The following is a 228,558-nucleotide window of genomic DNA, read 5'->3' on the forward strand; positions in this document are numbered from 1 at the left end:
TGACCTCCAGCCACCAGCCGTGGGCGCCGATCCCGAGGATGGTCGGCTGGGACGAGCTCGGCGACGGCTCGGTGTTCGACGGGGTCGAGGCGGCGGGCCGGAAGTCCGCGGACGTCATCGCCGACTCCGCGCTGTCCCGCGAGGAGTACGGCAGGTCGATCCAGTACTCGGTCACCTGCCTCACCCAGTGGCTGGAGCGCTACGGCACCGACGACACCGTCCTGGTCTTCCTCGGCGACCACCAGCCGATCGCGCGGGTCAGCGGCGACGGGGCGAGCCGGGACGTGCCCGTCTCGATCGTCGCGAAGGACCCGAAGGTGCTCGGCGCGATCGACGGCTGGAACTGGACCGACGGCCTCCGGCCGGCCCACGACGCGCCGGTGTGGCGGATGAGCTCCTTCCGCGACCGCTTCCTGACGGCGTACGGCTCGACCCCGCGTCCGTCCAAGGGGTGAACGCAGGGGTGAACGCCGGGGTGAACGCGGCAGGGGCGGACGCGATCAGCCGCCGGAGGTGTCGAGTTCCGCTTCCTCGCCGACGCCCGCGCAGTCGTACGGGTCCTTCAGCCAGCCGTCCGGCAGGACGACCCGGTTGTTTCCGGAGGTACGGCCGCGGGGGCCGTCGGCGCCGGTGGGCCAGGGCTGGTCGAGGTCGAGCTCGTCGAGACCGGCGCGCAGCGCCTCCAGCGAGGAGGTGATCGCCAGGCGCTTGCGCATCTCGGAGCCGACGGCGAAGCCCTTGAGGTACCAGGCCACGTGCTTGCGGAAGTCGATCACGCCGCGGGCCTCGTCGCCGATCCACTCGCCGAGAAGGGTGGCGTGCCGGACCATGACGTCGGCGACCTCGCGCAGCGTCGGCCGGACGAAGGCGTCCGTGCGCCCTTCGAAGGCGGCGACCAGGTCGGCGAACAGCCACGGGCGTCCGAGGCACCCGCGCCCGACCACGACGCCGTCGCAGCCGGTCTCGCGGACCATGCGCAGCGCGTCCTCGGCGGACCAGATGTCGCCGTTGCCGAGCACCGGGATCTCCGGGACGTGCTCCTTGAGGCGGGCGATGGCCTCCCAGTCGGCGGTGCCGCCGTAGTGCTGGGCGGTGGTGCGGCCGTGCAGGGCGACCGCGGTCACGCCCTCCTCGACGGCGATGCGGCCGGCGTCGAGGTAGGTGAGGTGGTCGTCGTCGATGCCCTTGCGCATCTTGATGGTGACGGGCAGGTCACCGGCGCCGCTGACGGCCTCGCGGAGGATGGCCCGCAGCAGGTTGCGCTTGTACGGGAGGGCGGAGCCGCCGCCCTTGCGGGTCACCTTGGGCACCGGGCAGCCGAAGTTCAGGTCGATGTGGTCGGCCAGGTCCTCCTCCGCGATCATGCGGACGGCCTTGCCGACGGTCGCGGGGTCGACACCGTAGAGCTGGATCGAGCGCGGCTTCTCGGTCGCGTCGAAGTGGATCAGCTGCATGGTCTTCTCGTTGCGCTCGACCAGCGCCCGGGTCGTGATCATCTCGCTCACGAACAGGCCCTTGCCGCCGCTGAACTCCCGGCACAGCGTGCGGAAGGGCGCGTTGGTGATTCCGGCCATCGGCGCCAGCACCACGGGCGGTGCGACGGTGTGCGGGCCGATCTGCAACGGCGGCTTCGCGGTGGCGGGGGCGGGCGTGGTGGGCGTGGACATTCCTCCATTGTCACGCACGCGGAGCGGTGCTCGGCCTGCGCCGCCGCGAGATCATGTAACGGTCATTAGTTAACCGCACTATCGAAGCGGCGTACGATGGAGATCATGCCCGAGCTGACCCACCGCCGACGCCTGCTCGTGCTCGGCATCTGCTGCATGAGCCTGCTGATCGTGAGCATCGACAACACGATCCTGAACGTCGCCCTGCCCGCCATGCAGCGTGACCTGCACGCGAGCACGTCGGGGCTCCAGTGGACGATCGACGCCTACACGCTGGTGCTGGCCGCGCTGCTGATGCTGGCCGGCTCCACGGCCGACCGGATCGGCCGGAGACGCGTCTTCATGACCGGACTGGTCGTCTTCACCGCCGGCTCGCTGCTGTGCTCGCTGGCGCCGGACCTGTCGTCGCTGGTGGTGTTCCGGATGGTGCAGGCGGTGGGCGGTTCGATGCTCAACCCGGTCGCCATGTCGATCATCACCAACACCTTCACCGACGCGCGCGAGCGGGCCCGCGCGATCGGCGTGTGGGGCGCGGTCGTCGGCATCTCGATGGCCGCCGGTCCCCTGGTGGGCGGGCTGCTGGTGGAGTCGGTCGGCTGGCGCTCGATCTTCTGGGTCAACCTGCCGGTGGGACTCGTCGCGCTCCTGCTCACCCTGCGGTTCGTCCCCGAGTCCCGCGCCCCCAGGGCCCGCCGTCCCGACCCGCTGGGCCAGCTGATGGTGATCGTGCTGTTCGGCTCCCTGACGTACGCGATCATCGAGGCGCCGAGCGCCGGGTTCCTCTCCGTGCTCCCCTACGCCGTACTGGCGCTGGCCGCGCTCCTCGGCCTGCTGCGCTACGAACCGCGCCGCGCCGAACCCCTCATCGACCTGCGCTTCTTCCGGTCGGTGCCGTTCAGCGGGGCCACCGTCACGGCGATCAGCGCCTTCGCCGCGCTGGGCGGCTTCCTGTTCCTGTCCACGCTCTACCTGCAGAACGTGCGGGGGCTGAGCGCCCTGCACGCCGGCCTGTGGATGCTGCCGATGGCCGTGCCGACCTTCCTGTGCGCCCCGCTGTCCGGACGGCTGGTCGGCAGCCGGGGGCCGCGGGTGCCCCTGCTGATCGCGGGCGGTGCGCTGACCGTGAGCGGTGTCCTGTTCGCCGCCTTCGAGGCGGAGACGTCGAACGTCACCCTCTTCATCGGGTACGTCCTGTTCGGCGTCGGCTTCGGCTTCGTCAACGCGCCCATCACCAACACCGCCGTCTCCGGCATGCCGCGGGCCCAGGCCGGCGTGGCCGCCGCCGTCGCCTCCACCAGCCGCCAGCTCGGCCAGACCCTGGGCGTGGCGGTGATCGGAGCGGTGCTGGCGGCGGGCGTGGGCGCGTCGTCGTACCGGTCCGCGTTCGTCTCCGCCGCCCGTCCCGGCTGGTGGATCCTGGCCGCCTGCGGCCTGGCGGTCCTGGTCCTCGGCGCCGTGACGACCGGCCGCTGGGCCCGCCGCACGGCCCGGCGCACGGCGGAGGAACTGGAGGCACCGGAGGTACGGCAGCCGATACGAACGAGCGCCTGACGACGCCCCCCGCGGCGCGGGCACCCGCACGACCTCCCCCCGGGGGGGGCACGCCCCTGCCCTGAAGGGGCGCGTCCCGCCGGCGTCGCTTCGTGGCGGCCGGACCGGACTCACACGCTGTCCAGGGCGCAGGCGTGATCCGCTGCCGCCCGGACGGCGGGGATCAGGTCCGCGACCCGTTCGAGCTGGTCGCGCTGGGAACACAGGTCCAGGGCACCCAGGCGGACGACGATGTGCCGAGCACCGGCGGCGACGTACCGTCCCAGATGCTGGAGCACCTGGGACGCGGACCCGGTCACCACTGCCTGGATCTTCTCCAGCTCCTCCAGGGGCATGCCGTAGACGGCCCGCGCGTAGTCGTCCAGCGCCCGACGGCCGCTTGCGATGTCGTCGTCGATCCGTACCGAGACGAACAGCGCGGGGGTGATGGCCTCGCCCTCGCGCCCCGCGCCGGCCGCCGCTCGGTGGACGCTGCGCAGGCCGGACGCGTAGTCGGCCGGGTCGGGCGGATAGGGCAGCCACCCGTCGTACAGCCGGCCGATGCGGGCCAGCGCCGCGGGAGTCGCGCCGCCGAGCCAGATGGGCGGGCCGCCTGCTCGGGACGGCATGGTCATGGGCGGGATGCCGTCGAACCGGAGGATCTCGCCGTGGAAGGCGTCGGCGCCGTCCCACAAGGCCCGCCACAGCGCGACCGTCTCGTCCAGGCGGGCGAAGCGCCTTTCCCACGGCAGCTCGGACAGCGTGTACAGGGGCCGCCCGAAGCGGCCGGGGAAGCCGGCACCGACGGTCACGGTGAACCGGCCCCCGGACAGCAGGTCGATCGACGCAAGTGCCTGCGCGGCCTGGATCGGCCGGCGCAGGAACGGCATCAGCGCAGCCGTGCCCAGCGTCACGGTCTCGGTCACCGGGGCGAGCGCGGCCAGCATCGTGAGCGCCTCGATGCGCGGGCTGAGCAGAGAATCGTTGGCGAAGAGCGAGGAGAAACCCCAGCGTTCCGCGCAGCGGCCGAAGTCGACCAGCTCGCGAGGGTCGCCGGCAGGGCCCCACTGGGCGCCCGCGGTCGGAAGCAGTACACCGATGTCCATGCCGGCAACGTTCCCGGCCCCTGCGCGTGGCGACAATTCCCTGCGGGGAATGGCCCAGGACCCCCCGCCGCCGCTACAACAGGCCCGTGGACTTCCCCCGTACGCTTCGTGAACGTCGCACCCGCCTTCATGTAAGCCAGCTGGAACTGGCGCTGCGAGCGGGCACCACCCAGCGCCACGTCAGCTTCATCGAATCCGGCAGGTCCCTCCCGGGCCGGAACATGGTCGTGCGCCTGGCCGAGTCGCTGGAGCTGCCGCTGCGGGAACGCAACGAACTGCTGCTGGCCGCCGGGTACGCGCCCGCCTACCCGCAGAGCTCGCTGGACGATCCGGTGCTGGCCCCCGTGCGCACGGCGATCGACCACATCCTGCGCGGGCATCTGCCCTATCCGGCGCTGGTGGTGGACCGGGGCGGTGACCTGATCGCCGCGAACACCGCGTTCGACGTGATCACCGAGGGCGCGGCTGCCGAGCTGGTGGGTCCGGGCACGAACGTCTACCGCCTGGCGCTGCATCCCGACGGACTGGCTCCCCGCATCCTCAACCTCGCCCAGTGGGCGCGCCACATCCTGATGCGGCTCGGCCATCTGCGGGAGTTGCACGCCGAACTCACCGGATACGTTCCCGCACTGGAGCCGTCCACCGGGCAACTCGGCTTCGCGGTGCCGCTCCACCTGCGCTCCTCCTACGGTGAGCTCCGCCTGATGACGACCGTGACGACCTTCGCCACCGCCGTCGACGTGACGCTTGCCGAGCTGAAGCTGGAGGCGTTCCTGCCGGCCGACCCGGCGACGGCCCAGGCTCTCTCGGCAGCCGCCGGGGCAAGGGCGTGCGCCGAGGCCCGTCAGGAGCCCGGGAACATGTAATCGGACTTGATACGGCCGTGGTCGTCGAGTACGAGCATGTCCGAACCCCCACCCACCACCTCACCGGTCGCGGTGGACACCGCATCCCAGCCGATCCTGACCACACCACGCAGACGTATCGCACCCGGGCGCGCCCGGAAGGCAACACCCTGCTTCTCGACGAACCGCTCGTAGCTCCGCGCCACGCGGATCTCGATGGCGTCGTATCCGCGAGCCTCCAAAGTGGGGTGGTCGAAGCCGAGTTCCGCGGCGGCCTCCCGTATCTGCGCAGGCGGGTGCAGGACGTGGGCGCCGTCCTCGGCCCACAGCCGTTCGACGGCCGCGCGGCGCTCCGCGGCGTCGGGCACATTCCATTGAGCGATGTAGCGTTCGGCCAGCTGCTGCGGGTCGATCTCGATCATCTTCGTCTCCTTGACCGGCGAATCCATTCGGACCCGATCCTGCGGAGCGCACGGGAGACCGGCAATTCCTCGCAGGGAATGAACCTTTCAGGTCAGGGACGACAGCGGTCGTGCCTGGTTCCGACGAAACGATCCGGAGGCCGGAACCGCGCCTGCCGTGCCCCACCGCGCCGTGCCAACGTCGTGGCAGACCCACCCGGCGTCCCCACCCTCACCCCGCTCCTCACACCGAGGCGGCCGGCCTCACCGCCGGCAGCCGCTCCGCCACCTTCGGCCAGTGCCGCGCCACGGCCTCCTCCACCACCGGCAACGCCCGCTGCCCCGCCAGCGCCAGCGCGATCGCCGCGGCCACGCCCGTCCACGCGACCGGCCCCAGCGGCGTGCACCCGAACAGCTGGCTCGCCCCCGGCGTCTGCACCAGCACCACCAACGCGGCCGCGGAACCGACGGACGTCACCTGCACCAGCCGGCTGCCGCGCCGGTCGGCCAGGGTCTGGGCGAGCTGCGTGCCGACCACCGCGCACAGGGCCATGGTCGTCGAGCGGCGCGCCGTGCCCGGGGTGAAGCGGCCGAGGAGCCAGGCCGCGGTCGCCCCGAGTGCGGTGGTCATGGCCCGGTGCCGGATCTGCCGGATCAGCGGCGCCCCCAGCACCGCCGTGCCGAGCGGCGCGCCCGCGTCGTCCTTCTCCTGCTCGGCGTCCCCCGTCTCCGTCACCGCCACGGCCATCGCGGGGAACAGGTCGGTGAAGAGGTTCACCAGCAGCATCTGGCGGGTGGACAGCGGGGCGGAGCCGCCGAGGACGGTGCCGATGATGCCGAAGCCGACCTCGCCCGCGTTGCCGCCGATCAGGATGGCGATCGCGTCGGCGACGCTGTGCCACAGCGCCCGGCCCTCGCGCACCGCCTCCACCAGCACCAGCAGGTCGTCGCCGGTGACGACCAGGTCGGCGGCGTTGCGGGCGGCGGCCGAACCGCGGGCGCTGATGCCGACGCCGATGTCGGCGGCCCGGATCGCCGCCGCGTCGTTGGCGCCGTCGCCGACCATGCCGACGACCCGCCCGGCGTCCCGCAGCGACTCCACGACCTGGAGCTTCTGCTCGGGCGCCACCCGGGCCACCACATCCGCGTCGCGCAGCATCCGGGAGCGCGCCGAGCGGTCGGCGGCGGCGAGTTCGTCGCCGGTGACCACGACCGCGTCCTCGGGCCAGCCCAGGTCGACGGCGATGGCGCGGGCGGTCTGCGGATGGTCGCCGGTCAGCACCACGGGCCGTACGCCCGCCTCGCGCAGGCCGCGCACCAGTGCCGGGGACGTCTCGCGCGCCACGTCGGCCAGCGCGAGCAGTCCGGTGAACTCCAGCCCGGACGGCGGCTCTTCGAGGACGCCGGCCGCACGCTCGCCCCGGCGGAGCGGCCGCTGCGCCACCGCGATGATGCGCAGTCCCGCACCGGCCAGGTCGTGCGCCGCGTCCAGGGTGTGCGACGGCAGGCCGGTGCAGGCGGGCAGCACGGTCTCGGGGGCGCCCTTGACCACCAGGACCGGGGCGCCGTCCGCGTCCCGGCCGACGGCGGCGGCGTAGCCGCGGGAGGTCTCGAAGGGCAGGCCCTCGTCCTGCGTCCACCCGGGGTCGGGCCCGGCGGCGTCCAGGACGGCCTCGTCGGTGGCGTGGGTCGGGCGGGCACCGTCGCCGTCCAGACGGGGGCAGGCGCGCGCGGCGACCCGTACGGTGCCGGCGGCGTCCGGGTCGCCCGCCCCGCGGACGGTGCCGTCGGTGCCCGCGACCCGGGTGAGCCGCAGCCGGTTCTCGGTCAGCGTGCCGGTCTTGTCGAAGCACACGGTGTCCATGCGCCCCAGCGCCTCCAGCGTGCGCGGGGTGCGCACCAGCACGCCGTGCCGGCTCAGCCGGCGGGCCGCCGCCAGCTGGGCGACCGTCGCCACCAGCGGCAGCCCCTCGGGCACGGCGGCCACCGCCACCGACACGCCGCCGGAGACGGCCCCCCGGATGGGCGTGCCGCGCAGCAGCGACAGCCCGGTCACCGCCGCGCCGCCGGCCAGGGTCAGCGGCAGCGCCTTGCGGGTGAGTTCCTGGAGCCGGGCCTGCACGCCCGCGGCCGACGGGGTCCGGGCGGCCAGGGCGACCGCGCGCGCGGCCTCGGTGTGGTCGCCGGTGTCCACGACGACGGCCCGGGCCCGGCCCGCCACCACGGTCGTGCCCTCGAAGACCATGCAGTACCGCTCGGCGACGGGTGCCCGCGGCGCCGGGTCCACGCGCTTGTCCACCGGCAGCGACTCGCCGGTCAGCGCGGACTCGTCCACCTCCAGGCCGTCCTCCCACAGCAGCCGGGCGTCGGCGGGCACGACGTCGTCCGCCTGCAGCTCGATCACGTGCCCCGGGTGCAGCTTCGCGGCGTCCACGATCCGCGGCTCGCCCTCCGCGGGCGTCTCCGCCTCCGCGTACGTCTCCTCGCTGACCCGCGCCTTCTGCTTCTGCTCGGCGAGCAGCCCGGACAGCGCCCGTTCGGCCCGCAGCCGCTGGAAGCCGCCGACCAGCGCGTTGAGGTCAAGCGCGCCGATCACCAGCGCCGCGTCCACGACCGAGCCGAGGATCGCGGAGGCCGCCGAGCCGACCGCCAGCACGGGGGTGAGCGGATCGTCCAGCTCGCCGCGCACGGCCCGGGCGAGCTGCCACGACCACCGCGCCGGTGCCAGCGCCCGCACCCGGCTCGCCCGTCCGGCCGCCTCCCGCACCCGGCCCGTGGCCCGCTCGACGGCGGTCGGCTCGGGCTCGCCCTCGCGCTCGAGCCGGTCGCGTACGTCCGCCGCGTCCAGCGCGTGCCACGCCACCCGGGGCCGGGGGTGCGGAGCGCGGGCCGCCGCCACGCCGAGGGCGGCGCGCGCCCCGGACAGCAGGGCCGCCGCCGCGCTCGCGTCCACCGGCGCGTGCCGCACGCCGGGCAGGGGTGAGGTCACTCCCCTGCCGCGCGCCTCGCCGACCGCGACCAGCAACCCGGACAGCGCGGCCCCGGCCCGGGCCAGGGTCTGCGAGCGGTTGCCGACCGCGCGGGCCGCCGGCACCGCGCGCAGCACCCGCCACACGTCGGCCAGGCCGCGCGTGGCCAGTACGTCCGCGCCCCACGCCACCGGGGAGCCCGCGTCGGCCAGCGCCACGGCCACGTCACCGCCGAACAGCCCGGCCGGCACCGTGTCGTCGTCACCGGGCAGGGGCCGTACGACCGTGATGACACCGCCGCCGTCCTCGGCGCGCGCTTCCTCCACGACGTCGCGGAGCGGGCGGCGGGCGCTGACGACCTGGTCCGCGAGGCCGGTGAAGTCGGCCAGTGCCGGGTCCTCCACCATCACCACGCGCAGCCCCGCGCGGCGCGCCGCGTCCAGGACGTCCTCGGTCCACGGGTCCGCCCCGGCGTGCGGGGTGCGCAGCGCGCTGGGGTGCAGGACGACCGTGCCCGTCATCTCGAGCTGCCGCAGCCGCTCCGGATCGCGCACCAGCACACCGGTCCGGGACAGCGCGGCGCTCAGTACGGCGTGGAAGGCGGCGGGTCCGTAGCGCGCGGCCTTGGGCGAGCCGGCGAGCACCGCCTCGGCGGCCTCCGCCAGGTCGTGCTTGACGAGCAGGGTCGCCACCGCGCCCGCCATGCTGCCGGTCGAGGCGTGGGCGGCGTAGTCGTGGGCCGGGGAGGTGCGCAGCGGCGGGCGCAGGGTCAGGTCGGCGGGCAGGCTGCCCCGGTCCGGGTGGCAGAGCTGGTCGTGCACGGCCTCGAAGGCCGCCGACCGGGCCACCGCCTCGCCCAGCTGACAGGCGCGCACCGCGCCGTCGAGCACCAGCGAGGTCGGGCTCTGGCCCGCGCCGTGCACGGCCGCGTTGGCGGCGGCCAGCGTCAGGTCCATGCGGTGGGCGCCGATCCGCTCGCGCAGCCAGGCGCGGAACCTGGGGTTCTCGCGCAGCAGCGTCACCACGGCGGTGAGCAGGCGGGGCGAGGGCGGCAGCCGCAGGGACGACGCGGTGAGGGCGGCGGCGATGCCGAGCAGGTCGGCTCCGAGGGCGGTCGCCGCGACCCGCACCGAGGCCGGGTCGCCGGGGTGGGCCAGCTCCTCGACGTCGTCGTCGGCCCGGGCCAGGCCGTGCTGTTCGGCGAGGTCGGTGGCCCGGTCCACCACCCGGTCGGTGAGCTCCTCCTCGGTCGCGGTCACCACCAGCCGGGCCAGCCCGTTGTCCCAGTAGGCGAGGGCCACGTCGGGGTGTTCGGCGAGGGCCGCCGCGACGCGGCGCGCGACGTGTTCCGTGCCGCCCGCCCGGCGCACCCGCTCGGTCGCGGCCGGCCGCAGCGCGAGGTGGGCCCGGGGGCCGGCCCGCCAGTGGCGGGCGCCGCCCGGCAGCGCGGTGCGGGCGACGTGGGCCGCCCTCGCCGCGAAGTCCGCGCCGCGCACGCCGGCCCGTGCGGTGCCCGCGACCGCGCCGGCCGCGGCGCCCACCGCGGGGGCGGTGCCGCGCGCGACCAGGCGGGGGCCGGCCAGGACGATCCCGGCGACGGCGCCCGTGGAACGCGTCAGGAGTCCACCCGCCATCGCTGCCTCTCAGCCCGCGCGCCGACCGCGCGACGCGGAACCACCGCCCGCGTCGCGGGTACCCGCGGCGCCCTTCGCGGAGGGGATGCTCTTCGCCGCGTCGGTCTTCGCGGCGGCGGACTTGCGCGCGGCGGCCCCGGTCGAAGCGGTCTTCGCGGCGTCGGTCTTCGCTGCGGCGGACTTCCGGGCAGCGGTCCCCGTCGAGGCGGTCTTCGCCGCGTCGGTCTTCCCAGCGGCAGCCTTCCGGGCAGCGGTCCCCGTCGAGGCGGTCTTCGCCGCGTCGGCCTTCCCAGCGGCAGCCTTCCGGGCAGCGGTCCCCGTCGAGGCGGTCTTCGCCGCGTCGGCCTTCGCGGCGGCCGACTTCCGTGCGGCGGGGCCGCTGGTGGTGGCCTTCTGGGCGGCGGCCTTGGTGGCGGTGCTCTTCCGGGCGACGGCCTTCTGCGCCGCGGACCGGGCCGCGGCACTCTGCTGCGCGGCCGTCCCGGCCGAGGCGGCCTTCGCCGCGACGTCCCTCACAGCGGCCGACTTCCGCGCCGCGGTCCCGGTCGCGGATCCCGTCTTCGCCGCCGTTTTGGTCGCGGTGCTCTTCCGCGCGGCGGTGCCGCTCGCCGTGCCCTTCCGCACGGCGGTCCCGCTCGCGGTGCCCTTCTGTGCGGCGACCTTGGTCGCGGTGCTCTTCGCCGTCACGGCCTTCCGAGCGGCGGCCTTGGTCGCGGTGCTCTTCTGCGCCGCCGCCCCCGCCCCGGCCGACTCCCTTGCCGTGGACGTGGTGCCGGCCGGCTTCGTCCCGGCCGGCCCGCTCGAAGGCGTCCTCGTGGCGGCCGACTCGACCTCCGCCGGTCCACCCGCCGCCGGCTTCGCCGTGCCCGCTCCGGCCAACCCGCCCGCCGCGGCCGGTCCGGTCCCGGCCCGCCTCGCCGCGGCCGCCCTGTTCGCGACCGTCTTGGCCGCGGCCGACTTGCTCGCGACCCTCTTGGCCGCGACGCTCTTCGCCGCCGCGCTCTTCCTCGTGGCGCCGGCCTCCGTGGCCGCGCTCCTCGTCGTGGTCCTCTTCGCGGCGTTCTTCCTCGCCGCCGCGGTCCCCGCCGCGGCACGCCCACCGGACGCCACCGCCGCACGCCCGCCGGAGGCACCCGCGCCCGCCGCCGCACGCCCGCCGGACGCCACCGCCGCGCCCCCGTCGGCGGCACCCGCCTCCGGCGGTGGGGTCTCCTGCTGCCGGGGCCGGGTCAGCCACGCCACCGCCGCTCCCGTGATCGCCACCGGCCACTCCACCAAACCGGCGACGCCCGCCACCCCGGCACCGGTGTAGACGACCAGTCGCCGCCCGCGTGGCGACACGGCCCCGATCCTGTCCAGCACCCCCTCGGCCGCCCGGCCGACCGTCCCGGCGCCCGGCACCTTCCGCAGCGCAGAGGCGGCCGCGTGCAACGGCCGCGGTAGCGTCTGCGCCGACTTCTGCTCAGCCATGACTGTCCTCGCCCTGTGCGAACTGACGAACCCTGGGAACATCACCTTCCGCACATCCCCGGGTTCCCGCACCTCGGGCGGTCATCCCGGCGACGTGCCCCCGCGTTCCAGGGCGATCGCGTGCAGCTTCTCCAGCCGCTCCCGCGAGGTCTCGTCGGCCGGGGCGTACGTCACCATGCGGGGCCCGGGTTCCGGTCCGAGCCACAGGTCGGTGTGGTCGAGGCCGATCCGGCCCACGTACCGGTTGACGAACTCCTTGCGCTTGCTGCGGTGGGCGACCACCTCGTACCGCTCCCAGGCCTCCCGGAACTCGGCGGACTCCGACCGCAGCCGCTCCAGCAGCGTCTTCCAGGCGGGCTCGGTGAGATGACCGGCCATCGTGGCGCGGAACCGGGCGGCCATCAGCCGCTGCGTCTCCTCCAGGTGGACGATGGACGACCGCCAGTCGTCGTGGGTGAAGGACAGGATCATGCAGTTGCGGTCCTCCAGCGGCACCGCGTCCAGGTCGCACAGCAGCAGCCCGTAGGTGCGGTTGTGGGCGAGGATGTCGTACCGGCTGTTCTGCACGCACACCGGATACGGCTCGAACTGCTCCAGCAGGGCGCGCAGCGCCGGGGTGACCGACGGGCAGTCGGTCGCGGGCGCCGGGTCGACGGCCCCGGCGAGCTGGAAGAGGTGGGCGCGCTCGGTCGGGTCGAGCAGCAGCGGACGCGCTGGTGACGACGCTGCTGGTGCAGCCGGCGGCGGTGGCGCTGACGGGGTTGCTGAGCCTGCGGCTGCCGCGGACGACCGGCTGAGGCGGCAGGCGGCACGTGGCGCGCGGGCCGGCGCGGGCGCGCGCCCCGAAACGCCGAACGCCCACCCCTCACCCGACACGGGTAAGGGGTGGGCACGGGCCCGGGAGTCCAAGGGGCGGAGCCCCCTGGTACCTCAGCCGGAACGAACGATCAGCACCCGACCAGACGCGAGGCCAGGTACCCCTCGATCTGGTCCAGCGACACACGCTCCTGCTTCATGGTGTCGCGCTCCCGCACGGTCACCGCGTTGTCGTCCAGCGTGTCGAAGTCGACCGTGACGCAGAACGGCGTGCCGATCTCGTCCTGGCGGCGGTAACGGCGCCCGATCGCACCGGCGTCGTCGAACTCGATGTTCCAGTTCTGCCGCAGCGCCTGGGCGAGGCCCTTGGCCTTGGGCGACAGCTCCGGGTTGCGGGAGAGCGGCAGCACCGCGACCTTCACCGGCGCCAGCCGCGGGTCGAGGCGCAGCACGGTGCGCTTCTCCATCTTGCCCTTGGCGTTCGGCGCCTCGTCCTCGACGAAGGCGTCGAGGAGGAAGGCGAGCATCGCCCGGCCGACACCGGCCGCCGGCTCGATGACGTACGGCGTCCAGCGCTCGCCGGCCTCCTGGTCGAAGTAGGAGAGGTCCTGGCCGGAGGCCTTGGAGTGCGCGCCGAGGTCGTAGTCGGTGCGGTTGGCGACACCCTCCAGCTCGCCCCACTCGCTGCCGCCGAACTGGAAGCGGTACTCGATGTCGGCGGTGCGCTTGGAGTAGTGGGAGAGCTTCTCCTTCGGGTGCTCGTACCAGCGCATGTTCTCTTCACTCATGCCCAGGCCGGTGTACCAGTTCCAGCGCTGCTCCATCCAGTACTCCTGCCACTGCTCGTCCTCGCCCGGCTTGACGAAGAACTCCATCTCCATCTGCTCGAACTCGCGGGTGCGGAAGATGAAGTTGCCGGGCGTGATCTCGTTGCGGAAGGACTTGCCCATCTGGGCGATGCCGAACGGCGGCTTGCGGCGCGAGGTGGTCTGCACCTGGCCGAAGTTGGTGAAGATGCCCTGGGCGGTCTCGGGCCGCAGGTAGGCGACGGAGCCGCTGTCCTGGGTCGGGCCGAGGTGGGTGGAGAGCAGGCCGGAGAACTGCTTGGGCTCGGTGAAGGTGCCCTTGTTGCCGCAGTTGGGGCAGTTGAGGTCGGCGAGGCCGTTCTCGGGGGCGTGCCCCTTCTTCTCCTCGTACGCCTCCTCCAGGTGGTCCGCACGGAACCGCTTGTGGCAGGAGGTGCACTCGGTCAGCGGGTCCGTGAAGGTGGCGACGTGACCGGAGGCGACCCAGACCTCGGGGGCCAGGATGACGGACGAGTCGATACCGACGACGTCCTCGCGCGAGGTGACCATGTAGCGCCACCACTGGCGCTTCAGGTTCTCCTTGAGCTCGACACCCAGCGGACCGTAGTCCCAGGCGGCGCGCTGACCGCCGTAGATCTCACTGCAGGGGAATACGAAGCCACGGCGCTTGCTCAGGCTGACGATGGTGTCGATCTTGTCGGCGGCCACGGTGCTCTCTTCATTACGACGACGGGCGACGAAGCGAGATGCTTCCAGAGAATGCCCCAGGTTACCGGCGCGGGACGCCCCCCGGCCAAATCGGGGGCCGTTCGGGCGCTTGTTGACAACGGTTTCCAGATTCGTTGAAAATGAGTGTCATGAACGCACGACGACGCCGCATATCCGGCATAGCGGTCACCGCGGCCACCGCACTCGGTCTCGGGACCCTCTCGGCCTGCTCCGGCGACACCGCGGTGGCGGGCAACACGGACAAGTTCGACGTCGTCGCGTCGTTCTACCCGATGGCCTTCCTCGCCGAGCAGATCGGCGGGGAGCACGTCAACGTCACCAGCCTCACCGGCCCCGGCCAGGAGCCGCACGACCTCGAGGTCAGCACCAAGCAGCGGGCGCAGCTCGAGGAGTCGGACGCCGCGCTCTACCTGAAGGGCCTCCAGCCCGCCGTCGACGAGGCCGTCACCCAGTCCGGGGTCGGGACGAAGATCGACGCGGCCTCCCTGACCTCCCTGGAGGAGCACGGCAAGGAGGTCGGCGGCCACGCGGCCGAGCACGACCACGAGGCCGGGGAGGACGAGCACGACGGCCACGACCACGGCGGGGAGACCGGCGGCAAGGACCCCCACGTCTGGCTCGACCCGGTCAAGTACGCCGAGGTCGCCGAGGGCGTCGGCAAGGCCTTCGAGAAGGCCGACCCCGACCACGCCGCCGACTACCGGAAGAACACCGGCGCCCTGGTCAAGAGGCTCGGCGAGCTGAACACGCGGTTCGAGACCGGGCTGAAGGACACGAAGACCCGGGTCTTCATCACCACGCACGCCGCCTTCGGCTACCTCGCCGAGCGCTACGGCCTCACCGAGGAGGCCATCAGCGGCCTCGACCCCGAGTCCGAGCCCAGCGGCGCCCGGATCAAGGCCCTCGAGAAGATGGCCGCGGCCGACGGCGTCTCCACCGTCTTCTACGAGACGCTCGTCAGCGACAAGACCGCGAAGACCGTCGCCAAGGACGCGAACCTGAAGACGGACGTCCTCGACCCGATCGAGGGCATCACCGGCCAGTCGCGCGGCGACGACTACTTCCAGGTGATGGAGGCCAACCTCGCGGCCCTCCAGAAGGCCCTGGGCGCCAAGTGACCGACCAGACCGACCAGCCGGAGGGTGACATGTCCGATCCCGTCATCGCACTGCGCGGCGTCCGCGCCGACCTCGGCGCGCGCCCCGTCCTGCGCGGCATCGACCTCACCGTGCGCCGCGGCGAGGTCGTGGCCCTGCTCGGCGCCAACGGCTCGGGCAAGTCCACGGCCGTGCGCACCGTCATCGGCCAGGTGCCGGTCGTCGCCGGGGAGGTCGAGCTGTTCGGCACCCCGCGCCGCCGGTTCCGCGACTGGGCGCGCGTGGGCTACGTCCCGCAGCGCACCACGGCCGCGGGCGGTGTGCCCGCGACGGTGACCGAGGTCGTCTCCTCCGGCCGGCTCTCCCGCGCCCGCTTCGGCGTGCTGCGCAGGGCCGATCACGAGGCCGTGCGCCGGGCCCTGGAGCTGGTCGGCCTGGCGGACCGGGCCAAGGACTCGGTGAACGCCCTCTCCGGCGGCCAGCACCAGCGGGTGCTGATCGCCCGCGCGCTCGCCTCCGAGCCCGAACTGCTGATCATGGACGAGCCGATGGCGGGCGTCGACCTGGCCAGCCAGGAGGTGCTGGCCGAGACGCTGCGGGGGCAGGTCGCCGCCGGCACCACGGTCCTCCTCGTGCTGCACGAGCTCGGCCCCCTGGAGCCCCTGATCGACCGGGCCGTCGTCCTGCGCGACGGCTGCGTCCTGCACGACGGCCCGCCCCCCGAGGCCGTCGGCCAGCACGCCCTGCCCGGCCACGACCACGTACACCCGCACGCACCCGCGGGCGCCGAACCGATGCGCACAGGACTGCTGAGCTGATGGAACTGTTGAACTACGCCTTCATGCAGCGGGCCCTGCTGGCGGCCGTCCTGGTCGGCATCACCGCCCCGGCCGTCGGCATCTACCTCGTCCAGCGCCGCCAGGCCCTCATGGGCGACGGCATCGGCCACGTGGCCATGACCGGCGTCGGCCTCGGCTTCCTGCTCTCCTGGTCCCCGGTGTGGATGGCGACCGCGGTCTCCGTCCTGGGCGCCGTCCTCATGGAGCTGATCCGCTGGTACGGCCGCACCCGCGGCGACATCGCCCTCGCCATGCTCTTCTACGGCGGCATGGCCGGCGGCGTCATGTTCATCAACCTCGCGCCGACCGGCTCCAACGCCAACCTCACCTCGTACCTCTTCGGCTCCCTGTCGACGGTGTCCGAGTCCGACGTGACCGCGATCTGCGTGCTGGCCGCCTTCGTGGTGCTCGTCACCCTGGGGCTGCGCCGCCAGCTCTTCGCCGTCAGCCAGGACGAGGAGTTCGCCCGGGTCACCGGGCTGCCGGTGCGCGCGCTGAACCTGCTGACCGCCGTCACGGCGGCGGTCACGGTGACGGTCGCGATGCGCGTCGTCGGCCTGCTGCTGGTCTCCGCGCTGATGGTGGTCCCGGTGGCCGCCGCCCAGCAGCTCAGCCGCAGTTTCGCCGCGACCTTCGCGATCGCCGTCGCGATCGGCGTGACCGTGACGATCGGCGGCACGGTGACGTCCTACTACCAGGACGTGCCGCCCGGCGCGACGATCGTGCTGCTCACCATCGCCGCGTTCATCGTGCTGACGGCGCTGGCCACACCACTGGCCCGGCGACGCGCGCGGGCCGCCGCCCTCGCCCGGTCCGCCGCGGATCCCGCGGAGTGCAGGATTCCGGCCTCCCGGGGGACCGGCGGCGACGTCGGCGCCTGACCGCGGACAGCCCGGGCTGGCACAATGGCCCCGGCAGTGCAGACGTGAGGAGGCACCCCGTGACGACCGCTGGACCGCCCGTGAAGGGCCGCGCCACCCGGCAGCGGGCCGCCGTCGCGGCGGCTCTCCAGGAGGTCGAGGAGTTCCGCAGCGCGCAGGAACTCCACGACATGCTCAAGCACAAGGGCGACTCGGTGGGGCTCACCACGGTCTACCGCACGTTGCAGTCGCTCGCCGACGCCGGCGAGGTCGACGTCCTGCGCACCGCGGAGGGCGAGTCCGTCTACCGGCGCTGCTCCAGCGACGACCATCACCACCACCTGGTGTGCCGGATCTGCGGCAAGGCGGTCGAGGTCGAGGGCCCCGCGGTGGAGAAGTGGGCGGAGGCCGTCGCCGCCGAGCACGGATACGTCAACGTGGCGCACACCGTGGAGATCTTCGGCACCTGCGCCGACTGCGCGAGTGCCTCCGGCGGCTGAGCCGCCAAGGGCCCGGGGCTGAGCCCCGGGCCCTTTTTTCGGCCTTTTCGGCCCGCCGGGCTCAGGCCTCCGCGCTCCTGCCCTCCATGGCCAGCAGCTCCTCGTTCGGGATGGCGCCGCCGAAGCGGCGGTCCCGGGAGGCGAACTCCAGGCACGCCCGCCACAGGTCGCGCCGGTCGAAGTCCGGCCACAGCACGTCCTGGAACACCATCTCGGCGTACGCGCTCTGCCACAGCAGGTAGTTCGACGTCCGCTGCTCCCCGCTCGGGCGCAGGAACAGGTCCACGTCCGGCATGTCCGGGTAGTACAGGTACTTCGCGAGGGTCTTCTCGTTGACCTTCGACGGGTCGAGCCGTCCCGCCCGCACGTCCTCGGCGAGGGCCTGCGCCGCGTCCGCGATCTCCGCGCGGCCGCCGTAGTTCATGCAGAAGTACAGCGTGAGCCGGTCGTTGTCCTTGGTCTGCTCCTGGGCGACCTGGAGCTCCTTGGCGACCGACTTCCACAGCTTGGGCATCCGCCCCGCCCAGCGCACCCGCACCCCGAGCTCGTCGAGGGTGTCGCGGGACTTGCGGATGAAGTCGCGGTTGAAGTTCATCAGGAAGCGCACCTCCTCCGGCGAGCGCTTCCAGTTCTCGGTGGAGAAGGCGTACAGCGAGACGTTCCCGACGCCGATCTCGATCGCCCCCTGGAGGACGTCCATGACCTGCTCGGCACCGACCTTGTGCCCCTCGGTGCGCGGCAGCCCGCGCTCCTTGGCCCAGCGCCCGTTGCCGTCCATGACGATCGCCACATGCTCCGGCACCAGCTCACCGAGCCTGGGCGGCCGCGCGCCGGACGGGTGCGGCTCCGGCGTCCTGTACTCCCGGCGCTGACGCCCCAGGAAACCGCGTACGGCCATGTGTCTCTCGTCTCCTCGTGCTCTACGTGTGTCTAGGACTTCTCGACGTACCGCAGGGAGCGCAGGCCGCGCTCCAGGTGCCAGTGCAGGTACGCGGACACCAGCCCGCTCCCCTCCCGGACGTACCGCGCCTCGCACGCGTCCGCGGTGCCCCAGTCTCCCGTGAGCAGCGCACCGAGCAGTTCCAGGGCCTGCGGCGAGGGTACGACGCTGCCGGGCACCCGGCAGTCGGCGCAGACGGAACCGCCCGATCCGACCGAGAAGAACCGGTTCGGTCCTGGCATGCCGCACTTCGCGCAGTCGCCGAAGGTGGGCGCGTACCCGTTCACCGCGAGGGAGCGCAGCAGGAAGGCGTCGAGGACGAGCGGGGGCGCGTGCTCGCCCCGGGCGAGGGTGCGCAGCGCGCCGACCAGCAGCAGGTACTGCTGCACCGCCGGCTCGCCCTCGTGGTCCGTGAACCGCTCGGCGGTCTCCAGCATGGCCGTCCCGGCGGTGTACCGGCCGTAGTCCGTCACTATCTTGCCGCCGTACGGCGCGATGGTCTCGCTCTGCGTGCACAGCGGCAGACCGCGCCCGACCAGCTCGCTGTTCTTCGAGAAGAACTGCACGTCCACGTGCGAGAACGGCTCCAGCCGCGCCCCGAACTTCGACTTCGTGCGGCGCACCCCCCGGGCCACGGCGCGTACCCGCCCGTGACCGCGCGTGAGCAACGTGATGATCCGGTCCGCCTCACCCAGCTTCTGGGTGCGCAGCACGATGCCGTCGTCGCGGAACAGACTCATGCGGTCCATTCTCCCGCATGCCTCACGGCACCTCGCCCCGGCTTCTCGCGTTGGTGTACGCCGTCGCCGCGCTGAGCCGCTCGGCCGGGGTGGCGTGGCGTACGTCACCCGGCTCGGCGTCCCACTCCCGGCCCCCGCCGTACGGCCGCAGCTGGACGTACGGGCCCTCGTGCCCCATGACGATGCCGACCCGTCCGGTGCGGGTGTCCACGGCGTAGACCCCGACGGGCGGCATCGTCGTCATCGCAGCACCGCGGCGAGGCGCTGCGCGGTCTCGACGGAACACCGGCCCAATTCGATGAGCGGGCAGGGTGCCTCCCGCGCAAGACTCACCGGGTCGAGACCGAGTGAGGGCAGAACAATTCCTGCCTCCGCGAGCGCCGCGCGCAATTCTTTCACCGTGTCCTCCGCTCCTTCGACGCAGAGCGCCGAGTGCCGTGCCTCCATCGCTTTCCCTTCCCTTTACGGTTTCACTCTTCGCGCCCCCAGAATGCCGCGACGTGCCTACACTCGGCAGGAGTACGTGCACTACAAGTGCGGTTCAGCACATGGGGGTTGGTTATGGCCAATGGTTCACGGCAGGCCGCGTGGGAGTTCTTCGGAACGGAACTGAAACGACGGCGGGAGGACGCCGGAATCACCCAAGTGGACCTGGGATCCAGGGTTTTCGTCTCCGGTGGCTACATCGGCCAGTTCGAACAGGCAATTCGGAAACCACAGTTGGATGTGGCCCAGCGGATCGACGAGGCGCTACAAACCGACGGTATTTTCGAGCGCCTGTGCCGGAAGCTGATTGATGATCCCCGGTATGCGGATTACTTCGCCGGGGTGGTCGAGCTGGAGCGGCTGGCCACGAAGATCTGTGAGTTCGCCCCGACGGTCGTGCCGGGCCTGCTCCAGACCGCCGACTACGCCCGCGCGGTCACCATCGCCGCGAACCCGTTCAAGCCGGACTCCTACGTCGAGGAGATCGTCGCCGCGCGCTTGGAGCGGTCACTGATTCTGACCGACGCCACACGGCCCGAGTATTGGATGACACTGCACGAGAGCGTGCTGCGGATGCCGGTGGGCGGGCCACAGGTTGCGGCGGCGCAACTGGACCACATCGCACGGCTGTTGCGGGAGCGCGTGGCGATGGTGACAGTACTGCCGTACGAGGTGGGAGCGCACGCCTCCATGGGCGGGATGCTGAAGCTCATGGGCTTCGAGGACGCCCCGCCGGTGGCCTATACAGAGACGGAGTATTCCGGGACTCTCATCGACGATCCAGCCGTGGTGATGCACGCCCAGCGCACATACGATCTGCTCAGGGTCGCCGCGCTGTCGCCGGAGGCGTCCCTGCCCCTGATCGAGTCGGCGGCGGAGGACTTCAGACGATGCGCGAGTTCGACCTGAGCAACGCCCACTGGACGAAGAGCAGCTACAGCAACGGCCAAGGCGGCGACTGCCTCGAAGTCGCCCACGGAGTCCCCGGTGTCATACCCCTCCGGGACAGCAAGGTGGCCGACGGTCCCGTGATCGTCGTCGGGTCGGCGGCCTGGACGGAGTTCGTCCGCACCGTTGTTCAGTCCTGGGCACCGGGTGTCTGAACAACGGGTCCGGCGCTTGAGTGAACCCCATGACGACGCGCCGATCCGCCCTCGTCCTGTCCGCAGCCGCCACGACGCTCCTGACGCTGTCCGCCTGCGGTGGCGATGACGGGAAAACGGCCGACCGGAAACCGACCCGGGCCGCTTCCTCCGCCCCGGCGGACTCGGGGCAGCCGTCGGCGGCCGCGTCCTCGGCCGAGCCCGCGACCCCGGCGGAGCTGATGCCGGCCTACCGGATCGCCTACGGCGTGAGCAGCTCCCCGATGTGCAGCCACGTCGCCTGGGACGACCCGGGGTGCGGGAAGGACCTGACCGCCGCCGGGGAGCTCGCCGGCGCCATGGCCGAGAGCGCCGAGCGGGACTTCCCGGACGGTCAGTACACAGACGTCGAGGACTCCGCGGGGCAGGTGGTGAAGGTGGTGAACACCGTCCGCAAGCTCGGTTGCTACGGCATGGGTTCCACACCGCCCAAGACCGACTCGGCCAAGCTGCGGGAGCTGTGCCCGTCCATGAGCACCATCGCCTCCCTGGCCTGGCTCAACTTCGAGACCAACGTGAGCGACTGGTAGCCCCGCACAGCGCTCTCCCTAGGGGGTAACCCCCCGTAAATATCGGGATGTTGCCCGGATGTGGCGCCCCCCGGAATTCCGCGAGGCTCCTCGCATGACGCAGCGCAAGCGAAGCAGAAGCATCCGCAACGCCGCCATCGTCGGCGTGTCCACCGCCCTCCTCGGCGTCACCGCGCCGGTGACCGCCTCCGCGGCGGGCGGGAGTACACCCGAAGCCCTCACCTGGTCCGCCTGCGAGGGCACCGGGCTCGACCCCCGGCAGGAGTGCGCCACCCTCGACGTGCCGATGGACTACGCCGATCCCGACGGCCCCCGTATCGAGATGGCCGTCTCCCGCATCCCCGCCGAGAAGCCGGACGCCCGGCGCGGGGCCCTGCTGCTCCTCGCCGGCGGCCCGGGCGGGTCGAGCCTCAACGACCCGTCGGGGAAGGGGCAGAAGCTCCCCCAGGAGGTCCGCGACACCCACGACCTGATCGGGTTCGCACCGCGCGGCCTCGCGCCGTCCACTCCCGCCGACTGCGGGCTGGAGTACGGCGACCTCGCCACCTCCAGGCTGCGCCCCTGGCCGGCCCCCGACGGCTCGGTGGACGGGAACATGACCACCGCCCGGCGCATGGCCGACGCCTGTGCACGCAACGGCGGCGAGCTGATCAAGCACCTCAGCACCGCCAACGAGGCCCGCGACATCGACCGCCTCCGGGCCGCGCTCGGCGAGCGGAGGATCTCGGCGTGGGGAGTGTCGTACGGGACGTACGTCGGGTCCGTGTACGCGCAGTTGTTCCCGCACCGCACCGACCGGATCGTGCTGGACAGCGTCGACAACCCCGACCCGGCTCTGGTCAACCGTGCCTGGCTCGCGGCGCACGAGCGGGGAGTCGAGGACACCTTCCCGCACTTCGCCGCGTGGGCGTCGAAGCCCGGCAACCCCGACCGCCTGGCGGACCGGGCCGCCGACGTGCGGCCGCTGTTCCTGCGGCTCGCCGCCCGGCTCGACCGGGAGCCGATCCCGTGGCCCGGCGCCAATCCCGAGGAGCTGAACGGCAACGTGCTGCGCCAGACCATGCTGGACAGCTTCGCCGCCCCCGGCCGCTACCCGACGCTCGCCCGGCTGATGCGGGCCGCGGCGGAGGGCACCGTGCCGCCCGCGCCCCAGGCGCCGCCCGAGGCCGTGCTCCAGAACGTCGCCGCCGTGGGCGCCGGGGTGCTCTGCAACGACGTGGCATGGCCCAAGGGCGCGGCCGGGTACGAGAAGGACGTCGCCGAGAGCCGCGCCAAGTACCCGCTCACCGCCGGGATGCCCCGCAACGCGATGCTCTGCGCGGCCTGGCCGTACCCGCCGCGTGAGGCACCGGTGCGGATCACCGACCGGGGGCCGTCCAACGTGCTGCTCGTGCAGAACGAGCGGGACGTCAACACCCCGCTCGCCAGCGCGCTGCGGATGCGGGAGGCGCTCGGCCGGCGCGCGGTCATGGTGACCGTGGACTCCACCGGCCACGACTCCTACCTGGCCAACGGCAACGCCTGCGGCGACCGCACGGTCTCCCGCTTCCTGGCGACCGGACAGCGGCCGGGCACGGACACCTACTGCGCCTGACGGTCGTCCGGCGTCACCAGCCCGGACTCGTGGGCCACGACGACCGGTTGCGCCCGGTCTGTCACCCATGGCTGCTCGCTGCTGGTGGTCTCGCACAGCGGGCCGCCGAGGCTGGAGCGCGCACGGTGATGCCCGCAGCCGCCATCCGCGGCGGGCCGCTCGTCCACGCGGCCTCACCGGCACCCCGGGCCCCCTGACCGCCCCGCCCTCCCGTCTGATGCCGGACGCCCGGCGAGGGATCGACCCCGGACCGCCCCACGGGGGGAGGGCGGCCGGGGCCGATGGCATGCACCCCAGCGCCGTCGCGGACCGCCGGGCAGGAGGGTCAGGAGGCGGCGCGCCCGGTGTCGGCGCCCGCGTCCGGGATGTCCTCACGATGCAGGAAAGTGGTCAGCAGATCGCCGACGGGGTGGTCCGCCTCGGTCGGATGCCGCAGGGCGACGGTGGGGTCGATGGTGTAGCGGTTGCGGCGGCCCACCCGGGTGCGGGTGAGATATCCGGCCGCTTCGAGGTCGGCGACGATCAGCTGCACGGCACGCTCGGTGATGCCGATCAGGTCGGCGACGTCGCGGCCGCGCGCTTCCGGGTCCCGGGCGAGGGCGATCAGGACGCGGGCGTGGTTGGTCAGGAACGTCCACTGGCCGCCGCGCGCGGCAGAGGAGGGCGGGGTCATGCCCTTCATCATACGACCCTTGGTTCGTATGACCAATACCTTCTCGCGAAAAGAAATTGACGAACTAAATTTCGCGCAACACTTGACGTGGATCAGGCGGCCGGGTGACGCTTGTCTCATACCCGCCGGAACTGGCCGGTCTGGCCGTCGGTAGGTGCGTACGTCACCCTCGCGATGCGTCCGCGCCACCGCCCGGTGACCGGCGTTCACCGGGGAGGTGAGCGCCTATGTGACCGCGAACCGGCGGTCCGGGCCCGGCTCACCCTCCGTATGTCTGTCAGGGCCCGGCACCGCCCCCTTCTCTTCCCTCGTGCGTCCTGTCCGTCACCGTCCCAGGAAGCCGATCAGCCATGAATGAACTGTCGTTCGCCGTCCCTCTGTGGGTGTGGGCCGCGGTCACCGCCGGCATCGGCGTGATGCTCGCCGTCGACCTGATCGCCCACCGCGACAACCACGTGATCGGCTTCCGCGAGGCCGCGCTGTGGAGCGGCCTGTGGATCGCCATCGGCCTCGGTTTCGGCCTCATTCTGTGGGCCTGGCAGGGCGGGGACGCGTCCTCCACCTACTACGCCGGCTATCTGATCGAAAAGGCCCTGTCGATCGACAACGTCTTCGTGTTCGCTCTGGTCTTCTCGTTCTTCGCCGTCCCGGACACCTACCAGCACAAGGTGCTGTTCTGGGGCGTGATCGGGGCGCTGGCGGCCCGGCTGGTGTTCATCTTCATCGGCGCCGAGCTGCTGCAGGTGTTCTTCTGGACCGCCTACCTCTTCGGCGCGTTCCTTATCTGGACCGGATGGAAGATGGCCGTCTCCAAGGACGAGGAAGTCCACCCCGACCGCAACCCGGTCGTCCGCCTGGTCAAGAAGCTCATCCCGACCGATCCGCGGTTCCACGGCGACAAGTTCTTCGTCCGCGTCAGCGGCAAGCGCGTCGCGACGCTGCTGTTCGTGGTCCTGGTCGCCGTCGAGGCCACCGACCTGATCTTCGCCGTCGACTCCGTCGCCGCCGTCCTGGCGATCACCACCAACACCTTCATCGTGTGGACCGCCAACGCCTTCGCCGTCCTGGGACTTCGGAGCCTGTACTTCTGCCTGGCCGGGCTCCTGCGACGCTTCCAGTACCTGCACTACGGCCTGGCCGTGCTGCTCGCCTTCGCCGGCGTCAAGCTCATCCTGTCCGAAACCCCCGTCGGCAAGCTGCCCATCCCCCTCACCCTCGGCGTCATCGCCGTCACCATCACCGTCTCCATCGCCTGGTCGCTGATCGCCACCCGTGGCCAGAACGGCGGCACCCCGACCAGTACCGGTCGTCCCGCAACAACCGCCGGACCCGCACCCGCCCCCCGTCCCGGCTCCTCCTCCGGCTCCTCGCACCGCACGGAAGGACCGCCGTCATGAGCACCCAGCCACGGCGCCGGTGCGGGCCCGCGATCCGGGCGATCCCGGCCATGGTGGAGTCGGCGCTCGCCACAGGCGGTCCACCGCCCGGTCGCCCTGTACACGACGAGGACCGTGAGACGACGGCCCGAACGGCGATCCACAGCCCGAGCACCAGCCAGGCGGCGCCCGGTGATGTCAGGCCCGGTCGACCATCCAGTTGCCGTCCTCCTCGGCGTCGACGCGCACCTCCAGCTCGCGCAGGCTCATGCTCGCGTCCCAGAGCTCCTTGAACCGCTTCATCCGGTCCCGTACATGCTCCTGGCGGGCGATGAGCCGGGTCCTGACGTTGACGTCGCGCAGGTCCTGCTCGATCTCGAAGGACACTTCCTCGTCGAAGACGATGAAGTCGTTGGTGGTGCCGCGCTGGAGGTGCGGCGGCAGCTCGGGCAGCACCGCCGCGCGTACCTCGATGTGCCGCAGTTCCTGCTCCTCGCACAGCCGCAGCAGCCGGTCGTCGAGCTCGCGCGCGCTCTCCAGCAGGAACAGCCGGCGCACCGACACCTCGTGCTCGTCGACCGCGTCCTGCTGGGCCTCCAGGTAGCGGCTGGCGGGCTCGCTGTTCCAGAACAGGCGGTCGACGGAGGTGCTGGTGGCGCAGATGCTCTGCTCGGCGGCGCGGGTGAGGGCGAGCATCCAGTCGTGGTTCTCGCCGGGGCACTCCGCGGTCAGGTTGGTGAGGTCCGCCATGTAGCCGACGACCCGGGTCATCTCCAGGCGCACGAAGGTGTAGAGGATCGAGGGCCCGGGGGCGAGGACCTCCGCGAAGCTCTTGGCCAGTTCGGGCACTCCCTCGATGCGGGCCCGGTCGAGCGGCGGGTAGGGCGGCAGGTGGGGCTGCTCGGTGCCGTGACCCGCCTGCTCGAGGTGGCTCTCGACGAGCTGCTTCACGTCCTCGGTGTGCCTGACCAGGCCGGTCCGCAGCTCGTCGTCGTACTGGTTCAGGCCGTCGCGCACGGCGGCGGCGTGCTCGGCCAGCGCGGTCTCGACCCGGCGGGTGTGTTCCTCCACCCGCCGGGTGTGCTCCTCCACCCGCAGCTCATGGGCGTGCGGGTCCTCCGGCCGCGGTTCCTCGGCCCGCCGGCCCAGGCCGTGCACGTACTGGACGAGCACCGCGGCGACGGCGCACAGGGCGGCGGTCGCGAACTGCCGCGGCGCGCCGCTGCCCGGGCTCAGCAGTGCGGTGACGCTCCAGGCCAGGGCGCCGAGGATCAGGCCGGCCAGCAGGCGGCGCGGCCATGGGGACTCGCCCGTCAGGGCCGTGCGGCCGGGGACCGCCGGGCCGTTCGTGCGGCCGGGGACCGCCCGGCCGTTCGTGCGGTCCGGCGGAACGGCCGTGCCGTCGGGCTGGGGTGACTGTGCCGTGCTCATCTCGCTTCTCCCCCCGTTGGGATGCGCGTCGGATCGGGGTGCGGGGATGTGCCTGGGAGGTCGTGCCGTCCGCTCAGGAGGCCGGCTCCACCTCCCGGTGGACGGAGGGGATCGAGTGCAGCGTGAGCTGGTCGCGGATGCGCTGCACCAGCGTCTGCCACTGGCGGGTGAAGCCGGGTCGCTCCTCCAGGGGGTCCCACAGCGCGGCCAGTTCCTGCGGCACCCGGGCCCGCGGCATCCACAGGTGCAGCAGGTGGCCGACGGCGGGGCGCAGTGCCTCGACGAGGGCGTGGCCGTGTTCCGGGCCGGCGCCCAGGCGGATGCCGTCGAGCACGCGGACCAGGGTGGTGAGCAGCCAGTCGTGCAGGGCGAGGTCGTCGCACAGGCCGGCGAGGTCGCCGCCGGCGGTGTCCTCGGGCACCCGGAGCAGCACGGTCCGCAACTCGTCCTCGGCGAGCGTGAACCGCTCGATCGACGGCCCCTCGCCCGGCGTCGCCGGCAGCGCCGCCCAGCGCAGCCGGGTGGGGCGGGACCTGAGGGGCGGGCGGTGGTCGAGGAGCGGGTGGCGCAGCAGCCGGGTGAGCAGGCCGTCGGCGATCAGTCCGGCGTCGAGGTCACCGTGCCGTCCGCCGCCGAGCACGCCCTGCGCGACCGCCTCGCGGGGCAGTCTGCCGAGCGGCTCGACCACTCCGGGCCGCACCAGGTACTGGCCCCAGGGCCGGCGCTGGTCGGGGCCGGCGGCGGGGACGCGGAAGTGCGCGGAGGACTGCAGGACGCGGCCCTCGGTGAGCGAGGCCCGTGCGACGACCGTGCCGACCGCGCGGATCCGGGCGCCGTTGGCGCTGGGGAGGTGGCAGTCGACGCCGGTGAGGGTGTCGGGGGAACGCGCGTAGAGGTTGGGGCGCTCCGAGAGCAGGACCCGTTCGTCGGAACGCAGGGCCAGGAGCTGGGCGGCGGCGCGGATGTCCAGGGCCTGCCGGGTGGGCAGCAGGCAGGTGCGGACCTCCCCGCAGGCGAGGACGGGGCCCGGCGCGATCTCCCGCGACGCCATGTCAGAGCCCCGCGTAGTAGACGTAGGAGATGCGGTCCGCCACCGAGTCGGGGACGGGCATCCGCTCGCCGGCGGACCGCTTGGCGACCTGGTCCAGGGCGTCGGGGTCGGCCTCGATCTGGTCGAGGATCACGCGCACGGCGTGCTCGACGGGCAGGAACCGGTTCGGCAGCACCGAGCAGGCCCGGTAGGCGGCGAACGGGTCCGCCCGGGGGTTGAGCCGCAGCAGCGAGGGCAGGTCGTCCCAGTCGTCGGGAAAGCCGGAGCCGGTGTGCGCCTGGGGCACGAGGACGGCCTCGCCCTGGTTGCGCAGCAGGCCGAGGCGGGCGAGCTGCCACACCGCGGCGAGGAAGGGGCAGGACCAGGTGCGCTGCCCGTCGGCGTCGTCGCTCCACAGCTCGACGTCCAGGAAGACGGAGTGCCGGCGGGCCGCCGTCTCCCGCGGCGGCTGCCAGGCGACGGCGCGCTTCATCGCCTGCGGGGCGCGGGCGACCGGGCTGCGTTCGCCGTTGGCCAGCCAGCCGCTCTGCGTGGCCGGCGGGCGCAGGCCGTAACTGCCGGGCGGCGGCGACTCGACGATGCGGCCGGCCACCGCCTCGGCGACGGGCACCTTGCCGGTGACGGCGCAGCCGGACTCGCGGGCGAGGTAGTCGACGGTCAGCCCCGCCCGCTCGGCCTCCGCCAGGAGCATGGGGACGACCTCGGCGGGGGTGGAGAAGCGCGCGAAGTAGTCGTCGATGAGGAAGCAGGTGCTGATCCGGGCGCGTTTGCCGCCGGTGCGGGCGGCAGCGGCGGCACGGGCGGCGGCCACCCAGGGCTGTACCTGGGTGAAGTGCTCGCGCAGCCGCTCGGGTCCGGCCTCGAAGTCCTCCATGTAGAGGTGGCCCAGCTCCAGGGAGAGATGGGCCAGCGGCACCGCCTCGGTGCGCGGCTCGGCGGCCGTCTCGCGGAACCCGGTCTCCGTCACGGCCGCCCCCAGTACGTTTCGTCCGTCAGGCGCCGGGCGATCTCCTCCAGCGCTTCCAGGGTCTCCTTGTTGGCGATCTGGGTGGAGAGCACGTCCTCCTCGGTGATCAGCTGCTCGCGCCACTGGAGTATGGGCTCCAGCGGCACGACGCCGAGGACGACGCTGTCGCCGATGCGGTGCTCGGCGGCGAGCCGGCGCAGCGCCTCGTCGCAGGCCTGCATCCAGGCGGCCTGCGCGGGCGATCCCTGCGACCACAGGGGCGACTCGGGGTCGGGTACGGCGGCCCGCACGAAGCGGGTGGCGGCGCGCAGCGCCTTCTCGTCGTGGCCGCGTTCCACGCCGCCGCGGATGATGCCGTGCTCGGCGTGGACCAGTCCGGAGGCGGCGATCACGTGCTGGCGGGTCCAGCGGTGGAAGACGAGCCAGCGGAAGGGGACGAACTGCATCCGGGGGTGCGCGGTCGCCGCGAGGACCATGTCGACCGCGTAGCTGCGGCCGGCGCTGAGGTCGACGACGATCAGGTCGAACTCGCTGTTCAGGCGCAGCAGCAGGTCGACGCAGCGTTCGAGGGCGTCCTCGCCGGTGGCGAACTCGCCGCCGCCCGCGTCGCCGGGGAACAGGACCAGCCGACCGGACTGGTTGGGGCGGGCGCGCAGCAGGGGGTGCTCGGTCTGCCGCCAGACGTCGATCCTGACCGGTTCGGCGGTCTCGCCCTCCAGGTAGGAGTGGAGACCGCGTTCCTCGGTGCCGCGCATGGCGCCGGGCACGTCGAAGACGGCGGCGGCCGTGGGCGAGCCGAAGTCGAAGTCCACGTAGGCCACGTGGTCGCCGGTGAGGGCGCGCTGGTAGGCCAGGTTGGCGCTGGTCACCGAGCGCCCGGTGCCTCCCTTGTCGGAGGCGGCGAAGACGAGCACGCTCACACCTCCTGGGCGGCGGCGCCCCTGGCCTGGGCCAGGGTGTCGAGTTCCTGGAGGACGGGGAGGGCGAGCGCGAAGGCGGTGGCGGGCCGGTCGTCGACCAGGCTGCGGGCGTGGTCGAGACGGCTCTCGATGCTCCGCATCGCCCGGGCCCTGCTCCCGTCGGCGGCGGCGGAGGCCTCGAGCTGCTCCTTGCCGAACAGGTGGGTGGCCTCGCTGAGCAGTTCGCGCGCCAGTTCGGCGAGTTCGGGGCTGCGGATGGGCTGCTGCTCGTACAGGTTCCGGGCGGCCACGAGGCATTCGGTGACGCGCTCGGTGATGCTCCAGGACATGCGCAGTTCGGCGTCGTGCGCGTCCGGGTAGACGGCCCGGACGTTGTCCCAGAGGCCGGCGCCGTCGTCGTCCTCTATCCGCCGGTTCCACAGGTGTTCGAAGGTCTGCTCGGCGAGGCGGAGCAGCCGGTCCTGGGCGCCGATGTTCCGTGAGAGTTCGGCGAGCTGGATGATCCGCTTGAGGAGCTGGGCGGAGAAGTCGGTCATGCGCCACAGCAGGGGGCTGCCGGAGCGCTCGGATCCGGCGAGCGGCATGGTGACGCCCGGGTTGTGCAGCCGGATGGTGGGGTCGTCCCGGGTCATCCGGCTGGTCACGCGGCCGCGGTCGGCGAGGCGTTCCATGATGGCGACGGTGCGGGTCAGGTCGTCGTCGGTGGCCTTCCGGCGGACCAGGTCGTGGACGAGGATGGCGGCGACGGTGAGGGAGAAGTACTCGGACTCCAGCTGCAGGCCGGTCGTCTGCCAGGGCAGGTCCTCCAGCGGCCAGCGCTCGGAGCCGAAGCGGGCGATGGCGGACCAGTACTGCTGGCTCAGTTCCCAGCGCAGCCGCAGGGCCTCGGCGAGTTTCTGCTGGTCGGCGTCGAGCAGCCCGAGGGTGAGGGTGCGCTCGGAGAACAGGTCCTGGATACCGTCCAGGGCGACGACGGTGAAGTACACGTAGGGCAGCCGGTCGGCGATGCCGTCGGGCTGGCCGGGCACCTGCACGTCCAGGTCGGTGACGCGGGGCGCGTCCTGGACGATGCCCCAGGCCCAGCCGCACTCGAAGAGCTGGCTCTCGTCCCGGATGCCCTCGTCGAACTGGATGCCGCGGGTGAGGCTCTCGATGATGGTGGCGCGCAGGGGCCGTAACCTCCGGGAGAACTGCTGGAGGGCGATCCGGTCGGACTGTCTGCCCTGGCCGATGACCTGGATCAGCCTGCGGCCCTGCTCGGACTCGGCGTCGAAGACGTTGACCGTGAAGGAGCGCAGCAGGCTGATCATGGCGGAGGTCAGCCGGGCGTTGGTGGCCTCGCGCAGCTCGGCGATCGCCTTGAGGATCTCGGGGCGGGTGGTGGTGGTCTCGTAGACCTTGAGGTACCCGAGGGTGGCGAGGGAGAGCGTGACGGACATGGAGAAGGAGTCCACCACGCCGAGCTGGCTCTGCTCGTGGGTGATCTTCCCCTGGGGGTCGGCCGGTTTGAAGTAGTGCCCGCCGGCGAAGGTGGGGCTCTCGTCCGGTCCGGTGTGGGTGCGGGTGAACTGGGCGAGCGCGGTGATCAGGTTGGCGGGGATCTCCAGCCGGGTGCCGACCCTCTCCAGCGCGCGCAGCACGTCCCGTTCGGTCGTGTCGGGCTGGTCGAGGCGGAAGGCGGGCACCTCGGTCGCCGGATACAGCAGGCAGAGCAGCCGCTCGGCGTCCGCGACGCTGCTCAGCCCGTCGGTGGGCCCCTGGACCAGCTTCCCGTCGTCGAACGAGTGGCGGGCCATGGCCTGCCAGATGTCCAGCAGGTGCTGGCGTGGCTTGATCTGCATCCCCGTACCCCTCGTACAGATCTCGTTGCCCTGTGTGTCAGACCGTGCGCTCGGACATGGTCCCCGTTCTCACGGGGCGGCAATCTCCGCGTTCCGCTGCCCCAGGGCGAGGAGAATTCCCTCGTGTCCCGGCCGCACCACGTGGTGCAGGTCGTGGATCTCCAGTTCCTTGCAGAAGGGGGTCAGGCTCTCCCTGGCCCGCTCCTCGTTCACCCGGTAGGCCGGGTACTGGTGCTCCCCGACCCGGTAGCCGACCGACTCCTTCATGAACGCGGCGGCGAAGGGCGCGCCCTCGTTGAGCGCGTTCATGAAGCAGCGCACGCCCCGCTGGAACTCCTCGGGGCACTCGGACATCGAGTCGGCGACGAAGAACATCGTCCCGAGGTCCCAGCGGCGCTGCCCGTCGAGGTCGAAGAGGTTGCCGCGCTCGACCCGGACGATCTCGCTGAACCGGGCTCTCGGCTCGAGGTCGCGGTAGGCCGGGGCCACCCGCAGCTCCTCCCAGAAGGCGTCCCAGGCCGTGTCGTACCCCCGGGGGGAGGCCTGCCTCTCCAGGTACTCGACGTTCGGTACGGCGTACTCCAGGAGGAGCACCTTCTCGCACCAGGGCAGCATGGACAGGGCGGGATACAGATTCGCACCGGCACCGACGTCGACACCCCGGACGGCATCCGGTACGGCTCCCGCGAAACAGCGGCTGAAGTAGTCGCGCATGAGGCGCACGATCAGCCGGTCGACCTCGAGCGGGGTCCGGTAGTTGTTGTCGACATACACCTCTGGATCGAACTTCGACCAAGGCGCGTCGGCATTGCGGTCCATAGTCACCCTGCCGCGTTCCGTTCGCTTGTGGACAAGACCGCGCGCACGCGAGCGCGGGTCCTGCGGACGCCGGCCATGGAAAGAGGCGTCTCCTTGCTCGCAAGATAGGCCGCCGCAGGACATCCGGACAGCCGGGAACCCGCCAGTCCACATCTTCCGGGCGCACGTCAGGCGCACCGTTGCACAACCTAACTCTCCCTTGCACAGCGGGAGTTGGGCGCTCACTCTAGCCAGAAGGAGCACCGGCCGCCAGCGGGACCCGTCATTCCTTCGAGTGTCGCGCCGTTGCCCGTCGAGTTGACGTCCGCACATCCTGACTGGGGGTTGCATGACCGCCGAACCACTGGAACGCGCCCTGGACCGCCACGAGCAGCTCGCGCAGCGGAGGCCGTTCCCGGACACCTTGCCTCCGCTTCTGCGGACGGCCCGGGAGTCCGACCTTCCCGAACTGCGACGACTCGACGAGGAGGTCTTCCAGGAGGTCGCCTACCCGGGCTTCCTGCTGCGTCAGCTCTTCGACATGTACGCGGAGCACTTCCTGGTCCTCGACGACGGCGGGGGCCGGCTGCGCGGCTACGTGCTGGCCGCCACGACGACCCCGGCGCTCGGCCGGGACAGCTGGATCCTCGGCCTGTGCGTGACCCTGGACCGGCGCCGGCACGGTCTTGGCCGGGAACTGATGACGGAGATCCTGGCCCGGCTGCGCCGGGACGGCATCGAACGGGTCCGGCTCACCGTGGAGCCCGCCAACCACGCCGCGATCCTGCTCTACCGCTCCCTCGGCTTCCGTCCCGAGGAACCCGACGCCGGGCTGCGCCGGGACTACTTCGGGCCCGGCATGGACCGCCACGTGCTGCGCCTGGACCTCACGGGAGGCCGCTGAGCGGGGTCAGGAAGGGGTGCCCGCCGACTCCAGCAGCCGGGTCACGTCGTCCGAGCAGAGGGTCAGCGCCGCGCCGACCGTCGCCAGGGCGTCGCGCTCGGCGGGCGTGTAGGGGCCGTCGGCCAGGGCGATGCGGGCACCCTGGAGGAGGATCGACTCACGGCCGACGGCGGCGAGGTGCGGGGCCAGCGGGTCCAGCGCCTCGTGCAGTTCTATCGCCAGGCCGGGCACGCAGGGTTCGTCGCGCACCCGCCCGGTGTCGGCTTCGAGTGCCTCGACCAGCGCGCCGAGCTGGTCCTCGGTGCAGTCCTCGAAGCCGGCCGCGCGCACCGCGACGGCCGCCGTCTCCAGGGACGTACGGGAGGAGGTGCCGCCCGCCACGAGCACCGCGAGGGCGACGGTGTGGACGGCGTCGCGGAGCATCGCGGAGAAGCGGGTGGTGGTCGGGTGGTCCAGGACGTCCGTGCCGTAGTGGCGGCGGCAGGAGGCGCACTCCACGGTGGGCGCGGACTCGCCGCGCGGCAGCACCGGCACCCCGAGCAGGGTGAAGCGGCGGCGGCCGGCGAGGCGCTGGTAGTTGCGGTCGCCCCCGCAGCCGGCGCAGAAGAACTCGCCGTCGCCGACGGGCGTCCACGCGGTGCGCGTGCCCAGGATGCGCGGCAGCCGGGCAGCTCGGTCGTCTCGTCCCCGTCCAGGCAGCACGTCGCACCTCCGTAACGGCGCGGCAGCATCGCCGCGCTGGCGTGATGTTAGCCACATCACCGACGTGGAGTCAGTACCCGGGGAGAGACCTTTCCGTGACCTGCGTGTGGAGATGGCCGGTATACGACGGGGCCCCGCCCGCCGTTTTCCGGCGTGCGGGGCCCTGAACCACCGATTCGGCTGGTCAGCGAGCCGCCCGGTTGACGGCGGAGACGACCGCCTTCAGCGAGGCACGGGTGGTGTTCGCGTCGATTCCGATGCCCCACAGGACCTTGTCGCCGATCGCGCACTCGATGTACGAGGCGGCCTGCGCGGAGGCGCCCTCGCTCATCGTGTGCTCCTGGTAGTCCAGCAGGCGCACGTCGATGCCGACGCCCTGGAGCGCGTGGAAGAACGCCGAGATCGGGCCGTTGCCGCTGCCGACCAGGGTGGTCTCCGCGCCGTCGACCGTGGCCTCGACGGTGAGGGTGTCGACGCCGTCGCGGTCGGTCGTGGTCTGGCCGTTCTTGACCTGGATGCGGCCCCAGGGGTTGTCCGGGTTGGGCAGGTACTCGTCCTGGAAGACGTCCCAGATCGCCGTCGGCGTGATCTCGCCGCCCTCGGCGTCCGTCTTGGCCTGGATGAGCCTGGAGAACTCGATCTGCATCCGGCGGGGCAGGTCCAGCTTGTGGTCGTTCTTCAGGACGTAGGCGATGCCGCCCTTGCCGGACTGCGAGTTGACGCGGATGACCGCCTCGTAGGAACGGCCGACGTCCTTGGGGTCGATGGGCAGGTAGGGGACGGCCCACTCGATGTCGTCGACGGTGACGCCCCTGGCCGTCGCGTCGGCCTCCATGGCGTCGAAGCCCTTCTTGATGGCGTCCTGGTGGGAGCCGGAGAAGGACGTGTAGACCAGGTCGCCCACGTACGGGTGGCGCGGGTGGACCTCCATCTGGTTGCAGTACTCCCACGTACGGCGGATCTCGTCGATGTCGGAGAAGTCGATCTGCGGGTCGACGCCCTGCGAGAACAGGTTCATGCCCAGGGTGACCAGGTCGACGTTGCCGGTGCGCTCGCCCTGGCCGAACAGGCAGCCCTCGACGCGGTCGGCGCCGGCCATGACCGCCAGCTCGGCCGCCGCGACCGCCGTGCCGCGGTCGTTGTGCGGGTGGGCGGACAGGCAGACGTACTCGCGGCGGGAGAGGTTGCGGTGCATCCACTCGAAGCGGTCCGCGTGCGTGGACGGCGTCGAACGCTCCACCGTGGCGGGCAGGTTGAGGATGATCTCGCGGCCGGGGCCGGGCTGGTAGGTGTCCATCACCGCCTCGCAGACCTCCAGGGCGAAGTCCAGCTCGGTGTCGGTGAAGATCTCGGGGCTGTACTGGTAACCGAACTCGGTTTCGGGGCCCAGCAGCTTCTCGGCGTACTCCATGACCAGGCGGGTGCCGTCCACGGCGATCTGCTTGATGTCGTCCTTCGAGCCGCGGAAGACGACGCGGCGGAAGACGGGGGCGGTGGCGTTGTACAGGTGGACGGTGGCCCGCCGGGCGCCCTTCAGGGACTCCACCGTGCGCTCGATCAGGTCCTCGCGGGCCTGGGTCAGTACGGAGATGGTCACGTCGTCCGGGATGGCGTCCGGGTCCTCGATGATCGACCGCACGAAGTCGTAGTCGGTCTGGCCGGAGGCCGGGAAGCCGACCTCGATCTCCTTGTAGCCCATCTTGACCAGCAGGTCGAACATCGCGCGCTTGCGGGCGGGCGACATGGGGTCGATCAGTGCCTGGTTGCCGTCGCGCAGGTCGGTCGAGAGCCAGCGGGGGGCCTGAGTGACGCGCCGGTCGGGCCAGGTGCGGTCGGGGATGTCGACCTGCTCGTAGCCGCGGTACTTGGTGGTCGGCATGGAACTGGGCTGCTGGCGGTTGGCCATGATCGCGTGGGCTCCTCGTGATGTCCGCGGTGTCCGCGTGTCCGGAAGGACGGCCGACGCGCAACACCAAGCACCGCGGGGAGGGAGTCGGCCTCTTACAGGCCCTCGCCGCGGCAGCTAAGGAGAAGCAGCCCGTAACGCATAGTGCCCAGCACCTTAGCCGAGCCTCGCCGGTCACGCGGGTCCGTATCAGTATGCGGGACCACGGAGGGAACCCGGACAAAAAGTGCCGTATACCACTTCCGGCTGCTCACCGGGGCTTCTTGGCGCCGCATTCCACCGATCATGGTTGCAGGTAGTGACAGTGGAGTCACACAGTGCGATGGTTCCGGGCATGACGACCAACGGGGGCTTCGAGCCCGTCTTCTGCACCATCGTCCCGCCGCACGTCCTCGACAAACTGGCCCGGAACGAGGACCCCGTGCTCGCCGGGCCCGCGCGCCGGACCATCCAGCGCGACGCCGCCGAGCGCACCCGCCGCGGTCTGACCACCGTCATCGGCGCCCCCACCGTGACCCCGCGCGCCGGCGCCGAGGCCGGCAGGCCCCACCGCACGATCTTCGACGCCCGGCACGGCACCGACCTGCCCGGCCGCAAGGTGCGGGGCGAGGGCGACGAGCCCGGCCAGGACGCGACGGTCAACCGCGCCTACGCGGGGCTCGGCGCCACCTTCGAGCTGTTCCTGACGGCGTACCGGCGCGACTCCATCGACGGCGCCGGACTGCCGCTGGACGCGACCGTGCACTACGACCGCGAGTACAACAACGCCTTCTGGAACGGCGAGCAGATGGTGTTCGGCGACGGGGACGGGGAGATCTTCCTCGACTTCACCATCCCCGTGGACGTGATCGGCCACGAGCTGACGCACGGCGTCACCCAGCACACCGCCAACCTGACCTACTACGGCCAGCCGGGCGCGCTGAACGAGTCGGTGTCCGACGTCTTCGGTTCCCTCATCAAGCAGTACACGCTCGGTCAGACCGCCGCCGAGGCCGACTGGCTGATCGGCGCCGGACTGCTCGCGGAGCGGGTGACGGGAGTGGCGCTGCGCTCGATGAAGGCGCCGGGCACGGCGTACGACGACGACGTCCTCGGCAAGGATCCGCAGCCCGCGACGATGGACGACTACGTACGCACCGGCCGGGACAACGGCGGCGTGCACATCAACTCCGGCATCCCCAACCACGCCTTCTACCTGCTCGCCACGGAGCTGGGCGGGCACGCCTGGGAGCGGGCCGGGCAGGTCTGGTACGACGTGCTGACCGGGGGCGAGCTGCGGGAGGACGCCTCGTTCACGGACTTCGCGGCGCTGACGGTGGCGGCCGCCCAAGAGCGCTACGGCGACGCGGACGAGCTGGACGCGGTGCGCAAGGCCTGGGAACAGGTCGGGGTGCGCACGCGGTAGTTCCGTACTAGACACGGTCCCATGCGGATTCAGGTGAGGCGCACAGGAGGCTTCGCGGGCATCGAACGCCACGCGGAGGTCGAGACCGCGGAACGCCCCGACGCGGCCGAGTGGCACGCCCTGGCCGAGCGGGCGGTCGCCGACGGGCGGAGCACGCCGCCCGTCGGGGTGCCGGACGGGTTCAGCTACCAGATCACCGTGGACGGCAGGACGGTGTACGCGGCCGATCCCCGGCTGACGGACGAGCAGCGCAGGCTCATCTCGCGCGTACTGAAGGAGGGCGCGTAACACCGCGCGCAACACCCTCGGCGCGCAAGGGCGTTGACTTCCGTTACCGAGGGTACGGATGATCCGCGCATGGCGACCGACCCGAGCAGCCCGGTACCCCGGTTCCCCGACGGCTTCCTGTGGGGCGTGTCGACCTCGGCACACCAGATCGAGGGCGCGGCCGACCTGCGCGAACGGTCCGTGTGGGACGTGTTCGCGGACCAGCCGGGGCGGATCGGGGACGGCTCGACGGCGGCGGTGGCCTGCGACCACTACCACCGCTACCGCGAGGACGTGGCGCTGCTCGCCGGCCTGGGCGTGGACGCCTACCGCTTCTCGGTCTCCTGGCCCCGGGTGAACTCCCCCGGCGGCCTGGACTTCTACGACCGCCTGGTCGACGAGCTGTGCGCGGTGGGCGTCCGCCCGGTGCCGACCCTCTTCCACTGGGACCTCCCGGCGGACCTGGACTGGCTCGAACGGGACACGGCGTCCCGGTTCGCGGAGTACGTGTCGGTCGTCGCGCGGCGGCTCGGCGACCGGGTCGGCACCTGGCTCACCCTCAACGAACCCGCCGAGCACACCCTGCTCGGCCACGCCCTCGGCACCCACGCCCCCGGCCGGGAGCTGCTGTTCGACGCCCTCCCGGCGGCCCACCACCAGCTCCTCGCGCACGGTCTGGCGGTACGGGCCCTGCGCGCGGCCGGCGCGAGCGACATCGGCATCGCCAACTCGCACGGACCCACCTGGCCCGCCTCGGACACGGCCGCCGACCGGGAGGCGGCGGAGTTCTACGACATCCTGCTGAACCGCCTGTTCGCGGACCCCCTGCTGCTGGGCCGGTACCCGGACGGCATCGGCGACCTGATGCCGGGCGACGTGCACGCCGACCTGGAGGTGATCTCCGAGCCGCTGGACCGGTACGGCGTGAACTACTACGCGCCGGCGCGGGTGGGCGCCCCGCAGGACACGGAGACCGGGACCGGCGGCGTGCGGCTCCCGGCCGGGCTGCCCTTCTCGGTGCACCCGGTCGAGGGCCGGCCGCTGACGGACTTCGGCTGGCCCGTGGTCCCCGAGGGGCTAACGGAGCTGCTCACCGGCCTGCGCGACCGCTACGGCGACCGGCTGCCGCCGGTCGTCATCACGGAGAACGGCTGCTCCTACGAGGGCCTGGACGACCAGGAGCGCATCGCCTTCCTCGACGGCCACGTCCGCGCTCTGCACCGGGCGCTGGAGGCGGGCGTGGACGTGCGCGGCTACTTCGTGTGGTCGCTGCTGGACAACTTCGAGTGGGCCGAGGGGTACGCGCGCCGGTTCGGGCTGGTGCACGTGGACTTCGCCACGGGGACGCGGACGCCCAAGGCGTCGTACCACTGGTTCCGGGACCTGCTGCGCGGCCGGCGGTGAGTGCCCCGGGGCATACCCGGGGGCCGGTCGGATAAAAGACCTGGGTGCTGTCGGCGGGGAGTCGTACGCTGGGAGGCAGCAGACACACCTGTCACGCGGCGCACGCCGCAGAGGAGGACGTGCAGGCCTCGAGCGCCGGCCCATGACTCAGACACCCTCAGCTCACACCCCCGCGCAGGGGCAGGCGAGAGCACACTTCACCGTCCCCGCCCAGCACCCCATGGTGACCGTCCTGGGATCCGGCGACGCCCTGCTGCGCGTGATCGAGACGGCCTTCCCGGCGGCCGACATCCATGTCCGGGGAAACGAGATCAGCGCGGTCGGCGACGCCCATGAGGTCGCCCTGGTGCAGCGCGTGTTCGACGAGATGATGCTGGTGCTGCGCACGGGGCAGCCGATGACGGAGGACGCAGTGGAACGCTCGATCGCCATGCTCAAGGCGAGCGAGAACGGGGAGAGCGACGGCCAGGAGACCCCGGCCGAGGTGCTCACGCAGAACATCCTGTCCTCGCGCGGCCGCACCATCCGCCCCAAGACGCTGAACCAGAAGCGGTACGTCGACGCGATCGACAAGCACACCATCGTCTTCGGCATCGGCCCGGCGGGCACCGGCAAGACCTACCTGGCGATGGCCAAGGCGGTGCAGGCCCTGCAGTCCAAGCAGGTCAACCGCATCATCCTGACCCGTCCGGCGGTCGAGGCCGGCGAGCGGCTGGGCTTCCTGCCGGGCACGCTCTACGAGAAGATCGACCCCTACCTGCGCCCGCTGTACGACGCGCTGCACGACATGCTGGACCCGGACTCGATCCCGCGGCTGATGGCGGCCGGGACGATCGAGGTCGCGCCGCTCGCGTACATGCGCGGCCGGACCCTCAACGACGCCTTCATCATCCTGGACGAGGCCCAGAACACCAGCCCCGAGCAGATGAAGATGTTCCTGACCCGTCTCGGCTTCGACTCGAAGATCGTGATCACGGGTGACGTGACGCAGGTCGACCTGCCCGGCGGGACCAAGTCGGGTCTGCGGCAGGTGCAGGAGATCCTGGAGGGCGTCGACGACGTCCACTTCTCCCGGCTGACGTCCCACGACGTCGTCCGGCACAAGCTGGTGGGCCGTATCGTCGACGCGTACGAGAAGTACGACAGCACGAATGGCACCGAGAACGGCGGGCACAAGGGGCGCGGCAAGCCCGGTGCCAAGGCCTCCCAGGGGAAGTAGACCAGCACGACCATGTCGATCGACGTCAACAACGAGTCCGGAACCGAGGTCGACGAGCAGGCGATCCTCGACATCGCCCGCCACGCGCTCGCGCGGATGCGCATCCACCCGCTCTCCGAGCTCTCGGTGATCGTCGTGGACGCCGACGCCATGGAGCAGCTCCACATCCAGTGGATGGACCTGCCCGGTCCGACGGACGTCATGTCCTTCCCGATGGACGAGCTGCGTCCGCCGTCGAAGGACGACGACGAGCCGCCGCAGGGCCTGCTCGGCGACATCGTCCTCTGCCCGGAGGTCGCCGCCAGGCAGGGCGCCGAGGCGGAGACGCGGCACTCCATGGACGAGGAGCTCCAGCTGCTCACCGTCCACGGGGTGCTGCACCTGCTCGGCTACGACCACGAGGAGCCCGACGAGAAGGCCGAGATGTTCGGCCTCCAGGCGGCCATCGTGGACGGCTGGCGTGCGGAGAAGGGCCTGACCGGCCCGTCTCCGGCCCCGACGGTCTCATGAGCCTCCCGCTCGTCGCCGGCGCGGTCGCCCTGGTCGTGGTCGCCTGGCTCGCCGCGTGCGCGGAGGCCGGCCTGGCGCGGGTGTCCAGCTTCCGCGCCGAGGAGGCGGTGCGCTCCGGGCGGCGCGGCAGTGCCCGGCTGGCCAAGGTCGCCGCCGACCCCACGCGCTATCTCAACGTGGCGCTGCTGGTCCGCGTCGCCTGCGAGATGGCCGCCGCCGCGCTGGTCACGTACGCCTGCCTCAAGGAGTTCGACGGCACCGGCGAGGCGCTGGCGATCGCCATCGCCGTGATGGTGCTGGTGTCGTACGTGGCCGTCGGGGTGTCCCCGCGCACCATCGGCCGTCAGCACCCGCTGAACACGGCGACGGCGGCGGCGTACGTCCTGGTGCCGCTGGGCCGGGTCATGGGCCCGATCCCGTCGCTGCTCATCCTCCTGGGCAACGCGCTCACCCCCGGCAAGGGCTTCCGCCGCGGCCCCTTCGCCTCCGAGGCGGAGCTGCGGGCGCTGGTCGACCTCGCCGAGAAGGAGTCGCTGATCGAGGCCGAGGAGCGCCGCATGGTGCACTCGGTGTTCGAGCTGGGCGACACGCTCGTGCGGGAGGTCATGGTCCCGCGGACCGACCTCGTCGTCATCGAGCGGTACAAGACCATCCGCCAGGCCCTCACCCTCGCCCTGCGCTCCGGCTTCTCCCGCATACCGGTCACCGGTGACAGCGAGGACGACATCGTCGGCATCGTGTATCTGAAGGACCTGGTGCGCAAGACGCACATCAGCCGGGACGCGGAGGGCGACCTGGTGTCCACGGCGATGCGCCCGGCCTTCTTCGTGCCCGACACCAAGAACGCCGGTGACCTGCTGCGCGAGATGCAGAAGGAGCACAACCACGTCGCCGTCGTCATCGACGAGTACGGCGGCACGGCCGGCATCGTCACCATCGAGGACGTCCTCGAGGAGATCGTCGGCGAGATCACCGACGAGTACGACCGCGAGCTGCCGCCGGTCGAGGAGCTGGGCGAGGACCGTTTCCGGGTCACCTCCCGCCTGGACATCGGGGACCTCGGCGAGCTGTACGGGCTCGAGGAGTTCGACGACGAGGACGTGGAGACCGTCGGCGGCCTGCTGGCGAAGGCGCTCGGCCGGGTGCCGATCGCCGGGGCCACGTCGATCGTCGGACTGCCCGACGGCCGCGAGCTGCGGCTGACGGCGGAGTCCTCCGCGGGCCGCCGGAACAAGATCGTGACGGTGCTGGTGGAGCCGGTGGCCCCGGCCAGGGCCGGCGCCGAGGAGACGGCGGAGTGACGCCCCGGCAGCTGCGCGCGCTCTGCCTGTCCTTCAACGCGGCGGTGGAGGACTTCCCCTTCAACCCGGAGACCTCGGTCTTCAAGGTCCAGGGAAAGATGTTCGCCCTCACCGCGCTCGACGCGCGGCCGCTCAAGGTCAACCTCAAGTGCGACCCGGAGGACGCGATCCGGCTGCGCGCCGAGCACGAGGGCCTGATCGTGCCCGGCTGGCACATGAACAAGCGGCACTGGAACACGGTGACCGTCGACGGCGGGCTCCCGGACCGCGTCGTCCGGGAGCTGGTCGAGGACTCGTACGACCTGGTCGTCGCCGGCCTACCGCGCGCGGACAGGCTGCGCCTCGACCGTCCCTGAGCGGCGGGTCCGCAGTCCGGCCCCGATCAGGGCGGCCGCCGCGAGCACGATCACCGCGTCCAGCACCAGCACCGTGTGCACACCGGAGCGCAGGTCCGCCGAGGTGGTGGCCAGCACGCCCAGCAGCGGGATGCCGACGGTGATGCCGACCTGCTGCGTGGAGGTGACCAGGCCGGTCGCCAGGCCCTGCTCCTCGTCGGGGACGCCGGAGGTGACGGTCAGGCCGTAGGAGATGATCGCGCCCAGGTGGCACATGCTGGCCAGGGACACCGCGGCCGTGGCCAGGAACACCGACCAGCCGCCCTCCCCCAGGGCCGTCAGGCACAGTCCCAGGGCGCCCTGCCCGGCGAGCGCGCCGACCAGGGTGCGGCGGGCGCCGAAACGGCCGATCACGCGGGGCGCGTACGTCCCGGCCACCACCGACAGCACGCCCTGCACGCCGAAGACCAGACCCGTCCCGAAGGCGGACAGGTGCAGAACCTCCTGGAGGTACAGGGTGAGCACGAAGACCACCGTGGACATCATCGAGAAGGTGACGAGACCGCCCAGGTTGCCCCAGGCCACCGTGCGGCGGCGCAGCATCGGCAGGGACACCAGCGGAGCGGCGGTGCGAAACTCGACGACCGCGAAGGCGGCCAGGAGCAGCAGGCCCGCGACGAGACCGACGAGAACGTCGGTACGGCCGAAACCGTGCTCGGCGGCCGTCGACAGGGCGTAGATCAGCGAGAGCAGCCCGCCGGTGACGGTGACGGCGCCGGGCACGTCCAGGCGGGGGCGGTCCGGAGTGCGTGACTCGGGGAGCAGGCCCGGGGCGAGGGGCAGCACGCCCAGGGCGAACAGGGTCAGCAGGCCCATCGTGGAGCGCCAGCTCAGCAGGTCGGTCAGCACCCCGCCGGCCACCATGCCGACCGTGAAGCCGAGCGAGAGCAGGGTGCCGGAGATGCCGAGGGCGCGGTCGCGGGCCGGGCCCTCCGGGAAGGTCGTCGTCAGCAGGGACATGCCGGTCGGCACGATGGCCGCCGCGCCGAGGCCCTGCAGGGCGCGTCCGGCGAGGAAGGAGGCCGGGTCCCAGGCGAGGGTCGCCAGCAACGAGGCGGCGCCGAACAGCGCGAGGCCGGCGAGGAACAGCCGGCGGCGGCCGTAGAGGTCGCCCATGCGGCCGAAGAGCAGCAGGAAGCCGCCGGACGGCAGCGCGAACGCCGTGACCGCCCACTGGAGGGCGGACTGGTTCATGCCGAGGTCCGCGCCGAGGACGGGCAGGGCGACGTTCAGGACGGAGAAGTCGAGCGCGACCATGAACTGGGCGGCGCACAGCACGAACAGGACGAGCCGGTCGCGGGGCGAGAGCCGGGCCGCGGCCGGTGTGCCGACGGGCGCCGGCGGGGTGGAGGTGGAGGTGTCGATCGCCATGGACAAGAGCCTGGGGGCGCCGGAATGATCGTGGGGAGCGGCCAGTTGTCCTGGTGGTGACACCACCAGCCGGGAATCAGGGGGAATCGGCACGTGACGGAAACCGGGCTCAAGACCCATCGGCGGCGCGAACTGCGGGAGTTCCTGATGAGCCGCCGCGCACGCGTGACGCCGGCCGAGGCGGGGCTGCCGGACGGCGGCGGGCGGCGCCGCACGCCGGGGCTGCGCCGCGAGGAGGTCGCCGTGCTCGCCGGGGTGGGCGCCCTCCTGGTACCAGTGGCTGGAGCAGGGCAGGGACATCTCCGTCTCCCCGCAGGTGCTGGACGCGGTCGGCCGCGTGCTGCGGCTGAGCGACGCCGAGCGCCGGCACCTGTACCTGCTGGCCGGGCTCAATCCGCCCGCGCCCGAGGTGGAACCCGACCGGCGCGACATGTGCGACGGGCTGCGGCGGCTGATCGACACGTGGATGCCGTATCCGGCGCACATCATGGACCGGTACTACAACTGCGTGATGTACAACGAGGCGGCCGCGCTCGTGCTGGGCATGCGCCCCGACACCACGCAGAACTGCCTGGTCGACTTCTTCACGGACCCGCTGTACCGGGCCCGCTCCAGGAGCTGGGAGCGCAACGCCCGTACGGTCGTCGCCCAGTTCCGCGCGGCGTGCTCGGCCAGTCCCGACGACGAGGGCTTCCGGGAGGTGCTGGCCCGGCTGCGGGACGACAGCGCCGACTTCCTGCGGCTGTGGGAGGAGCGGGACATCGAGGACGCGGGACAGATCCGCAAGGAGCTGGAGCATCCGCTGGTCGGTCTGCTGTGCGTGGAGTCGACGGCGCTGAAGGTGCCCGCGCGGCCCGACCTGACGATCGTGCTGCACACGCCGCTGGACGAGGCGAACACCGCCGCGAAGCTGGAGTGGCTGGCCTCGCCCCAGGGGCGGCGCGGGGCGATGTACCCGGTGGCGGGGTGACCGGCGCGCTGCCTCCGTATGCTCTGACCATGACCGACACCACCGACCTCGACCCCGAGGACCGCAAGATCGTCACCCTGGCCCGCTCCGCCCGCGCCCGCAACGGCGTCCCCGAGGGCGCGGCCGTCCGCGACGAGACCGGCCGTACCTACGTCGCCGGGACCGTCGCCCTGGACTCCCTGAAGCTCAGCGCCCTGCGCACGGCGGTGGCGATGGCGGTGGCGTCCGGTGCGAGGTCGCTGGAGGCGGCGGCCGTGGTGACCGGGGCCGGGTCGGCGTCGGCCGAGGACCTGGCGGCGGTCCGGGACCTCGGCGGTGCGGGCACCCCGGTGCTGGTCGCCTCGCCCGACGGGACGGTCCGTGACACGGTGAGCGCGGACTGACCCCCGTCCGCCCCGCCGGGTCCGCTTCCGGCGATGGTACGGCGGGGCTCCGGGGATCAGGGACAATGGGCGCCATGAGCGTGCGTACCCAGTCATCCGAAAAGCCGGCCGAGGCTGTCCACCGGGCCGGTTTCGCCTGCTTCGTGGGCCGCCCCAACGCGGGCAAGTCCACCCTCACGAACGCTCTGGTCGGGCAGAAGGTGGCGATCACCTCGAACCGCCCGCAGACCACCCGGCATACGGTGCGGGGCATCGTGCACCGTCCGGACGCCCAGCTGATCCTGGTCGACACCCCGGGCCTGCACAAGCCGCGCACGCTGCTGGGCGAGCGGCTGAACGACGTGGTGCGCACGACGTGGGCCGAGGTGGACGTCATCGGCTTCTGCCTGCCGGCGAACGAGAAGCTCGGGCCGGGCGACCGCTTCATCGCCAAGGAACTCGCGGGGATCAAGAAGACCCCGAAGGTCGCGATCGTCACGAAGACGGACCTGGTCGACGGCAAGACGCTGGCCGAGCAGCTCATCGCGGTGGACCGGCTCGGCGAGGAGCTGGGCATCACCTGGGCGGAGATCGTCCCGGTGTCGGCCACCGCGAACCAGCAGGTGGACCTGCTCGCCGATCTGCTGATCCCGCTGCTGCCGGAGGGCCCCACGCTCTACCCGGAGGGCGACCTCACGGACGAGCCCGAGCAGGTCATGGTCGCCGAGCTGATCCGCGAGGCCGCGCTGGAGGGCGTGCGCGACGAGCTGCCGCACTCCATCGCCGTGGTCGTGGAGGAGATGCTGCCGCGCGAGGACCGCCCCGCCGACAAGCCGCTCCTGGACATCCACGCCAACGTCTTCATCGAGCGCCCCAGCCAGAAGGGCATCATCATCGGCCCCAAGGGCAAGCGCCTGAAGGACGTCGGGATCAAGTCCCGCAAGCAGATCGAGGCCCTGCTGGGCACCCCCGTCTTCCTCGACCTGCACGTGAAGGTCGCGAAGGACTGGCAGCGCGACCCCAAGCAGCTCCGCCGCCTCGGCTTCTGAGGGCGGCCGAGGGCGGCGGCGGTCAGGCCGGGCGGCGGAAGCCGATGGTCGGGACCGCCCGCCGCAGCGGCCACGGCGTGGCCGGCTCGTCCGGGACCAGGTCCGCCAGGAACGCGTACCGGCGCAGGGCCGCCGGGTCCTGTCCCTCGACCGACCGGACCTCGTGCCACCAGGTCGCGATCTCGGACCAGCCCGGCGCCGACAGCGAGCCGCCGAACTCCTGGACGGAGAGGGCGGCGGTCAGGCCGGCGAATGCGAGGCGGTCGGCGAGCGGCCAGCCGGCCAGGGTGCCGGTGACGAACCCGGCGACGAACACGTCCCCGGCGCCGGTCGGGTCCAGCGCCTCCACGGCGATGGCGGGGACCTCGGCGCTCTCCCCCGTCCGCCGGTCCACCGCGTAGGCGCCCTCCGCGCCGAGGGTGACCACCGCGAGCGGTACGTGCTCGGTCAAGGCGTGCGCCGCGGCGCGGGGGCACGTGCTGCCGGTGTAGCGCATGGCCTCCTCCGCGTTCGGCAGGAACGCCTCGCAGTGCGCGAGGTCGGCCAGCCCGGCCAGGTCCCAGGCTCCGGTGTCGTCCCAGCCGACGTCGGCGAAGATCCGGGTGCCCCGCGCGGCGGCCTGCGCGATCCACGGGGCGCGGACCCCGGGCGTGAGGGAGGCAACGGCGGCACGCGCGCGCGGCGGGCAGTCGGGCGACGGCTCCCCGGGCGGCGGCTCATGGCCGTGGGAGACCATCGTGCGCTCCCCCTCGTACGCCATGGAGACCGTCACCGGCGAGTGCCAGCCGGGCACCGTGCGCGAGGGGGTCAGGTCGATGCCCTCGCCCCGGGCGAGCGCGTCCCAGCAGTAGTCGCCGTAGTGGTCGTCGCCGAAGGCCGCGGCCAGCGAGGTGCGCAGGCCGAGGCGGGCCAGCGCGGTCGCCATGTTGGCCACGCCGCCCGGGCTCGACCCCATGCCCCGGGCCCAGGACTCGGTCCCGCGCACCGGGGCGGAGTCGAGCCCGGTGAAGATGACGTCGAGGAAGACCGTGCCGGTGAGGTACACGTCCCAGGGCGGGTCCTGCGGGGTGCGCAGGCCGGCCAGGGGGTCGACCTGCGGGTGCCGGTCCGACCCCTCGTCCTGCGGGTGGCGGTGTGTTCTCTCGTCGGCGGACACGGCGGTCATGACGGTCCCGTCGGACGCCGCGGACACGGTGGTCGCTGTCACGGTGCGCTCCCTGGCATGGTGCGGTTCAGGCCAGTGTGCACCACGCCGCCGACAGGCCGGGGAAGGGTTCACCAGCGCGGCACGGACGGAGCGGCCCACTTCGGGTCGGCGGCACGCATCGCCGCCGCGTCGTCGCGGTCGCGGAGGGCGCCGTCGTCGTCGAGCCAGCGGCGGTGGAGGAAGGCCAGCCGGTCGCGGTCGAGTTCGACGCCGAGGCCGGGGGCGTCGGAGACGGTGACCCGGCCGCCGTCGAAGGCGAGCCGTTCGGTGAGCACGTCCTCGGACTGCCAGGGGTAGTGGGAGTCGCAGGCGTGGTGGAGGTCCGGGACGGTGGCCGCCACGTGGGTCATGGCGGCGAGGCTGATGCCCAGGTGGGTGTTGGAGTGCATGGAGACGCCGACGCCGAAGGTGCGGCAGACGGCGGCGAGCCGCTGGGTGTTGCGCAGCCCGCCCCAGTAGTGGTGGTCGGAGAGCACGACCTGGACGGCGCCCCGGGTGAACGCCTCCGGGATCTCGGCGAACGTCGTCACGCACATGTTGGTCGCGAGGGGCACCCCGGTCTTCGCGGCGACCTCGGCCATGGCCGGGGTGCCGAGCGCGGGGTCCTCCAGGTACTCCAGGACGTCCCCGAGCTCCGCGGCGACCCGGAGCGAGGTCTCCACGGACCAGGCGCCGTTGGGGTCGAGGCGCAGCGGGTGGCCGGGGAAGGCCTCGGCGAGGGCCCTGATCGCGGCGATCTCCTCCTCGGGCGGGAAGACGCCGCCCTTGAGCTTGAAGGACGTGAAGCCGTACCGCTCGGTGAAGGCGCGGGCCTGGGCGACGACGCCCGCCGGGTCCAGGGCGGCGCCCCAGTCGTCCGGCTCGCACGCCACGCCCTCGGGGTGGCCGGCCCACTTGTAGAACAGGTAGGCGCTGTACTCGACGGCGTCGCGGACCTTGCCGCCCAGCAGCGCGTGCACGGGCAGGCCGAGCGCCTTGCCGAGGGCGTCGAGGCAGGCGACCTCGAAGCCGGAGACGACGGACAGGCGCAGCTTGTCGGCGGTCTGGACGCCGCGCAGCCCGCCGACGTCCACCCGGCCGGAGACCCGGGAGGAGTCGACGGCGACCTCGTCGGCCGCGCCGAACAAGCCGTTGAGGTCGCTCACCCGGCGCCCGACCAGCTTGTCGGCGAAGGGGCGTGCCAGCTCGAGGTACTTGGCGTCGCCGTAGGTCTCGCCGACGCCGGTGATCCCGTCGGCGGTCTCCACCTCGACGATCAGGCGCGGGGTGTACGGCTGGTGGACGCCCTGGGTGTTGAGCAGGGGCGGGTCGGCGACGAGGATCGGCGTCAGGCGGACGTCGGTGACGGTGAGGTTCACAGGGCGGCTCCTACGAGGTCGGGTCCGGCGGCGAGCAGGGTCCCGGGTTCACGGGGCCGGGGCCGGTGGCGGGACCCACGCTCTCACACCGTCTCCGTATGTAGATGTCGTCCACGTACGGAGATGGAGATTAGATACGCGCACGGGAGCCGTCAATGGGCCGGCGGCGTCCGTCTACGATCGGCACATGTCCGGGACAGGGGGCGCGGCGGGCGGCGTCCGCGAGGTGAAGTCGGCGGCGCGCACGGTCGAGCTGCTGGAGGTGCTGGCCGCGCGCGGGGACCGCCCGGCCCGGCTCCAGGAGCTGGCGGACGAGCTGGGCGTGCCGCGCAGCTCGATGTACGCGCTGCTCCAGACCCTGATCTCGCGCGGCTGGGTCCGCACCGACGTCACCGGCTCGCTGTACGGCATCGGCATCCGCGCCCTGCTCACCGGCACCGGTTACCTCGACTCGGACCCCCGGGTGCGGGTGGTGCGGCCGTATCTGGACGAGGCGTCCGAGGCGCTGGGCGAGACGATCCACCTGGGGCGGCTCGACGGGCACGACGTGGCCTACCTGGCGACGCGGGAGTCGCACGAGTACCCCCGCACGATCAGCAGGGTGGGGCGCCGGCTGCCCGCCCACGCGGGCGCCCTGGGCAAGGCGCTGCTGGCGGAGCGGCCGGACGACGAGCTGCCCGAGGGGCCGTACGAGGCGCTGACCCCGAACACGCACACCGGCAGGGAGTCCCTGGCGGCCGACCTCGCGGAGATCCGGGAGCGCGGCCACTCGGTCGACCGCGAGGAGGGCGTGACCGGCATCGTCGGCTTCGGCTTCGCGCTGCGCCACGAGGTTCCGGCCCTGGACGCGATCAGCTGCTCGGTGCCGGTGGCCCGTCTGACGCCGGATCACGAGGCGCGGATCGTCGCGGTGATGCGGGAGATCAGGGCCAAGGTGGAGGCGACGATTCCGGCCGGGGGCGGCTCGGTCCACTGGCGTTAGCGCCCACTTCTACCCCGGTCCACCGCACGCAAACACAAATGTGATCCAGATCACGGTGGGGTGGCTGTTTCGGGCCTCCCCTGGCTTGATACAAATTGCCCGCGCGTTCCTGTCCGTCGGACGGTCGTCGCCCCCTCCCCCTCCCACGTCCCTTTCGCATGCCCTGGGAACGCCCGTGCTCGCCCCCCGTACCACTCCCTGGCCCCTCGTCGCCCTTTTCACGGCCGGGTACCTTCCTCCCTATCTGCTGCCGACCACCGTCGGCAGGCTCGACACCAGCCTGCCGCTGACCACCACGCAGGCCGGCGCCGTCGGCAGCGCCCTGCTGCTGAGCTCGGCGACCGCGGGCTTCCTGCTCGCCTCCCGGGTGCAGCGGATCGGCGCCCGGACGCTGGCCCGGTTCGGGCTCGTCCTGGCCGTCGTCGGCTACGGCTCCGCCGCGCTCACCACCGCCGTCCCGGCCGTCGTCGCCGGCGCGGTCCTCGGCGGTTTCGGCTCGGGTACGGCCACCACGGTCGCCGCCACCCGGATCGCCGCCGAGCGCGACCCGCACCGCGCCTCCACGCTGGGGCTGCTGACCGTGTCCGCGCTGGCCGGCGCCGTCTACCTGACGGTGCCGCACCTCGGCCGGGCGCACGGCCTGCCGCTGGCCGCGATCGCGCTGACCGCCCTCGCGGTGTGGCCGCTGACCGGCCGCCTGCCGGGCGGGACGGCCGCGTCGCCGGCCGCGCCCGGCACGGACCCCACCGCTCCGCTCCCCCGCCGCCGCTCGGGACTCGTCCTCGCCGCGACCGTGCTGTGCTGGTCCCTCGCGCAGAACTCCCTGTGGGGCGTCAGCGGCCGGATCGGGCTGACGCAGGCCGGTCTGGGCGACGCCGCCCTCGGGGCCGTCTTCGCCGTCGCCCTGGGCGCCGGACTGGTCGGCGTGCTGGCGGCCGGCGCGCTCGGACCGCGGCTCGGGCGGGCCATGCCCATCGGCGCGGGCACGGTGCTGATCGCGGGCTGCATCGCGGTGAGCGCGTCCGCGACCACCCCCACGACGTTCGCGACCGGCGAGATCGCCTGGAACACGCTGTACCCGGTCGTCCTGTCGTACCTGATCGGCCTCGCCGCCTCGCTCGACCCGCGCGGCCGGTGGGCGGTGCTCGTCGGGTCGGCGTCCTCGCTGGGCACCGCGGCCGGACCGCTGACCGGCAGTGTGCTGTCGGCACAGGCCGGTTACGCGGGCATGGGCCTGGTCCTCGGCGCCGGCCTGCTCCTGGCCGCCCTGCCGATGACGGCCGTCGCCCTGCACACCGGCGGGCGCCCGCTGCTGCCCGGCGCGATCCGCCGCCGCGGCGGCACCCCGGCCGCCCTGGTCGCCGCCGCCACCGGCACGCCGAGCGGGGCCGTGCCCGAGGTCGGTGCCACGGAGCAGCCGGTCGTGGAGATCGACGTGGACGCGCCGGCCGTTGCGGTGCGGCACGCCTACGACACGGCGGGACCCCGGTCGGCGGCCGCCGCACCGGGGTCCGGGACGGGCTGAGTCCTACGCCGACGGGAAGGTGTACGCCTCCACCTCGGCCAGGCAGCGCGCCCGCAGCTCCTCGTCGTCCTCCAGGAAGGAGGCGAGGAAGGAGTTGCGGGCCAGTTCCCGCAGCCGCTCCTCGGTGAGGCCGAGCGCGGTGCGCACGGCCTCGAAGTTGTCGTCGGCGTAGCCGCCGAAGTAGGCGGGGTCGTCGGAGTTGACCGTGCACATCAGACCGGCGTCGAGCATCGCGGGCAGCGGGTGGTCGGCGAGGGTGTCGACCGTGCGGAGCCGGACGTTGGAGAGCGGGCACAGGGTCAGCGGGACGCGGTCGCGCACCAGCCGCTCGACCAGCGCCGGGTCCTCCAGCGAGCGCAGGCCGTGGTCTATCCGCTCGACGCCGAGCACGTCCAGGGCCTCGGTGACGTACGCCGGCGGGCCCTCCTCGCCCGCGTGCGCGACGCGGCGCAGCCCGAGGGCGGCGGCGGCCTCGTACACCTCGCGGAACTTCACCGGCGGGTGCCCGACCTCGGCGGAGTCCAGGCCGACGCCGATGATGCGGTCCAGGTACGGCTTCGCGGCGTCGAGGGTCTCCAGGGCCGACTCGGCGGACTCGTCGCGCAGGAAGCACATGATCAGCCGGGTGGAGACGCCGTGCTTCTCCCGGCTGCGGCCCAGCGCCCGCCACAGGCCCTCCACGACCGTGCCCATCCCCACGCCCCGGGCGAGGTGCGCCTGCGGGTCGAAGAAGATCTCCGCGTGCCGTACGCCCTGCGCGGCGGCGCGGGCCAGGTAGGCGTCGGCGAGGTCCTCGAAGTCCCGCTCGGTGCGCAGGACGGCCATGAGCTCGTAGTACAGGTTCAGGAAGGACTGGAGGTCCTCGAACCGGTAGGCCTCGCGCAGGGCGTCCGTGTCCGCGTAGGGCAGGGCGACCCCGTTGCGGGCGGCCAGTTCGAAGGCCAGCTCGGGCTCCAGGGTGCCTTCGATGTGGAGGTGCAGTTCAGCTTTGGGCAGGGGCATCAGAGCATGGTACGGCGATTTCACCGACGTTTCGGAACCGGCACTCGCATCAGGTCGCGGGCCACCGTCAGCTCGCCTTCGTAGCCGGCCGCCCTCGCCTGCCGCTCGAACTCCTCCGGGTCCGCGTAGCGCTGGCTGAAGTGCGTCAGGACGAGGTGGCGCACGCCCGCCTCCCGGGCGGCCCGCGCCGCCTGGCCGGCGGTGAGGTGGCCGTGCTCGGTGGCGAGCTCCTCGTCCTCGTCGAGGAACGTCGACTCGATGACCAGCAGGTCGCAGCCCTCGGCGAGCTCGTGGACCCCCGCGCACAGCCGGGTGTCCATGACGAACGCGAACCGCTGGCCGCGGCGGACCTCGCTGACCTCGTCCAGCGGGACGCCGTGGAGGGAGCCCTCGCGCTGGATGCGGCCCACGTCGGGCCCCTTGATGCCGTGCGCGGCCAGCCGCGCGGGCAGCATGCGGCGGCCGTCGGGCTCGGTGAGCCGGTAGCCGTAGGACTCGACCGGGTGCGAGAGCCGGCGGGCCTCCAGCGTGTAGGCGGGGGTGACGGCGAGCGGCCCGTCCGTGTCGACCGGCGCCTCGGTGAGGGCGACCGTCTCCCGGTAGGCGGTGGCGTACCGCAGGCGGTCGAAGAAGCGCTGCCCGGAGCGCGGGTAGTGGGCGGTCACCTCGTGCGGGACCCGGTCCAGGTTGATGCGCTGGACGACGCCGGCGAGACCGAGACTGTGGTCGCCGTGGAAGTGCGTGACGCAGATCCGGTTCAGGTCGTGCGCGGCGACCCCGGCACGCAGCATCTGGCGCTGGGTGCCCTCACCGGGGTCGAACAGGAGCCCCTCGCCGTCCCAGCGCAGCAGGTAGCCGTTGTGGTTGCGGTGCCGGGTCGGGACCTGGCTGGCGGTGCCGAGGACGACGAGTTCACGCACGGACATCGCCGGTCAGCCGGGGGGCCACTGGAGGCCGCGGCCGCCGAGGACGTGGGCGTGCGCGTGCCAGACGGTCTGACCGGCGCCGGAGCCGGTGTTGAAGACGATGCGGTAGCTGTCCAGCTGCTCGTCGTCGGCGACGGCCTGGGCCTCGCACAGCACGTCGGCGGCGAGCTGCGGGGCACCGGCGGCGAGGGCGGCGGCGTCGCGGTAGTGCGCCTTGGGGATCACCAGGACGTGGGTGGGCGCCTGGGGGTTGATGTCGCGGAAGGCGACGGTCGTGTCCGTCTCCCGGACGATCGTCGCCGGGATCTGGCCCGCGACGATCTTGCAGAACAGGCAGTCGTCCTGTGGCTCGCCGGACATGGGCGCTCCTTACGGTGGTGATCTTCTGAACGGCATCGTATCGAGTCCGCCGCGGCCCGCGGGCGGTCGTGCTCCCGTGCCCGGACGGCCCGGGCGGTCCCCCGGCGGCGGCACGGGCGGGCGTGGGGAGCACACCCGCCCGGCGCACGGCGTCCGCCGGGGGCTACGGCAGGCTCGGCGGGGTCTTGGCCGGGGTCTCCTCCAGCGCCTCCAGCGCCAGCCGGATCGCCTCGTCCAGCTGGGGGTCGCGGCCCGCCGCGTGGTCCTGCGGACGCTGCGGCACCTCGACGTCCGGATCGACGCCGTGGTTCTCCACGCCCCAGCCGTGGCCCTCCAGCCAGAAGGCGTACTTGGGCTGCGTGATCAGCGTGCCGTCGACCAACCGGTAGCGGCTGTCGATGCCGATGACGCCGCCCCAGGTGCGGGTGCCGACGACCGGGCCGATGCCGAGCGCCTTGATCGCGGCGTTGACGATGTCGCCGTCGGACCCGGAGAACTCGTTGGCGACGGCGACGACCGGGCCGCGGGGGGCGTCCATCGGATAGCTGAGCGGCCGCATGCCGCGCGGCAGGTCCCAGCCGACGATCCGCCGGGCCAGCTTCTCCACGACGAGCTGGGAGGTGTGCCCGCCCCGGTTCTCGCGCACGTCGACGACGAGGCCCTCCCGGGCCACCTCGACCCGCAGGTCGCGGTGGATCTGCGCCCAGCCGGGCGCCTGCATGTCGGGAACGTGCAGATAGCCGAGCCGGCCGCCGGACCTCTCGTGGACGTGGGCGCGGCGGTCGGCGACCCAGGCGTGGTAGCGCAGCGGCTCCTCGTCGGCGAGGGGGACGACGACGGCGTGCCGGAGGTCGCCGCCACCGGACGGGGAGATGGTCAGCTCGACCGGCTTGCCGGCGGTGCCGACGAGCAGCGGGCCGGGCCCGGTGACCGGGTCGACGGGCCGACCCGCGACCGCGACGATCGCGTCGCCGGCCCGCACCGCGACGCCGGGCGCGGCGAGCGGGGAGCGGGCGTGGGGGTCGGAGGTCTCCGATGGCAGGACGCGGTCGATGCGCCAGGTGCCGTCCTCGTGGCGGGAGACGTCCGCGCCGAGCAGGCCCTGCCGGGCGCCGCCGCCGTGGCCGCCGCGCGGGGTGACGTAGGCGTGCGAGGTGCCGAGCTCGCCGTGCACCTCCCACAGGAGGTCGACCAGGTCGTCGTGGGTGGCGACGCGGTCCAGAACGGGCCGGTAGCGGTCGAGGACGCCGTCCCAGTCGACGCCGTTCATGTCGGGCCGCCAGAAGTTGTCCCGCATGATGCGGCCGGTCTCGTCGTACATCTGGCGCCACTCGGCGGCCGGGTCGACGGTCTGCCGGACCCGGCCCAGGTCGACGGTGATGTTGGTGTCGCTGTCCTCGTCGCCCGAGGCCCGCCGGTCGCTGGGCACGACCTTGAGCCGTCCGTCGGTCCACAGCAGCACCCGCTTGCCGTCGCCGCTGACCTCGAAGTGGTCGGCGTCGCCCGCGAGGTGCTCGACGCGCTGCTGGGCGAGGTCGTAGCGCTCCAGCTCGGTGTGCGGGTCGGGGTCGTCCGGGTTGGCGCGGGAGGCGCCGAGGACGCCGATGACCGGGTGGCGCAGCCACAGGACGCCGTCCTTGGCGGCGCGCAGCCGGGAGTAGCGGGCGGCCTCCACCGGGAAGGGCACGATGCGGTCGGCGAGGCCCTCGATGTCGATGCGGGTCGTCGGGGTGCCCTCGCTGTCGGGGGTCTCCTCGCGGTCCGGGGTCTCGAAGGGGCGGCCGTGGCGCTGCGGGCCGAAGGGCGAGGGGGTGGTCGCGGCCAGCGTGATCAGGTACGGGCGGGCGCCCTCGACGAAGGCCAGGTCGAAGACGTGCTCGTCGTAGACCGGGTCGAAGGAGCGGGTGGAGAGGAAGGCGAGGTGCTTGCCGTCCAGGGTGAAGGCCGGCGAGTAGTCGCGGAAGCGCAGCGGGGTCGCCTCGCTCACCGACAGGTCGGTGGTGTTGGCGAGCTTGAGCTGGCGCAGCGGGTCGGGGCCGGGGTGGGACCAGGCGAGCCAGGCGGAGTCGGGCGAGAAGACGAGGCCGGAGGCGTCGCCGTCCTCGCTGCGGTCGACCTCGCGGACCTCCCCGGTCTCGCGCTCGACGAGCAGCACCCGCCCGTCGTGCGAGGCGACGGCGGCGCGGCTGCCGTCGGGTGCCATGGCGAGGCCGAGGACCCGGCCGAGCTGCCCGGCGGCCAGGCGGCGCGGGGTGGCGCCGGGCGCGAGGCCGGTGGCGGGCGCGAACTCCAGCGCGTCGTCGCCCTCGGCGTCCGTCACCCACACCACCCACTCCTCGCCGTCGGCGCGGAAGGTGCGCGGCAGCCGGGCGCGGACGCCGGGCGTGGCCGCGAGGGCGCGGGCCGGGCCGGCGCGGTGGGTGACCCAGTGGACGCCGCCGCGCACCGCGACGGCGCTGCCGCGGGCGGTGTGGTCGGGGGACGCGGAGCCGAACCAGCGGGCGGCGTCGACCGGGTGGGCCTGGAGGTCGACGCGCGAGCCGCCGAGCCGGATGTCGAGCCGGCGCGGCTCGGCGCCGTCCAGGTCGTCCAGCGTCCACAGCTCACCGGCGCTGGAGTAGACGACCCGCGTGCCGTCGGTCGCGGCGTGCCGGGCGTAGAAGCCGTCGAGCGGCGTGTGCCGGCGCAGGTCGGAGCCGTCGGCGAGGGAGGAGTAGAGGGCGCCGGTGCCCTCGTGGTCGGAGAGGAAGGCGATCCGCCCGCCGGCCCAGAACGGGTACTCGATGTTGCCGTCGAGGTCGGCGTGCAGCCGCGTGAACTCGCCGTCGTCCCCGGCGTCGATCCACAGCTTGCCCGCCGTGCCGCCCCGGTACCGCTTCCACCAGGCGGCCTCGCGGCCCATCGACACGGACAGCAGCACGGTGTGCGGCCCGTACGCGACGTCGCCGACGGGCCCGTAGGGCAGGGTGGCGGCGGGTCCGCCGTCCAGCGGGACGGCTCGGGCCCAGCTGCGGCGCAGGCTGGCCTGGCCGTGGGTGCTGAGGGCGAGGACCCGTCCCTCCGGGGTCCAGCCGCGCACCTGGGTCCGCATGCTGCCCCAGTGCGTGAGGCGTCGGGCCGGGCCGCCGTCGACGGGCGCGACGTGCACCTCGGGGGCGCCGTCGCGGGTGGACGTCCAGGCGACGGTGGTGCCGTCGGGCGAGATGCGCGGGTGGTTCACCGGCATGTTGTCGGCGCTGACCCGCCAGGCCCGGCCGCCGTCGAGCGGGGCGAGCCACACGTCGTCCTCGGCGGTGAAGGCGACCAACTCGCCGTGCGGGTGCGGGAAGCGGAGGTAGGCAGGCGCTGCGGGCTGAGTCACCCGCACAGCCTATGCAGGGGCGGGGGTCGATCGACAGGGGGTCGGATCACTTCCCGCCGGGCGCGCGGGAGGCGACGGCCGCGCCCGGCGGGCTACTTGCCCTCCACGGGCCGGCAGTGCGGATCGTCCGGGCACCAGACGGTCCGGGTGACGGTGACCGTGGGGCCGGGCCGCTGTCCGGCGGGGTCCTTCGCGGGCGGGGAGGTCCCGGCGTCGCAGTTGCCCAGTCCCTTGACGTGGAACCACTGCTTGCCGCCCACCTCGGCGGTCAGGTCGCCGCGCACGCAGGCGCCGTTGACGACGCGGGTGACCTTGCCGTCGACGGTGATGTCCCGCCCGTCGTCCGTCTTCCCCTCGCAGTGCACGGAGGCGACGGTGTTCTCGCCCGCCGGGGCGGTGGCCCCGTCGCTTTCGGAGGAGGCGGTGCACGTGAGCCACCGCACCCCGGCGTCGCGCCGGTCGAGTTCCCGCGTCACGGTCCGGTCGGTCGTGTACGCCACCGTCGCCGAGCCGAGTCCGCCCGGGTCGCAGGCGACGAGCCCGCCCACGGCGACGACCGCGCCGGCCACCATCGGCGCCACGCGCCGGCCGCCCGGGATGCCCGGCACGCTGCTCGGCATGCTCGGGATGCGCCAAATCCGCCTCAATGCCCCCATGGAGGGCAGCCTGCCACTGGTGCGGGGCGCACGGTAGAGCGCATACGGCCACTCCTCGCTACCGTGCGGCGCATGGGCAACGACCGCAGACGGCGCAGGCTCGTCGTGGACGACCGGACGACGTACCTGTGGAGCCACCGGCAGCGGAGGGGCCGCGACGGCGTCTGGCGCGACGCCCTCACGCTGCACCGCGACGGCGACGGCGTCCGCGTCCGGATCGTCTTCCCGGCGGGCGGGCCGGGCTCGGGCCGGTACACCACCGAGGGCGACTACTGGTTCGAGGGCTGCGTGGCCGACGGCCGCGGCAACCTGCTCAACCTGCGCGAACCCGGTGTCGTACGGGCGCTGGTGGACGAGGCGGGCCGGCGCGGCCTGCTGTCCGGCGACGGGGGCCGTCCGGTGGAGCTGGACGGCTGGGAGCTGTTCCCCGCGGTGGCGTCGGCGTCCACCGCCACCGAAGGCTGACGCCCCGTCAGGACCAGCGGCCGGTGCGGGCCAGGAGGACGGCGGTCGCCGCGGTGCCGGCGGTGGAGGTGCGCAGCACGCTGCGTCCGAGGCGGTAGGGCTTCGCACCGGCCGCCGCGAAGAGCGCCAGCTCCTCCGGCGACACACCCCCTTCGGGGCCGACGACCAGCACGATGTCGCCGGAGGCGGGGAGTTCGGCGGCGGCCAGCGGCTCCTCGCCGCTCTCGTGGAGCACGGCGGCGAAGGCGGCGTCGGCCAGAAGTGACGCAACCTGCTTGCCGCTCGCCGCGTCCGCGACGTCGGGGAAGCGCACCCGGCGGGACTGCTTGCCGGCCTCCCGGGCCGTCGCCCGCCACTTGCCGAGCGCCTTCAGGCCGCGCTCGCCCTTCCACTGCGTGATGCAGCGGGACGCCGCCCACGGCACGATCGCGTCGACCCCGACCTCGGTCATCGTCTCGACGGCCAACTCTCCCCGGTCCCCCTTGGGCAGGGCCTGGACGACGGTGACGCGGGGCTGCTCCGGCGGCTCCTCCTGGACGCCGTCCAGCCCGGTCACGACCAGGCGGTCCTTGCCCTCGGCGGCCTTCACCACGCCCTCGGCCCAGCGCCCGCGCCCGTCGGTGAGGACGACGTCCTCGCCGGGCCGCAGCCGCTTCACGGAGACGGCGTGCCGTCCCTCGGGGCCGCCCAGGACGTACTCACCGCCGGGCAAGTCCCCCGGCCCGAGCGAGTCGACCACGAACACCGGAGCCGTCATCAGCCCGTACCTCCCGTCACGTACTGCGACAACGCCGTTCCCGCGGACGCGAGTTCGGCGGCCAGCACCTCCACGAGCTGCCCCGCGGGCAGCTCCCGGGCCATCCGGTGGCCCTGTCCCGCCCAGAGCGCCATGCCCTGCGCGTCGCCCGCCTTCGCCGCGGCCTTGCGCAGCGGCGAGGTGAGGTGGTGCACCTCCGGGTAGGCCGCGGGGGCGTACGGGCCGTGCTCGCGCAGGAAGCGGTTGACCAGGCCGCGGGCGGGGCGGCCGGAGAAGGCGCGGGTCAGTTCGGTGCGGACGAACAGCGGGTTGGTCAGCGCCTCCTTGTGGAGGGCGTGCGCGCCGGACTCGGGGGTGGCGAGGAAGGCGGTGCCGAGCTGGGCCGCGCTCGCGCCGGCCGCGAGCACCGCGGCGATCTGGGCGCCGCGCATGATGCCGCCGGCGGCGACGACGGGCAGGCTCACCGCCTCGCGGATCTGGGCGAGCAGCGACAGCAGCCCGATCCCGGCGCCGCCGGTCTCCGGATGGTCGCGGTGGGTGCCCTGGTGTCCGCCGGCCTCGACGCCCTGCGCGATCACCGCGTCGGCGCCGGCTCGCTCGACGGCCCGGGCCTCGTCGGCGGTGGTCGCCGTGACCAGGGTGAACGTGCCGACGCGGTGGAGCGAGTCGACGACCTCGGGGGTCGGCACACCGAAGTGGAACGACACCACCGGCACCGGGTTGTCCAGCAGCACCGCGAGCTTGGTGTCGTAGCCGTCGTCCCGGCCGCAGTCGGGGTCGCCGAGCTCGGTCCCGTACCAGGCGGCCTCACCGGCGAGCTGGTGGGCGTAGACGCCGACGGCGGAGGGGTCGGCCGTCTCCGGCTGCGGCATGAAGAGGTTGACGCCGAAGGGGCGGGCGGTCAGCCCTCGCAACTGCTTGATCTCCTGGTACATCCCGTCCGCGGTCTTGTACCCGGCGGCCAGGAACCCCAGCCCTCCCGCCTCGCACACCGCGGCGGCGAGCTGCGGCACGGAGACGCCGCCCGCCATGGGCGCCTGCACGATCGGGTAGGGGAAGAGATCGGTCAGTGCGGAGGACATGAGCGCATGTTGTCACGTCCTCCGCACGAGTCCGAATCCGGGCTTCCGCCGGCATACGCCGGGAGCATCCGCACCGCGAAGCCCCTGGCGGCGGCCCGTGTCAGCGCCCGTTGAACGCGTCCTTCAGCCGGGAGAACAGGCCCTGCTGACCGGGCTGACCGTGCCCACCCGGGGGACCACCCCCGGACCCCCGGCAGACCGGCGCGCACCCCCGGAGGCACGACACCGCCGGCCGAAGCCACCCGTCAGCGCCCGTTGAACGCGTCCTTCAGCCGGGAGAACAGGCCCTGCTGACCGGGCTGACCGTGCCCACCCGGGGGACCACCCCCGGACCCCCGGCAGACCGGCGCGCACCCCCGGAGGCACGACCCCGCCGGCCGAAGCCACCCGTCAGCGCCCGTTGAACGCGTCCTTCAGCCGGGAGAACAGGCCCTGCTGACCGGGCTGGAACTGGCCCTGGGGCCGTTCCTCGCCGCGCAGCTTGGACAGCTCGCGCAGGAGGTGCTCCTGCTCGGGGTCGAGCTTGGTCGGGGTCGTGACCTCGACGTGGACGATGAGGTCGCCCCGGCCGCCGCCGCGCAGGTGGGTGACGCCGCGCCCGTGCAGCGGGATCGACTGGCCGGACTGGGTGCCGGGCCGGATGTCGACCTCCTCCATGCCGTCGAGGGTCTCCAGCGGCACCTTCGTGCCGAGGGCCGCCGCCGTCATCGGGATGGTGACCGTGCAGTGCAGGTCGTCGCCGCGGCGCTGGAAGGTCGAGTGCGGCAGCTCGTGGATCTCCACGTACAGGTCGCCGGCGGGGCCGCCGCCGGGGCCGACCTCGCCCTCGCCCGCGAGCTGGATCCGGGTGCCGTTGTCCACACCGGCCGGGATCTTCACGGTCAGGGTGCGCCGCGAGCGGATCCGGCCGTCGCCCGCGCACTCGGGGCACGGGGTGGGGACGACGGTGCCGAAGCCCTGGCACTGGGGGCAGGGGCGGGAGGTCATGACCTGACCCAGGAAGGACCGGGTGACCTGCGACACCTCACCGCGGCCGCGGCACATGTCACACGTCTGGGCCGAGGTGCCGGGGGCCGCGCCCTCGCCGTTGCAGGTGTTGCAGACGACGGCCGTGTCGACCTGGATGTCCTTGGTCGTCCCGAAGGCGGCCTCGTCCAGCTCGACCTCGAGGCGGATCATCGCGTCCTGGCCCCGGCGGGTGCGCGAGCGCGGACCGCGCTGCGACGCCGTACCGAAGAACGCGTCCATGATGTCCGAGAAGTTCCCGAAGCCACCCGCGCCGAAGCCGCCCGCGCCCGCGCCGCCGGCCTGCGAGAGCGGGTCGCCGCCGAGGTCGTAGACCTGCTTCTTCTGCGGGTCCGACAGCACCTCGTAGGCGGCGTTGATCTCCTTGAACCGCTCCTGGGTCTTCGGATCGGGGTTGACGTCCGGGTGCAGCTCGCGGGCGAGCCTCCGGAACGCCTTCTTGATCTCGTCCTGGGACGCGTCGCGGCGTACGCCGAGTACGGCGTAGTAGTCCGTGGCCACCTACGACTCCGCCAGGATCTGTCCGACGTACCGTGCCACTGCGCGTACCGCTCCCATCGTTCCCGGGTAATCCATGCGGGTCGGTCCGACCACGCCGAGCTTGGCAACCGCCTCGCCGCCCGAACCGTAGCCCACCGACACGACGGACGTGGAGTTGAGTCCTTCGTGGGCGTTCTCATGACCGATACGGACGGTCACGCCCGGATCCTTCGCCTCGCCGAGCAGCTTGAGGAGCACGACCTGCTCCTCCAGTGCCTCCAGGACGGGCCGGATCATGAGGGGGAAGTCGTGCCCGAAGCGGGTGAGATTGGCGGTGCCGCCGATCATCAGCCGCTCCTCGTTCTCCTCGACCAGCGTCTCCAGCAGCGTGGAGAGCACCGTGGAGACCGTACCGCGGTCCTCGGCCTCGAAGGCCTCCGGCAGATCCTCGACCAGGCTCGGGACGTCCGAGAACCGGCGGCCCGCGACCCGGCTGTTGAGCCGCGCGCGCAGATCCGCCAGGGACGCCTCCCCGAACGGCGCCGGGCAGTCGACCATGCGCTGCTCGACCCGCCCGGTGTCCGTGATCAGCACGAGCATCAGGCGCGCGGGCGCCAGGGAGAGCAACTCCACGTGCCGCACGGTCGACCGGGTCAGCGAGGGGTACTGCACGACGGCGACCTGCCGGGTGAGCTGCGCGAGCAGCCGCACCGTACGGGCCACCACGTCGTCGAGGTCGACGGCGCCCTCCAGGAAGTTCTGGATGGCGCGCCGCTCGGGCGCGGTCATCGGCTTGACGCCGGCCAGCCGGTCGACGAAGAGCCGGTAGCCCTTGTCGGTCGGGATGCGCCCCGCGCTGGTGTGCGGCTGGGCGATGAAGCCCTCGTCCTCGAGGGCCGCCATGTCGTTGCGCACGGTGGCCGGGGACACGCCGAGGTTGTGCCGCTCGGTGAGGGCCTTGGAGCCGACGGGCTCCTCGGTGCCGACGTAGTCCTGGACGATGGCGCGCAGCACCTTCAGCCTGCGTTCACTGAGCATCGCGCACACCTCCAAAAAGCCGTCCGCCCGGTGTTCTCCCTGGCACTCACCGTGTTCGAGTGCCAGACTTCCCCGGCCCAGTGTACGGCCGCGGGGTACGCCCCCGGCAAGGGCGGGGCGCCGCCGTCGTGACCGGGGCCCTCGGGCGCTAGCGTCGGCGCCGTGACGGTGACTTGGGAAGACCTGGGGTGGGAGCGGCTGGCGGCCGGGGTGGGGCGGTGCCGCCTGCCGGGGTGGGACTGCACGGCGGGGCTGGTCGTCGGCGCGGACGCGGCGCTGGCGGTCGACGCCGGGTCGGGCCTCGGCGAGGGCGCGCGGTTGCGCGGGGCGGCGCGGGAGCTCGCCGGTCGCCGTGTGACGCATCTCGCGCTGACCCACGCGCACTTCGACCACGTCCTCGGCGCCGCGGCGTTCGCGGGCGCGGAGGTCTTCGGGGCGGCGGGCGTGGCCGCGGTCCTCGCGGGGGGCCGGGAGGCGCTGCGCGCGGACGCGGTGGCCCACGGCCTGGACGCCCGGCTCGCGGAGGAGGCCGCGGACGCCCTCGTCCCGGTACGCCACGAGGTGTCCGGCGAGCGGACGCTCGACCTGGGCGGCGGCCGGCGGGTGGTGCTGGCCGACGTCGGCCCCGGGCACACCGGCCACGACCTCGCGGTGCTGGTGCCGGGGGACCCGGCGGTCGTCTTCTGCGGGGACCTGGTCGAGGAGTCCGGCGAGCCGCAGGCGGGGCCCGACGCCGTACCGGCCCGCTGGCCGGCCGCCCTCGACCGGCTGCTCGGCCTGGGCGGCGAGGACGCGCTGTACGTCCCCGGGCACGGGGCGGTGGTGGACGCGGCGTTCGTCCGGGCCCAGCGGGACGCGCTGGCCGCCCGCTTCGGCGTGTCGCGTTGATCACGGCGCGGGCGTTCCTCGTATCGTCGGCAGAATGCGCCAGTACTCCGCCGATCTGACTCCGCCGTGGAAGAAGCCGCAGCCGGTGCCCGAGGTCCCGGCCGACCCCGGTCTGGTGGTCGAGGAGCCCGGCACCGGCTTCTGCGGCGCGGTGGTCTCCTGCGAGGCGGGGACGGTGACGCTGGAGGACCGCTTCGGCAAGCACCGGGTGTTCCCGATGGAGCCGCGCGGCTTCCTGCTGGAGGGCCGTGCGGTGACCCTGGTCAGGCCGGCATCGGGTCCGGTACGGCCCACCCGTACGGCGTCCGGTTCGGTGGCCGTCCCCAGTGCCCGGGCGCGCGTGGCCCGCGCCGGCCGCATCTACGTCGAGGGGCGGCACGACGCCGAGCTGGTCGAGAAGGTCTGGGGCGACGACCTGCGGGTCGAGGGCGTGGTCGTGGAGTACCTGGAGGGGGTCGACGACCTGCCGTCCGTCGTCGCCGGTTTCGCGCCGGGCCCGGACGCGCGGCTGGGCGTGCTGGTGGACCACCTGGTGCCGGCGTCGAAGGAGTGGCGGATCGCCGAGGCGGTGACGAGCGAGCACGCGCTGGTGGTGGGCCACCCCTACATCGACATCTGGGAGGCGGTGAAGCCGTCCTCCCTGGGCATCGCCTCCTGGCCGCGGGTGCCGCGCGGCCAGGACTGGAAGACGGGGGTGTGCCGGGCGCTGGGCTGGCCGGAGAACACGGGGGCCGCCTGGCAGCACATCCTCGGGCACGTGCGGTCCTACAAGGACCTCCAGCCGGAGCTGCTGGGCCGCGTGGAGGAACTGATCGACTTCGTGACGGCCTGAGTCCCCCGCCGCCGAACGGGAGGGAGCCCGGTCAGTCGACCAGGTCCCGCACCACCGCGTCCGCCAGCAGCCGCCCGCGCAGGGTCAGCACGGCCCGCCCCTCCCCGTACGGCCCCTCCTGGAGCAGCCCGTCCGCCAGCGCCCGGCGCGAGGCCGCGAGGCCCTCCTCCCGCAGCAGGGACAGCGGCACCCCCTCGCGCAGCCGCAGCTCCAGCAGGATCCGCTCCACCCTCCGGTCCTCGTCCGTCAGCACCTCGCGCCCGGCCCCCGGCGACTTCCCCGCCGCCAGCGCCCCCGCGTACGCCCCGGGGTGCTTGACGTTCCACCAGCGCACCCCGCCCACGTGCGAGTGCGCGCCGGGTCCGGCGCCCCACCAGTCGGCCCCCCGCCAGTACAGCTCGTTGTGCAGGCACCGCCCCGTGTCGGAGGTCGCCCAGTTCGACACCTCGTACCAGTCGAAGCCCGCCCCGGACAGCGTCTCCTCGGCGATCAGGTACCGGTCGGCGTGCACGTCGTCGTCGGTCATCGGGACCTCGCCGCGCCGGATGCGCCGGGCGAGCTGCGTGCCCTCCTCCACGATCAAGGCGTACGCGGAGACGTGGTCGGGTCCGGCGCCGAGCGCCGCGTCCAGCGAGGCCCGCCAGTCGTCGTCGGACTCGCCCGGGGTGCCGTAGATCAGGTCGAGGTTGACGTGGTCGAAGCCGGCCGCGCGGGCCTCGGCGACGCAACGCTCGGGGCGGCCCGGGGTGTGGGTGCGGTCCAGGATCCTCAGGACGTGCTGCCGGGCGCTCTGCATGCCGAAGGAGATCCGGTTGAAGCCGCCCTCGCGCAGGGTGGCGAGGTACGCCGGGTCGACGGACTCCGGGTTGGCCTCCGTCGTCACCTCGGCGTCGGCCGCGAGGCCGAACTCGTCGCGGATCGCGTGCAGCATCCGTACCAGGTCACCGGCGGCCAGCAGGGTGGGCGTGCCGCCGCCGACGAAGACCGTGCGGACCTCGCGCGGGTCGTCACCGAGCACCTTGCGGGCCAGGCGGACCTCGTCGACGAGCGTCTCGGCGTAGTTGTCGCGGGAGGCGAGGACGCCGCCGGTGCCGCGCAGCTCGGTCGCGGTGTAGGTGTTGAAGTCGCAGTAGCCGCAGCGGGTCGCGCAGTACGGGACGTGCAGGTAGAAGCCGAGGGGGCGGTCGGCGGCGCCGGCGAGCGCGGACGCGGGCAGCGCGCCGTCGGCGGGGACGGGTTCGCCGTCGGGGAGTGCGGAGGGCATGCGTTCCATTGTCCCGTACGGCCGCGGTTACTCGGCCTGGAGCACCAGCAGCGCCAGGTCGTCCTCCGGGGGCCGGGCCCCGAACTCGTGCACCAGCCGCCTGATGCGCTCGGCGACCAGTCCGGCGTCCAGCCCCGCGCACCCGGCGAGCGCCGCCGCGAGCCCGTCGCCGTCGTCGAACTGGCGGGAGCCGCTGCGCCGCTCGGTGACGCCGTCCGTGACGCACAGCAGGGTCTCGCCGGACCGCAGCTCGAAGGTCTCGCTGGTGTACGTCGCGTCCTCGAGGACGCCGAGGAGGCTCCCCGGCCCGGCGACCGTGCGGACGGTGCCGTCGGGGGCGAGCAGCAGGGGCAGCGGGTGCCCGGCGGAGGCGAGGGTGCAGCGGACGACGCCGTCGCCGGCGGGGACCAGCTCGCCGTAGAGCAGGGACAGGAAGCGGGTCTGCGGTCCGTCGCCCGGGGCAACCGGACGGCCTCCGGCGGCGATGAGGGCGCGGGCGGCGGCGTCCGCGGCCTCGGTGGCGTCGTCGAGGAGGAGCTGGTTGAGGCGGTCGAGGACGTCGGGGACGCCGTACCCCTCGCGGGCCAGCAGCCGCAGCCAGGGCCGGGCGAGCCCGATGACGACGGCGGCCTCGGGACCCTTGCCCTGGACGTCGCCGATGGTGAAGCACCAGCGGCCGTCGCCGGCCTGGAAGAGGTCGTAGAAGTCGCCGCTGGGTCCGCCCTTGTCGCACGGCTCGTGGACGAGGGCGCTGCGCACGCCCGGGATCTCGGCGACGGCGCCCGGCAGCAGACCGCGCTGGAGGACGGCGCTGATGGTGACCTGGCGGGCGTACTGGCGGGCGGTGCCGATGGCGAGCGCCACCCGGCGGCTGAGGTCCTCGACCAGGCCACTGATCTCGTCGGGGAAGCGGGAGGTGCCGGCCCGCCCGATGACCAGGGTGCCCAGCGGCCGGCCGCCGGTGACCAGGCGGTAGGCGAGCGCGGCGCCGTGCGGGCCGAGCGCGTCGCCGGGCCAGGGGTGGACGACGGGGCCGGCCCGCCAAGGGTCGCGGGCGCGGGGCGGGGCCTTCTCCAGGGCCGGCCACAGGGCGTCGACGCGACTCTCGGCGGCGTGCCAGACGCGGGCCAGCCGTGCTCCGACGGCCGCCCCGGTGTCGTCGCCCCAGGCTCCCCGGCCCAGGGCCTCGTCCTCGAGCCACACGGCGCACCAGTCGGCGAGGCGCGGCACCACGAGCTGGCCGGTGAGGGAGGCGACCAGGTCCTCGTCGAGCTGTCCGGCCAGCAGGTCGGAGGCCTCGGCGAGGAAGGACAGGGCGCCGCGGCCCAGCCAGTCCCGGTCGCGCACGCCGCGCCGCCCCGGTTCGGCCGTGCCGTCCCCCGGGTCCGGCCACCGGGGGCCGTCCGGCCACGGAGTGCGGTCCGGCCACGGAGGGCGGTCCGGCCACGGAGGGCGGTCCGGCCCGTCCGCCGCGCCGGCGCCGCACTCGGTGTCCGACCGGCCGTCCGGGCCCTCCGGGGGCTCGGTGCCGGCCGGGGACAGGGGGTGCCTCGGCTCCTGCTCACCGGCGTCGGCCCCGGCCCGTCCGGCGGTCTCGTCGTCCCGCGCGGGCAGGCGGGCCCAGACCGTCTTGCCGCCCGGCCGGTAGGTGATGCCCCAGGCCTCCGAGAGCGCGGCGACGAGCCGCAGGCCGCGCCCGTACTCCGGGGTCTCGCCGGGCATGTCCTGACCGCCGCCCCGCGGCGCACGGGAGGGGTGACGGTCGGCGACCTCGACGACGAGCGCGCCCGTCTCCTCCAGCCGGCAGATCACCTCGACGTCGGTCCCGGCGTGCACGACGGCGTTCGTGACCAGCTCGCTGACGACCACCAGCGCGTCGGCGGCCAGGTGGCCGGTCAGCCGCTGCGCCTCGGGCAGGCCGAGCGCGGCCCAGTCGGCGAGCGTGGCCCGCACCGTCGCGCGGGCCGCGCCCGGCGCGAGGGAGCTGCCGACCAGGGTCACGTGCGCCCGCGCGCACTCCCGGGCGGGCGCCTCGGCGGCGGGTGCGGGTGCACCGCCGGCACAGGAGACGGTTTCCCGTTGCGTCGGAATGGCCCCCATGACGGCTCCCCGGGCAGTTCGTGCGAGTGCTTCGCAGTCGTTGCCCGACAGAGTGACAGAAAGGACCCGTCCATGAGCAAGGAGTCACCGAAGTGGACCGCCACGGGTGAGAACCGTGCTAGAGGAACACCCGAACGCAAGTCCCACGCCCGGTTCCGGAGCCGCGCGGCCGCCCTCGTCCGCCGCGCGGACGGCCGCGGTGCGCTACGCCTCGCGCGAGCCCTCGTACATCTCCTCGATCAGGTGCTTGTACTCGCGCTCCACCACCGGCCGCTTCAGCTTCAGGCTCGGGGTGATCTCGCCGTGCTCGACGTCGAGGTCGCGGGGCAGCAGGCGGAACCTCTTGATGGTCTGCCAGCGCTGGAGGCCCGCGTTGAGCTGCTTGACGTAGCCGTCGACCATCTCGACCGTCTCCGGCGCCGCGACGACGTCCGCGTACGGCTTGCCGTCCAGGCCGTTGTCCTTCGCCCACTCCATGATCGCGGCCTCGTCGAGGGCGATGAGCGCCGTGCAGAAGTTCCGGTCGGCGCCGTGGACCAGGATGTTGGAGACGTACGGGCACACCGCCTTGAACTGGCCCTCGACCTCGGCGGGCGCGATGTACTTGCCGCCCGACGTCTTGATCAGGTCCTTCTTGCGGTCGGTGATGCGCAGGTAGCCGTCGGGCGAGAGCTCGCCGATGTCGCCGGTGTGGAACCAGCCGTCGGACTCCAGGACCTCGGCGGTCTTCTCGGGCAGCTTGTGGTAGCCCTCCATGATGCCGGGGCCGCGCAGCAGGATCTCGCCGTCGTCCGCGATGCGCACCTCGGTGCCGGGCAGCGGCTTGCCGACCGTGCCGGTGCGGTAGGCCTCGCCGGGGTTGACGAAGGAGGCGGCGGAGGACTCGGTGAGGCCGTAGCCCTCCAAGATGTGGATGCCGGCGCCGGCGAAGAAGTAGCCGATCTCCGGCGCGAGGGCGGCCGAGCCGGACACGCAGGCCCGCAGCCGGCCGCCGAAGGCCTCGCGGATCTTGGCGTAGACGAGCTTGTCGGCGATGCCGTGCCGGGCGGACAGGCCGAAGGGCGCGCTCACGCTGCCGGTGCGCTTGAAGTTGTCCTGGGTGACCTTGGCGTACTCGCGGGCGACGCCGGCGGCCCACTGGAAGATCTTGTACTTGGCTCCGCCGCCCGCGCGGGCCTTGGCGGCGACGCCGTTGTAGACCTTCTCGAAGATGCGCGGGACGGCGGCCATGTAGGTCGGCCGGACGACCGGCAGGTTCTCGATGATCTTGTCGACGCGGCCGTCGACGGCGGTGACGTGACCGGCCTCGATCTGGCCGGAGGTGAGCACCTTGCCGAAGACGTGCGCGAGCGGCAGCCACAGGTACTGCACGTCGTCCTTGGTGACCAGGCCGGTCGCGGCGATCGCCTTCGCCATGTACGACCAGTTGTCGTGCGGGAGGCGGACGCCCTTGGGCCGGCCGGTGGTGCCGGAGGTGTAGATGAGGGTGGCGAGCTGGTCCTTGGTGAGCGCGCCGACCCGCTTCACGACCAGCTCCGGGTCCGTCTCCAGGCGGGCCGCGCCCCGGCGCTCCAGCTCGTCGAGGGTGAGGACCCAGTCCTCACTGGTGTCCGCGCCGGCCGCGTCGATCACCACGACGTGGGTGAGGTCGGGCAGCTCCGCCCGCTTCTCCTTGGCCTTGACGAGCTGGGCGGCGTCCTCCGCGATCAGCACCCGGCTCTCCGAGTCGGACAGGATGTACGCCGACTCCTCCGCGTTGGTCTGCGGGTAGACCGTGGTCGTCGCGGCGCCGGCGCACATGATGCCGAGGTCGGTGAGGATCCACTCCAGCCGCGTGGAGGAGGCCAGCGCCACGCGCTGCTCGGGCTGGACGCCGAGCTCGATCAGGCCGGCCGCGATCGCGTAGACCCGCTCGGCGGCCTGGGCCCAGGTGAGCGACTTCCAGTCGTCCGGGCCCTCGCCGGAGGCCGGTGGGACCGGGTAGCGGTACGCCTCGGCGTCCGGCGTGGCCGCCACACGCTCCAGGAAGAGTCCCGCCACGGAGGGCGGACGGTTCTCGATCAGTGTCTGTGTGTCGCTCACGACATCCTCCGGGCCCGCGACGGTGCGGCTGGCTCAGGTGCGGCTGGTTTCACTCTCGGGCGGTGGTTCGGGCTCGTGCTCACGCGGCCGTTCCCGGCCGTTGTTTAACTCACGAGTAACTATGGGGCAGGCATCAGAGTAAAGGGCGACCGGCCCGCGCGTAAGACTCCGCGCCCTGTCACTTCACACGAACGCCCGCCCGTGACGTGCGAAGGGACCCGCCGCGCTTTCGCCCGGCGAGCCCCTTCGTGTCCGCTTTGCCCGTGGTGTACGGGAACGGTGGCGGTTACTTCTTGCCCTTGGCCGATCCCGCGCTGTCGTCACTGGAGAGGACGGCGATGAAGGCCTCCTGCGGAACCTCCACGGAACCCACCATCTTCATCCGCTTCTTGCCTTCCTTCTGCTTCTCCAGCAGCTTCCGCTTGCGGGAGATGTCACCGCCGTAGCACTTGGCGAGGACGTCCTTGCGGATGGCGCGGATGGTCTCGCGGGCGATCACCCGGGAGCCGATGGCGGCCTGGATGGGCACCTCGAAGGCCTGGCGCGGGATCAGCTCGCGCAGCTTGGCGACGAGCCGCACGCCGTACGCGTACGCCGCGTCCTTGTGGGTGATCGCCGAGAAGGCGTCCACCTTGTCGCCGTGCAGCAGGATGTCGACCTTGACCAGGCTGGAGGTCTGCTCGCCGGTGGGCTCGTAGTCCAGCGAGGCGTACCCACGCGTCTTCGACTTCAGCTGGTCGAAGAAGTCGAAGACGATCTCCGCGAGCGGCAGGGTGTAGCGGATCTCGACCCGGTCCTCGGAGAGGTAGTCCATGCCGAGCAGGGTGCCGCGCCGGGTCTGGCACAGCTCCATGATCGAGCCGATGAACTCGGTCGGCGCGAGGATCGTGGCGCGCACGACCGGCTCGTACACCTCGTTGATCTTGCCCTCGGGGAACTCGCTCGGGTTGGTGACGGTGTACTCGGTGCCGTCCTCCATGACCACCCGGTAGACCACGTTGGGGGCGGTGGCGATGAGGTCGAGCCCGAACTCGCGCTCCAGCCGCTCGCGGATCACGTCGAGGTGCAGCAGGCCGAGGAAGCCGACGCGGAAGCCGAAGCCGAGGGCCGCGGAGGTCTCCGGCTCGTAGACCAGGGCGGCGTCGTTGAGCTGGAGCTTGTCCAGCGCCTCGCGCAGCTCCGGGTAGTCCGACCCGTCCAGCGGGTAGAGGCCGGAGAAGACCATCGGCCGGGGGTCCTTGTAGCCGCCGAGCGCCTCCTCGGCGCCCTTGTGCTGGCTGGTGACGGTGTCACCGACCTTGGACTGGCGGACGTCCTTCACACCGGTGATCAGGTAGCCCACCTCGCCGACGCCGAGACCGTCGGCGGACAGCATCTCCGGCGAGTTGGTGCCGATCTCCAGCAGCTCGTGGGTGGCGCCCGTCGACATCATCCGGATGCGCTCGCGCTTGTTGAGCTGGCCGTCGATGACACGGACGTACGTCACGACGCCGCGGTACGAGTCGTAGACGGAGTCGAAGATCATCGCGCGGGCGGGGGCGTCCGCGACGCCGACCGGGGCCGGGACCTCGGCGACGACCTTGTCCAGCAGCGCGTCGACGCCGAGTCCGGTCTTGGCGGAGACCTTGAGCACGTCGTCGGGGTCGCAGCCGACCAGGTTGGCGAGCTCCTCGGCGAACTTCTCGGGCTGCGCGGCCGGCAGGTCGATCTTGTTCAGGACGGGGATGATGGTGAGGTCGTTCTCCATCGCCAGGTAGAGGTTGGCGAGGGTCTGGGCCTCGATGCCCTGGGCGGCGTCGACGAGGAGGATCGTGCCCTCGCACGCGGCGAGCGACCGGGAGACCTCGTACGTGAAGTCGACGTGCCCGGGGGTGTCGATCATGTTGAGGATGTGCGTGTTGCTCTTGTCGTGGGTGGGGGCCCACGGCAACCGCACCGCCTGGGACTTGATCGTGATGCCGCGCTCGCGCTCGATGTCCATGCGGTCGAGGTACTGGGCGCGCATCTGCCGCTGCTCGACCACACCGGTCAGCTGGAGCATCCGGTCGGCGAGCGTGGACTTGCCGTGGTCGATGTGCGCGATGATGCAGAAATTGCGGATCAGAGCCGGGTCGGTACGGCTCGGCTCGGGCACATGGCTAGGGATCGCGGGCACGCAGGGTCCTGATTCTTGAGGCGTCCGCAGTGTCTGCGGTCTCGGGTCGGATCGTTACGCAGCTTCCATCGTCCCACGCGCGGGGACCATGGAGGGGTTTGGGAGGGGTTGGGGACGGGTTTGGGCCAGTCATCGGGCCGCTGGTACTGTGGGGGGCTGTGCCTCATGCCCTCTCAGCGCGAGGCACACCTCAAGAAATCACCGGCCCGGGACCCGAGCGGCCCCGTGCCTGAACCTGAAAAGGCTCATTCGTGGCGAACATCAAGTCCCAGATCAAGCGGAACAAGACCAACGAGAAGGCCCGGCTGCGCAACAAGGCCGTCAAGTCCTCTCTGAAGACCGCGATCCGCAAGGCTCGTGAGGCCGCTGCCGCGGGCGACGTCGAGAAGGCCACCGAGTACCAGCGCGTTGCCGCGCGTCAGCTCGACAAGGCCGTCTCCAAGGGCGTCATCCACAAGAACCAGGCCGCCAACAAGAAGTCGGCTCTGGCGCAGAAGGTCGGCGCCCTCCAGGGCTGAACCTCACATCTGGTCTGACCGCCGGAAGGACCCAGAGCGGGCCCTCTCTCATCCGCTCCCGTCCGGCACCCCGGACCCGTGCGCGGCCTGCGTTCGCCACGCGGGCATGGGTCCCCCAGCTTGGTCCGAAGGCCCCGGTGACCGTCCTCCCCAGGACGGCCACCGGGGCCTTCGGTGCGAACGGCCGCCGGAACGACAGGCTCTACGCCCGTCCCCGCGAACGCGCCGCCCGGGCGACGGTCACCACGGCCTTCTCCAGCGCGTACTCCGGGTCGTCGCTGCCGCCCTTGACCCCGGCGTCCGCCTCGGCCACCGCGCGCAGGGCCACGGACACGCCGTCCGGTGTCCACCCGCGCATCTGCTGCCGGACGCGGTCGATCTTCCAGGGCGGCATCCCGAGCTCGCGGGCGAGGTCGGCGGGGCGCCCGCCGCGCGCGGACGACAGCTTGCCGATGGCCCGCACGCCCTGGGCGAGCGCGCTGGTGATCAGCACCGGCGCCACTCCGGTCGCCAGCGACCAGCGCAGCGCCTCCAGTGCCTCCGCCGCCCGCCCCTCGACCGCCCGGTCGGCGACGGTGAAGCTGGAGGCCTCCGCGCGTCCGGTGTAGTACCGCCCGACGACCGCCTCGTCGATCGTCCCCTCGACGTCCGCGGCCAGCTGCGACACCGCCGACGCCAGCTCCCGCAGGTCGCTGCCGATGGCGTCGACCAGCGCCTGGCACGCCTCCGGGGTGGCCGACCGCCCGGCGGTGCGGAACTCCGCCCGCACGAACGCCAGCCGGTCCGCGGGCTTGGTCATCTTCGGGCACGCCACCTCGCGCGCCCCCGCCTTGCGCGCGGCGTCCAGCAGGCCCTTGCCCTTGGCGCCGCCCGCGTGCAGCAGGACGAGGGTGATCTCCTCGGCGGGTGCGCCGAGGTAGCCCTTGACGTCCTTGACCGTGTCGGCGGACAGGTCCTGCGCGTTGCGTACGACCACGACCTTGCGCTCGGCGAAGAGCGAGGGGCTGGTGAGCTCGGCGAGCGTGCCGGGCTGGAGCTGGTCGGGGGTCAGGTCGCGGACGTCCGTGTCGGCGTCGGCGGCCTTCGCGGCGGCCACCACCTCCTGCACGGCACGGTCGAGCAGGAGGTCCTCCTGGCCCACGGCAAGGGTCACCGGGGCGAGCGGGTCGTCATTCGCAGTCTTCCTGGCCATCGTGACAAGCATCGCACGCACCACCGACAGCGAGCCCCGGCCCGCGACGCCCCCGGCTCCCGCGACTCCCCCCGGCTCCCGAGGCGGCCCGCGACTCCCGGGCGGCCCGCAGCGGCCGGGCTACGGCTCCTCGCGCCAGCCGTCCCACGCGCGTACGAACTCGTCGAGCGCGCCGGGGTCCAGCCGCTCGTCCTCGTCCCGCAGGACGACCAGCCACTGGGCGTCCTCGGCGTCGTCCTCACCGGCCAGGGCGTCCCGGACGAGCTGCGGCTCCTCGGCGAGCCCGAACCGCTCCCCGAGCTTCCTGGGCCACCTCCTCCGCGGCGTCGCGGTCGGGCAGCACCAGGACATGTCTCACGTCACTCACACGCACCATTGTCGGGCACGGGACTGCGAGCGAACTCCCAGGTGGGAGGCCACACGTCCGGGCCCGGCCCCCCTCACCGGCCGGCTCCGTCCGGCTCCCTCACCGGCCGGGCGGAGACGGCACCCGGTCGAGGTGGATGCCGAAGAGGTCCCGGTAGGCCGCCAGCACCTCCTCGTCCGACGCCAGTTCGCGTGCCTCCCGTCCCCCGTCGGCGGCCGTCGTCGTGAGCCGGCGCCCGCTGAGCGTGATCCGTCCGCCGTCCTCCGTGAGCCGTGAGCACACCGGCGCCTTCAGGAAGTGCGACCGGGGCGAGGTGCTGTGCCACCACGCGCCGGACACGAAGTCGCCGAGCACCCTCGGGCGCGGCTCCAGCCGGTACACGGGCTTCCCGTCGCACAGCACGTCCAGGTCGGCCGCCCGGGCCGGATCGGGGCCGCCGCCCGCCCCGGCCGCGTCCGGACCCGCCTCCGCGATCCGGAACACTCCCCCGGGATCCTTCTGCTCGCCCCGCTCCCCGAACTCCAGCGGGCCGTGGCTGTGCGCCCCGAACCCGACGTCCGCCAGCCAGTCGCCCGCGTCCACCGTCCGCACGAGCAGCGCCAGATGGTCGTACGGGATCCCGAGCGCACCCCCGTCCCCGTACACCCGCGCCGCGAGCAGCGTGACCTCGTACCCGAGCGCGCTCAGCAACGCGCCGAAGAGGCCGTTGAGTTCGTAGCAGAACCCGCCGCGCCGGGCGTCGACGACCTTGCCCAGCAGCCGTTCCCGCTCCAGCACGATCTCCTCGCCCAGGTGGACGGAAAGGTTCTCGAACGGCACCGTCCGCAGATGGCGCAGGTGCAGCTCGCGCAGGGCGTCGAGGGTGGGCCGTGCCGGGCGCCCGGCGCCCAGGCGGCGGAGGTAGGCGTCGATCTGTCGTGTCTCCATTCGCTCAGTCTCCCGCGACCCGCAACGCCTCCCCCGTGCCGGTCACGGCAAGCGCCCCGTCCCGGTCCGTGCGCAGTACCATCGCACCCCCGGCCCGCAGTGCCGCGACCGTGCCGGGGGCCGGGTGCCCGTACGGGTTGTCCTCGCCGCAGCTGATGAGCGCCAGGCGCGGCGCCACCCGCCGTATCAGGGCGGGGTCCTGGTGGGCGGAGCCGTGGTGGGCCACCTTCAGCACGTCGGCCCCTTCCAGCGCGGCGGCCGCCGGTGACCTCGCCAACTCTTGCTGGGCCGGGGGCTCCAGGTCCCCGAGCAGCAGCAGGCGCAGCCCGGCCGTCCGCACCAGCAGCGTGACGCTGGCGTCGTTGGGGCTCTCCGTGCTCGCCGTGCTCGCCGGTGGATCCGGTGCCGGGGCCGTCGGCGCGCCCGGCACCGTGCCCGGCCGCGGTTCCCGCGGTGGCAACGGCGGTGGCCAGACCACCTCCCAGGACAGCGCTCCGGTCCGCCGCTGTTCCCCGGCGGCGGCGGACCGCACGGGGATCCGTCGTGCCGCCGCCAGTCTGCGGACGAACCCGGCCTGGTCCGCGGGCTCCTCGAGTCCGGTCGTCTCGATCGCGCCCACCGGCCGCCCCCGCAGCACCCCGGGCAGGCCCGCCACGTGGTCGGCGTGGAAGTGGGTCAGTACGACCAGCGGGATCTCGGTGATGCCGAGCGAGCGCAGACAGCGGTCGACGAGCACCGGATCGGGCCCGGCGTCCACGACCACTCCCGCGCCCGGGCCGGCCGCGAGCACCAGGGCGTCCCCCTGCCCCACGTCGCACATCACCATGCGCCACCCCGGCGGCGGCCACCCCGTGATCACCCGTGGCAGCGGCCCCGGCTGCACCACCGCGAGCACCAGCAGCAACGCGCAGACACCGCACCACCAGGGATGCCGCAGCAGCCGCCGGCCGACGAGCAGCACGCCCGCCGTGGCGAGGGCGAGCAGCGCCGCCCCCGTCCAGCCGCCTGGCCAGTCCACGCCCGCTCCGGGCAGCGCGGCCCCGGTGCGGGCGGTCCCCGCGATCCACCCGGCCGGCCAACCCGCGCACCAGGCACAGGCCTTGGCCACCGGCATCGCCAGCGGTGCCGTCGCGAGGGCCGCGAAGCCCAGCACCGTCGCCGGCGCCACCGCGAACTCCACCAGCAGGTTGCACGGCACCGCCACCAGGCTCACCCGGGCCGACAGCACGGCGACCACCGGCGCGCACAGGGCCTGCGCGGCGCCGGCGGCGGCCAGCGCCTCGGCGAGCCGGGGCGGCACCCGGCGCCGGCGCAGCGCCGCGCTCCACCGCGGCGCGAGCGTGAGCAGGGCGCCGGTGGCCAGTACGGAGAGCAGGAAGCCGTAACTGCGGGCCAGCCACGGGTCGTACAGCACCAGCAGCAGGACGGCGGTCGCCAGTGCCGGGAGCAGGGACCTGCGGCGGCCGGTGGCCAGGGCGAGCAGGGCGACGGATCCGCACGCGGCTGCCCGCAGCACGCTCGGGTCGGGCCGGCACACCACGACGAAGGCCAGGGCGAGCACCCCGCCGAGCAGCGCGGTGGTCCGCAGGGAGATCCCGAGACGCGGCGCCAGCCCCCGGCGTTCGCTGTACTGGGCCAGCCCGGGCGGTCCGAGCAGCAGCGCGAGCACGATCGTGAAGTTGGCCCCGGACACGGCCAGCGTGTGCGCGAGGTCGGTCTCCTTGAAGGCCTCCTCCAGCTCGGGCGTGACGCGGGAGGTGTCCCCGACGACCAGGCCCGGCAGCAGTGCCCTGGCGTCCGCGGACAGTCCGTCGGTGGCCTCCCGCAGTCCGGCGCGCAGCCGTCCGGCCGTCCGCTGCGGCCCGGACGGCCCGGCCACCACGTCCGGTGCCTCCCGGCCCCGCACCCGCAGCACGGCGGCGATCCGGTCCCCGCCCGCCCTCGGGGGCACCGTCCGCGCGTCCACGCGCAGCCGCGTGGTCGGCAGCAGGGCGAGCCAGGGCCCGGCGCCCGGCCCGCCACCGGCAACGCTGGGACCTCCGGCCGCGGCGGCCGAGGCACCGCCCGGCGTGCCGGTACCGGCACCGGTGTCGACGAGCACCAGCACAGGCGTCCGCGTCGCCACCGTCCTCCCGTCCGCCTGCCGCACGCGGCGTACGTCGGCCTCGATCACCACGGCCGGCGGTGCCGCGCGGTCCCCGCGGACCCGGGGCCGGGTCGGCCGGGGATCCGCGGTGATCTCCACCTCGGCGGTCACGGTGGCGTACTGCCGGGCCAGCGCCGGCAGGGGACCGCGGCGCAGGTCCGCTCCGTGCAGCGCCGCCGAGGCGGCGGACGCGGCCACGCAGAGGAGCACGGCTGCGGCCGGCACGGGGGCCCATCCACGCGCTGCGCGCCGTCGCGTCCCCAGCAGCGCACCGGCCGCCGCCACGCAGCCGAGCACCACACCGAGGGACCATCGCGGTGCCGCGTCCAGCATCAGCGCCGCCGTCGCCCAGGCGGCCAGGGCGGGAGGTACGAGCCGCAGGTCCGCGGGGCCCTCCTGCCGGGGGCGGGCGGCGCCGAGCCGGTGCCCGGACGCGGCGTGGACGGCGGCGCGGGCGTCGTCGGGGCCCGCCCCCGTCGCCGGCCGCGTGGGCGCGCTCATGGCCGGACGAGGTCGCGCAGATCGGCGAAGCGCCGCTCGCCGATGCCGTTGACCTCGCGCAGCTCGTCCACCGACCGGAAGCCGCCGTGCTCCGTGCGGTAGTCGACGATGTGCTGGGCCAGGACGGGGCCGACGCCCGGCAGCGTCTCGAGCTGTTCCGCGGTCGCCGTGCTGAGGGAGACCGGGGCCGTCCCCGTCGCCGGGCCGGCCGGACCGCCCGGGGCCGTGCCGCCCGGGACGGCTCCCGCGCCGGGCGGCAAGGGCACTCCGACGATCACCTGTTCGCCGTCCACGAGGAAGCGGGCCCGGTTCAGGCCGTCGGTGCCGGTGCCCGGCCGCACGCCTCCGGCCGCCCGCAGGGCGTCCTCGACGCGGGAGCCGGCCGGCAGGCGGTGGACGCCGGGTTCGCGGACCTTGCCGGCGACGTCCACGACGATCCCGGCACCGGCCGGGGCCGTCCCCGCGGGCCGGGGTGCGCCGGCGGCCGTGCCCTCGCCGGCCTCCGCCGCGCCCGGCTCCGGTGCGCCGTGGGCGGCCACCTCCCGCACCACCTCGGGTGCCGCCACCGTCCCGGTGCGGCCGGTCCAGAAGTGCTGCGCGGCGAGGCCCGCGGCGACGACGAGCAGCACCGTGAGCGCGGCCACGCTGCGCCGCTCCATCCCGCACCGGTTCTGCAGCCACACCGGCATCCGCTCCCGCAGCGCGGGCCCGACCCGCTCCCGCCAGGACGGTGGGAGGGCGCCTGCCGGCGGGGCGGCCTCCGCGGGTCCGGCGCCGTCGGGCCCGGCAAGGACAGCGCCGGGCGTCCCGGCGGCCCCCGTCCCGCCGGGCAGTCCCGTCCCCGACTCCCCCGGCTCCTCCTCACCCGGTTCGGCGAAGAGCGCCTGCGCCCGACGGCGGAGCTCCTGCGCCGGCGCGTGACGGTGCCGTGCCCGGCCGTGCGGACGCGGGCGGCGCCGGGACGGCCGGGTGCGGCCGTCGGACGCCGGTCCACGGCCCGGTCCGCTGCTCGCGGCCGCTGTGCGGGAACGTGATCGAAGAGCCATGCGCCGAGGATCGGGCACCCCGGCCGACCCGCGACGATCATGGTCGATTTCCGTGGACGGGGACCGGGTTGTGGATATCTCCCCCACCCTCACGGGTGAGGGCGGGCGGCGACGCGGCTCTCCCGACGGCCTACCGGGGCGAGAACACGACTCCGAGCAGTCCGGGTCCGGTGTGCGCCCCGATCACCGCGCCGACCTCGCTCACGTGCAGGTCGGCCAGCCCCGGCACCCGGTCCCGCAGGCGGTCCGCCAGGGCCGACGCCCGGTCGGGGGCGGCGAGATGGTGGACGGCGACGTCGACCGGGGCGCTGCCCGCGCGGTCCGCGACGATCTCCTCCAGGCGGGCGATCGCCTTCGAGGCCGTCCGCACCTTCTCCAGCGGTTCGATGCGGCCGCCGTCGAGCTGGAGCAGCGGCTTCACCGCGAGCGCGGAGCCGAACAGCGCCTGTGCCGCCCCGATCCGGCCGCCGCGGCGCAGGTAGTCGAGGGTGTCGACGTAGAAGTAGGCGGCCGTGCCCGCGGCCCGTTTCTCCGCGGCCGTGACCGCCTCGTCCACCGTGCCGCCCGTCTCCGCCGCCCCGGCCGCGGCGAGCGCGCAGAACCCGAGGGCCATCGCGATCATCCCGGTGTCCACGACCCGCACGGGGACCGGCGCCTCGCGCGCGGCGAGGACCGCGGCGTCGTAGGTGCCCGAGAGCTCGGCGGACAAGTGCAGGGAGACGATGCCGTCGGCGCCCGACTCGGCGATCCTGCGGTAGGTCTCGGCGAAGAGGGCGGGGCTGGGGCGCGAGGTGGTGACCGGTCGGCGCTTCTGCAGGGCCTGGGCCAGCGAACGGGTCGAGATCTCGGTGCCCTCCTCCAGCGCCCGGTCTCCCAGGACCACGGTCAGGGGGACCGCGGTGATGCGGTGCCGCTCCATCGTCCGGGCCGGGAGGTAGGCCGTTGAATCCGTGACGATCGCGACATGGCGGGACATGAGCTGGAGGTTACCTGCCGTAGTGCCCCTGCGGCAGACCGGCCCCGGCGACCGGCGCCGAGGTCCCCCGGTCAGGCCGTGTTCTCCGGGCGGGCCTGCTTCTGCCAGGGGTGCACGGGCCGCGGCCCGGGCGGGGTGATGGCGGGCCGCGCCGGCTCCTGGGCCTCGTCCTGCCGCGGCGGCTCGGGCCAGGTCTGCCCGGCGGCCGGGGCGTCGGCGGCCGGGGCCTCGGGCCAGGACCGCGGCGCGGCGGCGGGCCCGGCGTCCGTCCAGTGCCGCAGGGCACCCGCCTCGACGTCGATCTGGGCGCTGAGCGAGTCCAGGTCGTCGTCCGCGAAGTGGCGGGCCCGGTCACGGGCCGCCCAGCGCAGGGACTCCGCCGACCGCGTGATGCGCTCGGTGCGTTCGCGCAGCCCGGGCAGGCGCTCGGCGAGCGTGGCCCGGTCCGGCTCCGACTCCAGCCGCCGCAGCTCACCGTCCAGTTCGAACCCGTGCGCGCTGAGCCGCTCGAAGAGGGCGAGGGACTCCTTGAGGGACTCGTCCTCGGCCACGCCCGCGTGCAGCGCGTCCTGCGTGGCCCGCATCGAGGTACGCAGCTTCAGCCGCAGCTGTGCCAGCTCCGCCGCCGGGCCCACCTGGACGAGGGACTTGGCCCGCAGGGTGTGGTCCTCGACCGTGCGGCGGGCCTGGGTGATGCCGCGGTCCACGCTGCGCTTGGCGGCGCCGACCGCCTTCACCGTGGCGTAGACGCCCAGCACGACGGCGAGCACGAAGAGCAGGGCGAAGACTGTGATGACCGCTTCCACGAAGCTCCTCCTCGAACCGTCCGGCCCGCCCGCCGGGCAGGCCGCGGCGCCCGCCGCGCCGCTCTTCCACGGTAAACGCAACGGGCAGGCCCGGGGTTCCACACGAACCCCGAACCTGCCCGTAGGGGACCACCCCGAGCGGTCGGCCGGTCAGGCCGGGACGATGTTCACCAGCTTCGGCGCCCGCACGATCACCTTGCGGATTCCGGCCTCGCCCAGCGCGGCCACGACCTTCTCGTCGGCCAGCGCCGCCTTCTCCAGCTCCTCGTCGGAGATGGACGGGGCGACCTCCAGCCGCGCCTTGACCTTGCCCTTGATCTGCACGACGCAGGTCACCGTCTCGTCCACGACGTACGCCGGGTCGGCGACCGGGAAGTCCCGGTGGACGACCGAGTCGCTGTGGCCCAGCCGGCGCCACAGTTCCTCGGCGATGTGCGGGGCCAGCGGCGCGACCATCAGCACCAGCGGTTCGGCGACCGAGCGCGCGACCGGGCCGCCCGCCTTCGTCAGGTGGTTGTTCAGCTCGGTGACCTTGGCGATGGCGGTGTTGAACCGCATGCCCTCCAGGTCCTGCCGCACCCCGTCGATCGCCTTGTGCAGCGCGCGCAGCGTGTCCTCGTCGGGCTCGGTGTCGGCGACCGTCAGCTCGCCGCTGTCCTCGTCGACGACGTTGCGCCACAGCCGCTGCAGCAGCCGGAACTGGCCCACCACCGCGCGCGTGTCCCACGGCCGGGAGACGTCCAGGGGGCCCATCGCCATCTCGTACAGGCGCAGGGTGTCGGCGCCGTACTCGGCGCAGATCTCGTCCGGGGTGACCGCGTTCTTCAGGGACTTGCCCATCTTGCCCAGCAGCCGGGAGACCTTCTCGCCCTGGTACCAGTAGGCGCCGTCGCGCTCCTCGACCTCGGCGGCCGGCACCGCGATGCCGCGGCTGTCGCGGTAGACGTAGGCCTGGATCATGCCCTGGTTGAACAGCTTGTGGAACGGCTCGGCCGAGGACACGTGTCCCAGGTCGAACAGCACCTTGGACCAGAAGCGCGCGTACAGCAGGTGCAGCACGGCGTGCTCGGCGCCGCCGACGTACAGGTCCACGCCACCGTGCGGCAGGCCCTCGCGCGGGCCCATCCAGTACTGCTCGATCTCCGGGTCGACCAGCCGCTCGCTGTTGTGCGGGTCCAGGTAGCGCAGCTCGTACCAGCAGGAACCGGCCCAGTTGGGCATGGTGTTGGTCTCGCGCCGGTACTTCTTCGGGCCGTCGCCCAGGTCCAGGGTGACGTGGACCCAGTCCTCGTTGCGGGACAGCGGCGTCTCGGGCCGGGTGTCGGCGTCGTCCGGGTCGAAGGTGCGCGGGGAGTAGTCCTCGACCTCGGGCAGCTCCAGCGGCAGCATCGACTCGGGCAGCGCGTGGGCGATGCCGTCCTCGTCGTAGACGATCGGGAAGGGCTCGCCCCAGTAGCGCTGGCGGCTGAACAGCCAGTCGCGCAGGCGGAAGTTGACGGTGCCCGCGCCGCGGCCCTCGCGCTCCAGCCACTCGGTGATGCGCGCCTTGGCCTCGACGACGGACAGGCCGTCCAGGGAGACCTCGTCGTTCGACGAGTTGATGATCTTCGCGTCGTACGAGGCGAACGCGTTCTCCCAGGTGGAGGTGTCGGTGCCGCGGCCGTCGGTCGGCTCGACGATGCAGGTGATCGGCAGCTCGAAGGCGCGCGCGAACTCGAAGTCGCGCTGGTCGCCGGCCGGCACGGCCATGATGGCGCCGGTGCCGTAGCCCATCAGGACGTAGTCGGCGACGAAGACCGGGACCTGCTCGCCGTTGACCGGGTTCGTGGCGTACGCGCCGATGAAGACACCGGTCTTGTCCTTGGCCTCGGCCTGCCGCTCGACGTCGGACTTCGACGCGGCCTGCGCGCGGTACGCGGCGACGGCCTCGGCGGGGGTCGCGTGGCCGCCGGTCCACACGTCGCGGGTGCCCTCGGGCCAGGCGTCCGGGGTGAACTTCTCGACCAGCGGGTGCTCGGGCGCCAGCACCATGTAGGTGGCGCCGAACAGGGTGTCGGGGCGGGTGGTGAAGACGGTGATGTTCTCGCCGTCGATGGGGAAGTCGACGCGGGCGCCCTCGGAGCGGCCGATCCAGTTGCGCTGCTGCAGCTTGATGGCCTCGGGCCAGTCCAGCGCGTCCAGGTCCTCCAGCAGCCGGTCGGCGTAGGCGGTGATGCGCATGTTCCACTGGCGCAGCTTGGACTTGAAGACGGGGAAGTTGCCGCGCTCGGAGCGGCCGTCGGCGGTGACCTCCTCGTTGGCCAGCACGGTGCCCAGGCCGGGGCACCAGTTGACGGGCGCGTCGGAGGCGTAGGCCAGGCGGTACTCGCCCAGGACGTCGGCGCGCTCGGCCTCGGTCAGCTCGTCCCAGGAGCGGTCGCCGCGGACGCCGCGCTCACCGGACTCGAACTGTGCGACCAGCTCGGCGATGGGGCGTGCCTTCCGCGCCTCCTCGTCGTACCAGGAGTTGAAGATCTGCAGGAAGATCCACTGGGTCCACTTGTAGTACTCGGGGTCGATCGTGGCGAACGACCGGCGCTTGTCGTGGCCCAGGCCCAGCCGGCGCAGCTGGGACTTCATGTTCTCCATGTTGGCCTCGGTCGACACGCGCGGATGCGTGCCGGTCTGCACGGCGTACTGCTCGGCGGGCAGTCCGAAGGCGTCGAAGCCCAGGGTGTGCAGGACGTTGTGGCCGGTCATCCGCTGGAAGCGGGCGTAGACGTCGGTCGCGATGTAGCCCAGGGGGTGGCCGACGTGCAGGCCCGCGCCGGAGGGGTACGGGAACATGTCCATGATGAACTTCTTGGGCCGGGCGACCAGCTCCGGGTCGCCCGCCAGGTCGCCCTTGGGGTTCGGCGCGGCGTACGTCCCCTCGGCGTCCCAGAAGTCCTGCCAGCGTGCCTCGATCTCGGCGGCCAGGGCAGCCGTGTAGCGGTGCGGCGCGGCGTCCGCCGACACAGGGGCGGTCGCCGCGGGGTTCGTCTCGCTCATGATCCTCAAAGCTCCATCGATCGTCTCTGCCAGCGGCTGCGACATTCAAGACCAGCGGCTGCGGATGCCGGGAAATGAAAAATCCCCTCGCACAGGAGGGGACGCCGCGCCGATTCCGGCCACCGGACTACGACCGGGGTCGGGACTGATCAGCGCGGCTCGCTAAGCAGAAGGCGTACGGCACGCATGGCGTCAGGGTACCGCAGTCGCCGATCGGGCCGCGACGGGCTTCCCCGCCGGCCGGTGTCCCCCGGCCGGCCGCCGGGATTCCCGCACCACCCGAACCAAGGTCAAAGGTTACTTCGCGTAACGACCGCTAAGGGGCAACACAACGAGCGGATTGTCATTTGATAACAGCGCAATAACTCAAACCTCGTACTCGCGAGTATGGCGCGACCTAGAGTGCGGCTGCGGGACCGCCTTCCCGAACCGCTTCGGAGTTGCCCCCATGAACCCTCCCCTGCACGACCCCCGCAGTAACCGTCCGTCCCCCTCCCCCGCCGCCGTGACGCGCGGAGGTGTCTCGCGGTGACGAACGACAGCACGGCGGACGACACCTTCGCCCAGTTCCTGGACTTCGGCGCCGGCGTCCTCTCCCTCGTCTTCCTGAGCTGCTCGGTGATCTGGGGACTGGTCGCCCAGGACCGGATCGTCCTCGACACGCGCCGGCGGATCCTGGCACAGGCGGTGCACCGGAGCACCGCCGTCGCCTCGATCGTGTTCCTCCTGATCCACATCGTGGTCAAGCTGCTGCTGGACCACACCACGTGGGTCGCCGCGGTGATCCCGTTCGGGCTCCTGGCGACGGAGGACGAGGCGTTCGGCGGCAGGGCCTTCCTGATCGGCCTCGGCACCGTGGCCAGCATGCTCATGATCTTCGTGGGCGTCACCGGCGCCCTGCGCAACCGCTTCGCCTCCCCCGCCCCGGTGGCCGCCCGCTGGCGGGCCATGCACATGCTGGCCTACCCGGCCTGGTGCGCCGCGCTGCTGCACGGGCTCTACGCGGGTCGCGCGGCGAAGCCGGTCTTCACCTTCCTGTACGGCCTGTCCCTGCTCGGCGTCATGGCCGCCCTGGCGCTGCGCGCCGCCCCCCGCCCGGTCAAGCGCCGGGTGGCCGACCGGATCGCCGGGTTCCTCGGGACGGAGGCCCGGGAGGAGCCGGCGGAGCCCCGGGCCCGGGCGACGGCCGGCGCCGCACTGCCGGGCCAGGTGCGCCGCGAGGCTGCCTCGCCGCGCGTGCCGTCCCCGTCCGGGCCGCTGTACGAGCCCGCGGAGCGCCTCGCTCCCCCTCCCCCGGAGCCGCCGAACGGCTTCGCGGCGGCCTACCGCGCCGTCTCCGGCCCGTCCCGGGCACGGCAGCGGCCGCTGACCGCCGACCCGGCCGAGCTGCCGCCGGACCTGCGGCCCACCGAGGTGTTCCCCCTCGTCGACAGCGGCGCGAGCGTCTCGGGCAGCTGGCCGGTCCCGTCGCCGCCCCCGGTCGGCGAGGCGCCCCCGTCGGCCTACGACCCGCTCCAGGACACCGGACACACCATCCCGGCCTACGGCGATCCGGGCACGTCCGGCCACGGCGGACGTGACGTGTACGACACCGGTGAGACAAACAGCCCCTACGGCACGTACAACCCGCCAGACACGTACAACAGCGGTCCCGCCACTGAACCAGCCCCCGGTGCGTCCCCCAGGTCCCGCGACTTCGACGCACCGGGTTCGGGCGAACCCTGGAACACGCCTTCCGGAGGCTCTTGGTGAACGAGGCCCTGCCCGACGTCCCCGAAGTCCGCGTGGTCGGTCTTCCCCAGCTCACGTCGGGCTTCGACCTTGTCGAACGACTGGATCTGCCCATGCACCTCAAGGTGCACGGCCCGCTCGAACCCCTGGGCGGCGAGCAGCTGGCCCAGCTCGCCGAACGCATCCGCCTCAGGGGCCGCGGCGGCGCGGGCTTCCCCTTCCACAAGAAGCTGCGCTCGGTCGCCGAATCGGCGATCAAGCGCGGCGTCCGGCCGGTCGTCGTCGTCAACGGCAGCGAGGACGAACCGGCCTGCCGCAAGGACACGGTGCTCATCAACCGTGCCCCGCACCTCATCCTGGACGGCGCGCTGCTGTGCGCCGAGGCCATGGGCGCCCGCACCCTCGTCATCGGGGTGACCCGGGAGTCCACGCAGCGCTCCATGGAGGCCGCGCTCGCCGAACGCGGCCTGAGCAACGGACGCCGCTCCGCCCTGCGCGCCCGGGTGCAGCGCAATCCGGTGCGGATGGTCACCGGCGCGGCGGCCTCGCTGATCCGCTCCATCGACGGCGGCCCGGCCATCCCGCCCGGCCGCAAGGTCAGCGCGTCGAGGAGCGGCGTCGGCGGTGCCCCGACCCTGCTGTCCAACGCCGAGACCTTCGCCCAACTGGCGATCGCCGCCCGCATCGGCCCGGAGCGCTACGGCAACACCGGCCTGTACGACGAGCCGGGCACCGTCATGCTCACGGTCTCCGGCGCGGTGGCCCGCCCGATGGTGATCGAGGTGCCCACCGGCGTGCCGCTGCGCTACGTCCTCCAGCTGGCCGGCGCCCCGCCGGTGCCGCAGGGCGTGCTGACCGGCGGCTACCACGGCAAGTGGATCGACGCGGCGACCGTGGACGAGGCGATCGTCTCCCGCAACTCGCTCCAGCAGGTGGGCGGCTCGCTCGGCGCGGGCGCGATCCTGCCGATCGGTCAGAACACCTGCCCGCTGGGCGAGTCGCTGCGGGTGGCGCAGTGGCTGGCCCAGGAGAGCGCGGGCCAGTGCGGCCCCTGCTACCTCGGTCTGCCGGCCGCGGCGCGCGGCATGGAGGACATCCTGAACGGCGGCGGACCGGCCGCCCTCGAGGCGCTCAAGCAGGTCGCCAGGAACGTCAAGCGGCGCGGCGCCTGCTCGCACCCGGACGGTTCGGCGATGTTCCTGGAGTCGACCGTCAAGGCGTTCACCGACGACCTCGCGGCCCACGTCCTCGGCAACGGCTGCGGGCGGCCCGTGGAGGGCGTCCTGCCGCTCTTCGAGGGGGGCACGGCTCCGACGGGCGTCCCGGGCGGCGGGGAGGAGAACGGCCCCAGCCGGCAGAAGATCTACGTCGACTGGACGCTGTGCCGGGGCCACGGCCTGTGCGCGGACATCCTCCCGGAGGTCTTCGAGCTCGGCGCCGACGGCTTCCCGACGGTGGCGCAGGCGGACGTCCCGCGTTTCGCGGAGGCCAAGGCGGTACGCGCGGTGCGCCGCTGCCCGGCGCTCGCCCTGCGCATCGAGGAGGACACCCGCGGGCAGGCGCCGTCCTCGCGCACCAATCTGCCGGTGCTCTCCCAGGGCCGGGGCCGCCGGGCGCTCGGCCGCTGAGCGGGAGCCGGACACGAACGAACCCCCCGGATCGGTGATCCGGGGGGTTCTTCCGTGGAGCTAAGGAGAATTGAACTCCTGACCTCCTGCATGCCATGCAGGCGCTCTACCAACTGAGCTATAGCCCCTTGTTCCTGCGTTCCGCCCGGTTTCCCCGGCGGCGACGCCAACATTACACGGTCCACCGGGCCCAACACCAAATCGTTTCCCGTTTGCCCGTTTCGCCCTCTTGTGGCGGTCGTTACGCCGTCACGAACGAGTAGAAGCGCTTGAGTGTGCAGTGCTCCTCCAGGAGCCGGCCGTAGATCGGCTCGCCCTCGAGTTCGCGGTAGGTCTCGATCGGGTCGCCCTTTATGATCAGCGCCCGCGCGCACTCCTCGCACCAGTACTGGTAGTCCGGGTTGACCGGCTCCATGTCCCGCACGATCGGGGTGCCGCTGCCGCACCAGTCGCACTTCCGCCTGTGTGCACCCATCGGTCAGCTCCAGCTGTGGCCGCAGGCCGTGCACACGTAGGAGATGCCGCCGTTGTCGCCGAGGACCTGGGCGACGTGTGCGGAACCGCAGGAAGGGCAGCTGAAACGGGTGGCCGTGTTCCGTGCCACCGCTCCGTCGAGGAGGTGACCGACCTCCTCGAGGATGCTCGCAGGCATCGCCACTCCCTCCCGTCGGGCCGCGGTCCCCTTCCGGCCGTTTGATTCTGCCACGACCGGGCCAATACGGTCAGCGACGCCCGAGTACCGGTCCGGACACGGGGCCGCGCGGCGCCCACGGGGGTATACGCCCGCGGGGGCGCGGTTGCTCAACGGCGCGGGCAACGAAAAATCCCGCCCCCCGAGGGGGACGGGATTCGTCCGTGGGTTGTGGAGCTAAGGAGAATTGAACTCCTGACCTCCTGCATGCCATGCAGGCGCTCTACCAACTGAGCTATAGCCCCTTGCCGCCACCCGGTAGGACCGTGTGGTCTTTCGCTCCGCTCGGCGGTGCGAACAAGAAGAACTTTAGCCTGCGACCTGCCGGAAAGTGAAATCCGGGTCCCGGGCCCGCCGTCCGCGGCTCAGTCGTCGTCGCCGAGCACCGGTTCCGGCAGGGTGCCGGCATTGTGCTCCAGCAGACGCCAGCCGCGGGCGCCCTCGCCCAGGACGGACCAGCAGCAGTTGGTCAGGCCGCCGAGGCTCTCCCAGCTGTGCGGCTCCAGCCCGAGGAGGCGTCCGATGGTGGTGCGGATGGTGCCGCCGTGGCTGACCACGACGAGGGTGCCGTCCTCGGGGAGCTTGTCGACGTGCCGCAGCACCACGGGGGCGGCGCGGTCGGCCACCTCGGTCTCCAGCTCACCGCCGCCGCGCCGGACGGGCTCACCGCGCTTCCACGCGGTGTACTCCTCGCCGTGCCGGGCGATGATCTCGTCGTGCGTCAGGCCCTGCCAGGCGCCCGCGTAGGTCTCCCGCAGGCCCTCCTCGAGCGTCACCTCCAGGCCGGTGAGCGCGGCGAGCTCGGCGGCCGTGTTCACGGCCCGGCCGAGGTCGGAGGCGATGATCGCGTCGGGTCCCAGGCCGACCAGCAGCCGGGCGGCGCGGCGGGCCTGGGCGACGCCGGTCCCGGTGAGCTCGACGTCCGTGGTGCCCTGGAAGCGGCGCTCCACGTTCCAGGAGGTCTGGCCGTGCCGCCACAGGATGACGCGCCTGCCGCGGCCCGGCTTCCCGGCCGTCACCTCACCGGTGGCGCTCATCGCCAGTCCCCGTCGGTCTCCGTCGCCTCCTCGGCGGCCTGGAGCCTGGCGTGCTCCTCCGCCTTGCCGCGGGTCTCCTTGGCGTCGGCGGGCAGCTCCAGCTCGGGGCAGTCCTTCCACAGGCGCTCCAGGGCGTAGAAGACGCGCTCCTCGCTGTGCTGGACGTGGACGACGATGTCGACGTAGTCGAGCAGAACCCAGCGGGCCTCGCGGTCGCCCTCGCGGCGGACCGGCTTGGCGCCGAGTTCCTTGTTCAGCCGCTCCTCGATCTCGTCGACGATCGACTTGACCTGGCGGTCGTTGGGGGCGGAGGCCAGCAGGAAGGCGTCCGTGATCGACAGCACGTCGCTGACGTCGTAGGCGATGATGTCGTGCGCGAGCTTGTCGGCTGCCGCCTGCGCGGCGGTGTTGATGAGTTCGATGGAGCGGTCGGTCGCGGTCACTGCGTGGCTTTCGGTCGGCGGTCGGTTGACCTCAAGGGTCTCACGACCGCCGACGGTGCCCCACGGGATTGCGCCGGTGCCCCCGCTACGTCGCCGGTTCGTAGTCCCGGCCGAGGACCACCGAGACGTCGGCGTTCGCCGCGACCTTGCCCTGGGTGACGGAGCCGGCGGGCAGGCCGAGGGTCTTGGCGACCTCGACGGCGTTCTCCTTGTCGGCGGCTTCCGCGTACAGGACCTGCGACGCGTCCTCGGTGCCGGAGGCGGTGCCGCCCTCCAGGAAGGTGAAGCCGCCGTTGAGGAGGGTGACGCGGGCCTGGCCGGTGCGGTCCTCGACGCCGGTGGCGTTGCGGACGGCGACGCTGACGGCCGCGTCCTCGTCGGGGCTCTTGGCGGTGCCGCCGAGGACGTCCTTGACGACGCCGTCACCGGTCTCGGCGCTGAGCCGGCCGTCGTTGCCGACGGGCAGCAGCGTGGTCGCGAAGTCGCCGCCCTTGGCGAGCTCGGACAGCCCGGCGAGGAAGGTGCCGAGGTCCTTCTCGGTCAGCGGCGGGTCGAGGACCAGACCGAGCGTCTGGACCGTGGTCGTCGCGGCGTCGGGGTCGGAGGACATCTTGCGCAGCACGGCGTGCAGGACCTGCCCGAACCGCTGGAGCTGGGCGTCGGCGGACTCCCCGGTGCCGCGGTGGGTGGCGTAGGCGACGGCCGCCTTGCCGCTGAGGGTCTGCTTCTGGCCCTTGTGCACCAGGGGCGCCGCGCCCTTGTCCTTGGCGGCCGGGTCGGGCACGTCGGCGTCGGTGTCGACCTCGATGTTCCCGACGAGGTCCACCAGGATCTGCAGGAACGGGGTGTCCAGCCGCCAGCTGCCCTCGATGTCCGTGCCGAGGACGGAGTCGAGCGCGGTCCGGGTGGCGTCGGGGCCGTCGTCGCCGACGGACTTGGCGAGCGTGGTGGTGGTGCCGTCGTCGCCGGTCAGGGCCAGCGAGTTGGGCAGCAGCACGGCGGTGCCCCGCTGGGTGGTGGTGTTGTTGACGAGCAGCGCCGTGGAGGTGCCGCCGCCCGCGGTGTCGTGCAGGTGGACGGCGATCACGTCGCGCTTCTGGGCGCCCGCGGCGGTCGAGCCGCCCGTCCCGGAGTCCGACGAGGACAGTCCGGGCAGTTTCCCGGCGTACCAGAGGTAGCCGACGCCGCCGACGGCGACGAGGGCCAGGACGACGACCAGGGCGACGACGCGCGAGCGGGCACGGCGCCGGGCCTCCTCGCGGCGCTCGGTGCGGTTCTCGGTGAACTTGAGCCAGTCGATGACGTCCTCGGAGTCGTCGGTCGGCTCCTCGACGAAGGCGAACTGCTCGGTCCTGTAGTCCGGTTCCGCTTCGCCGGGCGCGGCCGGTTCCGGCTGCTCGGGCGGGCCGGCCTGCTGCGGGATGTGGGCGGTCCGCTCGGTGACGGCCGGCTGCCCGCCGCTGGTCGCGGCCCGGCCGTACGGGTCGTACGACGGCTGCGCGGCCTGGCCGTAGCCGTCGTACCGCCCGTGGCCGGCGTCGGGGACGGGCGGCTGCTGTCCGGTGTCCTGGCCGCCCGGGCCGGTGTAGGGGTCGTACGGCACGGCGGTGCCCGGGGCGCCGGCGGCGTACGGGTCGTAGCCGTACCCCTGCCCCTGCCCCTGCCCGTACGGGTCCTGCTGCTGCCCGTACTGCTGGTGCCCGTACTGCCCCTGCTGCTGCGCGTAGGGGTCGTACGTCTGCTGCCGGCCGTCCTGGGCCGGGATCTGGGCTTGGCGGTACACCGGCCGGCCGTACTCGTCGTAGCCGACGAGCTCGTACTGGTCGGCGTCGCCGCTGCCGTAACCCGCGTCGTATGGGTCGTTCACCGGTGCCCCTCTCGGCTCAGTCGCCGCGGTACAGCTGGCGCTTGTCGATGTAGCGCACGACTCCGTCGGGCACCAGGTACCAGACGGGGTCGCCCTTGGCGACTCTCGCACGGCAGTCGGTGGAGGAGATGGCGAGGGCGGGAACCTCGACGAGCGAGACACCGCCCTTGGGAAGTCCGGCGTCCGTCAGCGTGTGCCCGGGCCGGGTGACGCCGATGAAGTGCGCGAGGGAGAACAGCTCCTCGCTGTCGCGCCAGGTGAGGATCTGGGCGAGGGCGTCGGCGCCGGTGATGAAGAACAGGTCCGTGTCCGGGTTGAGCGCGCGCAGGTCGCGCAGCGTGTCCACGGTGTAGGTCGGGCCGCCGCGGTCGATGTCGATGCGGCTGACCGAGAACTGCGGGTTCTCGACGGTGGCCACGACCGTCATCAGGTACCGGTCCTCGGCCGCGGAGACCGTGCGGTGGCTCTTCTGCCAGGGCTGCCCGGTGGGGACGAACACCACCTCGTCCAGGTGGAACTGCGCGGCGACCTCACTGGCCGCGACGAGGTGCCCGTGGTGGATCGGGTCGAAGGTGCCGCCCATGACGCCGAGGCGGCGCCTGCCCGGCCGCGCCGGGCCGTTGCCCGGGACGGGCAGCGCGCGGTTCCCTGTGCCCCTCGCCGCGTCGTGCGCCGGACCGGTAGGCATGTCCTGCTCTCCCATGCGTGCAGACCCTACCGGCCCGGTCGAGGCCCCCGGATCCCCCCTCGCGCTCAGCGGTCCCGGTTGAAGCGCGTGGTGATCCACAGCAGGAACAGCAGGATGAACAGTGCCGCGCCGCCGGTGAGGTAGGGGCTGAGGCTCTCGTGGTTACCGCCGTGCCCCTCGCCCTCGGCAGCGAGAGTGACCAACTGGGCAGCAGTGCTGTGGAAGCTCATCTTCGGCAGGACCTATCAGGTGTGGGCGGGATAAGGACGTCGCGGCTCATCGTATGCGGGCGCCCCTCGGACGATCACGCCGACTCCGCCGTTGGTGACGTCCCCGGTTCCCGGGCGTCCGCGGCCGGGGAACCTTCCGCCCGCCTCAGTCGTCCTTCCGCTTGTACCCCCGCAGCAGGAACCACGCGGTCAGCACACAGCCCACCACCATCACGATCAGGACGACCCGGAGCAGATTGCCCGCCCCCTGCTGCTCGGCCGCGGTGGCCGCCTCGGCGAGCCAGGCGGTGTGGGGGGTGTGCTCCATGACGGTGACTCCTTCGCTGTACTGCTCGTCCACGGTAATCTCCGCCCGGGCCGGGCCCGGCTCCGGGGGCGCAAAGGGTTCGTAAAGGGCCGATCAGACGCAAAGGCCCGCCACACGCACATGGGGGAAGACATGTCCGACGGCCACCAGCACAACGGGCGCGAGCGGGTGCCGGGCAGGCAGCGCAGGCGGTTCCCGGGGATCTCCTCGCGCGCGTACGAGCATCCGGCCGACCGCAGCGCCCTGGTGGCGCTGCGCAAGCTGAGCGGCTTCGACACGGTGTTCAAGGCCCTGAGCGGCCTGCTGCCCGAGCGGAGCCTGAGGCTGCTGTTCCTGTCCGACTCGGTGCGCGTCTCGGACCGCCAGTTCGCCCACCTGAACGGCATGCTGCGGGACGCCTGCTACATCCTGGACCTGAAGAAGGTCCCGCCGATGTACGTCAACCAGGACCCGGTCCCGAACGCGATGTGCATCGGCCTGGACGAGCCGATCATCGTCGTCACCACGGGCCTCGTGGAGCTGCTGGACGAGGAGGAGATGCGGGCGGTCGTCGGGCACGAGGTCGGGCACGCGCTGTCCGGCCACTCGGTGTACCGGACGATCCTGCTCTTCCTGACGTCCCTCGCCGTCCGGGTCGCCTGGATCCCGCTGGGCAACGTGGCGATCATGGCGTTGGTGACCGCGCTGCGCGAGTGGTTCCGCAAGTCGGAGCTGTCCGCCGACCGGGCGGGGCTGCTGGTCGGCCAGGACCTCCAGGCGTCCATGCGGGGCCTGATGAAGATCGCGGGCGGGAACCACCTGCACGAGATGAACGTGGACGCGTTCCTGGAGCAGGCCGACGAGTACGAGGCCGGGGGCGACCTGCGCGACTCCGTGCTGAAGATCCTCAACGTGCTGCCCCGCACGCACCCGTTCAGCACGGTGCGGGCCGCCGAGCTGAAGAAGTGGGAGGCCTCCCGGGACTTCCAGCGCATCATGGACGGCCACTACCCGCGGCGCGAGGAGGACAAGGACACCTCGGTCCGGGACTCCTTCCGCGAGTCGGCGTCCAGCTACGCCACCCATGTGCGCGGCTCCAAGGACCCGCTGATGAAGCTGGTGAACGACATCGCGGGCGGCGCCGGCGATCTGGGCGACCGGATACGGCGGGGCTTCGGCGGCTTCACGTCCTCCCAGCCGAGGCCGCCCAGGGACACGGACGGCACGGACGGCACGGACGGCACGGACGGCACGGAGGGGCCGAGCGGCCCGGGGACGCCGGACGGCCGTCCGCCGCGCGACGGCGCCTGAGCCGGTCGCGGGCGGACGCGCCGCCGCTCACACCGCCGGCTGGGCGCCCGTCGCCAGCGTGCCGCACACGGCGGGGGCGCTGCCGGTGCGGTACGGGTCGGTGCCGGCGGGGCCGCCGGCCTTGGCGGTCTGGCCCGCGAGCAGCGGGCGCAGGTGGTTCGCCGAGTCCTCGGCGCAGGACAGCGGACCGGCCTGCACGGAGGAGGCCACGAGCCGCGTCTGGTGCAGGCGCAGGTCGTCCCGGTCGAAGCGGAAATGCAGCTCGCGCCGGACGGTGAACAGCGACGCCTCGGCCCGCGCGTCGCCGGCGGGCCGCAGCGGGTAGACGAGGGTGTGCTCGGCGGTGACCTCCAGGGTGGAGGCGTCGCTCTCCACCACCGTCAGGCTGCCCCGCACCCGGATCTCGTCGCCGGCCAGCTTCGCCCGGGAGGGGTCGAAGCGCACCAGCCACCCGGTGGGCGCGTGCCGGCCGTCGGCCGCGGGGTGGGAGAAGCTCTCGTCGAACTGGCCCAGCTGGTCGGGGTCGAGCAGCACCCGCACCGAGCGGACCCCGCCGCCGCCGAGCACCTCGGGGTCGAGTGCCGAAGCGACGACGTAGTTCTTGGCGGTGGCCAGCGCGTTCAGCACCTGGTCGTCGGAGAAGTGCGCGGTGCGCCGGACACCGGGCAGCGGCACGCCCTCGGCCCCGGCCGCGAAGTGCGCGGCGGGGCTGTGCGCGTACAGGCGGGCGGGATCGGCGGCGCCGGGGACCTTGTCCCGGGGGGCGAGCGGGACGACGGTCATCCGCACCTGCTCGATGGCCTGCTGCCGCGCGGCGGGGCTCTGGTACGGGTGCCGTACGCCCATGTAGACGGCGGTGCCGAAGGCGAGGGCGATCAGTACGAAGAGGATCAGCACCTGCCGGGACAGGCCCCGGCGCAGCGGCCGGCGGCGGCGTACGGCGGGGGCGTGGTCGGTGATGCGCTCCCGGGCGGAGAACTCCTGGAGGCGGGCAGCGCGGACGAACGACTCGTCGAAGACGACGGATCGGTACTCGTCCTCTCCGCCTCCGGGAGCGCCCTCGGGCGTCCCTCCGGGCGGGTCGCCAAACCCGGCCATATCTTCAGGGTAGGTCCGCGGAGAGCCGCGTAAACGCGGTGCCGCAGGTCAAGTTGGGCCAGGTTCGGGCCGTCGGACCGGCTGGTCAGGGGCTGCGCGGGATCACCGGGACCGGGGGCCCGGAGTAGTCGGCGGAGGCCGAAGGAGTGACGGGGCCGCCCGGCTCCGCTCCCGTCGAGGCGGGGGGCGGCACCTGCTTCGGGCTGCTGCCCGCGGAGGCGCCCCGGTAGACCGCCGCGAAGGCCAGCGCGACCATGCCGACGCCCATCACCAGGGCGAGCATCCAGGCGACGGGCCGGTGCCAGCGGACCTGCTTGCCGCAGGCCGGCGGTGCGCCGTACGGGCGGTCGAGGAGGTCGCGGTCGTCGTCCGGGTCGTCGAGGTCCGAGTCGTGGCCGAAATCGCCGTACCCGTCGTCGTAGCGCTCGGCCCGGGAGCGGCCCCGGCGGGCCGCCTCGGCCTCGGTGGCCTCGGCTCTGGCCTGCGCGGCGGCCAGGAGGCGCTCGACGGCGGACGGTTCGTGCACCGCGGCCGCCTGTACGAAGGCCTCGTCGAAGACCACGGAGGCGAACTCTTCGTCCGACGCTCCGCGGTCGTGTTCGTCGTCGGGCTCCCAGCCGTCAGGGAACGGCCTACCCCCCACGTCCTCCGGCACGGATCCAGAGTAGACCTGGGGGGTCGATTTGGGCAGACGGCGGGGAAATTCATCCAGTGGGCGGGATGCCCCGTTCGGCTCACTGGCGCCCGGAAGGGCGTGTGCCGTGCGCATATGCCCCCGGCGTACGCCTCAGCGGCGCACGTGGCCGTCGCCGGTGACGATGTACTTGGTGCTGGTCAGCTCCGGCAGGCCCATCGGACCGCGGGCGTGCAGCTTCTGCGTGGAGATCCCGATCTCGGCGCCGAAGCCGAACTGGCCGCCGTCGGTGAACCGGGTGGAGGCGTTCACGGCGACGGTGGTGGAGTCGACCAGCTGGGTGAAGCGGCGGGCGGCCTGCTGCGAGGTCGTCACGATGGCCTCGGTGTGGCCGGAGGTCCACAGCCGGATGTGCTCGACGGCCCGGTCGAGGGAGTCGACGACCGCCGCGGCGATGTCGTACGACAGGTACTCGGTCTCCCAGTCCTCGGGCGTGGCCTCCACCACGGTCGCCCCGGTGTCCTTGGCGTACGCCATCACCCGTTCGTCGGCGTGCACGGTGACCCCGGCCTCGGCGAGGGCGTCCAGGGCGCGGGGCAGGAACTCGGCGGCGATGTCCTGGTGGACGAGGAGGGTCTCGGCGGCGTTGCAGACGCCGACGCGCTGCGCCTTGGAGTTGACCAGGATGTCGACGGCCATGTCGAGGTCGGCCTGCGCGTCGACGTAGACGTGGCAGTTTCCGGTGCCGGTCTCGATGACGGGGACGGTGGACTCCTGGACGACCGTGTTGATCAGCGAGGCGCCGCCGCGCGGGATGAGCACGTCGACCAGGCCGCGGGCCCGCATCAGCTCGCGCACGCTCTCCCGGCTCTCGCCGGGCACGAGCTGCACGGCGTCGGCCGGCAGCCCGGCCCCGCCGACGGCGTCGCGGACGACCCGGACGAGGGCGGTGTTCGACTGGTAGGCGGAGGAGGAGCCGCGCAGCAGGACGGCGTTGCCCGACTTCAGGCACAGGGCGGCGGCGTCGACGGTGACGTTGGGCCGGCCCTCGTAGATGATGCCGACCACGCCGAGCGGCACCCGGACCTGGCGCAGGTCGATGCCGTTGGGAAGGGTGGAGCCGCGCACGACCTCGCCGACCGGGTCGGGCAGCGCGGCGACGTCGCGCACGTCCGAGGCGATGGCGCGGACCCGCTCCGGGGTCAGCGTGAGCCGGTCGATGATGGCCTCGCCGGTCCCGGCGGCGCGGGCCTTGGCGACGTCCTGGGCGTTGGCCTCCACGATCTCGCTCGTACGGACCTCCAGCGCGTCCGCGACGGCGAGCAGCGCGTCGTCCTTCGCGGCCCGCGGCAGCGGCGCGAGGTCGGCCGCGGCGGCCTTGGCCCGGTAGGCGGCCCGGGTGACCGGGGACATCGAGTCGTACGGCGAGAGCGTGGTCATGGGGAAAGGGTAGTGGGCCGCACAGGGCCGCAATCCGGTCGTCCCACACCGCGAGACGTGCCCGGGAGGGCCGGGAGGGGGCGATTCGGAAGAGTGGATTCAGAAGGGGTGGACCCCGACCGGGGTCGCCGGTGCCGGGCCGTATCCGGCGGCGATGCGCTGGTGGTAGGTCGACCGGTCGATGACCTCCAGGCCGACGATCTCCCAGGGCGGCAGTCCCGCGGTCTGCCGGTGCTCGCCCCACAGGCGCAGGGCGACGGCGGCGGCGTCGTGCAGGTCGCGGGCCTCCTCCCAGTACCGGATCTCCGCGTGGTCGTCGGCGTACCGGCTGGTCAGCAGGAAGGGGTGGTCGTGGGCGAGCTGCTCCAGGGCGCGGCGCACCTCGGGGAGCGGGGCGCGGGATCCGGAGACGCTGAGGGTGACGTGCCACAGGCGCGGGGTGTGGGCCGGTTCCTCGCCGCGGAACCGGTCGCCGGCCGCGACGCTCGTCAGGGCGCGTTCCTCGGCGGCCGTGCGGGCGCCGCCGTGGGCCCCGGTGGCGGCGCGCGGTCCGGTACCGCCCCGCGAGCCGGTCCCACCGCGGGACGCCGGCGTCCCAGGGCGCACTCCGCTCACGACGGCCTCCTTCACGCGCACGGCTCGGCCCGGTGGTCGGCCGGGCTCGTCCCTGAGCAAAGTTGAGCAGGCCGCAGGAGATCCCGTGCCGGTTTTACGGAACGTCCACCACCGATTCGGGGACGTTTAGGCACATTACGGGTGCAGGATCACCAGATCGTCCCTGTGTACGACCTCGCGTTCGTACGCCGGTCCGAGTTCGCGCGCCAGTTCCCGGGTGGAGCGGCCGATCAGCCGGGGAATCTCCTTGGCGTCGAAGCCGACGAGCCCCCGGGCCACCGCGTGCCCCGCGCCGTCCCGCAGTTCCACGGGGTCGCCCGCGCCGAACTCGCCCTCGACGCCCGCGATCCCGGCCGGGAGCAGCGACTTGCGGCCCTGGACGACCGCGCGCACCGCCCCGTCGTCGAGCACGAGCGCGCCGCGCGGGGCGGAGGCGTGCTGGAGCCACAGCAGCCGGTCGGTGGAGCGTTTGCCGGTGGCGTGGAAGAAGGTGCCGGTGTCCCCGCCTGCCAGGGCGTCGGCGGCGTGGACCGCGCTGGTCAGCACCACGGGGACGCCGGCGGCGGCGGCGATCCGGGCCGCCTCGACCTTGGTGACCATGCCGCCGGTGCCGACCCCGGCCTTGCCGGCACTGCCGATCTCGACGTCCGCGAGGTCGGCCGGGCCCCGCACCTCGGCTATCCGCGAGGTGCCCGGCCTGCTCGGGTCGCCGTCGTAGACGCCGTCGACGTCGGACAGCAGCACCAGCAGGTCGGCGCGCACGAGGTGGGCGACGAGGGCGGCGAGCCGGTCGTTGTCGCCGAAGCGGATCTCGTCGGTGGCGACGGTGTCGTTCTCGTTGACGACCGGGAAGGCGCCCATCGCGAGGAGCTTGTCGAGGGTGCGGGAGGCGTTGCGGTGCTGGGAGCGGCGGCTCATGTCGTCCGTCGTCAGCAGCACCTGGCCGACGCGGACGCCGTAGCGGGCGAAGGAGGCGGTGTAGCGGGCCACCAGCAGGCCCTGGCCGACGCTGGCGGCGGCCTGCTGCCGGGCCAGGTCGCGCGGGCGGCGGCGCAGGCCCAGCGGGGCGAGGCCGGCGGCGATCGCGCCGGAGGAGACGAGGACGACCTCCTTGTCGGCGCCCCGCACCTTGGCGAGCACGTCGACCAGGGCGTCGACGCGGTCGGCGTCCAGGCCGCCCTCCGCCGTCGTCAGCGACGAGGAACCGACCTTGACGACGATCCTGCGGGCCTCGCCCACGGCTTGCCTTGCCCCTGCCACTGTGCCGTCTGCCCTCTCACGTCCGCGGGCGCCGGTTCGGGCACCCGGCAGGCAATCTACGCGAAGGGGGCCGCCCGCCGCGTCACGGTCCAGGCTGCGGACAGGGGGGCGCGGCGCCTCACCCGTCGCGGGGCCGCGCACCGCGGGTGCGCCCGGCAGAGGAGCGGGTGCATGCCCTTCCGCCCGTCCGGGGGCGCGGCGCGCGGTGCGTCCGCCCGGGAGCCGCCGTCATCGCCGCCCCCGGGAGGACGCCGCTCGCGCGCGCCGCCGCCGGGCCGACGCGCGCCGGAGCCGCTCAGCCGTGGTGGTGGCGCCAGCCCTGCCAGGCCGAATCGATCATGTCGTCCAGGCCGTGCCGGGCGGTCCAGCCCAGCTCCTCGCGGGCGCGGTCGGCCGAGGCCACGACGCGGGCCGGGTCGCCGGGGCGCCGCTCCGTCACCAGCGGGGCGACGTCCTCCTTGCCGGCCACCTTGAGGATGCGGTCCACCATCTCCTGGACCGAGCTGCCCTCACCGCGTCCGATGTTGAGGGTGAGCGCCGTGCCCTGCGGGGCGTCCTTCAGGCGCCGGGCCGCCGCGAGGTGTGCGGAGGCGATGTCCTGGACGTGGATGTAGTCACGGACGCAGGTGCCGTCGGGCGTGGCGTAGTCGTCCCCGAAGACGCGCGGGGCCTCGCCCGCCTCCAGGCGCTCGAACACCATGGGGATGAGGTTGAAGACCCCGGTGTCCGCCAGCTCGGGACCGGCCGCGCCGGCCACGTTGAAGTAGCGCAGGGAGGCGGCGCGGATGCCGTGGGCCCGGGCGGCGGCGTTGATCAGCCACTCGCCGACCAGCTTGGTCTCGCCGTAGGGGCTCATCGGCAGGCAGGGGGTGTCCTCGGTGACGAGCTCCACGTCCGGCATGCCGTAGACCGCGGCGGACGAGGAGAAGACGAGGCGGTCGACGCCGCCGGCCGTCATGGCCTCCAGAAGGGTCTGCAGACCCGTGACGTTCTCCCGGTAGTAGTGGAGCGGCTGCTCCACCGACTCGCCCACCTGCTTCTTCGCCGCGATGTGCACCACGCCGGTCACAGCATGGTCGCGAATCGTGCCCTCCAGGGCAGGCCCGTCCAGCACACTGCCGACGACCAGCGGCACGCCCGCGGGCACCCGGTCGGCGCGACCGGTGGACAGGTCGTCGTAGACGACCACGCTCTCGCCGCCGTCGACCAGGGCGCGCACCACATGCGCACCGATGTATCCGGCTCCGCCCGTTACCAGCCAGCTCATCCCATGCCTCCCTGTTTTCCGCCCTGAGATGCAGACTCCTCCGTGTCTAGCGGAAAATCGAGTCCGGCATAACGGATGGAAACCGGGAAAGAGTGCATACGAACGGAACGTGAGAAAGCTCAAACCCGACACCGGGGCGGACCGGAACACACCGCAACTCCCCGCACCTCCCCGCACCTCCCCGCGTCCGAACGGCCTGCGACCCACGCCGGCCCCACGCTGTGCTCACGGAAACTTCATGTGAACCCTTTAGGCTGACCCGGCGGCGCGCTCAGGCCCCCGACGCTCGGAGCGCGTTCGTTCCGGAGCCAGCCCGCGCTCCCGCGATCCAGTCTCGGAACAGGTTGTAAGGATGCCCAAGCTCTCTCTCGTGGTTCCCGTGTACAAGGTGCGGGGGTACCTCCCCGAGTGCCTCGACTCCATACTGGGTCAGGACTACACGGACTTCGAGATCGTCGCGGTCGACGACTGTTCGCCGGACGGATCGGGCGCCATCCTCGACGAGTACGCACAACGGGACGACCGCATCCACGTGATTCACCTCACGGAGAATGTCGGCCTGGGGCGTGCCCGCAACGCGGGACTGGAGAAGGCGCAGGGTGAGTACCTGCTCTTCCTGGACAGTGACGACACTCTGTCCGACGGAGCGCTCAAGGCCGTTGCGGACCGTCTCGAGGCAACCGGAAATCCCGACATCCTCGTCTACGACTACGCCCGCACCTACTGGGACGGCAGCGTGCGCCGCAACGCGCGGGCGGATCTGCTCGCACAGGACGGCCCCGACACCTTCCCCCTCGCCGACCGGCCCGAACTGCTCAACCTGCTGCAGATCGTCTGGAACAAGGCCTACCGGCGCGACTTCGTCGTGCGGACCGGGCTCGCCTTCCCACCCGGGTACTACGAAGACGCCCCCTGGACGTTCTGTTCGATGATCAGCGCTGAGCGGATCGCCGTACTTGATCGCGTCAACGTACTGTACCGGCAGCGCCGTGAGGGCGGCAACATCCTCAGGACGGTCAGCCGCAAGCACTTCGACGTCTTCGACCAGTACCGGCGGGTCTTCCGCTTTCTCGACGAGCACACGGAACTCGACCGGTGGCGCGGCCCGGTGTTCCGCAGGATGGTCGACCACTACCTCACCATCCTGGAACGCCCGGGCCGGCTGCCGCGCGACGCCCGTGCGGAGTTCTTCCACCGCGCCGCCGCCGACTACCGCGCGCGACTGCCCAAGGGGTTCGAGCCGCCCGTCGGCGGTCGCCGCCACAAGTACACGCTCCTGGAACGCGACGCCTATCCGGCCATGGCGAGCGCGTTGACGGCGCTCAGGGTCCGCCAGGGGGTACGGACGCACGCACGGCGCGCCGTCGACCGCTCCAAGCGCGGTGCGATGGGCGTCCTCTACCGGTCGCAGCTGCGGCTGCCACTGGACGAGAACCTGGCGGTCTTCTCCGCCTACTGGAGCCGCGGCGTCTCCTGCAACCCCGCGGCCATCGACGCCGAGCTGGGCCGTCTGGCCCCCCACGTCCGCCGGGTGTGGGCCGTGCGGCCGGACGCGGTGAAGAACGTGCCCGAGGGCGTGGAGTACGTACGCGTGGGATCGCGGGCGTACTGGGCGACCGTGGCGCGCGCCAAGTACCTCGTCAACAACGTCAACTTCGGTGACACGGTGGTGAAGCGGGAGGGCCAGATCCATGTGCAGACCCATCACGGCACCCCACTCAAGACCATGGGCCTGGACCAGCAGAGGTACCCGGCGTCCACGAAGATGGACTTCGCCAAGCTCCTGCGGCGCTGCGACCGCTGGGACTTCAGCATCAGCTCCAACCGGTTCTCGACCAGCGTGTGGGAGCGGGTCTACCCCAGCTCGTACACCACGCTGGAGACCGGCTACCCGCGCAACGACGTCCTGCTCACCGCCGGCGCGGAGGACGTGCGCGCGGCCCGCGATGGCCTGGGGCTGCGCGAGGGCACCACGGCGTTCCTGTACGCGCCCACGCACCGCGAGTACCAGAGCGGTTTCGTGCCCCGTCTGGACCTGGAGCGGCTCGCCGAGCGGCTGGGTCCCGACGTCACGCTGCTGGTGCGGGGACACTACTTCTACGGCGGCTCCTCCCGGCTCGCCGCGCTGCAGTCCGCCGGACGGATCGTCGACGTGTCGGACCACCCGTCGGTGGAGCGGCTGTACCTCGCCTCCGACGGCCTGATCACCGACTACTCGTCGGCCATGTTCGACTACGCCAACCTGGACCGTCCCATCGTCGTCTTCGCCGACGACTGGGACACCTACTCCACGGTCCGCGGCACCTACTTCGACGTGCTGCGGCAGCCTCCCGGTGCCGTCGCCACGACGCAGGAGGAACTGACCGACCTGCTCTGCTCCGAGGGCTGGCGCGACGCCCGGGCCACCGAGGCCCGGACCCGTTTCCGGAGACGTTTCTGCGACTTCGACGACGGACACGCCGCCGAACGCGTCGTCCGGCACGTCTTCCTCGGTGAGCCGCTCGTGGACCTGCCGCCCATCGTGCCGTTGGCGGAGCGGGTGCCCGCTCCGCCACCCGGCCCGGACGTCGCCACGTCCGACCCGATTTCCGTCCTTGACCAGAGGTAGCTGCTGTGTCCCAGCGTCCCGACAGAACGCCCGACATCAGCGTCGTCGTCATCGTCTACAACGACGCGGATCGTCTTCCGACAGCGGTGCAGTCGGTCCTCGACCAGACCCTGCAGAACGTCGAGGTCATCGTCGCCGACGACCACTCCACCGACGGCTCCTTCGAGGTCGCGCAGCGGCTGGCGGCCGCCTCCGACCGGGTGCGGGCCATCCAGCTGGCCGAGAACAGCGGCGGCTGCGGCGAGCCCCGCAACCAGGGCATCGCCATCGCCCGCGGCCGCTACGTGATGTTCCTCGACAGTGACGACACCCTCGAGGTCAACGCCTGCCGCAACATGCTGGACGCGGCCGAGCGCACCGGGGCCGACCTGGTCTCCGGGCTCTGCGTGCGCGTCCACACGGACAGCCGCACCGGCAAGACGGCCAAGTGGTACCACTGGCTCTACCGGCAGACCCGCACCTTCGACTCGATCGCGGAGATCCCGGACCTGCTGGTCTTCGACACCCTGTCGACGAACAAGTGCTACCGGCGCGAGTTCCTTCTCGACAGCGGCCTGTCCTTCCCCCGCGGCATCCACTACGAGGACCTGCTCTTCTCCGCCCAGGCGTACCTGGCCGCGTCGCGGATCACCCTGATCCCGAACACGGTCTACCACTGGAACGTCGTGGAGAAGACCGAAGAGAAGTCGATCAGCAACCGCCGGCACGAGATCAACAACTTCGCCGACCGGCTGGAGATCCACCGCAGGATCGACCGCATCCTCGCCGAGCAGGGCCACGACGAGCTGAAGCTGCACAAGGACATCAAGTTTCTGAAGCACGACCTCGTCCTCTACCTCCGGGAGCTGCCCTTCCTGGACGACGAGTACCGGCACCACTTCGCGGAGATGGCCAACGGCTACATCCAGGACTTCCCCGAGGAGGCGTACGCGGAGCTTCTCCCCGATCCACCGGCTCTGCGCCTACCTGCTGCTGCGTGAGGACTGGGAGCACCTCATGCCGGCCATCGACACGCTCATCAACAAGAGCAAGGTCTCCAGCCCGCTGCTGGAGCGCGACGGCCGTGTCTACTGGTGCGCCGAGCACCTCGACGACCCGATGGGCCGGGCCGTGCTCGACGTCACCGACCTCGGCTACCACGCCAAGCCGGTGCAGCGTCTCAACCTGCGCAACGCGGTGACCCGTTACACGGAGACCGCCGCGGGCGTCGTCCTCGCCGGCTCCGTGGTCAACCCCCTCGGGGTGATCCCGCCGGACGCCCGGCTGGAGGGTGAACTGGAGTTCAGCGCCCGCCGCAGGAGCCCGCAGTCGTTCCGCTTCCCGGTGCCGGACATCCGGCACGAGGGCGACGCCGTGACCTGGCGGGCGACGGCCGCGCTGGCGACCAGGCTGCGCCCCGTGGGCATCGTCGACGACGTGTGGGACGTGCGCCTGCACCTCACGGTCGACGGCGAGCGCACCACGAGCCGGCTCACCGTCGGGCGCACCGACCTGGAGGACGCCGGCGAGATCCGCGTCCGGCCGCGGCTGGGCCGCATGATGGCCGACCGCATCCTGCCGCACGCCTCGGCCAACGGGCACCTGGCCTTCCGCCTGACCCAGCACGGCCGGCTCGCGCAGCGCACGTCGACGCTCATGCAGCGCAACATGCAGAGCCCGCCCGCCCAGGTGGCGAAGAAGATGGTCCGCAAGGTCGCCTCGGTGCGCAAGGACCTCAACTCCGGCCCGCGCAAGATCGAGACCTTCGAGCGCATGATCCGGCTGCTCCCCGTGCGCAAGGGCACCGTCGTCTTCGAGAGCCACCTCGGCAAGCAGTACAGCGACAGCCCCCGCGCCATCTACGAGGAGCTGCGCCGGCGCGGTGTGCCGATCAAGCCCATCTGGTCCTACGCGGGCAGCCGTCCCACCGGTTTCCCGCAGGACGTGGAGCTGGTGCGCCGCTGGTCGTGGCCGTACCTCAGGGCGCTGGCGCAGGCCGAGTTCTGGATCGACAACCAGGGCTTCCCGCTGAAGCTGGGCAAGCGGCCGGAGACCACGTACATCCAGACCTGGCACGGCTCCGCGCTCAAGCGCATGGGCTTCGACGAGCCGCAGTACCGGATCATGCCGGAGCACGAGCAGCAGGCCTACCAGCGTGCGATCGACCGCTTCGACCACTTCGTGGTGCGCGGACAGCACGACGAGAAGACGCTGGCCCGGGCCTACCGGATCCCGGAGGAGAAGCTGCTGCGCACGGGCTACCCGCGCAACGACGCCCTCGTCCGGGCCCGGGAGTCGGCGACCGTCGACCCGGCCGCGGAGGAGCTCGCCGAGCGGCTGGGCATCCGCCGGGACCTGCCGGTCGTCCTCTACGCGCCGACGTTCCGGGCGCAGGACGGCAAGATCCGCAAGTTCGAGTTCCCGTTCGGCGTCGAGGAGTTCGCGGAACGCTTCGGTGACCGGTTCACCCTGCTGATCCGCACCCACTACCTCAACAACGTCACGCTGCCGCCGTCGGTCGCCGGCCGGGTGATCAACGTCAGCGAGGAGCCGGACATCACCCCGGTCATGCTCCTGTCGGACGTGCTGGTCACCGACTACTCGTCGGTGATGTTCGACTACGCCCTGCTCCAGCGGCCGATGGTGTTCTTCACCTACGACTGGGACGACTACGTCGAGAACAGCCGCGGCACCTACTTCGACCTGTCGGAGCAGGCTCCCGGGCCGCTGGCCCACACGGCGGAGGAGCTCTTCGACGTGCTGTCGGACCTGGACGCCCTCGCGTCCGGCTGCGAGGGACGGATCAAGGAATTCATGACGCAGTACGGTGAGTACGACCGGGGCGACGCCGCCGCACGGATCGTCGACCGCTTCTTCGGTTCCGAGGGAGAAGCCCGATGACACAGCGCGACATCATCTTCGTGGCCAACGAGGTCAACGAACTCGGCGGCGTGGCCCGCTGGCAGGCGCTGATGGCCCGGCTGTTCGCCGAGCGCGGGCACCGCGTGACCATCGTGGGCATCGCCCCGCCCGAGGTGCCGATGGACCTCGGCGACAACCCGCCCTTCGAGACGGTGACCCTCTACGACGAGCGTCCGCCCGGCCGCTGGCAGGCCCGCAATCTCCGTGACCGGGCCAACCTCGCGGCCCGGCGCCGGGAGGCCGCCCGCGAGACGGGCATGCGGGAGGCGACCGAGCGGCTGTCGCGCGTCTTCCGGGCCGCCCGCCCGGGCGCCATGATCATCGTGACCCAGGTGTGGGCCATGGAGTGGGTGGTCGTCGCCGACACGGCCGGCCACCCGGTCATCGGCATGAGCCACGAGTCGTTCGAGTACTCCAAGGGCTCCTCCCGCTTCCAGCGCGTCCAGAAGTACTACAAGGACGTGGACCGGCTGCTCCTGCTGACCCAGGAGGACGCCGACCTGTGGGTGGGCCGTGGCCTCAACAACGTGGGCTTCATGCCGAACCCGCTGCCGATGATGCCGGAGGCCCCTTCGCGGCGCACCGAGAAGGTGGTCGCGAGCATCGGCCGTCTCGGGCACCAGAAGGGCATCGACATGCTGCTCGACACCTGGGCCGAGGCGGCGCCCAAGCACCCCGGGTGGCGGCTGCGCATCTACGGCTCCGGGCCCGACGAGCAGGCCCTGAAGCGGCAGTGCACGGAGCTCGGCCTGGACGGTTCGGTGGAGTGGGCCGGCCAGACCGACGACGTCGTGGCCGCGCTGCACGGGGCCTCGGTGTTCGTGCAGTCCTCGCGCGGCGAGGGCTTCCCGCTGGCCCTGCTGGAGGCGATGGCCTGCGCCGTGCCCTGCGCCGCCTTCGACTGCGCCCCCGGCGTACGCCAGATCGTCCAGGACGAGGAGGACGGTCTCCTCGCCCGGCCCGGCAACACCACGGAGCTGGCACGGCAGCTGGGCCGGCTGATGGAGGACGCCGAGCTGCGGGACACGATGGGCGAGAAGGCGCGGGCCAACGTGCAGCGCTACTCGCCCGCGGCCATCACCGATCAGTGGGAGGAGCTGTTCGCGTTCCTGGAACGCTGAGCAGCCGCCGCCCGCACACGACAGGAGGCGAGGACCGGACCCGTTCGGGTACCCGGTCCTCGCCTCCTGTCGTGCCGTGTGCGCGGGCCCGCCGGACGGCGGTCCCGTCAGCCGCGCGGGTCCGTCAGAACGGCTCGAAGCCGTCGAACTCCCGCTGCGCCTCGTCCCGTTCGGCGTCCCGGTCCCGGCGCCGCTGGGCGGCCGGGCGGGGTGCCTCGAAGCGGTGGTCCTCGCCGCGGCGGCCGAGCATCTCGGCGCCCGCCGTCATCGACGGCTCCCAGTCGAAGACGACCGCGTTCTCCTCGGGGCCGATGGCCACGCCGTCGCCGCCGCGGGCGCCGGCCTTGACCAGCTTCTCCTCGACACCGAGCCGGTTGAGCCGGTCGGAGAGGTAGCCGACGGCCTCGTCGTTGTTGAAGTCGGTCTGGCGCACCCAGCGCTCGGGCTTCTCGCCGCGCACGCGGAACAGGCCGTCCTCCTCGCGGGTGACGGTGAAGCCCGCGTCGTCCACGGCCTTGGGCCGGATGACGATCCGCGTGGCCTCCTCCTTCGGCCGGGCGGCACGCGACTTCGCCACCAGCTCGGCCAGCGCGAAGGACAGCTCCCTCAGCCCCATGTGGGCCACCGCCGACGCCTCGAAGACGCGGTAGCCGCGCGCTTCCAGGTCCGGCCGGACCATCTCCGCGAGGTCCTTGCCGTCGGGCACGTCGATCTTGTTGAGGACGACGATCCGGGGCCGGTTGTCGAGGCCGCCGTACTCCCGCAGCTCCGCCTCGATGATGTCCAGGTCGGAGACCGGGTCGCGGTCGGACTCCAGCGTCGCGGTGTCCAGGACATGCACCAGCACGCTACACCGCTCCACGTGCCGCAGGAACTCCAGGCCGAGGCCCTTGCCCTGGCTGGCGCCGGGGATGAGACCGGGGACGTCCGCGATGGTGTAGACGGTCTCGCCGGCCGTCACCACGCCCAGGTTCGGCACGAGCGTCGTGAAGGGGTAGTCGGCGATCTTCGGCTTGGCCGCGCTCAGCACGGAGATCAGCGAGGACTTGCCGGCGCTCGGGTAGCCGACCAGCGCCACGTCCGCGACGGTCTTCAGCTCCAGGTGGATGTCCTGGAGGTCGCCGGGCTCGCCGAGCAGCGCGAAGCCGGGGGCCTTGCGCCGCGCCGAGGCCAGCGCCGCGTTGCCGAGGCCGCCCCGGCCGCCCTGTGCGGCGACGTAGGACGTGCCGTGGCCGACCAGGTCGGCGAGGACGTTGCCCGCCCTGTCGAGGACCACGGTGCCGTCGGGGACCGGCAGGACGAGGTCCTGCCCGTCCTTGCCGGAGCGGTTGCCGCCCTCGCCGGGCTTGCCGTTGGTGGCCTTGCGGTGCGGGGAGTGGTGGTAGTCGAGGAGCGTGGTCACCGACTGGTCGACGGTGAGGATCACGTCGCCGCCACGGCCGCCGTTGCCGCCGTCCGGGCCGCCGAGCGGCTTGAACTTCTCACGGTGGACGGAGGCACAGCCGTGGCCTCCGTTACCCGCGGCGACATGCAGCTCGACGCGGTCCACGAAGGTGGTCATGGGATGTGCCTCCAGTTACTACGGGGTTGTCTCTTGGGTAACACGCGAAAGGCGGACCCGCTTCCCGTCCGGGAAGTGAGGTCCGCCTCGCGAAAGTTTCCGATCAGGCGACCGGAACGATGTTCACGACCTTGCGGCCACGGTGGGTGCCGAACTGCACCGCACCGGCCTGGAGGGCGAACAGCGTGTCGTCGCCGCCACGGCCGACGCCCGCACCCGGGTGGAAGTGGGTGCCGCGCTGGCGGACCAGGATCTCGCCCGCGTTGACGGCCTGACCACCGAAGCGCTTCACGCCGAGGCGCTGAGCGTTGGAGTCACGACCGTTACGGGTGGACGATGCGCCCTTCTTGTGTGCCATCTCTCCTCAGTCCCTTACTTCGCAGCCGCGGGGATCTCAGTGACCTTGATCGCCGTGTACTGCTGGCGGTGGCCCTGACGACGGCGGTAGCCGGTCTTGTTCTTGTAGCGCAGAATGTCGATCTTCTGGCCCTTGTGGTGGTCCACGACCTCGGCCTGGACCTTGATGCCGGCCAGCACCCACGGGTCGCTGGTCACAGCGTCGCCGTCGACCACGAGCAGGGTCGAGAGCTCGACCGTGTCGCCGACCTTGGCGGTGGAAATCTTGTCAACCTCAACGATGTCGCCGACAGCAACCTTGTGCTGGCGGCCACCGCTGCGCACGATGGCGTACACGCGGATCTCACTCTCTCGCTCGGGAACGGCACCCCCGCAGTCCAGCCGCCCGGCAGGACGCCGGAGACGGCCTCTCCCGGTCGTGGCCCATCACGGCCGCATCCGGAAGGAAGAGGTTTACGGGGATGTGACGCGTCAGTCGACACGCCGACGGTCAAGATTACGGGGACACGCGACAGGGGTCAAACCGGGCCCGGCCACCGGCACGAGGCCCCCGGAGCGGGGCCGGCCGCGACGGTACGCGAGTGGCTCGTCGAGCCCCCGCGCAGGCGTGTGGCCCCGCCCGGGACGGGCGGGGCCACACGTGGTGCGACAGGGACGGGATCAGCCCTCGTCGGTGGCGGCCGTGACCGAGGACGGCGCCGCCTTCTCGGCCGCCGCGGTCTTCTTCGACGCCGTCTTCTTGGCCGTGGTCTTCTTGGCGGTCGCCGTCTTCGCCGCCTTCTTGGCCGTGGTCTTCTTGGCGGTCGTCGTCTTCTTGGCCGCGGTCTTCTTGGTGGCGGCCTTCTTCGCCGTCGCCTTCTTGGCCGTCTTGCGCGCCGCCGCCTTCTTGGCCGGGGCGGCCTCCTCCTCGCCGGACGCGTCCGCGGCCGGGGCATCGGCCGCCTCCGTCTCCCGCTCCGCCGGGGCCGACGGGACGACCACGACGGCCGCCTCCTCGGACGCGGTCGAGGTGGTGGGCTTGCGGACGGCGCGACGGCGCGGACGGGCCGGGGCGGCGCTCTCGGCGGCCGTCGCGGCCTCCGGTGCCTTCTCGGCCGGTGCCTCGGCCGCCTCCGGAGCGGCCTGCGGCGCCTGCTCGGCCTGCGGGGTCTCCGGGACCGTCAGCACGGCCGCCTCGGCACCCGCGGGCGAACCGGCCGGTGCGGACACCTTCCGGGTGGCCCGACGGCGCGTACGGCCCTTGGGCGCCGCGTCCTCGACGGCCGGGGCCGCCTCGGTCACGGCCGGGGCCGGGGCGCCGGACATCGCGTCCTCGACGGCCGCGGGCTCGGCCAGCACCTCGGCGGCCGGCTGCCGCACGACGGGGCGCTCGACCTCTTCCGCGGCCGTGACGTCCTGCGCGGTCGGGGTCTCGGCCGCTGCCGGGGCCTCGGCGCGCACGGTCTCGCCCTTCGCCGCCTTCGGGGCGCCCGCCGGGGCGGAGGCCCGCCGGCTCGCCCGGCGCCGGCCACGACCGCGCGTGGCGGCGGCCTCGGCCTCGGCGGCGCTGCTGTACAGCTCCTCGTCCGGGGTGAACTCGGGCGCGGGCAGGGCGACCGGTTCGGCCACCTCGGCGGCGACCTCGGACTCGGACTCGGTGTCCGCCTCCTGCTCCGCCGTCGGCACCGTCTCGACGCCGGCCACCGCCTCGTGCTCGTGCTCACCGGCGCCCGCACGCGCCCGCTTGCGGCGCTTGCCACCGCCGCCACCGGCGGAGGACGGCTGGTCGAGGTGGACGATGACGCCACGGCCGTTGCAGTGGACGCAGGTCTCCGAGAAGGACTCCAGCAGGCCCTGGCCGACCCGCTTGCGGGTCATCTGGACCAGGCCCAGCGAGGTCACCTCGGCGACCTGGTGCTTGGTCCGGTCCCGGCCCAGGCACTCCAGCAGGCGCCGCAGCACCAGGTCCCGGTTGGACTCGAGCACCATGTCGATGAAGTCGATGACGATGATGCCGCCGAGGTCGCGCAGCCGGAGCTGGCGCACGATCTCCTCGGCCGCCTCCAGGTTGTTCCTGGTGACCGTCTCCTCGAGGTTGCCGCCCTGGCCGGTGAACTTGCCGGTGTTGACGTCGACGACGATCATCGCCTCGGTCCGGTCGATCACCAGCGAACCGCCGCTGGGCAGCCAGACCTTGCGGTCCAGCGCCTTGGCGAGCTGCTCGTCGATCCGGTAGGTGGCGAAGACGTCGACCTCGGAGGTCCACCTGGACAGCCGGTCGGAGAGGTCCGGGGCCACGTGGGACACGTAGCCGTGGATCGTCTGCCAGGCGTCGTCGCCGCTGACGACGACCTTGGAGAAGTCCTCGTTGAAGATGTCCCGCACGACCCGGACGGTCATGTCGGGCTCGCCGTACAGCAGCGTCGGGGCGTTGCCGTTCTTGGCCTTCTTCTGGATTTCCTCCCACTGCGCCTGGAGCCGCTCGACGTCGCGGCGCAGCTCGTCCTCGCTGGCGCCCTCGGCGGCGGTGCGCACGATGACGCCCGCGTCCTCGGGGACGATCCGCTTGAGGATGGTCTTGAGCCGGGACCGCTCGGTGTCGGGCAGCTTGCGGCTGATGCCGGTCATCGAGCCCTCGGGCACGTAGACCAGGTAGCGGCCGGGGAGGGAGACCTGGCTGGTCAGCCGGGCGCCCTTGTGGCCGATCGGGTCCTTGGTGACCTGCACGAGGACGGACTGCCCGGACTTGAGGGCGGACTCGATGCGGCGGGGGCCGTGGCCCATGCCCAGCGCCTCGAAGTTGACCTCACCGGCGTACAGGACGGCGTTGCGGCCCTTGCCGATGTCGATGAAGGCGGCCTCCATCGACGGCAGCACGTTCTGCACCTTGCCGAGATAGACGTTGCCGACGTACGAGGTGGCCTGCTCCTTGTTGACGTAGTGCTCGACGAGCACCCCGTCCTCGAGGACGCCGATCTGGGTGCGCTCGCCGTGCTGGCGGACGACCATGACGCGCTCGACGGCCTCGCGGCGGGCCAGGAACTCGGCCTCGGTGATGATCGGCACGCGCCGGCGGCCCTGCTCGCGGCCCTCGCGGCGGCGCTGCTTCTTGGCCTCCAGGCGGGTGGAGCCCTTGATGGACTGCACCTCGTCGGACGGCTCGGTGCCCTTCTCCCGCGCGGGACGGGGCTCGCGGACCTTGACGACGGTGCGCTCGGGGTCGTCGGCGGACGTCTCGCCGTCCCCGGAGCCGTCCCCGGCGCGGCGGCGACGGCGACGGCGGCGACGGCTGCTGCTGGAGCCGCCGGTCTCGCCGGTGGCGTCCTCGCCCTCCTCGGCGTCCTCCTCCGCCTGCTCGGCGGTGTCCTCGGCGTCCTGGGCGGCCTGCTCGGCGGCGGTGTGCTCGGTGTCGCCGTCGGCGGAGTCCTCGGCGCCCTCGGCCAGGTCGCCCCGGCGGCGGCGACGGCCGCCCCGGCGGCGACGGCGGCGGGAGCCGTACTCCTCGGAGCCCTCGGCGTCGTCACCGTGGTCGTCGCCGGCCTCGTCGGCCTCGGTCTCGGCCTCGGCCTCCGGCTCCTCCTCGTCGGCGGCGGCGCGGGCGGGCGTGCGGTCCTCGGTCGTCTCCTCCGGGCCCTCGGCGCGGCGCCGGCGGCGGCGACGCGAACCGGCGGCCTCCTCCGGGGTCTCCTCGGCCGGCTCGGCCGGGCGGGCCACCTGCTCCGGCTCGGCCCCGGCGGCCCCGGCGGCGGCTTCCGCCGCGGCCCGCTCGGGCGTCTGGAACTGGGGCTCCGCGAACACGGGCGCCTGGAACACGGCGACGGCGGGGCGCGCCGGACGCTTCGGGGCGTCCGCCTCGTCGGACACCGCGGCATCGCGCGCGGGCTCGGCGAAGCCACTGGCGGCCTTGCGGGTGGACCGACGGCGGGCGCGGCGCGGAGCGGCCTCCTCGACGGGGGCGGCGGGCTCGGCCTCCGGTGCGGCGGCCTCGGCGGCGGGGGCGGCCTCGGCCTGCGGCGCGGCGGGCTCGGTCACGGTCTCGGCCGGCTCGGCGGCGGCGGGCTCACCGGCCGGGGCGGACACACGCCGGGTGGCACGCCGACGCGTACGACGCGGAGCCGCGTCCTCGGCAGCCTCTTCGGGCGCGGCAGTGGCCTCGGCGGCGGGGGCGGCCTCGGCCTGCGGCGCGGCGGGCTCGGTCACGGTCTCGGCCGGCTCGGCGGCGGGCTCACCGGCCGGGGCGGACACACGCCGGGTGGCACGCCGACGCGTACGACGCGGAGCCGCGTCCTCGGCGCTCTCGGCAGCCTCCTCGGGAGCGGCGGCGACCGGGGCGGCCTCGACGGTCTCGGCCTGCGGCTGGGCGGCGGGGGCGGCCGGCGAGGTCACCGTGCGCGTGGCGCGCCGCCGGGTACGGCGGGGAGCGGCGTCCTCGGCGGTCTCCGCGCTCGCGACGGGCTCGGGCTCGGCGGGCGTCTCGGCGGCGGGCGCCACGGGAACGACGGTCTCGGCGGCCTCGGCCGACGTCGGGGACCCGGCGGGCGCGGAGGCGCGGCGCACGGCACGGCGTCGCGGACGGCCCGCGGCCACCGGTTCGGCGACGGGCTCGGGCGTGTCGGTCGCCTCGGCGGCGGTCTCCTCCGGCTCCTCGGCCGGGACGGCCGTCTCGGCCTGCACGCCGGAGCCGCCGGCCGGCGGTCCCGCCGGGCGGGACGCGGCCCTGCGCCGACGACGCGGCGGCAGGGTGTCGCTGGGGGTGTTCGGCTCGGAGTCCGTCGAGGACGTCGCGGACTCTGCGGATTCGGTCGGTTCGAGCATGCGGGGGTTTCTCCCGTCAGGCTCCCGGGCGCCGCGCCCGGTCCGGGATCGACCGTGTCGACCGCCGGTGACGTCCGCGGCTCGCGCGATGCGCGGTCGCCGCCGTCCGGGGCGCGGGCGCCGCTCGGGAGCTCTCCGTGTCTTGTATCGCCGGTTCCCTACCCCTTGTCGGGCACGGCCTGGCGAAAGTCTTGTGGTCGGTGCGCTGCCCGACCCAGGTGGCTCCCGAGTTCCAGGGCTGCGCTACGACGCTCGTCCTACGTGGGACCTTCCCTACGCCGGCGCCTTCGCGGCGGCAGCGGCGGCGGCCGATTGCGGCTCGGGCGCTGCTGCCTCGCGGTCGGGCGCGAGCGGGTCGGTCACCGCGCCGGTCTCTTCATCGAACAGCCCCTGCGCCAGCCTGGTCACCGCTGCGGGGACCGGCGGCGCCAGGTCGGCCACGGCGCGAAGACCGGACAGGACGTCGTCGGGTCGTACGGCAGGCGTCACGTGCCGAACAACCAGCCGCAGTATCGCACAGGGCCGGTCGGTCGGCCTATCAGCCGGCGTATCACTGGTGGTGGTCGCGTTCTCGAGGGTCACGACGGCGGAGCGTGCGTCGAAGGTCCGGACGCCGTTCTTGGTCCGGCGCTGGACCTCGACGGTCTCGGCCGAGGTGAAGGCCGCCACGGCGCGCTCGGCGTCGGCGGGCTCCACTCCGTCCAGCCGCAGCTCCCACACGGAGGCCGTCAGCCGGTCGGCGAGCCCGGAGGTCCGGGCCTCGACCGCGTCGGTCACGTCGAGCCCGGCGGGCAGCGACTCGTCCAGGAGCAGCCTCAGCCGCTCCGGGTCGCGCGCCTCGGTGAGCGCGATCTCCAGGTATTCCGCTTCACTGCCCGTGCCGGTGGGTGCGGCATTGGCGTACGACACCTTCGGGTGCGGCGTGAACCCCGCCGAGTACGCCATGGGTACCTCGGCGCGGCGCAGCGCACGCTCGAAGGCGCGCTGGAAGTCACGGTGGCTGGTGAACCGGAGGCGGCCGCGCTTGGTGTAACGCAGTCGGATGCGCTGCACCGCGGGTACGGGCGGCGGGCCTTCGGGCTGTCGCTTGCCCAGTGTCGTTCAGTCCTTCGTGAGAGCGGTCGTACTGCTACCAAGAGTACGTGCACGAGCCGCGGATGGTTCCCGCCGGGCCACCGGCCGCTCCTTCACCGGCTCCCCGAACAGTGCCCGCCGCACGTCGGCCCGGGCCCGCCGGACGGATCCGCGGACATCGGCCAGCGCCTTCCGCACGGCCCGGCCCGCACCGCGCGAGGCCTCGGCGACGGGCCGCCAGACCGCGTCCCGCACGAGGTGCCCGGCCGGTGTCAGGAGGATCCGGTACACCCACCGCGCCGGGTCCCCGACGAGCAGACGGAAGACGGCTGCGAGGAACCGGCCGACGGCGAGCGAGACGTGGCGCGCGATCCGCCAGGCGTGCCCGAGCGCGGCCACGGCCTCCCGTCCGACGACGGCGAGGCACCGGCCGACGGGCGCCAGCACCCACCGCCACAGGGCGAGGGCGGGCAGCACCAGCAGGATCCGCGCGGTCCAGTACAGCGCGGTGCCGGCTCCGGTGGCGACCATGCGCAGGCACCAGGCGATCCCCCTGCCGCACCAGGCGAGCGCGTGCCCGACGGGGGTGAGGACCCACATGTACAGCCAGGTCGCGGGTACGACGAGGAGGTACCGCCCGAGCCGGGCACCGGCGGCGTACAGGACGCGCCCCACCGCGGCGAGCACGGCGCCCACGCCCCCGGCCACCCACAGGACCGCGTGCCCGGCGGGCGTCAGCACCCACCGGTACAGCCACACCGCCGGTACGACGAGGAGGTACCGCCCGAGCCGGGCGAAGCCGCGGGCCGCCGGCACGACGACGTACCTCCACAGGCCGACGGCCGGCCACACGAACAGGGCCCGCCCGAGCAGGGCCAGCGCCCGCCCGAAGGGCCGCAGCACCGTGTCCCGCAGGAAGCGCCCGCCGACGACGAGCACGTCCCACACCAGGCGGACCGGCACGACCAGGAGCAGGACGACGATCCGGAGCGGGATCCGGATCGCCACGGTGAGACACCCTTCGGCGTCCGATCGCCGGGGCGGCTCCTGCGGGCCGCTGCCGGGGGGCCGTTTCTCGAGGTCCATACAGGCAGGGACGCCGAAAGGCCCGGCCCGGATCCCTGCGGTCAGGTCGGTTGGCTGCGCTGCCAACTCCAGCTGAGGGTGCCGGTGCTGTCCCACTTGCGCACCGGAGCACCGAAACCGTTACCCGTGCTCGTCAGCGTCCACAGCGCCGTACGGCCCGCACCGTCACTCTGCTGACCGTTGTCGTACAGCACGGCCACATCGCCGCGGCCGTCACCGTCGAAGTCACCCGATGTCACCTTGGAGCGGCTCCACATCCAGCTGAGGGTGCCGGTGCTGTCCCACTTGCGCACCGGCCCACCGAAACCGGAACCCGTGCTCGTCAGCGTCCACAGCGCCGTACGGCCCGCACCGTCACTCTGCTGACCGCTGTCGTACAGCACACCGACATCGCCGCGGCCGTCACCGTCGAAGTCGCCGGCCACCACCTTGGAGCGGCTCCAGTCCCAGCTGATGCTCCCGGTGCTGTCCCACTTGCGCACCGGAGCACCGAAACCGGTACCTGTGCTCGTCAGCGTCCACAGCGCCGACCGGTTCGCACCGTCACTCTGCCGGCCGCCGTCGTACAGCACACCCACGTCACCGCGGCCGTCACCGTCGAAGTCGCCGGCCACCACCTGGGAACGGCTCCAGTCCCAGCTGATGCTCCCGGTGCTGTCCCACTTGCGCACCGGCCCACCGAAACCGGCACCCGTGCTCGTGAACGTCCACAGTGCCGACCGGTTCGCACCGTCACTCTGCCGGCCGCCGTCGTACAGCACACCCACGTCACCGCGGCCGTCACCGTCGAAGTCACCGGAGACCACCTGGGAACGGCTCCAGTCCCAACTGGGTCCGTTGTCCGCGACGTTGTCCCACACCTTGACCGGCTTGCCGAGGCCGGAGCCCGTGCTCGTGAACGTCCACAAGCTGGTCCGGTTGAAGCCGTCGCTCTGCCGGCCGTTGTCGTACAGCACGCCGACATCACCGCGGCCGTCACCGTTGAAATCGCCGGCCACCACCTTGGAGCGGCTCCAGTCCCAGCTGATGCTCCCAGTGCTGTCCCACTTGCGCACCGGAGCACCGAAACCGGCACCCGTACTGGCGAACGTCCACAGCGCCGACCGGTTCGCACCGTCGCTCTGCTGACCGTTGTCGTACAGCACACCGACATCGCTGCGGCCGTCGCCGTCGAAGTCGGAGGCGGGGGTCTGCACGGCGTGGGCGGTGATCCAGTCGCGCACGTCGTCGACCCGGGCGCCGATGGCGCTGCCGGCGGTCCCCTCCGGGGTGTCGACGCCGAAGCAGCCCACCTGGTTCGACCGGCTGCTGACGGCGACGAGCTCCGGCCGGCCGTCGACGGTACGGACGACCGGGCCGCCGGCGTCGCCCTGGCAGACCGCGGCGCCGCTCTTCCCGCTGAGGCCGAGGTCGCCGCCGTCGACGGAGGACACGGAGAAGGTTCCGGTGTGCGCGACTAGGGGCGCCCACTCGCGCGCCGTACGGCCGTGACCGGCCACGGTGAGGTCCTGGCCGACGGCGGGTTCGGCGCCGGCGACGCCGACGGGGGTCACACCGGTCACGGGCTGCGCGAGACGGGCCAGTACGAGATCGCGGTCGCCGTGGGGAACGAGTTCCACCACGTCACGGGTCTGCCCGCCGCCCACGGTCGCGACGGTCCTCAGCCGGGGCGGTCCGGCCGGGACGGAGAGGCCCGCGGCCGGATCGTCGGCGAAGCAACTGGCGGCCGTGAGCATCCACTCGGGCGAGATCAGGGAGCCCGAACAGCCTCGCTGGTGGTCGCCCACCAGCAGCCGGGCGGTGAAGCCGTAGTCGGCTCCCTCCGTGGGGGTGCCGACGACCGCGTGGACCGGGGCGGCGGTGAGGAGAAGCAGCGGCGCCGCGCCCAGCAGCGCCGCGGCCCTGACCGCGGCGGCGCGCAGGGCGCCGCCGCGTCTTGGACGATTCGGAAGTGAGGCGGTCTCGCGAGGTGACTTCATCGCAGTCGCAGTCCTAGGGATCGGTCCGGCCGGCATGACACACGGCTGCGGTCCGCCGACCGCTCGCCGATGGCCGAAGGACCGCACCCGTGATCATCCAAGAGCGCGCCTCGTGATCCCGCCACAGGCCCAAACAGCGCAAACTGACTGTACGTCACACTTCCACCGTGACGTACGTCACCTCACCTCACCCCGGACGCGGGGCCCTACTTGACCGTCAGCGGCAGCAGCTTCTTGCCGGTCGGGCCGATCTGGATCTCGGTGTCCATCGCGGAGCATATGAAAAACGCTTATAACTGACCGCAAACTGCGCCACGCTGGTCCGACATGAGAAGACGAGGACAGCGGCGGCTCTCGACGGAACGAGTGGCCTACAGCGTGGAAGCCGAGTGGACCGAAGCCGACCTTGTCCTGTTGGAGGAGCTCAAACGGGCTGAGGCCCTACTTCCCCAGGACGCACCCCGGGCACTCTTATCGGTCCGCTTGTCCGTACTGACGGACGACACGACATCGCCGGTACGGCAGGAGCTCGATCTCCGCATCCTGGCAAGGGAGCGCGGGAGTCGAGTCGTCGGCGTCGCTTCGGACCTGAACGTGTCGGCGACGAAGGTTCCGCCGTGGAAGCGGAAGGAGCTCGGGGAGTGGCTGAACAACCGCTCCCCCGAGTTCGACGAGCTCCTGTTCTGGAAACTCGACCGCTTCGTGCGGCGTCTCTCCGATCTCTCGACGATGATCGAGTGGAGCCTGAAGCGTGGGAAGAACCTGGTCTCGAAGAACGACAGCCTCGACCTCACGACCACCGCCGGAAAGATCATGGTCACAATCATCGGTGGCATCGCCGAGATCGAGGCGGCCAACACCTCGACCCGGGTCGCGAGTCTGTGGGACTACGCGAAGTCGCAGGAAGACTGGATCATCGGGAAGCGGCGTCCAAAGCACTGCACTGGGCCCGCCGCATGGCGCTTCGGGGACGCCCCGCCGGGTTCATGGTGCGCTGCTTGAAGCGGTCCGGCCTGATGACCCAAGGGCTCACGGTGGCAACGCTCCACCGACGCCTGCGCAACCCTGCGCTCCTCGGCTACCGGGTGGAAGAGGACAAGAACGGCGGGCAGCGACGATCGAAGCCGCTCCTCAGCAAGGACGACAGGCCGATCAAAGTCGCCCCTCCCCTCTTCACGGAGGAGGAGTTCGAGACCCTCGGCGCCGCCCTCGACAAGCGCAAGAAGAACCAGCCGCCGCGTCGTGTCGGAGGAGCGACACAGTTCCTCGGCGTCCTGCTGTGCGCCGACTGCAGGACGAACACGACCGTGCAGATCACGCACGGGACGTACCAGTACCTGCGGTGCCGCAACTGCAAGAGCGGCGGACTGGGAGCGCCCAACCCCGAGCGGGTCTACGAGCGCCTGGTGCAGGACGTACTCAAGGTCCTCGGAGACTTCCCCGTGCAGGTCCGCCAGTACGCAGAGGGCGCCGAGGCCCGCAAGGAGATCAAGCGCCTTCAAGAGACCATCGCGCTGTACATGAAGGATCTCGAACCCGGGGGCCGGTACACGAAGACGCGGTTCACGAAGAAGCAGGCGGAAGCGACGTTGGACAAGCTCATAAGTGAGCTCGAAGCGATCGACCCCGAGACGGCGAAGAATCGATGGGTCAACGTCCACGGCGGCAAGACGTTCCGTGAGCACTGGCAGGAAGGCGGCATGGAGGCCATGTCCGCGGACCTGTACCGAGTCGGAATCCGCTGCGAGGTGACCCGCACGAAGGTACCGAAGGTCCGAGCCCCGAAGGTGCACCTCCGCCTACTGATCCCGAAGGACGTACGCGAGCGACTCGTCATCCGAGAGGACGACTTCGCACAAGCCTTCTGATCCCAGCCCGCACAGGAACGAAGCCGCCTTCCCTGCATCTGAGGGAGGCGGCTTCGTCGGTTACTCGAACCATGTAGCAGGGTCGACGGTTCTTCCACACCGTCCTCACCCACGATCACTATCTCGCTGTCGATCAGAGGCGTCGCTCCGACGGCCGGGCTGTAGGGAGTGCGGACGGTCACCCGCTGGGCGGACGCGTGCACGGCGCGAATGAGCCGGTCCGAAGTACCCCAGGGCGGGGGATAACGGCGTGCACGTGGACGGCCGCCCGCTTCTGGTACTCGGCGATACGGGCGAAGGACAACCGGGCGTGCCGGGCGAAGCGCGACTGCACGACACCGGCCGAGGAGGGGGGTGACGAAGATACGGGGTCGCGTGCGCACCGTGGACGGGATGTTCTTGCCGCCGATGAGGCCCGTGCGAACGAGGTGGCCCGAGCCGCCGTCGAGGGAGCCAAGGGCAGAGCCACCCCACGTGCAATGGCGAACTACGCCGCAATCGAAGCGGGCGCCGTCACAGATGTCGTGGAAGACGCCCTGGCCACCGGCTATCCCATCTCCCCCGCCCTGCGTACCGGGCCCCAAACTGCCGTCAGGTCGCCGTAGGCCACTGTCCGGCCCTCACACCCACTCGACGTCCGACGAGACGTCGGAAGCGGCACCAGGCGGCGGCAGCGGCGTTCTCAGCGCCTTCTTCGCAGGCTGCCGCCGATTCTTCGGCAAGCCGAGCGCGGTCAGTACCGTCACCGCATCCGACTCTGTGACGTCAGCCACAGCGTCAGCAATGCGGTGAAGTGGCCCGCTCATCCCAGGCACCACGTTCCGGCTGGTCAGCCGGATTTCTTGACTGTCAGCGGCAGCAGCTTCTTGCCCGTCGGGCCCGTTTGTGGCCATGTGTCGAACTGGGGGCACACGCCGCAGTCGAAGCACGGGGTCCAGCGGCAGTCCTCGACCTCGGTCTCGTCGAGGGCGTCCTGCCAGTCCTCCCAGAGCCAGTCCTTGTCGAGGCCCGAGTCGAGGTGGTCCCAGGGCAGGACCTCCTCGTAGGAGCGCTCGCGGGTGGTGTACCAGTCGACGTCCACGCCGAAGGGCTCCAGGGCCTTGCCGGCGCACGCCATCCAGCGGTCGTAGGAGAAGTGCTCGCGCCAGCCGTCGAAGCGGCCGCCGTCGTCGTAGACGGCGCGGATGATCGCGCCGGTGCGACGGTCGCCGCGGGACAGGAGGCCCTCGACGATGCCGGGCTTGCCGTCGTGGTAGCGGAAGCCGATGGAGCGGCCGTACTTCTTGTCGCCGCGGATCTTGTCGCGCAGCTTGGCCAGGCGCTCGTCCGTCTCCTCGGCCGAGAGCTGCGGCGCCCACTGGAAGGGGGTGTGGGGCTTGGGGACGAAGCCGCCGATCGAGACCGTGCAGCGGATGTCGTTGGAGCCGGAGACCTCGCGGCCCTTGGCGATGACGCGGGTGGCCATGTCGGCGATCTGGAGGACGTCGTCGTCGGTCTCGGTCGGCAGGCCGCACATGAAGTACAGCTTCACCTGGCGCCAGCCGTTGCCGTAGGCCGTGGCGACGGTGCGGATCAGGTCCTCCTCCGAGACCATCTTGTTGATGACCTTGCGCATGCGCTCGGATCCGCCCTCGGGGGCGAAGGTGAGGCCGGAACGGCGGCCGTTCCTCGTCAGTTCGTTGGCCAGGTCGACGTTGAAGGCGTCCACGCGGGTCGACGGGAGGGACAGGCCGATCTTGTCCTCCTCGTACCGGTCCGCGAGGCCCTTGGCGACGTCGCCGATCTCCGAGTGGTCCGCGGAGGACAGCGACAGCAGGCCGACCTCCTCGAAGCCGGTCGCCTTCAGGCCCTTCTCGACCATCTCGCCGATGCCGGTGATGGAGCGCTCGCGCACCGGGCGGGTGATCATGCCGGCCTGGCAGAAGCGGCAGCCGCGGGTGCAGCCGCGGAAGATCTCCACGGACATGCGCTCGTGGACCGTCTCGGCCAGCGGGACGAGGGGCTGCTTGGGGTAGGGCCACTCGTCGAGGTCCATCACCGTGTGCTTGGAGACGCGCCACGGCACGCCCGAGCGGTTCGGTACGACGCGGGCGATACGGCCGTCGGGCAGGTACTCGACGTCGTAGAAGCCGGGGACGTACACCCCGCCCGTCTTCGCCAGGCGCAGCAGGACTTCCTCACGGCCGCCGGGGCGGCCCTCGGCCTTCCAGGCCCGGATGACCGCGGTGATCTCCAGGACGGCCTGCTCGCCGTCGCCGATGACGGCGCAGTCGATGAAGTCGGCGATCGGCTCCGGGTTGAACGCGGCGTGTCCGCCGGCCAGGACGATCGGGTCGTCGATGCCGCGGTCCCGGGCCTCCAGCGGGATGCCGGCCAGGTCGAGGGCGGCGAGCATGTTCGTGTAGCCGAGCTCGGTGGAGAAGGAGAGCCCGAACACGTCGAAGGCCTTGACCGGGCGGTGGCTGTCGACGGTGAACTGCGGGACGGAGTGCTCCCGCATCAGCGCCTCGAGGTCCGGCCACACGCTGTAGGTGCGCTCGGCGAGGACGCCCTGCTGTTCGTTCAGTACCTCGTAGAGGATCATGACGCCCTGGTTGGGCAGGCCGACCTCGTACGCGTCCGGGTACATCAGGGCCCAGCGGACGTCACAGCTGTCCCAGGGCTTGACCGTGGAGTTGAGCTCTCCGCCGACGTACTGGATCGGTTTCTGCACGTGCGGGAGCAGAGCTTCGAGCTGCGGAAACACAGACGACACAGACTCGGCGGCTTCGGCAGGCATCTCACGGAACCTTTGTGTGCTGGCAGGGGTGACCATTCAGCGTAACCCGGCCGGACGGGTATCCCGTACGCCGAGAGTGCGTGCATGGCGTCGCCAGGCAGACGGGAGTTCGACGACAGGGCCTAGAGGACCGCCTTGGCGCGGATCTTCCTCAGGCGCGCGGGCAGCCGCTCCTCGTCGGCCGTGGCCCGCAGCTCCTCCCTGCCGTAGAGCAGTCCGTAGGGGAACGTGTCCTCCCCCGCCGCGTGGGCCACGGCGGACAGCTCCGGCAGGGCGCGGCGGGCCATGACGCTGTCCTGGTGGTCGCCGAGGAGCTGGGTGAGCGACTTCATGGACTTGGTCACGGAGCGGGCGGGCCCGCCGAGCGCCGGGGCCGCGGCCTCGGCCGCGTAGCGGGCGCGCTTGGCCTTCTTGCGGGCCTCGTGCAGCGCGACGTCGCGTTCCGGGCCGGGCGGCAGTTCCAGGGCCGCGGTGGCGCGGCGGCGGACCTTGGCCACGTCCTTGCGCAGGGCCGCGGTGAGCACCTTGCGTGGTTTGCGGGCGGCGGCGGGGCGCAGGGGCGGGTCGGCGAGGAGGGTGTCGACGGCGTCGAGGAGCGCGAGGTGGCGGGCGGAGTCGAGGACGGCGACGAGCCGGCCGTGGTCCCGGCGGTGCCGGGCGTCGGCCCAGGCGGCGAGCCGCCGGTGCGCCGGTCCGGTGGGGACGGTGGCCGGCAGTCCGTCGAGGGCGCCGGTCAGCCGTTCGGCCAGGACCTCCTGGTCGCGTTCGGCGCCCAGTTCGGCGGCCAGCCACTTGAGCTCGGCCGCGATCGGGTCGGTGACGGCGCGGTCCAGGACCTCGGGGAAGCTGCGGAAGGTGCCGCGCATCCGGCGGGTGGCCACGCGCATCCGGTGGACCGAGTCGGGGACGTCCCGGCGGACGGCGGGGTCGTGGGCGACGATCGCGTCGCGCTGGGCGCGCAGGTAGGCGAGGACGTGGTCGCCGGCGGTCGCGGGCTCGGCGCGCCCGGCGGTCCGCGGGCGGGTGCCGCCGGTCTCCGCCAGGGCCCGGGCCAGTTTGGACGGTGCCGCCGAGGGCCGGGCGCCGGCCGTGCGCAGCCGTTCCTCGACCCGGTCAAGGAGCGCCGGGTCGCCGCCCTCGGCCAGTTCCACCTCGATCTCGGTCCAGTGGGCGGTGGCGCCCGTCCGGCCGAGCCGTTCGGCGGTGACGGTGTCGCTGCTCGCCTCGGCCAGCACCTCGCCGCGGGCGCCGACCAGTCGCCGTGCGTCGCGGGCGGAGCGCAGCCGGACGACGGGCAGCAGGGCGCTGCCGCGGACGCGCGAGCGGACCAGTGCGGCGAGGGCCTCGGGGACGTCGTCGCCGAGGGGTGCCTGGATCTCTTCGCGCACGCCGGGGGCGACGGGCAGCTTCAGGTGCCAGCCGGCGTCGTGGCCGCCGGTGCGCCGGCGCAGGGTGACGCCGTCGGCGGCGAGGCGTTCGTCGGCGGTGTCGTAGTAGGTGGCGTCGAGGTGGGTGACGCCCGCGTCGACCACGTCGGCGACGCCGGGGACGCCGGTGACGCCGGTGAGGTCGGGCAGCCCGTCGTGGTCCGCCTCGTACTTCCGCTCGATCTCCCGCAGCGTCTTCGTCATGTACATCGTGTAGCCGCCACCGTGGGGCCGGAAACGGCTCGTTCCGTTCCGGCTCCGGGGGCGCTATGCCGACATGGGCCGTTGCACGGTGATCGACTGGAGCAGCCCGACCGCTATCCACACGGCGAACATCGAGGAGCCGCCGTACGAGACGAAGGGCAGGGGCAGGCCGGTGACCGGCATGATCCCCAGGGTCATGCCGATGTTCTCGAAGGCCTGGAAGGCGAACCAGGCGACGATGCCGGCGGCGACGACCGTGCCGTACAGGTCGGGGGTGTCCCGGGCGATCCGGCAGGCGCGCCAGAGCACCACGCCGAGCAGGAGGACGATGAGGCCGGCGCCGAGGAAGCCCAGCTCCTCGCCGGCGACGGTGAAGACGAAGTCGGTCTGCTGTTCCGGCACGAAGCGGCCCGTGGTCTGCGAGCCGTGGAAGAGGCCGGAACCGGTGAGGCCGCCCGAGCCGATGGCGATGCGGGCCTGGTTGGTGTTGTAGCCGACGCCGGCGGGGTCGAGCTCGGGGTTGGCGAAGGCGGCGAACCGGGCGATCTGGTAGTCGTCCAGGATGCCGAGCTGCCACACGGCGAGCGCGCCGAGCGTGCCGGTGCCGAGCAGCCCGAAGACCCAGCGGTTGGAGGCGCCCGAGGCGAGCAGCACGCCCAGCACGATGATGACCATGACCATGACGGACCCGAGGTCGGGCATGAGCATCACGATCAGCATCGGCACGGTGGCCAGGCCGAGGGCCTGGAGGACGGTCCGGTGGTCGGGGTAGGGCCGGTCGCCCGCGTCCACCCGCGCGGCCAGCAGCATCGCCATGCCCAGGATGATCGTGATCTTCACGAACTCGGAGGGCTGGAGGGAGAAGCCGCCCGGGAGCTTGATCCAGGAGTGGGCGCCGTTGATGGTCGAGCCTAGCGGGGTGAGCACCAGCAGGATCAGGAAGAGGGAGGCGCCGTACAGGACCGGCACGACCGTGCGCAGGGCGCGGTGGCCGAGCCAGACGGTGGCGGCCATCAGGGCGAGCCCGATGCCGGTGTTCAGCAGGTGCCGGGTCAGGAAGTAGTACTGGTCGCCCTGGTTGAGCTCGGTGCGGTTGCGGGTGGCGGAGTAGACGAGCAGGGAGCCGAGCAGGGACAGCGCGACGCCCGCCAGCAGTATCGGCCAGTCGAGCCGCCGGGCGAGGGAGTCGCGGGCGAGCAGGCGGGTCCAGCCGGCCCGCTCGGGGCCGTATCCGGAGACCTGGAAGCTGTTGGCTCCGGTCATGGGCGTGTCCTCCGCTTCCGCCTGCGAGTCTGCCGGTTCCCGGTGTCGGGCGGGTTCACGGTCGCCTGCTGGTTCTGGTCCTGCTGTCCGGCGGGGGCGTCGCCGCCCTCCTCGGTGGCCTTCTCGGTGGGCTGGAGGTCCTTCACCGGGTCCTTGGAGACCTTCGGGGAGGTGATGGTGCCGTCCGCCTTGATCTTCGGCAGGCTCGTGGCCGGCTGGGGCAGCAGCGCCTTCCCGCCGTCGATCTTCCCGTCGTCCGAGACGCCGTACAGGGCGTCGTAGATGTTACGGACGGCCGGGCCCGAGGCGCCGGAACCGGTGCCGCCCTGGGAGATCGTCATGACGATCGCGTAGTCCTTGGTGTACGTGGCGAACCACGAGGTGGTCTGCTTGCCGTAGACCTCGGCGGTACCCGTCTTGGCGTGCATCGGGATCTCGTCCTGCGGCCAGCCGCCGAACCGCCAGGCGGCGGTACCGCGGGTGGCGACGCCGGCGAGGGCCTCGTCCATCTTGGCCAGCGTGGCCCTGCTTATGGGCAGCTTGCCGTGCGACGTGGGCCGGATCTCGTCGACCTGCTTGCCGTCGGGGCTGACGACGGCCTTGCCGATGGTCGGGTTCCACAGCGTGCCGCCGTTGGAGATGGCGGCGTAGATGGTGGCCATCTGGATGGGGGTGACGAGGGTGTCGCCCTGGCCGATGGAGTAGTTGATGGAGTCACCGGCGCGCATCTTGTTGCCCTCGAGGCAGTTCTCGTACGAGATCCGCTCGACGTAGGAGCCGTCCTTCTTGCCCGTCTCGCACCAGGCGTCCTTGTTGGCCTCCCAGTAGTCCTGCTTCCACTGGCGGTCGGGGATCCGGCCGGTGACCTCGTTCGGCAGGTCGATGCCGGTCTCCTTGCCGAGGCCGAACTGGTGGGCCGCCTTGTAGAAGTAGTCGTTGGGCTTCTTCGGGTTCATCCCGCCGTCCTTCTTCCACTGCTCGTGCGCGAGCCGGTAGTAGACGGTGTCGCAGGAGAGCTCGAGGGCGCGGCCGATGCTGATCGAGCCGTTGTCGGCGGACTCGAAGTTCTTGAAGACCTGTCCGCCCACGGAGTAGGAGCTGGAGCAGGCGTAGCTGCCGTCGAAGTCGTAGCCGGCCTCGACCGCGGCGGCCGAGGAGACCACCTTGAAGATCGAGCCGGGGGCGGCCTGCCCCTGGGTGGCCCGGTTCAGCAGCGGGTAGTTGGAGTCCTTGCCGGTGAGCTTCCTGTAGTCCTTGGCGGAGATGCCGCCGACCCAGGCGTTCGGGTCGTACGTCGGGTTGGAGGCCATGGCGACGACGCGGCCGGTCTTGGCCTCCATCACCACGACGGCACCGGCGTCGGCCTCGTAGGTGCGGCCGGTGTTGCGGTCCATCTCCTTGCGGGCGGTCTTCATGGCCTCGTTCAGCTCGTACTCGGCGACGCGCTGGACGCGGGAGTCGATGCTGGTGACGAGGTTGGAGCCGGGCACGCCCGAGTCGGACTCGGCCTCGCCGATGACGCGGCCGAGGTTGTCCACCTCGTAGCGGGTGACGCCGGCCTTGCCGCGCAGCGCCTTGTCGTACTGGCGCTCCAGTCCGGAGCGGCCGACCTGGTCCGAGCGCAGGAAGGGCGAGTCGGTGTCCTGGGCCTTCTGGATCTCCTCGTCGGTGACCGGGGAGAGGTACCCGAGGACCTGCGCGGTGTTGGACTTGCCGGGGGCCGTGTAGCGGCGTACGGCCATGGGCTCGGCGGTGATGCCGGGGAAGTCCTCGGCGCGCTCGCGGATCTGCAGGGCCTGCTTGGGGGTGGCCTCGTCGGTGACGGGGATCGGCTGGTAGGGCGAGCCGTTCCAGCAGGGCTGCGGCGTCTTGGCGTCGCACAGCCGGACCTTCTCCATGACCTCCTGGGGCCGCATGCCCAGGACCCCGGCGAGTTTGGTGAGGACCGCCTCGCCGTCGTCCTTCATCTTCAGCAGGTCGGTGCGGGAGGCGGAGACGACGAGCCGGGTCTCGTTGTCGGCGAGCGCCACGCCGCGCGCGTCGAGGATGGAGCCGCGGGTGGCGGGCTGGACGACCTGCTGGACGTGGTTGCCCGAGGCCTCCTTGGCGTACTCGTCGCCCTGGCGGATCTGGAGGTACCAGAGCCGGCCGCCGAGGGTGCCGAGGAGGGAGAGGACGAGGATCTGGATGACGACGAGCCGGGTCTGGACGCGTGTGTTCCGCCCGGTCTCCGGAATGTTAGTCACGGGCGCGGCCCATTCCGTCGAGGTTGGTGGGCGACGGGCGGGAGTCGGTCACTGCCTGCCCCTCGCGAAGTGCGTGCTGTCCGTGGTGTGCTGCCGCGTCGTCACAGCCGCTTGACCCCCTTGATGCGTCCGGCCCGGGCCACCCGGGCCCGGGCCGCCTTCACGCGCAGCCCGCGCTGCTGCCCGATGCGCAGTCCGGTGCCCGAGGAGAGCCAGCCGGAGGAGATGTCGGCGGTCTGGGCGGTGGAGCCCGCGTCGGCCAGCGGATCGTTCTCGGCGCGGCGGGCGAGCGCCATGATGCCGGGCACCACGAAGGGCGCGAGCAGCAGGTCGTAGAGCGCCGCCGTGAACAGCAGGTTGGGCAGGCCCACATGGCGGGCGGCGGTGTCGCCGACGAGGGCGCCGACGCCGGCGTAGAGCAGGGTGGTGCCGACGGCGGCGACGACGACCACGGCCATCGGGCCGGTGGCCGACCTGAGCCGGCCGTTGTCCGGCTTGGCGAGACCGGCGAGGTACCCGATGACGCACAGCACCAGGGCGTAGCGGCCGGCGGCGTGGTCGGCGGGCGGGGCGAGGTCGGCGAGGAGTCCGGCGCCGAAGCCGACGAGGGCGCCGCCGACGTGGCCGTAGACCAGGGCGAGGCCGAGGACGGTGAGCAGCATCAGGTCGGGGACCGCGCCGGGCAGGTGCAGCCGGGCGAGGACGCTGACCTGGATCACCAGGGCGACGACGACCAGGGAGACGGACAGCAGGATCCGGTTGACGCGCATGGGACGAAAGCTCCTACTGTTCGGACTGCTCGGACTGCGCCTGGCCGTCGGGCGCCCCGGCGGACGGCGTCACGGTCACCGTCACGGTGGGCGTGGGCTTCGGCTGGGGCTTGGCCGGGAGCACCGTGTCGCGCGGGTCCTTCGCCGGGGCCTGGACGACGACGCCGACGATGTCGAGCTTGGTGAAGGAGGCGAACGGCGTGACGTAGAGGGTGCGGGTCAGGTCGCCGCCGGAGGGATCGACGCGGGTGACGGTGCCGACCGGGACGCCGGGCACGAAGGGCTTGCCGGCCTGGGAGCCGAAGGTGACGAGGCGGTCGCCCTTCTTGACGTCGGCCTTGCCGTTGAGGAGCTCGACGCGCAGCGGGCGGTCGCCCTGCCCGGAGGCGAAGCCCAGCTCGTCGCCGGCCTCCATGCGGGTGCCGACGGTGAAGTCGGGGTCGTTGGCGAGGAGCACGGTGGCGGTGTGGGGACCGACGGTGGTCACGCGCCCGACCAGGCCGTCGCTGTTGAGGACGGTCATGTCGCGCTTGATGCCGTCGTTGGCCCCGGCGTCGATGGTGATGGTCCAGGAGAAGCCCTGGGCCGCTCCTATGGCGATGACCTGGGCGCCCTTGATGCCGTACTGGCCGGCGCCGGCCAGACCCAGCATCTTGTCGAGCTGCTTGAGGCGGCTGCGGCCGCGTTCGTCGCTGCCGAGCTTCGCCTTGAGGGCCGCGTTCTGCGTCTCCAGTTCGGCGAGCCGGTCGTGCCGGTCGCCGGAGTCGCGGATCGCGGAGACCGCGTTGCCGACCGGGTCGACCGCGGACGACACCCCGTTCTCGATCGGACCGAAGACGGTGGCCGCCGCCTGCCGGGCACCGTCGACCGGTGAGTCCTCCCCACCGCGGATGTCCACCGTGATCAGCGCGAACGCGACGGCGATCAGCAGCACCAGGAGCAGCCGGCTCTCTTTCGTGTCCCTCACGTGCGGCGGCCGTGCCTTCCTCGTCGGAATTCGGGAATTACGTTGCGGTGTTCAGGAATTCGAGGGATCGAAGGCGGACGCCCGTCTCGTCCGGTGCGGGCACTGTGGGCGTCTCATGTCCCTTTGTCTTATGTCTCTATATCAACGATCCGCCGCACGAGAGGAGATCGTCTCGTACGGCGGAACCGAAGTGTTACGTCATCTGCGGGGCTGGGCGTCCAGCACCTGCTGGAGCGCCTCGAACTCCTCGACGCACTTTCCGGAGCCGAGTGCCACGCTGTCCAGCGGGTCCTCGGCGATGTGGATCGGCATGCCGGTCTCCCGGCGCAGCCGCTCGTCGAGACCGCGCAGCAGCGCACCGCCGCCGGTCAGCACGATGCCCCGGTCCATGATGTCGCCGGACAGCTCCGGCGGACACTTGTCGAGGGTCGTCTTGACCGCGTCGACGATCGCGTTGACGGGCTCCTCGATCGCCTTGCGCACCTCGGCGGCCGAGATGACGACGGTCTTGGGCAGTCCGGACACGAGGTCCCGGCCGCGGATTTCGGTGTGCTCGTCGGAGTCGAGGTCGTACGCCGATCCGATCGTGATCTTGATCTGTTCGGCCGTGCGCTCACCCAGCAGAAGGCTGTACTCCTTCTTCACGTGCTGGATGATCGCGTTGTCCAGCTCGTCACCCGCGACGCGGATGGACTGGGCGGTGACGATGCCGCCGAGCGAGATGACCGCGACCTCCGTTGTGCCGCCGCCGATGTCGACCACCATGTTGCCCGTGGCCTCGTGGACCGGCAGGCCGGAGCCGATGGCCGCGGCCATGGGCTCCTCGATGATGTGCACCTGACGGGCGCCGGCCTGGGACGACGCCTCGATGACGGCGCGGCGCTCGACGCCGGTGATGCCCGAGGGCACACAGACGACGACCCGCGGACGAGCCAGATAACGCCGCTTGTGGATCTTCAGGATGAAGTAGCGGAGCATCCGCTCGGTGATCTCGAAGTCGGCGATCACGCCGTCCTTCAGCGGACGCACGGCAACGATGTTGCCGGGCGTGCGCCCGATCATCTTCTTCGCTTCGGCGCCGACCGCCAGGATGCCACCGGTGTTGGTGTTGATCGCGACGACGGACGGCTCGTTGAGTACGATCCCGCGACCCCTGACGTACACCAGCGTGTTGGCGGTCCCGAGGTCGACAGCCATGTCACGGCCGATGAACGACATTGAGTTCCCCATCAGGATTCGACTGGCCTTCCCGGTGGCCTTTGAGGGCTTTTCAGGTCGGCGAGGTGGGCGCAGTGGCGCGTGGAGGCTTCCATCGTAGACGCGCTTTCGCGAACACTGCGCGAGGGTCTTCGCCATTGTCAGCAGATGGCGTATCGCCTCGCTTGTGGAGACGGGCCAACGGTGGCATCCGTTCCCCCGAACAGGCGCGCATATGCCACAGGGCGGTCGCTTTCACGCGACCGCCCCGGTCGGCCCGCGGCCATTCGGCTGACGTACCGTCAGAAAAAAAGTCGTCCGGTGTGTCCGGAGCGGGCTCAGACGCGGCCCGGGAAGAAGATCTTCAGCTCGCGCTCGGCCGACTCCTCGGAGTCGGAGGCGTGGATCAGGTTCTCGCGGACGATGACACCGAAGTCCCCGCGGATGGAACCCGGGGCCGCGGCGATCGGGTCGGTCGGGCCGGCCAGGGCGCGCACGCCCTCGATGACCCGTTCGCCCTCGACGACCAGGGCCACGACCGGGCCGGAGGACATGAACGCGACCAGCGGCTCGTAGAAGGGCTTGCCCTTGTGCTCGCCGTAGTGCTGCTCCAGCGTCTCGGTGTCCAGGGTGCGCAGCTCCAGCGCGGTGATCTGCCAGCCGGCCTTGCGTTCGATACGGCTGATGATCTCGCCGGTCAGGCCACGACGGACGGCGTCGGGCTTGAGGAGGACGAGGGTGCGCTGCGTCACGAGGGCTCCTTGGAATGTACGAGTGTGCGGTTGTAAGCGGTGACGACCGAGGTTACCGGGCGTGTCGCGGCGGCCGTCACGCAGCGTCAGGTGCGGGGGCGTCCGCCTGGGCCGCGAACCTGGCCTTCGCCTCGTCGATCTTGCGCCCGTAGTGCACCGACGCCCACCACAGGGCCGCGAAGACCGCGCCCATGAAGAACATCGTCGGCACGACGAAGCCGGAGGCGATCAGGGCGACCTGCAGGGCCCAGCCGAAGGCGACACCGCCCGGCCGGGTCACCAGCCCGCACAGCACCACGCACAGGAACATCGCGACACCGCTGACCGTCCACACGGTGCCCATGGACAGGTCGGGGTCCTTCATGGCGACCAGTCCGGCGAAGCCGATCAGGAGGAACTCGCCGATCAGGGTCGAAGCACAGAGCGTACGCACGTTTCTCAGCCCTTCCCCAGCAGCAGCCGGGCCTCGCCGACGGTGATGACGGAACCGGTGACCAGCACGCCGCCGCCGGCGAACTCGCCCTCCTCCTCGGCCAGCGTGATCGCGGCCTCCAGGGCGTCCGGCAGCCGCGGCTCGACCTGGACACGGTCCTCGCCGAACACCTCGACGGCGATCGCGGCCAGCTCGTCGGCGTCCATGGCACGGTGGCTGGAGTTCTGTGTGACGACCACCTCGGCGAAGACCGGCTCGAACGCCTCCAGCAGTCCGCGCACGTTCTTGTCGCCGCTCGCGCCGACCACACCGATGAGCCGGCTGAACTGGAAGGCCTCCCCGACCGCCTCCGCGGTGACCCGTGCGCCCGCCGGATTGTGCGCGGCGTCCAGCACCACGGTGGGCGAGCGCCGCACGACCTCCAGCCGTCCGGGGGACGCGACGGCGGCGAACGCCTTGCGCACGGTGTCGATGTCGAGCGGCTCGGGACGCTGCGCGCCGACGCCGAAGAACGCCTCGACCGCGGCCAGCGCCACCGCCGCGTTGTGCGCCTGGTGGGCGCCGTGCAGGGGCAGGTAGACCTCGGCGTACTCGCCGCCCAGCCCGCGCAGGGTCACCAGCTGTCCGCCGACGGCGACCTGCCGCGCCACGACCCCGAACTCGAGCCCCTCGCGCGCCACCGTGGCGTTCACGTCCACGGCCTTCTTCAGCAGCACCTGGGCCGCGTCCACCGGCTGCTGGGCGAGGATCACGGTGGCGTCCCGCTTGACGATCCCGGCCTTCTCGGTCGCGATCTCCCCGTGCGTCTCGCCGAGCCGGTCGGTGTGGTCCAGGTCGATCGGGGTGACGACGGCGACGTCCCCGTCGATGACGTTGGTGGCGTCCCAGGAGCCGCCCATCCCGACCTCGACGACGGCCACGTCGACGGGCGCGTCGGCGAAGGCGGCGTACGCCATGCCGGTCAGCACCTCGAAGAAGGACAGCCGGTACTCCTGCTGGGCGTCCACCATCTCGACGTACGGCTTGATGTCCTCGTACGTCTCGACGAACCGCTCGGCGGAGATCGGCGCCCCGTCCAGGCTGATCCGCTCGGTGATCGACTGCACGTGCGGCGAGGTGTACCGCCCGGTGCGCAGATCGAAGGCGCCGAGCAGCGCCTCGATCATGCGGGCGGTGGAGGTCTTGCCGTTGGTCCCGGTGATGTGGATGGAGGGGTACGACCGCTGCGGCTCGCCCAGCACGTCCATCAGCGCGGCGATCCGGGCGACGGACGGCTCCAGCTTGGTCTCGCCCCAGCGGGTCGCCAGCTCCGTCTCGACCCCGCGCAGCGCCGCGTCCACCTCGGGGTCCTCGGGGCGCCCGGGGATGTCGGCCTGCGGGGGGCCGCCCTGGGTGCGCAGGGTGCGGCTGCCGGCCTCGATGACGGCGAGGTCGGGGTCGCGGGTGGTCTCCGCGTCGACGATCTCGTCGAAGGGGTCGAGGGGATCGCGGGGGTCGGACTGATCGTTCTCGCCGGGGATGTCGCTCACGGGAACAGTCTACGGAGGCCCGGCGACAGGACGCCCACGGAGTGGGGTGGCTCGGGTCTCGCGGCGAGTGCGGGTGGTTCGTGGCTGGTCGCGCAGTTCCCCGCGCCCCTGGGACGCGCAGGCCCCCGGCGCCGAGCCGCGCCGCCCGCCGTACGTAGCTGCGGGCAGTCGTGCCGCTGGGGCGGCACGGGTGGGCGCAGCGGCACCCCGACAGCGCCGGGCCACCGCACCCACCCCCGCCCAGCCGAAGGCCCCGGTGCCGGTACAGCACCGGGGGCCCACGGACGCGTACCGCCGCCTACGCCTCCGGCAGCTTCTCGAGCTGCGCAGCAATCCGCGCGATGTCCTCGTCCGCCTTCGCCAGCCGCCCGCGGATCTTGTCCACGACGTGGTCCGGCGCCTTGGCCAGGAACGCCTCGTTGCCGAGCTTCCCGTTGGCCTGCGCCTTCTCCTTCTCCGCGGCGGCCAGGTCCTTCGCGAGCCGCTTCCGCTCCGCCGCGAAGTCGATCACGCCGGACAGGTCCAGCGCGACCTCGGCCCCCGCCACGGGCAGCGTCGCCGTCGCCGTGAAGGAGTCGCCCTCCGGCTGGAGGCGCAGCAGCTGCCTGATGGCCGCCTCGTGCGGCGCGAGAGCCGTACCGTCCAGCGTCAGCCGGGCCGGCACCCGCTGCCCCGGCTGCAGACCCTGGTCGGCGCGGAACCGGCGCACCTCGGTGATCACGGACTGGACCGTCTCGATCTCCCGCTCGGCGTCCGCGTCCCGGAAGCCGCCCGGCGCGTCAGCGCCAGGAACCAGCACAGCGCCCGGCCACTCGGCGACGACGACCGACTCGCCGCCCGTGAGGGTGGTCCACAGCGTCTCGGTGACGAAGGGGACGACCGGGTGCAGCAGCCGCAGCGTGACGTCCAGGACCTCGCCGAGGACCCGCTTGGAGACCTCGGCGGCCTCGCCGCCCGCCTGGAACGTAATCTTGGACAGCTCGACGTACCAGTCGAAGACCTCGTCCCACGCGAAGTGGAACAGCGCGTCGGACAGCTTGGCGAACTGGAAGTCGTCGTAGTACGCGTCGACCTCGGCGACGACCGAGTTCAGCCGGGACAGGATCCACCGGTCGGCGGCGGACATCGCGGCCGGCTCCGGCAGCGGGCCGTCCACCGTCGCGCCGTTCATCAGCGCGAAGCGCGTCGCGTTCCAGATCTTGTTGGCGAAGTTCCGCGAACCCTGGACCCAGTCCTCGCCGATCGGCACGTCGACGCCCGGGTTGGCGCCGCGCGCCAGGGTGAAGCGCAGGGCGTCGGAGCCGTACTTGTCCATCCAGTCCAGCGGGTTGACCGCGTTGCCGAAGGACTTCGACATCTTCTTGCCGAACTGGTCGCGGACCATGCCGTGCAGGGCGATGGTGTGGAACGGCGGGGTGCCGTCCATCGCGTAGAGGCCGAACATCATCATCCGGGCGACCCAGAAGAAGAGGATGTCGTATCCGGTGACCAGGACGGAGTTCGGGTAGAACTTCGCGAGCGACTCGGTCTGTTCGGGCCAGCCCAGGGTGGAGAAGGGCCACAGGCCGGAGGAGAACCAGGTGTCGAGGACGTCGGTGTCCTGGTGCCAGCCCTCGCCGGTCGGCGCCTCGTCGTCCGGTCCGACGCAGACGATCTCGCCGTTCGGCCCGTACCAGACGGGGATGCGGTGGCCCCACCACAACTGCCGCGAGATGCACCAGTCGTGGAGGTTGTCGACCCAGTCGAAGTACCGCTTCTCCATCTCCTGCGGGTGGATCTTGACCCGGCCGTCGCGGACGGCGTCGCCGGCCGCCTTCGCCAGCGGGCCGACCTTGACCCACCACTGCATGGACAGGCGCGGCTCGATGGTGGTGCTGCACCGCGAGCAGTGGCCGACGGAGTGGACGTAGGGGCGCTTCTCGGCGACGATCCGGCCCTCGGCGCGCAGCGCGGCGACGATGGCGGAGCGGGCCTCGAGGCGGTCCAGGCCCTGGAAGGGGCCGTGCGCGGTGATGACGGCGTGCTCGTCCATCACGGCGATGGACGGCAGGTCGTGCCGCTGGCCGATCTCGAAGTCGTTCGGGTCGTGGGCCGGCGTCACCTTGACGGCGCCCGTGCCGAACTCGGGGTCGACGTGCTCGTCCGCGACGACCGGGATGGAACGGTCGGTCAGCGGCAGCTTGATGAGCTTGCCGACGAGGTGCTTGTAGCGCTCGTCCCCGGGGTGGACGGCGACGGCGGTGTCGCCGAGCATCGTCTCGGCACGGGTGGTGGCGACGACGATGGTGTCGTCCCCGTCGCCGTACTTCATGGAGACGAGTTCGCCGTCGTCGTCCTGGTAGTTGACCTCGATGTCGGAGATCGCGGTCAGGCAGCGCGGGCACCAGTTGATGATGCGCTCGGCGCGGTAGATCAGCTCGTCGTCGTAGAGCCGCTTGAAGATGGTCTGGACGGCCTGGGAGAGGCCCTCGTCCATGGTGAAGCGCTCGCGCGACCACGCGACGCCGTCGCCGAGGCGGCGCATCTGGCCGGAGATCTGGCCGCCGGACTCGCCCTTCCACTTCCAGACCCGCTCGACGAAGGCCTCGCGGCCCAGGTCGTGCCGGGACTTGCCCTCCTTGGCGAGCTCCCGCTCGACGACGTTCTGCGTGGCGATGCCGGCGTGGTCCATGCCGGGCTGCCACAGCGTCTCGAACCCCTGCATGCGCTTGCGGCGTGTGAGGGCGTCGATGAGCGTGTGCTCGAAAGCGTGCCCGAGGTGGAGGCTGCCCGTGACGTTCGGCGGGGGGATGACGACGGTGAACGGCGGCTTGTCGCTCGCCGCGTCCGCCTCGAAGTAACCGCGCTCTACCCAGCGCTCGTACAGCGGCCCCTCCACATCGGCCGGCGCGTACTGGGTCGGCAGTTCGGTGTCGGGCGCTGGTGGCTGCTGCTGAGCGTTCTCGGTCACGCGCTCAGTTTAAGGGCGTCACGACCGTGTCCCGAAACGCTTTCCTTTGTAACGGTGCGGGACCCCGGTGACCTGCGCACGCCAGGTCTGCGTCAGGATGTCAGCACCACGTAAGCATCTGGAGGGGAACCCAGCCATGAGTCACAACCAGCCGGGCCCGTACGGCGGGCAGCCTCAGCAGCCCGGACCGTACGGCCAGCCGGGGCCGTACGGCCAGCAGCAGCCGCAGGCCCCCCAGCCCGGCTACGGCTACCCCCAGCAGACGCCTCCGGCCCAGCCCGGCTACGGCTACCCGCAGCAGGCCCCTCCCCCGCAGCAGGGCTACGGCTACCCGCAGCAGCCCGGCCAGGGCGGTGTCCCGCCGCAGGCCCCCTACGGCCAGCAGCCCTACGGCATGCCCCAGCCCCCGGCGCCGGGCGGCGGCAAGAAGAAGACGGGCCTGATCATCGGCGCGGTCGCGGTCGTGGCGGCGATCGGCGTGGGCGCGTACTTCGTGATCGGCGGGGGCGGCGGCAGCGGCGCAGGCGACATCGCCGACGACGGCCCCCACAAGCTGACGACTCCGGCCACGGTGCTCGGCGAGTACAAGAAGTCCGAGAGCGACTCCAACACCATGACGGAAAGCGACATGAAGGACGCCGCGAAGTGGGGGGTGAAGGATGCCAAGGACGTCAGCGCCGGGTACGAGGCGAACAACGAGGACAACCCCCTGGCCTCGAAGATGCTCTCCTTCGCCGGCGTCTACGGCACGATCGACGACCCTGAGAAGACCATCGACGCGATGTTCGCGCACATGAAGAAGGAGAGCCAGGCGGGCGGCGGTGACGACGAGGACGTCACCCTGGTCGGCGACCCGAAGGAGTACAAGCCCTCGTCCCTCGACGGCGCCGTCATCAAGTGCCAGGACGCCAAGGTCGACAACTCCGACGGCGGCGCGAACGAGCCGAAGTCGATGACCATGACGTACTGCGTCTGGGGCGACCACAGCACGCTCGGCTTCGTCATGCCGATGAACCTGCTGGACATCGCGGGGGGCAAGAAGGCCGACGCCGCCGAGGCGGCCGAGATCACCGCCAAGCTCCGCAAGGAGGTCCGCGTCAAGGCCTGACGCGGCGCGCGCCGCACGGAAGGGGCCCGGTCGACCGACCGGGCCCCTTCCGTGTGCGTACGGCGACGGCTACGCCGTCTTCTGCTCGCCCGGGCCGCGGCCGCGGGAGTCGCGGGGGATAAGCGTCGGGTTGACGTTGGAGAGGACCACGTCGGCCGTGATGACGACGCGGGCCACGTCCTTGCGGGACGGCACCTCGTACATGACGCCCTGGAGGACTTCCTCCATGATGGCGCGCAGGCCGCGGGCGCCGGTCTGGCGGAGGATGGCCTGGTCGGCGATGGCCTCGAGGGCCTCGCGCTCGAAGTCCAGCTCGACGCCGTCGAGTTCGAACAGGCGCTGGTACTGCTTCACCAGCGCGTTGCGCGGCTCGATCAGGATCTGGAGCAGGGCCTCGCGGTCGAGGTTGTGGACCGAGGTGATGACCGGGAGGCGGCCGATGAACTCCGGGATCATCCCGAACTTCACCAGGTCCTCCGGCATGACCTGCTCGAACTGGTCCTTGGACTCGATCTCCCGCTTGGAGCGGATCTGCGCGCCGAAGCCGATGCCCTTGGCGCCGGCCCGGCCCTCGATGATCTTCTCCAGGCCCGCGAAGGCACCGCCCACGATGAACAGCACGTTCGTCGTGTCGATCTGGATGAACTCCTGGTGCGGGTGCTTGCGTCCGCCCTGCGGCGGGACCGAGGCCGTCGTGCCCTCGAGGATCTTGAGCAGGGCCTGCTGGACGCCCTCGCCGCTCACGTCGCGCGTGATCGACGGGTTTTCACTCTTCCGCGCGACCTTGTCGATCTCGTCGATGTAGATGATCCCGGTCTCGGCCTTCTTGACGTCGTAGTCCGCGGCCTGGATCAGCTTCAGCAGGATGTTCTCGACGTCCTCGCCGACGTACCCCGCCTCGGTGAGCGCCGTGGCGTCGGCGATCGCGAACGGGACGTTCAGCATGCGGGCGAGGGTCTGGGCGAGGAGGGTCTTGCCGGAGCCCGTGGGGCCCAGCAGGAGGATGTTGGACTTCGCCAGCTCGATGGCGTCCTCGCGGCCCTGCGCGCCGCCGTTCTCGCCGGCCTGGACGCGCTTGTAGTGGTTGTACACCGCGACGGAGAGGGCCTTCTTGGCCGCCTCCTGGCCCACCACGTACCCCTCGAGGAACTCGTAGATCTCGCGGGGCTTGGGGAGCTCCTCCCAGCGCACCTCGCTGGTCTCGGCGAGCTCTTCCTCGATGATCTCGTTGCAGAGATCGATGCACTCGTCGCAGATGTACACACCGGGCCCTGCGATGAGCTTCTTGACCTGCTTCTGGCTCTTCCCGCAGAACGAGCACTTGAGCAGATCGCCGCCGTCACCGATGCGTGCCACGGTGTGCTTCCCCTTCGCCTGGGAGACTCCCAGCCGTCGACGTGACGTCGACGGCCGGCTGACTCCTGGTGCTGCCTTATGTCCGACGGTACCTTGCCGGGCCCCCCGTCCGGGCCCCCCTTGGCACGGTTCGCTTTGACGTGAACCGCGCCAAACCGTGCCAAGGGGCGGCAGACGTTACAGCCTCCGTGCCTAGCGCAGGGAGGAGTTGTCCATCTTCCGGGTGGTGATGATCTGGTCGATCAGGCCGTAGCTCAGCGCGTCCTCGGCCGTGAGGATCTTGTCGCGCTCGATGTCCTCGCGGATCTTCTCCATTGGCGTGGTGGAGTGCTTGGCCAGCATCTCCTCCAGCTGAGCGCGCATCCGCAGGATCTCGTTGGCGGCGATCTCCAGGTCGGAGACCTGACCGCGGCCCGTCTCGCTGTACGGCTGGTGGATCAGGACGCGGGCGTTCGGCAGCGCCATGCGCTTGCCGGGCGTGCCGGCGGCCAGTAGCACGGCCGCGGCGGAGGCCGCCTGGCCCATGCAGACCGTCTGGATGTCCGGCTTCACGTACTGCATCGTGTCGTAGATCGCCGTGAGCGCCGTGAAGGAGCCGCCGGGGCTGTTGATGTACACCGAGATGTCGCGGTCCGGGTCCATCGACTCCAGGCACAGCAGCTGGGCCATGACGTCGTTGGCGGAGGCGTCGTCGATCTGCACGCCAAGGAAGATCACGCGCTCCTCGAAGAGCTTCGCGTACGGGTCGTACTCGCGCACGCCCTGCGAGGTGCGCTCGACGAAGCGCGGGATGACGTAGCGGGACTCGGCGGACGGGCCGGTGTACTCGGCGCGCGAGCGGTCGTACAGGCCGCTGCCGGGGATGTCGTTCACAGTGTCTCCTGGGAAGAGGCTGGGGCGGTCGGCTCGGAGCGGGAAGGGGCTCAGGCGCCCGTGCCGCCGCCGCCCGGCATGCCGGCGGCCGTCGCGATGACCTCGTCGATGAGGCCGTACTCCTTGGCCTCGAAGGCGTCGAACCAACGGTCGCGGTCCGAGTCGCGGGTGATCTGCTCGACCGTCTGGCCGGTGTGCTGGGAGGTGAGCTCGGCCATGCGCTTCTTGGTGTGCAGCAGCCGCTCGGCGTGGATCTTGATGTCCGAGGCGGAGCCGGCCAGGCCGGCCGACGGCTGGTGGATCAGGATCTCGGCGTTCGGCAGGGCGAAGCGCTTGCCGGGCGTGCCCGCGCTGAGCAGGAACTGTCCCATCGAGGCAGCGAGGCCCATGGCGATCGTCACCACGTCGTTCTTGATGTACTGCATGGTGTCGTAGATCGCCATGCCGGCCGTGATCGAGCCGCCGGGGCTGTTGATGTAGAGGAAGATGTCCTTGTCCGGGTCGGAGGCAAGGAGCAGCAGCTGTGCGGTGATCTTGTTGGCAATGTCGTCGTCCACGGGCTGCCCGAGGAAGATGATCCGCTCGCCGAGCAGTCGGTTGTAGACCTGGTCGCCGAGGCCACCACCGATGGAGGGCTCGCCGGCGGCTGAGGGCATCAGATTCGTCACGTATCCACCTGCTCGTCTTACGACGGCGCCGGGCCGTCTCACGTTTCCCTGCGGGGCTGGAAGCCGATTCGGAGACTCCCCTGCCCTCGTATTCATGGACCCTAACGCGGGGGGCCTGCGGCGCCATCCCGGTTCTGCGGGTGTTCGCCGGGGGCGTAGAGCTCCGCGGGTGCGGCCGGGGCCCCTCCGTCGTGCCGTGCGCTCGCCGCCGTCCCTGGGCCGTACGGGGCCGGTCGTGCCCCGTGGCGCAACCGCGACGGGCCCCGAGAAGCACATGCGTCTCGGGGCCCGTCGTTACGGCGTACAGGTGCCGTGGGCGGATCAGCCCTCGGTCTTCTCCTCGGCCTTGCCGTCGGCGGACTCGGCGGGCTCGGCGGCGGCCTCGGCGGCCTCCGTCTCCTCCTCCTCGTCGTCCAGGTCGACGATCTCGCCGTTGGTGTCCTTGACCGTGGCCTTCTCGACCACGGCGGCCAGGGCCTTGCCGCGGGCGACCTCGCCGACGAGGAGCGGGACCTGGCCCTGCTCGACGACGGCCTGGGCGAACTGGTCGGGGGACATGCCGGAGGAGGCCGCGCGCCGCATGAGGTGCTCGGTGAGCTCCTCCTGGCTGACGTTGAGCTTCTCCTGCTTGACCAGCTCGTCGAGGACGAACTGGGTCTTGATGCCCTTGACCGCGGCCTCGCGGGTCTCGGTGTCGAACTCCTCGGCGGTCTTGCCCTGGAGCTCCAGGTACTTGTCGAGGGTCAGGCCCATCTGGCCGAGCTGGTGGTGCTCGAGGTTGTGCTTACGGGTGTTGATCTCGTCCTCGAGGAGCTTCTCTGGGACCGGGACCTCGACCAGCTCGAGCAGCTTGTCCAGCACGCGCTCCTGGGCCTGGGTGGCCTGGTCGTACTGCTTCATGTTCGCCAGGCGCTTGCGGCTGTCGGCGCGCAGCTCCTCCAGCGTGTCGAACTCCGACGCGAGCTGGGCGAAGTCGTCGTCCAGCTCGGGCAGCTCCCGCTTGGCGACCTGGGTGACCTTGACGGTGACCTCGGCCTCCTTGCCGGCCGCCGAGCCGCCCTTGAGCTCGGAGGTGAAGGTGGCCTCGGCCCCGGCCTCCAGGCCCTTCACGGCGTCGTCGATGCCGTCCAGCAGCTCACCGGAGCCGATGGTGTAGGAGACGCCGTCGGCGACGCCGTCCTCGAGGACCTCGCCGTCGACCTTGGCCTGCAGGTCGATGGTGACCACGTCGCCGTCCTCGGCGGCCCGCTCGACCGGGGAGGTGGAGGCGAAGCGCTCGCGCAGCTGCTCGACCGACTTCTCGACGTCCTCGTCGCTTACCTCGACGGCGTCGACCTCGACCTCGATGCCGGAGTAGTCCGGGATCTCGACGGCCGGGCGGACGTCGACCTCGGCGGTGAAGTTCAGCGTCTCGCCGTCCTTCAGCTCCGTGATGTCGACCTCGGGCTGGCCGAGCGGGTTCAGCTCGGCCTCGTTGACCGCGTCGGTGTAGAACTTCGGAAGCGCGTCGTTGACCGCCTCCTCCAGGACCGCACCGCGGCCGAACCGCTGGTCGATGACCCGGGCCGGGATCTTGCCCTTGCGGAAGCCCTTCACCGTGACCTGCTGGTTGATCTTCTTGTACGCCGCGTCGAGGCTGTCCTTGAGCTCCTCGAAGGGCACCTCGACAGTGAGCCGAACCCGGGTCGGGTTCAGGGTCTCCACGGCGCTCTTCACGGTTCGGTCTCCTTGTGGCTGACTTCTTGGGTTCTGCCGGCGCGGAGAGCGTCCGGCGGATGTTCGCCGCCCGGAGACTTCAGACTCTGAGACACACGGGCGTGCAGCTTGCATAGTAACGGCAGCGACTACACGGCCCAAAAGGCGATCACTCCCGATCGCCACCGGTGATCCGCGAATGGTCCCCCGGCGGCCCGCCGTGATGATCGCGGGTGACCGGCCGGTGGATGGTCGGGGTGGCGGGATTTGAACCCACGGCCTTCCGCTCCCAAAGCGGACGCGCTACCAAGCTGCGCCACACCCCGTCTGGTGCGAGACGTAGGGTACATGCCCCCGGCCGCCGGGGGCCGTCGTCTTTTCCACGTGGTTTCCCGCGGGGGGGCGCACGCCCGGTGCGGACGGGAAGGGGTGTGCGGGGAGGGGGCACGACCCGCTACGATGCCTCCAGTGCCGCGGTCGCCGACCTGCGGTGCGCACTGCGCGGGCGTAGCTCAATGGTAGAGCCCCAGTCTTCCAAACTGGCTACGCGGGTTCGATTCCCGTCGCCCGCTCCGAGAGGCCTCCGGCCCGGTCCCCCCGAGGGGCCGGGCCGGAGGCCTTTGTGCGCCGGGGGCGCGCCGGGGTGCGCCCTAGAACTGGATGGAGTTGATCGTCTCCGCTATCGAGTTCAGGAACCGCTGGATGTCGTCGGCCATGCCCGTCGAGGCGAGGAAGAAGCCGAAGAGGACCGCGACGATCGCCGGGCCCGCCTTGATGGAGCCTCCTCGCAGCAGCACCACCAGGATGATCGCCAACAGCAGCACCACTGACAGTGAAATGGCCACAACTGATCACACCCTCGGTCGGTCCGCTCTCCCGGCGCACGGTGCCGCGTTCCCGCGCACCCCGCAGAACCATCGTGCCACCAACCGGGCCCCGTCATGCGGAAGGTGACGCATCGTCCGCCGGCGATCCGGCCGGCCGTGCTCCCCCGCGCGCGCGGGCACGCCCCGAGGGCACATTCCGTACAGGAATTCGACACGACACTCGCACAGGGAATTCGGGGCGTTTCGTTTCACTGCCCGCACAACACGTCCGCGGGTATGCCGAATTGGCGACGCGGACACATCCGGGTGTCGCGCACGCGCGCCGAGACCGCGCGAGTGGACGCATTCCGGGGAGCCCATCGGCCGATCCTTGCCCCCTTTCGTGCCGAAGAGTCATGACAATGCGGGCCTCCTGGGCACTCCGTGACGTCCGGTGGCACCGGTAGCTGTGGGACCCGTCACGCAATTGCCAGGTCGACTCCCGCGGAATTCGGGGTAGTCACGAAGGGCTTCGTGGGGCCGAATACAGGAAGGGCGTACGGAGTTTTACGGGATCACTCGCGCGACGCTAGGGTGCCTCAAATGTTCAACGCTGCCTCGTCCCCACCAAACGCAGCGAGGTCGACGACGGGTGCCGCCCCGTCCGGCGCGCGACGCGACGCGTTCTTCGACAACGCCAAGTACCTGGCGATCGTGCTGGTGGCCATGGGCCACTCCTGGGACCCGCTCAACGACGACAGCCGGGTCCTGGAGACGCTGTACACGGTGGTCTACGTCTTCCACATGCCGGCGTTCGTGATCATCTCCGGGTACTTCTCCCGCAGCTTCGACATGCGCCCCGACCGGGTGAGACGGCTGATCACCGGCGTCGCCGTGCCGTACGTCGTCTTCGAGACCGCCTACGCGCTCCTCCAGCGCTTCGCCGGTGACGACCCGCAGCACGCGATCAGCCTGCTGGACCCCTGGTACCTGACGTGGTTCCTGTGCGCGCTGTTCGTCTGGCGCCTGACCACCCCGCTGTGGCGGACGCTCCGCCACCCGCTGCCCGTCGCCCTGGGCGTCGCCATGCTCGCCTCGGCGGCGCCGGAGGTCGGTGACGACCTGGACATGCAGCGGCTGCTGCAGTTCCTGCCCTGTTTCGTGCTGGGCCTGTGCCTGAGGCCCGAGCACTTCCGGCTGGTGCGGCGCCGCTCGGTGCGGATCGCGTCGGTGCCGGTGTTCGCGGCCGCGCTGCTCGTCGGCTGGTGGGCGTCGCCGCACATGGACCTGGGCTGGGTGTACCGCAACTCCGCCGCCCAGGAGATGGGCGCCCCGTGGTGGACCGGCCCGGTCATGGTGCTCGCCCTCTTCGGCTGCTCGGTGCTGCTGACGGCCTGCTTCTTCTCCTGGGTGCCGGGCCGGCGCACCTGGTTCACGGCGCTGGGCACGGGCACGCTGTACGGCTATCTGCTGCACGGCTTCCTGATCAAGGCCGGCTACTACACCGGCCTGTTCGACCGGCCCGCGCTGCACCGGCCGCTCGGCGAGATCGCCGTGACCGTCCTGGCCGCGGCCGCCGTCACCCTGCTGTGCACCCGGCCCGTACGGCGCGCCTTCCGGTGCGTGATGGAGCCGAGGATGGAGTGGGCGTTCAGGCGGGAGGCCACGGCGCCGGTGCCCGGTCGCGGTGACCGCGCGGAGACGCGCGAGAGGCGCGAGAAGGTCCCGGTCTAGCCGTCCGGCGGCTCAGGCGTCCGCGGCCGGCCGGTCCTGGACCGGCTCCGGCCCGCCCCGCAGGCCGAGGAGCGCGCGCATCCGCGCGTACTTCCCGGTCAGCCGCGTCCGGGTCGCCGCGTCGAGGACCGCCAGCCGCGCCGGGTCCGCGTTGTGCGCCAGGTCCGCCTCCTTGACCAGCAGCGCACCGGGGGTGGCGAGGATCCGCGCGGCGTACGCCTCGGGCGGTTCCCCGGCCCGTTTGGTGACCGCGAGCACGATGTCCCTGGTGCGGGGGCTCAGCGCGGCCTCGCGGAGCCGGTGCTCCGGCAGCGCGTCGTCCTCGACGGCGTCGTGCAGCCAGGCCGCGGCGATCTGCTCGTCGTCCCCGCCGCGCCTCCGGACGCCCTCGGCGACGGCCCGCAGGTGTTCGGCGTACGGGCGTCCGGCCTTGTCGGTCTGTCCGGCGTGGGCGCTGCGGGCGAGGGCCTCGACGTCGGCCAGGGAGAGCGGCCGGACGGGCTCGGGAGTGGGGGGCGGGGTCGGGGACACGCGGCCCAGTGTGTCAGTTGGACGCGGCCGGCGACTGGGCCGTCGGGCCTTCCCGGCAGATCAGCAGGAGCGCGCGGTCGTCGTTGACGTCCTTGGCCACCGCCTCGATCAGGTGCCAGGCGGCGCCGTGGAAACCGCCGGCGACATAGCGGTCGGCCTCGCCGGTGAGGCGGTCGATGCCCTCGGCGATGTCCCGGTCCGAGGTCTCCACCAGACCGTCCGTGAACAGCATCAACACGTCTCCGGGGCGCAGCGAGCCCTTCACCGGGTCGAACTGGGCGCCGTCGTACACGCCCAGCAGCGGCCCGTCGGCGGACTTCTCCTCCCAGCGGCCGGCGCCGGCGCTGAGCTGGAGACCCGGCGGGTGCCCGGCGCAGTACAGCTCGTAGTCGCCGGAGTCGAGGTCCAGGACGAGGTGGATGGAGGTGGCGAAGCCCTCGTCCCAGTCCTGGCGGAGCAGGTAGCCGTTGGCGGCCGGCAGGAAGGCGTGCGGGGGCAGGCTGCCCAGCAGTCCGCCGAAGGCGCCCGACAGCAGCAGGGCGCGGGAGCCCGCGTCCATGCCCTTGCCGGACACGTCGGTGAGGACGACCTCCAGGGTCCGGCCGCCGTTCGTGCGGGCCGCGACCACGAAGTCGCCCGAGAAGGACTGGCCGCCGGCCGGGCGCAGCGCCATCTCCCGGTGCCAGCCCTGCGGCAGCTGGGGCAGCTTGCTCTGCACGCGGATGCGTTCGCGCAGGTCGAAGAGCATGGTGCCGCCGCGCCGCCAGGGCACCCCGACCCGGCTGCGGAACTGGGCGATCAGCAGGCCGAAGAAGCCGCAGGCCGCGACGACGAGGACGACACCGGGGGTGACCCTGGAGGGGCCCTCGGTGTAGGGCCCCAGCTGCACCGACTCCACGATCAGGGCGGTGGCCGCCGCCGCGTACAGGCCCAGCAGGCTGGCCGGGCGCAGCAGCAGGCCGCCGGCGACGATCGGCAGCACCAGGGCGGCCGGTGCGCACCACACGGAGTTCACCATGGTGGTGGCCGCGATGACGGGGATCATCAGCAGCAGCCCGGCGAGCGCGATCCAGTCCGAGCCGTCGCCGCGGAAGTAGTCGACGGCGGACCGGCGCATGCCGACGCGGGCCCGGTGCCACTGCTTGTTCAACCGGGCCGTGAACGTCTCGGCTTCCGCGCGCCGCTGTCGTCCTGCTGCCATTAGTTCGGGACCCTATCCATCGGACCGGTCGCTTGGCACGGGAGGTCCCACTTGTCCCCCGTCCGGGGCCGGACTTCACAGTGAACTTCACGAACGGCCGTCGCGCCGCAACCTGGCGGAAATTCCCTCGCTCGACCCGAGGTGTCCTGGTAGGCATGGGCCCATGGGCAATGACGGCATCGGCCGGACCGGCGGCAGTGGCGACCTCGGCGGCTCCGGCCCCGTGAGCGGCCCGCGCACGCTGCGGCCGGACGAATGGGACACGTGGTACGGGACGCTGATCCGTGCCTTCGGCGGCGTACCGGAGCCGGCCGAGGAGCTGGCGCTGTACCGGGAGCTGACGCAGTACGACCGCTCCCTGGGGGTCTGGGACGGCGACGAGTGCGTCGGGACGGCGGGCGCCTTCGCGTTCCGGATGACCGTGCCCGGCGGTGCGCGGGTGTCCGCCGCGGGGGTCACCATGGTCGGCGTCGCGGCCACGCACCGGCGCCGGGGCGTGCTGACGTCGCTGATGCGGCGGCAGCTGGACGACGTACGGTCCTGGGGCGAGCCGCTGGCCGTGCTGACGGCCTCGGAACCGGCGATCTACGGCCGGTTCGGCTACGGTGCCGCGACCTTCCAGATGAACGCCGAGATCGAGACGGACCGGGTCCGTCTGTCGGTGCCGGAGGGGACGGACGGCGTACGGCTGCGGTACGCCGCGCCCGCGGACGTCCTCGACGTGTGCGAGGCGGTGTACGCGCGGCTGGTCCCCGGGCGGCCGGGGATGCTGGCCCGGCGGCCCGGGTGGGAGCGGCTGGGGCTGCTGGACCCGGAGAGCGGGCGGGACGGGGCGTCGCCCCTGCAGTGCGTGGTCGCCCGGCGGGACGGGGAGGTCACGGGGTACGCGCGGTTCCGGGTGCGGCCGGACTGGGGGCCCACGGGGCACAACGGCACGGTGGTCCTGGAGGACCTGGCCGGGCTGGATCCGGTCACGCGGGCGGCGCTGTGGCGCTTCCTGTTCGACGTGGACCTGACGACGAGGCTGACCGTGCGCGGACGGCCGGTCGACGAGGCGTGGCAGTACCAGGTGTCGGACATCCGGCGGTGCCGGCCGCAGTTGCGGGACGCCCTGTACGTGCGGCTGGTGGACGTGGGGGCCGCGCTGTCGGCGCGTACCTACCAGGCGCCGGTGGACGTCGTGTTCGAGGTCGAGGACGCCTTCTGCCCCTGGAACGAGGGCCGTTGGCGGCTGTCGGGGGACGCGAAGGGGGCGTCCTGCGAGCGCACGTCCGACGCGGCGGACGTCGCCCTGTCCGTACGGGAGTTGGGGGCGGCCTACCTCGGGGGTGTGTCGCTGGCCTCGCTGGGCGCGGCCGGGCGGGCGCGGGAACTGCGGTCCGGTGCGCTGGCGGAGGCGTCCGTGGGGTTCGGGTCGGACGTGGCGCCCTGGCTGCCGCACGGTTTCTGACGGGCGGGGGCCCCGCGGGCGGCGGTCAGGTCCGCTGGCAGGTCGGGCACCAGAAGAGGTTGCGGGCGGCGAGGTCCGCGGTGCGGATCGCGTCGCCGCACAGGTGGCAGGGCCCGCCGGTCCGGCGGTAGACGTAGACCTCGCCGCCGTGGTCGTCGACGCGGGGCGGGCGGCCCATGGCCTCGGGGGTGTGCTCGGGGCGGACGGTGTCGATGCGGTTGTCGCGGACGCCCTCGCGCATGAGCCCGACGAGGTCGCCCCAGATCGTGTCCCACTCGGCGGGGGTGATGTCCCGGCCGGGGCGGTACGGGTCGATGCCATGCCGGAAGAGGACCTCGGCGCGGTAGACGTTGCCGACGCCGGCGACGACCTTCTGGTCCATGAGCAGGGCGGCGATGGTGGTGCGGCTGCGGGAGATCCGGGCGTAGGCGGTGCGGGGGTCGTTGCCGTCGCCCGCGGGACGCAGCGGGTCGGGGCCGAGGCGGTCGTGTATCGCCCGCTTCTCGGGGTCCGTGATCAGGGCGCAGGTGGTGGGGCCGCGGAGGTCGGCGTACGCGGTGTCGTTGACCAGGCGGAGGCGGACGGTGTCCGTGGGCGGGGGCGCGGGGGTCGCGCCGAAGGCGACCTTGCCGAAGAGGCCGAGGTGGATGTGGACCCAGTCGGTCCGCTCGGCGCCGAAGCCGAGGAAGAGGTGCTTGCCGTGTGCCTCGGTGCGGGTGAGTCCGGTGCCGGTGAGGAGGGCGGCGGCGTCGGAGAACTTGCCCTGGGGGCTGGTGACGCGCACCGCCGTGCCGGCGAAGGCGGCGGCGTAGTCCTGGGCCAGCCGGTGGATCGTGTGCCCTTCCGGCACGGGGGTTTCCTTTCGTGCTTCGCGCCCACCCGCCCGGCTGGGTCGGCCGGGAAGCGGGACTCGCCCCGGGGAACACCGAGCGTCCCTCCCCCGGGCTCACTCACCGGGGGAAGGCGGTTCCGGCGTCGTGGTTACCGCTGCGGGTGGTGCGGCGGGACGGGCGGGAGGTCGCCCGACGCCTCGTAGGACGTGAGCATGTCGATGCGGCGGATGTGGCGCTCGTCACCGGAGAAGGGCGTGGCGAGGAAGGTCTCGACGAACTTCGTCGCCTCCTCCTGCGTGTGCATGCGGGCGCCGACGGCCACGACGTTGGCGTTGTTGTGCTGGCGGCCGAGGGACGCGGTCTCCTCGCTCCAGGCCAGCGCCGCACGGACGCCCGCGACCTTGTTCGCCGCGATCTGCTCGCCGTTGCCGGAGCCGCCGATCACGATGCCGAGGGCGTCGGGGTCCGCGGCCGTCCGCTCGGCTGCGCGGAGGCAGAAGGGCGGGTAGTCGTCCTGGGCGTCGTAGATGTGCGGGCCGCAGTCGACGGGCTCGTGGCCCGCCGTCTTGAGCCACTCGACGAGGTGGTTCTTGAGTTCGTAGCCCGCATGGTCGGAGCCGAGATACACGCGCATGGGTCGAGTGTGACACGCGGGCCGCGGGGAAGCAGCGTCGGGTGTCGGCTGTGAAAAGGGAGCGCGGAACCAAGGAACCTCAGGTGGAGCTCAAGTAACGATCCGGAATCAAAGGTTCCCGAATTTGTGCACCTCCGTTTCACTGGTCCGGCTCGTACACCGCTCGTACGGGTGAATGCTCGACCGGCGCAAAGGAAAAACACCCCATGACTTCGCAGCCGACTCTGACAAAGGCCGGGAACGGCCCCGGAGACCCCGGAGAACCCGGGTCCGGGCTCCAGGCCGGACTCAAGAACCGCCACCTTTCGATGATCGCCATTGGCGGTGTCATCGGGGCCGGGCTGTTCGTGGGATCCAGTTCCGGCATCGCCACCGCCGGGCCCGGCATTCTGCTGTCGTACGCCCTCGTCGGCACCCTCGTGGTGTTCGTGATGCGCATGCTCGGCGAGATGTCCGCGGCCAATCCGACGTCCGGCTCCTTCTCCGCGCACGCCGACCGGGCGCTCGGGCCCTGGGCCGGTTTCTCGATCGGCTGGCTCTACTGGTTCTTCTGGGTCGTCGTGCTCGCCGTGGAGGCGACCGCCGGGGCCAAGATCCTCGAGGGATGGATACCGGCCGTGCCCCAGTGGGGCTGGGCGCTCATCGTGATGCTGGTGCTGACCGCCACCAACCTCGCCTCGGTCGGTTCCTACGGCGAGTTCGAGTTCTGGTTCGCCGGGATCAAGGTCGTCGCGATCGCCGCGTTCATCGTCGTCGGCGGGCTGGCCGTCTTCGGCGTCCTGCCGGGGGTCGACAGCGACCAGGCGGGGCTGTCCAACCTCACCGCGCACGGCGGCTTCCTGCCGAACGGCCTCGGCGCAGTCCTCACCGGCGTGCTGCTCGTCGTCTTCTCCTTCATGGGCAGCGAGATCCCCACGCTGGCCGCCGGTGAGTCCGAGGACCCGCAGCGGGCCGTGACCAAGGCGACGAACAGCATCATCTGGCGCATCGCCGTCTTCTACCTCGGGTCCATCTTCGTCGTCGTGACCCTGCTGCCGTGGGACTCCCAGTCCATCGTCGACCTGGGCTCCTACGTCGCCGCCCTGGACTCCCTCGGCATCCCGAACGCCGGCCAGGTCATGAACTTCATCGTGCTGACGTCGGTGCTGTCCTGTCTCAACTCCGGGCTGTACACGGCCTCCCGGATGGCCTTCTCGCTCGGCCAGCGCGGGGACGCGCCGAAGGCCTTCGCCCGCACCACCCGGCGCGGGGTGCCGCAGACGGCGATCCTCTCGTCCGTCGTCTTCGGCTTCGTCGCGGTCTTCTTCAACTACAAGTTCCCCGACACGGTCTTCCTCTTCCTGCTCAACTCCTCGGGCGCCGTGGCCCTCTTCGTCTGGCTGGTGATCTGCTTCTCGCAGCTGCGGCTGCGGAGGATCATCCAGGCCGAGGCGCCGGAGAAGCTGGTGGTGCGGATGTGGCTGTACCCGTACCTGACCTGGGTGACCGCCGCGGTGATCGTCTTCGTGCTGGGCTACATGCTGACCGACACCGAGCACGACGGGCGCACGACGGTGCTGCTGACGCTGCTCGTCGCGGCGATCGTGGTCGTCATCGCCGTCGTGAAGCAGCGGCTCGTCGCCCGCCGGAGCTGACGGGCCCCGCCGGACGGCCGGAACGACGAAGAGGCTCGCCGGGTCGCACTGCGACCCGGCGAGCCTCTTGCGTGTCTGCTGCTACGGCGTCAGCGCCGGCCGGCCAGCTTCCAGGCGGCCGGCAGCAAGCCCATGGCCAGGGCGGCCTTGAGGGCGTCGCCGATCAGGAACGGCGTGAGGCCGGCCGCGACCGCGGCGCCGAGGGACATGTCCGCGGCGAGGGCCAGGTACGGGACGCCGACGGCGTAGATGAGCGCCTCGCCCAGCAGCATCGTGCCGGCCGTGCGCAGCACCCAGCGGTCGGAGCCGCGCCGGGCGAGGGCGCCCACGACCGTGGCGGCGAGCATCATGCCGAAGACGTAGCCGAGGGACGGGGCGCCGGTGCCGGAGCCGCCCTCCGCGAACCACGGCACGCCCGCCATGCCCACCAGCGCGTACAGCGCGAGGGACAGCAGGCCGCGGCCGGCACCGAGGGAGGTGCCGACGAGCAGCGCCGCGAAGGTCTGGCCGGTCACCGGCACCGGGGAGCCGGGCACGGGCACCGCGATCTGGGCCGCGACGCCGGTGAGCACGGCGCCGCCCGCCACGAGCGCGACGTCCCGGACTCGGGAGGAGGGGAGGAGGTCGGCGAGGACCTGCCGGGTGCGGACGGGGACGGCAGCGGTGCTCATGGGGGACTCCGCGGTGGTATGGACATGTCGGGACACCGCGACGCTATCCCAGCGGGCCGGAGCCGATCACGAGCAGCGCTCGACAAAGGCTGGATCGGGGACTTGGTGGGCTCCCGACAAAGAACGCCGGGCACACCCGTTCCGGCGTGATACCGGTCACTGAGGTGGGGAGGTGAGCGTCACCGGAGACCGGGGGCGCCGGCTGTGGGGTCCCGCCAAAGACCTCGGGGCACGAGGGGCCGGGGAGGCGCCGGGGAGGAGCGGCGGACGTCCGGACGACCGGCGGGCTACTGGACGATCACGTTCCGTATCGTGGTCGTCCGCATGGTGGGCAACCGCTCCCGCCGGCCTGCGGCACCGCCCAGACTGTGGGCGTTTTACCCCCGTCCCCCCACGCATTGGACGAGCCGCCAGATGCCCGAAAGCACCACCACCGAGGCGCCGCCCCAGTCGGACGAAGTCTCCCTCTCCCACGGCCTCAAGCAGCGCCATCTGTCCATGATCGCCCTCGGCGGAGTGATCGGTGCCGGGCTGTTCGTCGGTTCCGGGGCCGGCATCGCCGCCGCGGGGCCGTCGATCGTCGTCGCCTACACCCTCTCCGGCCTCCTCGTGATGCTGGTGATGCGGATGCTGGGCGAGATGTCCGCCGCGTATCCCTCCTCGGGCTCCTTCTCCGCCCACGCCGAGCGGGCGATCGGCCCCTGGGCCGGCTTCACCGCGGGCTGGTCGTTCTGGGTGCTGCTGTGCACGGCCGTCGGCCTGGAGGGCATCGGCGCCGCGCAGATCGTGCACGGCTGGCTGCCGGGCACGCCCGAGTGGGCCTGGGTGGCGCTGTTCATGGTGGTGTTCTGCGGGACGAACCTGGCCGCCGTGAAGAACTTCGGCGAGTTCGAGTTCTGGTTCGCGACCCTCAAGGTCGGCGCCATCTCGCTGTTCCTGGTGCTCGGCGTGCTGGCCATCGCCGGCGTCCTGCCCGGCACCGACTCTCCCGGCGCCTCCCACCTGGACGACTTCCTGCCCAACGGCGGCAACGGCCTGATCATCGGCCTGCTCGCCTCGGTGTTCGCCTACGGCGGCCTGGAGACGGTCACCATCGCCGCGGCCGAGTCGGAGAACCCGGTCAAGGGCGTGGCGAGCGCCGTGCGCACGGCGATGTGGCGGATCGCGCTGTTCTACATCGGGTCGATGGCGGTGATCGTCACCCTGGTGCCCTGGGACTCCGAGGAGGTCGTGGCGAAGGGCCCGTACGTCGCCGCCCTCGACGAGCTGGGCATTCCCGGCGCCGGCCAGCTCATGAACGTCGTCGTGCTGGTCGCGCTGCTCAGCGCGATGAACGCCAACATCTACGGCGCCTCGCGCATCGGCTACTCGCTGGTCGAGCGCGGCCAGGGCCCGAAGGCGCTGGGCCGGGTGTCGGGCGGGGTGCCGCGGATCGCGGTGCTCGTCTCCTCCCTCTTCGGCTTCGGCTGCGTGCTGCTCAGCTACTGGCGGCCCGACGACGTCTTCTCCTGGCTGCTGAACATGATCGGCGCCGTCATCCTGGTCGTCTGGATCTTCATCGCCGTCTCCCAGCTGCGGCTGCGGCGCCGCCTGGAGCGGGAGGCGCCCGAGAAGCTGGTCGTGCGCATGTGGGCCTTCCCGTGGCTGACCTGGGTGGCGCTGGCGGGCATGGCCACGGTGTTCGTACTCATGGCCCGAGAGCCGGACACGCGGGTGCAGCTGTACTCGACGGGCGGGATGACGCTGGCCCTGGCGGCCGTCGGCTACGCCCGGCAGCGGCGACGGGCCCGCGCCTAGGGTCTGTCGTTTGGATCAGGCCGGCTGGGACGGACGGCGCGTCCCGGCCGGCCCGAGCGGGGTGTGGTGCGTGCGGCTGCAAGGCGGAGGGGGGCGCCAGGGCGGAGCCCTGGCAACCGACGGCAACGCGGCAGATGTGCGTGCCACACCCCGTGACGCCGGCATGATCCAAACGACAGGCCCCAGCCCTCACGGCCGGCTCCTTCCGTCCGGGGCGCCCCCGCGGCCCCGCCGAGCCGAAGCCCGGCGAGGCCGAGAAGAGCCTGCCCCCGAATCGACCGACGTCGTAACCGCCGGTCTCCCCGGGGGCTCATGGCGCACGGCGGCAGCCGTCAACCCACCGAGTACCCGAAGTAGTCGCCGTTGGCCGGGAGTCCGCCCTGGCCCGGCTGGTACGTGGTCGCGGGCCGGCTCGTACCGCCCGGCACTGCGTTCGGGAAGGGCAGGACGTGCAGGGCTCCGGTGGCGGCGGGCCCGTAGGGCATACCGGCGTAGAGGTTCCGCGGCGTGAAGAGGATGCTCGTGCCCAGCTTCTCGCCCTCACCCGGGGTACCGGGGATGCCGTCGCCGTCGCCGGCCTCGATCCACAGGTCGTTGGCGCCTGCCGCGTCCATCAGCGAGAAGGTGTGGATGGCACCGGCGTCGGTGAAGCCCGCGAGGTCCTCACCGGGGGAGCCCACTGCGATCTTCAAGGTGGCGGCCGAACCGACCTTCCGGGGAGCGGTGTTGACCGCGCTGAGGGAAGCGCCCACGGAGTCGCCGGCCTCGATGGTGCCGGAGCGGTCGTCGGTCGCGGAGCCCTGGTTGAGCGCGTGCAGGTAGTCCCAGGTGCCGTTGGCAGCGAAGTGCACGAGTACGACGTTGCCGGCGCCGGCCGCCTGCGCGGCGCCGGTCTCAGGGGCGAGGGCCTCGCCGGGCGCGCCGATGGCGAGGATCGAGTCGGTCGCCGTGGCCGCACCGGACGGGCGGTAGGCGACCAGCGCGAGGGCCTGACCGAACTTGTCACCGGCCTCGGCGGCGCCGCTGATCTTCTCGTTGTCCTGGTCCAGGCCCGCGACCACGGTGGGCCGTCCGGCGGCGTCCAGCTTGTGGCTGAGCACGGCCAGGTTGCCGGCGTTCGCGTTGTCGCCGATGGCGTCGCCGGGAGCGCCGATGGCGATGAAGTTCGAGTCACCCGCGACGGACGTGCCGAAGGCGTCGTTGGCCTCGGCCGCGCCGGGGACGTCCGACGTGTCCTGGTTGATGGCGATGTTGGTGTCGCCGTGCACGTAGAAGGCAGCGCCCGCCTTGGCGAGCGAGCCGAGCGCCTCGCCCGGCGTGCCGATCAGGATCCACGGCTCGCCCGCGGCGGTGGTGCCCGCGGCGAGGGAGGCGCCCATCCGGTCGCCCGTCTCCGGCGCGGAGCCCTTGATGGAACCGTTGCCGGAGCCCTGCTCGAAGTGGCGGGTGGCCGGGCCGCTGCCGAGGCCGTTCCTGCCCCCGAACAGGATGTCGACGAAGCCGGCGTCGACCGCGGTGCCGACGTTCTCCTCGGACGCGGAGACGACGAGGTCGGTGTAGCCGTCCTCGTTGTAGTCGACCGTCGCGAGGTGGTTGCCGAAGTGGTCCCCGGCCTCGGTGCCGCCGGGCACCCAGTCGAGGTCCTGGGTGATCTCGGCGGTGCCCTTGCCGCCGCCGTGGACGACGCGGACGAGACCCGCGGTGGTGTCGCCGCCGACCGTGGCCATCGGGTCGCCGATGGCGATGTCCTCGACGGCGTCGCCGTTGAAGTCGACGATGCGGGTCGCGCCGACCGCCGCGTCGATCCAGGAGGCGAGGTCGTCGACGCGCGCGATGACGCCCGCGGTGGAGGTCTGGGTCTCGTCGATACCGAGGCAGCCGCCCTGGAAGGACTGGCTGTTGAGGCCGACGAGTTTGCCCCCGGAGATGACCGGGCCGCCGGTGTCGCCCATGCAGGCGGCCGCGCCGCCCTTGCCGGTGACGCCCGCGGAGGTGGCCGCGGTGGAGTCGACGGTGTAGGTGCCGGTGTGCAGCTGGAGCGGCGCCCACACGGTCTTCGTACGGCCGTAGCCGGCGAAGGTCAGCTCCGCACCGACCGCGGGCGCGGTGGTGGCGAGCTGGGCCGGGACCACGTCGGCGACGGGCCGGTTGAGGCGGGCCAGGACCACATCGCGGTCCGTGCGCGGCACGATCTCGACGACGCGGCGCTCGGCGCCCTGGGTGCCGGAGAGGTCGGAGCGGCCGATGACGGCGGTGGTCGCCTTGGCGGGGACGCCGGCCGGGACGGCGAGCGAGGCGGCCGGGTTCTCGGCGAAGCAGCTGGCCGCGGTGAGCAGCCATTCGGCGTCGACGAGGACGGCGGAGCAGCCGCGGTCGTGGTCGCCGATGGTGATCTGTGCGGTGTAGGCGTGGGTGGTGTCCGAGCCGGCGACCGGCGTGCCGCCGGTGATGGCGACGGCGGGTGCCGCGCTCAGCGCGAGCGACCCGGCGGCCACGACCGCGCCGAGCGCGGCCAGACGGGGACGTCTGATGGAAGACATACGAGTGGTTTCCTCAATCACGGGGCGATCCCGGCTAGTTGTTGACGCGGATCTCGACCAGGACGTGCTCGCGGCCGTCGACGGACTCGCCGACGCCCTTCCACGTGTCGGCGGGGATGTCGTACTCGACCTGGTCGCCCTCGGCCGTCATCTCCAGGTGGGTGTTGGTGGAGTCGTCCGTCTTCACCCCGTGCACCGCGGGCAGTTCGAGGGTCAGGAAGCCCTCGTCGGCGGTGACCTGGAAGCAGACGTCCTCGTGGTCGCGCGCGAGGAACTGCAGGAGATTGCCCCCACCGGCGCAGTCGGCGAGCACGATGTGGCCGTCGCCGCGCTTGAGGACGACGTTCTGCTCGGCCAGGATCTTGTCGGCGTTCGGGTAGTTGTAGTCCTCGACGGCGTAGCCGGGCGTGCCATCGGCGACGGTATGGGTGGCGGACCCGGTGGCGGCACCCGCGCCGCCCTGGGCGAGTACGGCCCATGCCAGGGCACCGGCCGTGGCCGCGGCGCCCAGAATGCGCACGAATGCGCTGCGTGACTTCATCACAGTCCTAAAACTCGGCAGTTCTTCGGTTCAAGTCCCTTATCGAAGCGGGCAATTGGCGAGCGCGTCCAATACCGGAAACGGACGGAAACCGGATAACCGGTGGGTATGGACCGTGATCCGCGTCACACCCGAGAAGGGTTGTGGCGATCTCCATAACGACTTCGCAATAGCTCGCCGCGCGGCCCGCCGAGAGGCGCCCGGGAAGGAGAGGGAAAGGGCGCGAAGGAGAACTTCGCACCCTTTCCGCCCTGCGCCGTCAGATCACTCAGCTCGTCTTGTCGAGCTCCTGCGTGACCGGCCCGTCCGGATCGGACTGGAAATACAACGTGTCCTGATCGTCTACATAGAGCTGGATTCCGGCGGTCTTGCCGAGCGCGCCGTCCTCGACACCCAGGTACACGAAATCACTCGAAGTTCCCGGGTCCTCGTAATCCCAGCTGCCACTGAAATCGACCGGATCCGCGCCCTCGCTCGTCGTCACGCCGGTGGCCGAGAACGTGCCCTTCGCCGAGAGCTCGATCCGCCCGCCGTCGTCGGAGCGGTACACACCGGGCAGCTTCTCCGGGTCGACCACCTCCGAGCACCCCGAGACGAGCACCGCCGAGGCGGCGAGTACGGCGAAGAGCCGCCGTTCGCCTGCCCTCTTGCGTGTCACGGGCCCAGCGTAACGTCGAACTCGATCACCTGGGTCTTGGGCGACATCGGCCCCTCGTCACCGACGACCTTGTCCACGAACGCGCCGACGGTGTCGCTCCACCATTCGGTGTACCCGATGACCGGGGGGTGCGTCGCCGACTCTATGTCCGACTCGTTGTACGCGGTGTAGCGCCAGGTGACCGACCCGTCCGAGTTCTCCCGGATGGGCGTCATACGGACCTGGTGCGAGCCCAGGAAGGTGTACGCGAGGTTGCCGGTGAGTCCGCCCGTGGTGAGGGTCCCGTAGTCCGTGAGGTACTTGCCCACCCCTTCGGGGCCGCTGAGCGCGTAGTCGTACAGGTAGGTGTGCCCCAACTCGTACTTCCCGGTCCGCTGCCACTCCCTGAGGAAGTACTCGAGCGCCCCCTTCGTGTGCGCGTGCTCGCGGTAGATGCGGGTGAACTCGTCGTTCGGACCGAAGCACTGCGTTCCGGGACCGCTACCGGTGAGCCAGCTCCATCCCAGCTCCCACGGGTTGGTGTTGTTGCGGTGCTCGATCGGGTCTCCGAACGGCGTCAGGCAGCTCTCGGCGCCGTCGGGAAGCCCGGTCTCGCCGTCGATCGGCACCTTCGAGTTGTTGATCGAGTCCTGGATCGCCTGCTTGATCGCGGCCCTGATGACCTCGACCCACGCCTCGCTCGCGGCTACGGCCGCCTCGGCGTAGGACTTGCCCGCCGCGAGCTCGGCCTGCCGGGCACGCGTGGCGGAGGCCTGCGCGTCCGCGGCGTAGGACGCCGCCGTCTCGGCGGAGCGCACGGCCCGGTTCGCCGCGTCCCGCGCCACACTGCTCGCCTTGCGGGCCGCCGCGGCCGCGTTCGCCGCGGTCTGCGCCGACTTGGCGGCGGCGTCCGCGGAGGCTTCCGCGGCCTCCGCGTTCTGCCGGGCCTCCTCGGCGGAGGCCTTGGCGTCCTTCGCCCAGCCCTCGGCCTTGTTGGACCACTCGGTCGCCTTGTCGGCGGCCTGGCGTGCGAGTGCCGCGGCCTCGGATGCGCGTGCCGCGTCCTCCAGAGCGTCCTGGGCGACCTTGGCCGCCCGCGCGATCGCCGCACGGATGGCGCTGACGTGCGTGGCGTAGTCGTGGTCGATGCGCGCGAACTCGTGCTGCGTCGTGCCGATGAACTGGCGCAGTATGTGCGTGTCGCCTTCGAGGGCGACCTTCGCCGCGGCCTGGACGTACGGCCCGCCGTTCACCAGGAGCGTGGTGGCCGCGACCTTGTCGTCCTCGTGGACGGCCGCGGCGCGCGTCACGTGCAGGAAGGTGTGCAGCGCCTCGGCGGAGCCGTCCGTCAGGGCGGCCTCGGCGGCACGCCGTACGGCGGTGCCGGTGGACGGGTCCGCGAGGAGCGTGGTGATCTCGACCTCGTTGTCGTCCCTGGCCGCCTCGACCGCGCCCTTCTCCAGGAAGGTCCTGATGGCGGCGGCGTCCTCGGTCTCCAGCGCCGCCGCGGCCGCCTCGGCCACGTTCTGCGTGGAGATCGCGGCGGTGGACGCGACGAACTCCGCGTTGTCCTGCTGCAGGGCGATGAGCCGGTCGGCCTCGATCCAGCGCAGGACGTCCTCGTCCACTCCGGCCAGCGCGTACGCGGCGGCCTCCCGGGTCCACGTTCCCGGCCCGTCGAGCAGCTGGACGGCGGCCTGCCGCCCCTTGCTGACGGCCTCCCCGGTCCGGCCGTCCTTGAGCGCCGCCTCCATGGCGGTGATCAGCGCGACGAGCTCCTCGGACAGCCGCGCTTCCTGCGTGCGCTCCCGGTTGGCCCGCTCCAGGCGGTCGGTCTCCTCGCTCCGCTGCTGCTTGGCGACCTCGATCGCTTCCTCGGTCTCCTCGTTCAGCCGGGCGATCTCTGCCTCTCGGGCCTCATTCTCGACCTCACGCGCCTCGGTGACGGCGTCGTACGCCTTGGTCGCGGCTTCCACGGCGGCGTCCGCGGCGGCGGTGGAGCGGTTGGCGTAGTCCACGGCCTTGCCGGCGTTGCGGGCCGCTTCCTCGGCGGCGTCGGCGGCCTTCTCCGCGTGATTGGCCGCGCTGTCGGCGGCGGCGGACGCGGAGCGCGCGGCGGCGGCCGACCTGCGGGACAGGGTCGAGGCCCGGCTCGCGGCCGCCGTGGCCCGGCCGGCGGCGGCCTCCGCGATGGAGGCCTGGCGCTGCGCCTCGGCGGCCTGGGACTGCGCGGCGCCGGCGGACACGGCGGCGTCGGCCGAAGCGCGGGCGGCTGCGGCCGAGTTGACCGCGGCTCCCGCGGCGGCGTTGCCCGCGGCCTCGGCCGCGTCGGAGGCGAGGGCCGCGAGCTTGGCCTTCGCGGCCACGGAGCGCACCCAGTCGACCATGAGCCGTGCGGCCTGCGCCGCCTGGTTGGCGGCATCCGCCATGTTGGCGTTCTTGGAGGCGCTGATCGCGGCGTGGTAGGCACGCGACGCGGCGCGCCCCGCGGCGGCGGCGGCCGCCGCGGCGGCGTTGGCGGCGGCCACCGAACGCCGGGCCGCGGCCTGCGCGGTACGGGAGGCGGACACCGCGGTCGACGCGGCGGCCGCGGCGCCCTGGGCGGCCCGTGCCGCCTTGTTCGCGGCCTTGGCCGAGCGCTGCACGTCCTGCTCCGCGGCCTGCGCTTCGGCCTTCGCCTCCAGCGCGGCCGTCTTGGCCTTGTCGGCGGCCTCGACCGCCTGCTCGGACAGCTGGACCGCTTCGTCGGTCTTGCGCTCGGCGAGTCGACCCTCCGACTCCACGATCTTGACCAGCTGCTGGATCTCCGCCGTCTCCTCGTCCCGCGCCCGGGCGATGTACTGCCCCGTCGTCAGGAACCACTGGATCGCCCGCGGCGATCCGTCGTCGAGCGCCCGCCCCGCGTACTCCCGCACCTGCGGCGAGGCGGTCACGAGGATGGAGGTCACCTGGACGCGCCGGTCCTCGTGGAGGGCGTCGTACTGGCCGGTGCTGAGGAAGGCCCGCAGCGCGAAGTCCGTGCCGGCCGTGAGCGCCTCGGAGGACTCGCGCTGCACGGCCTTGCCACCGTGCGCGTTGACCGTGGTCACGCCCACTTCGAGGTCTTCGGTCACGGCGGCCGCGAAGCCGCCCTCCAGAAAGGCGGCGACCGCCGCGTCCCCGCCGGACAGCGCCTGCCCGATGCCGGCACGCGTCGCCTTGCCCGCGGTGACCAGGGCCTCGGTGAGCGTGAACCGGTTGTCCTCGGCCGTGGCCGCCGGCAGCCTCTCACTGAGGAACGTGGCCACGTCGTCCGCGTTGCCCACGAGCGCCGCCGCCGCGGCCGTGCGCACCGCGCGGCCACCGGTCCGGTACGCCTGCACGACCTTTCCGCGGTCGGTGTCGGGCAGCCCTGTACCGGCCTCGGCCGCCCCCGTGCCCGCCGCGTACGCGGGCCGGGACCCGAATGCCCCCAGAGGCAGTGCGGTACCTGCCGCAATCCCGCCGAAAATGGCCAGAGACTGGCGTCTGCTGAATATCCGTCGTGATGGTGACATCACGACTCCCTTCTCGATTACGAGGGGAAATCTCGCCGCCCCCCTGAATGCCAAGTCCCTTATCGAAGCCGGGGGTTGCCGGACTCGTCCATTGCAGAAACCGGGCAGAAATCGGGTAACCGTCAGGTATTCGTTGTGATGTGCACCACACCCTAAAAGGGTTGTAGTGATCTCTGTAAAGAATTCGTGGGCCGATTCGGAGGCAGGTCCCTCCGGTGCCGGTCTCCCGCTCGGCCGAGCGCCCCCCGTCAACACGCCCGGCCACCCCCTCGGACGCCCCCGCATCCAGCTCTTGCTGCTAGCGTGCACTTGCAAGTATGTTGCAATAAGAGCTCGGAGGGGATCCGCCATGTCCGTCTACACGCTCCCTGAACTGCCGTACGACTACTCCGCGCTGGCCCCCGTGATCAGCCCCGAGATCATCGAGCTGCACCACGACAAGCACCACGCGGCCTACGTGAAGGGCGCCAACGACACGCTGGAGCAGCTCGCCGAGGCGCGGGACAAGGAGCAGTGGGGCACGATCAACGGCCTGGAGAAGAACCTGGCCTTCCACCTCTCCGGCCACATCCTGCACTCCATCTACTGGCACAACATGTCCGGCGACGGCGGCGGCGAGCCGCTGGCGGAGGACGGCGTCGGCGGGCTCGCGGACGCGATCGCCGAGTCGTTCGGCTCCTTCGCGGGTTTCAAGGCGCAGCTCACCAAGGCCGCCGCGACCACGCAGGGCTCCGGCTGGGGCGTGCTGGCGTACGAGCCGCTGAGCGGGCGCCTGATCGTCGAGCAGGTCTACGACCACCAGGGCAACGTCGGCCAGGGCTCCGTCCCGATCCTGGTCTTCGATGCCTGGGAGCACGCCTTCTACCTGCAGTACAGGAACCAGAAGGTCGACTTCATCGACGCCATGTGGGCCGTGGTCGACTGGCAGGACGTGGCCAGGCGGTACGACGCCGCCAAGTCCCGCGCGAACGCGCTGCTGCTGGCGCCCTGATCCACCTGAGACGTCCCGCCTCGTGATCGTCTTCTCACCCTTCACGGCGGCGGGCGGAATGAGGGAAGCCCCCGCGAGGACGTGACTCGCGGGGGCTTCCTGTCCCCCCTCCGGGGGGTTTGCGCGCGGCGGGCTCCCCGGTGGGAGGGATTCCGGGCGACAGTGGCCCGCATGGGTCTTCCGAACAGGCGGTGCCCCAACTGCGGGGACACGGACCAGAACTTCCGGCCGCTGACCGACGACGAGAAGGCGTACGCCCTGGTGGCGGGACAGGTGCCCAGGGCCGACCTGGGCACCTACCGGCGCTGCGCCCGCGACGGATGCGTGCGGGTGCAGTCCTACTTCAACTGGAGGTCCGGCTTCGATCTGCCGGAGTCCTTCCGCACTACAGGTTGCTGAAGTCCGGTCCCTTGGTGCGGGTGCGCTTGATCTCGTAGAAGCCGGGGACGGAGGCGACCGCGAGGGTGCCGTCCCAGAGCTTGGCGGCGTCCTCGCCCTTGGGGGCCGGGGTGACGACCGGGCCGAAGAAGGCGAGCTGCTCGCCGTCGGCGCCGGGGACGGCGATGACGGGGGTGCCGACCTCCTGGCCGACCTTGTCGATGCCCTCCTTGTGGGAGGCGCGCAGCTGGGGCTCGTAGGGGGTGGAGTCCCAGTGCTCCATGAGCGACTCGGGCAGGCCGACGTCCTTCAGGGCGGCGGCGATCGTCTCCTTGCCCAGGCCCTCGCCCCGGTTGTGGATGCGGGTGCCGAGCGCGGTGTACAGGTCGCCGAGCACCTCGGCGCCGTGCTCCTCCTGGGCCGCGATGACGATCCGGACCGGACCCCATGCCTTGGTCTCCAGCATGTCGCGGTAGTCCTCGGGCAGCTCGTCGAGCTTGTCCTCGTTGAGGACGGAGAGACTCATCACGTGCCAGCGGACCTCGATGTCCCGCACCTTCTCGACCTCGAGGACCCAGCGGGAGGTCATCCAGGCCCAGGGGCACAGCGGGTCGAACCAGAAGTCGACGGGAGTCTTGTCCGACATGTCTCTCCTCATGGGGCGTGCGCAACCGTGCGTTCCTCCGGGGCAACGCGACAGCTCACCCCCGCCATTCCCGCCTGCCGCGTGTTCGGGGCGCATGGCAGGATCAGTGCTGTCCGCATACTGAACACCTTCCGAGGGAGTACCGCCCGTGCCCGGTGAGAATCTGTCCCGCGACGAGGCCCGGGAGCGGGCCGCCCTGCTGTCCGTCGACGGGTACGAGGTGTCCCTCGACGTGCGCTCGGCCGTCGGTGACGCGGCGGGCGGGGGACCGCGCACGTTCCGCTCGGTCACCACGATCCGCTTCCGCTGCAACGAGCCCGGCGCGAGCAGCTTCGCCGACCTGGTCGCACCGAGCGTGACCGCCGTGTCCCTCAACGGCCGGGACCTCGACCCGAGCGAGGTCTTCGACGGCTCCCGGATCGTCCTGGAGAACCTGGCCGCCGACAACGAGCTGGTCGTCGACGCCCAGTGCGCCTACTCCCGCACCGGCGAGGGCCTGCACCGCTTCGTCGACCCCGAGGACGGCGAGGTGTACCTGTACACCCAGTACGAGCCGGCCGACTCCCGCCGGGTCATGGCCTGCTTCGAGCAGCCCGACCTCAAGGCCCCGTTCCGCTTCGAGGTGCGGGCACCCGAGGAGTGGACGGTGTGGAGCAACGGCGCCGGTGAGTGCACGGACGGTGTCTGGCGGTTCGCGGAGACCAAGGCGATCTCGACGTACATCACGTGCGTGGTCGCGGGGCCGTACCACTACGTCACGGACTCCTACGAGCGCGTCCTCGAGGACGGTACGCGGCTGGAGATCCCGCTCGGCGCGATGTGCCGCAAGGGACTCGCGCCGCACTTCGACGCCGAGGACGTCTTCCTGATCACCAAGCAGGGCCTGGACTTCTTCCACGACCACTTCGACTACCCGTACCCCTTCGGGAAGTACGACCAGGCGTTCGTCCCCGAGTACAACCTCGGCGCGATGGAGAACCCGGGGATGGTGACCTTCCGGGAGGAGTACATCTTCCGCGGGAAGGTGACGCGGGCGTCGTACGAGGGCCGCGCCAACACGATCCTGCACGAGATGGCGCACATGTGGTTCGGCGACCTGGTCACCATGGAGTGGTGGGACGACCTGTGGCTGAAGGAGTCCTTCGCGGACTTCATGGGCGCCTTCGCGAACGTCGGCGCGACGCGCTTCAAGGACGCCTGGATCACGTTCGCCAACCGCCGCAAGGCCTGGGCCTACCGCGCCGACCAGCTGCCCTCCACCCACCCGATCACGGCCGACATCCGTGACCTGGAGGACGCCAAGCTCAACTTCGACGGCATCACGTACGCCAAGGGCGCCTCCGTGCTCAAGCAGCTCGTGGCGTACGTCGGCCAGGACGCCTTCATGGAGGGCGCCCGGCGCTACTTCAAGCGGCACGCCTACGGCAACACCCGTCTCGGCGACCTGCTGTCGGTGCTGGAGGAGACCAGCGGGCGGGACATGGCGGCCTGGGCGCGCTCCTGGCTCCAGACGGCGGGCGTCAACTCGCTGACCCCGCAGGTGCTGCTGAGCGCCGAGGGCCGCGTCGACGAGCTGGCCGTCGTGCAGGAGGCCGCCGAGTCGCACCCCGAACTGCGCCCGCACCGCGTGGCGGTGGGCCTGTACCGGCGTACGGCCCAGGGCGCGCTGGAGCGGTACGCGCGTGCCGAGGTGGACGTCGAGGGGCCGCGCACGGTGGTGGCGGAGCTGGCCGGCGCCGAGGCGCCCGAGCTGGTCCTGGTCAACGACGACGACCTCACGTACTGCAAGACGCGCTTCGACGACACCTCGCTGGCGACCCTGCGCGAGCACCTGGGCGCCCTGACCGACCCGCTGGCCCGTGCCCTGTGCTGGTCGGCGCTGTGGAACATGACGCGGGACGCGCTGCTGCCGGCGCGGGACTTCGCCGGCCTGGTGCTGCGGTTCGCCGGGCGCGAGTCCGACATCGGCGTCCTGCAGATGCTGCACGCCTGGGCCGGCTCGGCGCTGGTGCACTACGTGGCCCCCGACGCCCGCGAGGCCTGCGGCCGGCTGCTGGCCGAGGGCGCGCTGCGGGAGCTGCGCGACGCGGAGCCGGGCGGCGAGCAGCAGCTCGCGTGGGCGCGGTTCTTCGCGACGGTCGCCTCCGGCCGGGAGGAGCTGCGGCTGCTGCGCGGTCTGCTGGAGGGCACGGAGAAGATCGACGGGCTGGACGTGGACCAGGAGCTGCGCTGGGCGTTCCTGGAGCCGCTCGCCGCGCACGGCGAGGCCGACGAGGCCGTGCTGGCGGCCGAGCTGGCCCGGGACGACACGGCCTCCGGCAAGCGGCACCAGGTGCGCTGCCTGGCCGCCCGTCCGTCGGCGGCGGTGAAGGCTCAGGCCTGGGCGCAGGTCGTGGAGTCCGACGCGCTGTCGAACGCCCTGGTGGAGGCGACCATCGCGGGCTTCGCGCAGGCCTCGCAGCGGGAACTGGTCGCGCCGTACGCGGAGCGGTACTTCGCGGCGATCGAGCGGGTGTGGAGCGAGCGGTCGATCCAGATCGGGATGGACGTGGTCCGGGGCCTGTTCCCGTCGCTGCGCGACTCCCAGGACACGCTCGACGCGACGGACGCCTGGCTGTCCGCCCACGAGCAGGCCGCGCCCGCCCTGCGCCGGCTGGTGCTGGAGGCGCGCGACGACCTGGCACGGGCCCTGCGGGGACAGGCCTGCGACGCGGCCGCCGGCGGCCGCTGAGACGCGCGCCCCGCCGGGCCGCCGGTCGTCCGCGGCCGACCGCGCCCTGTGGTGCGCTGCCCCGCCCGGCGGGCAGAAGCACCCTAGCTTTGGCCAACGATTGGGCGTTCCGTCATCGTTACGGAATACGGGCAATCACAGCCGTAACCCCTGGCCGCGCCTCGGCGGACCAGGGGTTTTCGGCAGCCGAACACCCGTCCTTTAGGGCGGGCTTGTCCGGATTCGGCGATGGGCTTGTAACAACGGTTAACGGGTGGACCGGGCACGGGAAAGTCCCGGGTCATGACGCACAACACCCCGCTCTCCCCCCGCCCCCTCCACCGCCTGGCCGACGGCCGGCGCCGCCTGATGACGGCCGCGCAGCTCAGGGCGCACGGCGTCTCGGCCGCCGAGGCCAACGAGCAGTGCCGTCCCGGCGGGCCCTGGCAGCAGTTGCTGCCGAACGTCGTCCTGCTCCACCCGGGTCCGCCGACCAGCGACGAGCGGCTGCACGCGGTGCTGCTGTACGCGGCCCCGGAGCGGCCCGCCGGCACAGCGGCCGGGGTGCCGGTCCAGCCCGGCGCGCGGCAGGCGGCGGACACCGCCTACGCGGAGGCGGTGATCACGGGCCTGGCCGCCCTGACCCTGCACGGCTTCTGCGCCGCTCCCCCGCTGCCGTCCCTGGACGCCGTCGACGTGCTGGTGCCGCGGATGCGCCGGCTGCGCTCGACGGGCTGCGCGCGGATCGTGCGCACGGCCGCGCTGCCCGCCGCCGTGCAGGTCACCGGGGTGCCGGTGGCGCCGGTGGCGCGGGCCCTGGCCGACGCGGTGGCCGGGCTGACGGACGCGGGCCTCGTCCGCCGGCTGCTCACGGAGGCGGTGCGCGCCGGGCACTGCGAACCGGCGGCGGTGGTGCGGGAGCTGAACCGGGCGCGGCTGCTGGGCCGGCCGCACGTGGTGGACGCCGTGGACTCGCTGGTGGCCGAGGGGCGGGCGATCGCCGAGCAGCGCCTGTACCGGATGGTGCGCGAGCACGGCCTGCCGGACCCGGTGTGGAACGTCGACCTGCGCCTGCCCGGCGGCCCCCACCTCGGCGGCCTGGACGCCTACTGGCCGGAGCAGGCGGTGGCCCTGGAGCTGGACACCGGCGCCCAGCGCCGGGAGGACGACGCGCTGTGGTCGGAACACGCCCGCAAGCGCGAGCACTTGGAACGACTGGGCATCACGGTCGTGCACGTCACCCCGCGCAAGCTGCGGGAGTCGCCGGAGCATCAGGCGGCCGTGGTGCGAACGGCGTTGATGGCGGCCGGAGACAGGGAACCCGCCGCGTACGTCGTGGTACTGCCCCGGTCGTGACGGACCGGGGCGTACAAGGAGGGGAGAGGAGGGGCCGGCGGGCGTGACTGTCCGCCGGTCCCTCCTCGTGCCGCACGGCATTGTCACGGACCGTCCCTTACGTCCCCGATGGCGTATGGCGGAAGTACGCCATGACTCCCTCACGTCACGGACAACTCTCCCCAGACAGTGACCCCTTGGGTAAAGCTGAGCGGTCGTCCGGGATCGCATTCCGGACTCCTTCGGCCAGGGCCGATCGGCCCCGGTCGTACCCGCTCGTTCCTTCACCACCAAGGGATGCCGATGACCCACACCCCTCAGCGTGAACCGATACCGGGCGCGAGACGCGCGGCCCGCCTGGCCGTGGCCGCGGGGCTCGTCGCCGCGCTCTCCGCGGCCGGGCCGATACCGCTGGCCTTCGCGGCCGACGGGCCGGGCACCGGGACCACGCCGCCGGCCGACGTCTCCGTCAAGTCCGCTCACGACAAGCTCGGTTCGGACGACGCGGACCGGCTCGCCGAGGCGAAGGCCGACGGCACCAAGAACGTCACGATGATGGTCGCCACCGCGCCCGGCCGGACGGAGCAGGTCGCCGAGGCGCTGGACGCCGTGGGCGGCGGCGCGGTCGGCCGCACCGACGACCGGCTCGGCTACGTCCGCGCCACCGTCCCCACCGCCAAGGCCGACTCGGCCATCGCGGCCGCCGCGAAGCTCTCCTCCGTGCAGGGCATCGACCTGCGCGACGAGATACCGCTGGACGACCCGGCGCCGGGCGCCGACACGGCGAAGGGCGCCCCGCAGCAGGTCCGCGCCTACCCGGCGCCCGGCCGGAGCACGCCCGCCGAGAACCCGTACAACCCGTCCTTCGAGACGGGCGCCGTCGACTTCGTGAAGAAGAACCCGAAGGCGGACGGCCGGGGCATCACCATCGGCATCCTCGACTCGGGCGTGGACCTGGCCCACCCGGCGCTGCAGCGGACCACCACCGGCGAGCGCAAGATCGTCGACTGGGTCACCGCGACCGACCCGGTCGTCGACCAGGACGCCACCTGGCGGCGCATGGACACCGCGGTCTCCGGGCCCGTCTTCACCTACGACGGACAGACCTGGACGGCGCCCGCCGGGTCCTACGGGGTCAACGTCTTCCGCGAGTCCGTCACCGCCGGCGGCGACGCCAAGGGCGACGCGAACCGGGACGGCGACACCACCGACTCCTGGGGCGTCCTGTACGACGCGCAGGCCGGCACCGTCCGCGTCGACCTGAACAACAACCACGACTTCACCGACGACACCCCGATGAAGCCGTACAAGGACGGTCTCCAGGTCGGGTACTTCGGCACCGACGACCCGAGGACGGACGTGGCCGAGCGCCAGCCGTTCGTGGTCGAGATCCGCAAGGACGTCGTCGACGGGGCGGGCACCAGGGCCGACTTCGTCAACATCGGTGTCATCGAGTCCGAGCACGGCACGCACGTGGCCGGCCTCACCGCCGCCAACGGCCTGTTCGGCGGGAAGATGAACGGCGCGGCTCCGGGTGCGAAGATCGTCTCCTCGCGCGCCTGCACCTGGTCCGGCGGCTGCACCAACATCGCGCTCACCGAGGGCATGATCGACCTCGTCGTGAACCGCGGCGTCGACATCGTCAACATGTCCATCGGCGGGCTCCCGGCGCTGAACGACGGCAACAACGCGCGCGCCCTGCTCTACACGCGGCTCATCGACACCTACGGCGTCCAGCTGGTGATCTCCGCGGGCAACTCGGGCCCCGGCGCCAACACCATCGGCGACCCGGGCCTGGCCGACAAGGTCATCTCGGTGGGCGCGTCCATCTCCCGCGAGACATGGGCCGCCAACTACGGCTCCGCGGTGCGGACCAAGTACGCGATGATGCCGTTCTCCTCGCGCGGCCCGCGCGAGGACGGCGGGTTCACGCCGACCCTCACCGCGCCCGGCGCCGCCGTCAACGCCATCCAGACCTGGCTGCCCGGCGCCCCCGTCCCGGAGTCGGGCTACGACCTCCCGGCCGGCTACGGCATGCTCCAGGGCACCTCGATGGCCTCCCCGCAGGCCGCCGGCGCCGCCGCCCTGCTGCTGTCCGCCGCCAAGCACGAGGGCATCGACCTCACCCCGGCGAGGCTGCGCACCGCGCTGACCTCCACCGCCGACCACATCAAGGGCGCGCAGGCGTACGAGGAGGGCGCGGGCCTGGTCAACGTGCCCGACGCCTGGCGCGCGGTCGAGCGCGGCGCCACCGCGCACGACTACACCGTCAAGGCGCCGGTCGACACCGCGATCGACCAGTTCCTGAAGACCCCGGGCTACGGCACCGGCCTGTACGACCGCGAGGGCGGCCTGAAGGCGGGCCAGAAGAAGACGTACGAGATCACGCTCACCCGTACCTCGGGCGCCGACAAGGCGATCCGGCACGAGCTGCACTTCGAGAACAACGCCGGGCGCACCTTCCGGATCGTCGGCTCCGACGAGGTGAAGCTGCCGCTGAACGAGCCGGTGACCGTCGAGGTCGAGGCGCGGCCGGGCTCCGAGGGCCTCAAGAGCGCGATCCTCGAGGTCGACGACCCGCGCACCGAGGGCATCGACAAGCAGGTCCTGACCACCGTCGTGGTCTCCGCGCCGCTGAAGTACACCTTCTCCGCGAAGAGCTCCGTGCAGCGCAACAGCACCCAGTCGTACTTCGTGACCGTCCCCGAGGGCGCCAGGACGCTCGAGGTGGCGATCGGCGGGCTGAAGGACAGGAGCCAGACCCGGTTCATCGCCATCCACCCGTACGGCGTCGCGGTCGACAACACCTCCACCCCGTACTGCTACAACGACTACCTCGACGGCAACGGCTGCCGGCCCGACGTGCGCGCGTACGCCGACCCGCAGCCCGGCGTCTGGGAGATCGAGGTCGAGTCGCGGCGCACCTCGCCGCTGCTGGACAACCCCTACACGCTGGACGCCGGCATCCTCGGCGCCGTCTTCGACCCGGAGGTCGTGACCGTGCCCGAGGCGAAGGCGGGCACCCCGGTGACCGCCTCCTGGACGGTGACGAACCGGTACGCCGCCCTGGAGGGCAAGCTGGTCGGCGGCCCGCTCGGCTCGGCCGGCACGTCCCGTCCGACGATCACGCAGGGCCAGACCAGGACCTCGACGGTGGAGGTGCCCGCGGGCGCCACGTCGCTTGACGTCGCCATCGGGGGCGTCTCCGACGCGGCCGCCGACCTGGACCTGACGGTCTACAAGGACGGCAAGGCCGTCGGCCAGTCCGCCGACGGCGACTCGGAGGAGTCGGTGTCGATCCCGAACCCGGCCGCCGGTACCTACACCGTGGCGGTCGCGGGCTACTCCGTGCCGTCCGGCACCACCGAGTACGACTACCGGGACGTGTACTTCGCCGCGTCACTCGGCTCGGTCACCGTGGACGGCTCCGCGCCGGTGAAGCTCGGCACGGGCGAGTCCGCGACGGTCTCCGGCAGCGCGACCGCGCTGGCCGCCGCGCCGGCGGGCCGTGAGTTCTTCGGCCGGGTCCAGCTGGTGAACGCCCATGGCACGGTCGCGGGTCTCGGCAGCGTCCGGATCGGGACGGTCGTGCCGTAGTCCGGTACGGCACACGGCAGTCCCCGAGGGGGCGGGCGCTCCGCGGGCGCCCGCCCCCTTCTCCGTGCCGCCCTCCGGGTCAGCCGTCGCAGCCGACGGTGCGGCGCCCTCCGGGTCAGCCGTCGCAGCCGACGGTGCGGGACCCGGGCAGGGAGGCGACGACCTCGGCCCGGACGGCGGCGACCTCCTGCTCGCCGGTGACCACCTCGTCCGGAGCGGAGCCGCCCCGGGGGATGCCGATCATCAGCGCGTCACCGGCCCGGAGTACGGGCGCGTCGTCCTCCAGCAGGAAGCTGATGCCCGGGTGCTCCGTCTTACTGCCGTCCGGCTCCGGCCCCGGCTTCGGCTCCGGCTCCGGCTTGTAGAGACGCGTGACCCGCATGGTGATCCGCGTCCCCGCCCCGGGCACCGGGGCCGTGCCGGTCACCCGGCCCTCGGCCACCGTGGCCGCGCAGGCCAGGTAGTCCGCGGTGCCGAGGGCGTGGGCGGGTTCGCCGGTGTCCTCCTTGGCCGCGCTGCTCGCCGAGTCGGCGCTCCCGCCACCGGCCGGCAACGACCACCCCAGGCCGGCCACGACCGCGCCCGCGCAGGCCGCCGCGAGGGCCCCGAGGACGAGGCCGCGCCGGCGCCGGGACCGAGGGCCCGGGCAAGGAGCGGAACGGACCGGTGGCAGGAGCTCCGGCTCCCCGAACCCGAGGGTGTCCGGTTCGGTGGCCGGTGCGTCGCCCAGCGTCCGCCCGATGATCCCCAACTGCTCCCGCAGCAGCGCCACGTCGGCCGTCGCCGCCCGGTACGCGTCGCGGGCGCCCGCGTCCGCGCCGGGCGGCAGCGGCTCGCCCGTGATCGCGGCCATCAGCGCGTCGTGCCCACCGGGGGGCTGTTCGGCGGCCATCTCACACCACCTCGTCCTCGTGCAGGCGGGCCCGCAGCGCCCGTACCGCCGTGTGCAGCCTGCTCTTGACCGTGCCCTCCGGGACGCCGAGCTGCTCGGCGATGGCGCGCACCGGCAGGTCGGCGTAGAAGCGCAGGACCACCACCTGCCGCTGGGTGTCGGGGAGCCCGTCCAGGCCCTGGGCGACGGCGAGGGAGAGGACGCTGGTGTCCTCCCCCGACGGCTGGGCGGACTGCCGCAGCGCCGCCAGCCGCTCGCCGAGCCGGTCCTGGCGGTGCCGGGCCCGGTGCCAGTCCATGGCCAGGTTGGAGGCGACGACCGCCGCCCACGCGGACACGTCCCGCGGCGCCTCGTGTCCCCGCGCCGCCCGCTCCAGCAGCCGCAGGCGGACCTGCTGCACCCCGTCCGGCAGGTCCGCCTGCGGCACGCCGCCCAGCGCGAGCACCGCCCGCACCCGGCGTTCCTGGGCCGCGTCCAGGGGATCGTCGCGAACGGCGTCCCCCTGGCCGCGGCGGCCCCTTCCGCGCAGCACGACCCCCCCTCCCCTCACGGTGTTTCCCCTATGACGCCGGTCCTGGGCGAAACGTTCGCCCGGTGCGGCGGCGATCTTCCGGACCACCGACTTCCACTTCTTCCGGCCATCGACTTCACAGCTTCTTCACTGTCACCATGTGCCTCATGACGCACATCACCAAGGGCGCCAACACCCCTGTCCCCGCAGGCCTCCTGCGGGTCGCGGTCTGCCGGCAGAACGTCCCGGGGGCACCGGCGGTGGACGCCTCCGCCCTGCTGCTCGACGCCGTGGGCAAGGTGCGCGGCGACGCCGACCTCGTCTTCTACAACCAGCCCGCGCACCCCTCGGGGGCCGTGCGCCACGCGGGTACGGCCGAAGGGGGCGGGCAGCTCGCCGAGTGGCTGGAGGTGGACCTGCCGCGCGTGGAACCCGCCGTGCAGCGGGTGCTGATCGCCGCGTCCTGCGACGGCGGGGTCTTCGGCCAGGTGCCCGGTCTGCAGGTGCAGGCCCTGACGGCCGAGGGTGTGACGGCGGCGCACTACACGGTGAGCGACGCGCGGGACGAGACGGCGTTCGTGCTCGGGGAGTTCTACCGCCGGGACGGCCAGTGGAAGTTCCGGGCGGTGGGCCAGGGATACGCGTCCGGACTGGCGGGCCTGGCGACGGACTTCGGCATAGCCGTGGAGGCCCCGGCCCCGCCGGTGCCGGCCGCCGCGCCCGCGCCCGCGCCCGTTTCCGCCCCTGCCTTCGCCCCCGCCCCGGCGGTCGCCGCCCCCGCCCCGGCGGTCGCCGCGCCCGCCCCGGCCGGTGCGCCGACGGGCGGCCACCCCGCCGCCCCGTCACCGGTCACGGCACCCGCCGCCGCGCCGGTGGACGCGGTGCCGTACTCCTTCGGCCCCGAGTTCCACCCGTACACCCAGCGCGGACAGGGCAACGGCGTGGTCTCCGTGGACGCGCCCCTGCCGCCGGGGCCGGTCGTCGTCGAGGCCTGGCACCAGGGCGAGGGCTACTTCGGGCTGCACACCCTCACCCGCCGCAACAAGGACGACGACCTGCTGTTCAACTCCACGCTGCGCGACTTCCGCGGCCGCGTCCTGGTCCAGCCCCCGAAGGACCGCCCCCTGCGACTGCGCGTGGAGGCGGACAACGACTGGACGGTGCTCGTGCAACCCCTGTCGGTGCTCCGCCGCCTGGGAACCGGCCCCCTCAGCGGCTACGGCCCCGAGGCCGTCGCCTACACCGGGCCCGTGGCCGACCTGGACGTGGACTTCGCCGGTGACGAGGACGGCGGCGGGTACTTCGGTCTGTGGACCCTGGAGGTGTCCCGGCTGCACGACCTCGACGACCGCGACCTGCTGGTCAACGACACCGACCGGCTGCGGCAGACGGTCCCGGTCGCCGACGGCCCGCTCCTGCTGCTCCTGGAGGCCGACGGCGCCTGGCAGCTCGGCGCCCGCCCCCTGCACGTGCCCGACCAGGCCGCCGCGCAGGCCTCCGGCGTCTACTCCGGACGCGGCGACACAACGCTCACGCTGGTCAACCCCGCCCCGGGGCGGCCGGCCCTGCTGGAGTACGCCTGCCCGGACACCCGGGGCGGCCTCGGCCACCGGCTGCTGCTCGTCGACGAGTACGACGACGAGGAGGAACTGGTACAGGGCTACCGGCACGGGGAGCACGGCCGCACCCTGCTGTTCACCAGGGGCGAGGCCCAGGTCCGGCTGCGGCTGGCGGACGTCGGCGACTGGACCCTGCGGCTGCTGCCGGTGGAGCAGGCACCCCTGCTCACCGGACCGGCCGAGGGACAGGGCAGCACGGTCTTCCGCTACGAGGGGCCGCCCGCCCTGCTCGGCCTGTGCCGGACCGCCGCCGGCGACCAGATGGTGACCGCCCGTACGGTCCAGGCCGACGGCCGGTCGAAGATCTCCGCCGACACCACGCGCCGGCGTCCGGTCACCGGGCCGCTGTGGGTGTCGGAGGCCGGCTACTGCTACCTGCAGATCTGGACCGCCGACGGGACCGGATGGCGGATCGAGCCGGCCGCCCTGGCCACCGCGCCGGTGCTGGACCGGGCGCCCGTCGAGGGCCAGGGCTACGGAGTCGTACGTCACACCGGACCCGAGGCCGAGGTGATGGTCCAGCACGACGCGCTCGGCGGGGCCACCCTGCCGGTGCTGTGGGAACTGGACGAACGCCTGCAACCGGTACGCCGGATCAGTACGGCTTCCGGTCTGCAGCGCGTTCCGGGCGGATATCTCCAGATGCGGACGTCCGGCCGCTGGGCCCTCGAACCCCGGGCGTGACCCCTCTCACCACCCCTTTCGTGTCCCGGTCCGTGGGCAAAGGATTGGACATGTGGCCGTTGGAGAGACGCATGATGGACAGGTCTCGGCCACGCAGGCTGGCAACGCACGTCACGAGAAGGAGTCACCGTGAGGGTCGGAATCGTCGGAGCCACCGGTCAGGTCGGCACGGTCATGCGCAGGATCCTCACGGAGCGCGACTTCCCGGTCACCGAGCTGCGGCTGTTCGCCTCGGCCCGCAGCGCCGGCAAGGAGCTCGACGGCGTGACGGTGGAGGACGCGGCCACGGCCGACTACTCCGGACTGGACATCGTGCTGTTCTCCGCGGGCGGCGCCACCTCCAAGGCGCTGGCCGAGAAGGTCGCCGCCCAGGGCCCGGTCGTGATCGACAACTCCTCCGCCTGGCGCCGCGACCCCGAGGTGCCCCTCGTGGTCTCCGAGGTGAACCCGCACGCGATCGCCGACCGCCCCAAGGGCATCATCGCCAACCCGAACTGCACCACGATGGCCGCGATGCCCGTGCTGCGTCCGCTGCACGCGGAGGCGGGCCTCGAGGCGCTGGTCGTCGCCACCTACCAAGCGGTGTCCGGCTCCGGCCTGGCCGGCGTGGACGAGCTGTTCGAGCAGGTGAAGAAGGTCGGCGAGGACGCCCCGAAGCTCACCCACGACGGGGCGGCGGCCGAGTTCCCGAAGCCGGAGAAGTACGTGGCGCCGATCGCGTACAACGTGCTGCCGCTGGCCGGCTCGATCGTCGACGACGGCCTGCACGAGACGGACGAGGAGCAGAAGCTCCGCAACGAGTCCCGCAAGATCCTGGAGATCCCGGAGCTGAAGGTCTCCGGCACCTGCGTGCGCGTGCCCGTCTTCAGCGGCCACTCCCTCCAGATCAACGCCCGTTTCGCCCGCCCGATCAGCGTGGAGCGCGCCAAGGAGCTGCTCGCCGGCGCCCCCGGCGTGGCGCTCACCGAGGTGCCCACCCCGCTCCAGGCGGCCGGCCAGGACCCGTCGTACGTGGGCCGCATCCGCCAGGACGAGACCGTCGAGAACGGCCTCGCCCTGTTCGTCTCCAACGACAACCTGCGCAAGGGCGCGGCCCTGAACGCGGTGCAGATCGCGGAGCTCGTGGCGGCGGAGCTGAAGGGCTAGCCGCGCCCGACCTCGTAGAGGAAGCAGCCGTACTCGACGGCCCGGACGTGGACGAGCGCCACGGCCGGGTCGTCGAACGCTTCCCGGAGCGCGGGTCCGAAGGCATCGGGCTCCCCGACCAGCCGCCCGCCCAGGATGTGCCCGTCGGCGGAGTAGCGGCGCAGGACGCGGTGGGCGTTCGTGAAGGCCGGGCCGTCCGTCTCCGGTCCCGCGCACTCCTCGGCGTGGACGAAGACCGGCCCCTGCTCGTCGTACGCGCCCGGGTCGGCGCCCGTCGCCGCCGCCCAGCGGCGCAGCGGGGCGTAGGACACCAGGGCGACGCGCTCGCCCGGGCGGCTGCGGCGCAGGCAGCAGCGCAGCGGGGCGCCGCCCTCGTCGTCGGTCTCGGGGACGGGGACGCGGCCCGCGTCGTCGGCGGCGCGCAGTTCCCTCAGTACGGCCGGGGCGATGGGGCGCGCGGTGTGGCTGCTCATGGCACCAGGCTCCCGCGCGCGCTCCACCGCCACCGGCGGGAAACGGACATCGCGTCGGATGCGGTCCCGTGGAAGGATGGCGCAACCCACACATAACGAGGAGATGACCGCGTGCCTGGCACAAACCTGACTCGCGAAGAGGCGCAGCAGCGGGCGAAGCTGCTGACCGTTGACTCGTACGAGATCGATCTCGATCTCACCGGCGCGCAGGAGGGCGGCACCTACCGGTCCGTGACCACGGTGCGTTTCGACGTCGCGGAGACCGGCGCCGAGTCCTTCATCGACCTGGTCGCTCCGGCCGTCCACGAGGTGACCCTCAACGGCGACGCGCTCGACCCGGCCGAGGTGTTCCAGGACTCCCGCATCGCCCTGCCGGGGCTGCTGGAGGGCCGCAACGTCCTCCGCGTGGCCGCCGACTGCGCGTACACCAACACCGGTGAGGGCCTGCACCGGTTCGTCGACCCGGTCGACGACCAGGCTTACCTCTACACCCAGTTCGAGGTGCCGGACGCGCGCCGGGTCTTCGCGAGCTTCGAGCAGCCGGACCTGAAGGCGACCTTCCAGTTCACCGTGAAGGCGCCCGAGGGCTGGACGGTCATCTCCAACTCGCCGGCGCCCGAGCCGAAGGACCACGTCTGGTCCTTCGAGCCGACCCCGCGCATCTCGTCGTACGTCACGGCGCTGATCGTCGGCCCGTACCACTCGGTGCACAGCGTGTACGAGAAGGACGGCCAGTCGGTGCCGCTCGGCATCTACTGCCGGCCCTCGCTCGCCGAGCACCTCGACGCGGACGCCATCTTCGAGGTGACCCGGCAGGGCTTCGACTGGTTCCAGGAGAAGTTCGACTACCGGTACCCGTTCAAGAAGTACGACCAGCTCTTCGTGCCGGAGTTCAACGCGGGCGCGATGGAGAACGCGGGCGCGGTCACCATCCGCGACCAGTACGTGTTCCGTTCCAAGGTGACGGACGCCGCGTACGAGGTGCGGGCGGCGACGATCCTGCACGAGCTGGCGCACATGTGGTTCGGCGACCTGGTCACCATGGAGTGGTGGAACGACCTGTGGCTGAACGAGTCGTTCGCCACCTTCGCCGAGGCCGCCTGCCAGGCCGACGCGCCCGGCTCCAAGTGGCCGCACTCGTGGACGACGTTCGCGAACTCCATGAAGACCTGGGCGTACCGGCAGGACCAGCTGCCGTCCACGCACCCGATCATGGCGGACATCAGCGACCTGGACGACGTGCTCGTCAACTTCGACGGCATCACGTACGCCAAGGGCGCCTCGGTGCTCAAGCAGCTCGTCGCGTACGTCGGTGAGGACGCGTTCTTCCGGGGCGTGCAGGCGTACTTCAAGCGTCACGCGTTCGGCAACACGCGCCTGTCCGACCTGCTGGGCGCGCTGGAGGAGACCTCCGGCCGCGACCTGAAGACCTGGTCGAAGGCGTGGCTGGAGACGGCCGGCATCAACGTGCTGCGGCCGGAGATCGAGACGGACGCCGAGGGCGTGATCACCTCCTTCGCCGTCCGCCAGGAGGCCCCGGCGCTCCCGGCCGGTGCCAAGGGCGAGCCCACGCTCCGCCCGCACCGCATCGCGATCGGCGCCTACGACCTGGACGCCGACGGCAAGCTGGTGCGCGGCGACCGGATCGAGCTGGACGTCGACGGCGAGCTGACGGCCGTGCCGCAGCTGGTCGGCAAGCGCCGTCCGGCGGTGGTGCTGCTCAACGACGACGACCTGTCGTACGCGAAGGTCCGTCTGGACGAGCGGTCCCTCGCGGTGGTCACCGAGCACCTGGGCGACTTCACCGAGTCCCTGCCGCGCGCCCTGTGCTGGGCGTCGGCGTGGGACATGACCCGGGACGCGGAGCTGGCGACCCGCGACTACCTGTCGCTGGTGCTGTCCGGCATCGGCAAGGAGTCCGACATCGGTGTCGTGCAGTCGCTGCACCGCCAGGTGAAGCTGGCCATCGACCAGTACGCGGCCCCCGCCGCCCGCGAGACGCTGCTGGCCCGCTGGACCGAGGCGACGCTGGCCCACCTGCGCGCCGCCGAGGCGGGCAGCGACCACCAGCTCGCGTGGGCCCGCGCGTTCGCGGCGACGGCGCGCACGCCGGAGCAGCTCGACCTGCTGGACGCGCTGCTGGACGGCACGCGCACGATCGAGGGCCTGGCCGTCGACACCGAGCTGCGCTGGGCCTTCGTGCAGCGGCTGGCGGCCGTGGGCCGGTTCGGCGGCTCGGAGATCGCGGCCGAGTACGAGCGGGACAGGACCGCCGCCGGTGAGCGCCACGCGGCCACCGCGCGGGCCGCCCGGCCCACCGAGCAGGCCAAGGCGGAGGCCTGGGAGTCGGTCGTGGAGTCCGACAAGCTGCCGAACGCCGTGCAGGAGGCGGTCATCGCCGGCTTCGTCCAGACCGACCAGCGCGAGCTGCTGGCGCCGTACACGGAGCGGTACTTCGAGGCGCTCAAGGGCGTCTGGGAGTCCCGTTCGCACGAGATGGCCCAGCAGATCGCGATCGGCCTGTACCCGGCGGTGCAGGTGTCCCGGGAGACCCTGGACCGCACGGACGCCTGGCTGGCCTCCGCCGAGCCGAACGCGGCCCTGCGCCGGCTGGTCTCGGAGTCCCGCTCGGGCGTGGAGCGCGCCCTGAAGGCCCAGGCCGCGGACGCGGCGGCGGGCGAGTAGGCGGTACGCCCGGGGGGCGTCCGGCGTCACGCCGGGCGCCCCCCTTTCCGTGGCGGGCGCCGTGCGTCCGCCGCCGTGCGCAGTGCGGTGAGGACGGTGGCGACGGCCGCGCCCTCCCCCGCCCCCCTGCGCACCGCCGCGACCACGTGCGCGGGCCGGGCCGGGCCGATGAGGGAGATCGCCTTGTTCCAGGCGAAGAAGGCCACGGCCGAGGAGGCCTCACCGACGTAGAGGAGCGGCAGGACCGTGCCGGCCGTCGGCGTGAAGCCGCCCTGGACGGCGAGGCTGAGCCCGGCTGCCCGGGGCGAGCTGGCCCGCGACGGTCGCGCCGAAGGCCAGGGCCATGCCCGCCGTCTGAAGGGGCGTCAGCGACTGTCCCAGCGCCGCCCAGCCGACCACTGCGGCGGTGAGCGGGGAGAGCGGGCCGAGGAAGGTGACCTGGGTGGCGGAGAGCCGGCCGATGCCGCGGAACCAGAGCCAGTACGCCACCGCCGTGTTCGCCAGCGCGAGGTAGAGGTAGCCGCCGACGGCCGGGCCGTCCCGCGCGGGCGGGGCGCCCTCGGCCAGGAGGGCGAGCGGCGCGACGAGCAGGCCGCCCGCGGTGAGCTGCCAGCCGGTGAGGGCGAGCGGGCCGACGCCGGGGCGTCCCCACCGCTTGGTGAGGACGGTGCCGGCGGACATCGACGCGGTGGAGGCGAGGGCGGCCAGGACTCCGAGCGGGTCCAGCGCCCCGGCCGCCTTCAGCACGACCAGGCTGACGCCGAACGCGGCGACGAGGCCGGTGAGCACGGCCCGGACGGTGGGCCGCTGCCCCAGCAGCGGCGCCGAGAGCCCGACGACGAGGAGCGGGCCGACCGAGCCGACGACGGCGGCCATGCCGCCCGGCAGCCGGTAGGCGGAGAGGAACAGCAGCGGGAAGAAGGCCCCGATGTTCAGTGCCCCCAGCACGGCCGCCTTCCCCCACCAGGCGCCCCGCGGCAGCACCCGGGCGAGGGCGAGCAGCAGCAGACCGGCGGGCAGGGCGCGCAGCACGGCCGTGAACAGGGGACGGTCGGGCGGCAGGAACTCGGTGGTGACGGCGTAGGTGGTGCCCCAGGAGACGGGGGCGAGGGCGGTGAGCGCGATGAGGGCGGGGCGGCCGGTGGCCATGGGGGCACCCTTCGGGACGGTGGAGTGGCTCGACCGAAGTAGCTCGGTTGAAAGTAGCTTAGCTCTAAGCAAGTTTCCTTCAAGCTACTTTCTTGCGGGCGACCGGGCGGCCCCCGATACTCGTCCCATGACTGAAAGCCCCGGGCCGCGGCCCTCCCGGCGCGCAGACCCCGTCGACGCGATCATCGACCAGTGGGCGGCGGTGCGGCCGGACCTGGACACGGCCGCCATGGAGGTGTTCGGCCGCGTCTTCCGGCTGTCCCGCGCGATGGGCGACCGGATGGAGAAGGCGTACACGCCCTACGGCATCTCCCGGGGCGAGTTCGACGTGCTGGCCACCCTGCGCCGCTCCGGCGAGCCCCACGCCCTCTCCCCCCGGCAGCTCTCGGCCACGCTGATGCTCACCACCGGCGGCATGACCGGCCGCCTCGACAAGCTGGAGCGGGCCGGGCTGCTGCGCCGCTCCCCCGACCCGCACGACCGCCGCGCACTGCGGGTCACGCTCACCGGGAAGGGGCTGGCGCTGATCGACGAGGCGGTCGGGGCCGGCCTCGCCGTCCAGACCGAGGCGCTGTCCGCTCTCGGCGCCGACCGGGCCGGCCACCTGACCGACCTGCTGCGCGAACTCCTCGCCGGCACCGAGGAGTAGCCGGCCGCTCAACCCACGTGCGCGGCGACCGCCGCCGCTGCCTCCGCGGCGCCCGCGTCGTCCGCCGCCCAGGCCACGTGTCCGTCGGGCCGCACCAGGACCGTCGTGCGGCGTCCGCTCGCCCAGTGCGCCACGGCCAGCCGGCCCTCGCGGCCAACCCCGGCCCGCTGCGCCTCCGGGTCCGGTCCCGCCTGCGGACCGATCAGTACGAACCGTCCGCCGCGCAGCGCCTCGTACAGCCGGCCGCCGCCCGCGAGGTCGAGGTCGGGCACGCGGGTGCCGGTCAGGCCGTGGGACCCGCGGGGGGCGGGGTAGCGGTGGCCGACGCCCGTGACGTGGCCGGCCACCCGGCGGCGGAGCGGACCCACGTGGTCGAGGACGGTGGTGACGGCCGCCCGCAGCGCCAGGGTCCAGGGGCGCTTGGCCATGGCGAGGCGGACGATGCCGCCGCTGCTGCGCAGCACCGACCTGCCCACCGGGTGCCGTTCGGCCTGGTAGCTGTCCAGCAACTCGGGCCCGGCGTGCCCGTGCAGCACGGCCGCCAGCTTCCAGCTCAGGTTCGCCGCGTCCTGGAGGCCGGTGTTCATGCCCTGGCCGCCGGCCGGGGTGTGCACGTGCGCCGCGTCGCCGGCGAGGAAGGCGCGGCCCACCCGGTAGGCGGGCGCCTGCCGTTCGTCACTGTGGAACCGGGACAGCCAGCGGGCGTCGTGCATCCCGAAGTCCCGGCCCAGGGCGAGACGGGTGATCTCCTTGACCTCGTCGAGGTCGAGGGGCTCGCTGTCGGCGACGTTCCGCCCGCGGTGCCAGCCGATCACACGGTAGTACCCGTCGCCGAACGGCGCGAGGAAGACGAAGGCGTCCCCGACGGCGTTGACGGTCAGCAGCGTCTCGGGTTCCTCGGCCAGGCGCACGTCGGCGAGGACGACGGAGCGGATGACCGAGCGCCCGGGGAACGGCAGGCCGATCGCCTCGCGCACGGTACTGCGCATGCCGTCGGCACCGACGACGTAGGCCGCCCGCAGCGTCTCCGTCTCCCCGTCCGGGCCGCGGACCTCGACGGTCACGCGGCCCTCCGCCGGGTCCTGGCGCACGCCGGTCGTCTCGGTCTCGTACCGGAACTCCACGCCGGCTTCCACCGCCCGTCGCTCCAGCACCTTCTCGACCTCGTACTGCGGCAGGACCAGGAGGTGGCGGAAACGGGAGGGCAGGGTGGCGAGTTCGACTGTGAGACGGCCGAAGAGGCGGAGCCGGTCCAGGGGCCGGCCGACGGCCTCCAGCTCGTCCGCGAGGGCGCGGGCGTCGAGCTGCTCCAGGGTGCGGGCGTGCAGGACGAAGGCGCGGGAGAGGTTCCTGATCCGGTGCGGGCGCTTCTCGACGACGGTGACGGGGATGCCGGCGGCGGCGAGGTCACCGGCCAGGAGCAGGCCGGTCGGGCCGGAGCCGACGACGATCACGGAACGGGGGGACTCGTGCGAGGTGCCGTTCATCTGGGCCTCCTGGTGATGCCAACGATCGTTCGCCAACATGCGTTTGCCAACGCCTGTTGTCACCGTAGAAGCCACGCTGGTACGGGGTCAACACTTGTTGGCCAACAAATGTTGGCCTACGCTCGTGGGCATGTCCCGCACCAGACTTGGCAGCAGTACCGAAAAGACCGGCTCGTCCGCTCGCCGCTCCGACACCACCCGCGCCGCGATCCTCGACGCGGCCCGCGAGCGCTTCGCCGCCGACGGATACGAGCGGGCCACCATCCGCGTCATCGCGCGGGACGCGAACATCGATCCGTCGATGGTGATGCGGTACTTCGGCAACAAGGAGGGCCTGTTCGCGGCCGCCGTCACGGTCGATCTCGCCCTGCCCGACCTGGCCGAGCGGCCACGCGAGGAGGTGGGCAGGGTCCTGGTGACCCACTTCCTCGCCATGTGGGAGGAGAACGAGGTGCTGACAGCACTGCTCCGGGTCGGAGTCACGAACCAGGCCGGGGCCGAGCGCATGCAGGGCATCTTCCGCGATCAGCTGTTGCCGGTCGCCCGGCGGGTGTGCCCGGACCCCGAACAGGCCCCCGCGCGGGCCGCCCTCGTCGCGACCCAGGTGCTCGGGCTGGCGCTCACCCGGTACGTCCTGCGTCTCCCGCCGGCCGTGGCGCTGCACCGCGAGGAGGTCGTGGCCTGGCTGGCGCCCACGCTCCAGCGCTATCTGACAGTGCCGAATCCCTGATCCGCGAAACGCCGAAAGGCGCCGGTCCCCCCACGTACGGCTGATGCGCGTACGTGCGGCGGGACCGGCGCCCTCGGGTGGTGCCGTGGTGGGCCGTCAGGCCTTCGCGTCGGCCTTGGTCTTCACGTTGCGGCTGGGCGTGCGGTACTTGTCCGGGGTCCGGTCCAGGACCATGCAGAGGCCCGCGATGACCACGAACAGGCCGATCGGGAGCAGGACGTAGAGCCCCAGCGTCTCGATGACGCTCAGGCCCGTGCCGGGGTCGTCGCCGTCGTCGCGGGTCAGCGCGAGCGCGGGGGACGACATGAGCAGCATCATCAGCGTCGTACCGGCTGCCAGGGCGCCGGCGCGCAGGGCGTTCTTCTTGTCCACGGTGCAAAGTTAGCGAACGGCGGAACGGGGCGCGCGCCCGGGGTGCCGTACGGGGCCCCGGACGCTCCGTTCAGCGCGCGGACCGAGCCCGCATCACCTCGATCAGGGCGTGCAGGCGCGGAGAGGCGGCCAGTTCCTCCAGGGTCACCGGGCGGCCCTCGGCGTCGGCGACGGGCAGTCGCCAGTTGGGGTACTGGTCCCAGGTGCCGGGGAGGTTCTGCGGGCGGCGGTCGCCGACGGCGTCGGGGAGCCAGAGGCCGACCATGCGGGCGGGGGTGCGCAGCAGGAAGCGGTGGACGGCCTGGATCCCGGCCTCCTCGGAGGAGGGGTCGGTGGCGCCTCCGGTGCCCCCCAGCAGGCCGAGGTGGGCGAGCCGTTCGAGCCACTCCGCGGTGTCCGTCGCCGCCTCGGCCCGCTCCTGCTCCAGCGGGCGGGTGAGGAGCCCCAGGCGGTCGCGGAGTTCGACGTGTTCGCCGGTGAGCCGGGCCGCGGTGGACGGCAGGTCGTGGGTGGTGGCGGTGGCCAGGCAGTCGGCGCGCCACTGTTCGGGGGGCAGGGGCCGGCCGTCGCCCGCCCAGTCCCGTTCGAACCAGAGCACCGACGTGCCGAGCACCCCGCGTTCGCGCAGCGCCTCGCGCACGCCGGGCTCCACGGTGCCGAGGTCCTCGCCGATGACGACGGCACCGGCCCGGGTGGCCTCCAGGACGAGGACGGCGAGCATGGCCTCCGCGTCGTAGCGGACGTAGGTGCCCTCGGTGGGCGGGTGACCCTCGGGGACCCACCAGAGCCGGAAGAGGCCCATGACGTGGTCGATGCGCAGGGCGCCCGCGTACCGGAACAGGCCGCGCAGCAGACGCCGGAAGGGGGCGTACCCGGAGTCGGCCAGGCGGTCGGGGCGCCACGGGGGCAGGCCCCAGTCCTGGCCGCGGGCGTTGAAGGCGTCGGGCGGTGCGCCGACCGACGTGCCGGCGGCGAAGTACTCCTGCTGGGCCCAGGCGTCGGCACCCTGCGGGTGCACGCCCACCGCGAGGTCGTGCACGATCCCGACCGGCATCCCGGCGTCGCGGGCGGTGCGCTGGGCGGCGGTGAGCTGGATGTCGGTGAGCCAGGCCAGGCGCGAGTGGAAGTCGACGCGGTCCGCCAGTTCGCCGCGGGCGCGGGCGGTCTCGGCCGAGCGCGGGTCGCGCAGCCCCTCGGGCCACCGGCGCCAGTCGCAGCCGTGCACCTCGGCGAGGGCGCACCAGGTGGCGTGGTCCTCCAGGGCCGTGCCCTGTTCGGCGAGGTAGTCGCAGTAGGCGGCGCGGCGGCCGGGTCCGAGGGGGACCTCGTGGAGCAGCTCCAGGGCGTCGCGCTTGAGCTCCCACACGGCGTCCCGGTCGATGAGGGCGCCCTTCTCCAGCACGGCCTCCCGCAGCCGTCCGGCCCGATCCTGGAGGGCGCGCACGCGGTCGGGGCCGGGGACGTGCGCGAACTCGGGCACGGCCTCGATCCGCAGGTGCACGGGGTCGGGGAAGCGCCGGGAGGAGGGGCGGTAGGGCGAGGGGTCGGTGGGGGCGCCGGGTACGGCCGCGTGCAGCGGGTTGACCTGCACGAATCCGGCGCCGAGGGCGCGGCCGGCCCAGGCGGCCAGTTCCCCGAGGTCGCCGAGGTCGCCCATGCCCCAGGAGCGTCCGGACAGCAGGGAGTAGAGCTGGACCAGGAGTCCGTAGGAGCGTCCGGCCGGGGTGGGCAGGCGGTCGGGGGCGACGATCAGGTGGGCCCGGGCGGTCCGGCCGTCGGGCGCGGTGGCGGTCACGCGGTGGTACCCGGGGGGAAGCCGCCCGGCGTCGTCGCGGATCTCACCCTGCTCGGTCTCGACGCGCAGCGCGGTGCCCTCGGGCAGCGCGGACAGGGCGTCCGGTGTGCCGCCGCCGGTGCGGGCGACCACGGTGGGCGGCAGCAGGCGCTCGCGCAGTTCCTCCTCGCGGGCGGCGAGGGCGGCGCGCACCGCTGCGGGTTCGCCGGTGCCGACGCCGAGGGCGGCCAGGGCGTGGGTGACGGCGGTGACCGAGGCCGTGACGGTGCGGTCCGGTGACGGGTGGTAGGCGGTGGCGACCCCGTGCAGTGCGGCGAGCCGGGTCAGGTCCTCGGGCAGGTCCTCGACGGGGGGCTCGGCCGGCCGGGCTGCGGTCATCTACGGCCTCTGGGACCGCGTGGGTTCCGGTACGGCGAAGGAGGGGCCGCCCTGCTCCGGCACGTCGGCCGTGAGCTCGGGGGAGGATTCGCTGGTCAGCGGCACGGCGTCGGCGAACGGCGACTCGCTGGTGAGGGGCTCGGCGTCGGGCAGCGGCGGTTCGCTGGTGAGGGGGGTCTCGGCGCAGCTGCCGGTGGCGCCGAAGACGCAGTAGTGCGGGGTGCCGGAGTCGGCGGAGGGCTCCGCCCAGGGGGTGGACGGCTCCGCCGCGGGTTTGGAAGGGGCCGGGAGCAGCAGGGGTGCCATTGCAGCCACGGTGATCTCCTTTGTGTCGCGCACGCTTTTGGCGGGTTACGGCAGCCCTACCCAGTCGGCGCCAGGACAGACGCCCCGGGACGGACAACGTGGCCCTGGTCACATTCTGCCCGCGACAAAGTCCCTGAACCCGGGCGAAGACGCCACTCCGGCCGTCACTCGTTCGGGTGAAGTGCGCGGTCGGCCGCGCGCGGCCGATAAAAGGCGGTGCGGATCGCTCCGGACGCACGGCCCCCGGGGGACCGGGAGCGCCGAGCGGCCCCGGTCCACCCGGTCCCCCGGGCCGTCAGGCCGAGATGCCGTCGATCCGGGCCAGCGCGTCGTCCGCTCCGTACGGCTGCAGGTACGGCAGCCAGCGCGGGTCCCGGTGGCCGGTGCCGATGATGCGCCAGGCCAGGCCGGTGGGCGGGGCGGGCTTGTGGCGCAGGCGCCAGCCGATCTCACCGAGGTGCCGGTCGGCCTTGACGTGGTTGCAGCGACGGCAGGAGGCCACCACGTTGTCCCACACGTGCTGTCCCCCGCGGCTGCGGGGGACGACGTGGTCGACGCTGGTGGCGACCCCGCCGCAGTACATGCACCGGCCCCCGTCGCGCGCGAAGAGCGCCCGCCTGGTGAGAGGAACGGGCCCCCGGTAGGGGACCCGCACGAATCGCTTGAGCCGGACCACGCTGGGTGCGGGGACGGTGACGGTCGCGCTGTGCAGGAAGGCGCCGGACTCCTCGAGGCACACGGCCTTGTTCTCGAGGACGAGGACGAGCGCGCGGCGGAGCGGTACGACGCCGAGTGGCTCGTACGACGCGTTGAGAACCAGGACGTGCGGCACGGATGCCTCCTTGTACGCCGGCGGCGCGTGGCTCGCGCCGGGACGATCCGTAGTCAGTCTCCCCTCATGCCTGGTGGACGCGCCACCATCTCCCGGTAACGGGCTGGGAGTGTTTTCGACCACACCTGAGGTGTCCCCCGGAGTCTGACCAGTTCAAGCGCGGGTGAGCGCGGTCTCTCCCGCGTACTTCGCACCGATCCCCACAAGGTGCCCCGTTAGTGTGGTTGTCCTGCCCGTCCGGTGACCTTCCCGTGACCTTGGACCAGACCCTTGGACCGTCGTCGCCCGGCCGCCCGCGCCGCGGGACGGGCACCGCACCTGGAGGTATCCGCCGTGTCCCTGTCCGCCGCCGTCCTCTCGGCCGCCGGTTCGTCGCCGTCGCCCTCGCCGTCCCCGACGGCCCCCGGGGTGCCCTCGCTCCAGGACGCCCAGGAGCACGCGACGAACGCGGCGAGCTGGGTCGAGCAGAACTGGTCGACGTGGCTCGCGATCGGGCTGCGGGTGCTGCTGATCCTGGTGATCGCGGTGGTGCTGCGGGCGGCGGTGCGGCGGGGGATCACCAAGCTGATAGACCGCATGAACCGCACCGCCGGGGCGGTGGACGGCACCGCGCTGGGCGGGCTGCTGGTGAACGCCGAGCGGCGCAGGCAGCGGTCGCAGGCCATCGGCTCGGTGCTGCGTTCGGTGGCGAGCTTCGTCATCATGGGCACCGCGGCCCTGATGGTTCTCGGCACCTTCCAGATCAATCTGGCCCCGCTGCTGGCGTCCGCCGGTGTCGCGGGCGTCGCGATCGGCTTCGGCGCCCGCAACCTGGTCACCGACTTCCTCTCCGGCGTCTTCATGATCCTGGAGGACCAGTACGGCGTCGGCGACACCATCGACGCGGGCGTGGCCTCCGGCGAGGTCGTCGAGGTCGGGCTGCGCGTTACCAAGCTGCGCGGCGCCGACGGCGAGATCTGGTACGTCCGCAACGGCGAGGTCAAGCGCATCGGCAACCTGTCCCAGGGCTGGTCGACGGCGGGTGTGGACGTGACGGTCCGCTCCGGTGAGGACCTGGACAAGGTCAAGGAGACCCTCGACGCGGTCGCCGAGCGGATGAGCAAGGAGGAGCCCTGGAACGAGCTCCTGTGGGGCCCGATCGAGGTGCTCGGCCTGGACAGCGTCCTGCTGGACTCGATGGTCGTGCGGGTCTCGGCGAAGACCATGCCCGGCAAGGCCCTGACCGTGGAGCGCGAGCTGCGCTGGCGCATCAAGCGGGCCTTCGACGCGGCCGACATCCCGATCGTCGGCGGTGCCACGGTCCCGGTGGACGGGACCGCGGCCGCCGACCCGACGGCGGGCGTGGCGGCACCGTCGGCGTACGCGAGCACCGTGTCGCCGCAGTCGATGGCCGCCTCCCCGATCACTCCGCCCAGCACCACCAAGTAGCCGGGCTCCTCCCCGCCCCCGAGGTGACGACCGCGTCGCCCCGGGGGCGGTGTCGTGCGCGGGGCATCCGGGCGATCCCTTGACGGCTCCCCGGGGCGGGCCTACGTTTCTCGACCGACAGGAAACTTTCCTTACAGTCCGCGCCGGTTCCCCACGGCTCGGTGGAAGGCTCAGCGGCCGAGAGGCAGGTGTGGACCCGCATGGCAGCAGCCGCCGGTACGCCGGGCACCCCGCGCGTCCTGCGCGCCATGAACGACCGGGCCGCCCTGGACCTCCTGCTGGAGCACGGGCCGCTGTCCCGCGCCCGGATCGGCAGGCTCACCGGTCTGTCGAAGCCGACCGCCTCGCAGCTCCTGGCCCGCCTGGAGGCCGCGGGGCTCGTGCTGGCCGGCGGCACCACGGAGGGCCGGCCGGGACCCGGCGCACAGCTCTTCCAGGTGAACCCGGCCGCCGGGTACGCCGCCGGACTCGACGTCACCCGGGCCCGCGTCCTCGCCGCGGTCGCCGACATCACCGGGCGCACGGTCGGCCGGTACGAGCTGCCCACCCCGCACCGGCGCGCCGGCGTCCCCGTCGTCCGGCAGGTCACCGAGGCCCTGGACGGCGCGGTGAAGGCCGCGGGGCTGACCCGGGACGACGTCCGCCGCCTCGTCGTCGGCACGCCGGGCGCCTTCGACCCGAACACCGGCCGGCTGCGCTACGCCGCTCACCTGCCCGGCTGGCACTCCCCCGGCCTGCTGGAGGAGCTCGCCGGCGCCCTGCCGATGCCGGTCGGGTACGAGAACGACGTGAACCTCGTCGCCCTGGCCGAGCAGCGCCTGGGCGCGGCCCGGGGACACGGGGACTTCGTGCTGCTGTGGAACCAGGAGGGCCTCGGGGCCGCCCTGGTCCTCGGCGGCCGGCTGCACCGCGGCTGGACCGGCGGCGCCGGCGAGGTCGGCTTCCTGCCCGTGCCGGGCGCGCCGCTGGTGCGCGGGGTCGCCCGGACCAACAGCGGCGGCTTCCAGGAGCTGGCCGGTTCGCAGGCGGTGCCGGGGCTGGCCCGCGAACTGGGCGTGACCCCCGTACCCGGCGGAGGGCACCCGGAGGCCGCCGCCGCCCTCCTCGCCCGCGCGGCCGGGGCGGAGGACGAGCCGCACCGCCTGCTGCTGCGGGCGTACGCGACCCGCCTGGCGACCGGTCTGGCCTCCCTCGTCTCCGTGCTGGACCCCGAACTGGTCGTGCTCAGCGGCACCTCGCTGACCGCGGGCGGCGAGGCGCTGCGCGACCTCGTCCGGGAGGAGCTGGGCGAACTGGCCGCCTCCCGGCCTAGCCTCGTCATCGGCTCCGTCACCGGAGACCCCGTACTGCGCGGCGCGCTGGAGAGCGCGCTCGCGACGACCCGCGACGAGGTCTTCGACACCTCGCGCTGACGCCCGCACACCCCCGCAGCACCTCCGCAGCACCGCCCCCGCGGACCGGAGTCCGCCGGCGGCACCCGTCCACCGGAACCTCACCACGGCGGCGACCGGGCCGGTCACGGCTCGTCGCGCCGACTGGAGCAAAGGGCTGATGACCGAATGAAACTCACCGTGGTCGGCGGCGGTTCGACCTACACGCCCGAACTCGTCGACGGCTTCGCCCGGTTGCGGGACACCCTGCCGGTCGAGGAGCTGGTACTGGTCGACCCGGCCGCGGACCGGCTGGAACTGGTCGGCGGGCTGGCCCGCCGCATCTTCGCCCGGCAGGGCCACGGCGGCCGGGTCGTGACCACCTCGGACCTGGACGCGGCCGTGGACGGCGCCGACGCCGTCCTGCTCCAGCTCCGCGTCGGCGGCCAGGCGGCCCGCGAGCGGGACGAGACGTGGCCGCTGGAGTGCGGCTGCGTCGGCCAGGAGACCACCGGCGCGGGCGGCCTCGCCAAGGCGCTGCGCACGGTGCCGGTGGTGCTGGACATCGCCGAACGGGTGCGCCGGACCAACCCGGACGCCTGGATCATCGACTTCACCAACCCGGTCGGCATCGTCACCCGCGCCCTGCTCGGGGCCGGCCACCGGGCGGTCGGCCTGTGCAACGTGGCGATCGGGCTCCAGCGCAAGTTCGCCGCGCTGCTCGGCACGGCACCCGCCGACGTGCACCTGGACCACGTCGGCCTGAACCACCTCACCTGGGAGACCGGCGTCCGCCTCGGCGGCCCCGGGGGCGAGGACGTCCTGCCCCGGCTGCTGGCCGAGCACGGCGACGCCGTCGCCGCCGACCTCCGCCTGCCGCGGCCCCTGCTGGACCGCCTGGGCGTCGTCCCGTCGTACTACCTGCGCTACTACTACGCGCACGACGAGGTCGTCGAGGAGCTGCGCCACAAGCCGTCCAGGGCCGCCGAGGTCGCGGAGATGGAACGGCGGCTGCTGGAGATGTACGCCGATCCCGCCCTGGACGAGAAGCCCGCGCTGCTGGCCCGGCGCGGCGGCGCCTACTACTCGGAGGCCGCCGTGGACCTGGCGGCGGCCCTGCTGGGCGGCACCGGATCCCCGTACCAGGTGGTGAACACGTACAACCGGGGCGCGCTGCCCTTCCTGCCCGACGACGCGGTGATCGAGGTGCAGGCCGCGGTGGGCCGCGAGGGCGCGGCGCCGCTGGCCGTCCCGGCCGTGGACCCGCTGTTCGCGGGCCTGATGGCGAGCGTGACCGCGTACGAGGATCTGGCCCTGGACGCGGCCCTGCGCGGCGGCCGGGAGCGGGTGTTCCGGGCGCTGCTCGCCCACCCCCTCGTCGGCCAGTACGCCTACGCCGAACGGCTCACCGACCGGCTGGTCGCGCACAACCGGGAGCACCTGGCGTGGGCCTGACCGCGAGCGTGCTCGCCGTCGACGCGGGCAACAGCAAGACGGACGTGGCGGTCGTGACGGCGGAGGGGCAGGTGCTCGCCACGGCACGCGGCGGCGGCTTCCGCCCGCCCGCCGTGGGGGTCGGGCGGGCGGTGGACGTCCTCGCCGAGGCGGTGACGCGGGCGTTCGCCGCGGCCGGCGTCCGCCGGGTCGACCACGTCTCGGCGTGCCTGGCCAACGCGGACCTGCCCGTGGAGGAGGCGGAGCTGTCCGCCGCGCTGCACGCGCGCGCGTGGGGCACGACCGTCGAGGTGCGCAACGACACCTTCGCGATCCTGCGGGCCGGCGTCACCGAGCCGCGCGGGGTAGCCGTCGTCTGCGGCGCCGGCGTCAACTGCGTCGGCATGCGCCCCGACGGCCGCACCGCCCGCTTCCCGGCCCTGGGCCGCATCTCCGGCGACTGGGGCGGCGGCTGGGCCCTGGCCGAGGAGGCGCTGTGGCACGGGGCGCGGGCGGAGGACGGGCGGGGCGGGCCCACGGCGCTGGCCCGGACCCTGCCGGCGCACTTCGGGCTCGGTTCGATGTCCGCCCTCGTCGAGGCCCTGCACCTGCGGCACATCGAGCCGGAACGGCGCCACGAGCTGGCCCCCGTCCTGTTCGCCACGGCGGACGGCGGCGACGCCGTGGCCGGGGCGGTCGTCGACCGGCAGGCGGACGAGGTGGTGGCGATGGCCACCGTCGCGCTGACCCGCCTCGACCTGCTCGGCGAACGGACGCCGGTCCTGCTCGGCGGCAGCGTCCTGGCCGCCCGGCACCCCCGGCTCGACGGCCGGATACGGGAGCTGCTGGCGGCCCGCGCCCCCAGGGCCGTGCCGCGGGTGGTGACCGCGCCCCCGGTGCTCGGCGCGGTGCTGCTGGGGCTGGACCGGACGGCGGCGGTCCCCGGGGCGCGGGACCGGGTGCGGGCGCACTTCGGCGCCTGAGGTCCCCGCCGGGGAACCGAACCGGCCCCGCAGGCGTATTCATGGGCAGGGCCGAAGCGTTCCGGCCGGTCGGCCGGCGCCGGGGAACGGGGTGCGGAACCCCGCGTTCGGATCAAGATCGGGTAAGGCCGGTGCGAATGCCGGTGCGGGGCGCGATACTTGCGGCGACGGATGACCCTGGGGGAGGTCAGCAGTGACTCGACCGCCGAAGAGCAGCGCGGCGCCACCGCCGGGCGCGAGCGTGCCCCCGCCGCCCGCCGTGCCGCCGCAGCGCTCCGCCGGCGGCGCCCCGTCCGCGTCCCCGCCGTCGGCGCCCCGCCGCACCGCGTTCGCCGAGGGCGTGGACCGCCTGCGCGCCGCGGCCACCACCGAGCCCGGCCGGCTGCGCATCATCGGCGCCCTGCTCGCCGTGCTCGTCCTCGCCTTCGGCGCCGTCACCGCCTGGCAGATGACCGAGCGGTCCGCCGCCGCGGACGACGTGCTCCACCGCAGCCAGCCGCTCAGCTCCTCCGCCGCCGGCATCTACCGCTCCCTCGCCGACGCCAACACCGCGGCGTCCAGCGGGTTCCTGGCCGGCGGCCAGGAGACGAAGGCCTCCCGCGATCGGTACGAGAAGGGCGTCCGCACGGCCGCCGAGGGGCTCGTGGCGGCCGCCGCCAACTCCGATTCCGGCTCCCCCGCGGCCGCGACCATCACCCGGCTGAACCGCCTGCTGCCCGAGTACAAGGGCCTGATCGAGCGGGCCCGCACCTACAACCGGCAGGGCTTTCCGGTCGGCGGCGCCTATCTGCGCTACGCCAACGAGAAGATGCAGAAGGAGATGCTCCCGGCGGCGGAGGACCTCTACACGCGGGAGAACCAGCGGCTGAGCGACGACTACGCGGACGCCGAGCCCTACCCGTGGGCGGCGATCGCCCTCGGCGTGCTGGCGCTAGAGGCCCTGGGCTGGGCCCAGTACCGCAACTACCGGCGCACCAACCGGGTCCTCAACCACGGCCTGGTCGCCGCCACGGCCGCCGCGACGGTCGTCCTGCTCTGGCTGGCCGTCGGCCACAGTGTCGCGCGGTCGGACCTGAACGACTCGTACGACCACGGCGTGCGCTCCCTGAACGCGCTGCACGAGGCCCGCATCGCCTCCCTCAAGGCCCGCGGCAACGAGAACCTGACGCTCGTGGCGCGCGGCGCGGAGACGAAGAAGGTCGGCGACGAGACGTACGACGCCTACGACTTCGACTTCGAGAAGAACATGGACACCCTCGGCAAGGGCCTGGCCGAGGCGCGGCGGCTCGCCGACGACGAGGCGGGCGAGCGGCCGGTCGCGGCGGCCGGCGCCGACATGACGGAGTGGAAGAAGCGTCACGCGTCCGCCCGTGAGCAGGACGAGAACGGCGACTACCAGCAGGCGCTGGACCTGGTGATCGGCGGCAAGGGCGCCACGGTGGAGTGCTTCGACGGCGTCGACGCCTCGCTGGCCGACGCCCTCGACCACGAGAAGGCCGAGTTCGAGCGGGCGGCGGGCGACGGCCTGGACGCGATGGGGCTGCTGCCCCAGGGCGCCGCCGCCCTCGCCGTCCTGGGCGCGGCCGGCGCGCTGCTGGGTATCGGCCGCAGGCTGTCGGAGTACCGGTGAGACAGCGCAGGGGCCCGGCGGGCGGGCGGGAAGGGATGACGGTGAGAGGGGGCGTGCGGATGCGCGCGCGACGACTGCGGACCGGCCTGAAGGGCTGGGGCGGGGTGGCTGCGATGGCGGTCGCCTGTGCCCTGGCGGTGCTCTTCGCCCTGCTCCTGCCGGTGGTCCGCTCGCACGGCGAGGGCGCCGTGGACACCGGCGGCCGGGGCGCCGCCCTCGGCCGCCAGGCACGCGCGGCCGAGGAGTGCACGGACCCGGAGAAGCAGACCCTGTCCCCGGGCGGGGCGGACGGCCCCACCATCGAGGCGATCCGCAACCGCGAGGGCGCGAAGCGCAAGCTGGTCGTCGGCGTCGACCAGAACAGCTACCGCTGGGGCTACCGCGACCCGAACAGCGGCGGCGGCGCCCGGCTCGAGGGCTTCGACATCGACCTGGTGCGCCGCATCGCCCAGGACATCCTCGGCGACCCGGACGCGGTGCAGTTCAAGGCGATACCCACCGACCAGCGGATCCCGGCGATCCAGGACGGCCGGGTCGACATGGTGGTCCGCACGATGACCATCAACTGCGACCGCCTGGCCGACGTCGCCTTCTCCGCGCCCTACTTCAGGACCGGCCAGCAGCTGCTCGCCCCCAAGTCCTCGGACATCACCGGGTACGACGACACGCTCGCCGGCAAGAGGCTGTGCACGGCGGCGGGTTCGACGGCGCTGAGCACGCTGAAGCAGGACCGGCTCGACGGCAGGCCGGCGGCCGGCGCCGACCTGACCACCACCGTGCCCAACCAGCTGGACTGCCTGGTGCGGCTCCAGCTCGGCGAGGTCGACGCGGTGGTCACCGACGGCGCGCTCGCCGCGAGCCAGGCCGCTCAGGACCCCACGGTCGAACTGAAGGGCGACCCCTTCACCACCGAGTACTACGGCGTGGCGATGAAGAAGGACGCCGACGATCTGGTACGCCGGGTCAACCAGGTCCTCGTGGAGTGGCGCGCGGACAAGGCCCGGGGCTGGCAGCACTCCTACGAGGTGTGGCTGTCGGAGACCATGGGCGACGACTCACGGAAGTCGGAACCGCCGGCGCCCCGGTACCGGGGCGGTAACTGACCGGCCCGCCACGGCGCAGGAGTACGCACGAGTCCGCAACGGCGAAAGGTGATCGATGGGCGACACGGGACCCTCCGGGCCGGTGATGGACCGGGACGAGGTGGACCGTGCGCTGGCGCGGCTGGGCGCGGAGCACGAGGCGATCGAGACCTCGCTCCTCGCCCTCCAGGACCACGCGGGGCGCAGACTCCTGGAGGGCGCCGCGCTCACGGGCGTGACCCAGGAGCGCTGGGCCGCCGCGGAGGCGTCGATCACCCTGCTGTGGACCTGTTTCGACGCGTACGCGGGCGCGCTGCGCACCGCCCGGGAGATCCGTGCCCGGCGCCGCTGGTCCAGCCGCGAGGACCTGGCGGAGCTGACGGAACTGCTGCGTGGCGAGGCGGTCACCCTGGCCGGCAGCGCCGCCACCGCCAACGCGCCCACCCTCCAGGGCGGTCCGGGCCGGCTCAGCGAGCGGTACTCGCTGGTCGCGCTGGTGGAGCGGATGAACCAGCTCTACGCGTCCTCCCTCGACCTGGTGGTCGCCGCCGACGCGGTGTGGTCGGCGCTGCCCGCACGCATCGACCTGCTCGCCGCCGAGCTCCAGCGCACCCGCCGGCTCGCGCACTCGGTGGGTGTGCGGCCCGGCGAGCACCCGGCCGGCGACGACCTGGAGCGGATCACCCGCACCCTGACCCGGCTGCGCGAGCGGGTGGTGTCCGACCCGCTGGCGTTCTGGCTGCCCACCGAGGGCAGTTCGGCGCCGGGCGGCGGCCGTCCTGACACCACGGTCTACGACCGGGAGGCGCGTGCCCTGGAGGACGTGCGCCGGGAGATCGACGCGGTGCTGGCCGTCCGCCAGGACGCCGAGCAGCGGATCGTGCGGCTGCGGGACGTGCTCTCCCGCGCGGACCGCACCCTCGCCGAGGCCCGCACGGCGCGCGGCGAGGTGCTGGCGAAGATCGCCGCGACGGAGGTGCCGGTGGTCAGCGGCCCCCCGACCGTGCTCCAGGAGCAGCTGGCGACGGCCGCCGAGTACCGGCGGCACGCCCAGTGGCACCGTCTGTCCCCGCTCCTGGAGTCCCTGGAGGAGAAGGCGGAGGACGAACTGCTGAGGGCCCGGGAGTCGTTGACGGCGGTCACCGCGCCGCTCGCGGTCCGCGCCGAACTGCGCGGCCGGCTGGACGCGTACAAGGCGAAGGTCGCCCGGCTGGGCTTCGCGGAGGATCCGGAACTGGTCGAGAAGTACGAGAGGGCGCGCCGCATGCTGTGGAGCGCGCCCTGCGACCTGCGCGTCGCCGAGCAGGCCGTGCTGCGCTACCAGCACGCGGCGGCGGAAGTGCTGCGCTCGGTGCCGCGCGTGCCCGGGCAGGGCGGGCCGGTGGACCGGACGGGGCCCGGCGCATGAGCGACAACGGGGAGGCGACGGCATGAGCCAGGAACAGCGGACCTGTCAGCGTCCCGGCTGCGGCGGGTCCTACGAGGACATGGGCGGCGGCGAGCTGTACTGCGACACCTGCGGACTCGCGCCGGTCGTCGCGTCCAACGGCATGGTGGGCTCGACGCCGACCGGCGTCACCGGCGGCGGGCGGGGCTCACGCGGCTCGGCGGGCAGCGGGAGCGCGCGCTCCGGCAGCCGCAGCGCGCGTACGTCGTCGCAGTCGGCGAAGTCCCGGCGTTCGGTGTCGGGGCGGCTCTCGCGGTCCGTGTCCGGCCGGTCCACGGGCCGCTCGGTGTCGGTGCGCAGCTCGGGGTCGCCCGCCGGTTCCTCCGCGCGGGGCCGGCTCGGCGCCGGCCTGGTCGAGGTCCCGGCGATCCCGCGGCCCGACCCGCGCGCGATGGTCCTGGACCACGCCGAGGTGCCCGAGCGCAAGCGGTTCTGCTCGCGCTCGGACTGCGGGGCGCCGGTCGGCCGGGCCCGCGGGGACCGGCCCGGCCGCACGGAGGGCTTCTGCACCAAGTGCGGCCACCCGTACTCGTTCGTTCCCAAGCTGAGGTCCGGGGACGTCGTGCACGGCCAGTACGAGGTGGTGGGCTGCCTCGCGCACGGCGGGCTCGGCTGGATCTACCTCGCCGTGGACAGGGCGGTCTCCGACCGCTGGGTGGTCCTCAAGGGCCTGCTGGACACCGGCGACCAGGACGCGATGGCGGCGGCGATCTCCGAGCGGCGCTTCCTCGCCGAGATCGAGCACGCCAACATCGTGCGGATCTACAACTTCGTCGAACACCTCGACCAGCGCACCGGCTCCCTCGACGGCTACATCGTCATGGAGTACGTCGGCGGCAAGTCCCTCAAGGAGATCGCCAACGCCCGCCGCACCGAGCAGGGCCGGCGCGACCCGCTGCCGGTGGAGCAGGCGTGCGCGTACGGCATCGAGGCGCTGGAGGCGCTCGGCCACCTGCACGGCCGCAACCTGCTGTACTGCGACTTCAAGGTCGACAACGCCATCCAGACCGAGGACCAGCTCAAGCTGATCGACATGGGCGCGGTGCGCCGCATGGACGACGACGAGTCGGCCATCTACGGCACGGTGGGCTACCAGGCGCCGGAGGTCGCCGACGTCGGCCCCTCGGTGGCCTCCGACCTGTTCACCGTCGGCCGTACCCTCGCCGTGCTGACGTTCGACTTCCAGGGCTACACCACCGTCTACGCCGACTCCCTGCCGGACCCGGACACCATCGAGGTGTTCCGGCAGTACGAGTCGTTCTACCGGCTGCTGGTGCGCGCCACCGATCCGGACCCCGCCCGCCGGTTCGCCTCCGCGCAGGAGATGGCGGAGCAGCTCACCGGCGTGCTGCGCGAGGTGGTCTCGCTGCAGACGGGCCGCGCCCGGCCCGCGCTGTCCACGCTGTTCGGGCCCGAGGTGCGGGTCACCGACACCGAGCTGTTCCCCCGGCTGGACGGCGAGGTTTCGCCGCTGGGGGCGCGGGCGACCGGCACGAGAAGACGCGGGGACGGTCCCGCGGCGGCGCCGACCGGTGCCGCCGGGTCCGCGCTGCCGGGCGGTACCGGCCCGGCCGTCGGGGCGCCCGGCGGGACGGTCCCGGCCGCGGCCCACGGCGGGACGGGCGTGGCGGCCACCCTGCCCGCAGGACCGGGCGCGAGCGCCGCGCTGCCGGGCGCGGTGAGCGCGGTCGGCAGCCTCGGGACCAGCGTCTCCGGACTGGTCCGGCCCGTCGACGCGCCCGCCGCCGCCCTCGCCCTGCCCGTCCCCCGGGTCGACCCCGGGGACCCCAACGCCGGTTTCCTGGCGGGCCTGATGGCGTCCGCGCCGGGTGAGCTGCTGACCGCGCTGGCCGCCGCGCCCGCCCCGTCGACGGAGACCCGGCTGCGGCAGACACGGGCCCGGCTGGAGCAGGGCGACGCGCCCGGCGCGCTGGAGACCCTGGACGCCCTGGAGGGCGAACGGCCCGACGACTGGCGGGTGGTCTGGTACCGGGGCCTGGCCTCGCTGGTGACCGGCGACCACGAGGGCGCCGCGCTCGCCTTCGACGCGGTCTACGACGCCTTCCCGGGCGAGATCGCGCCCAAGCTGGCGCTCGGCCTGTGCGCGGAGGTGCTGGGCCAGCTCGACAACGCCGCGGAGTACTACCGTCTGGTGTGGTCGGCCGACCCGAGCCATGTGAGCGCCGCGTTCGGCCTGGCCCGGGTCCAGTTGGCCGGCGGCGACCGCTCCGGTGCCGTACGGACGCTGGAGTCGGTGCCGGAGTCCTCCGTCCACTGCACGGCCGCGCGCGTGGCGGCCGTCCGGGCCCGGCTGCGCCGGCGCACGGCGGCCCCGGGCGACCTGGCGTTCCTGGACGATCTGTCCGCGGCCGCACGTCAGGTGGAGGCGCTGGACGTGTACGGTCTGGACCCGGCGCGCCGCGAGCAGTTGTCGGTCGAGGTCCTCGGCTGTGCCCTGGACTGGGTACTCTCCGGGGGCCGGGGTTCCGTCCCCTCCGCCGCAGGGGGACGGGCACTGCTCGGCAGCGGTCTGGACGAACGCGGTCTGCGTTTCGGTCTGGAGCGTTCGTACCGCATGCTGGCCCGGCTGGCGCGGGGCGGCGAGGAGAGGATCGACCTGGTGGAACGTGCCAATCGTTACCGCCCCCGGACGTGGGTGTAGTTGATGTCGCAGATGCCCCAGCAGGCCGCTGTGCCGAAGTGCCCGAGCTGCGAGGAGCCCCTCGAGTCGGACGACCGCTTCTGCGGCGCGTGCGGATACGACCTGTCCGCCGTGCCCGCGCGGCCCGAGGACAGCCCGGCCGTCGGCACGAACGGCACGGTGCCCGCCCCGTCGTCGCCGCCGGACGGCGTCGGCCGGCCCGCCGCCCGGGAGACGGACGGCTCCGGCCGGCCGGTGCCCGCGCACGCGCCGGCCGACGTGCCCGGCACGGACTCGGGCGGCTCCCCGCTGTCGCCCCCGGCACCGCCCGCGCCGCCGGCCGCGCCGCCCGTAGTGCCGGAGCCGGCCGGGCCCGAACCGGCCGCGTCCGGCGTGCGGTTCGACCGTCCGGGCGAGCCCGACGAATACCCGTTGCAGGCACCCGACCCGCGGTCGGCCCCCGCCCCGGCGCCGTCCCCGCAGGCCGCCCCCGTCCCGGCCCCCTCCGCACCGGCCGAGGCCGGCAAGGTGTGCGTGGCCTGCCGCGCGGGCCGCGTCGACGACGACGGCTACTGCGAGAACTGCGGCCACGCCCAGCCCCGTGAACGCGACCACATGGAGCAGGAGGCGGGCCCCGTCGCCGCCGTCAGCGACCGCGGGCTGCGCCACCACCGCAACGAGGACGCCTTCTGCGTCGGCCACACCGCGCTGCCCGACGGGACGTCCGCGACCGTGGCGATCGTGTGCGACGGCGTCTCCTCGGCGACCCGCCCGGACGACGCCTCCCTCGCCGCGTCCCGCGCGGCCGGCGAGTCGCTGCTCACGGTCCTGCCGCGCGGCACGCACCCGCAGCAGGCCATGCACGACGCGATCGTCGCCGCCTCGCACGCCGTCAACGCGCTGGCCGACGAGCCCGCCACGGCCCGCGAGCAGGCCCCGCACCAGAACGCCCCGGCCTGCACCCTGGTCGGCGCGGTCGTCGCCTCGGGCCTGCTGGTCGTCGGCTGGGTCGGCGACAGCCGCGTCTACTGGGTGCCGGTGGACCGCAGCACCCCGCCGGCCCGGCTCACCGAGGACGACTCGTGGGCCGCGCAGATGGTCGCCGCGGGCCTGATGAGCGAGGCCGAGGCGTACGCCGACGAGCGCGCCCACGCCATCACCGGCTGGCTCGGCGCCGACGCCTACGAACTGGAGCCGCACACCGCGTCGTTCAAGCCCGACCGCCCCGGCGTGGTCGTGGTCTGCACGGACGGCCTGTGGAACTACGCCGAGTCGGCCGAGGAGATGGCCCGTGCCGTGCCCCTCGACGCCGCCACGCGCCCGCTGCACAGCGCCCGGGTCCTGGTCGGCCACGCCCTCGACGGCGGGGGCCACGACAACGTAACAGTGGCCGTCGTGCCGTTCCCCGCCCCTCCCGCGGGGGCAGGATCCGGCTGAGGCCGTCGCGGCCGGGCCACGCACGCACGGCCGGGCAGGGCGGCGGGGCGGCCTCGCGGACCGCAGGGGGCGGTCCGCGTCACCAGCCATCGCCCCACCACCGTGGGGACGTAGAGGGGGATGCGATCCGGCATGGCCAATTTCTCGAAATCGAACGTGCCGCAGTTCTCGGTGGACGTCTACCAGAACGAGTACCTGCCCGAGGGCGGCCGTGAGGTCAACGCCATCGTCACGGTCACCGCGACCGGCGGCGGCACGATCGGCAGCGCGGTGGCGGCGCCCCATCTCTACGCGCCGGGGCGGGGACCGTCCGCGGCCGTGGCGCTGATGGTCGACTGCTCGGGCTCGATGGACTACCCGCCGACCAAGATGCGCAACGCCCGGGACGCGACGGCGGCCGCGATCGACACCCTGCGCGACGGCGTGCACTTCACGGTGGTCGGCGGCACGCACGTGGCCACGGAGGTCTACCCCGGCAACGGCCGGCTCGCGGTCGCCGACGCCACCACCCGGGGGCAGGCCAAGCAGGCCCTGCGCCGGCTGAGCGCGGGCGGCGGCACGGCCATCGGCACCTGGCTGCGGCTGGCCGACCGGCTGCTGTCCACCGCGGACGTCGCCATCCGGCACGGCATCCTGCTCACCGACGGCCGCAACGAGCACGAGTCGCCGCAGGACCTGAAGGCGGCGCTCGACGCCTGCGCCGGACGCTTCACCTGTGACGCCCGCGGCGTGGGCACCGACTGGGAAGTGAAAGAAGTCACAGGGATCGCCTCCGCCCTGCTCGGCACCGCCGACATCGTCGCCGACCCGGCGGGCCTCGCCGACGACTTCACGCGGATGATGGAGACGGCCATGGGCAAGGAGGTCGCCGACGTCGCCCTGCGCCTGTGGACCCCGGTCGGCACCACGGTGCGGTTCGTCAAGCAGGTCGCCCCCACGGTCGAGGACCTGACCGGCCGCCGCACCGAGGCGGGGCCGCGCGCCGGGGACTACCCCACCGGGTCCTGGGGCGACGAGTCCCGCGACTACCACGTCTGCGTCGAGGTGCCGGCCGCGGACATCGGCCGGGAGATGCTGGCCGCCCGGGTCTCCCTGGTCGTCCCGGAGCCCGACGGGAGCGTCCAGACCCTCGGCGCCCAGGGTCTCGTGCGCGCCGTGTGGACGGACGACATGGCCGCTTCCACGTCGATCAACCCCCAGGTCGCCCACTACACCGGGCAGGCCGAACTGGCGCAGGTCATCCAACAGGGGCTCGATCTGCGCAAAGCGGGAGACATCGACGGAGCAACGGCCAAACTGGGTCGCGCGGTTCAGCTGGCCGGAGCCTCCGGAAACGCGGATACGGCGAAACTGCTTGCGAAGGTGGTGGACGTTGTCGACGCGGCGGCAGGTACTGTGCGACTGAAAGCGAAGGTCGAGGAGGCCGACGAGATGACTCTCGAGACCCGGTCGACGAAGACTGTTCGCGTGAAGAAGTGACGCAGTAACGCAGGACAACACAGCGACAAGCTCCGCAAGAGGGGGAAGCTCCGACATGCCGACCTGCCCGAACGGACACCAGTCGGGTTCCGACGACTGGTGCGAGGTCTGCGGTCACCGCATGGCCGGTGCCGTGCCGCCCCCTCCGCCGCCACCGCCTCCGGGCGGGGGCTACGGCTTCCCGCAGCCCGGCGGCCCGGGCGCTCCCGGCGCTCCCGGCGGGGAACCGCAGCTGTGCCCGCAGTGCCGCACGCCCCGCGAGGGCGCGGCGCCGTTCTGCGAGGAGTGCCGGTGGAACTTCCTCACCAACACCGCCACCTCGTACACCCCGGCGGCTCCACGCCCGGCGGCGCCCGGCCCGGGGCCCCGGTTCCCGCAGCCGCCGGGCGGACCGTCGTACGGCGGCGGTGACGCGTACGACTACCAGGGCTCCCGCCCGTCCCAGATGAACCGGCCGGCCGAGCCGATCCCGCCGGGCCCGCCCTTCGGCGGCGACCCGTCACGCCCCGGCGGCCCCGGTGCCCCCGGCCCGCAGGGTCAGGGCGGTCACGGTGCCCCCGGCCCCCAGGGCCAGGGCGGTCCCGGTGCCCCCGGCCCGCACGGTCCGGGTGGACCGAACGGTCCCGGCCCGCACGGCCCCGGCGGCCCGACCGGCCCCTCCGGTTATCCGGGCCCCGGCGGCCAGGGCGGCGGACCCTCCGGCTTCCCCGGCCCCGGCGGCCAGGGCGGCGGACCCTCCGGCTTCCCCGGCCCCGGCGGCCAAGGTGGCGGCCCTTCCGGCTTCCCGGGCCCCGGTGGCCAGGGCGGTCCTGCCGGTCCGCCGGGACAGCCCAACTTCGGCGCCGACCCGTCGCGTCCGGTTCCGCCGCCGCCCGGGGCCGTCCCGCCCCCGCCCGGCCCCGGTGGGCCCGGCGGCCCGGGAGGTCCCGGACGTCCCGGCGGTCCCGGTGGCCCCGGCGGCCCGCCGCAGGCGTTCCAGCAGTCCGCGCCGACGGCCCCGCCCGGCTTCCCGCAGGAGACCGGCCGGCCGCAGCAGGGCGGCGGTCCGTCCTTCGGCGGCGGTGACGACGACTGGGTGCTCTCCCCGCCGTCCGGTCCCGGCGGCCCGGGAGGCCCCGGCGGGGCTCCGCAGGGCGGCTACGGCTACCCGCAGCCCGGCGCCACCCAGGCCCCGCCCGGCCACGGTTTCCCGCAGCAGCCCCAGCCCCAGCAGCCGGCGACCTGGACGGCGACCATCGGCCCGGACCGCGACTACTTCATGGCGATGATGCAGCGCTCCGGTCCCGAGGCCGCGGGTCTGAACCTGCCCGCGTACTCGCCCGAGCAGCAGCGCACGCTCACCGGCAACCAGATCACGATCGGCCGCCGCCGGCACTCCACCGGCGACACCCCGGACATCGACCTCGCGGTGCCGCCGGAGGATCCGGGCGTCTCGCACCAGCACGCCATGCTGGTGCAGCAGCCGGACGGCGGCTGGGCGGTCGTCGACCAGAACTCGACGAACGGCACGACGGTCAACGGCGGCGAGGAGCCGATCCAGCCCTTCGTGCCGGTACCGCTCCAGGACGGCGACCGGGTGCACGTCGGCGCCTGGACGACGATCACGGTCCGCCGGGGCTGAGGCGGGCGTGGGCCGTCAGGTCAAGGGCCAGGCGTACGGGCCGTCCGGGTCGTCCAGCCAGGCCCAGGCCCGCTCGCCGCGCACGGTGATGCCGTAGCGCTCGCGCCCGGGGGCGTCCTCGCGCTCCCACAGCGCGTACGCCTCCTGCGGGTCGAGGCTGCCCCGGGACAGGGCCAGCAGGAACCGGAACAGGTCGTCGCCGCGGGCCCGGCGCGGCACCCCGCCCAGGGCCGGCGGCCCCGGCTCGGGCCGCCCGGAACCGCGCAGCGGCACGAAGTAGGCGGCCGTGGGCAGGAAGTGCCCCTCGGCGTGCCCGGCGTCGAGGACCGTGAGCGCGGCCAGGCCGGTGGCGAGCGGCGCCAGGATCCGCCCGCCGGGCCGGCACTGGACGAGCCAGGCGCGGGGGATCGCCGGCAGCTCGCAGGTGGCGATGATCCGGTCGAAGGGGGCGCGTTCGGGCACCCCGCGTGTCCCGTCACCGGTGACGACGGCCGGGTGGTACCCGGCGGCGGCCAGGTGCCGGCGGGCGGACTCGGTGATCTCCGGGTCCAGGTCGACGGTGGTGACCAGGTCGTCGTCGCCGAGCCGGCGGGCGAGCAGGGCGGCGTTGTAACCGGTGCCGGCGCCGATCTCCAGGACCCGGTCGCCGTCCGCCACGTGCAGCTCCACCAGCATCATCGCCATCAGCGACGGCTGGCTGCTGGAGGAGAGCAGCTCGCCGTCGCGCATCCGGGTGGCGAGCGGGACGTCGGCGTACGCGCCGCGCAGCCAGCGCTCGCGCACCGCGGGGTCGGGGTGCTCGCCCCACCGGCGCTCGTAGCCGCCCCGGACGCCGACGTAGTAGTAGGGCACGAAGAGGTGGCGCGGGACCGTCTCGAACGGCTCCCGCCATGCCGGGTCGGCCGCCCAGGCACCGGTCAGCCCGATCTCGCGCACCAGCGCCGCCCGTGCGGAGGCGGCGAGGACCTCCAGCTTCTGGTGCCCGCCCATGCCCTCCACAGTAGGGCCCGGCGGTCGCCTGCCGCGTTGGTCCGTTCGGGTGGTCCTAAGTCTCGAGGCCTATGCCGCCGGGTCTGAGAGCATGGACGGCGTGAATGAGATTCGGCGCGGCACGCTTCAGGAGCAGACCTTCTACGAGCAGGTCGGCGGGGAGGAGACCTTCCGCCGGCTCGTCCACCGTTTCTACGAGGGGGTCGCCCAGGATCCGGTCCTGCGGGCGATGTACCCCGAGGAGGACCTGGGCCCGGCGGAGGAGCGCTTCGCGCTCTTCCTGATGCAGTACTGGGGCGGTCCGACGACCTACAGCGACCGGCGCGGCCATCCCCGCCTGCGGATGCGGCACGCCCCCTTCGCCGTGGACCGCGCGGCGCACGACGCCTGGCTCAAGCACATGCGGGTGGCCGTCGACGAGCTGGGGCTGTCCGAGGAGCACGAACGGACGCTGTGGAAGTACCTGACGTACGCGGCGGCCTCGATGGTGAACACCGAGGGCTGACTCCGGGCAGCCGACGAACGGATTTCGGGCCCGCATCGCCGGATTCCGGTCACGATCCGGTCAAGTCCGTCCCCTGAACGCTTACCCGTGCCGTGTCCCCTCTGACAGCATCACCGGACAAGGGTGACAACGGTGCCGGGGGGCCGGGTGGCGGGGAGCGGGGGACTGACGGGTTTCGTGCTGCTGCGCGCGCGGGCGCACCGCCTGCTGCTCGCCGCCGCGCTGCTCACCGTCCTGCTGACCACGGCGGTGCTGGCCGGCCTCACCGCCTACTCGGGCGCGATCGGCGACGCGTCCCTGCGGCACGCCCTCGGCGACCCGCGCGACGCCGACGGCACCGCGCTGATCGTCAAGGCGGACGTGCCCGAGGACGCGCGCGAGGAAGCCGACGCCACCGTGCGCAAGGGCGCCCGGGACACCTTCGGCGGGCTGCCGGTCACCGTCCGCACGCTGACGCGCTCGGGCCCGTACGCCCTGCCCGGCACCCTGCGGCCGCACGGCACGCGGCCCGGCGGCAACCCGGACCTGACGTACTTCGCGGCGCTCGACCCGGCGCAGGTGCGGATCACCGAGGGGCGCGCGCCGCGGGAGGGCGGCCCGGTGACCGAGGCCGCGCTGCCGGCGGCCGCCGCCGAGCGCCTCGGCGTCCGCACCGGCACCCGGCTCACCCTCACCGACCGGTTCGGCGGCCCGGCGGTGCGCGTCGAGGTCACCGGCCTGTACCGGCCGGCCGAGGCCGCGTCCCCGTACTGGAACCTGGACGACCTGGGCGGGCGCGGCGTCAAGCAGGGCGGCTTCACGACGTACGGGCCGCTGCTCGCCGCTCCCGGTGCGCTGACCGGCGGCCGGGTGAGCACCGGGCCGTCCGGGTGGCTGGCGACGGCGGACTTCTCCACGGTGACGGCGGACCGGACGGACGCGCTGCGCGAGGCGGCCCGGGACGGCATGGCGTGGCTGCGCGGCCGGCCCGTCCTCAGCGGGACGACGGCCGCGTCCACGTCCCTGCCCGAGGTACTCGACCGACTCGACCGCTCCCTGCTGGTGGCCCGCTCCACGCTGCTCGTCGTGGCGCTCCAGCTGGCCCTGCTCGCGGGCTGCGCGCTGCTGCTGGTGGCCCGGCTGCTGAGCGCCGAACGCGCGGGCGAGCTGCGGCTGCTGCGGGCGCGGGGCGCCTCCCGGGCCCGGATCGGGTGGCTGGCCGCGCTGGAGGCGCTGCTGCTGGCCGTCCCGGCGGCGGTGTGCGCGCCGCTGCTCGCCGGTCCGCTGACCCGGCTGCTGGCCGGGCAGGGCGCGCTGGCCCGGATCGGACTGCGGCCGGAGGTGCCGGCCGCCGGCGGGGGCGGGGTGTGGCTGGCCGCCGGTGCGGCCGCCCTGGGCTGTGCGCTGGCGGTGACGCTGCCCGCGCTGACCGCCTCCCTGGCCGCTGGCGGCCGCGCCCGGCCGCTGCCCGCGCCGCTGCGGGCCGGTGCGGACGTCGGCCTGCTGGTGGTGGCCGGTGTCGCCTACTGGCAGCTCTCCCGGCAGACCTCGGGCGCGGTCACCGGCGACGGCGGCGGCACCCTGGGCATCGACCCGTTGCTGGTCGCGGCGCCCGCGCTGGCGCTGCTGGCCGGCACCGTGCTCACGCTGCGGCTGCTGCCGCCGGTGGCACGGCTGGCCGAGCGCCGGGCGGCCGGCGGGCGCGGGCTGGCGTCGGCGCTGGCGGGCTGGCAGCTCAGCCGCCGCCCGATGCGCGGGGCCGGCCCGGTGCTGCTGCTGGTCCTCGCCATGGCGCTGGGCATGCTGGCGATCGGCCAGGGCGCCTCCTGGGACCGTTCCCAGGACGACCAGGCGGACTTCCGCGCCGGTGCCCCGGTGCGGATGCTCGCCGCCGGGACGACGGGCCTCGGCAGCACGGAGACGTACGCGGCCGTCCCCGGCGTCCGGGAGGCGTCCCCCGCCGTCCGTACGACGCTGCAGCTCTCCGGCGACCGGACGGCGACGGTGCTGGCGCTGGACACGGCGGGCGCCGCGGACACGATGCTGCTGCGTCCCGACCTGTCCCCCGAACCGGCCCGGTCGCTGCTGGCCCCCCTCGGACCGGAGGGCGGGACGCCGGGCGCGAGGGTGCCGGAGGGCACCGCACGACTGGGACTGACGGCGGCCCTGCGCAGGTCGGGCGCTGAGGCGGGCACGGCCGCGGCGGCGAAGGTGACGGTCACGGTGCAGGACCGTGACGGCACGCCGTACCGGCTGCCGGCCGGCGTGCTGGACGCCGACGGCCGCGCCCACACCCTGGAGTTCGCCGTCTCCCCCGGCCCGCTGACCGTGACCGGCCTGGAGCTGGTGACGGCCCAGCCGCTCGGCCACGCGGAGCGGCACCGCTTCACGCTGGAGGCGCTGACCGCCACGGCGGCCGACGGCACCGCACGCCGGCTGGCACTGCCCGGCTCGTGGACGGCCTCCGCCGGCGTCATCGGTCAGGTCGCGCCCCCGGACTCCCCCACCAGCCCCACCCGGCCCCGGCTGAGGGAGTCCGGCCCGCCGTCGATCGAGTACGGCACCGGGTTCGTCTCGACCGACACGCCCTGGGTGCCGGCGTCGCTGACCGTGCGGCTGGACGTCGAACAGCCCGCCCCGCCGCAGCTCACGGCCGTGGCGACCGACCGCTTCCTCGACTCCGCGGGCGCCCGCGCCGGACAGCCGGTGGACATCACGCTGGACGGCCGGGCCGTCACCGTGCGGATCGTGCACGCGGTCCGCGCCCTGCCGACCACCACGGCGACGGACGCCGGGGAGCGGGACGGCGGGGCGCTGCTGGTCGATCTGCGGTCGGTGAACCGCGTGCTCCAGGCCCGCTACGGGGAGAGCCTGACGCCCACCGAGTGGTGGCTGCGGACCGCGCCGGGCAAGGCGGCCGACGTGGCCGCGGCCCTGCGCGCCCTGCCGGACGTCGACCCGGCGCAGGTCGTGGTGCGGGACGAACTGGCCGGGCAGTTGCGCGACGACCCGTTCGGCGCGGGCCCCGGAGCGGCGTTCACCGCGGCGGCCGGGGTGGCGGCGGCGCTGGCCGCCCTCGGGTTCGCGGTGAGCGCGACGGGGTCGCTGCGGGAGCGGGGCGCGGAGTTCGCGGTGCTGCGCGCCCTGGGCGCCCCGCGTCGCCGGCTGGCCCGCGCGGTCGCCGCCGAACAGGGCGTCCTGGTGGCGCTGGCGCTGCTCGTGGGCGCGGCGCTGGGTGCCGTGCTGGCCCGGGCGGTGGTTCCGCTGATCGTGCTGACCCCGGAGGCCGCCCACCCGGTGCCGGCCGTGCTCGTCGAGCTGCCCGTGGGCCGCGTCGCCGTCCTGCTGGCCGCCGTGGCGGTCACCCCCCTGCTGGTCACGGCGGTCCTCGCCCTGCGCCGGGCGGACCCGGTGTCTGCGCTCAGAGACCTCAGGGAACAGGGAGGCGGGACCCGGTGACGACGTTCCCCATGACGCGGGCGACCGAGGTCCCCCCGGCCCGTCGGCTCTCCGCACGGGGTCGTGCCCAGGCCGGTCCGGCCGTCGCGGGACGAGGGGGTGGACGGACGTGAACCGCGTCGCCGCCCCCTGGGTGCGGACCCGGCTGCGCACCGCCCCCGGTGCCGCGTGCGCACTGGCGCTGCTCGTGGCGCTGACCGCCTGTCTGGCCGCCGCCTTCCCGAGGGCACTGGACCGGTACGCGGACGCGAGCCTCCAGCACGACCTCCGGCATGCCCGCCCCGACCGGACCGGCGTGCTGCTGACCTCCGCGCAGCCCGGTCTCGGCTCCGACGTGGAGCAGTGGCAGCAGGACATGCGCCCCGGCCCGCTGCGCGAGCGTTACGAGAGCACGCTCGGCATCGTCGCCGGCCGGCTCCCCGTCGACCGGGCGCAGTCGGCGTACGGGGTGCGCACCACCGAGAGCATCGAGGTCTCGGAGCCCTGGCTGCCCCGGCCCAGCGGGGTGTCCCCGCAGGTCCACCTCGCCGCCCAGGAGGGTCTCGGCGACCACGCACGGCTGAGCGCCGGCCGGCTGCCGCGCACGTCCGGCACCCCGGTCGACGTGAACGCCGGCCGGGTGGAGGCGGCTGTCACCACCGAGACCGCCCGGGCCATGCGCATCGGGGTGGGCGCGGTCGTCCACGTGCCCCGCGTGGCGAGCGCCCCGCTCGCCGTGCACGTCACCGGCATCCTCGCCCCGCGCGACCCCGACGGCGCCTACTGGGCCACCCAGCCCGTGCTGCGCACCCCGTCACTGGTCAAGGTGCCGGGGCCGCCCGGCGCGGACACCGACAAGTACTGGCTCGGTGCCCTGCTGCTCGCCCCCGACGCGGGACCCGCCCTGCTGGGCACGACCGGCTCCCCCGTGCGCTACTGGCAGTTCGCGCCGGACACCGGCGCGCTGCGCGCCCACGACCTGGACCGGCTCAACTCGGCCGTCGCCGCCCTGGAGTCCGGGCCGGGGCTGCGCGAGGTGCGGTCGGCCGTCGCCCCGGACACCGACGTGAGCACCGACCTGGACGAGGTGTTCGCCGCCTTCGACCGGCTGCGGTCGGGCATCGGCCCGCTGGTCACGGTCGCCGCGGCCGGCACCGGCACGGTCGCCGGCGTGGTCCTGCTGATGGCGGCCGGCCTCGCCGCCGACCGGCGCCGCCCGGAACTCGCCCTGCTGCGCGCCCGGGGCGCGTCCCTGCGGGGCCTGGTGGGGCGGCTGCTGGCCGAGACGGCGGTGGTGGCGGTGCCCGCGGGCGCCCTCGGTCTCGGCGCCGCGCTGCTCGCCCTGCCCGGCGCCCGGCTCGTCCCGGCCGTGGCGGCCGCCGTCACGGTCACCGTCGTCGCCTGTGTCGCGCTGCCCGTGCGGGCCGCCGTCGCCCACCGCGCCGTCCACGTCCACGGCGGCCGGCGGGACGTGGCGTCGGTACGCCCGTCCCGGCGCCGTACGGTCGCCGAACTCACCGCCGTCGTCCTGGCGGTGGGCGCGGTCGAGACGCTGCGCCGGCGCGGTGCGGCGGGCCAGGCGGACGACCTGGTGTCGTTCGCGCCGGTGCTGGTCGGGGTGATCGCCGCGCTGGTCCTGGTCCGCGTCCATCCGCTGCCGCTGCGGCGGCTGGCCCGTCCCGCGGGGCGGCTGCGCGGCGTGGTGGGGCACCTGGCGCTGGCCCGCGCGGCCCGTACGTCCGTCTCGGCGGTGCTGCCGCTCCTCGCGCTGCTGACCGCGCTGACCACGGCGGCCTTCGGCGGTGCGGTCCTGACCGGCGTGACGGACACCCGGGACCGGGCGGCCCTGCTCACCACCGGCGCCGACGCCCGCGTGGAGGGCACCGGACCGCTGCCGTCCGCCCTGGCCGACCGGGTCCGCCGCACCCCGGGCGTGGACGGGCTGACCGGGGTGAGCATCACCTACGAGGCCAGGACCAGCAACGGCCGTCAGACGCTGCCTGTGGCGGGCGTGGACCCGGCCGCCTACGCGAAGCTGGCGGCGCGGACGGACCTGGGGGCCTTCGACGCGGGTGACCTGAGGCAGCCGGGGGGCGAGGAGGTGCTGCGCGCGCTGGCCTCGCCCGCGGTCGCCGAGCGGTTCGGCGACGAGCCGTTCCTGGCCCGCATGGAGGACGGCACCGCCGTCACCCTGCGGATCTCCCTCGTGCGCGACCTGACCCCGGCCGTGTTCGGCGCCGAGTTCGTGGTCGTGGACCGCGCCGGTCTGTCCGCCGAGGTCGCGCGCCCGAACGTACTGCTGCTGACCGGGGACCACGTGGACGCGGCCGCGCTGCGCCGGGCGGCCGGTGACGCCGGCTCCGTGCTCCTGCGCGCGCAGGAACGGGCCCGGTACGTCGACTCCCCCCTGCAGTCCGGTGCCGAGCGCCTCTACGCGGCGGCCGTGGCGGCCGGCGCCGGTTACGCCGTACTCGCCCTGCTGCTGTCCCTGCTGCGTGCCGCGCCCGAACGGGCCGCGCTGCTCGCCCGTCTGCGCACGATGGGCCTCACCCGGTCCCAGGGCCGGCGGCTGCTGGTCCTGGAGTCCCTGCCCCAGGCCGTTCTGGCGGCGGCGGGCGGGGCGCTGACCGGCTGGGCGGCCGTCCGGCTGCTCTCCCCCGGCATCGACGTGACGGCGATCGCGCTGGCGACCGCGTCGTCCCCGGCCGGCCGGGCGGGACTGCGTACGGACCCCTGGTCGTTGGGGGTGCCGACGGTCGCGGTGCTGGTGGTCGCGGTGGGGGCGGCGGCGGTGCAGGCGTGGTGGTCGGGCCGGCGGGGGTCGGTCACGGAGCTGCGGGCGGGCGACTCCGGATGAACGGACCCGACCGCCGGCGGTACGTCCACCGCCCCTGCCGCCCGCACCGCTCGCGGGCCGTACCCCGCGTGTGCCGCCCGCACCGCCCGCACCGTCCGTGTCGCCCGGCCCGGAGAGACCCAGGGCATCTGCCGAGGAGACCCCGATGACGACGAACCCCACCCTCGCCGACCTGGCCGACCGCGCCACCGCCTCCCGTGACCGTCCCGCCTACGGCCACGACGCCCTCATCACCTGCGACCGCGTGGTCCGCGTCTTCAGCGCGGACGGCGTCGAGGTGCAGGCCCTGCAGGGCCTCGACCTGCTGGTGCGGGAGGGCGAGCTGATGGCCCTGGTCGGTGCCTCCGGCAGCGGCAAGTCGACGCTGATGAACATCCTCGCCGGGCTGGACACCCCGACCGCCGGCGCGGCCCGCGTCGCCGGCCGGGACCTGCTCGCGATGACCGCGAAGGACCGTCTCTCCTACCGCCGCGAGGTGGTCGGCTTCGTATGGCAGCAGACGGCCCGCAATCTGCTGCCCTATCTGACGGCGGCCCAGAACGTGGCCCTGCCCGTCCAGCTCGCGGGCGCCCGCGGCCGGGGGCGTGCGGCGCGGCGGGCCCGCTCCGAACGCGCCCTGGAGCTGCTGGAGCTGCTGGAGGTCGCCGACTGCCGCGACCGGCGGCCGCACCAGATGTCGGGCGGGCAGCAGCAGCGCGTCGCCATCGCCGTGGCCCTGGCCAACGACCCCGCGGTCCTGCTCGCCGACGAACCCACCGGTGAGCTCGACTCGCACACGGCGGAACAGATCTTCGCCGCCTTCCGCACCGCGAACGAACGGCTCGGCACCACCATCGTCATCGTCACCCACGACCAGGCGGTGGCCGGCGAGGTCCGCCGCACGGTCGCCATCCGCGACGGCCGCACCTCCACGGAGGTCCTGCGGCGCAGCGAGGTCGACGCCACGACCGGCCACGAGACGGTGGTGGCCCGCGAGTACGCCATGCTGGACCGTGCCGGCCGCCTCCAGCTCCCCGCCGAGTACACGCGGGCCCTCGGCATGCGCGACCGTGTCGCCCTGGAACTGGAGCCCGACCACATCGCCGTGTGGCCGGACGACAGCAAGCGCGACTGACCCCGCGGGGCCCGTGCGGCGGGGGGTGGCGGAGGGGCAGGGGGCCGGTGCGGTGCGGCTCAGCGCACGCTGAGACCCAGCGCGCCGGTGCCCGCCCGGCGCAGGGCGACGGATCCGTAGGGGGTGCGCAGCCGCAGCCACGCGCCCGAGGAGACCAGCGCGGCCCCGTCCCCGGCCGCGGGCCGCAGGAACCCCAGCGACTGGGCCGCGTGCACGGCCCGCACGGGCAGCCCGGTGTCCCCGACGGTCCGGGACCATATCTCCCGGCCGATCCGGTCGAGCTCGGTCCGGGTGCGCTTCTCGGGCGCCAGCTCCCCCGTCCGCGACCGGAACTCGGCGACGGCCGCGGCGACGAGCGCGCGCAGCGCGTCCGGGGCCGGCAGGCCCGGCTCGGGCCGCCAGCCGCCGCGCGGAGGCAGCACGCCGGCCCACGGCGGCCCGGTGACCGCGCCGGGCACGCCGGCGGTGGCCGCCGGTTCGTCCACGGACTCGAGGAGTTCACCGGCGGAGACGGTCACGTCCAGCGTGACGTCGAGCCCGTCCTCGTACGGCTTCGCCAGCCGCACCGCCCGCACGGCCAGCACCTCGAAGGAGGGCGGCCGGCCGAAGACGGCGAGGGCCGTGCCGTGCGCCTGGAGGCGCACGGCGGCGCCGCGGTCGTAGTGGAGCAGGCGGGAGAGGAAGGCCGCGAGGTCGGCGGCCTCCCCCTCGTCGGCGAGGTGAAGGGCCGTCATGCGGCGACGGCCTCCTCCTCGTTCTCCGCCTTCTCGCTCGGGTCGTCCGTGTACTCCTGGAGGAACTCCCGCTCCTCCGCGGTGATCCGGCGGGGCCGCTGCGCCTCGAAGTCGAACGGCACGATCACCGTCGACGCGCGGACGTAGATCTGGTCGCCGTCCTTGACCTCGTAGGTGAGTGTGAAGGACGCCGCCCTGATCTCCGTGACCCACAGCTCGATGTCCACGGGCGCGTGCCGGTGGACGAGCTGCCGCTTGTAGTCGATCTCGTGGCGCGCCACCACCGACCCCTGCTGGAAGTCCTTGTCCGGGCGGAACAGGAAGTCGATACGGGCCTCCTCCAGGTAGCGGAGGAAGACCACGTTGTTGACGTGGCCGTACGCGTCCATGTCCGCCCAGCGCAGCGGGCAGCGGTAGATGTGCCGCAAGATCGATCAGCCCCGGGTCAGCTTCTTGTAGGTGGCACGGTGCGGACGCGCCGCGTCCGCGCCGAGCCGCTCGACCTTGTTCTTCTCGTACGACTCGAAGTTGCCCTCGAACCAGAACCACTTGGACTCACCCTCGTACGCGAGGATGTGCGTGGCGACGCGGTCGAGGAACCACCGGTCGTGGGAGACGACCACGGCGCAGCCCGGGAACTCCAGCAGCGCGTTCTCCAGGCTGCTGAGGGTCTCGACGTCGAGGTCGTTGGTCGGCTCGTCGAGGAGCAGCAGGTTGCCGCCCTGCTTGAGGGTGAGCGCGAGGTTGAGCCGGTTGCGCTCGCCGCCGGACAGGACACCGGCCGGCTTCTGCTGGTCCGGGCCCTTGAAACCGAAGGCGGAGACGTAGGCCCGCGAGGGCATCTCAACCTGGCCGACGTTGATGTAGTCGAGCTCGTCGGAGACGACGGCCCACAGCGTCTTCTTCGGGTCGATGTTCTCGCGGCTCTGGTCGACGTACGAGATCTTGACGGTCTCGCCGACCTTGATGGAACCGGAGTCCGGCTCCTCGATGCCCTGGATCATCTTGAACAGCGTGGTCTTGCCCGCGCCGTTCGGGCCGATGACGCCGACGATGCCGTTGCGCGGCAGCGTGAAGGAGAGGTCGTCGATGAGGACCTTCTCACCGAAGGCCTTGCTGAGGTTGTTCACCTCGACGACGACGCTCCCGAGCCGCGGGCCCGGCGGGATCTGGATCTCCTCGAAGTCCAGCTTCCGCATCTTGTCGGCCTCTGCGGCCATCTCCTCGTACCGCGCCAGACGGGCCTTGGACTTGGCCTGCCGCCCCTTGGCGTTGGAGCGCACCCACTCCAGCTCGTCCTTGAGGCGCTTCTGCCGCTTGGCGTCCTTCTGGCCCTCGACCTTGAGGCGGGTGGCCTTGGTCTCCAGGTACTTGGAGTAGTTGCCCTCGTAGCCGTGCAGGCGGCCGCGGTCGACCTCGCAGATCCAGCCGGCGACGTTGTCCAGGAAGTACCGGTCGTGGGTCACGGCCACGACGGTGCCCTCGTACTTGGCGAGGTGCTGCTCCAGCCAGTTCACCGACTCGGCGTCGAGGTGGTTGGTGGGCTCGTCGAGGAGGAGCAGGTCGGGGGCCTCGAGCAGCAGCTTGCAGAGCGCGACGCGGCGCTTCTCGCCACCGGAGAGATTGGCCACGGGCCAGTCCCCGGGCGGGCAGCCGAGGGCGTCCATGGCCTGCTCGAGCTGGGCGTCGAGGTCCCAGGCGTTGGCGTGGTCCAGCTCCTCCTGGAGCTTGCCCATCTCCTCCAGCAGCGCGTCCGAGTAGTCGGTCGCCATCTGCTCGGCGATCTCGTTGAACCGGTCGAGCTTGCCCTTGACCTCGGCGACACCCTCCTGGACGTTCTCCAGGACGGTCTTGTCCTCGCTGAGCGGGGGCTCCTGCAGCAGGATGCCGACCGTGTAGCCCGGCGACAGGAACGCGTCACCGTTCGACGGCTGCTCCAGACCCGCCATGATCTTCAGGACGGTCGACTTGCCGGCACCGTTGGGGCCGACGACACCGATCTTCGCCCCCGGCAGGAAGCTCAGGGTGACATCGTCGAGGATCACCTTGTCGCCGTGCGCTTTGCGCGCCTTGCGCATGGTGTAGATGTACTCAGCCAAGAGAAACCGTCCGGCAGCTAAATCAGGCAGTGGGCAGATACACCCCATCTTGCCGTACCGCCACCCCTGGGCGGAAACGCGTCCACCGTGAGGCCCGTGACCTGGGATTTCGCGGGGGTCACCGGAGGTCCGCCCGTCGCTGTCGCCCTCCGGTGGCCGGCTCGGGCACCCTCGCGGGCCCGGGGACGGCCCCGTCCCGGCCGTGATCGGGGGACATCGTGACCCTCCCGGGGTCCACGACCTCTCGACGGAGACCGCCGCGACCCCGCCCCGCACGACTGCCGGGGCATGGTCCACGAGCGGCAGAAACCCGGTACACCCCCGTGCAGCGGCCCGGTAAGGTGGCGATCTTCGGCCGGCGGAAGCCGTACGGAGTCCTCGAAGGCCGGGCACACCATGCACCTTGCCGACCACCGTCCCGCGGGCCGTCGCCTCGCCGACGCCCTGGACGGCCTCGCCGTCACCTTCCGCGGCATGACCGCGCGTCCGGACGAGCACAACTGCGAATGCCACTGGGGCAGCGCGGAGGAGCTCGCCCTGCTGAAGACGCCGGACGTGGAGCTGGAGCCGGATCTCCTGCGCCGGACCTGGCAGGCCGTCGACTGGACCGACCACGGGGCCGTGCTGCGCCGCATCCTGCCGCAGTTCGCCCCCGTCCTGGTCGCCGGGCGCGCGGACCCCCTGTTCGGGCTGGAAGAGGCCGGATACTCCCTCGCCCGCGGCCACTGGCAGCGGTGGCCCGACGATCACGCCGGCGCGGTACGCGAGTTCCTGCACGCCTGGTGGGTGCAGAGCCTCACCGACCCGGACGCGGCCGTACCGGCGCACCAGGTCCTCGCGCTGTGCGCCGAGGCGTCCGGCACGCTCGGGCCCTGGCTCGCCGAGTGGGAGAGGCAGACCGGGCCCCTCGGCGACCGGCGTCTCGCCGAGGCGGCTGCGGAATGGGAGTACGAGCTCCTCGGAGACAGCCTGCCGTGGTACGTCCACTGGTACGAGAACGACGAGGAGGAGATGCGCGCCGAGCTGGTCGCCTGGCTCCTCGGCCACGCCGCGGCGCGCCTGCGCGAGTCGGGCGCTCCGGCGGAGCTGCGGCACCGGATACGGCTGCTCGGACTCTCCGGCGACGACCGCTACACGGACCCGCACTGGCCCGGCCACCGCTACTGACGGTGCTGCGCCGGTGCAGCGACGGGCGGGCCTTTCAGCCCTCCGCGCGCTCGTTCCTCCTGCGGACGAGGAGCAGGACCGCACCGCCGATCACGACCAGGCCGATGGCCGTGCCGCCGATCAGGGGTGTCGCGTCGGAGCTGCCGGTGTCGGCGAGGTCGGTGTCGGGGGCGGGGTCCACCACCGGGGCGACGGCCGGCTCCCCGAGGGTTCGGGTGCTGTGGTCGACCGGGCTGCTCAGCGTGCGGCAGTCGAGGACGCCCGTGAAGCGCTCCTCGAAGCCGTCGGGACCGCGGACGGTGAAGTCGTAGGCCCGGTCCTCCGGCAGCGGGACCGTGACCGTCCGGGTCTCGCCGGCCGCGACCACGTACTCGCTGTCCAGCAGCTCGAAGGTGAACGCCTGGTCGCCCTTGTTGACCGTGGTGATGTCCAGGCCGCCCTTGACGCAGTTCTTCGCCCCGGACAGCGCGGGTATCGCCCCCTGGTCCGCCCAGGTCGCGCTCGCCGTCGCCGACACCGTCGACTCGCTGGAGCCGGCCAGGATCTGCGTCTGGCTGCGGCTCTCGGAGGCGAAGGCGCGCCCGACCGGCACGGTGGTCGAGGCCTGGACGGTCAGCCCGACGGTGTCCGCCGCGGTCTCCTTCGGCACGTCGAAGAAGATCTGGGCGCCGTCGGTCACGGACGTGACGGGCCTGCCGTCCTTGTCGACGAACCGCACCCCGCCCGTGGCGGCGTCCGCCGGCGGAGTGACCGTCGCGCTGCCGGCGTTGGTGTGCACCGTCACCGGGCCGAGCCGCTCACCCGGGCGTCCCGAGACGGCGGGCGGGTCCAGCGTGAGCGACGCCGCGGGCTCGGCCAGGTTGCGGGCCTTCTTCTCCAGGTAGTCCGCGAGCCGCTCGGCCTGCGGGTCCACGGCCTCGACGTCCGTGTCGTCCGAGTAGCGCCAGATCGCCACCTGCGTGCCGGCCGCGGCGTCCTGCTCGGTGAGCCCGCCGCGCACCCCTGCCTTCTTCGCGAGCGCCGCGAGGTCGTTGACCTGGGGGTAGGAGTTCTGCAGAATCCAGCGGATGCGACCGGCTTCCTTGTTGGTGCCGAGCGACGTCCCGCTCCAGGGCGTCTCGTGGTACTTGGCGTCCTTCTGCGTCGGGTTCTGGATGTCGACGCAGTAGGTCTGCAGCATGCCGCCACCGTCCACGGACATCTCGAACAGGCCGGCCGACACCTCCTGGTCGCCGTTGGCCCCGTGCACGACCGCGGTGCCGTAGGTCTTCAGCCCGCCTATGGTGGCCGACGCCCCACCCTCGCCCGGTGTCTGCCCCTGCGCCGCGGCCGGGGCGGCGCCCGCTGCCACTCCGGCTGCCGCGAGCGCGGAGACCAGCACCGTGGCGGCGAGTCTCGCCGCCGCTCCTCGACCGGACCGGGACAGGACAGAGAACGAAGAAAACACCAAATCCCCTTCGAGCAGGACCCGTTGGCGTGGGGGCACGGTCCCACCAGCAGAATCAGCAGCCCCGTAGGACATGTTCGGCATCCTAAGGACCTGGCGCACCGCGCCCCTCGATGATGTTGGTCCGAGCGATGATCCGACTCGTAATCGTTATGGCGGACACCCCCCGCAAGCAGGACTTATCGACAAATCCACCCGTGCCGATCCGTGCACTTTCGCCGATAAGCCGTACTTCGGTCACCTGTGCCGGAGCGCCGGAGTCATGCCACCGCGACGGGCTCCGGACGCTGTTCGGCGTCCGTGGCCGCCGACTCCCCCGGCGGTGTCTCCCAGTTGGGCTCCGGCCGCGGCGGGGAAGTGGCCGCCTCGGTCCTGCCGGTGCGCCGGAACGCCGAGGTCCCCCTGGAGAGGTCGTGCCCGATCGCCACCGCGTCGATGTCGGCCGAGGTCCAGTTCTGCCCGTCGCGCACGTCGGTGCGCACCTTCAACCGGCCCTGCACCATCACGGGCTCACCCACCGTCAGCGACGCCGACGCGTTGGTGGCGAGCTGCCGGTTGGCCCACACCGTGAAGAAGTTGGTGTGGCCGTCCGTCCACGCGTTCTTCTCGCGGTCCCAGTAGCGTGCGGTGACCGCCAGCCGGAACCGTGCCGACGGCCCGCTCGCCAGGTCCCGGTACACCGGCTGCGTCGCCACGTTGCCCACGGCACAGATCATGGTCTCGTTCATCGCGAGTCCCTCCCTCCACGCGTACGGGCCCGGCCCGCACGGCTGCTGCGTCTGCCTGCCGGCGACCGCTTCCGCCGCGATCGCCGTGAGGCCAGACTGCCTCCGTCCGGTCCGGGCCCGCCGAGCGCTGTGGACCCGTCCCCCGCCTGTGGACAACCCCGCCACCCGAACGGGTGACAGTTCCCCCGCCGGCCACCTCTCCCCTCCCTACCTCGCCCGGACGCCCATCCCCATGCCCGTCCCGACCGCGATCCCCACGCCCGTCCCCGCTCCGGCCCCCGCCACGCGCCCGTACTGCTCCCGCACCTCCCGGTACCGCAGCAGCTCCCCCGCCAGCGGATCCAGCACCCGGGCCCGGCCGCACCCCGCGGCCGCCTCCCGCAACCGGCGTTCCGCCTCGTACCCGTAGCGCCGTGCCGGCCCGCGCGCCGCCATGCGGCAGCTCCACTCGATGACCGGACCGCCGAGGATGCCGGACACCATCAGCAGCACCGGCACCCACAGGTTCGGCGCCATGACGCCGATGATCTGGCCGAGCAGCCACAGGCCGCCCACCACCTGAAGGAGGGTCATGGACGCCTGGGCCAGCACGGCCACCGGCCACCATCCGGGCCGCGGCGGGCGTCCCGCCGGCAGGCCCTGCCGCGCCGCCAGCTCGTCGAGCGCCTCGGGCAGCCCCTGGGCGCCGCGGACGGCCGCCTCGCGCATCGTCTGGGCCCACGGCGCCGGCAGCCCGGCCGAAGCCCGGTCGGACACCGTACGCACCGCCTGTTCCACCCGCTGGCGTGCCGTCGTCTCCTCGTCCTCCTGGGCCCGCAGCGGCTGCCGCCCCGTGGAGTGCTCGCGCCGGTCGTGGCACCAGCGCCACAGCCGCAGCCAGGGGGTGCCGCAGGCGCGGTTGGCGTTGCGCAGCCAGGCCCGCTCGGCCGCGTCGCCCGCCGCGGTGGCCCCGACCGCGTCGGCGAGCCGGTCCGCGAACTCCTCCCGGGCCTCCTCGCTGAGCCCGGTGCGCCGCCCGGTGACGTACACGGGCCGCAGGCGCCGGGCGGCGGCGTCCACGTCGGCCGCGATACGGCGTGCCGGAGCCTGCCGTTCGGCGACGAACTGACCCAGCACCTCGCGCAGTTCGCCCATGCCCTCCCCGCTGAGCGCGGAAAGTGCGAGCACGGTCGCGCCGGGTTCGCCGTGCTCCCCCAGCGCGATGCCGTCCTCGTCGAGCAGGCGCCGCAGGTCGTCGAGGACCTGTTCGGCGGCCTCCCCGGGCAGCCGGTCGACCTGGTTGAGGACGACGAAGGTGACCTCCGCGTGGCCCGCCATCGGCCGCAGATAGCGTTCGTGGAGCACCGCGTCGGCGTACTTCTCCGGGTCGACGACCCAGATGACGGCGTCGACGAGCCCCAGGATGCGGTCCACCTGCTCGCGGTGCTGGACGGCCGCGGAGTCGTGGTCGGGCAGGTCGATCAGGACCAGCCCGCGCAGCGGCGACTCGGCGTCCGGATGCTGGAGCGGACGGCGCCGCAGCCGGCCGGGGATGCCGAGCCGGTCCAGCAGGCTGGCCGCCCCGTCGCTCCAACTGCACGCGATGGGCGCGGCGGTGGTGGGCCGGCGGACACCGGTCTCGGAGATCGTCACCCCGGCGAGCGTGTTGAACAGCTGCGACTTGCCGCTGCCGGTCGCGCCCGCGATGGCGACGACGGTGTGCTGCCCGGAGAGCCTGCGCCGCGCGGCGGCCTCGTCGAGGACCCGTCCCGCCTCGACCAGTGTCCCGCCGTCGAGCCGGGTACGGGAGAGCCCCACCAGTTCGCGCAGCGCGTCCAGCCGCGACCTGAGCTGCCCGTCGTAGGCGAGGGGCATCAGGGACGAGGACCTCGCCGGCCGGCTCGGCGCGGAGGTGAACTGCTCGGCGCCGCCGGTCTCGTCCACCCGCCGCGCGATGAGCCCGTCGTCCCACACCTCCTCGTCGTCCCGGGACGGCCCGCCGTCGGCGGACGAGCCGGCGTGCACGCCGTCTGCTCGCTCGGTGGGGTCGGTGCGGTTGGTGCGGTCCGTGCGGTCGGTGCGATTGGTGTGGTCTGTGCGGTCCGTGCGGTCCGTGCGGTCCGTGCGGTCCGTGCGGTCCGTGCGGTCCGTGCGGTCCGTGCGGTCCGTGCGGCGAGGGATACCGTCGCCGTCGTCCTTCACTCGCGACGCGTGGTCGCGGGACTCGCGGGCGCGCTCGCCGTCACCGCGCGCCGCACGCTCCCTCCCCCCGTGCCGCGCGAGTTCGTGCTCCCCCCTCGGCGCGGACTCGTTCTCACCGTTCTCCGCCCGCTGACCCTCGACACGCCCCGCCCGCTCGCCCTCGTCGCGCCGGGCGCGCTCACTCCCGCCACCCGCCGCACGCTCCCGCTCGGCACTCCGGGCGCCCTCGCGCTCGCCGTCGCGGGCACGCTCGCCCCGGCCCGCGCCCTCCGGGGCACGCCCCTCGGTGTGCCTCTCACCGGCACTCTTCTCTCGTACGCGCTCCCCGGCCTCCTGGCTCCGGCCACGGCCGCCACGGGTGTCTCGGGCTTCACGGCCGATGTGGGGGTCCGCCTCCTCCGTGTGATGGGTGTGCTCGGTGGGGTCCTGGTCAGTGACGGCGGTCACCGGTCACCTCTCCTTCTGCAGTACGGACAGCGCCGCGATGAGTTCGGCCTGCGGCTCGGGATGGACCTCCAGCGCGTCGAGCGGCGCGAGCCTGCGCTCGCGCTCGGCGTTCATGACGCGGTCCATGTGGGCGGTGAGCAGCCGCCCGCCACGGTCGCGCAGCCGCAGCGCGCCGTGGGCGCCGATGCGTCCGGCGAGCCCTTCCCCGGCGCTGCGCGCCCGCCGGCCGCCGAGCAGCACGGTGGCGGCGAGGGCGGCGACCGTCTCCGGGTCCGGTGCCAGGCTGCGGTCGAGCCGGCGCACCTCCTCCTCGGCGTACTCCTCCAGCTCCCGCCGCCAGCGCCGTACGGCCATCCCGATGCGGTGCTCGGCGCCCTCCGGCGAGGACGCGCGGGACATGAGTTCCGGGGCGTCCGCCGCGGGCTCGCGCCGCCAGATCTCGTCGACCTGCTCGTCGGCGGCGGTGACGGCGCACAGCAGCAGCGCGCCGAGGCTCTCCACCAGTGAGTCGAGGAGTTCGCCGGGGGAACAGTCGAGCGGGAAGGCTCGCCACCGCTTCAGGGCGTCCCCGGCGAGCACGGCCCCCGCCTGCAACCGTCCGCGCACACGCGCGTGCTCGGTGTCGTACGCCCCGTCGACGGCGGCGGTGAGCCGCAGCGCGGCGGCGTACTGAGCGGCGGTGGCACTGGCCAGCTCGGGCATCCGGGCCTTGAGGGAGTTCAGAAGGCCGTAGGCGGTACGGGCCATGGCGTCGTGCCGGGCCGCGAGGTCCTGGGCACGGTGGACGAGCCAGGTCCGCAGCGGCGCCACGGCGGTGGCCGGCAACAGCCCGCCGCCCCAGGCCGACTCGGGCAGCTCGGGCACGGTGAAGCGGGGTACGTCGCCGAGTCCGGCCTTGGTGAGCAGCGCCGCGTACTGCCGTGACACCTCGGCCACCACCTGGTGGGGCACCCGGTCCAGGACGGTGACCAGCATGGCGTCGTACTCCTTGGCGGTGCGCAGCAGTTGCCAGGGCACGGCGTCGGCGTAGCGGGCGGCGGTGGTGACCATCACCCAGATGTCGGCGGCGCAGATCAGCTCGGCGGCCAGGACGCGGTTGTCGGCGACGAGGGAGTCGATGTCGGGGGCGTCCAGGAGGGCGAGGCCGGGCGGCAGCGTGTCCGCGGTCTCGACACGCAGCATGCGCCCGGGATTCTCACCCGGCAGGAGCAGATCCTCGTCCGGGGCCTGGTGGGGTACCCACACGCGCGTGAGGTCGGGCAGTACGCGCATGCCGCTGAACCAGTGATGGTCCTCCGGGTGGCACACCAGCACCGGTGTCCGCGTCGTGGGCCGCAGGACGCCCGCCTCGCTGACCCGCCGGCCCACGAGCGAGTTCACCAGCGTTGACTTGCCCGCGCCGGTGGAGCCGCCCACGACGGCCAGCAACGGGGCTTCGGGATCTCGCAGCCGAGGTACCAGGTAGTCGTCGAGCTGGGCGAGCAGTTCGTCGCGGTTGGCACGCGCGCGTGGAGCCCCCGCGAGGGGCAGCGGGAAGCGTGCGGCCGCGACACGGTCGCGCAGGGCGGAGAGTGCGTCGAGCAGCTGAGGCCGTACGTCCAAGGTCACCACATGGGAAGAATGCCCAATTTTAGGGGAATTCTGAAGCATATGAGCACGTCTGCGCGCCGACCGGACACTACGGACGGAAGGGACGACTGGGACGCGAGCACAGTCCAGGCATAACGAGTGCACAACACCCGGTGCGCGAGACGTCGAAAGCGGTGCACGATTCGCACCTGCCTGCGATTATCGGTTCCGCTTCACCGAACCTCCACACCGAGCCACGGAGGCGAAGCGTCAGGGACACGGAACCGGGAGCCCTATCCTTGTCCCCGGCAACGTCGTGGATCGACCCCACCCGGGCACCACGACCGAGGCCACCACACCAGGCCCCCGTAGCTCAGTGGATAGAGCAGGCGCCTTCTAAGCGCTTGGCCGCAGGTTCGAACCCTGCCGGGGGCACGAGGGAAAGTTTTCGCAGGTCAGAGACTTCCCAACCGCTTTCACACCGCCCAGCGGCGTCGAGACGACATGTCCGACACCGCTGGGCTTGGTGCTTCGCCGACGCACTCTTGCCCAGCGCTCACGAGAGAGCCACAGGCAATGACACGGAGCCCTCTGCGCGCACAGCAGAGCACAAGCAAGAGCGCACGTCGTCTCACGTCCGTACCGTCCCGAGAAGCGCGTGAGGACAGCGCAGACACGCGCGCTCACATGCTCGCCGACTACGCGACGCACCTTCGAGCCAGCAACAACAAGCGCGGCCGTCCGTACGCCGAGAAGACGGTCACCGCGTACACCAAGGCAGCGCGCACACTCAACCGCTGGATCGCGAGCCGGGAACAGAACAGCACGTCAGACACGGCGGGTGTGGTACATGCCTTCACCCAGTGCGACGCGCCGACCCTCAACGTCTTCTTCCGCGCGCACTATGACGGCGGGAAGGGCGAGCGACAGGGCGGGACCCACACCCTCCAGCGAAACTTGCGCCCGTTCTTCAAGTGGCTGGAGTCCGAGTACGACCACGCGAACCCGTACGACGACTCACGGCTCCAGCGCTACGCGCACCCGGAGGACGTGCGCCCGACGACGCTGTCCGAGGAGTTCATCCGTGATCTGTTGCAGGTCACAGGCGGGGGCAATCCTCGGGTCCGCGCGTTCGAGAAGGTTCGAGACCACGCCATTATCCGGGTTCTGACGGAGGGTCTGAGGGCCGAAGAACTTCTCTCCCTGCGGCTCGACCACCTGCACCTGGAGCAAGGGCTCATCGGTCCAGTGACCCCACTCAAGGAGGCTCGCGCGTCGGGTGAGGGCCGCATCATCCCGCTACAGCCGAAGACTGTCGTGGCCATCACGCGCTACCTGCGAGCACGAGACAGTCACCCGCGAGCGAACCCGCTCTCCCCCAACTACACCGAGTGGCTTTGGCTGGGCACACGAGGCAGGCCACAGCTCACGTACTCCGGCCTGTACCGGATGCTGAACCGCCGAGCGGCTGACGCCGGGTACGGCAACCCGGATAACCCGGAGTCCAAGGCCATCGTTCACCCGCACCAATTCCGTCACACGACCGTGGACGACCTACTCAGTGCAGGGGTGTCCGAGGGCGACGTGATGACCATCGCCGGGTGGAAGGATCCCTCGATGCTCAGGCGGTACGCAGCCGACATGGCAGCAACCCGAGCAGTGAACGCGGTCAAGCGCATGGGCGACAGGTACTAGCCCCCTGACCAGCGGCTAAGCACAAGCCGGCGAACACAGCCGGGGGCTGGTGTGGGACGTCCTCTGTTCCACACCAGCCCTCTACTCGTCGCCCTTCACGAATGAGCCCATGCCCGGCGTGGTCATGAGAAGACCCTCAGCGCGCAGAGCGGCCACAGCCTTGCGGGCGGTCATCTTGGCGACGCCCCACTCACCCATGATCCGCGTCTCGCTAATCAGGGTGTCGGGCGGATAGGTGCCGTCCGCGATCCTCGCGCGGATGGCGTCGGCGATCTGCTGCCACCTCGGCCGTTTCGGATCCCACTGCGGCTCTGCCATATCCGGACCGTATGTACGCGTGAGCAGGTACGCATGTGCAGGTGGGTCTATAGAAAGGCATAGACAGGCATAGACCGGCCTCGCTAACGTGACGCGCACAACAGAAAAGACCCCCGCGACCGTGCGACCGGTCCGGGGGCGTGGCCGATCTGAATGGAGCAGACCGACGTGCGAACTCTACTGTCCCTCATCCTCTCGTGGCTCTTGCCGTCCACAGGAAAGCGACGCCGCCCCGCTCAGCAGACCCCCGCGGATTCACCGACGCGGCGCCTGATCATCGCGCCCTCTGCCCTGTCTCTCCCCGCTCCCCGCTCACCCCGTCCGCCCGCTTATCTGCGCGGCGAGGACACCCCACTCATCCGCCCGTACCTCATCGCCCATGAGAGGGAGCAGGAGCGGCGACGACAGAAGGAGAGGCGACGCGCGGCAGTGCTGGCGACGCTCGGCCAGGACTACCCGTCGGGGGTGATGGCATGACCGAGCCGCCTCGGTACCCGAGTGAGCCGGTCATGCTGCCGCTGGACGACTGGCTGTATGAGGCTCACCCCGTCGCCGGTTGCGACGCCTGCGAGACAGCGGAAGCCGCGCTGGCGAAGGCGAAGCGATCCGGGAACGCGTCGGCACGCTTCGAGGCCGCACGTACGATCCGGGCGCACAGGACCGATCACTGATGGCGACCATCGCTGAGGCCCGCACAGCCACACGACCGGTTCACCGGGTGCCACGAGCCGGGCGCACGCCCGGACACGAGCCGTGGACTCTGTGGAAGTGGGGCGACCTGTGCGGCACGTGCACCGGGACTCAACTCGTCTGGTGCCCCGACTGCGGCGGCTTCGCTGGGTGTGGGACGTGCCGTCAGACGTTCAAGGTCGCGTGTCCCGAGTGCGCGGGCGGTGATCACGAGCCGTGGTGACGCCGTAGCGCTCCCCTAGACGAGAGCCCCGAGGCCCCAACCCCTACGCCGATGGGTCTCGGGGCTCTCTGCTGGCTCAGGCCAGCGCTTGATAACGACTCTCCACGGAGTCCAGCCGTAGCCCTTCGGATGGCTCGCGTACTCCGAGAGTGTCGACCTGCCAGCACGACAACGACCCACGAAGGAGCACGACATGACCCGCGAGCGCTTCGATCACAGCAACTGCTCCCACGAGCGTACGAAGGCCGCCCGAGCGAAGTGCCGGAAGGAGATGCGCGCCGCTGCTGAGCCTGTCGCCGCTGCGAAGGCCGAGACGCCCGGCACTGCGACCGCGAAGGCCCCGGCCAAGAAGGCGACGACGGCCGCTAAGCCCGCTGCTCCCAAGAAGAGCCCGACTCGCGCAACGCCCGCCAAGAAGGCTGCCACGTCTCCCGTCAGGAAGACGGTCGCCGAGATCAAGGCCGCCGACGCGAAGTAACGCACGACACCACCCCGAGCAGAGATGCCCCCGTCTCATCGAGACGGGGGCTCTCGCATTCCCAGGAGAAGCCATGAGCAACGACGACCGAGCCATGACGTACGTACGAGAGAACGCGGGCGTATTGATCGCCCAGGGGAAGATGGATGACCAGTGCTGGGACTGCCGTACGCGCGTCGGGGATGACGGGTTCGACGCTGAGCGCCACGGGTGCGTCACCGTCGACGGCAAGACGTACGTGGGCGTGACGTGCAAGGGGTACCACCGCGTCACGTGGCGCTAGCTCAGACCCAGCAGAGGGGGCGTGCACAGTGTGCACGCCCTTTCGCATGGTCTGACCAGCCACGACGTAATCGCCGGCGTGCACTGACCTGCGAGGACGTGGAAGCTCTGAGAGCGCGTCAGACGAGATCGGTTGAGCGACTGAGTGTCTGACACTCAAGACGTACTGTCGGCTCCCGAGAGACGTCAAAGAATCGCGTTTGGAGCTATGCACGCGCGTGACGCTCTCGCACGTGTGCGACAGACGACGCGTCAGGCTGGTGTGGGGCTCTCCTTTCGGGAGCGCCGACATGCGCGGCACTGCCTCTTGCCTGTGCTCGGCTGGACGTACGTGTTCTCCTCGTTGAACGGGTGACCCCACTTGCAATGAGTCTTAGCCGCGTTGACGTTCCGGCCGCGCTCCACGATGTCGCGGCTGTTGTCTGCCGCTGTACCTAGCTCCAAGTGCTCACGGCGGACACAGATGGGGTTGTCGCACTTGTGGCGGACAAGTTCTTCCGGCTCCAGCTCCCGCCCGAGGGTGTGTTCCATGAGCCATCGTGTAGCGAAGTACTGCTCACGCTGCCGTCCGGCGGCCTGGACCACGAACTTGCCCCGGCCGTGGCTCGTCAGGCCGGTCCACGGGTGACAGCCGTCGGGCGTCGTCTCGGTGTCCACGTAGGACATGAACCGCTCATAAGGCGTGAGGCCATATCGCTGGATCTGCTTGACCCCGTTGGCCTTGCGGCACTTCTTGCGCTCGTTGCCCGTGTTCGGATGGTCGCACTCGGCGTGGGGGCCACCTGGGCGACGACCACGAGCCGTCACGTCTCGCCGGTTCGTCGTGGCGTCGCCGACGTAGAGATGGTCCGGGTTCACGCATGACGGGTTGTCGCAGGTGTGGCACGCGACTTCATCGGCGGTGAGTTCCCGGCCCAGGGTGTAACCAAGAATCCAGCGGTGGGCCCGCTCCATCTTGCCGTCGACGTTGAACTTCCCATAACCGTTAACCCGAAACGCTATCCATAGCCAGCATCCGGATTCCGACTTCTCCACTTTCGCCATGAACCGCTCGTAAGTGGAGGGCCGAGATGTACCCCTTCGACGGCACTTGGCTCGGGCTGTTTTCGTATTCGGGTGATCACAGTCTTTGTGCATATCGAGAGCGTAGACGCCTCTTTGCGGTTTCGAGTCCCCTCGGAATTCGACCCCATATACAATACCTTGCCGTTTTGTCAAGCATCTGCGATTATCGAATTGCCGGAACGCGGTTTTGTAGTGGTTCGGCACTCGGCCGGAACTCGGAATTCAGGAGGGAGGGAACATGCCCGCCAAGGAAGTGCAGAGGGTGGAAACTCGGGCGGAGCGGGATGCTCGTCTCGACCGAGAGGCCGAGGAGGTTTTCCGGCTCAAGTACCAAGGCTGTACGGATATCGACATCCGCCGCCGCCTGGGTATCACCAAGGACACCCTCCAGCGTCGCCTAGAGCGTGCTCGGCGGAATCTCGGAGAGTCCACGAGCGACGACGTCCGGACGGACCTCGAACGCAGCCTGGACGACGTTATCCAGCAGGCATACGACCTTCTGAGCCAGGCCGAGACGGTGAGCGAGAAGGCGCAGCTCCTCCGCGTCATCACCGACACGGCCGCCAAGAAGGCACGGCTTCTAGGGGTGGAAGCTCCGAGCAAGCTGGTTCACACCCTGGAGCAGGAGGGGTGGGGTAATGGCTCCGCTTAAGGTCCTGCGCCGGGTTGAGCAGAAGAAGCGGGCTGGTGTGGTGGTTTGCTCTACCCACGGCCCACTCTGCACGAAGTACCCGGATCACCCCCTTCTCGTGGAGCGAGAGAAGCGAGACCGGGAACTGTTCGCCCATATCCCGAAGATGGTCATGGAAGTGAACTTGCGCGGCTATCTCACGGATCTCACAGAGGCCGGTTACGAGATCCCCGAGGAGTTCTCTCGGGGCGCTGAGGACCCGCCCAAGAGTGACAGGGTCCGTCTGTTCATCGACCGGTACGACATCGCCAAGCACTTCCGTTCGGACGAGCGGGTAGCGCCCCCACCCTGTAAGCCCCGGAAACTCTCGGATGAGGAGATTCGACAGCGCGGGGAATGGGCTAAGGCGGTTCGTGAGGCCCGGAGCAAGAACCGGCTAGACCCGACCCCGCCGTGGGAAAACTACGAGGTCGATCCCGAGTTGACCAGGATGCTTGGTCAGGGAGTCGGAGAACCCGACCCGGAAGTCCAAGAATTCTGGGACCAGATTCACCGCGAGGAAGCGGCCAAGAAGGTCGCTCGGATTCAGGTCCTCCGGGATGACCAGGAACTAGCGCGGAAGATGCGCGAGGCCCTGAAAACGTGGGTGAACCGACCGCCTCGGTTCTCGTACCACACCACCGACGTACGCGAGGGCTACGGCGACGCCGTCCCCGACTTCGAGGAGGAATAGTCATGGCCGACACGACCGGCGAAAAGCTCATGGCCCAGCTCATGGCGGGCACCAACCCGAAGCGGTTCGAGGAGCAGGAGCCGAAGGGCAGCGCCACGGGGCGAGAGATCCAGCGGCGCATGCGGGGTAGCGCCAACTACAGCGACCTCCACGAGGACAACGCGGAAAGGGAGCGGCAGTTCCAGGCCCGCGTCGCGGAGCGCGCGGCCAAGCTCAAGCGCGAGGGTGTGGCACGCCCTGAGAGCACCGCCCGACAGCAGCTCATCGCCGAGGACCAGGAGCGCAGGGAGGCGGAGGAACGCCGCGCCGCCCACGAGGAGATGAGCTGGCACGCCAGCAACGAGACCCGCTGGAAGTACCAGGAGTACTCCGAGCGTGCCGAGCGGCCGGTGTACAGCGGCCCGAAGCCGGGTGACCCGGTGTGTGACCCGCGCAACGACGGCCGACGCGACCGCGTCGCCGAGAAGCTCATGGCCCAGTACTACCGGAGGCAGCTCAAGGACGCGGGGGCCGACCCCGACGCCTAATCGCCGGCTCGCCGGTTGCACCACACATCTATCCGACCGCGTAACCGAAAGGCAGGCCCGCAATGGCCAACATCACGATGGACCTGGACGACTTCATCTGTCTGATGGAGCACTTCACGCGCCGCTGGCGTCGCGGCGACGCCATGACGCTCCGGAACGCCGCCCGCATCAAGTCGGGGCGACCCATCGTGCCCGGTGCAGGCGGCGTCTACCCGAGCGGCTACGACCCCAACCTGGTCCCCCAGTTCGCCGGTGACCCAGTGGGCGCGCTCGTCGCCAACGTCAAGGCCGCGATCCAGGCGGCGGAGTGATGGCAACCGACCCGTTGCCGGATCTGGAGTCCAAGGTTCTCCACGTCATCCGGACCAACCAGCACCGCACGGTGAGGTCGGGATGGAGATACGTGGTTGAGGACAGGTTCAGGATCACTTCCGGCGGCCTCCAGACGACCAAGATCCTCGGCGCTCGCCTGCTCCACGGCATCGAACAGGGCGAGATCCTGGCCGCCCTCCGTCGTCTCCAGGAACGGGGCGCAGTCCGGATCGACGGCACCGACCTGAACACCCAGCGCGTGTTTCTGAGGACATCCAGCGAACGGCCCCGACGGCTCGACGCCGAGGCCGCCGACCGCGTCCTGTCGGGCCTGGAAGACGACGGCTACGACGTGACGGCTCGGGACTGAGCCGCACACAGACCGGGCTGGTGTGGGAGACACCCGCGAGAGACGGTCTCTCCCGCACCAGCCCCTCTAACTCCCGCTGGGCGAGCGGGACTCCTGGAACGTCGGCCAGGAAACAGCCGGTGGGTGTGGCCTTGAACTCCCGTGTTCGACCACACCCACCGGCTTTCACGTATCCGAATCCGCGGGAGGTGTTGAAAGTGACCGAGCTGAACCCCGAACTCAAGGCCCGCATCCTGGAATTCGTCAGCGATCGAAAGCGGGTCACCGTCGCAGATGTACGGGGGGAACTCTTCCCTGGTGACATCTCCCGGCCGTACCTCTATCCGGACGCGCTTACAGCCGACCGTGACCTTCTCGTCTCGTCGTTCGGGGAGGAACCGACTACGTGGCTTCCGTTCAGGAGCGCTGAGGAGATAGCGAAGACTCGGCGGCGGCCTGCTGGTAATCGACAACAGAAGACCCCAACCCCCGAGAAGCCGAAATTCGTTTCACTTGCCCGGTCAAAGCGTTCCCAGGAGATCACGCACGCCTACTGTGACCACCCGCTTACCCGGACAGAATCTCGACGATGCCTGGAAACGGTGGGCAAGGAGAAGTTGTTGGAACTGGTCCGAGAAAAGCGGGGCCTACCCCAAGAGCTTAACCCGGAAGAAGTGGCCCCAAGGGGGCATGAGGAGTGCGTTCACCCCAACACCCCCTTGGAATGGGGCAGGTGCAGCAGGGGCTACTACATCCCGGGGACGATGGAGCGCACGCCCTCGGTGGCCCAGATCATGAAGGCCATGAAGCCAACCAAACCCAAGCGAGCAAAGAGACCGAGGGCCAATCCGGAGGAGACTAAGGCTCGTGTCTTGAAGTGGCTGAGGCAGCAGACCGATATGCACCGCTCAGGGCACATCGGCTGTCTGCCCACAACCACTGACGTTGCCCGCGCCCTGTTCCCAAAGGGTGCCGCTGCCACGGTCCACAAGGACGGAGTCGTCACGTCGGGTGGTGTGGTGCAGGGCAGCACGATGACCGCCCACAAGTACCTGACCCTCCTTGAGTCAGAGGGCCTGGCTCAGCGCCACAAGATGACCCACGGAATTCCCCTGCTGTATTGGTCGGCCGTCGATAATCCGACCGGCAAGCCCGTCCCGCCCGGCGT

At 72.7% G+C, this 228,558-nt stretch carries 186 protein-coding genes, 5 tRNA genes and 4 pseudogenes (2 of these 195 running past the window's edge); 80 read left to right on the forward strand and 115 right to left on the reverse strand.

From position 1 onward, the window contains the following. On the forward strand, window positions 1–455 hold the 3' end of the coding sequence (locus AC0VYN_RS28985; protein ID WP_475533334.1) for an alkaline phosphatase family protein. It extends 1,426 nt beyond the left edge of the window; the window shows 455 of its 1,881 coding nt (coding positions 1,427–1,881); its start codon lies beyond the left edge, outside the window; its stop codon occupies window positions 453–455. 45 nt (window positions 456–500) lie between these two features. On the opposite strand, the gene dusB is transcribed toward AC0VYN_RS28985, so the two are convergent. After that, window positions 501–1,667: a tRNA dihydrouridine synthase DusB gene (gene dusB, locus AC0VYN_RS28990; RefSeq protein WP_385463471.1), complete on the reverse strand. Its 1,167-nt coding sequence runs from the start codon at window positions 1,665–1,667 to the stop codon at window positions 501–503. A gap of 105 nt (window positions 1,668–1,772) precedes the next feature. Here dusB and AC0VYN_RS28995 point away from each other — a divergent pair, with 105 nt between their 5' ends. Then, complete coding sequence (locus tag AC0VYN_RS28995; protein ID WP_475533335.1) at window positions 1,773–3,218, forward strand: MFS transporter; 1,446 nt, start codon at window positions 1,773–1,775, stop codon at window positions 3,216–3,218. A 110-nt stretch (window positions 3,219–3,328) separates the two neighbouring features. Here the strand turns inward: AC0VYN_RS28995 and AC0VYN_RS29000 are convergent, their stop codons facing one another. Beyond that, window positions 3,329–4,303, reverse strand: coding sequence for an LLM class flavin-dependent oxidoreductase (locus tag AC0VYN_RS29000; RefSeq protein WP_475533336.1), 975 nt, complete (start codon window positions 4,301–4,303; stop codon window positions 3,329–3,331). An 86-nt stretch (window positions 4,304–4,389) separates the two neighbouring features. On the opposite strand from AC0VYN_RS29000, the gene AC0VYN_RS29005 reads away from it, so the two are divergent. After that, window positions 4,390–5,169 carry a helix-turn-helix domain-containing protein gene (locus tag AC0VYN_RS29005; RefSeq protein ID WP_475533337.1) on the forward strand — a complete coding sequence of 260 codons (780 nt, stop codon included), beginning with the start codon at window positions 4,390–4,392 and terminating at the stop codon, window positions 5,167–5,169. Here the strand turns inward: AC0VYN_RS29005 and AC0VYN_RS29010 are convergent. Together AC0VYN_RS29010 and AC0VYN_RS29015 are read right to left on the reverse strand one after the other, a co-directional pair. Next, complete coding sequence (locus AC0VYN_RS29010) at window positions 5,148–5,570, reverse strand: hypothetical protein (RefSeq protein WP_475533338.1); 423 nt, start codon at window positions 5,568–5,570, stop codon at window positions 5,148–5,150. The genes AC0VYN_RS29005 and AC0VYN_RS29010 overlap by 22 nt on opposite strands. Window positions 5,571–5,793: 223 nt before the next feature. Next, on the reverse strand, window positions 5,794–10,152 hold the full coding sequence (locus tag AC0VYN_RS29015) for an HAD-IC family P-type ATPase (protein WP_475533339.1): 4,359 nt from the start codon (window positions 10,150–10,152) through the stop codon (window positions 5,794–5,796). Window positions 10,153–10,237: 85 nt separating this feature from the next. Between AC0VYN_RS29015 and AC0VYN_RS29020 the strand changes: the two genes are divergently transcribed. Then, window positions 10,238–11,464, forward strand: coding sequence for a hypothetical protein (locus tag AC0VYN_RS29020; protein WP_475533340.1), 1,227 nt, complete (start codon window positions 10,238–10,240; stop codon window positions 11,462–11,464). Between the two features lie 239 nt (window positions 11,465–11,703). Here AC0VYN_RS29020 and AC0VYN_RS29025 read toward each other — a convergent pair whose 3' ends face one another. Next, a complete protein-coding gene (locus tag AC0VYN_RS29025; RefSeq protein WP_475533341.1) occupies window positions 11,704–12,498 on the reverse strand; it encodes an MmyB family transcriptional regulator in 795 nt (264 codons plus the stop codon). A gap of 71 nt (window positions 12,499–12,569) precedes the next feature. Continuing rightward, window positions 12,570–13,952, reverse strand: coding sequence for a glycine--tRNA ligase (locus tag AC0VYN_RS29030; protein ID WP_385460330.1), 1,383 nt, complete (start codon window positions 13,950–13,952; stop codon window positions 12,570–12,572). A gap of 149 nt (window positions 13,953–14,101) precedes the next feature. Here AC0VYN_RS29030 and AC0VYN_RS29035 point away from each other — a divergent pair, with 149 nt between their 5' ends. From AC0VYN_RS29035 to AC0VYN_RS29050, 4 genes are read left to right on the forward strand one after another with little or no spacing between them, the layout of a single operon-like run. Beyond that, window positions 14,102–15,091, forward strand: coding sequence for a metal ABC transporter solute-binding protein, Zn/Mn family (locus AC0VYN_RS29035; protein ID WP_475533342.1), 990 nt, complete (start codon window positions 14,102–14,104; stop codon window positions 15,089–15,091). Window positions 15,092–15,120: 29 nt separating this feature from the next. Then, the gene (locus tag AC0VYN_RS29040; protein ID WP_385460326.1) at window positions 15,121–15,888 is read left to right on the forward strand and encodes a metal ABC transporter ATP-binding protein; all 768 of its coding nucleotides are present in this window, start codon (window positions 15,121–15,123) and stop codon (window positions 15,886–15,888) included. Next, window positions 15,888–16,790 carry a metal ABC transporter permease gene (locus tag AC0VYN_RS29045; RefSeq protein WP_385460324.1) on the forward strand — a complete coding sequence of 301 codons (903 nt, stop codon included), beginning with the start codon at window positions 15,888–15,890 and terminating at the stop codon, window positions 16,788–16,790. The genes AC0VYN_RS29040 and AC0VYN_RS29045 overlap by 1 nt, the downstream gene beginning before the upstream one ends. A gap of 59 nt (window positions 16,791–16,849) precedes the next feature. Beyond that, window positions 16,850–17,269, forward strand: a complete 420-nt coding sequence (locus AC0VYN_RS29050; RefSeq protein WP_385460322.1) for a Fur family transcriptional regulator — start codon at window positions 16,850–16,852, stop codon at window positions 17,267–17,269. Between the two features lie 61 nt (window positions 17,270–17,330). Here AC0VYN_RS29050 and AC0VYN_RS29055 read toward each other — a convergent pair whose 3' ends face one another. The 4 genes from AC0VYN_RS29055 to AC0VYN_RS29070 are packed head-to-tail and all read right to left on the reverse strand — an operon-like array spanning window position 17,331 to window position 19,396. Continuing rightward, entirely contained in the window at window positions 17,331–18,167 is an 837-nt protein-coding gene (locus AC0VYN_RS29055; protein WP_386926020.1) for an isoprenyl transferase, read from the reverse strand. A gap of 32 nt (window positions 18,168–18,199) precedes the next feature. Next, the gene (gene recO, locus AC0VYN_RS29060; protein ID WP_451685970.1) at window positions 18,200–18,949 is read right to left on the reverse strand and encodes a DNA repair protein RecO; all 750 of its coding nucleotides are present in this window, start codon (window positions 18,947–18,949) and stop codon (window positions 18,200–18,202) included. A 22-nt stretch (window positions 18,950–18,971) separates the two neighbouring features. Continuing rightward, the gene (locus AC0VYN_RS29065; RefSeq protein ID WP_475533343.1) at window positions 18,972–19,193 is read right to left on the reverse strand and encodes a hypothetical protein; all 222 of its coding nucleotides are present in this window, start codon (window positions 19,191–19,193) and stop codon (window positions 18,972–18,974) included. Beyond that, window positions 19,190–19,396, reverse strand: a complete 207-nt coding sequence (locus AC0VYN_RS29070; RefSeq protein WP_011028396.1) for a hypothetical protein — start codon at window positions 19,394–19,396, stop codon at window positions 19,190–19,192. Before AC0VYN_RS29070 ends, AC0VYN_RS29065 begins: the two co-directional genes overlap by 4 nt. 114 nt (window positions 19,397–19,510) lie before the next feature. Between AC0VYN_RS29070 and AC0VYN_RS29075 the strand changes: the two genes are divergently transcribed. From AC0VYN_RS29075 to AC0VYN_RS29090, 4 genes are all read left to right on the forward strand, one after another. After that, complete coding sequence (locus AC0VYN_RS29075) at window positions 19,511–20,344, forward strand: helix-turn-helix domain-containing protein (protein ID WP_475533344.1); 834 nt, start codon at window positions 19,511–19,513, stop codon at window positions 20,342–20,344. Continuing rightward, on the forward strand, window positions 20,326–20,538 hold the full coding sequence (locus AC0VYN_RS29080) for a DUF397 domain-containing protein (protein ID WP_475533345.1): 213 nt from the start codon (window positions 20,326–20,328) through the stop codon (window positions 20,536–20,538). The genes AC0VYN_RS29075 and AC0VYN_RS29080 overlap by 19 nt, the downstream gene beginning before the upstream one ends. A 29-nt stretch (window positions 20,539–20,567) precedes the next feature. Further along, the gene (locus AC0VYN_RS29085) at window positions 20,568–21,107 is read left to right on the forward strand and encodes a hypothetical protein (protein WP_475533346.1); all 540 of its coding nucleotides are present in this window, start codon (window positions 20,568–20,570) and stop codon (window positions 21,105–21,107) included. A 94-nt stretch (window positions 21,108–21,201) separates the two neighbouring features. Then, window positions 21,202–22,701 (forward strand): alpha/beta hydrolase, encoded by a 1,500-nt coding sequence (locus AC0VYN_RS29090; RefSeq protein ID WP_475533347.1) that lies wholly within the window; start codon window positions 21,202–21,204, stop codon window positions 22,699–22,701. 325 nt (window positions 22,702–23,026) lie between these two features. On the opposite strand, the gene AC0VYN_RS29095 is transcribed toward AC0VYN_RS29090, so the two are convergent. After that, window positions 23,027–23,374 carry a helix-turn-helix transcriptional regulator gene (locus AC0VYN_RS29095; RefSeq protein ID WP_475533348.1) on the reverse strand — a complete coding sequence of 116 codons (348 nt, stop codon included), beginning with the start codon at window positions 23,372–23,374 and terminating at the stop codon, window positions 23,027–23,029. 350 nt (window positions 23,375–23,724) lie between these two features. On the opposite strand from AC0VYN_RS29095, the gene AC0VYN_RS29100 reads away from it, so the two are divergent. Continuing rightward, entirely contained in the window at window positions 23,725–24,771 is a 1,047-nt protein-coding gene (locus AC0VYN_RS29100; protein WP_475533349.1) for a TerC family protein, read from the forward strand. A 177-nt stretch (window positions 24,772–24,948) separates the two neighbouring features. Here the strand turns inward: AC0VYN_RS29100 and AC0VYN_RS29105 are convergent, their stop codons facing one another. From AC0VYN_RS29105 to AC0VYN_RS29130, 6 genes are all read right to left on the reverse strand, one after another. Beyond that, entirely contained in the window at window positions 24,949–26,181 is a 1,233-nt protein-coding gene (locus tag AC0VYN_RS29105) for a hypothetical protein (RefSeq protein WP_475533350.1), read from the reverse strand. A 73-nt stretch (window positions 26,182–26,254) separates the two neighbouring features. Then, window positions 26,255–27,232, reverse strand: coding sequence for an SCO2521 family protein (locus AC0VYN_RS29110; RefSeq protein WP_475533351.1), 978 nt, complete (start codon window positions 27,230–27,232; stop codon window positions 26,255–26,257). Between the two features lies 1 nt (window position 27,233). Next, complete coding sequence (locus AC0VYN_RS29115) at window positions 27,234–28,199, reverse strand: SCO2522 family protein (RefSeq protein ID WP_475533352.1); 966 nt, start codon at window positions 28,197–28,199, stop codon at window positions 27,234–27,236. Beyond that, on the reverse strand, window positions 28,196–29,113 hold the full coding sequence (locus AC0VYN_RS29120) for an SCO2523 family variant P-loop protein (protein WP_475537012.1): 918 nt from the start codon (window positions 29,111–29,113) through the stop codon (window positions 28,196–28,198). Before AC0VYN_RS29120 ends, AC0VYN_RS29115 begins: the two co-directional genes overlap by 4 nt. A 2-nt stretch (window positions 29,114–29,115) precedes the next feature. Beyond that, window positions 29,116–30,960, reverse strand: coding sequence for an SCO2524 family protein (locus tag AC0VYN_RS29125; protein ID WP_385460298.1), 1,845 nt, complete (start codon window positions 30,958–30,960; stop codon window positions 29,116–29,118). A 69-nt stretch (window positions 30,961–31,029) separates the two neighbouring features. Next, window positions 31,030–31,779, reverse strand: a complete 750-nt coding sequence (locus tag AC0VYN_RS29130; protein WP_475533353.1) for an SCO2525 family SAM-dependent methyltransferase — start codon at window positions 31,777–31,779, stop codon at window positions 31,030–31,032. Window positions 31,780–32,107: 328 nt separating this feature from the next. Between AC0VYN_RS29130 and AC0VYN_RS29135 the strand changes: the two genes are divergently transcribed. Further along, window positions 32,108–32,662 (forward strand): GNAT family N-acetyltransferase, encoded by a 555-nt coding sequence (locus AC0VYN_RS29135; RefSeq protein ID WP_475533354.1) that lies wholly within the window; start codon window positions 32,108–32,110, stop codon window positions 32,660–32,662. 6 nt (window positions 32,663–32,668) lie between these two features. On the opposite strand, the gene AC0VYN_RS29140 is transcribed toward AC0VYN_RS29135, so the two are convergent. Continuing rightward, window positions 32,669–33,364, reverse strand: a complete 696-nt coding sequence (locus AC0VYN_RS29140) for a TerB family tellurite resistance protein (RefSeq protein ID WP_475533355.1) — start codon at window positions 33,362–33,364, stop codon at window positions 32,669–32,671. Between the two features lie 184 nt (window positions 33,365–33,548). After that, window positions 33,549–35,270 (reverse strand): 2-isopropylmalate synthase, encoded by a 1,722-nt coding sequence (gene leuA, locus AC0VYN_RS29145; RefSeq protein ID WP_385460290.1) that lies wholly within the window; start codon window positions 35,268–35,270, stop codon window positions 33,549–33,551. A gap of 334 nt (window positions 35,271–35,604) precedes the next feature. Here leuA and AC0VYN_RS29150 point away from each other — a divergent pair, with 334 nt between their 5' ends. The 7 genes from AC0VYN_RS29150 (at window position 35,605) to AC0VYN_RS29180 (ending at window position 41,732) form a co-directional block, all read left to right on the forward strand. Further along, entirely contained in the window at window positions 35,605–36,675 is a 1,071-nt protein-coding gene (locus AC0VYN_RS29150; protein ID WP_475533356.1) for a M4 family metallopeptidase, read from the forward strand. Window positions 36,676–36,696: 21 nt separating this feature from the next. Further along, a complete protein-coding gene (locus AC0VYN_RS29155) occupies window positions 36,697–36,963 on the forward strand; it encodes a protealysin inhibitor emfourin (RefSeq protein WP_451685986.1) in 267 nt (88 codons plus the stop codon). Window positions 36,964–37,032: 69 nt separating this feature from the next. Then, window positions 37,033–38,346, forward strand: a complete 1,314-nt coding sequence (locus AC0VYN_RS29160) for a GH1 family beta-glucosidase (RefSeq protein ID WP_475533357.1) — start codon at window positions 37,033–37,035, stop codon at window positions 38,344–38,346. Window positions 38,347–38,488: 142 nt separating this feature from the next. After that, window positions 38,489–39,565 carry a PhoH family protein gene (locus AC0VYN_RS29165; protein WP_385460282.1) on the forward strand — a complete coding sequence of 359 codons (1,077 nt, stop codon included), beginning with the start codon at window positions 38,489–38,491 and terminating at the stop codon, window positions 39,563–39,565. A 12-nt stretch (window positions 39,566–39,577) separates the two neighbouring features. Then, window positions 39,578–40,075 carry an rRNA maturation RNase YbeY gene (ybeY, locus tag AC0VYN_RS29170; RefSeq protein WP_385460280.1) on the forward strand — a complete coding sequence of 166 codons (498 nt, stop codon included), beginning with the start codon at window positions 39,578–39,580 and terminating at the stop codon, window positions 40,073–40,075. Beyond that, complete coding sequence (locus AC0VYN_RS29175; protein ID WP_475533358.1) at window positions 40,072–41,376, forward strand: hemolysin family protein; 1,305 nt, start codon at window positions 40,072–40,074, stop codon at window positions 41,374–41,376. The genes ybeY and AC0VYN_RS29175 overlap by 4 nt, the downstream gene beginning before the upstream one ends. Next, window positions 41,373–41,732 carry an MmcQ/YjbR family DNA-binding protein gene (locus AC0VYN_RS29180; protein WP_475533359.1) on the forward strand — a complete coding sequence of 120 codons (360 nt, stop codon included), beginning with the start codon at window positions 41,373–41,375 and terminating at the stop codon, window positions 41,730–41,732. The genes AC0VYN_RS29175 and AC0VYN_RS29180 overlap by 4 nt, the downstream gene beginning before the upstream one ends. Here the strand turns inward: AC0VYN_RS29180 and AC0VYN_RS29185 are convergent. Further along, a complete protein-coding gene (locus tag AC0VYN_RS29185; RefSeq protein ID WP_475533360.1) occupies window positions 41,694–43,142 on the reverse strand; it encodes an MFS transporter in 1,449 nt (482 codons plus the stop codon). The genes AC0VYN_RS29180 and AC0VYN_RS29185 overlap by 39 nt on opposite strands. Before the next feature lie 147 nt (window positions 43,143–43,289). On the opposite strand from AC0VYN_RS29185, the pseudogene AC0VYN_RS29190 reads away from it, so the two are divergent. The 3 genes and pseudogenes from AC0VYN_RS29190 to era all read left to right on the forward strand — a co-directional run bounded on the left by AC0VYN_RS29190 (window position 43,290) and on the right by era (window position 45,523). Beyond that, window positions 43,290–44,112: pseudogene (locus AC0VYN_RS29190) on the forward strand (helix-turn-helix transcriptional regulator). A gap of 29 nt (window positions 44,113–44,141) precedes the next feature. Next, window positions 44,142–44,495 carry a cytidine deaminase gene (locus AC0VYN_RS29195; RefSeq protein ID WP_475533361.1) on the forward strand — a complete coding sequence of 118 codons (354 nt, stop codon included), beginning with the start codon at window positions 44,142–44,144 and terminating at the stop codon, window positions 44,493–44,495. 74 nt (window positions 44,496–44,569) lie between these two features. Continuing rightward, entirely contained in the window at window positions 44,570–45,523 is a 954-nt protein-coding gene (era, locus tag AC0VYN_RS29200) for a GTPase Era (RefSeq protein ID WP_385460270.1), read from the forward strand. 22 nt (window positions 45,524–45,545) lie between these two features. On the opposite strand, the gene AC0VYN_RS29205 is transcribed toward era, so the two are convergent. Both AC0VYN_RS29205 and AC0VYN_RS29210 read right to left on the reverse strand, forming a co-directional pair. Beyond that, the gene (locus AC0VYN_RS29205) at window positions 45,546–46,688 is read right to left on the reverse strand and encodes a carbohydrate kinase family protein (RefSeq protein WP_475537013.1); all 1,143 of its coding nucleotides are present in this window, start codon (window positions 46,686–46,688) and stop codon (window positions 45,546–45,548) included. 110 nt (window positions 46,689–46,798) lie between these two features. Next, window positions 46,799–48,088 carry a glucarate dehydratase family protein gene (locus AC0VYN_RS29210; RefSeq protein ID WP_475533362.1) on the reverse strand — a complete coding sequence of 430 codons (1,290 nt, stop codon included), beginning with the start codon at window positions 48,086–48,088 and terminating at the stop codon, window positions 46,799–46,801. 187 nt (window positions 48,089–48,275) lie between these two features. Between AC0VYN_RS29210 and AC0VYN_RS29215 the strand changes: the two genes are divergently transcribed. Further along, window positions 48,276–49,070, forward strand: a complete 795-nt coding sequence (locus AC0VYN_RS29215; RefSeq protein ID WP_475533363.1) for an IclR family transcriptional regulator — start codon at window positions 48,276–48,278, stop codon at window positions 49,068–49,070. Between the two features lie 175 nt (window positions 49,071–49,245). Further along, window positions 49,246–50,595: an MFS transporter gene (locus AC0VYN_RS29220; protein WP_475533364.1), complete on the forward strand. Its 1,350-nt coding sequence runs from the start codon at window positions 49,246–49,248 to the stop codon at window positions 50,593–50,595. Window positions 50,596–50,598: 3 nt separating this feature from the next. Here the strand turns inward: AC0VYN_RS29220 and AC0VYN_RS29225 are convergent, their stop codons facing one another. The 5 genes from AC0VYN_RS29225 to AC0VYN_RS29245 form a co-directional block, all read right to left on the reverse strand. Next, window positions 50,599–51,597, reverse strand: a complete 999-nt coding sequence (locus tag AC0VYN_RS29225) for an adenosine deaminase (protein ID WP_475533365.1) — start codon at window positions 51,595–51,597, stop codon at window positions 50,599–50,601. A gap of 20 nt (window positions 51,598–51,617) precedes the next feature. Continuing rightward, window positions 51,618–52,523 (reverse strand): ribonuclease Z, encoded by a 906-nt coding sequence (locus tag AC0VYN_RS29230; RefSeq protein WP_385460258.1) that lies wholly within the window; start codon window positions 52,521–52,523, stop codon window positions 51,618–51,620. Window positions 52,524–52,529: 6 nt separating this feature from the next. Continuing rightward, complete coding sequence (locus AC0VYN_RS29235; RefSeq protein ID WP_475533366.1) at window positions 52,530–52,883, reverse strand: histidine triad nucleotide-binding protein; 354 nt, start codon at window positions 52,881–52,883, stop codon at window positions 52,530–52,532. 163 nt (window positions 52,884–53,046) lie between these two features. Next, complete coding sequence (locus AC0VYN_RS29240; RefSeq protein ID WP_475533367.1) at window positions 53,047–56,250, reverse strand: S41 family peptidase; 3,204 nt, start codon at window positions 56,248–56,250, stop codon at window positions 53,047–53,049. A gap of 86 nt (window positions 56,251–56,336) precedes the next feature. After that, window positions 56,337–56,864: a hypothetical protein gene (locus AC0VYN_RS29245; RefSeq protein ID WP_475533368.1), complete on the reverse strand. Its 528-nt coding sequence runs from the start codon at window positions 56,862–56,864 to the stop codon at window positions 56,337–56,339. Window positions 56,865–56,972: 108 nt separating this feature from the next. Between AC0VYN_RS29245 and AC0VYN_RS29250 the strand changes: the two genes are divergently transcribed. Further along, window positions 56,973–57,365, forward strand: coding sequence for a hypothetical protein (locus AC0VYN_RS29250; protein ID WP_475533369.1), 393 nt, complete (start codon window positions 56,973–56,975; stop codon window positions 57,363–57,365). A gap of 7 nt (window positions 57,366–57,372) precedes the next feature. Here AC0VYN_RS29250 and AC0VYN_RS29255 read toward each other — a convergent pair whose 3' ends face one another. From AC0VYN_RS29255 to hrcA, 4 genes are all read right to left on the reverse strand, one after another. Then, the gene (locus tag AC0VYN_RS29255; protein ID WP_475533370.1) at window positions 57,373–58,122 is read right to left on the reverse strand and encodes a 16S rRNA (uracil(1498)-N(3))-methyltransferase; all 750 of its coding nucleotides are present in this window, start codon (window positions 58,120–58,122) and stop codon (window positions 57,373–57,375) included. Continuing rightward, window positions 58,122–59,204, reverse strand: a complete 1,083-nt coding sequence (locus AC0VYN_RS29260) for a nitronate monooxygenase (protein WP_475533371.1) — start codon at window positions 59,202–59,204, stop codon at window positions 58,122–58,124. Before AC0VYN_RS29260 ends, AC0VYN_RS29255 begins: the two co-directional genes overlap by 1 nt. 390 nt (window positions 59,205–59,594) lie before the next feature. After that, the gene (gene dnaJ, locus AC0VYN_RS29265; protein WP_475533372.1) at window positions 59,595–60,731 is read right to left on the reverse strand and encodes a molecular chaperone DnaJ; all 1,137 of its coding nucleotides are present in this window, start codon (window positions 60,729–60,731) and stop codon (window positions 59,595–59,597) included. Continuing rightward, window positions 60,732–61,748 (reverse strand): heat-inducible transcriptional repressor HrcA, encoded by a 1,017-nt coding sequence (gene hrcA, locus AC0VYN_RS29270; protein WP_385460242.1) that lies wholly within the window; start codon window positions 61,746–61,748, stop codon window positions 60,732–60,734. A 162-nt stretch (window positions 61,749–61,910) separates the two neighbouring features. On the opposite strand from hrcA, the gene AC0VYN_RS29275 reads away from it, so the two are divergent. Next, window positions 61,911–62,636 carry an MBL fold metallo-hydrolase gene (locus AC0VYN_RS29275; protein WP_475533373.1) on the forward strand — a complete coding sequence of 242 codons (726 nt, stop codon included), beginning with the start codon at window positions 61,911–61,913 and terminating at the stop codon, window positions 62,634–62,636. Window positions 62,637–62,670: 34 nt separating this feature from the next. Next, window positions 62,671–63,468 (forward strand): DUF3097 domain-containing protein, encoded by a 798-nt coding sequence (locus tag AC0VYN_RS29280; RefSeq protein ID WP_475533374.1) that lies wholly within the window; start codon window positions 62,671–62,673, stop codon window positions 63,466–63,468. 31 nt (window positions 63,469–63,499) lie between these two features. Here the strand turns inward: AC0VYN_RS29280 and hemW are convergent, their stop codons facing one another. The 4 genes from hemW to lepA all read right to left on the reverse strand — a co-directional run bounded on the left by hemW (window position 63,500) and on the right by lepA (window position 71,069). Next, complete coding sequence (gene hemW / locus AC0VYN_RS29285) at window positions 63,500–64,732, reverse strand: radical SAM family heme chaperone HemW (protein ID WP_475533375.1); 1,233 nt, start codon at window positions 64,730–64,732, stop codon at window positions 63,500–63,502. 27 nt (window positions 64,733–64,759) lie between these two features. Further along, window positions 64,760–66,832 (reverse strand): SpoIIE family protein phosphatase, encoded by a 2,073-nt coding sequence (locus tag AC0VYN_RS29290; RefSeq protein WP_475533376.1) that lies wholly within the window; start codon window positions 66,830–66,832, stop codon window positions 64,760–64,762. 204 nt (window positions 66,833–67,036) lie between these two features. Then, window positions 67,037–68,914 carry an AMP-dependent synthetase/ligase gene (locus AC0VYN_RS29295; protein ID WP_475533377.1) on the reverse strand — a complete coding sequence of 626 codons (1,878 nt, stop codon included), beginning with the start codon at window positions 68,912–68,914 and terminating at the stop codon, window positions 67,037–67,039. 286 nt (window positions 68,915–69,200) lie between these two features. Then, window positions 69,201–71,069 (reverse strand): translation elongation factor 4, encoded by a 1,869-nt coding sequence (gene lepA, locus AC0VYN_RS29300; RefSeq protein WP_475533378.1) that lies wholly within the window; start codon window positions 71,067–71,069, stop codon window positions 69,201–69,203. A 251-nt stretch (window positions 71,070–71,320) separates the two neighbouring features. Here lepA and rpsT point away from each other — a divergent pair, with 251 nt between their 5' ends. Beyond that, a complete protein-coding gene (gene rpsT, locus AC0VYN_RS29305; protein ID WP_362488760.1) occupies window positions 71,321–71,587 on the forward strand; it encodes a 30S ribosomal protein S20 in 267 nt (88 codons plus the stop codon). A gap of 202 nt (window positions 71,588–71,789) precedes the next feature. Here the strand turns inward: rpsT and holA are convergent, their stop codons facing one another. The 8 genes and pseudogenes from holA to leuS form a co-directional block, all read right to left on the reverse strand. Next, on the reverse strand, window positions 71,790–72,779 hold the full coding sequence (gene holA / locus AC0VYN_RS29310; protein ID WP_475533379.1) for a DNA polymerase III subunit delta: 990 nt from the start codon (window positions 72,777–72,779) through the stop codon (window positions 71,790–71,792). A gap of 120 nt (window positions 72,780–72,899) precedes the next feature. After that, window positions 72,900–73,146, reverse strand: a pseudogene (locus tag AC0VYN_RS29315) (hypothetical protein). A gap of 99 nt (window positions 73,147–73,245) precedes the next feature. Next, window positions 73,246–74,073 (reverse strand): arylamine N-acetyltransferase family protein, encoded by an 828-nt coding sequence (locus tag AC0VYN_RS29320; protein WP_475533380.1) that lies wholly within the window; start codon window positions 74,071–74,073, stop codon window positions 73,246–73,248. Window positions 74,074–74,077: 4 nt separating this feature from the next. After that, the gene (locus tag AC0VYN_RS29325; protein WP_475533381.1) at window positions 74,078–76,720 is read right to left on the reverse strand and encodes a ComEC/Rec2 family competence protein; all 2,643 of its coding nucleotides are present in this window, start codon (window positions 76,718–76,720) and stop codon (window positions 74,078–74,080) included. After that, a complete protein-coding gene (locus tag AC0VYN_RS29330) occupies window positions 76,717–77,766 on the reverse strand; it encodes a ComEA family DNA-binding protein (protein WP_475533382.1) in 1,050 nt (349 codons plus the stop codon). The genes AC0VYN_RS29325 and AC0VYN_RS29330 overlap by 4 nt, the downstream gene beginning before the upstream one ends. A gap of 130 nt (window positions 77,767–77,896) precedes the next feature. Further along, window positions 77,897–78,742, reverse strand: a complete 846-nt coding sequence (locus AC0VYN_RS29335) for a DegV family protein (protein ID WP_475533383.1) — start codon at window positions 78,740–78,742, stop codon at window positions 77,897–77,899. Between the two features lie 71 nt (window positions 78,743–78,813). Further along, window positions 78,814–79,548: a hypothetical protein gene (locus AC0VYN_RS29340; protein ID WP_475533384.1), complete on the reverse strand. Its 735-nt coding sequence runs from the start codon at window positions 79,546–79,548 to the stop codon at window positions 78,814–78,816. 150 nt (window positions 79,549–79,698) lie between these two features. Then, complete coding sequence (leuS, locus tag AC0VYN_RS29345; protein WP_475533385.1) at window positions 79,699–82,578, reverse strand: leucine--tRNA ligase; 2,880 nt, start codon at window positions 82,576–82,578, stop codon at window positions 79,699–79,701. A 528-nt stretch (window positions 82,579–83,106) separates the two neighbouring features. On the opposite strand from leuS, the gene AC0VYN_RS29350 reads away from it, so the two are divergent. Continuing rightward, entirely contained in the window at window positions 83,107–84,330 is a 1,224-nt protein-coding gene (locus AC0VYN_RS29350) for a cytochrome b/b6 domain-containing protein (protein ID WP_475533386.1), read from the forward strand. Next, window positions 84,327–85,937, forward strand: coding sequence for an NADH-ubiquinone oxidoreductase-F iron-sulfur binding region domain-containing protein (locus AC0VYN_RS29355; RefSeq protein WP_475533387.1), 1,611 nt, complete (start codon window positions 84,327–84,329; stop codon window positions 85,935–85,937). Before AC0VYN_RS29350 ends, AC0VYN_RS29355 begins: the two co-directional genes overlap by 4 nt. Window positions 85,938–85,992: 55 nt before the next feature. Here AC0VYN_RS29355 and AC0VYN_RS29360 read toward each other — a convergent pair. From AC0VYN_RS29360 to AC0VYN_RS29405, 10 genes are all read right to left on the reverse strand, one after another. After that, window positions 85,993–86,065 (reverse strand) — tRNA-Ala (locus AC0VYN_RS29360). 113 nt (window positions 86,066–86,178) lie between these two features. After that, window positions 86,179–86,412 (reverse strand): hypothetical protein, encoded by a 234-nt coding sequence (locus tag AC0VYN_RS29365; protein ID WP_003976229.1) that lies wholly within the window; start codon window positions 86,410–86,412, stop codon window positions 86,179–86,181. A gap of 3 nt (window positions 86,413–86,415) precedes the next feature. After that, complete coding sequence (locus AC0VYN_RS29370; protein WP_475533388.1) at window positions 86,416–86,589, reverse strand: hypothetical protein; 174 nt, start codon at window positions 86,587–86,589, stop codon at window positions 86,416–86,418. Between the two features lie 211 nt (window positions 86,590–86,800). Continuing rightward, window positions 86,801–86,873 (reverse strand) — tRNA-Ala (locus AC0VYN_RS29375). A 120-nt stretch (window positions 86,874–86,993) separates the two neighbouring features. After that, window positions 86,994–87,665: a histidine phosphatase family protein gene (locus AC0VYN_RS29380; protein ID WP_475533389.1), complete on the reverse strand. Its 672-nt coding sequence runs from the start codon at window positions 87,663–87,665 to the stop codon at window positions 86,994–86,996. Next, a complete protein-coding gene (gene rsfS, locus AC0VYN_RS29385; protein WP_356196810.1) occupies window positions 87,662–88,108 on the reverse strand; it encodes a ribosome silencing factor in 447 nt (148 codons plus the stop codon). Before rsfS ends, AC0VYN_RS29380 begins: the two co-directional genes overlap by 4 nt. An 85-nt stretch (window positions 88,109–88,193) precedes the next feature. Beyond that, complete coding sequence (locus tag AC0VYN_RS29390) at window positions 88,194–89,975, reverse strand: LCP family protein (RefSeq protein ID WP_475533390.1); 1,782 nt, start codon at window positions 89,973–89,975, stop codon at window positions 88,194–88,196. Window positions 89,976–89,991: 16 nt separating this feature from the next. Beyond that, window positions 89,992–90,678, reverse strand: a complete 687-nt coding sequence (gene nadD / locus AC0VYN_RS29395) for a nicotinate-nucleotide adenylyltransferase (protein ID WP_475533391.1) — start codon at window positions 90,676–90,678, stop codon at window positions 89,992–89,994. Window positions 90,679–90,728: 50 nt separating this feature from the next. Beyond that, window positions 90,729–90,893, reverse strand: coding sequence for a hypothetical protein (locus AC0VYN_RS29400; RefSeq protein WP_385468265.1), 165 nt, complete (start codon window positions 90,891–90,893; stop codon window positions 90,729–90,731). Window positions 90,894–91,038: 145 nt separating this feature from the next. Beyond that, complete coding sequence (locus AC0VYN_RS29405) at window positions 91,039–91,200, reverse strand: hypothetical protein (protein WP_365592188.1); 162 nt, start codon at window positions 91,198–91,200, stop codon at window positions 91,039–91,041. A 132-nt stretch (window positions 91,201–91,332) separates the two neighbouring features. On the opposite strand from AC0VYN_RS29405, the gene AC0VYN_RS29410 reads away from it, so the two are divergent. Further along, on the forward strand, window positions 91,333–92,490 hold the full coding sequence (locus AC0VYN_RS29410) for a M48 family metallopeptidase (protein ID WP_475533392.1): 1,158 nt from the start codon (window positions 91,333–91,335) through the stop codon (window positions 92,488–92,490). 27 nt (window positions 92,491–92,517) lie between these two features. Here the strand turns inward: AC0VYN_RS29410 and AC0VYN_RS29415 are convergent, their stop codons facing one another. The 6 genes from AC0VYN_RS29415 to galE form a co-directional block, all read right to left on the reverse strand. Then, complete coding sequence (locus AC0VYN_RS29415) at window positions 92,518–93,588, reverse strand: SCO2583 family membrane protein (RefSeq protein WP_475533393.1); 1,071 nt, start codon at window positions 93,586–93,588, stop codon at window positions 92,518–92,520. A gap of 85 nt (window positions 93,589–93,673) precedes the next feature. After that, a complete protein-coding gene (locus AC0VYN_RS29420) occupies window positions 93,674–94,243 on the reverse strand; it encodes an SCO2584 family spore wall biosynthesis protein (protein WP_475533394.1) in 570 nt (189 codons plus the stop codon). A 132-nt stretch (window positions 94,244–94,375) separates the two neighbouring features. Next, the gene (locus AC0VYN_RS29425) at window positions 94,376–95,662 is read right to left on the reverse strand and encodes a glutamate-5-semialdehyde dehydrogenase (protein WP_451686051.1); all 1,287 of its coding nucleotides are present in this window, start codon (window positions 95,660–95,662) and stop codon (window positions 94,376–94,378) included. A 99-nt stretch (window positions 95,663–95,761) separates the two neighbouring features. Continuing rightward, complete coding sequence (locus AC0VYN_RS29430; RefSeq protein ID WP_475533395.1) at window positions 95,762–96,277, reverse strand: hypothetical protein; 516 nt, start codon at window positions 96,275–96,277, stop codon at window positions 95,762–95,764. A gap of 135 nt (window positions 96,278–96,412) precedes the next feature. Then, on the reverse strand, window positions 96,413–97,516 hold the full coding sequence (gene proB, locus AC0VYN_RS29435) for a glutamate 5-kinase (RefSeq protein WP_451628691.1): 1,104 nt from the start codon (window positions 97,514–97,516) through the stop codon (window positions 96,413–96,415). Window positions 97,517–97,832: 316 nt separating this feature from the next. Continuing rightward, the gene (gene galE / locus AC0VYN_RS29440) at window positions 97,833–98,804 is read right to left on the reverse strand and encodes a UDP-glucose 4-epimerase GalE (RefSeq protein WP_475533396.1); all 972 of its coding nucleotides are present in this window, start codon (window positions 98,802–98,804) and stop codon (window positions 97,833–97,835) included. Window positions 98,805–99,156: 352 nt separating this feature from the next. Here galE and AC0VYN_RS29445 point away from each other — a divergent pair, with 352 nt between their 5' ends. The 3 genes and pseudogenes from AC0VYN_RS29445 to AC0VYN_RS29455 all read left to right on the forward strand — a co-directional run bounded on the left by AC0VYN_RS29445 (window position 99,157) and on the right by AC0VYN_RS29455 (window position 105,434). Further along, on the forward strand, window positions 99,157–101,412 hold the full coding sequence (locus AC0VYN_RS29445; protein ID WP_475533397.1) for a bifunctional glycosyltransferase/CDP-glycerol:glycerophosphate glycerophosphotransferase: 2,256 nt from the start codon (window positions 99,157–99,159) through the stop codon (window positions 101,410–101,412). A gap of 5 nt (window positions 101,413–101,417) precedes the next feature. Next, window positions 101,418–104,292 (forward strand): annotated as a pseudogene (locus AC0VYN_RS29450) (bifunctional glycosyltransferase/CDP-glycerol:glycerophosphate glycerophosphotransferase). After that, on the forward strand, window positions 104,289–105,434 hold the full coding sequence (locus AC0VYN_RS29455) for a glycosyltransferase family 4 protein (RefSeq protein WP_385468237.1): 1,146 nt from the start codon (window positions 104,289–104,291) through the stop codon (window positions 105,432–105,434). The pseudogene AC0VYN_RS29450 and the gene AC0VYN_RS29455 overlap by 4 nt, the downstream one beginning before the upstream one ends. 124 nt (window positions 105,435–105,558) lie before the next feature. Here AC0VYN_RS29455 and obgE read toward each other — a convergent pair whose 3' ends face one another. The 7 genes from obgE to AC0VYN_RS29490 form a co-directional block, all read right to left on the reverse strand. Then, window positions 105,559–106,995 carry a GTPase ObgE gene (gene obgE / locus AC0VYN_RS29460; RefSeq protein ID WP_385473225.1) on the reverse strand — a complete coding sequence of 479 codons (1,437 nt, stop codon included), beginning with the start codon at window positions 106,993–106,995 and terminating at the stop codon, window positions 105,559–105,561. A 103-nt stretch (window positions 106,996–107,098) separates the two neighbouring features. Continuing rightward, window positions 107,099–107,353 (reverse strand): 50S ribosomal protein L27, encoded by a 255-nt coding sequence (rpmA, locus tag AC0VYN_RS29465; protein ID WP_003976205.1) that lies wholly within the window; start codon window positions 107,351–107,353, stop codon window positions 107,099–107,101. 14 nt (window positions 107,354–107,367) lie between these two features. Next, window positions 107,368–107,688 carry a 50S ribosomal protein L21 gene (gene rplU / locus AC0VYN_RS29470; protein ID WP_004931419.1) on the reverse strand — a complete coding sequence of 107 codons (321 nt, stop codon included), beginning with the start codon at window positions 107,686–107,688 and terminating at the stop codon, window positions 107,368–107,370. A gap of 324 nt (window positions 107,689–108,012) precedes the next feature. Continuing rightward, window positions 108,013–112,146, reverse strand: coding sequence for an Rne/Rng family ribonuclease (locus tag AC0VYN_RS29475; protein ID WP_475533398.1), 4,134 nt, complete (start codon window positions 112,144–112,146; stop codon window positions 108,013–108,015). A gap of 273 nt (window positions 112,147–112,419) precedes the next feature. Further along, window positions 112,420–113,199, reverse strand: a complete 780-nt coding sequence (locus AC0VYN_RS29480) for a TIGR03936 family radical SAM-associated protein (RefSeq protein WP_475533399.1) — start codon at window positions 113,197–113,199, stop codon at window positions 112,420–112,422. 48 nt (window positions 113,200–113,247) lie between these two features. Then, window positions 113,248–114,306: a hypothetical protein gene (locus tag AC0VYN_RS29485; protein WP_475533400.1), complete on the reverse strand. Its 1,059-nt coding sequence runs from the start codon at window positions 114,304–114,306 to the stop codon at window positions 113,248–113,250. Between the two features lie 41 nt (window positions 114,307–114,347). After that, on the reverse strand, window positions 114,348–116,285 hold the full coding sequence (locus AC0VYN_RS29490) for a trypsin-like serine protease (protein WP_475533401.1): 1,938 nt from the start codon (window positions 116,283–116,285) through the stop codon (window positions 114,348–114,350). A gap of 378 nt (window positions 116,286–116,663) precedes the next feature. Here AC0VYN_RS29490 and AC0VYN_RS29495 point away from each other — a divergent pair. Further along, window positions 116,664–118,153: pseudogene (locus AC0VYN_RS29495) on the forward strand (recombinase family protein). Window positions 118,154–118,331: 178 nt separating this feature from the next. Here AC0VYN_RS29495 and AC0VYN_RS29500 read toward each other — a convergent pair. The 13 genes from AC0VYN_RS29500 to AC0VYN_RS29560 form a co-directional block, all read right to left on the reverse strand. After that, window positions 118,332–118,622 carry a replication initiator gene (locus AC0VYN_RS29500; RefSeq protein ID WP_475533402.1) on the reverse strand — a complete coding sequence of 97 codons (291 nt, stop codon included), beginning with the start codon at window positions 118,620–118,622 and terminating at the stop codon, window positions 118,332–118,334. 151 nt (window positions 118,623–118,773) lie between these two features. Continuing rightward, entirely contained in the window at window positions 118,774–118,899 is a 126-nt protein-coding gene (locus AC0VYN_RS29505; protein WP_475533403.1) for a hypothetical protein, read from the reverse strand. A gap of 83 nt (window positions 118,900–118,982) precedes the next feature. Further along, window positions 118,983–120,932 carry a TIGR03960 family B12-binding radical SAM protein gene (locus AC0VYN_RS29510; RefSeq protein WP_475533404.1) on the reverse strand — a complete coding sequence of 650 codons (1,950 nt, stop codon included), beginning with the start codon at window positions 120,930–120,932 and terminating at the stop codon, window positions 118,983–118,985. 122 nt (window positions 120,933–121,054) lie between these two features. Beyond that, the gene (locus AC0VYN_RS29515; RefSeq protein ID WP_475533405.1) at window positions 121,055–122,563 is read right to left on the reverse strand and encodes a CYTH and CHAD domain-containing protein; all 1,509 of its coding nucleotides are present in this window, start codon (window positions 122,561–122,563) and stop codon (window positions 121,055–121,057) included. Window positions 122,564–122,626: 63 nt separating this feature from the next. Next, a complete protein-coding gene (rodA, locus tag AC0VYN_RS29520; RefSeq protein ID WP_475533406.1) occupies window positions 122,627–123,826 on the reverse strand; it encodes a rod shape-determining protein RodA in 1,200 nt (399 codons plus the stop codon). Further along, window positions 123,823–126,072 (reverse strand): penicillin-binding protein 2, encoded by a 2,250-nt coding sequence (gene mrdA, locus AC0VYN_RS29525; protein ID WP_475533407.1) that lies wholly within the window; start codon window positions 126,070–126,072, stop codon window positions 123,823–123,825. Before mrdA ends, rodA begins: the two co-directional genes overlap by 4 nt. Before the next feature lie 101 nt (window positions 126,073–126,173). Next, entirely contained in the window at window positions 126,174–126,842 is a 669-nt protein-coding gene (gene mreD / locus AC0VYN_RS29530; protein WP_475533408.1) for a rod shape-determining protein MreD, read from the reverse strand. 13 nt (window positions 126,843–126,855) lie between these two features. Beyond that, window positions 126,856–127,809: a rod shape-determining protein MreC gene (gene mreC, locus AC0VYN_RS29535; protein WP_475533409.1), complete on the reverse strand. Its 954-nt coding sequence runs from the start codon at window positions 127,807–127,809 to the stop codon at window positions 126,856–126,858. Window positions 127,810–128,007: 198 nt separating this feature from the next. Beyond that, window positions 128,008–129,027, reverse strand: coding sequence for a rod shape-determining protein (locus tag AC0VYN_RS29540; protein WP_030381728.1), 1,020 nt, complete (start codon window positions 129,025–129,027; stop codon window positions 128,008–128,010). Between the two features lie 317 nt (window positions 129,028–129,344). After that, entirely contained in the window at window positions 129,345–129,758 is a 414-nt protein-coding gene (gene ndk / locus AC0VYN_RS29545) for a nucleoside-diphosphate kinase (RefSeq protein ID WP_189234500.1), read from the reverse strand. 76 nt (window positions 129,759–129,834) lie between these two features. Continuing rightward, entirely contained in the window at window positions 129,835–130,191 is a 357-nt protein-coding gene (locus tag AC0VYN_RS29550; protein ID WP_385469693.1) for a DUF4233 domain-containing protein, read from the reverse strand. Window positions 130,192–130,196: 5 nt separating this feature from the next. Continuing rightward, window positions 130,197–131,720 (reverse strand): bifunctional tetrahydrofolate synthase/dihydrofolate synthase, encoded by a 1,524-nt coding sequence (gene folC / locus AC0VYN_RS29555; RefSeq protein ID WP_475533410.1) that lies wholly within the window; start codon window positions 131,718–131,720, stop codon window positions 130,197–130,199. A gap of 298 nt (window positions 131,721–132,018) precedes the next feature. Further along, on the reverse strand, window positions 132,019–134,670 hold the full coding sequence (locus tag AC0VYN_RS29560) for a valine--tRNA ligase (protein ID WP_475533411.1): 2,652 nt from the start codon (window positions 134,668–134,670) through the stop codon (window positions 132,019–132,021). 136 nt (window positions 134,671–134,806) lie between these two features. Here AC0VYN_RS29560 and AC0VYN_RS29565 point away from each other — a divergent pair, with 136 nt between their 5' ends. Then, window positions 134,807–135,778, forward strand: a complete 972-nt coding sequence (locus tag AC0VYN_RS29565) for a hypothetical protein (RefSeq protein ID WP_475533412.1) — start codon at window positions 134,807–134,809, stop codon at window positions 135,776–135,778. Between the two features lie 69 nt (window positions 135,779–135,847). Here the strand turns inward: AC0VYN_RS29565 and clpX are convergent, their stop codons facing one another. The 5 genes from clpX to AC0VYN_RS29590 all read right to left on the reverse strand — a co-directional run bounded on the left by clpX (window position 135,848) and on the right by AC0VYN_RS29590 (window position 140,696). Further along, window positions 135,848–137,134: an ATP-dependent Clp protease ATP-binding subunit ClpX gene (clpX, locus tag AC0VYN_RS29570; protein ID WP_475533413.1), complete on the reverse strand. Its 1,287-nt coding sequence runs from the start codon at window positions 137,132–137,134 to the stop codon at window positions 135,848–135,850. 192 nt (window positions 137,135–137,326) lie between these two features. After that, complete coding sequence (locus AC0VYN_RS29575; RefSeq protein WP_475533414.1) at window positions 137,327–138,007, reverse strand: ATP-dependent Clp protease proteolytic subunit; 681 nt, start codon at window positions 138,005–138,007, stop codon at window positions 137,327–137,329. 50 nt (window positions 138,008–138,057) lie between these two features. Further along, window positions 138,058–138,663 (reverse strand): ATP-dependent Clp protease proteolytic subunit, encoded by a 606-nt coding sequence (locus tag AC0VYN_RS29580; RefSeq protein WP_475537014.1) that lies wholly within the window; start codon window positions 138,661–138,663, stop codon window positions 138,058–138,060. Between the two features lie 333 nt (window positions 138,664–138,996). Further along, complete coding sequence (tig, locus tag AC0VYN_RS29585) at window positions 138,997–140,391, reverse strand: trigger factor (protein ID WP_475533415.1); 1,395 nt, start codon at window positions 140,389–140,391, stop codon at window positions 138,997–138,999. Window positions 140,392–140,619: 228 nt separating this feature from the next. Further along, window positions 140,620–140,696, reverse strand: a tRNA-Pro gene (locus AC0VYN_RS29590). A gap of 175 nt (window positions 140,697–140,871) precedes the next feature. Between AC0VYN_RS29590 and AC0VYN_RS29595 the strand changes: the two genes are divergently transcribed. Further along, window positions 140,872–140,942, forward strand: a tRNA-Gly gene (locus AC0VYN_RS29595). 78 nt (window positions 140,943–141,020) lie between these two features. Here the strand turns inward: AC0VYN_RS29595 and AC0VYN_RS29600 are convergent. Further along, window positions 141,021–141,215, reverse strand: coding sequence for a hypothetical protein (locus AC0VYN_RS29600; protein WP_123999966.1), 195 nt, complete (start codon window positions 141,213–141,215; stop codon window positions 141,021–141,023). Window positions 141,216–141,779: 564 nt separating this feature from the next. Here AC0VYN_RS29600 and AC0VYN_RS29605 point away from each other — a divergent pair. Then, on the forward strand, window positions 141,780–142,910 hold the full coding sequence (locus AC0VYN_RS29605) for an acyltransferase family protein (protein ID WP_475533416.1): 1,131 nt from the start codon (window positions 141,780–141,782) through the stop codon (window positions 142,908–142,910). A 12-nt stretch (window positions 142,911–142,922) separates the two neighbouring features. Here the strand turns inward: AC0VYN_RS29605 and AC0VYN_RS29610 are convergent, their stop codons facing one another. Together AC0VYN_RS29610 and AC0VYN_RS29615 are read right to left on the reverse strand one after the other, a co-directional pair. Beyond that, window positions 142,923–143,441 (reverse strand): HD domain-containing protein, encoded by a 519-nt coding sequence (locus AC0VYN_RS29610; protein ID WP_475533417.1) that lies wholly within the window; start codon window positions 143,439–143,441, stop codon window positions 142,923–142,925. A 13-nt stretch (window positions 143,442–143,454) separates the two neighbouring features. Continuing rightward, complete coding sequence (locus AC0VYN_RS29615; protein WP_475533418.1) at window positions 143,455–144,642, reverse strand: SpoIIE family protein phosphatase; 1,188 nt, start codon at window positions 144,640–144,642, stop codon at window positions 143,455–143,457. A gap of 163 nt (window positions 144,643–144,805) precedes the next feature. Here AC0VYN_RS29615 and AC0VYN_RS29620 point away from each other — a divergent pair, with 163 nt between their 5' ends. Then, complete coding sequence (locus AC0VYN_RS29620; RefSeq protein ID WP_475533419.1) at window positions 144,806–146,092, forward strand: GNAT family N-acetyltransferase; 1,287 nt, start codon at window positions 144,806–144,808, stop codon at window positions 146,090–146,092. Window positions 146,093–146,117: 25 nt separating this feature from the next. Here AC0VYN_RS29620 and AC0VYN_RS29625 read toward each other — a convergent pair whose 3' ends face one another. Then, window positions 146,118–146,942 (reverse strand): Fpg/Nei family DNA glycosylase, encoded by an 825-nt coding sequence (locus tag AC0VYN_RS29625; RefSeq protein ID WP_475533420.1) that lies wholly within the window; start codon window positions 146,940–146,942, stop codon window positions 146,118–146,120. Window positions 146,943–147,073: 131 nt separating this feature from the next. Then, window positions 147,074–147,559, reverse strand: coding sequence for a ribose-5-phosphate isomerase (locus AC0VYN_RS29630; protein ID WP_475533421.1), 486 nt, complete (start codon window positions 147,557–147,559; stop codon window positions 147,074–147,076). A gap of 206 nt (window positions 147,560–147,765) precedes the next feature. Here AC0VYN_RS29630 and AC0VYN_RS29635 point away from each other — a divergent pair, with 206 nt between their 5' ends. Then, complete coding sequence (locus AC0VYN_RS29635) at window positions 147,766–149,193, forward strand: amino acid permease (protein ID WP_475533422.1); 1,428 nt, start codon at window positions 147,766–147,768, stop codon at window positions 149,191–149,193. A gap of 89 nt (window positions 149,194–149,282) precedes the next feature. On the opposite strand, the gene AC0VYN_RS29640 is transcribed toward AC0VYN_RS29635, so the two are convergent. Beyond that, complete coding sequence (locus AC0VYN_RS29640; RefSeq protein ID WP_475533423.1) at window positions 149,283–149,864, reverse strand: biotin transporter BioY; 582 nt, start codon at window positions 149,862–149,864, stop codon at window positions 149,283–149,285. A 414-nt stretch (window positions 149,865–150,278) separates the two neighbouring features. Here AC0VYN_RS29640 and AC0VYN_RS29645 point away from each other — a divergent pair, with 414 nt between their 5' ends. Further along, window positions 150,279–151,661: an amino acid permease gene (locus tag AC0VYN_RS29645; protein WP_475533424.1), complete on the forward strand. Its 1,383-nt coding sequence runs from the start codon at window positions 150,279–150,281 to the stop codon at window positions 151,659–151,661. 332 nt (window positions 151,662–151,993) lie between these two features. Here AC0VYN_RS29645 and AC0VYN_RS29650 read toward each other — a convergent pair whose 3' ends face one another. The 4 genes from AC0VYN_RS29650 to AC0VYN_RS29665 form a co-directional block, all read right to left on the reverse strand. Further along, a complete protein-coding gene (locus AC0VYN_RS29650) occupies window positions 151,994–154,201 on the reverse strand; it encodes a S1 family peptidase (protein ID WP_475533425.1) in 2,208 nt (735 codons plus the stop codon). Window positions 154,202–154,235: 34 nt separating this feature from the next. Further along, on the reverse strand, window positions 154,236–154,742 hold the full coding sequence (locus tag AC0VYN_RS29655; protein ID WP_475533426.1) for a hypothetical protein: 507 nt from the start codon (window positions 154,740–154,742) through the stop codon (window positions 154,236–154,238). Between the two features lie 268 nt (window positions 154,743–155,010). Next, window positions 155,011–155,400, reverse strand: a complete 390-nt coding sequence (locus AC0VYN_RS29660) for a hypothetical protein (RefSeq protein ID WP_475533427.1) — start codon at window positions 155,398–155,400, stop codon at window positions 155,011–155,013. Then, window positions 155,397–158,741, reverse strand: a complete 3,345-nt coding sequence (locus AC0VYN_RS29665) for an ALF repeat-containing protein (RefSeq protein WP_475533428.1) — start codon at window positions 158,739–158,741, stop codon at window positions 155,397–155,399. Before AC0VYN_RS29665 ends, AC0VYN_RS29660 begins: the two co-directional genes overlap by 4 nt. A gap of 523 nt (window positions 158,742–159,264) precedes the next feature. On the opposite strand from AC0VYN_RS29665, the gene AC0VYN_RS29670 reads away from it, so the two are divergent. Both AC0VYN_RS29670 and AC0VYN_RS29675 read left to right on the forward strand, forming a co-directional pair. Continuing rightward, the gene (locus tag AC0VYN_RS29670) at window positions 159,265–159,906 is read left to right on the forward strand and encodes a superoxide dismutase (RefSeq protein ID WP_475533429.1); all 642 of its coding nucleotides are present in this window, start codon (window positions 159,265–159,267) and stop codon (window positions 159,904–159,906) included. Between the two features lie 171 nt (window positions 159,907–160,077). Further along, window positions 160,078–160,305 (forward strand): hypothetical protein, encoded by a 228-nt coding sequence (locus AC0VYN_RS29675; RefSeq protein WP_475533430.1) that lies wholly within the window; start codon window positions 160,078–160,080, stop codon window positions 160,303–160,305. Here AC0VYN_RS29675 and AC0VYN_RS29680 read toward each other — a convergent pair. Next, the gene (locus AC0VYN_RS29680) at window positions 160,292–160,930 is read right to left on the reverse strand and encodes a mycothiol-dependent nitroreductase Rv2466c family protein (RefSeq protein ID WP_475533431.1); all 639 of its coding nucleotides are present in this window, start codon (window positions 160,928–160,930) and stop codon (window positions 160,292–160,294) included. The two genes, AC0VYN_RS29675 and AC0VYN_RS29680, sit on opposite strands and share 14 nt — an antisense overlap. Before the next feature lie 148 nt (window positions 160,931–161,078). Between AC0VYN_RS29680 and pepN (AC0VYN_RS29685) the strand changes: the two genes are divergently transcribed. The 3 genes from pepN (AC0VYN_RS29685) to AC0VYN_RS29695 all read left to right on the forward strand — a co-directional run bounded on the left by pepN (AC0VYN_RS29685) (window position 161,079) and on the right by AC0VYN_RS29695 (window position 168,572). Further along, complete coding sequence (gene pepN, locus AC0VYN_RS29685; RefSeq protein WP_475533432.1) at window positions 161,079–163,661, forward strand: aminopeptidase N; 2,583 nt, start codon at window positions 161,079–161,081, stop codon at window positions 163,659–163,661. Window positions 163,662–163,943: 282 nt separating this feature from the next. Beyond that, a complete protein-coding gene (locus tag AC0VYN_RS29690) occupies window positions 163,944–164,996 on the forward strand; it encodes a hypothetical protein (RefSeq protein ID WP_475533433.1) in 1,053 nt (350 codons plus the stop codon). A 282-nt stretch (window positions 164,997–165,278) separates the two neighbouring features. Continuing rightward, entirely contained in the window at window positions 165,279–168,572 is a 3,294-nt protein-coding gene (locus AC0VYN_RS29695) for a S8 family serine peptidase (protein WP_475533434.1), read from the forward strand. Window positions 168,573–168,687: 115 nt separating this feature from the next. Here AC0VYN_RS29695 and AC0VYN_RS29700 read toward each other — a convergent pair whose 3' ends face one another. Further along, window positions 168,688–169,464: a hypothetical protein gene (locus tag AC0VYN_RS29700; RefSeq protein ID WP_475533435.1), complete on the reverse strand. Its 777-nt coding sequence runs from the start codon at window positions 169,462–169,464 to the stop codon at window positions 168,688–168,690. Between the two features lies 1 nt (window position 169,465). Then, window positions 169,466–169,996 (reverse strand): sigma-70 family RNA polymerase sigma factor, encoded by a 531-nt coding sequence (locus AC0VYN_RS29705; RefSeq protein ID WP_451693371.1) that lies wholly within the window; start codon window positions 169,994–169,996, stop codon window positions 169,466–169,468. 146 nt (window positions 169,997–170,142) lie between these two features. Between AC0VYN_RS29705 and AC0VYN_RS29710 the strand changes: the two genes are divergently transcribed. Both AC0VYN_RS29710 and AC0VYN_RS29715 read left to right on the forward strand, forming a co-directional pair. Continuing rightward, the gene (locus AC0VYN_RS29710; RefSeq protein WP_475533436.1) at window positions 170,143–172,278 is read left to right on the forward strand and encodes a TerD family protein; all 2,136 of its coding nucleotides are present in this window, start codon (window positions 170,143–170,145) and stop codon (window positions 172,276–172,278) included. A gap of 129 nt (window positions 172,279–172,407) precedes the next feature. After that, window positions 172,408–173,424 carry an aspartate-semialdehyde dehydrogenase gene (locus tag AC0VYN_RS29715; RefSeq protein WP_475533437.1) on the forward strand — a complete coding sequence of 339 codons (1,017 nt, stop codon included), beginning with the start codon at window positions 172,408–172,410 and terminating at the stop codon, window positions 173,422–173,424. Here the strand turns inward: AC0VYN_RS29715 and AC0VYN_RS29720 are convergent. Beyond that, window positions 173,421–173,897 (reverse strand): DUF1203 domain-containing protein, encoded by a 477-nt coding sequence (locus AC0VYN_RS29720; RefSeq protein ID WP_475533438.1) that lies wholly within the window; start codon window positions 173,895–173,897, stop codon window positions 173,421–173,423. The genes AC0VYN_RS29715 and AC0VYN_RS29720 overlap by 4 nt on opposite strands. Window positions 173,898–174,008: 111 nt before the next feature. Here AC0VYN_RS29720 and pepN (AC0VYN_RS29725) point away from each other — a divergent pair, with 111 nt between their 5' ends. Continuing rightward, a complete protein-coding gene (pepN, locus tag AC0VYN_RS29725; protein ID WP_475533439.1) occupies window positions 174,009–176,582 on the forward strand; it encodes an aminopeptidase N in 2,574 nt (857 codons plus the stop codon). A 26-nt stretch (window positions 176,583–176,608) separates the two neighbouring features. On the opposite strand, the gene AC0VYN_RS29730 is transcribed toward pepN (AC0VYN_RS29725), so the two are convergent. Beyond that, window positions 176,609–176,788: a hypothetical protein gene (locus AC0VYN_RS29730; RefSeq protein WP_475533440.1), complete on the reverse strand. Its 180-nt coding sequence runs from the start codon at window positions 176,786–176,788 to the stop codon at window positions 176,609–176,611. Window positions 176,789–176,801: 13 nt separating this feature from the next. After that, the gene (locus AC0VYN_RS29735; protein ID WP_475533441.1) at window positions 176,802–177,731 is read right to left on the reverse strand and encodes an EamA family transporter; all 930 of its coding nucleotides are present in this window, start codon (window positions 177,729–177,731) and stop codon (window positions 176,802–176,804) included. A 127-nt stretch (window positions 177,732–177,858) separates the two neighbouring features. Here AC0VYN_RS29735 and AC0VYN_RS29740 point away from each other — a divergent pair, with 127 nt between their 5' ends. Continuing rightward, window positions 177,859–178,380 (forward strand): MarR family winged helix-turn-helix transcriptional regulator, encoded by a 522-nt coding sequence (locus AC0VYN_RS29740; protein WP_475533442.1) that lies wholly within the window; start codon window positions 177,859–177,861, stop codon window positions 178,378–178,380. An 8-nt stretch (window positions 178,381–178,388) separates the two neighbouring features. Here the strand turns inward: AC0VYN_RS29740 and AC0VYN_RS29745 are convergent, their stop codons facing one another. After that, window positions 178,389–179,867 (reverse strand): FAD-dependent monooxygenase, encoded by a 1,479-nt coding sequence (locus AC0VYN_RS29745; RefSeq protein ID WP_475533443.1) that lies wholly within the window; start codon window positions 179,865–179,867, stop codon window positions 178,389–178,391. 130 nt (window positions 179,868–179,997) lie between these two features. On the opposite strand from AC0VYN_RS29745, the gene AC0VYN_RS29750 reads away from it, so the two are divergent. Next, entirely contained in the window at window positions 179,998–180,597 is a 600-nt protein-coding gene (locus tag AC0VYN_RS29750) for a TetR/AcrR family transcriptional regulator (RefSeq protein ID WP_475533444.1), read from the forward strand. A gap of 96 nt (window positions 180,598–180,693) precedes the next feature. Here the strand turns inward: AC0VYN_RS29750 and AC0VYN_RS29755 are convergent, their stop codons facing one another. The 4 genes from AC0VYN_RS29755 to AC0VYN_RS29770 form a co-directional block, all read right to left on the reverse strand. Further along, the gene (locus tag AC0VYN_RS29755) at window positions 180,694–180,969 is read right to left on the reverse strand and encodes a hypothetical protein (protein WP_385460010.1); all 276 of its coding nucleotides are present in this window, start codon (window positions 180,967–180,969) and stop codon (window positions 180,694–180,696) included. Between the two features lie 70 nt (window positions 180,970–181,039). Beyond that, the gene (gene malQ, locus AC0VYN_RS29760) at window positions 181,040–183,142 is read right to left on the reverse strand and encodes a 4-alpha-glucanotransferase (protein WP_475533445.1); all 2,103 of its coding nucleotides are present in this window, start codon (window positions 183,140–183,142) and stop codon (window positions 181,040–181,042) included. Continuing rightward, window positions 183,143–183,457 carry a hypothetical protein gene (locus AC0VYN_RS29765; RefSeq protein ID WP_385460014.1) on the reverse strand — a complete coding sequence of 105 codons (315 nt, stop codon included), beginning with the start codon at window positions 183,455–183,457 and terminating at the stop codon, window positions 183,143–183,145. Window positions 183,458–183,743: 286 nt separating this feature from the next. Beyond that, complete coding sequence (locus AC0VYN_RS29770) at window positions 183,744–184,280, reverse strand: HNH endonuclease (protein ID WP_359397602.1); 537 nt, start codon at window positions 184,278–184,280, stop codon at window positions 183,744–183,746. A 333-nt stretch (window positions 184,281–184,613) separates the two neighbouring features. Between AC0VYN_RS29770 and AC0VYN_RS29775 the strand changes: the two genes are divergently transcribed. From AC0VYN_RS29775 to AC0VYN_RS29825, 11 genes are all read left to right on the forward strand, one after another. After that, window positions 184,614–185,708 carry a mechanosensitive ion channel family protein gene (locus tag AC0VYN_RS29775; protein WP_475533446.1) on the forward strand — a complete coding sequence of 365 codons (1,095 nt, stop codon included), beginning with the start codon at window positions 184,614–184,616 and terminating at the stop codon, window positions 185,706–185,708. Between the two features lie 200 nt (window positions 185,709–185,908). Next, window positions 185,909–187,120, forward strand: coding sequence for an ROK family transcriptional regulator (locus tag AC0VYN_RS29780; protein WP_475533447.1), 1,212 nt, complete (start codon window positions 185,909–185,911; stop codon window positions 187,118–187,120). A gap of 147 nt (window positions 187,121–187,267) precedes the next feature. Continuing rightward, on the forward strand, window positions 187,268–188,533 hold the full coding sequence (locus tag AC0VYN_RS29785; protein WP_475533448.1) for a 6-phospho-beta-glucosidase: 1,266 nt from the start codon (window positions 187,268–187,270) through the stop codon (window positions 188,531–188,533). After that, a complete protein-coding gene (locus AC0VYN_RS29790; RefSeq protein WP_475533449.1) occupies window positions 188,524–189,495 on the forward strand; it encodes an N-acetylglucosamine kinase in 972 nt (323 codons plus the stop codon). Before AC0VYN_RS29785 ends, AC0VYN_RS29790 begins: the two co-directional genes overlap by 10 nt. A 193-nt stretch (window positions 189,496–189,688) precedes the next feature. After that, on the forward strand, window positions 189,689–191,125 hold the full coding sequence (locus tag AC0VYN_RS29795) for a hypothetical protein (protein WP_475533450.1): 1,437 nt from the start codon (window positions 189,689–189,691) through the stop codon (window positions 191,123–191,125). A gap of 59 nt (window positions 191,126–191,184) precedes the next feature. Next, window positions 191,185–192,228, forward strand: coding sequence for a glutamate ABC transporter substrate-binding protein (locus AC0VYN_RS29800; protein ID WP_475533451.1), 1,044 nt, complete (start codon window positions 191,185–191,187; stop codon window positions 192,226–192,228). A gap of 55 nt (window positions 192,229–192,283) precedes the next feature. After that, entirely contained in the window at window positions 192,284–193,615 is a 1,332-nt protein-coding gene (locus AC0VYN_RS29805; RefSeq protein WP_475533452.1) for a coiled-coil domain-containing protein, read from the forward strand. A 22-nt stretch (window positions 193,616–193,637) separates the two neighbouring features. Continuing rightward, window positions 193,638–196,316 carry a serine/threonine-protein kinase gene (locus AC0VYN_RS29810; RefSeq protein WP_475533453.1) on the forward strand — a complete coding sequence of 893 codons (2,679 nt, stop codon included), beginning with the start codon at window positions 193,638–193,640 and terminating at the stop codon, window positions 196,314–196,316. Between the two features lie 3 nt (window positions 196,317–196,319). After that, a complete protein-coding gene (locus tag AC0VYN_RS29815; protein WP_475533454.1) occupies window positions 196,320–197,732 on the forward strand; it encodes a PP2C family protein-serine/threonine phosphatase in 1,413 nt (470 codons plus the stop codon). A 132-nt stretch (window positions 197,733–197,864) separates the two neighbouring features. Continuing rightward, window positions 197,865–199,211 carry a vWA domain-containing protein gene (locus AC0VYN_RS29820; protein WP_475533455.1) on the forward strand — a complete coding sequence of 449 codons (1,347 nt, stop codon included), beginning with the start codon at window positions 197,865–197,867 and terminating at the stop codon, window positions 199,209–199,211. Between the two features lie 55 nt (window positions 199,212–199,266). After that, window positions 199,267–200,832: an FHA domain-containing protein gene (locus AC0VYN_RS29825; protein ID WP_475533456.1), complete on the forward strand. Its 1,566-nt coding sequence runs from the start codon at window positions 199,267–199,269 to the stop codon at window positions 200,830–200,832. Between the two features lie 15 nt (window positions 200,833–200,847). Here the strand turns inward: AC0VYN_RS29825 and AC0VYN_RS29830 are convergent, their stop codons facing one another. Beyond that, window positions 200,848–201,822, reverse strand: coding sequence for a methyltransferase domain-containing protein (locus AC0VYN_RS29830; RefSeq protein ID WP_475533457.1), 975 nt, complete (start codon window positions 201,820–201,822; stop codon window positions 200,848–200,850). Between the two features lie 91 nt (window positions 201,823–201,913). Here AC0VYN_RS29830 and AC0VYN_RS29835 point away from each other — a divergent pair, with 91 nt between their 5' ends. From AC0VYN_RS29835 to AC0VYN_RS29850, 4 genes are all read left to right on the forward strand, one after another. After that, on the forward strand, window positions 201,914–202,327 hold the full coding sequence (locus tag AC0VYN_RS29835) for a globin (protein WP_475533458.1): 414 nt from the start codon (window positions 201,914–201,916) through the stop codon (window positions 202,325–202,327). Between the two features lie 132 nt (window positions 202,328–202,459). After that, complete coding sequence (locus AC0VYN_RS29840) at window positions 202,460–205,765, forward strand: FtsX-like permease family protein (protein ID WP_475533459.1); 3,306 nt, start codon at window positions 202,460–202,462, stop codon at window positions 205,763–205,765. A gap of 109 nt (window positions 205,766–205,874) precedes the next feature. Next, a complete protein-coding gene (locus AC0VYN_RS29845; protein WP_475533460.1) occupies window positions 205,875–208,601 on the forward strand; it encodes an FtsX-like permease family protein in 2,727 nt (908 codons plus the stop codon). Between the two features lie 145 nt (window positions 208,602–208,746). Next, on the forward strand, window positions 208,747–209,715 hold the full coding sequence (locus AC0VYN_RS29850; RefSeq protein WP_475533461.1) for an ABC transporter ATP-binding protein: 969 nt from the start codon (window positions 208,747–208,749) through the stop codon (window positions 209,713–209,715). A gap of 59 nt (window positions 209,716–209,774) precedes the next feature. On the opposite strand, the gene AC0VYN_RS29855 is transcribed toward AC0VYN_RS29850, so the two are convergent. The 3 genes from AC0VYN_RS29855 to ettA are packed head-to-tail and all read right to left on the reverse strand — an operon-like array spanning window position 209,775 to window position 212,548. Beyond that, complete coding sequence (locus AC0VYN_RS29855) at window positions 209,775–210,449, reverse strand: DUF8185 domain-containing protein (protein WP_475533462.1); 675 nt, start codon at window positions 210,447–210,449, stop codon at window positions 209,775–209,777. After that, entirely contained in the window at window positions 210,446–210,877 is a 432-nt protein-coding gene (locus AC0VYN_RS29860) for an acyl-CoA thioesterase (protein WP_475533463.1), read from the reverse strand. The genes AC0VYN_RS29855 and AC0VYN_RS29860 overlap by 4 nt, the downstream gene beginning before the upstream one ends. A 6-nt stretch (window positions 210,878–210,883) precedes the next feature. Beyond that, complete coding sequence (ettA, locus tag AC0VYN_RS29865) at window positions 210,884–212,548, reverse strand: energy-dependent translational throttle protein EttA (protein ID WP_475533464.1); 1,665 nt, start codon at window positions 212,546–212,548, stop codon at window positions 210,884–210,886. Window positions 212,549–212,944: 396 nt separating this feature from the next. On the opposite strand from ettA, the gene AC0VYN_RS29870 reads away from it, so the two are divergent. After that, the gene (locus AC0VYN_RS29870; protein ID WP_475533465.1) at window positions 212,945–213,715 is read left to right on the forward strand and encodes a hypothetical protein; all 771 of its coding nucleotides are present in this window, start codon (window positions 212,945–212,947) and stop codon (window positions 213,713–213,715) included. Window positions 213,716–213,749: 34 nt separating this feature from the next. On the opposite strand, the gene AC0VYN_RS29875 is transcribed toward AC0VYN_RS29870, so the two are convergent. From AC0VYN_RS29875 to AC0VYN_RS29890, 4 genes are all read right to left on the reverse strand, one after another. Further along, window positions 213,750–215,162: a Cys-Gln thioester bond-forming surface protein gene (locus tag AC0VYN_RS29875; protein ID WP_475533466.1), complete on the reverse strand. Its 1,413-nt coding sequence runs from the start codon at window positions 215,160–215,162 to the stop codon at window positions 213,750–213,752. Window positions 215,163–215,422: 260 nt separating this feature from the next. Next, a complete protein-coding gene (locus AC0VYN_RS29880; protein WP_451687838.1) occupies window positions 215,423–215,890 on the reverse strand; it encodes a single-stranded DNA-binding protein in 468 nt (155 codons plus the stop codon). Between the two features lie 207 nt (window positions 215,891–216,097). Next, entirely contained in the window at window positions 216,098–218,518 is a 2,421-nt protein-coding gene (locus tag AC0VYN_RS29885) for a YfjP family GTPase (RefSeq protein ID WP_475533467.1), read from the reverse strand. Between the two features lie 3 nt (window positions 218,519–218,521). Further along, complete coding sequence (locus AC0VYN_RS29890) at window positions 218,522–220,129, reverse strand: dynamin family protein (protein WP_475533468.1); 1,608 nt, start codon at window positions 220,127–220,129, stop codon at window positions 218,522–218,524. Window positions 220,130–220,449: 320 nt separating this feature from the next. On the opposite strand from AC0VYN_RS29890, the gene AC0VYN_RS29895 reads away from it, so the two are divergent. Beyond that, window positions 220,450–220,522, forward strand: a tRNA-Arg gene (locus AC0VYN_RS29895). 252 nt (window positions 220,523–220,774) lie between these two features. Further along, window positions 220,775–221,782: a tyrosine-type recombinase/integrase gene (locus AC0VYN_RS29900; protein ID WP_475533469.1), complete on the forward strand. Its 1,008-nt coding sequence runs from the start codon at window positions 220,775–220,777 to the stop codon at window positions 221,780–221,782. 81 nt (window positions 221,783–221,863) lie between these two features. Here AC0VYN_RS29900 and AC0VYN_RS29905 read toward each other — a convergent pair whose 3' ends face one another. Continuing rightward, window positions 221,864–222,100, reverse strand: coding sequence for a GntR family transcriptional regulator (locus AC0VYN_RS29905; protein ID WP_475533470.1), 237 nt, complete (start codon window positions 222,098–222,100; stop codon window positions 221,864–221,866). Between the two features lie 509 nt (window positions 222,101–222,609). On the opposite strand from AC0VYN_RS29905, the gene AC0VYN_RS29910 reads away from it, so the two are divergent. The 3 genes from AC0VYN_RS29910 (at window position 222,610) to AC0VYN_RS29920 (ending at window position 223,774) form a co-directional block, all read left to right on the forward strand. Next, entirely contained in the window at window positions 222,610–222,771 is a 162-nt protein-coding gene (locus AC0VYN_RS29910) for a hypothetical protein (protein ID WP_475533471.1), read from the forward strand. A 435-nt stretch (window positions 222,772–223,206) separates the two neighbouring features. Further along, the gene (locus AC0VYN_RS29915; protein ID WP_475533472.1) at window positions 223,207–223,491 is read left to right on the forward strand and encodes a hypothetical protein; all 285 of its coding nucleotides are present in this window, start codon (window positions 223,207–223,209) and stop codon (window positions 223,489–223,491) included. Window positions 223,492–223,564: 73 nt separating this feature from the next. After that, a complete protein-coding gene (locus AC0VYN_RS29920; RefSeq protein ID WP_475533473.1) occupies window positions 223,565–223,774 on the forward strand; it encodes a hypothetical protein in 210 nt (69 codons plus the stop codon). Window positions 223,775–224,025: 251 nt separating this feature from the next. On the opposite strand, the gene AC0VYN_RS29925 is transcribed toward AC0VYN_RS29920, so the two are convergent. Next, window positions 224,026–224,817, reverse strand: a complete 792-nt coding sequence (locus AC0VYN_RS29925; RefSeq protein WP_475533474.1) for an HNH endonuclease — start codon at window positions 224,815–224,817, stop codon at window positions 224,026–224,028. A 259-nt stretch (window positions 224,818–225,076) separates the two neighbouring features. On the opposite strand from AC0VYN_RS29925, the gene AC0VYN_RS29930 reads away from it, so the two are divergent. The 6 genes from AC0VYN_RS29930 to AC0VYN_RS29955 all read left to right on the forward strand — a co-directional run. Beyond that, a complete protein-coding gene (locus AC0VYN_RS29930; protein WP_475533475.1) occupies window positions 225,077–225,490 on the forward strand; it encodes a hypothetical protein in 414 nt (137 codons plus the stop codon). Window positions 225,491–225,587: 97 nt separating this feature from the next. Continuing rightward, window positions 225,588–226,202 (forward strand): hypothetical protein, encoded by a 615-nt coding sequence (locus tag AC0VYN_RS29935; RefSeq protein ID WP_475533476.1) that lies wholly within the window; start codon window positions 225,588–225,590, stop codon window positions 226,200–226,202. 2 nt (window positions 226,203–226,204) lie between these two features. Further along, entirely contained in the window at window positions 226,205–226,729 is a 525-nt protein-coding gene (locus AC0VYN_RS29940) for a hypothetical protein (RefSeq protein WP_475533477.1), read from the forward strand. 62 nt (window positions 226,730–226,791) lie between these two features. After that, on the forward strand, window positions 226,792–227,040 hold the full coding sequence (locus AC0VYN_RS29945) for a hypothetical protein (RefSeq protein ID WP_475533478.1): 249 nt from the start codon (window positions 226,792–226,794) through the stop codon (window positions 227,038–227,040). Further along, window positions 227,040–227,411: a hypothetical protein gene (locus AC0VYN_RS29950; RefSeq protein WP_475533479.1), complete on the forward strand. Its 372-nt coding sequence runs from the start codon at window positions 227,040–227,042 to the stop codon at window positions 227,409–227,411. The genes AC0VYN_RS29945 and AC0VYN_RS29950 overlap by 1 nt, the downstream gene beginning before the upstream one ends. 197 nt (window positions 227,412–227,608) lie before the next feature. Next, on the forward strand, window positions 227,609–228,558 hold the 5' portion of the coding sequence (locus AC0VYN_RS29955; protein ID WP_475533480.1) for a hypothetical protein. The gene runs 19 nt beyond the window's last position; the window shows 950 of its 969 coding nt (coding positions 1–950); the start codon lies at window positions 227,609–227,611; its stop codon lies off the right edge, out of view.

The sequence above is a fragment of the Streptomyces sp. 63XJN7_1_ISO-PGPR-S23-121 genome (genome assembly GCF_056173025.1).

Excerpts from the sequence above, each read along its gene's own strand:
- dusB (WP_385463471.1), bottom strand. The coding sequence starts at position 1,667 with ATGTCCACGCCCACCACGCCCGCCCCCGCCACCGCGAAGCCGCCGTTG.
- AC0VYN_RS28995 (WP_475533335.1), top strand. The coding sequence starts at position 1,773 with ATGCCCGAGCTGACCCACCGCCGACGCCTGCTCGTGCTCGGCATCTGC.
- AC0VYN_RS29000 (WP_475533336.1), bottom strand. The coding sequence starts at position 4,303 with ATGGACATCGGTGTACTGCTTCCGACCGCGGGCGCCCAGTGGGGCCCT.
- AC0VYN_RS29010 (WP_475533338.1), bottom strand. The coding sequence starts at position 5,570 with ATGATCGAGATCGACCCGCAGCAGCTGGCCGAACGCTACATCGCTCAA.
- AC0VYN_RS29015 (WP_475533339.1), bottom strand. The coding sequence starts at position 10,152 with ATGGCGGGTGGACTCCTGACGCGTTCCACGGGCGCCGTCGCCGGGATC.
- AC0VYN_RS29020 (WP_475533340.1), top strand. The coding sequence starts at position 10,238 with ATGCTCTTCGCCGCGTCGGTCTTCGCGGCGGCGGACTTGCGCGCGGCG.
- AC0VYN_RS29035 (WP_475533342.1), top strand. The coding sequence starts at position 14,102 with ATGAACGCACGACGACGCCGCATATCCGGCATAGCGGTCACCGCGGCC.
- AC0VYN_RS29040 (WP_385460326.1), top strand. The coding sequence starts at position 15,121 with ATGTCCGATCCCGTCATCGCACTGCGCGGCGTCCGCGCCGACCTCGGC.
- AC0VYN_RS29045 (WP_385460324.1), top strand. The coding sequence starts at position 15,888 with ATGGAACTGTTGAACTACGCCTTCATGCAGCGGGCCCTGCTGGCGGCC.
- AC0VYN_RS29055 (WP_386926020.1), bottom strand. The coding sequence starts at position 18,167 with ATGGCCGTACGCGGTTTCCTGGGGCGTCAGCGCCGGGAGTACAGGACG.
- recO (WP_451685970.1), bottom strand. The coding sequence starts at position 18,949 with ATGAGTCTGTTCCGCGACGACGGCATCGTGCTGCGCACCCAGAAGCTG.
- AC0VYN_RS29065 (WP_475533343.1), bottom strand. The coding sequence starts at position 19,193 with ATGACGACGATGCCGCCCGTCGGGGTCTACGCCGTGGACACCCGCACC.
- AC0VYN_RS29070 (WP_011028396.1), bottom strand. The coding sequence starts at position 19,396 with ATGGAGGCACGGCACTCGGCGCTCTGCGTCGAAGGAGCGGAGGACACG.
- AC0VYN_RS29075 (WP_475533344.1), top strand. The coding sequence starts at position 19,511 with ATGGCCAATGGTTCACGGCAGGCCGCGTGGGAGTTCTTCGGAACGGAA.
- AC0VYN_RS29080 (WP_475533345.1), top strand. The coding sequence starts at position 20,326 with ATGCGCGAGTTCGACCTGAGCAACGCCCACTGGACGAAGAGCAGCTAC.
- AC0VYN_RS29085 (WP_475533346.1), top strand. The coding sequence starts at position 20,568 with ATGACGACGCGCCGATCCGCCCTCGTCCTGTCCGCAGCCGCCACGACG.
- AC0VYN_RS29090 (WP_475533347.1), top strand. The coding sequence starts at position 21,202 with ATGACGCAGCGCAAGCGAAGCAGAAGCATCCGCAACGCCGCCATCGTC.
- AC0VYN_RS29095 (WP_475533348.1), bottom strand. The coding sequence starts at position 23,374 with ATGACCCCGCCCTCCTCTGCCGCGCGCGGCGGCCAGTGGACGTTCCTG.
- AC0VYN_RS29100 (WP_475533349.1), top strand. The coding sequence starts at position 23,725 with ATGAATGAACTGTCGTTCGCCGTCCCTCTGTGGGTGTGGGCCGCGGTC.
- AC0VYN_RS29105 (WP_475533350.1), bottom strand. The coding sequence starts at position 26,181 with ATGAGCACGGCACAGTCACCCCAGCCCGACGGCACGGCCGTTCCGCCG.
- AC0VYN_RS29110 (WP_475533351.1), bottom strand. The coding sequence starts at position 27,232 with ATGGCGTCGCGGGAGATCGCGCCGGGCCCCGTCCTCGCCTGCGGGGAG.
- AC0VYN_RS29125 (WP_385460298.1), bottom strand. The coding sequence starts at position 30,960 with ATGCAGATCAAGCCACGCCAGCACCTGCTGGACATCTGGCAGGCCATG.
- AC0VYN_RS29130 (WP_475533353.1), bottom strand. The coding sequence starts at position 31,779 with ATGGACCGCAATGCCGACGCGCCTTGGTCGAAGTTCGATCCAGAGGTG.
- AC0VYN_RS29135 (WP_475533354.1), top strand. The coding sequence starts at position 32,108 with ATGACCGCCGAACCACTGGAACGCGCCCTGGACCGCCACGAGCAGCTC.
- leuA (WP_385460290.1), bottom strand. The coding sequence starts at position 35,270 with ATGGCCAACCGCCAGCAGCCCAGTTCCATGCCGACCACCAAGTACCGC.
- AC0VYN_RS29150 (WP_475533356.1), top strand. The coding sequence starts at position 35,605 with ATGACGACCAACGGGGGCTTCGAGCCCGTCTTCTGCACCATCGTCCCG.
- AC0VYN_RS29155 (WP_451685986.1), top strand. The coding sequence starts at position 36,697 with ATGCGGATTCAGGTGAGGCGCACAGGAGGCTTCGCGGGCATCGAACGC.
- AC0VYN_RS29160 (WP_475533357.1), top strand. The coding sequence starts at position 37,033 with ATGGCGACCGACCCGAGCAGCCCGGTACCCCGGTTCCCCGACGGCTTC.
- AC0VYN_RS29165 (WP_385460282.1), top strand. The coding sequence starts at position 38,489 with ATGACTCAGACACCCTCAGCTCACACCCCCGCGCAGGGGCAGGCGAGA.
- ybeY (WP_385460280.1), top strand. The coding sequence starts at position 39,578 with ATGTCGATCGACGTCAACAACGAGTCCGGAACCGAGGTCGACGAGCAG.
- AC0VYN_RS29175 (WP_475533358.1), top strand. The coding sequence starts at position 40,072 with ATGAGCCTCCCGCTCGTCGCCGGCGCGGTCGCCCTGGTCGTGGTCGCC.
- AC0VYN_RS29185 (WP_475533360.1), bottom strand. The coding sequence starts at position 43,142 with ATGGCGATCGACACCTCCACCTCCACCCCGCCGGCGCCCGTCGGCACA.
- AC0VYN_RS29195 (WP_475533361.1), top strand. The coding sequence starts at position 44,142 with ATGACCGACACCACCGACCTCGACCCCGAGGACCGCAAGATCGTCACC.
- era (WP_385460270.1), top strand. The coding sequence starts at position 44,570 with ATGAGCGTGCGTACCCAGTCATCCGAAAAGCCGGCCGAGGCTGTCCAC.
- AC0VYN_RS29205 (WP_475537013.1), bottom strand. The coding sequence starts at position 46,688 with ATGACCGCCGTGTCCGCCGACGAGAGAACACACCGCCACCCGCAGGAC.
- AC0VYN_RS29215 (WP_475533363.1), top strand. The coding sequence starts at position 48,276 with ATGTCCGGGACAGGGGGCGCGGCGGGCGGCGTCCGCGAGGTGAAGTCG.
- AC0VYN_RS29225 (WP_475533365.1), bottom strand. The coding sequence starts at position 51,597 with ATGCCCCTGCCCAAAGCTGAACTGCACCTCCACATCGAAGGCACCCTG.
- AC0VYN_RS29230 (WP_385460258.1), bottom strand. The coding sequence starts at position 52,523 with ATGTCCGTGCGTGAACTCGTCGTCCTCGGCACCGCCAGCCAGGTCCCG.
- AC0VYN_RS29235 (WP_475533366.1), bottom strand. The coding sequence starts at position 52,883 with ATGTCCGGCGAGCCACAGGACGACTGCCTGTTCTGCAAGATCGTCGCG.
- AC0VYN_RS29245 (WP_475533368.1), bottom strand. The coding sequence starts at position 56,864 with ATGCCGAGCAGCGTGCCGGGCATCCCGGGCGGCCGGCGCGTGGCGCCG.
- AC0VYN_RS29250 (WP_475533369.1), top strand. The coding sequence starts at position 56,973 with ATGGGCAACGACCGCAGACGGCGCAGGCTCGTCGTGGACGACCGGACG.
- AC0VYN_RS29255 (WP_475533370.1), bottom strand. The coding sequence starts at position 58,122 with ATGACGGCTCCGGTGTTCGTGGTCGACTCGCTCGGGCCGGGGGACTTG.
- AC0VYN_RS29260 (WP_475533371.1), bottom strand. The coding sequence starts at position 59,204 with ATGTCCTCCGCACTGACCGATCTCTTCCCCTACCCGATCGTGCAGGCG.
- hrcA (WP_385460242.1), bottom strand. The coding sequence starts at position 61,748 with ATGCTCAGTGAACGCAGGCTGAAGGTGCTGCGCGCCATCGTCCAGGAC.
- AC0VYN_RS29280 (WP_475533374.1), top strand. The coding sequence starts at position 62,671 with ATGCGCCAGTACTCCGCCGATCTGACTCCGCCGTGGAAGAAGCCGCAG.
- hemW (WP_475533375.1), bottom strand. The coding sequence starts at position 64,732 with ATGCCCTCCGCACTCCCCGACGGCGAACCCGTCCCCGCCGACGGCGCG.
- AC0VYN_RS29290 (WP_475533376.1), bottom strand. The coding sequence starts at position 66,832 with ATGGGGGCCATTCCGACGCAACGGGAAACCGTCTCCTGTGCCGGCGGT.
- holA (WP_475533379.1), bottom strand. The coding sequence starts at position 72,779 with ATGGCCAGGAAGACTGCGAATGACGACCCGCTCGCCCCGGTGACCCTT.
- AC0VYN_RS29320 (WP_475533380.1), bottom strand. The coding sequence starts at position 74,073 with ATGGAGACACGACAGATCGACGCCTACCTCCGCCGCCTGGGCGCCGGG.
- AC0VYN_RS29325 (WP_475533381.1), bottom strand. The coding sequence starts at position 76,720 with ATGAGCGCGCCCACGCGGCCGGCGACGGGGGCGGGCCCCGACGACGCC.
- AC0VYN_RS29330 (WP_475533382.1), bottom strand. The coding sequence starts at position 77,766 with ATGGCTCTTCGATCACGTTCCCGCACAGCGGCCGCGAGCAGCGGACCG.
- AC0VYN_RS29335 (WP_475533383.1), bottom strand. The coding sequence starts at position 78,742 with ATGTCCCGCCATGTCGCGATCGTCACGGATTCAACGGCCTACCTCCCG.
- leuS (WP_475533385.1), bottom strand. The coding sequence starts at position 82,578 with ATGAGCGAGACGAACCCCGCGGCGACCGCCCCTGTGTCGGCGGACGCC.
- AC0VYN_RS29365 (WP_003976229.1), bottom strand. The coding sequence starts at position 86,412 with ATGGGTGCACACAGGCGGAAGTGCGACTGGTGCGGCAGCGGCACCCCG.
- AC0VYN_RS29370 (WP_475533388.1), bottom strand. The coding sequence starts at position 86,589 with ATGCCTGCGAGCATCCTCGAGGAGGTCGGTCACCTCCTCGACGGAGCG.
- AC0VYN_RS29380 (WP_475533389.1), bottom strand. The coding sequence starts at position 87,665 with ATGAGCGCCACCGGTGAGGTGACGGCCGGGAAGCCGGGCCGCGGCAGG.
- nadD (WP_475533391.1), bottom strand. The coding sequence starts at position 90,678 with ATGGGAGAGCAGGACATGCCTACCGGTCCGGCGCACGACGCGGCGAGG.
- AC0VYN_RS29400 (WP_385468265.1), bottom strand. The coding sequence starts at position 90,893 with ATGAGCTTCCACAGCACTGCTGCCCAGTTGGTCACTCTCGCTGCCGAG.
- AC0VYN_RS29405 (WP_365592188.1), bottom strand. The coding sequence starts at position 91,200 with ATGGAGCACACCCCCCACACCGCCTGGCTCGCCGAGGCGGCCACCGCG.
- AC0VYN_RS29410 (WP_475533392.1), top strand. The coding sequence starts at position 91,333 with ATGTCCGACGGCCACCAGCACAACGGGCGCGAGCGGGTGCCGGGCAGG.
- AC0VYN_RS29415 (WP_475533393.1), bottom strand. The coding sequence starts at position 93,588 with ATGGCCGGGTTTGGCGACCCGCCCGGAGGGACGCCCGAGGGCGCTCCC.
- AC0VYN_RS29425 (WP_451686051.1), bottom strand. The coding sequence starts at position 95,662 with ATGACCACGCTCTCGCCGTACGACTCGATGTCCCCGGTCACCCGGGCC.
- galE (WP_475533396.1), bottom strand. The coding sequence starts at position 98,804 with ATGAGCTGGCTGGTAACGGGCGGAGCCGGATACATCGGTGCGCATGTG.
- AC0VYN_RS29445 (WP_475533397.1), top strand. The coding sequence starts at position 99,157 with ATGCCCAAGCTCTCTCTCGTGGTTCCCGTGTACAAGGTGCGGGGGTAC.
- AC0VYN_RS29455 (WP_385468237.1), top strand. The coding sequence starts at position 104,289 with ATGACACAGCGCGACATCATCTTCGTGGCCAACGAGGTCAACGAACTC.
- obgE (WP_385473225.1), bottom strand. The coding sequence starts at position 106,995 with ATGACCACCTTCGTGGACCGCGTCGAGCTGCATGTCGCCGCGGGTAAC.
- rpmA (WP_003976205.1), bottom strand. The coding sequence starts at position 107,353 with ATGGCACACAAGAAGGGCGCATCGTCCACCCGTAACGGTCGTGACTCC.
- AC0VYN_RS29475 (WP_475533398.1), bottom strand. The coding sequence starts at position 112,146 with ATGCTCGAACCGACCGAATCCGCAGAGTCCGCGACGTCCTCGACGGAC.
- AC0VYN_RS29485 (WP_475533400.1), bottom strand. The coding sequence starts at position 114,306 with ATGGACCTCGAGAAACGGCCCCCCGGCAGCGGCCCGCAGGAGCCGCCC.
- AC0VYN_RS29490 (WP_475533401.1), bottom strand. The coding sequence starts at position 116,285 with ATGAAGTCACCTCGCGAGACCGCCTCACTTCCGAATCGTCCAAGACGC.
- AC0VYN_RS29510 (WP_475533404.1), bottom strand. The coding sequence starts at position 120,932 with ATGCCTGCCGAAGCCGCCGAGTCTGTGTCGTCTGTGTTTCCGCAGCTC.
- AC0VYN_RS29515 (WP_475533405.1), bottom strand. The coding sequence starts at position 122,563 with ATGACGAAGACGCTGCGGGAGATCGAGCGGAAGTACGAGGCGGACCAC.
- rodA (WP_475533406.1), bottom strand. The coding sequence starts at position 123,826 with ATGACCGGAGCCAACAGCTTCCAGGTCTCCGGATACGGCCCCGAGCGG.
- mreD (WP_475533408.1), bottom strand. The coding sequence starts at position 126,842 with ATGCGCGTCAACCGGATCCTGCTGTCCGTCTCCCTGGTCGTCGTCGCC.
- AC0VYN_RS29540 (WP_030381728.1), bottom strand. The coding sequence starts at position 129,027 with ATGTCGTTCATCGGCCGTGACATGGCTGTCGACCTCGGGACCGCCAAC.
- AC0VYN_RS29565 (WP_475533412.1), top strand. The coding sequence starts at position 134,807 with ATGAGTCACAACCAGCCGGGCCCGTACGGCGGGCAGCCTCAGCAGCCC.
- AC0VYN_RS29580 (WP_475537014.1), bottom strand. The coding sequence starts at position 138,663 with ATGCCCTCAGCCGCCGGCGAGCCCTCCATCGGTGGTGGCCTCGGCGAC.
- AC0VYN_RS29605 (WP_475533416.1), top strand. The coding sequence starts at position 141,780 with ATGTTCAACGCTGCCTCGTCCCCACCAAACGCAGCGAGGTCGACGACG.
- AC0VYN_RS29615 (WP_475533418.1), bottom strand. The coding sequence starts at position 144,642 with ATGGCAGCAGGACGACAGCGGCGCGCGGAAGCCGAGACGTTCACGGCC.
- AC0VYN_RS29620 (WP_475533419.1), top strand. The coding sequence starts at position 144,806 with ATGGGCAATGACGGCATCGGCCGGACCGGCGGCAGTGGCGACCTCGGC.
- AC0VYN_RS29630 (WP_475533421.1), bottom strand. The coding sequence starts at position 147,559 with ATGCGCGTGTATCTCGGCTCCGACCATGCGGGCTACGAACTCAAGAAC.
- AC0VYN_RS29635 (WP_475533422.1), top strand. The coding sequence starts at position 147,766 with ATGACTTCGCAGCCGACTCTGACAAAGGCCGGGAACGGCCCCGGAGAC.
- AC0VYN_RS29640 (WP_475533423.1), bottom strand. The coding sequence starts at position 149,864 with ATGAGCACCGCTGCCGTCCCCGTCCGCACCCGGCAGGTCCTCGCCGAC.
- AC0VYN_RS29645 (WP_475533424.1), top strand. The coding sequence starts at position 150,279 with ATGCCCGAAAGCACCACCACCGAGGCGCCGCCCCAGTCGGACGAAGTC.
- AC0VYN_RS29650 (WP_475533425.1), bottom strand. The coding sequence starts at position 154,201 with ATGTCTTCCATCAGACGTCCCCGTCTGGCCGCGCTCGGCGCGGTCGTG.
- AC0VYN_RS29655 (WP_475533426.1), bottom strand. The coding sequence starts at position 154,742 with ATGAAGTCACGCAGCGCATTCGTGCGCATTCTGGGCGCCGCGGCCACG.
- AC0VYN_RS29670 (WP_475533429.1), top strand. The coding sequence starts at position 159,265 with ATGTCCGTCTACACGCTCCCTGAACTGCCGTACGACTACTCCGCGCTG.
- AC0VYN_RS29675 (WP_475533430.1), top strand. The coding sequence starts at position 160,078 with ATGGGTCTTCCGAACAGGCGGTGCCCCAACTGCGGGGACACGGACCAG.
- AC0VYN_RS29680 (WP_475533431.1), bottom strand. The coding sequence starts at position 160,930 with ATGTCGGACAAGACTCCCGTCGACTTCTGGTTCGACCCGCTGTGCCCC.
- AC0VYN_RS29690 (WP_475533433.1), top strand. The coding sequence starts at position 163,944 with ATGACGCACAACACCCCGCTCTCCCCCCGCCCCCTCCACCGCCTGGCC.
- AC0VYN_RS29695 (WP_475533434.1), top strand. The coding sequence starts at position 165,279 with ATGACCCACACCCCTCAGCGTGAACCGATACCGGGCGCGAGACGCGCG.
- AC0VYN_RS29700 (WP_475533435.1), bottom strand. The coding sequence starts at position 169,464 with ATGGCCGCCGAACAGCCCCCCGGTGGGCACGACGCGCTGATGGCCGCG.
- AC0VYN_RS29710 (WP_475533436.1), top strand. The coding sequence starts at position 170,143 with ATGACGCACATCACCAAGGGCGCCAACACCCCTGTCCCCGCAGGCCTC.
- AC0VYN_RS29720 (WP_475533438.1), bottom strand. The coding sequence starts at position 173,897 with ATGAGCAGCCACACCGCGCGCCCCATCGCCCCGGCCGTACTGAGGGAA.
- AC0VYN_RS29735 (WP_475533441.1), bottom strand. The coding sequence starts at position 177,731 with ATGGCCACCGGCCGCCCCGCCCTCATCGCGCTCACCGCCCTCGCCCCC.
- AC0VYN_RS29740 (WP_475533442.1), top strand. The coding sequence starts at position 177,859 with ATGACTGAAAGCCCCGGGCCGCGGCCCTCCCGGCGCGCAGACCCCGTC.
- AC0VYN_RS29745 (WP_475533443.1), bottom strand. The coding sequence starts at position 179,867 with ATGAACGGCACCTCGCACGAGTCCCCCCGTTCCGTGATCGTCGTCGGC.
- AC0VYN_RS29750 (WP_475533444.1), top strand. The coding sequence starts at position 179,998 with ATGTCCCGCACCAGACTTGGCAGCAGTACCGAAAAGACCGGCTCGTCC.
- malQ (WP_475533445.1), bottom strand. The coding sequence starts at position 183,142 with ATGACCGCAGCCCGGCCGGCCGAGCCCCCCGTCGAGGACCTGCCCGAG.
- AC0VYN_RS29780 (WP_475533447.1), top strand. The coding sequence starts at position 185,909 with ATGGCAGCAGCCGCCGGTACGCCGGGCACCCCGCGCGTCCTGCGCGCC.
- AC0VYN_RS29785 (WP_475533448.1), top strand. The coding sequence starts at position 187,268 with ATGAAACTCACCGTGGTCGGCGGCGGTTCGACCTACACGCCCGAACTC.
- AC0VYN_RS29800 (WP_475533451.1), top strand. The coding sequence starts at position 191,185 with ATGCGCGCGCGACGACTGCGGACCGGCCTGAAGGGCTGGGGCGGGGTG.
- AC0VYN_RS29805 (WP_475533452.1), top strand. The coding sequence starts at position 192,284 with ATGGGCGACACGGGACCCTCCGGGCCGGTGATGGACCGGGACGAGGTG.
- AC0VYN_RS29810 (WP_475533453.1), top strand. The coding sequence starts at position 193,638 with ATGAGCCAGGAACAGCGGACCTGTCAGCGTCCCGGCTGCGGCGGGTCC.
- AC0VYN_RS29815 (WP_475533454.1), top strand. The coding sequence starts at position 196,320 with ATGTCGCAGATGCCCCAGCAGGCCGCTGTGCCGAAGTGCCCGAGCTGC.
- AC0VYN_RS29820 (WP_475533455.1), top strand. The coding sequence starts at position 197,865 with ATGGCCAATTTCTCGAAATCGAACGTGCCGCAGTTCTCGGTGGACGTC.
- AC0VYN_RS29825 (WP_475533456.1), top strand. The coding sequence starts at position 199,267 with ATGCCGACCTGCCCGAACGGACACCAGTCGGGTTCCGACGACTGGTGC.
- AC0VYN_RS29830 (WP_475533457.1), bottom strand. The coding sequence starts at position 201,822 with ATGGGCGGGCACCAGAAGCTGGAGGTCCTCGCCGCCTCCGCACGGGCG.
- AC0VYN_RS29835 (WP_475533458.1), top strand. The coding sequence starts at position 201,914 with ATGGACGGCGTGAATGAGATTCGGCGCGGCACGCTTCAGGAGCAGACC.
- AC0VYN_RS29850 (WP_475533461.1), top strand. The coding sequence starts at position 208,747 with ATGACGACGAACCCCACCCTCGCCGACCTGGCCGACCGCGCCACCGCC.
- AC0VYN_RS29855 (WP_475533462.1), bottom strand. The coding sequence starts at position 210,449 with ATGACGGCCCTTCACCTCGCCGACGAGGGGGAGGCCGCCGACCTCGCG.
- AC0VYN_RS29870 (WP_475533465.1), top strand. The coding sequence starts at position 212,945 with ATGCACCTTGCCGACCACCGTCCCGCGGGCCGTCGCCTCGCCGACGCC.
- AC0VYN_RS29880 (WP_451687838.1), bottom strand. The coding sequence starts at position 215,890 with ATGAACGAGACCATGATCTGTGCCGTGGGCAACGTGGCGACGCAGCCG.
- AC0VYN_RS29900 (WP_475533469.1), top strand. The coding sequence starts at position 220,775 with ATGCTCGCCGACTACGCGACGCACCTTCGAGCCAGCAACAACAAGCGC.
- AC0VYN_RS29905 (WP_475533470.1), bottom strand. The coding sequence starts at position 222,100 with ATGGCAGAGCCGCAGTGGGATCCGAAACGGCCGAGGTGGCAGCAGATC.
- AC0VYN_RS29910 (WP_475533471.1), top strand. The coding sequence starts at position 222,610 with ATGCTGCCGCTGGACGACTGGCTGTATGAGGCTCACCCCGTCGCCGGT.
- AC0VYN_RS29915 (WP_475533472.1), top strand. The coding sequence starts at position 223,207 with ATGACCCGCGAGCGCTTCGATCACAGCAACTGCTCCCACGAGCGTACG.
- AC0VYN_RS29920 (WP_475533473.1), top strand. The coding sequence starts at position 223,565 with ATGAGCAACGACGACCGAGCCATGACGTACGTACGAGAGAACGCGGGC.
- AC0VYN_RS29925 (WP_475533474.1), bottom strand. The coding sequence starts at position 224,817 with ATGGCGAAAGTGGAGAAGTCGGAATCCGGATGCTGGCTATGGATAGCG.
- AC0VYN_RS29930 (WP_475533475.1), top strand. The coding sequence starts at position 225,077 with ATGCCCGCCAAGGAAGTGCAGAGGGTGGAAACTCGGGCGGAGCGGGAT.
- AC0VYN_RS29940 (WP_475533477.1), top strand. The coding sequence starts at position 226,205 with ATGGCCGACACGACCGGCGAAAAGCTCATGGCCCAGCTCATGGCGGGC.
- AC0VYN_RS29945 (WP_475533478.1), top strand. The coding sequence starts at position 226,792 with ATGGCCAACATCACGATGGACCTGGACGACTTCATCTGTCTGATGGAG.
- AC0VYN_RS29950 (WP_475533479.1), top strand. The coding sequence starts at position 227,040 with ATGGCAACCGACCCGTTGCCGGATCTGGAGTCCAAGGTTCTCCACGTC.